The organism is Variovorax sp. Root411, from assembly GCF_001425205.1.
Classification (GTDB): domain Bacteria; phylum Pseudomonadota; class Gammaproteobacteria; order Burkholderiales; family Burkholderiaceae_C; genus Variovorax.
In genome coordinates this window covers 226001-453324 of sequence record NZ_LMDW01000012.1, presented here as the reverse complement: position 1 = coordinate 453324, position 227324 = coordinate 226001, and the positions used below count along the sequence as shown (strand labels likewise).

The window sequence follows — 227324 nt, the reverse complement described above, 5'->3', positions numbered from 1 at the left end:
CGGCGGCGGGGCGCTGGTCACGCCCGGCCTTGTCGATTGCCACACGCACCTCGTCTACGGCGGCCAGCGTGCCAACGAATTCGCGATGCGGCTCGCAGGCGCCACGTACGAAGAAGTGGCGAAGGCCGGCGGCGGCATCGTCTCGTCGGTGCGCGCCACGCGCGAGGCCGACGAGGACACGCTCTTCGCGCAGGCTGCAGCCCGGCTCGAACAGCTGCTGGCCGACGGCGTCTGCGCCATCGAGATCAAATCGGGCTACGGGCTTTCGCTCGAGCATGAGCGCAAGCAGTTGTGTGTGGCGCGGCGCCTGGGCGAAGCCTACGGCGTGACGGTGCGCACCACTTTCCTCGGCGCGCATGCGCTGCCGCCCGAATACGCGGGCCGCAGTGGTGACTACATCGACCTCGTCTGCCGCGAGATGCTGCCCGCGCTCGCGGCCGAGGGGCTGGTCGATGCGGTCGATGTGTTCTGCGAACGCATCGCCTTCTCGCTCGAAGAAACAGAACAGGTCTTCCAGGCGGCGAAGGCGCTCGGCCTGCCGGTGAAGTTGCATGCCGAGCAACTGTCGGACATGGGCGGTGCCGCGCTGGCCGCGCGCTACGGCGCGCTCTCGTGCGACCACATCGAGCACCTGTCGGCCGAAGGCATCGAGGCCATGCGCCGGTCGGGCACCGTGGCCGTGCTGCTGCCCGGCGCCTACTACACGCTGCGCGACACGCACCTGCCGCCCATCGAGGCGCTGCGCGCCGCCGGCGTGCCGATGGCGGTGTCCACCGACCACAACCCCGGCACCTCGCCGGCCTTGAGCCTGCTGCTGATGGTGAACATGGCATGCACGCTGTTCCGCCTCACCGTGCCCGAGGCGCTGGCCGGCGTCACCGTGCATGCGGCGCGCGCGCTGGGGCTGCAGCAGACGCACGGCGCCATCGCGCCCGGCAGGCCCGCCAACTTCGTGTTGTGGAACGTGCGCGAGGCGGCCGAGTTGGCGTACTGGTTCGGCCAGCAACCCGTGCGCACCGTGGTGCGACAAGGCCGCATCGCGGCAGGAGCCCAGGCATGACACACACGCTTTTCGCAACCGACGCGCTGCTGCCCGAAGGCTGGGCGAAGAATGTCCTGCTCGCATGGAACGACGCCGGCCAGTTCACGCAGGTGCAGGCCGGCGCGCAACGCCCCGCCGACGCACGAACTGTGAAAGGCCCACTGATCCCCGGCATGCCGAACCTGCATTCGCACGCCTTCCAGCGCGCCTTCGCGGGCCTGACCGAGCACCGCGCCGGCCAGCACGACAGCTTCTGGAGCTGGCGCACGCTGATGTACCGCTTTGCTGCGCGCCTCGGCCCGCAGCACATGGAGGCGATTGCGACCTGGCTCTACGCCGAGATGCTCGAAGCGGGCTATACCAGCGTCTGCGAGTTCCAGTACGTGCACCACGATGCCGACGGCCGCCCCTATGCCAACGATGCGACGCTGAGCCTGGCGCTGCTGCGCGCCGCGCAGAAGACCGGCATCGGCTTCACGCTGTTGCCCGTGCTCTACCAGACCAGCGGTTTCGGCGACATGCCGCCCACCGACGGGCAGCGCCGCTTCGTGCGCTCGACCGAGTCGATGCTGCGCCTGCTCGACACGCTCAAGCCCTTGTGCGATGCGCAGGGTGCGCGGCTGGGCCTCGCGCCGCACTCGCTGCGCGCCGTGCCGCCCGAGGCGCTGCGCGATGCGATCGCGGGGCTCGAAGCCATCGACCGCACCGCGCCCATCCACATCCACATCGCCGAGCAGACCAAGGAAGTCGACGACTGCGTCGAATGGAGCGGGCTGCGCCCGGTCGAATGGCTGCTCGACCATGCGCCGGTCGATGCTCGCTGGTGCCTCGTGCATGCCACGCACATGAACGACGCCGAGTACGAGTACGCGGCCAGGAGCGGCGCGGTGGCCGGCCTGTGTCCCACGACCGAAGCCAACCTCGGCGACGGCATCTTCGACTTCGCCGAGTGGCGCAGCCATGGCGGCGCATGGGGCGTGGGCTCGGACAGCCACGCCAGCGTCAACGCGGCCGAAGAACTGCTGATGCTCGAATACAGCCAGCGGCTGGCCACGCGCCAGCGCAACGTCGGCGCGAGCGCGGCGCAACCGCATGTGGCCACGGCGCTCACGCTCGAAGCGGTGCGGGGCGGGGCGCAGGCCGGGGGCCGCAACGTCGGCGGGCTCGCCGCGGGCCAGCAGGCCGACTTCATCGTGCTCGATGCGTCGCACCTCGCGCTGCAGGGCCTGTCGGCGCCCGACATGCTCTCGGCCCACGTCTTTGCGAGCCACCGCACCAGCGCCATCGACACCGTCTGGGTCGCGGGCCGCGAACGCGTGGCGGCCGGCCGCCACGCATTGCACGACGAAGCCGCGGCCGCCTTCGTGGCCGCGCGCACCCAACTTCTTCAGGACTGATCCCACCATGGCCTTCATCACCACCGAACCCGCCTTCCGCTTTCGCCAGGGCACTCGCCCGCTGCTGATCTCGATGCCGCACGTCGGCACCCACGTGCCGCCCGCGCTCGCCGCGCGCTTCACCGAAGAGGCGCGCCACGTGCCCGACACCGACTGGCACCTCGAACAGCTCTACGGCTTTGCCGACGAGCTCGGCGCGTCGGTGCTGGTGGCTACGCATTCGCGCTACGTGATCGACCTGAACCGTCCGCCCGACGGCGCGAGCCTGTACCCGGGCCAGAGCGTCACCGGCCTGTGCCCGGTGGACACCTTCGACGACACGCCGCTGTACGCGGCCGGCGACGTGCCCGGCGAGGCCGAGACCGCCGAGCGGCGCGAGGCGATCTGGCAGCCCTACCACCGGCAGCTCGCGGCCGAGCTCGAACGGCTCAGGTCGGTGCACGGCACCATCGCGCTGTGGGACGCGCACTCGATCCGCTCGGTGCTGCCGCGCTTCTTCGAGGGCAAGCTGCCCGACCTGAACCTCGGCACCGCCGACGGCAAGAGCTGCGATCCGGTGCTGGCCGCAACGCTGCGGGGCATCGCCACCTCGGCCGAGGGCTACACCGGCGTGCTCAATGGCCGCTTCAAGGGCGGCTACATCACGCGCCAGTACGGCAACCCCGCCGGCGGCGTGCATGCGGTGCAGCTCGAGATGACGCAGTCGAGCTACATGCAGGAAGCGCTGCCCTTCGCCTACCTGCCCGAGGTGGCTGCGGGCGTGAAGCCGCATGTGCGCCGCATGCTCGAGGCGGTGCTCGGGTTCGTCGAAGGCCGCCGCGGGTGAGCGCACTGGACTTTAGACTTGTGAACACAACCGCCATCCATGCGCTCGCGCGCCCCGAAGTGCCGCCGCTGCCGCCCTACAACGCGGGCCTGTCGTCGGAGGCCGTGCGCGCGCGCTACGGCGTGAGCGAGATCGCGCGCCTCGCGAGCAACGAGAACCCCTACGGCGCCAGCCCCGCGGTGGGGCGCGCCCTGGTCGATCTGGCCGCGCGTGCGGGCACCTACCCCGACGCCAACTGCACCGCGCTGCGCGCCGCGATCGCCGGGCGAACGGGTGCGCAGCCCGCGCAGGTGGTGATCGGCAACGGCTCCGAGGACATCCTCCAGATGCTGTGCCAGGCGCTGCTGTCGCCGGGCGACCGCGTGCTCACGCAGCGCCCGGCCTTCGGGCTGCACGAGATCTACCCGCGCATGATGGGCGCGCAGATCGAGCTGCTGGCGCTCACGCCGGCGCTCGGCTTCGACCTCGATGCCTGGTGCGCGGCGCTCGCGCGCGGACCCAAGGTGGTGATGCTGGCCAATCCCTCGAACCCGGTCGGCTGCATGTTCGATGCGGGCGACTTCGCGCGCCTGCTCGCGGCGGTGCCGGCGGGCACGCTGCTGGTGGTGGACGAGGCGTACCACGAGTACGCGCGGCTGGCGCCCGGCTATCCCGACGTGCTTTCGATGCTGCGCGCGTGGGAGGGCGCCGACGCAGCCGCAGGCCGTCCCTGGATCGTGCTGCGCACCTTCTCGAAGGCCTGGGCGCTCGCGGGCCTGCGGGTGGGCTACGGCATCGCTTCCGACGAGGCGCTGGTGCAGCTGCTCGACCGTGTGCGCACGCCCTTCAACGTGAACCTCGCGGCCCAGGCCGCGGCGCTGGCGGCCTGGGGCGACGAGCCCCATATGGCGCGCGCGGTGGAGCGCACCGTGCAGCAGCGCGAGGTGCTGGCGACGCAGCTTCGCGCGCTCGCGCAGTCGGTCCTTCCGGGCCTGCGCATCGCGCCCTCGGCGGCCAATTTCCTGTTCGTTGATCTCGCACGGCCGAACGGGCCGGTCAACGAGGCGCTGCTGGCGCGCGGGATCATCGTCAAGCCCTGGAAGGAGCCGGGCTTCGAGACCTTCATCCGGGTGTCGGTGGGCACCGACGAGGAGAACGCGCGCTTCGTGCAGGCGCTGACGGAGATTGCGGGCGGGCCGGACTAGCGCCAAGACCCGCCCGGAAGCCGGGCCAGGCCGGGGTTTTTACAATCGCGGGAATGACGAAGCCCCTCACCTACACCCGCGGCCAGGCACTGCCCGGCATCCTCGCGCAACGCATCGCGATCCTCGACGGCGCGATGGGCACGATGATCCAGCGCTTCAAGCTCACCGAGGCGCAGTACCGCGGGGAGCGCTTCAAGGACTTCGAGCGCGACGTGAAGGGCAACAATGAGCTGCTCTCGCTCACCCGGCCCGACGTCATCTCCGACATCCACGAGGGCTACCTCGCGGCCGGCGCCGACCTGATCGAGACCAACACCTTCGGTGCGACCACCATCGCGCAGGAGGACTACAAGATGGCCCACCTCGCGCGCGAGATGAACCTCGAATCCGCCAAGCTGGCGCGCGCGGCCTGCGACAAGTTCAGCACGCCGGACAAGCCGCGCTTCGTGGCCGGCGCCCTCGGCCCGACGCCCAAGACGGCGAGCATCAGCCCCGACGTGAACGACCCGGGCGCGCGCAACGTCGATTTCGAAGCACTGCGCGCTGCCTACTACGAGCAGACCGAAGCGCTGGTCGAGGGCGGCGCCGACGTGATCCTGGTCGAGACCATCTTCGACACGCTCAACGCCAAGGCCGCGCTGTTCGCGGTCGACGAATATTTCGACAACAGCGGCCAGCGCCTGCCGCTGATCATCAGCGGCACGGTGACCGATGCCTCCGGCCGCATCCTCAGCGGGCAGACCGTCACCGCCTTCTGGCACAGCGTGCGCCACGCGCAGCCGCTGGCCATCGGCCTGAACTGCGCGCTGGGCGCGGCGCTGATGCGGCCGTACATCCAGGAACTGTCGAAGGTGGCGGGCGACACCTTCATCAGCTGCTATCCGAACGCGGGCCTGCCCAATCCGATGAGCGAAACCGGCTTCGACGAAACGCCCGACGTCACCTCGCGCCTGTTGCACGAGTTCGCGGCCGAAGGGCTGGTGAACATCGTGGGCGGCTGCTGCGGCACCACGCCGGACCACATCGCGGCCATCGGCAAGGCGGTTGCGCCGGTCGCGGGCCGCGCACTTGGCAGCCACAACGCGGGCTTCTACCGCGAGGCTGCCTGATCGCGCCTCCGGCCGATTGACAGGCTCTCGTGCCCCGGCCTAGGCTGGCTGGCACAGGAACAGGAGCCCGCCATGGCCATGAACACACTCGCCCCCCGCTGGATCGGCATCGGCGCGCTTGCCCTGATCCTGCCGCTTGCGGCCGCGGCGCAGCAGGCCTTCACGCGCGGCACCGTCAACCTGCGCGCCGGCCCCTCGGGCGACTATCCGCTGGTGGCGCGGCTCGGGCCTGGCCAGCCGCTCGACGTGGTCGGCTGCACCAGCGGCTACGGCTGGTGCGACGTGGTGCTGCCCGACGGCGGGCGCGGCTGGGTCTGGTCGCGCAGCCTCGACTACGCCTACCAGGAGCGGCGCGTGCCGCTGGCGGCCTACGGCGCGGTGATCGGCGTGCCGATCATCAGCTTCGCGATCGGCAGCTACTGGGCCAGCTACTACCGCGACCGGCCGTGGTACGGCGAGCGGCGCTGGTGGGGCGGCCGCCCACCGCCGCCCGTGGCGGGCTGGCATCCGCCGCCGCCCGTCAGGCCGGCGTGGCAGCCGCGTCCCTGGCAGCCTGGCCCCGGGTTCCGGCCATCGGCCCCTGGATTCCGTCCGCCGCCGGACCCCGGCATCAGGCCGCCGCGGCCGCAGCCGAGCTTCCGTCCGGGGCTGGCGCCTGGCATGCCGCATCCGCATCCCGGTGGCGGCGGCGGACGACCGCACGGGGGCGGCGGTCATGGCGGGGGTGGCCATGGCGACGGGCACGGGGGTGGTCATGGCGGCGGCCGCGGCCACGACCGCTGAAGAGGCCGGCAGCTAGATTCCGCCGGTCTTGGGGCTGCACTCGCCGGGTGCTACCCGGTCTTTCGCTATCAGTGCCACGAAGCGCTGGGCTCCCAGACCAAGTGGGCGCTCACGTGACCACACGACGTCCACCCACAGGTCCAGCCCGTTGCTGAGGTTCTCGAATGGAATCTCGACCAGCGCCCCGGCCGCTACGTGCGGCCGCGCGAAATTGCGCGGCAGCCAGCCCCAGCCCAGCCCGGCGGTGATCAGGCTCAGCGCGGCCAGCGCGTTGTCGGTGCGCCAGACGTGGCGCGCAAACACGAAGCGCGGGTCGCTGGTGGCGAGGTCGCGGCCGGCCACGACGATCTGCCGGGTGTTGGTCAGGTGCTCCTCGCGCAGCCGGCCGCCCGGCGCCGCGAGCAGCACGGGGTGGTCGGGCGCCATCACGGCCACCATCAGGTCGCTGCCGACTTCCTGGAAGCCTTCGCGCCCGTCGAGGCTCGGGCGTTCGAACACCAGCGCCAGCTGCGCGCGGCCGCTGTGCAGCAGCGCCAATGCATCGGCTTGCGGCGCCGCCAGCACCTCCACCTGCAGCAGCGGGTGTTCCCGCGCCAGCTCGGCCAGCGGGCCGCTCCACGGCGCGGCCAGCAGTTCGGGCGCGATAGCCAGCGTGAGCCGGTCTTCCAACCCCTGGGTCAGCGCCAGCGCCTGCACCTGGAGCTGCCCGAGCTGTGCCGCCAGCAGCCGCGCCTGAGGCTCCAGCGAACGTGCCGCTGCCGTGGGCTGGGGCTCGCGGCCGCTGCGGTCGAACAGCGGCAGGTCGAGTTCGGCCTCGAGGTTGGCGACGGCCATGCTGACCGCCGACGGCACCTTGCGTAGCGCGCGTGCCGCGGCAGAAAAGGAACCGTGGTCGATCACGGCCAGGAAGACCTCGATGTTGTCGCTGGAGAAGGCCACGGCACCCGATCTATCAATAAAACTGAAACAAGTTAACTTTTTATATCAGCGAGTGACACATAAAGTCCAGGCATTGCAGCCACGAACCAGGAAAGAAGCGTCATGCAGGGCATTCAGCGTCGCATCGTCTACATCACCCTTTACGAAGGCATCGCCATCGTCGCCGCGAGCGCCGGGCTGGCCTTGATGACGGACGCCGGCCTGGGCCATTCGGGCATGCTGGCGGTGTCCGCCTCGGTCATCGCGGTGATCTGGAACCTCGTCTTCAACGCGCTCTTCGAGCGCTGGGAAGCGCGCCAGGCCGTGCGCGGGCGCAGCGTGCGCCGCCGCGTCGCCCATGCCATCGGCTTCGAGGGCGGGCTGATCGCTTTCCTGGTGCCGATGTTCGCCTGGGGCCTGGGCGTATCGCTGTGGCAGGCGCTGGTGATGGACCTGGGGCTGGTGGTGTTCTTCCTGGTCTACACCTTCGTCTTCAACTGGGGCTTCGACCGCGTGTTCGGCCTGCCGGCTTCGGCCATGGGTGAGGCGCAGCCCGCCTGAGCCGGCGGGCGGGAGCGGAAACGGGGGCTTTTACCTTGGCCGGTTGAATCGACCTAAAATGCTCCACTTCCCAAGGAGCGTTGCAGCGGTGGGCCTCGCAGGCCGGCCGTCAGGCTTGGGGCGACAACGACGCTCGCCTGTCCGACTCTTCCGCAGGTGAGGCCATGTCCCAGATTCCCGCTCCAGCTACTCCCGATTCCGCCCCCGTCGTTCCCCCGCCCATGAAGCTGTCCGGCCTCGAGCCGGTCGCCATCGGCGCGGGCACGCTGTTCGTCAACATCGGCGAGCGCACCAACGTCACCGGCTCCAAGGCCTTCGCGCGGATGATCCTCAACGGCCAGTTCGAAGAGGCCCTGGCCGTGGCGCGCCAGCAGGTCGAGAACGGCGCGCAGGTGATCGACATCAACATGGACGAGGCCATGCTCGACAGCAAGGCCGCGATGGTGCGCTTCCTCAACCTCATCGCCAGCGAGCCCGACATTGCGCGCGTGCCGGTGATGGTCGACAGCTCGAAGTGGGAAGTCATCGAGGCCGGTCTGCGCTGCATCCAGGGCAAGGGCATCGTCAACTCCATCTCCATGAAGGAGGGGGTCGACAAGTTCAAGCACGAGGCCAAGCTGGTGCGGCGCTACGGCGCCGCCGCGGTGGTCATGGCCTTCGACGAGAAGGGCCAGGCCGACACCTACGCACGCAAGATCGAGATCTGCGAGCGCGCCTACCGCATCCTGGTCGACGAGGTCGGGTTCCCGCCCGAGGACATCATCTTCGACCCGAACATCTTCGCCATTGCCACCGGCATCGAGGAGCACGACAACTACGCGGTCGACTTCATCAACGCCGTGCGCTGGATCAAGCAGAACCTGCCGGGCGCCAAGGTGTCGGGCGGCGTGAGCAACGTGAGCTTCAGCTTCCGCGGCAACGACCCGGTGCGCGAGGCGATCCACACCGTGTTCCTGTACCACGCGATCCAGGCGGGCATGGACATGGGCATCGTCAACGCCGGCATGGTGGGCGTGTACGACGACCTCGAACCCGAGCTGCGCGAGCGCGTCGAAGACGTGGTGCTGAACCGCCGTTCCGACGCCGGCGAGCGCCTGGTCGAAGTGGCCGAGACCGCCAAGAGCGGCGCCAAGGACGACAGCAAGAAGCTCGAATGGCGCGGCACGCCAGAGAACCCGGTGTCGGTCAACCAGCGCCTGTCGCACGCGATGGTGCACGGCATCACCGACTTCATCGTCGAAGACACCGAGGAGGCCTATCAGGCCATTCTGGCCAAGGGCGGCCGCCCGCTGCACGTGATCGAAGGGCCGCTGATGGACGGCATGAACATCGTGGGCGACCTGTTCGGCCAGGGCAAGATGTTCCTGCCGCAGGTGGTGAAGTCGGCGCGCGTGATGAAGTCGGCCGTGGCCCACCTCATTCCCTACATCGAGGAAGAAAAGCGCCAGGACGAGGCCGCGGGCCGCGACGTGCGCACCAAGGGCAAGATCATCATCGCCACCGTGAAGGGCGACGTGCACGACATCGGCAAGAACATCGTGACCGTCGTGCTCCAGTGCAACAACTTCGAGGTGGTGAACATGGGCGTGATGGTCCCGTGCCACGAAATCCTCGCCAAGGCGAAGGTCGAGGGCGCGGACATCGTGGGCCTGTCGGGCCTGATCACGCCGAGCCTCGAAGAAATGCAGTACGTGGCCGGCGAGATGCAGAAGGACGACCACTTCCGCATCAGGAAGATTCCGCTGCTCATCGGCGGCGCCACCACCAGCCGCGTGCACACGGCCGTGAAGATTGCGCCGCACTACGAAGGCCCGGTGGTCTACGTGCCCGACGCCTCGCGCAGCGTGAGCGTGGCGCAAAGTCTGCTGAGCGACCAGGCCACCGCGTACATCGACGAGATCAACGCCGACTACGACAAGGTGCGCCAGCAGCACGCCAACAAGAAGCAGGTGCCCATGTGGCCGCTCGCGAAGGCGCGCGCCAACAAGACGCCCATAGCCTTCGCGAACTACTTGCCGCCGGTGCCCAAGTTCATCGGCCGGCGCCTGTTCAAGAACTTCGACCTGACCGAGCTCGCCAAGTACATCGACTGGGGTCCGTTCTTCCAGACTTGGGACCTGGCCGGCCCATTCCCCGCCATCCTGAAGGACGAGATCGTCGGCACCGAGGCCGTGCGCGTGTACGCCGACGGCCAGCGCATGCTCAAGCGCCTGATCGAAGGCCGCTGGCTCAGCGCCAGCGGCGTGCTCGGCTTCTGGCCCGCCAACACGGTGAACGACGACGACATCGAGCTCTACACCGACGAAACGCGCAGCGAAGTCGCGCTCACCTGGTACGGCATGCGCCAGCAGACCGAGAAGCAGGTGATCGACGGTGTCATGCGCCCGAGCCGCTGCCTCGCCGACTTCGTGGCGCCGAAGGACAGCGGCGTGAAGGACTACGTCGGCATGTTCGCCGTCACCGCCGGCCTGGGCGTCGAGAAAAAGGAGAAGTACTTCGTCGACGACCTCGACGACTACTCCGCCATCATGCTCAAGGCTTTGGCCGACCGATTGGCCGAGGCCTTCGCCGAGGCGCTGCACCACCGCGTGCGCACCGACCTCTGGGGCTACGCGAGCGACGAGAGCCTGAGCAACGACGACATGATCGCGGAGAAATACCGCGGCATCCGTCCCGCGCCCGGCTACCCGGCCTGCCCGGACCACAGCGTGAAGGGCCCGATGTTCGACCTTCTGGGTTGCGCGGACATTGGCATGACCCTGACGGAAAGCCTCGCTATGATGCCCGCCGCCAGCGTGAGTGGTTTCTACCTGAGTCACCCCGATTCGACGTACTTCAACGTCGGCAAGATCGGCCACGACCAGCTGCAGGACCAGGCCGCGCGGCGCAAGGAGAGCGAGTCCGATCTCGAGCGTCTGCTGGCGCCCAATCTTTGAACCTGCCGGCCGGCGCGGCCGCCCGGCGCCGGGAGTTGTTATTCAGAAGCTGATGTTTGCAGCCGCGCACTACGCGGCCTTGTCGATCTTCGTGATCGGCTGCTGGGGCTTCGGCCGTGCGCTGCTGGGCCGCCTGGCTGCGCCGCCTCGTCGCGACGCGGGGCTCGAAGCGGCCATGGCCGTCGCGCTGGGCGTTGGCCTGTACATCTGCGCCTTCCAGGCCCTGGCCGTCTTCGGCGCTTTCAAGGCCGGTGCGACCGTGGCGCTCGTTGTGGCAGGCGTGTTGGCCGCTGCGCTCCAGCTTCCGTCGTGGCTGCGCGAGCGGCGTGACCTGCGCGCGAACGAACGCGCCGCGCCGTGGACCTACGTCGAGCGCATCGCGCTGATCGCGCTGGCTTTGGTCGCGCTGCCCGCGCTGGTGGCGCCGCTCGCGCCGCCGATTGCCTTCGACGAACTGATGTACCACCTGCCGTACGCGCGCCAGGTCGCGCAGCAGGGCTCGCTGGGCATCCACGACTGGCTGCGCTACCCCTGGTTCCCGTACAACTACAACCTGCTTTACGCCGCCGCGCTGCAGCTCGGCGACGACGTGCTGCCGCACTTCCTCAATGCGCTGGCGGGTGCGCTGTCGGTGGTGATGGTCTATCGCCTGGGCATCCTGCACGCCAACCGGCTCACCGCCTGCATCGGCGCGGCCATCTGGCTGGGGCTCGGCGATTATTCCAACGCGCTGATCGACATGGGCGTGGCGCTGTTCGTGCTGTCGGCCTGCGTGGCGCTGTGGTGGTGGCGCGAATCGGAGCCCGCCGACGCAGGTCATGGCGGCATGCGCTGGCTCGGCGTGGCCGCGTTCTCCTTCGGCGTGGCCGCGGGCTCGAAGTACCAGGCGTTGATCTTCCTGCCGCTGGTGGCGGTGTTCGTCATTCGGCACGAGCGCCGGCCCCGGGCCTGGGCGCTGGTGTTCGCCTGCTTCCTGGTCCCGTGCGTGTACTGGTACGCGCGCAACGCCATCATGACGGGCGATCCATTCAACCCCATCGGCGCGCGCGTGTTCGGCTTCACCGAGTGGACGCCGGCCGACTACGTGCAGCAGGTGGCCGACGTGCGCGTGCACGCCGAGTTGCCCAATGCGCTGATCTGGTCGGTGTTCTTCGCGCCGTTCAGCGTGCTGTGGAAGCGCTCGGCGGCGGTGCGCGCCGCTGGCTGGTTCTGCCTGTACTCGGTCGTGGTCTGGGTCGTGACCTCGCGCTATCCGCGCTACCTGACGGCGTCGTTCCCGCTGCTGGCCGCGGTTGCGGCGATCGGCTGGCAGGTACTGTTCGGCTGGATCTTCTCAGGCGTTCGCCGCATGTTCGGCAGCAGGAACACGGCGCAGGACGTGCCGCCCGCTGCCGTCACGCGGCGCACGCCGGCCCGCGTGGGCGACTGGGCGGCCGTGCTGCTGCTGGCCGTGTTGGCCGCTGTTTCGGTGCGCCAGACCGCCGCCAAGGTCGCGATGGTTTCGATCACGCCCGAGGCCCGCGAGGCCGTGCTGCGCCGGCACGTGCCGGGCTACGCCGTGATGGACTACCTGCGCCGCAATGCCACCGGCCGCGTCTACCAGATCGCGCTGAACGAGGCGATCTACTACGGCCCCAACCCCATCTGGGGCGACACGCTGGGGCCGTGGCGCTACACCGACTTCGGTCGGCTGTCGGGCGGCGATCTCGCGCGCAAGCTCGGCGGCATGGGCTTCACCGCGGTGGTCCTGCCGGACTCCGTGGTGCCCGTGTTCAGCGCGCGCATCGATTTCGACAAGTACTTCGCCGTGGAGTACGAGAAAGACGGCAGCCGGGTCTACCGTATCCTTCCCGCCGCACCATGACAGACACCGATTATTCCGCCGCTCCAGGCAACGCCGGCCTGCGCATTGCCGCGGTCATCCCCTGCTACAACGAGGCGCTGGCCATCGCCCAGGTGATCGCGGGTTTTCGCGCCGCGCTGCCCGAGGCCGAGATCCACGTCTTCGACAACAACTCCAGCGACGACACGGCCGCCGTGGCGCGCGCGGCCGGCGCCATCGTCACGCACGTGGCCCTGCGCGGCAAGGGCAACGTGGTGCGGCGCATGTTCGCCGACGTCGAGGCCGACGTGTACGTGATGGTCGATGGCGACGCCACCTACGACGCCGGCGCCGCGCGCCGGCTCATCGACCGGCTGGTGAACGACAACCTCGACATGGTGGTCGGCAGCCGCGTGGACGACGGCCAGGACGCGCACACCTACCGCACCGGCCACCGCCTCGGCAACCGCATGCTCACGGGCGCCGTGGCGCAGCTGTTCGGAGGTGGCCTCGGCGACATGCTCTCGGGCTACCGCGTGTTCTCGCGGCGCTATGCCAAGTCGTTCCCGGCGCTGTCGCGCGGCTTCGAGACCGAGACCGAGCTCACCGTGCACGCGCTCGAACTGCGCATGCCCTATGCAGAGGAAAGCACCGCATACAGCACGCGCCCCGAAGGCTCGGTCAGCAAGCTCTCGACCTACCGCGACGGCTGGCGCATCCTGAAGACCATCTGCAAGCTGTTCGTGAGCGAGCGGCCGCTGCAGTTCTTCTCGACCATCGGGGGGCTGCTCGTGCTGATGTCGATCGCGCTGGTCCTGCCGCTCGTCATGACCTACATGCACACCGGCCTGGTGCCCCGGCTCCCCACGGCGGTGCTGGCCACGGGCGCGATGCTGGCGGCCATGCTGTCCTTCGTGTGCGGCGTCGTCATGCAGGCCATCACGCTGGGGCGGCGGGAGGCCAAGCGGCTGCGCTATCTCGCGATTCCGGGCGTGCGCGAGCAGGCGACCCGCGCTTCACGCGCCTCGCGATGAAGATCGGACGCGAGTTCCTCTCGTTCGCCGCCGTCGGCGTGATCGGGCTGGTGGTCGACGTGGTCGTGCTGTACCTGCTGGCGCCGCTGCTGGGCTGGTATGCGGCGCGCGTGGTGTCGTTCCTCGCGGCGGCGACCACCACCTGGGCCTTCAACCGCCGCTACACCTTCGCGGCCAGCGCAGCGGCCGGCCGTTCCCTCTGGCGCGAATACCTGGGCTACCTGGCAACCATGGCCGCCGGCGCGGTGCTGAACTATGGCGCCTACGTGCTGACGCTGCACTGGGTCGAAGGGCGCTGGGCCGCGGCCCTGGGCGTGGCGCTGGGCAGCCTCGCCGGCATGAGTGCCAACTTCCTGTCGGCGCGCTACCTGGTCTTTCGCTCGCACCGCGGCGGCTGAAGCCGCCGGCACGGCGCGCTCAGTGCGCGCCGGAAACGACGACCGGAATCTCGGTCGCAGGCGGCGTGTTGCGGCTGCGGCCGCAGCGCACGATGCCGTCGATCATCACCATGCCCACGCCCGGGATGTCGCCGAGCTGCACGCTTTCGAGCAGGCCCGGCGCGGGCGAATGCTGCGCGCGGTCCATGAAGACGAAGTCGGCGTCGCGGCCCACCTCGACCAGCCCGCAGTTGAGCTTGCGGATCTTCGCCGTGTTGCCCGTGGCGAAGCAGAACACCAGCTCGGCCGGGATGTTCGCAATGGACGACAGCATCGCCACCATGCGCAGGATGCCCAGCGGCTGCACGCCCGAGCCCGCGGGCCCGTCGGTGCCGAGGATCACGCGGTGCGGGCACTTCAGCTCCAGCGCCGCCTTAGCCGCCGCGATGGCCACCTTCTCGTTGCCGTTGTGCACGATCTCGATGGCGCGCGAACTCTTCTCGCACAGCTCGCACACATGCGCCTCGGGCAGCGAGGTGTGGCCGCCGTTGATGTGGCCGATGATGTCCGCGTCGGCCTCGAGCACCACGTCCTTGTCGATCAGGCCCGAGCCCGGGATCGACGGGCCGCCCGTGTGGATCGTGCTCTGGATGCCGTACTTGCGCGCCCAGGCCACCATCTCTTTCGCCTCGTAGCCGGCCTTGACCGAGCCCAGGCCCACTTCGCCGAGCAGGCCCACGCCGGCCTCGGCAAGTTCCTTGAAGTCGCTCTCGACCATGCCCTTCTCGATGACCGGCGCACCCGCGAGCACCTTCACGCCGCCGGGGCGGAAGTTGTCGAAGGCGCGCTGCGCGGTGATGGCCAGCGCCTTCAGGCCCACGATGTCCTTGGGGCGGCCCGGCAGGTGCACTTCACCGGCGGAAATCATCGTCGTCACGCCGCCGTGCATGGTCGAGTCGATCCAGCCGATCTGGCCCTGGCGCGGCGTCCAGTCGCCGAACACCGGGTGCACGTGGCTGTCGATCAGGCCGGGTGCCACGCAGGTCTTGCGCGCGTCGATGACGGTCTGCGCGCCTTCAAGGTCGCAGTCTTTCTCCTTGCCGACCGCCACGATCAGGCCGTCGTTCACCACGATGGTGTCGGCGTCGAGGATGGGCTTGTCGATGTCGCCCGAGAGCAGCAGCCCTATGTTCTTGATGACGACCTTGCCCGACTTGCCGCCGGCTGCGATTTCTGCCATTTCGATGTGTCCTCGTGGGGTGGTGTGTTGTCTTGCGCCTCGTCCGCGCGCACCGTGCGCAGCAGCGTCTCGATCACGAAATCTTCCCAGTGCGTGATCGCCTCCGGCGACTCCATCGGCTCGCCGAGGAAGGCGGTGAGCGTGTGCCGGTTGGAGGTGTAGAAATAACCCGTGGACGCGATCAGCAGGTAGATGTCGCGCGCCACGAGATCCTTGCGGAACAGGCCCTGCGCAGCGCCGCTGGCCAGGATTTCCGCAATGATCGCCACCGCCCGCGACGAATACTCGCGCGCGCGCAGCGACTTCGAGATGTGCCGGCCCTTGTGCAGGTTTTCGGTGTTCAGCAGCGTGACGAACTCGGGGTTCTTGCGGTAGTAGCCCAGCACGAAGCGGATCACTTCGGTGAGCGCCTCCACCGGCCGCGAGGCGTCGAGCGCAATGGCGGCCTCGGCGTCGTCCATGCGCTGGTAGATGCCTTCGAGCACCGCGATGAACAGGCCTTCCTTGCTGCCGAAGTAGTAGTAGATCATCCGGTCGTACGACTTCGCGGCCTTGGAGATCTTCTCCACGCTGCCGCCGTCGTAGCCGTATTTGGCGAACACCTTGGTCGCCGACTTCAGGATGCTGTCGCGCGTGGCCTGCGCCGCGGCCTCGCGCACGCCGGTGCGGCGTTGCGGCTTGGACTTGGCGGAGGCGGAGCGGCTGTCGGCCATCTTGCGCGCGACGCCCGGCTTATTTCTCGGCGAACGCGCGCTCGACGACGAAGTCGCCCGGCGTGCTCGTGTTGCCTTCCTTGAAGCCGCGCTTTTCGAGGATGTGCTTCAGGTCGACCAGCAGGCCGGGGCTGCCGCACAGCATGACGCGGTCTTCCTCGACGTTGAGCGGGGGCAGGCCGAGGTCGTCGGTGAGCTTGTTGCTCTCGATCAGGTCGGTGATGCGGCCCTGGTTGCGGAACTCCTCGCGCGTGACGGTCGGGTAGTAGAGCAACTGCTTCTCGATCATCTCGCCCAGGATCTCGTGCTTGGGCAGGTGATCGGTCACGAGGTCGTGGTAGGCCAGTTCGTCGACCTGGCGCACGCCGTGCACCAGGATGACCTGCTCGAACTTCTCGTAGGTGTCCGGGTCGCGGATGATGCTCATGAACGGTGCGAGGCCGGTGCCGGTGCCGAACAGGTACAGGCGCTTGGCTGGCAGCGTGTAGTCGATCAGCAGCGTGCCGGTGGGCTTGCGGCCCACGATGACGGTGTCGCCGACCTGGATGTGCTGCAGCTTCGAGGTGAGCGGGCCTTCTTCCACCTTGATGCTCAGGAACTCGAGATGCTCCTCGTAGTTCGGGCTCACGATGCTGTAGGCGCGCAGCAGGGGCTTGTTGTTGACCTTCAGGCCGATCATCGTGAAATGACCGTTCGAGAAGCGCAGCGCCGGGTCGCGCGTGGTGGTGAAGGTGAACAGGCGGTCGGTCCAGTGGTGGACGCTCAGGACGCGTTCTTCGCTGAATGCACTCATACGGAACTCAAGAGTTGGTTGGAACAGTGGAAGGTGGCTGGGCCGGGATGCACGCCCTTGGGGCATGCGGCCGCCGGCCGGCTGCGAACCCTCCATTGTCGTTGGTCGGAAAAACCCCGGCGGACAGCGCGAGAAAACACCATTGCAAGCATCGGGCCCGTTTGCTACATTGACTGCGAATGTAGTGAACGCAACATGAAAGTGTAGGGAATGCTACACAAACGGAAGTCGGTGCACAAGCGGGCTGACGGCACGTTTGTTGCAAACCCCGGCAGCCAGGATTTGCCCCTCGCACACCACCGAAACGCCCACGAGATCGCCCCGATGACTGAACACACCAAGACAGATGGCCTCCCCGGCATGGACATGCCTGTGGTGGCCGAAGCCGGCAGCGGCGCCTTCGGCAAGGCGCCGCCGCGCAACGAGAAAATGAGCACTGCCAAGGTCGAGTGCAACGCCTGCCCGGTGCTGTGCCAGATCTCCGACGGCCGCACCGGCGCCTGCGACCGCTATGCCAATCGCGACGGCGTGCTGGTGCGTGTCGACCCGGTGGTGCTGCTGCGCCGAACGATCGAGAGCGAGGCGCCGGCGCTGGTGCCTTTCGATCGCCCGGGCGCCGAACCCGCCACGGCGCAGGCGCCCGACTGGAACGGCGACCTGCTGCACGCCGACGAAGTCTTCGTCACTGGCGTGGGATCGTCCACCACCTACCCCGACTACAAGCCGGCTCCCTTCATCGTGGCCTCGAAAGCCCAGGGCGTCGACATGGTCACCGTCGTCACCGAAGGCATCTTCAGCTACTGCAGCTTCAAGGTGAAGATCGACACCGACCGCTTCCTCGGCTCCGAGCAGGCCAACGTGCGCTACCGCGGCGAGGTCGTGGGCCACGTCACCACGGCCGAATACGGCTCGCAGATGCTGTCGCTGGGCGGCGTGCACCACCTCACCGGCGGCAGCAAGAAGGAAGGCCGCATGACGGCCGAGCTGATGCAGCTGCTGGGCAACAAGAAGGCTGTGGAGTGCACCATCGACGGCGGTTCCACGCTCGTCATCCAGGCCGGCAAGGCGCCCATCGTCAACGGCGTGGAAGAGCAGCGCATGCGCGTGGGCTGCGGCTCTGCGGCGGTCGGCATCTTCGCGCGCCAGTTTGCCGGCGTGGCCGACGAGGTGGTGGTGGTCGACGACCACATCACCGGCGTGCTCACCGAGCACCAAGCCGGGCGCTGCCTCGACATGGCGCCCTCGGGCATCCAGATGCTGGGGCGCAAGTCGACGCCGGGGCGCTACTTCCAGGTGGCGAACCCGGGCAACGGCTGGGGCGGCACTGACATTGCCGATCCGCTCGCGATCATCGAAGGCTGGGAAGAGGGCGTGGCGCGGCCCGGCCTGCGCCTGCTGATGACCTCGACCACCGGCGAGCATGCGCAGTGGTACGTGCTCGACGAAGCGCTGAAGCCCGTCGAGCAACCGATGCCGCCCGAGGTGAAACGCATCGTCGATCGCATCGGCGAGAACTGCGAGCCTTCGCTGTGCACCGTGCTGTTCCTCGGGGGTGCCGGTGGCAGCCTGCGCGCGGGCGTCACCGAAAACCCGGTGCTTCTCACGCGGGCCATCAAGCGCGCGCTGGTCAACGTCACCTGCGGCGGCGCGCCGGCCTATGTGTGGCCCGGCGGCGGCATCACCGTGATGGCCGACGTCATGCGCATGCCCGACAACAGCTTCGGCACCGTGCCCACGCCGGCCATCGTGGCGCCGATCGAGTTCAGCATGCGGCGCGAGGACTACGAGGCGCTCGGCGGCCACATGGAGCACATCTTTTCGCTCGAGCAGGCGCTCGCGCGCGGTGCGTGGCAGGAAGACGGCGCGCCACTCGCGCGCCAATGGCTCGCGGTGGACGAAGCCAACCCGTGGCCGCTCGGCCACGCACCCATGCTGGGCTGATCCATGCTCGCGTCGATGTGCGGCTTGCGTGTTGCTCCTTCCCCCTCTGGGGGAAGGTTGGGATGGGGGCGGGCAGAGCGCCCGATGGATACGCCGCGTGCCCCCACCCCGGCCCTTCCCCGGAAGGGGAGGGAGAAAGACGGGAGCGCGCAGTCATGAGCGCCCAACGCAGCGCGCTGGATACCGAGCGCTGGCACTTCAACCATGGGCCGATCGACATCGTGGCCGAGGCGCATGGCGACCCCTACGCCGTCGCGGCCGCGCACGACGCTGTGTGGGCGCGCTTCGTCCATGTGCTCGACGAGCTCGTGCGCGAGCTCCCGCTGCTGCGCCGGCCTGTGAGCGACGACATGCGTCCGCGAGGCGTGGTCGCCAGGCGCATGTGGGACGCCTGCGCCGCGTTTTCGCCGATGTTCATCACACCGATGGCGGCGGTCGCAGGCTCGGTCGCGCAGGAGCTGATCGCGTTCTACGAGCGCCCCGGCATCGAGCGCGCATGGATCAACAACGGCGGCGACATCGCATTGCACCTCGCGCCCGGCCAGTCGGCGCGCGTGGGCGTGTTCGCCGACATCGCGCGCTTCGACTGGCGCGACCACAGCGGCATCCTCACCACCGACGGCCAGTTCGAGCTGCGCGCCGACCAGCCCGTGCGCGGCGTCGCCACCAGCGGCTGGCGAGGCCGCAGCTTTTCGCTCGGCATCGCCGACAGCGTGACGGTCCTGGCCGCAACCGCAGCACAGGCCGACGCCGCCGCGACAGTGATCGCCAACGCCGTCGATGTCGACGACGACGCCATCGCGCGCCGCCCCGCGAACGAATGCAAGGACGACAGCGACCTCGGCGACATCCTCGTCACCGTCGATGTGCTCACGCTGGCTCCGGCACAGGTGCACAGCGCACTCGACAGGGGCGCGATATGCGCCAAGGGCCTGCAGGAAGGAGGGCTCGTCTGGGCCGCTCTACTCGTTTGCCAGGGGCAGTTTCGACTTGTCGAGCCCTTATGCTCGAAGTCGCTGCAGACAGTGCTGCCGAAAACAGTTGGTTCAGTATTTGCTTAACGAAAAGCAAGGTCCTTTTTCATGATCGATATACGCCGCGTCTTCACCCATGTCGAACACATCCACCACGAGTTCGGACCGCGTGCCGACACCCCGTTGGTGCGCGGTGCCATCGGCGCGGTGCTGACCAATCCGTTTGCGGGCCGCTACGAGCCCGACATCCTGCCGATGATGGCGCTGCTCGACCCCGTGGGCGTCGACATGGCGCACCGGCTGCACGCCGCCATGGACGTGCCGCTCGAGCAGATCGCCACCTACGGCAAGGGCGCCATCGTCGGCGCCGATGGCGAGCTGGAGCACGGCGCGCTGTGGCATGTGCCCGGCGGCTACGCGATGCGCGAACTGCTCGGCTGGAAGGGCAGCCGCGCGGCCTACACCGCGGGCAAGGCCGAAGAGAAAACCGGCCAGCCAGGCAATGCGCTGTCCATCGTGCCTTCGACCAAGAAGGTCGGGCCGCCCGGTGCCGCACTCGACGTGCCGCTGACCAACATCAACGCGAGCTACGTGCGCGGCCAGTTCGACGCCATCGAAGTGCGCGTGCCCGGCGCGCCTGCGGCCGACGAGATCGTCTTCATCCTCGCGATGAGCACCGGCTACCGCGTGCACGCCCGCGTCGGCGGCCTGCTTGCCAAAGACATCAGCAAATGGGACGGCCTGCGCTGACCTGAACAAGAGACACGAAGGAACACAAGACATGACCGCCAACATCCGCAAGCTCGTCGTTCAGGTCGACGAAACCCGCAAGGAGATGGGCAAAGACGTCACGCCGCCCACGCGCCGCGCCGTCGCCATCGCCGTGATCGAGAACCCCTACGCGGGGCGCTACAGCGAGAACCTCGACGAACTCATCGCCATCGGCGAAGAACTCGGCGCGCTGTTGGGCCAGAAGGCCGTGAAGGCGCTGGGCATCGAGCCTGGTCAGGCGCAGAGCTACGGCAAGGCCGCCATCGTCGGCGAGCGCGGCGAACTCGAACACGCCGCGGCCATCCTGCATCCCAAGCTCGGCGCGCCGCTGCGCGCGGCGGTCGAGAAGGGCGCGGCACTCGTGCCTTCGGCCAAGAAGCAGGGCACGCTGGGCACCGCCATCGACGTGCCGCTCGGCCACAAAGACGCGGCCTTCGTGCGCAGCCACTTCGACGCCATCGAGGCCCGCGTGAGCGATGCGCCGCGTGCCAACGAGATCGTGGTGGCGGTCGCAGTCACCGACAGCGGCCGTCCGCTGCCGCGCATTGGCGGCCTGCAGGTCAGCGAAATCAAGGGCGAAGACGGTCTGAGATGAGTACACCCCCAGTCTTCGCGCACTTCGTGTCGCTTCGCCAACCCCCTCGCCGGGGGCAACACCTGCGGCCCGGCAAAGCCGGTTCCGCCGTGTTCCCCGCAAAGACCTCGTTTCTCGTCCCTTCAAGGAGTTTCCTCATGAACCCATTGCGTCACGTCTTCAGCGCCGCGGCCCTCGCCGCGCTGACCACTGCTCTCGTTCCCGCGCATGCGCAGGGCGTGATCAAGATCGGCGAGGTCAATAGCTACAAGGCCCAGCCCGCCTTCCTCGAGCCCTACAAGAAGGGGATGGAGCTGGCCGTCGAAGAAATCAACGCCAAGGGCGGCGTCAACGGCCGCAAGGTCGAACTCATCACGCGCGACGACAACGCCAACCCGGGCGACGCCGTGCGCGTGGCCGAGGAGCTGGTGGCGCGCGAGAAGATCGACGTGCTCACCGGCACCTTCCTGTCGAACACCGGCCTGGCCGTGGCCGACTTCGCCAAGCAGAAGAAGATCTTCTTCCTGGCCGGCGAGCCGCTGACCGACAAGATGACCTGGCAGGGCGGCAACGAATACACCTACCGCCTGCGCCCCGGCACCTACATGCAGGCCGCGATGCTCGTGCCCGAGGCCGTCAAGCTCAAGAAGAAGCGCTGGGCCGTCGTGTACCCCAACTACGAATACGGCCAGTCGGCCGTGGCCGCGTTCAAGACGCTGCTGAAGGCCGCGCAGCCCGACGTCGAGTTCGTCGCCGAGCAGGCGCCGCCGCTCGGCAAGGTCGATGCGGGCGCGGTCGCGCAGGCACTGGCCGATGCCAAGCCCGACGCGATCTTCAACGTGCTGTTCGGCGCCGACCTGTCGAAGTTCGTGCGCGAAGGCAACACGCGCGGCCTGTTCAAGGACCGCGCGGTCGTCAGCGTGCTGACCGGCGAGCCCGAGTACCTCGACCCGCTCAAGGACGAAACGCCCAACGGCTGGATCGTGACCGGCTACCCCTGGTACGGCATCCAGACGCCCGAGCACAAGGCCTTCTTCCTCGCGTACCACGGCAAGTACAAGGACTACCCGCGCCTCGGCTCGGTGGTCGGCTACAGCATGATCAAGTCGGTCGCGGCCGGCATCGAGAAGGCCAAGAGCACCGAGACACCGAAGCTCGTCGCCGCATTCAAGGGCCTGCAGGTCGACACGCCGTTCGGCAAGATCAGCTACCGCGCCGAGGACCACCAGTCCACCATGGGCGCCTTCGTCGGCAAGACGAAGAACGAGAACGGCAAAGGCGTGATGGTCGACTACACGTATTTCGACGGCGCCAAGTTCCAGCCCACCGCCGCCGACGTGAAAAAGTCGCGCGCTGCCGACTGACCCTTTTCCGGAACGCTTGCACCCATGAGCCTCTCGTCCCTGCTGCTTCAGTTCCTCACCGGGCTGTCGTCGGCGTCGTCGCTGTTCCTCGTGGGGGCCGGCCTTTCGCTGATCTTCGGCGTCACGCGCATCGTCAACTTCGCGCATGGCTCCTTCTTCATGGTCGGCATCTACCTGGCCTACACGCTGGTCGAGAAGCTCGGCGGGGGCATGGCCTTCTGGCCGGCCGTGGTGCTGTCCGCCGTCGCGGTCGGCATCCTCGGCGCGCTGATCGAGATGGTGCTGCTGCGCCGCATCTACAAGTCGCCCGAGCTGTTCCAGCTGCTCGCGACCTTCGCGCTCGTGCTGGTCATCAAGGACGCGGTGCTCTATGTCTGGGGCCCCGACGAACTGCTCGGACCGCGCGCGCCGGGCCTGTCGGGTTCGGTCGAGATCCTGGGCCGGCAGTTCCCCACGTATGACCTGTTCCTGATCGTCGTCGGCCCGGTCGTGCTCGGGCTCATGTGGCTGCTGCTCACGCGCACCCGATGGGGCACGCTGGTGCGCGCCGCCACGCAAGACCGCGAGATGGTCAGCGCGCTGGGCGTGAACCAGGCCTGGCTGTTCACCGCGGTGTTCGGGCTCGGCGCGATGCTCGCAGGCCTGGGCGGCGCGCTGCAGCTGCCGCGCGAGCCGGCCACGCTCGCGCTGGACCTCAACACCATCGGCGCGGCCTTCGTGGTCGTGGTGGTAGGCGGCATGGGCTCCATCCCGGGCGCCTATGCGGCGGCGCTGCTGATCTCGGAGATCAAGGCGGTCTGCATCTGGATCGGCGTGGTGGAAATCTTCGGCTACAGCGTGTCGTTCTCCAAGCTCACGCTGGTGGTCGACTTCATCGTGATGGCCGTGGTGCTGGTGTGGCGTCCGTGGGGCCTGTTCGGCCGGCCGCAGGCGCCGAGCCGCTACGTGGGCATGGCCGAGGAGCCGCTGCGCCGCGCGAGCAAGGGCTATCTTTGGCTGGTCGCCGCGCTGGGCGTGGTGCTGATGGCGATGCCGCTGCTCACCGCCGATTCGCCCTACACCACGGTGCTGCTGATCGACCTGCTGATCGCCGCGCTGTTCGCCGCCAGCCTGCACTTCATCATGGGTCCGGCCGGCATGCACTCGTTCGGGCATGCCGCCTACTTCGGCCTCGGGGCCTACGGCGCCGCGCTGCTGGTGCGCGCGAGCGGCCTGCCGATGGAGGCGGCGCTGGTCGTGGCGCCGCTGGTCGCGGCCATCGGCGCCTTCGTCTACGGCTGGTTCGCGGTGCGGCTGTCGGGGGTGTACCTCGCGATGCTCACGCTGGCCTTCGCGCAGATCACCTGGGCCATCGTCTACCAGTGGGACTCGTTCACCGGCGGCAGCAACGGCCTCACGGGCGTGTGGCCCTCGGAATGGCTGTCGGACAAGCGCACCTACTACTGGCTCACGCTGGTGCTCGTGGCCGCCGGCATCCTGATGCTGCGCCGCGTGCTGTTCTCGCCCTTCGGCTACGCGCTGCGCGCGGGCCGCGACTCGCTGCTGCGCGCAGATGCCATCGGCATCGACGTCAAGCGCATGCAGTGGACGGCCTTCGTCATCGCCGGTGCAGCAGCTGGCTTGGCCGGGTCTTTGTATGCCTTCTCCAAGGGCAGCATCTCGCCCGAAAGCCTCAGCGTCGACAAGTCGGTCGACGGCCTGGTGATGGTGCTGCTGGGCGGCATCCAGACGCTGGCGGGGCCGGTGGTCGGTGCCGTCACCTTCAGCTGGCTGCACGACACCGTGGCGCGCAACACCGACTACTGGCGTGCGACGCTGGGCGCGATCATCCTGCTCCTCGTGCTGCTGTTCCCGCAAGGCATCGCGGGCTTTGCAAAACAGCTGACAGACCGCGTGCTGCGCCGGGCCAAGCCCGATTCACCGACAGTGACAGAGGTGAAGGAGGCCAAGGCATGAGTACCTCCAACGCACCCCTTCTCAAGGTCGAGAACCTCGGCAAGTCCTTCGGCGGCGTGAAGGCCGTCGATGGCATCAGCTTCGAGCTGCACGCCGGCGAACTGCTCGCGCTCATCGGCCCGAACGGCGCCGGCAAGTCCACCACCTTCAACATGGTGAACGGCCAGCTGAAGGCCGACCAGGGCTCGATCCTGTTCGACGGGCACGAACTCGTGGGCCGCAAGCCGCGCGACATCTGGCGCCGCGGCGTGGGCCGCACCTTCCAGATCGCCGAGACCTTCGCCTCGCTCACCGTGGCCGAGAACGTGCAGATGGCGCTGCTGTCGCACGACGGCAAGCTGTTCTCGATGTGGCGCCGCGCGGCCGACCACAAGCGCGACGAAGCGCTGGCGCTGCTCGACCAGGTCGGCATGAAGTCGCAGGCCGACCGGCCCTGCAGCGTGCTGGCCTACGGCGACGTGAAGCGCGTCGAACTCGCCATCGCCATGGCCAACGCGCCCAAGCTGCTGCTGATGGACGAGCCCACCGCCGGCATGGCGCCCAAGGAGCGCAACTCGCTGATGGCACTGACCAAGGACCTCGTCATCCAGCGCGGCATGGCCGTGCTCTTCACCGAGCACAGCATGGACGTGGTGTTCGCCTATGCCGACCGCATGATCGTGCTCGCACGCGGGCGCCTCATCGCGCAAGGCAAGCCGCTCGAGATCCGCGACCACCCCAAGGTGCAGGAGGTGTACTTCGGCAGCGGCAAGACATTCGAGAAGAAGGCCGCGGCCATTGGAGAAACCGCATGAGCACGCAAGAACCTCTTCTGCAGGCCAAGGCCCTGTGCGCCTGGTACGGCGCCGCGCAGATCCTCTACGACGTGGACCTCGACGTGCGGCGCGGCGAAGTCGTCGCGCTCATGGGCCGCAACGGCGCGGGCAAGTCGACCACGCTGAAGGCGCTGATCGGCATGCTCGCCAAGCGCCGTGGCGCGGTGCGCTTCCTGGGCCACGACATCTCGAAGAGCGAGCCGCACCATGCCGCGCGCCTTGGCCTGGGCTTCGTGCCCGAAGACCGGCGCGTGTTCACCGACCTCACGGTGATGGAGAACCTCGAGGTCGGCAAGCAGCCCGCGCGCCGCTGGGCCGACGGCACCGACGCGCCGCTGTGGACGCCCGAGCGGCTGTTCAAGCTGTTCCCCAATCTGGGCGAGATGCCCAACCGTCCGGGCGGGCGCATGAGCGGCGGCGAGCAGCAGATGCTCACGGTCGCGCGCACGCTCATGGGAAACCCCTATCTGGTGCTGCTCGACGAGCCGTCCGAAGGCGTGGCCCCGGTAATCGTCGAGCAGATGGCCAACATGATTCTCGAATTGAAGGCGCAGGGCGTGAGCATCCTGCTGTCGGAGCAGAACATGCACTTCGCCGAGCTGGTGTCCGACCGCGCCTATGTGCTCGAGAAGGGGCAGATCCGCTATCAGGCGACGATGGCCGAGCTTGCCGCCAACGACGAAGTGCGCCGCGCCTATCTGAGTGTCTGAACGTTCTTTTCTTCAACCCACCGGAGTCCACGCCATGCATCGCAGAACCCTCGTGAAATCCGCCGCCGCCCTCGGGCTGGCCAGCGGCCTCGGCAGTTTCGGCTTCAACGCCTTCGCGGCCGGCAAGATCAAGCCGGGCGCCAAGGCCGCGCTGATCGTGGTCGACGTGCAGAACTGCTTTCTCGACGGCGGCACGCTCGCGGTCAAGGGCGGCAACGAGGTGATTCCGGTCATCAACGCACTCGCACCGGCGTTCGAGAACATCGTCGTCACGCAGGACTGGCACACGGCGGGGCATGCGTCGTTCGCCAGCACCTACAGCGGCAAGAAGCCCTTCGAGACCACCAAGCTCAGCTACGGCACGCAGGTGCTGTGGCCCGACCATTGCGTGCAGGGCACGGACGACGCCGCGCTCGGCAAGGAACTCAAGGTGCCGACCGCGCAGCTCGTCATCCGCAAGGGCTTCCACAAGGACATGGACAGCTACTCGGCCTTCGAGGAAGCCGACCACAAGACGGCCACCGGCCTGGCCGGCTACCTGAAGGCGCGCGGCATCAAGACCGTGTTCGTCACGGGGCTGGCGACCGACTTCTGCGTGGCATGGACCGCGATGGACGCGCGCAAGGCCGGCTTCGAGGCCTATGTGATCGAGGACGCCACGCGTGGCATCGACCTCAACGGCTCGCTCGCCGCGGCCTGGAAGCAGATGGCGGCCAAGGGCGTCAAGCGCATCCAGTCCGCCGACGTACAGGCTACCTGAGCGAACGTTCCCTAACGACGACAACCTGAGAAAAAGACGCATGAAGCTTTCGATATCAAGGCGCGCCATGGTGGCGGGCGGCGCAGCGCTGGCGCTCGGCCCCGGACTTCTTCGATCGGCACGCGCTGAAAACGGCGTGTCCGACACCACCATCCGCATCGGCCAGTCGGCCGTGCTCAGCGGGCCGGCGAAAGACTTCGGCATCGACTACCGGGCGGGCATCAAGCTGTACTTCGACCGTGTCAACAAGTCGGGCGGCGTCAACGGCCGCAAGATCGAACTCGTCACTTACGACGATGCCTACGACCCGGCGAAGACAGCCGCCAACACCGCGAAGCTGATCGACGAGGACAAGGTCTTCGCGCTCACCGGCTACGTGGCCACCGGCAACCTCGCAGCCGCGATGCCGCTCGCGGAGAAGGCCGGCGTGCCGATGTTCGCGCCGCTGGTGGGCACCAGCTCGTTCCGCGCCAAGGTCAACCGCTACCTGTTCCACGTGCGCGCAGGCTACGACCTGGAGCTGCGCAAGATCATCAGCCACCTCTCGACCATCGGCATTTCGTCGATCGCCGTGGTGTACCAGGACAGCCCCTTCGGCAAGTCGAACCTCGCCACCTGCGAGGAACTGGCGGCCGACTACAAGGTGCAGGTCGTGAAAACGCTGCCGCTCGCGATCACTGCGGAAGACGCGAAGCAGGTCGCCACCAGCCTTGCCGAAGCCAAGCCCGGCGCGGTCGTGATGATCATGGCCGGCCGCATGGTCGAGGTGTTCATGCGCGACTACCGCGCGAACGGCGTGGGCTCGCCGCTGTACACGCTGTCTGTCGGCATCACCGACGCGGCCGGCTCGGCCAAGCGGCTCGACGGCAAGCTCGCGGGGCTGGTCACGGCCAGCATCGTGCCGCCGCCGACGGCGCAGCGCGTGCCCATCGTGGCCGACTACCAGCGCGACCGCGCGGAGTTCGGCGAGAAGATCGACAGCTACACCGCGCTGGAGGGCTACATCGTCGCGCGCGTGATGGCCGAGGGCTTGCGCCGCGCGGGCAAGACGCTCACGCGCGACAGCTTCATCGCCGGGCTGGAGAGCATCGGCAGCACGCGCTTCGGCGACTTCCCCATCGAGTACAGCGCGAAGAACCACAACGGCTCGACCTTCGTGGACCTGGAGATGTACACCCGTGACGGACAGTTGCGGCGCTGAGCCGCTGCACCTGCTGGTCAACGGCCGGGCGCAATCGATCGAGGGCGTGCCGCGCGAGGCGACGCTGCTGCACCTGCTGCGCAACGACCTGGGGCTGAACGGCCCCAAGTACGGCTGCGGGCTGGGGCAGTGCGGCGCGTGCACGGTGCATGTCGACGGCGTGGCGGCGCGCTCGTGCGTGATTCCTGCGCACGGCGTGGCGGGGCGTGCGGTCACCACGCTCGAGGGGTTGGGCGCGCGCGGCGACTGGCATCCGGTGCAGGCCGCGTTCGAAGACGCGCAGGCTGCGCAGTGCGGCTACTGTCTCAACGGCATGGTGATGCAGGCGGCCGCCTTGCTCGCGCGCGATCCGGACGCGAGCGAGGCGCGCATCCGCAGCGAGCTATCGGGCAATCTGTGCCGTTGCGGCACGCACATCGAAATACTCGATGCGGTGCAGCGCGCGGCCTTCCGCATGCGCGCAAAGGTGGCTCCATGAGCCGGTGGTCTTGTTCCCTCTCCCTCCGGGAGAGGGCCAGGGTGAGGGCAGGGGCCTTCGCACAGGCACAGTCTTCGGTACTGCCGCTGGCCCTCACCCCAACCCTCTCCCGGAGGGAGAGGGGGCAACAGCCATGACGCGCCGCGCCGATCTTCCGCGCACGCGCGCCGAATTCCTCGCTTCCGACGGCGTTCTGCTGGTGGTGCGCGAGACCCCACCCGCGCCGCCGACCGCCAATGGGCAGCCAGCCTTCGTCGCAGGCAACCCCATCGAGGGCGACGAAATCCTGCTCGCCGTGTGGGACGACGGCAGCGCCTGTGCACTCAACGGCCACGTCGACCTGGGCACCGGCATCCAGACCGCGCTCGGGCAGATCGTGGCCGAGGAGCTCGACCTCGGCACGCCCTGTGTGCGTGTGATGCTCGGCGACACAGCGTGCGCGCCCAACCAGGGCGCGACCATCGCGAGCGCGTCGATCCAGATCCATGCGCAGCCGCTGCGCCTTGCCGCCGCGCAGGCGCGCGCGTGGCTGCTCGCACGCGCGGCCGAGCGCATCGGCGTGGCCGCCGATGCGCTGCAAACGCGCAACGGCATGGTGCGCGTCACCGAGGCACCGGACCGCCGCGTCAGCTACGCCGAGCTCGTGGCCGGCCAGCGCACCGTGCTGCGGCTCGATCCGCAGGCGCAGCCCAAGGACCCCGCCGACTACCGCGTGGTCGGTACGCGGCAGGCGCGCGTCGACATTCCGGCCAAGCTGGCAGGCGAGCTCGTGTTCGTGCACGACATGCGCGTGCCCGGCATGCTGCATGGCCGCGTGGTGCGTCCGCCGTATGCGGGCGCGGACCATGGCGAGTTCATCGGCAACACGCTCGAGTCGGTGGACGAATCGTCGATTGCACACATCCCCGGCATACGCGCCGTGGTCGTCATCCGCGATTTCATCGGCATCGTGGCCGAACGCGAGGAGCACGCCGAGCAGGCGCTGCGCGAACTGCGCGTCGCGTGGAAGCCGTGGCCCGGCATGCCCGACCTCGGCGACCTTGCACAGGCGCTGCGCGACAACCCCTCGACGCAGCGCCTGCTGGTCGATGAAGGCGATGTGGATGGCGCGATCGCCGCGGCCGCGCAGCCGATGCACCGCACGTATGTGTGGCCGTACCAGATGCACGCGTCCATCGGCCCGTCGTGCGCGCTGGCCGAGTGGCAGCCTGATGACACCAGCGGCATGCAGCTGCGGTGCTGGGCCGGCTCGCAGAACCCGCACGTGCTGCGCGCCGATCTCGCGAAGCTCATGGACGTGGAGGACGTGCAGGTCGACGTCATCCGCATGGAAGCCGCAGGCTGCTACGGCCGCAACGGCGCCGACGACGTGGCCGCCGATGCCGCCTTGCTCGCGCGTGCCGTCGGCGCGCCGGTGCGTGTGCAGCTCACGCGCGAGCAGGAGCATGCCTGGGAGCCCAAGGGCGCCGCGCAGCTCATGGAGATCGACGGCGGCCTGATGGCCGATGGCCGCGTTGCCGCCTACGACTTCGAAACCTCCTACCCCTCGAACGGCGCACCGACGCTCGCGCTACTGCTCACGTGCACCATCGAGCCGGTGGCGCAGGCCTACGAGATGGGCGACCGCACGGCGCGCCCGCCCTACAGCTACGACAACCTGCGCGTGAAGGTCAACGACATGGCGCCGATCGTGCGCGCCTCGTGGCTGCGCGGCGTGTCGGCGCTGCCGAGTTCGTTCGCGCACGAGTCGTACATCGATGAGCTCGCCACGGCGGCGGGTGTCGATCCGGTGCAGTTCCGGCTGCGGCACCTGGACGATCCGCGCGCGATCGAGCTCGTGCAGGCGACCGCGCAGAAGGCCGGCTGGCGCATGCGCACCGGACCGCAGGAAAACGCCGATGGCGGGCTCGGGGAGGGCGGCGACGTTCTCTTCGGGCAAGGCTTCGCGTATGCGCGCTACGTCCACAGCAAGTGGCCGGGCTTCGGTGCGGCGTGGGCCGCATGGGTGGCCGATGTCGAGGTCAACCGCAAGACCGGCGAGGTGCACGTGCGCCGCGTGGTGGTGGGGCACGATGCGGGCTTGCTGGTCAACCCGGCGGGTGTCGAGCACCAGGTGCACGGCAACGTGATCCAGACCACGAGCCGGGCGCTGAAGGAGCAGGTGCAGTTCGCGCCGCAGAGTGGGTCTGGCGGTGCGCAATTGCCTGGTGTGTTGCCTTCCGGCGTGGTCGCGAGCCGCGAGTGGGGCAGCTATCCGATCATCAATTTCCGCGACGTGCCGGTGATCGAGGTGATGCACATGCCGCGGCCTGGCGAGCCTTCGCTGGGCGCGGGCGAATCGTCGTCGGTGCCGGGGACGGCGGCGATCGCGAATGCGATCTTCGATGCGACGGGGGTGAGGTTCAGATCGCCGCCGTTTACGCCGGAGACGGTGCTGGCCGCATTGAATGGGGAATTTCTCCCTCCCCCTCCGGGGGAGGGCGGGGGTGGGGGCGAGCGGCGTACGAATGGTGGCGCTGCCGTGCCCCCATCCCAGCCTTCCCCCGGGAGGGGAAGGAGCAATGCGGGAGCCATCTGGCCCAAGAAGAAGGGCGTATGGGCCACCGGCGCCGCACTCTTCATCGGCGGCCTCGGCATCATCGCCGGCCTGCTCGGCTGGCGCTCCGCCATCGCGCCCGTATCGCTCACCGCCCCCGTCTACAGCCAGTCCACCATCGACCGCGGCCGCGTGCTCGCCGCCGCCGGCGACTGCGCCGTGTGCCACACCGCGCCCGGCGGCGCACCGAATGCGGGCGGCCGCGCGATGGAGACGCCCTTCGGCACGCTCTACACCACCAACCTCACGCCCGATGCGGACACGGGCCTCGGCCGCTGGTCCTTCAGCGCCTTCCAGCGCGCGATGCGCGAAGGCGTCTCGCGCGACGGCCACTACCTGTATCCCGCGTTTCCCTACACCGCGTTCGCCAAGACCAGCGACGATGACCTGCAGGCGCTCTATGCGTACTTCATGTCGATGCCTGCTGTACGCGCGGAAACGCCGAAGTCCGAACTCAGGTTTCCGTTCAACTTGCGCCCGCTCATGGCCGGCTGGAACGCGCTGTTCCACGATCCCGCGCCGCTGCAACTCGTGCCCACGCAAAGCGCCGAGTGGAACCGGGGCGCGTACCTCGTCAACGGCCTGGGTCATTGCGGCGCATGCCACACGCCGCGCAACGCGCTGGGTGCAGAACAGGGCGGCAGCGCGTTCCTCTCGGGCGCGGTGGTCGACGGCTGGGAGGCGCCCGCACTCACGCAGTTGTCGAAGGCCGCCGCGCCGTGGGACACCGACGCGCTGTACCGCTACCTGCGAAACGGTCATTCGCCGCGCCACGGTATCGCGGGCGGACCGATGGCCGAGGTGGTGCGCGAACTCGCGCAGGTGCCCGACGACGATGTGCGCGCGATGGCCGTGTACCTCGGCTCGTTCAATCCCGCTCCGGTGGCCGAGCCGCAAGTGCTCGCGCAACAGGCCATCGACAACGCGGCGCGCACCCAAGGCCAGCTTCTCGGTCCCGCGCAGCGCATGTTCGACAGCGCTTGCGCCTCCTGCCACCACGACGGCAACGGCCCCACGCTGCTCGGCGTGAACACGCCACTGGCCCTCAACAGCAACCTCACGAGCGCGCGGCCCGACAACCTGCTGCGCACCATCCTCGACGGCGTGCGCGACCCCGCGAGCCGCGACATCGGCTTCATGCCCGCGTTCCGCGAGGCGCTCGACGACCGGCAGATCGCCGAACTCGCCGGCTACATGCGCGCGCGCTTCGCACCGCAGGAGCCCGCGTGGGCCAACCTGCCCGCCGAAGTGGCGCGCGTGCGTGCCGCGCGGCACTGACACAAAAGGAGCGGCCGGCCGCGTCGTCTTTCCGCTGCGCCGCTACGATGCAACGTAGCGCACACAAACTCACGGAGACACCACGCCATGCCGCTCGATCTTTCAGCTTCTTCCAGCCTGCCCCGCGACGCCGAACGCGCCACCCTCGTCGGCCGTCTCTGGCAACCCGGCGTGGGCCCCGTGCTGGTGGCCGTGCACGAAGGCGACCTGTACGACCTGTCGAGGCTCGCGCCGACCATGAGCGACCTGCTCGAAGGCAAGGAGGCGCCTGCCGAAGCCGTTCGCCGTGCATTGCGCAGCGCCCCGCGCATCGCCTCGCTCGACGAGGCCATCGCCAACAGCGACGAGAGCGCACGCGACACCGGCAAGCCCTGGCTGCTCGCGCCCTGCGACCTGCAGGCCATCAAGGCCAGCGGCGTCACCTTCGTCGCGAGCCTGCTCGAACGCGTGATCGAGGAGCAGGCGCGCGGTGACGCCTCGAAGGCCGAGGCCACGCGCGCGGCCATCGGCGGCGTGCTCGGCGACAACCTCGCCGACATCGTGCCGGGCTCGCCCGAGGCCATGAAGGTCAAGGACGTGCTGATCGCGCAGGGCGTGTGGTCGCAGTACCTCGAAGTCGGCATCGGCCCCGACGCCGAGATCTTCACCAAGGCCCCGGTGCTCGCTGCCGTGGGCACGGGCGCCGATGTCGGCATCCATTCGGGCTCGGTGTGGAACAACCCCGAGCCGGAGGTCGTGCTCGCCGTCAACAGCCGCGGCGAGACGCTCGGCGCCGCGCTCGGCAACGACGTCAACCTGCGCGACTTCGAAGGCCGCAGCGCACTGCTGCTCGGCAAGGCCAAGGACAACAACGCCTCGTGCGCGATCGGCCCCTTCATCCGCTTGTTCGATGCGCACTTCGGCATCGAGGACGTGCGCCGCATCACCGTCGCGCTGGAAGTGACCGGCCCCGAGGGCTTCAAGCTCGAGGGCTCGAGTTCGCTGTCGAAGATCAGCCGCGACCCGCTCGATCTCGTGGCGCAGACCGTGGGCAAGCATCACGCCTACCCTGATGGCTTCATGTTGTTTCTGGGCACGATGTTCGCGCCGACACAGGACCGTCACGGACCTGGGCAAGGATTCACCCATGTCGTGGGCGACCGCGTGCGCATTGCAGCGCCCGAACTCGGCGCTCTCGTCAATCGTGTGGTGTACGCCCATCAGGCGCCGATGTGGACATTTGGCATCAGTGCGTTGATGCGTAATCTGGGTGAACGCGGTCTGCTGAGTGTGAACATGTAGACGTTCTGTTTGAATATTAAAAGGAGTTGTACTCCTTTGTGATTCATACGGTTCGCGTTGCAGTCTGTTGCTGTTGACCGCGCCTCTGGTTCCCCTCAAGATCGCTGCTGTTTGAAAACGGCGAACAAGGGAGAAGAGGTTGTCGACGAGCGAGATCGATCTATTGCAGCTGCCTGTGGAAGGCCCCCTTTCATGTGGGGAAGACCTGGAATACGACCCCGATTTCATGGCGTTGCACCAGGCAACAACAGGTAAGCGCGAGCAGCAATTCGGCTCGACGATCATTCCCGCGGAGCCGCCCGACTGGGCACGCGTGGAGCGCATCGCGAAGCAGCTGTGCACGCGTACGCGCGACCTGCGCGTGCTGGTGCCCCTCACGCTGGCCTGGACCGAAAACCGTGGATTGCCGGGCTACGTCGACGGGCTGCAACTCGTCGATGCCGTGCTGCAGAAATTCTGGAACGACGTGCATCCACGCGTCGTCGATGGCGACTTCGAAGACCCGCTGCCGCGCATGAATGCACTGGCCGCGCTGGCCGAAGCCGAGGGGCTCGGGCGCAGCGTGCGCGATGCCCGGCTGCTCGAAGACGGCGGCGCATCGATGAGCCTGCGACAGGTCGAAGCCTTGCTCGATTCGAGCAAGACCGACCATCAGATCGATTACCCGGGCGGCATTGGTCGGCTGAGGGATGCGGCGAGGCGCGCGCACGAGAAAGCGGCGCCCCCGGTGGTGGCGTTGCGCGCGGCGCTCGACCTGCTGCAGCGCATTCGCGAGACCTGCGAGCGCGCGCTCGGCCAGAGCTGGGCGCCGGACTTCTCGCGGCTCGAACGTTCGCTGCGCACCGTGGTCCAGCTGCTGCCCGAACAGGCGCAGGGTGAGCGGGTGGAGGCCGGTGAAGCCCACTCTGGAGCCGATCCGCAGGGAGCGGGTGTTGCGGCACCGAAGGCAAGCGGCGCCGTCGCGGGCACAGCCAACGGCAGCGCGGGCCCGCGCGCGGCGCTCGTTAAAGATATTGAAATATCGACTCGCGATGATGTGCAGCTGGTGTTGGAGAAGGCCTGCCAGTACCTGGAGCGCATGGAGCCCAGTCATCCGGCGCCCATGCTGATACGAAGAGCACAGCGGCTGATGGACCTGAACTTCTTCCAGATCATCGAAGAGCTCGTGCCCGAGGGATTGCAAAAGATAGAGAGCCTTGCAGGACGTCCGCTGAACGTTGGGGGCAGCGCGGAATAACTAGGCGCAAGCCGTCGGGCGCTCCGCGGGCCGGCAGGCCACCGGGACCGCACCCACACGCATTACAGATTCAAGAGGAAGCTTATGGCAGACAACCGTGTCAGAAACAGTGGTCAGAAGTTCATCGCGCGCAACCGCGCGCCGCGTGTGCAGATCGAATACGACGTCGAGATCTACGGCAGCGAACGCAAGATCCAGCTGCCCTTCGTGATGGGCGTCATCGCCGATCTCGCGGGCAAGCAGATCGACCCGATGCCCGACCTCGGCGAGCGCGAGTTCATGGCGGTGGACATCGACAACTTCGACGAACGCATGAAGTCCATCAAGCCGCGCGTCGCCTTCCAGGTGCCCAACACGCTCACCGGCGACGGCCAGATGAACGTCGACATCACCTTCGACAGCATGGACGACTTCTCGCCCGCGCGCATCGCCCGCCAGGTCGGCGCGCTGCAACAACTGCTCGAGGCGCGCACCGAGCTGTCGAACCTGCTCTCGTACATGGACGGCAAGAACGGCGCGGAGCAGCTGATTGCGCAAGCGCTGCAGAACCCCGGGCTCCTCAAGTCGCTCGCATCGGCACCGAACCCGGCCGTGGCGAAGGCTGTGGAAGCCGCGAACGAAAAGTCCGGCGCCCCCGGCACATCTCCAGAGTAAGCGCGAGCAGCAAGGACCGCCATCATGAGCACCGCATCCAAACAGAGCGCCGCGCGCGCACCCGCCACCGTCGAAGCGCTCGAGCCGAACGAGTTCGCCGACCTGCTGCAGCGCGAGTTCAAGCCCAAGACCGACCAGGCCCGCGAGGCGGTGGAGAACGCCGTCAAGACGCTGGCCGTGCAGGCGCTGGAAAGCACCGTCACCGTCTCCAACGATGCCTATCGCACGGTGCAGGCCATCATCACCGAGATCGATCGCAAGCTCTCCGAGCAGATCAACCAGATCCTGCACCACGAGGACTTCCAGCAGCTCGAAGGCGCATGGCGCGGGCTGCACTACCTCGTGAACAACACCGAGACCGACGAGCAGCTCAAAATCCGCGTGATGTGCGCGTCCAAGCGCGAAGTGGCGCGCTCGCTCAAGCGCCACAAGGGCATCGGTTGGGACCAGAGCCCGCTGTTCAAGAAGATCTACGAGGCCGAGTACGGCCAGTTCGGCGGCGAGCCCTTCGGTGCGCTGATCGGCGACTTTCACTTCGACCACAGCCCGCCCGACGTCGAGATGCTCAGCGAAATGGCCAAGATCGCGGCCGCCGCGCACTGCCCCTTCATTGCGGGCGCCTCGCCCACGGTGATGCAGATGGACTCATGGCAGGAGCTGTCGAACCCGCGCGACCTGACCAAGATCTTCCAGAACACCGAGCACACCGCATGGCGCAGCCTGCGCGACTCGGAAGACGCGCGCTATATCGGCCTGGCGATGCCGCGCTTCCTGGCACGCCTGCCTTACGGCGCACGCACCAACCCGGTCGACGAATTCGAGTTCGAGGAAGAGACCGACTCGGCCTCGCACAACCGCTACACCTGGGCCAACTCGGCCTATGCGATGGGCGTGAACATCAACCGCTCGTTCAAGCAGTACGGCTGGTGCACGTCCATTCGCGGCGTGGAGTCGGGTGGCGCGGTGGAAAACCTGCCCACCCACACCTTCCCGACCGATGACGGCGGCGTGGACATGAAGTGCCCGACCGAGATCGCCATCAGCGACCGGCGCGAGGCCGAGCTCGCCAAGAACGGCTTCATGCCGCTGGTGCACCGCAAGAACTCCGACTTCGCGGCCTTCATCGGCGCGCAGTCGCTGCAGCTGCCGGCCGAGTACTACGACGCCGATGCCACGGCCAACGCGAACCTCGCGGCACGCCTGCCGTACCTGTTCGCCTGCTGCCGCTTCGCGCACTACCTGAAGTGCATCGTGCGGGACAAGATCGGTTCGTTCCGCGAGCGCGAGGACATGGAGCGCTGGCTCAACGACTGGATCATGAACTACGTCGACGGCAGCCCCGGCACCTCGTCGCAGGACACGAAGGCGATGAAGCCGCTGGCGGCGGCGGAAGTCCAGGTGGAAGCCATCGAGGACAACCCGGGCTACTACGCCGCCAAGTTTTTTCTCCGGCCGCACTATCAGCTCGAAGGGCTGACGGTGTCGTTGCGGCTGGTTTCGAAGCTGCCATCCAACAAGAAGGACAGCAGCTAATTCAACGGTGTCCCGGAATCGGGCATATATAACTTTGGGGGTTAATCATGGCAGTAGACATGTTCATGCGCGTCGAGGGCGCAAACGGCGAATCGAAGGATGCGAACCACAAGGAGTGGACGGATATCAAGTCGTTTGCCTGGGGAGCGACGCAGCCTGGAAACATGGTCAGCGGTGGTGGCGGGGGCGTGGGCAAGGCGAGCTTCAATGACCTGCAGGTGCTCGCTCGCATCGACAAGGCGGCACCGTCCGTCCTGAAGAACTGCGCCAGCGGCAAGCACCTGTCGAAGATCGAGGTGTCGGTCTGCAAGGCGGGGGGCTCGCAGATCGAATACACGCGCGTCACGCTCGAGGAAGTGCTGGTGACCTCGGTGCAGTACACGGCCGAACAGGGCTCCGACGCCGTGTTCGTGCAGTACGCCTTCCAGGCCGCCAAGGTGAAGCAGCAGTACTGGGAACAGACCGACAAGGGCGGCAAGGGCGCCGAGACGGTCCTGGGCTGGAACATCAAGGAAAACAGGGAATCCTGATCTCCCTTTTCCCGATGCGCGGCCGGCCCGGCGGGCCGGCCGCGACGTTTTCCCGACGGCCTTCGCGGCCGTCTTTTGCACACTGGCCTTTTTAACGTCAGCGCCGTGTGCCAGTCAGTCAGCAAGGAAGCTTCATGGGCGATGGGTTTGCAGTGCTGGGCGAACGCTCCGTGGCCGAGCACACCGAATGGGTACAGCGGCAGATCCGCGCCAGCCCCCAGAACGCCAGCCTGCGTCTTGCCCTGTGCCACTTTCTCGCGCTGCGCGGCGAATGGCAACGGGCCGAAGACCAGCTCAAGCTCGCCACCAAGCTCGATCCCACTTTCACGCTTGCCAGCGTCACATGTTCGATGGCGCTCGCGGGTGAACGCCATCGCAGCGACTTCTGGTCCGGCGGGCGCGCACCGGCCATCGTCTGCGGCAACGCGGAATGGGTCGAACAGCTGATCGCCGCCGCGGCATTGCCGGCCGATCGCGCCGAGGAAGCCGCCGCCCTGCGCGAGACCGCGCGCCAGGCCGCGCCCGCCTTGCACGGCGCGCTCACCAGCGTCGACCGTTCCGATTCGCGCGCCGCGCAGGCGCTCGACGGCGAACCGGTGGAGCGCAGCGACTTCGCCTGGCTGTGCGACGGCGACGTGCGCATCGGCCCCGTGCTGGAGCTGCTCACGCCTTCGGGCTATGCATGGCTGCCCCTGCCCGAGGTGCGCCGCATCAAGTTCTCGCGCCCGCAGCACCTGGTCGACCTGCTGTGGGCTCCCGCCGAGCTCGAACTGCACGACGGCCGCGCGCTCAACGGCCTGGTGCCGGTGCGCTACCCGGGCTCGCTCGAAGGGCTCGACGACGAGACCACGCTGGGCCGCCGCACCGACTGGCTGCCGCTGGCCGGCGAAGAACAGTACGCGGGCCTCGGCCAGCGCACGCTGATCAGCGAAGCCGGCGACCACTCGCTGCTCGACCTGCGGCTCATCGAGTTCGCGCGGGAGGCCACCGACGCATGAGCGCCATGATGGACACCGACGGCGACCAGCAGGAAAGCGTTGCACGCGACCGCCTGCAGCCGGTGCTGCTCGACCGCCTCACCGACAAGACACCGCAGACCCGGCAGGAGCGCGCGGGCGCCTTCCTCATGAGCGGCAGGCTGCTGCGCGACTCGGTGCTGCGCGACCTGCAGTGGCTGCTCAACACCACCAACTTCGGTGCGGACCACAACATCAACACCATGCCGCGCGCGCGCCGCTCGGTGCTGAACTTCGGCGTGCGCGGCTGGGCCGGCGGCCGCATGTCGGAGGTCGACTTCGCCGACGTCGAAGCGGCCATCCGCTCGGCCATCATCGACTTCGAGCCGCGCATCATGAAGGACAGCATCGACGTGCGCTGCGTGACCGATGCCACCGACCTCGAACACCACAACCTGCTCGCGCTGGAGATCCGCGGCACGTTGTGGTCGGTGCCGTACCCGATCGAATTCATCCTGCGCTCGGAGCTCGACCTCGAAAGCGGCCACATGGTGCTGCGGCCAACGGGGGGGCTTTGATGCTGGTGTTCTCTTTTCGTGAAACACCGAGGAACCGGCTTTGCCGGGCCTCAGGTGTTGCCCCCTGCAAGGGGGTTGGCGAAGCGACACGAAGTGCGCGAAGCCTGGGGGTGAGCCAATAATGGACGCCCGGCTTCTCGACTACTACAACCGCGAACTCACCTACATGCACGAGCTCGGTGCCGAGTTCGCGCAGCGCTACCCGAAGATCGCCGGGCGCCTCGGCATGCGCGGCATCGAGGTCAGCGACCCGTACGTGGAGCGCCTGCTCGAAGGCTTCAGCTTTCTCACGGCGCGCATCCAGCTCAAGATGGACGCGGAATTTCCGCGCTTCTCGCAGCGGCTGCTCGAGGTGGTGTACCCCAACTTCCTCGCGCCGCTGCCCGCGATGGCCGTGGTGCAGATCGACGGCAACCTCAACGAAGGTTCGCTGAAGGCCGGCTACGAGCTGCCGCGCCACACCATCCTGCGCGGGCGCATGATCAAGGGCGAACAGACGGCGTGCGAGTTCCGCACCGGCCATGCCGTCACGCTGTGGCCCATCCAGATCGCCGAGGCCGGCATCGGCCCCGTGCCGGCGGAGATCGCGCATGCCATGCCGATGGTTGCGCGGCAGGCGAAGAGCGCCATCACCATCAAGCTCGAAGCGGTGGGCGGCGCGCGCTTTGCCGACATGCCGCTCGATCGGCTCGAATTCTTTCTCTCGGGCGCGGAGCTGCATGCGCTGCGCGTGCTCGAACTCGTGGCGCACCACAGCGTCGGCGTGGTGTGTCGCAGCGGGCGGGGCAGCACCGCCCGCATCGTGCCGCTCGGCGACGAGGCCATCAGGCACGAGGGGTTCGATCCCGACCAGGCGCTGCTGCCCTACGACGCGCGCTCGTTCCAGGGCTACCGGCTGCTGCACGAGTACTTCGCGTTTCCCGACCGCTACCTGTTCTTCAGCGTGAACAAGCTGCGCGCGGCGGCCTCGGCCATGGGCGGCAGCACGCTGGAGATCGTGATCCTGCTCGACCGCGCCGACGCCGACCTCGAACGGCTGGTCGATGTCAAGCACTTCTCGCTGTTCTGCACGCCCATCATCAACCTCGTGCCGCGCCGCAGCGACCGCATTCCGGTGGGGCCGGGGCAGCACGAGCACCATGCGGTGATCGACCGCACGCGCCCGCGCGACTTCGAGATATTCACCGTCGAGCGCGTCACCGGCCACATGGCCAACGGCTCCGAAGAGCGCGAGTTCCGCCCCTTCCTCGGCTCGTTCGCGGCGGACGACGGCGACTTCGGTGCCTACTTCTCGCTGCGCCGCGAACCGCGCCTGGTGTCCGACCGCGCACGCGCGCAGGGCACGCGCACCAGCTACACCGGCAGCGAGGTCTATGTCTCGCTGGTGGACCAGCACGACGCGCCCTTTCCGCACAGCCTGCGCCACATCACGCTCGATGCGCTGTGCACCAACCGCGACCTGCCGCTGCTGCTGCCGACCGGGCTCGAATCGGACTTCACGCTGCGCGTGTCGGCGCCGGTGCGCTCCATCCGCATCCTGCGCGGGCCCTCGCGCCCGTACCCCGCATTGGCCGAGGGCGCGCTGACGTGGCGCCTCATCAGCCACCTGGGGCTCAACTACCTGAGCCTCACCGACGTCGATGCGACGCAGGGCGCGGCCGCGCTGCGCGAGATGCTCGACCTGTACGGCAACCTCGCCGACCCCTCTGTGCGCCGCCAGATCCAGGGCGTGCGCTCGATGGCGCTGGCGCCGGTGTTCCGCCGCCTGCCCGAGCCGGGCCCCATCGTGTTCGGGCGCGGCGTGGAGGTGGCACTCAAGATCGACGAGGTCGCGTTCTCCGGCGCGAGCCCTTATCTCTTCGGCGCCGTGCTGGAGCAGTTCTTCAGCCGGCACGTGTCGCTCAATGCGTTCACCGAGTTCGCGTTGTCCAGCCTGCAGCGCGGCGAGATCGCGCGCTGGACTCCGCGCGTGGGACGTCGGCCTGCCGTATGAGCGAAACCGGCCTCACTGACGGAATGCAGCAGGACGCGCCGGCCGCCAGCGAAGGCGAGGTGGTGCTCGATACGGACGAGATTCGACAACACGACGTCGCGCCGCCCTTGCCCGGCACGGCGCCACGGCGCGGCGTGCCCGAGGTCGACCCGGTGCTCTGGGCCAGGCTGTTGGAGCAGCCCTTCGAGCACGACCTGTTCATGCTGCTGCGCCGCCTCGATGCGCAGGGCGACCATCCGCTGCTGGGCCGCGCGCCGCGTCCGCTCGACGAGCCGCTGCGCCTTGGGCAGGAGCCCTCGATGGCTTTCGCGCCGTCGAACGTGTCGGGCGTCGATGTCGACAGCGACGGACCGCCGCGCATCTCGATCTACGGCTTCGGCCTGTTCGGCCCCAACGGCCCGCTGCCGCTGCACCTGACCGAGTACGCGCGCGAGCGCAAGCGGCATCACGCCGACGACACCCTCAGCGCGTTCGCCGACCTGTTCCATCACCGGCTGATCCTGCTGTTCTACCGGGCCTGGGCCGATGCGCAGTCGGTCAACAGCCTGGACCGCCCCGACGGCCACCGCTTCATCGACTACGTGTCCAGCCTCATGAACATGGGGCAGCCCGGCCTCAAGGAGCGCGACCGCATCGCCGACCATGCGCGCACCTTCATGGCGGGGCACCTCGTGCGCCAGACGCGCAATCCCGAGGGCCTGATCCAGATCCTCAAGCTCTACTTCGACGTGCCCGTGCGCGTCGAAGAATTCGTGAGCGACTGGGTGATGCTCGACGAGCACCAGGTCAGCCGGATCGGCCTTTCCGGCCGCAACCAGCGGCTCGGCAGCGGCGCCACCATCGGCCTGGCCGTGCGCGACGCGCAGAGCAAATTCCGCCTCGAACTCGGGCCGCTCTCGCAGGAAGAGTTCCGCGAGTTCCTGCCCGGCAGCAAGCGGCTGCAGCAGGTGGTCGACTGGGTGCGCCAGTACGTCGGCATCGAGTTCGCGTGGGATCTGCGGCTCGTCCTGAAGAAGCAGGACGCGCACGGCGTGCGGCTCAGCAGCAACCAGCGCCTTGGCTGGGGCAGCTGGCTCGGCACGCGCATGTCGGACACCGACGCGGGCGACATGGTGTTCCCGCCCGAAGCATTGTTCTCCCGTTCCGCTCCTTCTCCCATGGGTTTATGACCGACATCCGCCGCGTCTCTCTTTTCTCCAAGCTCAACCCGATGCTCTACAAGGCATTGGAAACCGCCACCGCCTTTGCCAAGCTGCGCGGCAACGCCTACGTCGAGCTGGTGCACTGGCTGCACCAGATCCTGCAGCTGCAGGACAGCGACATGCTGCGCATCGTCAAACGCGCGGGGCTGAACCTCGATGCGGTCGAACAAGACCTGGTGCGCGCGCTCGACCGGCTGCCGCATGGCGCTACGTCGATCAGCGACATCTCCGAGCACGTCGACAACGCCGTCGAGCGCGCGTGGGTTTATGCGAGCCTGCGCTTCGAGGCCACCTCCATCCGCGGTGCGTACCTGCTCGCGGGCATCATCAAGACGCCAGGGCTGCGGCAGGTGCTCTCGGGCATCTCGCGCGAATTCGACAAGATCGTGCCTGACGTGCTGGTGGCGCAGCTCGCCGCGTGGACCGAGGGATCGCCCGAGGACGACTTCGACGCTGCACCGAGTGCAGGCGCGGCAGGCGGCGCACCCGCGGTGGCGCACCACCAGGGCGATGGCCCCGCGGCAGGCGGATCCGCACTCGCCAAGTACGCGAGCGACCTCACCGCCAAGGCACGCGCGGGTGAACTCGATCCGGTCTACGGCCGCGACGACGAGATCCGCCAGATCATCGACATCCTGATGCGCCGCCGGCAGAACAATCCGCTGCTCACCGGCGAGGCCGGCGTTGGCAAGACGGCCGTGGTCGAAGGCCTGGCCTCGCGCCTCGCCGCGGGCGACGTGCCGCCATCGCTCAAGGACGTGTCGCTGTGGGTGCTCGACCCGACGCTGCTGCAGGCCGGCGCGGGCGTGAAGGGCGAATTCGAGCAGCGGCTGCGCCAGGTGATCGACGAGGTCGAGAAGAGTCCCAAGCCCATCGTGCTGTTCGTCGACGAGGTGCACACGCTGGTCGGCGCCGGTGGCACGGCCGGCACCGGCGACGCGGCCAACCTGCTCAAGCCGGCGCTCGCGCGCGGCCGGCTGCGCACCATTGGCGCGACCACCTGGTCGGAGTACAAGAAGTACATCGAGAAAGACCCGGCGCTCACGCGGCGCTTCCAGACCATCCAGGTGCACGAGCCCACCGAGCCCAAGGCGGTGATCATGCTGCGCGGCATCTCGGCCGAATTGGAGAAGCACCACGGCGTGCTTATTCTCGACGCGGCGCTCGAAGCGGCCGTGAGCCTGTCGCACCGCTACATCCCCGCGCGGCAGCTGCCCGACAAAGCCGTGAGCCTGCTCGACACGGCGTGCGCGCGCGTGGCGCTGAGCCAGCATGCGCTGCCCGCCGCCATCGAAGACCTGCAGCGGCGCATCGAGGTGCTGGGCATCGAGTCGGGCATCGCGGGGCGCGAGGCGGCCATCGGTGTCGGTGAGCACCAGCGCGTGGAAGACATCGCGGCCCAGGCGGCGGCTGCACAGGCCGAACTCGACCTGTTGGAGCAGCGGCGCGTGGAAGAAAGCGCGCTGGTCGAGCGCATCGTGGCGCTGCGCAAGCAGCTGTCGCCGGCGGCAGTGCCGCAAGTGCAGGCCGAAGCGGAAGAAGACGGCAAATCACCTGTCGATACGCCACCCGCCGAGCCCGAGCGGAGCCCGCAGGAAATCCGCGCCGAGCTCAACGAAGCACAGGACAAGCTCGTGCAGCTGCAGGGCGAATCGCCGCTGATCCTCGCGGCCGTCGATGCGCAGGCCATCGCCACCGTGGTGGCCGACTGGACCGGCATTCCCATCGGCCGCATGGTGCGCGACGACGCGCAGTCGGTGCTCAGGCTCGGCGAGATTCTCTCGGCCCGCGTGGTCGCGCAGCCCGATGCGCTGGAGACCATCTCGCGCCGTATCCGCACCGCGCGTGCACGGCTCGACAACCCCAACAAGCCCGTCGGCGTGTTCCTTCTGTGCGGCCCCTCGGGCGTGGGCAAGACCGAGACCGCGCTGGCGCTGTCGGAGGCGCTGTACGGCGGCGAGCAGAACCTCGTCACCATCAACATGAGCGAGTTCCAGGAGTCGCACACCGTCTCCACGCTCAAGGGCGCGCCGCCGGGCTACGTGGGCTATGGCGAAGGCGGCGTGCTCACCGAGGCCGTGCGCCGCCGACCCTACAGCGTGGTGCTGCTCGACGAGATCGAGAAGGCGCACACCGACGTGCACGAAATCTTCTTCCAGGTCTTCGACAAGGGCTGGATGGAAGACGGCGAAGGCCGCCACATCGACTTCCGCAACACCGTGATCATCATGACCTCGAACGTCGGCACCGACCTGGTCATGCAGCTGTGCGAAGACCCGACCCTGCGCCCCGACCCCGAGCCGCTGGCCACCGCGCTGCGCGAGCCGCTGCTCAAGGTGTTCGCGCCGGCGCTGCTCGGTCGGCTGGTTGTAGTGCCTTATTACCCGTTGCACGCCGAGGCATTGCATCGCATCATTCGCCTTCAGCTCGATCGCATTGCCGCCCGCCTCGAAGCGAACCACGGCATTGCCCTGCATTACGACGACAGCGCCGTCGAACTGGTGGCGCGCCGTTGCACGGCCATCGAGTCGGGCGGCCGGATGATCGATGCGATCCTGACCCACACCATTCTTCCGCGGCTGAGCGAAGAGGTCATTGGTGCGACGGTCAGCGCGCGCAAGCTCGCAGAGGTGCGGCTTGGCGCGGCGAACGACGACTTTCACTACGAATTTTCTGAACGCTGAGCGAAGAAAGGGAGCAAGCCATGGCCAATCGAATTGTCAAAGTCCACACGCCCCTGGCGGAAGACCAGCTGATGTTCCGTTCGATGCATGGCGCCGAGGGGCTGTCGCAGCTGTTCGAGTTCGAGGTGGACCTGTTGAGCCCGAGCATGTCGCTCGACATGAAGTCGGTGCTGGGCAAGCCGCTCTCGCTTGAAATACTCACGGCCGGAGAACCGCGTTTTCTCAACGGGCAGATCGTGCGGTTCACCATGATCGGCAGGGAGAGCAGCACGTCGCGCTACGTGGTGTACCGCGCCACCGTGCGGCCCTGGCTCTGGTACCTGACACGCACCAGCGACTGCAAGATCTTCCAGAACAAGTCGGTCGTCGACATCCTCGATGAAGTGTTTGCCGACTACAACTTCGCGGTCGAGAAGAAGCTCAGCGGAACCTACCGCCAGTGGGAGTACTGCGTGCAGTACCAGGAGACCGACTTCGCCTTTGTAAGCCGGCTGATGGAGCATGAGGGCATCTACTACTACTTCAGGCACGAGAAGAACCAGCACACGCTGGTGCTCGCGGACGACATCGGCGCGCACGACACCCTGCCGGGCTATCCCAAGATCAGCTATCTTGCGGCCGACCGCAACCCCGATCCCTTCCAGGAAGTGATCGACCAATGGCAGGTGACCGAGGAAATCCGCCCCGGCACCTACGTGGTGGACGACTACGACTTCAAGAAGTCGAAGGCCGACCTGATGGGCATGCGCAGCCAGCCGCGCGGCAATCCCCACGATACCTATGAGATCTACGAATGGCTCGGCGGCTTCAGCGAGGCCGAACAGGGTGAGCACTACTCGCGCGTCAGGCTCGAAGAGGCACAGTCGCAGGCCGAGCGGGACATCGGCCACAGCAGCGTGCGCGGAATGGCGCCGGGCTACCGCTTCACGATGCAGAACTGCCCGCGGCAGGACGACAACCGCGAATACCTGATCGTGTCCGTGTCGTATGCGCTGCGCGAAGGCGGCTACGAGAGCGGCGCCGCCGACAGCCAGTACAGCTTCAGCTTTGCGGTGCAGCCGACTTCGTACCCGTTCCGCCCGCCGCGCGTGACGCCGATGACCCGCACCAACGGACCGCAGACTGCCACCGTGGTGGGCAAGGCCGGCCAGGAGTATTGGGTCGACCAATACGGCCGCGTGAAGGTGCAGTTTCGCTGGGACCGCTACGGCAAGAGCGACGAGAACAGCTCCTGCTGGGTGCGCGTTTCCAGCGCCTGGGCCGGCTCGAACTACGGCGCGGTGAATCATCCGCGCAAGGGGCAGGAAGTGATCGTCGATTTCATCGGCGGGCACCCCGACCGGCCGATCATCATCGGCCGCGTCTACAACTCGGACCAGATGCCGCCGCTCGAGCTGCCTGCGAAGGTCACGGTGAGCGGCTTCGTGAGCCGCAGCCAGGACGGGACGCCCGCGAATGCCAACGAGTTCATCCTGGACGACGCGCCGGGCAGCGAGCTTGTCCGGATTCATGCCGAGAAGGATTTTGAAATCGATGTTGAAGCGGACGAGCGCGACACCATCGGCGGTGATCGCACGACCACGATCACCGGAAACGAGACGCTGACCGTCGGGAAGGCGCGCACCACGACCGTCAAAGCGGGCCTCGACCATGCGATGTACCAGACCGGCTCGAAGCTCGAAGTGTCGGGTGGGTTGACCGAGCATTTCTTCAACAACAGAATCGAGATCACGACCAAGTCCGGTTCAAAGGAAACTGTCGAAACCGGAACGTCGGAAGTCGTCGTGACGGCCGGGCAACGGCACGAGACTTTCAAGAGCGGATTCCTGGTCGAGGTCGAAGGCGGCATGGAGGAGAAGGTCAAGGGCGAGTCCAAGCTCACGGCGGAGGATTCGCTGCGCACGGAAAGATACAAGTCTGGCTGGGATCGGAAGGTCACCGGCACAGGGGTTGACCACATCACATCGACACTTACCGAAACCATCGATGGCACGCACACGTCGACCGTGACGGGTGGCGACTACGTGGGCAAGGCGAAGAGCGTGTACATCGAATCGACGTCGGGCAACGTGGAAATCACGGCCAAGGGCGACGTCATCATCGAGGGCGAGCACGTCAAGCGCATCAATCGGGCAAGTATCTGGGACTCGGCGCCGACGCGGTTCACAAGCTCGGGCCTGAACGTCGGGGCCAACATCGCGCTCACCAGCAGCTCGGCTATCGCCAATTTCAACAACGGGATCCAGATATCGACCAATGGCGTCAAGGGCGAACTGTTCGGTATCGGCTATGCCTTCGGCCTGTACACGACCACGCAAACGATCGCTCATACAGGCAACGCCGGCTATGACGTCAACATGGGCGGCGTGCTGTTGTACTTCAAGATGCTGACGGGTCTTGCCTGATGGCGTTTCGCGCGGCTTACCCTCTTGCCGGATGATGGCCATGGCCTCGAGCAATTTCTGGTACCTCCTCATTCCGTTGGCCGGGTTGGTCGTGGTGGTGTCGGGCGCGTTTGGCGTCATGAAGCTGCAAAAGGCTTCGAATGCCAAGGCAGCGGGCGCCGATCGAGCTGCGCACGTGTTGCGTGTCGGATTGCCAACGACCGCCAAGGTGCTGGCCAGCACCGATACCAGGACACGCATCGACCGCATCTACATACTCACCCGCCTGCGCTTGCATGTCGACGCTGCGGGAGGCGTACCGGATTTCGAGACAGAACTCACGGTGCCCCTGTCGCCCGTCAAGATGCCGCAATTCGCACCGGGCCGCACGGTGCAAATCAAGGTAGACCCGGCCACGCGAGAAATCGCCATCGACGAGCCGAGGCTATGAAGATCCCGGATATCCTGCCCGCCGCCGAGCCCTCGCCAACGAGCCGCAGCGCTTCATGAAAACGGTCAAGCCCTTTCGTCTCAGCACATTGACGCGCCCCTACCGCTGGCAGGGGCGCGACATGCTGGGCGTTTCGGTGCTCGGGTTGGTCAGCCTGGAAGCGCAACCGATGCTGCTGCCCGAGCAGGAGCTCTGGCAGTTGGCTGCTGAAGAGATCGGGCCCGGCAATGTACTGGATCTCGGGGTTCCGAAGCTGGTACCCGAAATGCTCGTGAGCGGCCGTGCCTACACCGCCCACCAGCAGGACAAGACAATCTGCGCCGTCAAGGTTCGGCTTGCCGAAAGAGAGAAGGCGCTGACCGTGTCCGGCGACCGTTTCTGGCTCGATGGCCGGGCCACCGCGCCGCAGCCGTTCGACAGCATGCGAATCGACTGGGCGCATGCGTACGGCGGCCCCGACCTTGCCGAGAACCCTCAGGGAATGGGGCGGGTGGACGAGATGGTCAACGGGGTGGCCGTGCGGCGTGTGCCCAACGTGGAAGCGCCGGATGCGCGCATGGCCTCTCGCGGGCAGCACGTCCGTCCCGCCAGTATGGGCGCGATTCCGCCGGACTGGCCGCAGCGCATGCGGCTGCTGGGCACCGCATACGGCCCGCAGTGGCTGCAGGAACAGTACCCTGGCTTCGCCGACGACATGGACTGGCGATTCTTCAATGCCGCGCCATCCGACCAGCGTTGGCCTGATGCAGGCGAACTGCCGGCGGGGGCCAGCTACGAGATTTGGAACATGCATCCGACCGAGCCCGTGCTGCGTGGCGTCTTGCCGCGCTGGCGGGCACGATGCTTCGCGAGTTGGCACAAGGATGGCGGCGAGCTTCAGGAAGCGATGTTGCGCCTGACCACTGCATGGTTGTTCCCCCACGTGCGACGCGCCATTCTGATCTGGCACGGAAGCTTCGCGATCACTGAAGACGACGCGGCGGACATGAAGCATCTCATGCCGGCTCTCGAACTGGAGACGGAGTCGCGGCCTCTCTCGCATTACGAATCGGTGCTGCGGCTGCGCCTGGACCCCGAAACTGCGATTCACGCGGTGCGCGACAGTGACCTCGTACCCAAGGCTGTCATGGGTGCATGGGCGGCAGACCAGATGCCCGATGTGTCGAGTCGCCCGATGGTTCGCAATCAGCGGGCCGGTCAGCTCCGTGACTACGAGATGCGGCGCGCGAGGCTGGAAAGCGAAGGGCTCGATCCTGCGAAGTTTCTGCCAACGCCCGTGCTGCTCGAGGGCACGCTGCAACTGGAGGATTTGCCGGAATACAGCGCGCGGGCGGAACAGAAGATTTCACAGGCCCGCGACGAGCTCAAGGCCCGCAGCGAAAAGGCGATGGCGGAATTGGGCGTCGAAGTCCCCGATCCCACCGAAGCGACAGGGCGTCGCCGCTTTGATCCCGACCAGATGATCGAGGAGTTGGCCCGGATCGAAGAGTTCGGGCGGCAGGGCCGGCTCGAGGGCGTCGAGGAGGCGGCGCAGGCACGCGAGCGCATGGTCTCGCAGATTCGCCAGGGGCATCTCTATACGGCCCATCTGCTCGATCCGGCCCCCGCGATGACCACTTTCCGCGCTGCCAAGCTGCGCCGGCGCCTGGGTGCCGCCGAGCCGGGGCAGCGCCGGTTCGCAGGTGCGAATCTCGTGGGTGCCGATTTATCGAACATGGATTTGAGCGGTGCCGATTTTTCGGGTGCGAATCTCGAGGACGCCAACCTCGCCGGTGCACGCCTGGATGGATGTGACTTCACACGGGCCGTGCTCGCGCGCGCCCGGCTGGAGCGTGCGACGCTCACCTCCGCGCGGCTCGATCACGCGAATCTCGGTGGCGCGCAATGCGACGGCGCGAACTTCGGCGGCGCCAGCTTGCGCCATGCGAACTGCCACAAGACGGTCTTTCGCGTCTGCGTGCTGACCGATGTGGAGTTCGAGGCAACGAACACCCATGAAAGCGTCTGGCAGCAATGCGACTTGCGGCGCTCTCGGTGGCAGCAGGTCGCAATGATGAAGATGACGCTGGAAGATGTCTCTTTCGACGGAGCGCAATTCCGGCAGATGGGGTGGATCGAATGCACGCTGAAAGGCGTGTCCTTCGCGCATGCTGCCATGACCAGTTGCGGCTTTGTTGCAATCAGCGGCTCGGAGGGGATCGATTTCACGGGCGCCACGTTCGCCGCTTGCAGTTTCTCGAGCGACAGCATGTTGGCCGGTGCGGTGTTTCGCGATGCGGCGTTCAAGCACTGCGGCCTGCGCGGCGTGGCACTGACGGGTGCGGACCTGAGTGGCGCGCGGCTCGAGGGGTGCGATTTTTCCGGTTGTGATCTGCGTCGTGCGCGGCTCGATCGGCTGAACGGCGGTGAAAGCCTCTTTGTGCGTGCCGACTTCTCGGGAGCCTCGCTGGTCGACGCGAACTTCATCGATGCCAACCTTTCCAAGGCGGATTTGCGGATGACGGATTTTCACAACGCAAATCTGTTCCGCGCAGACGTGTCGCAAGCCACCATCGACGGTTCGACGCGGCTGGACAGTGCCTATACCCACAACGCCAAGGTGTGGCCTGCCCGCCGCGCCCAGACGACTCGATGACGCGTGACGAACTGCTGGACAACATTCACCATGGTGTGGCTGTGACCGATCTGGATTGCAAAGGCTGGGACCTGCGTAGACTCGACCTTTCGGGGGCGATGTTCGAACGCGTGGATTTCAGCGGCGCACAGCTCGCAGGTTGCAGCCTGGAAGACAGTACCCTGTCCAATTGCGTGTTCGTGTGCAGCGATCTGAGCCATGCGCGGCTCAAGGACGCACGCTTCTTTCGAAGCCGTCTGGAGGCGGCGCATCTCGATCACGCGTTCGTGCAGGATGCCTCGTTCATGGAGTCGGTGCTTGACGATGCCGTGTTCGAAGGTGCTTGCCTGGAGCGGGTGGCTTTCTTCAAATGCCGGATGTTCCGAATGAATCTGCGCACCCGCCAGTGCGATCGCGTCACGGTGGGCGAATCTCAGGTGGATCGGCTGGACTGCACCGGGGCTTCGTTGACATTCGCGACCTTCTTCCGGATGGATCTTCGCCAGGTGGAGTTGAGTGGTGCGCGGTGCGAGAGCACGACGTTCATGGAGTGCGATCTCACTGGCCAGCGTCTCGCGGCGCAGGAGTTCGTGCTCTGCCAGTTCACCGACAGCCGCATGGATGGCGTTGACTTCAGTGGCGCGGTGCTGACCCAGAGCAATTTCAAGGGCGCACAACTCCGCAAGGCGAACTTCTCTGGTGCCGATGCGTGTCACACCCTTTTTCCTGAAGCCGACATGAGCGATTCGAACTGCAGCGGCGGGCGCTTCGATCAGTCTATCTGGGCCGACGCACGAATCGAACGCGTCGACTTCAGTGAAGCTCGGCTGCCGCTGAGTGTCTTTCATCGCGCACTCTGTACCGGCGCGAGTTTCCATGGCGCCGAGCTGCAGGACGCCGACTTTTCCCATGCGGAACTCGTGGACGTCGACATGCGCGGCGCACACTTTCTTCGCACTCGCTTCCACCGTGCGATACAGCAGGGGGCTCGATTCTCTGGACGCGGCGGCATCATCGAGAACGATCCGGATCTCTTCAAAGCCCAAGCATGGAGCAATACCCATTGAAGCGCCGCCTTGTGTTTGCGAACCCACACCGAGAAGGAAATAGATCATGAACGTCGTTTCACTGCGTGCAGCCTTGAATGAACCGACCCCGGTCCATTTCATGGGGCGGCTTTCCATGCTGATGCCGGACGGGTTGATTGCCGTCGAAGACGAACAGGGTTCGGTGCGGCTGTGCCGTCGCGCTGCGAGCTGTCTGCTGAGGCCTGCTGTGGGAGACCTTGTGCTGGTGTCGGGGCCGGACAGCACCAGAGCCTATTTGATTGCGGTGATCGAGCAGGCCGATGGAGCCGTAAGCCACATCGACTCAGCTGGGGAGTTGAAGCTGGGTGGGCAAGCTGGCGTGTCCATCGAGAGCGCGGGGGACGTCCGCATCCAGAGCGACGCCACGCTGGAAATGAAGAGTCGTCAATGGAGCATGCGAGCCGGCCAAGGGCTGTGCCACATCGATGAGATGCGTTATACGAGCCACGCGGTCGATGCGACGGTGGGGCGTTTTCGTCTCGTCGGGAAGGTGTTCGAAGTAGTGGTCGATCGCATCGTCCAGATGGCACGAAATGCGCTGCGGCTGGTGGACGAGATCGACCAGGTTCGCGTAGGTCATCTGGACTGCAAGGCAACCGAAACCGTACGGATTCATGGAAACCACACCGTGGTAACCGGCAAGGACCTTGTCAAGGTCGATGCCGCGCAGATCCACATGGGCTAACAGGGAGTTCAAGCGATGTTTGCCAATTGCCAGCTTATGGGAATGGACCTGGCCTTTCCGGATGTGTGCAGGACACCCGTTCCCATTCCGTTTCCGAACATGGCCCTGGGCCCCATGGCGATACCCAACGCCTGGAACATCCTGTTCATGGGAATGCCGGCCCACAACATGGCGACCACCACGCCCATCACCTTGGGCGATCAGCCTGGAGCGTTGGGAGGGGTGGTGTCACAGACCTTCATGCAGCAGTCGCGTCACATCACCGGTGCGTTCACCGTGCTCCTCAAGGGGACGCCCGCGACACGCGTGACAAGCATCACGGTGCAAAACCGCTGCAACATGGTCGGCATGCGGGTTGTGCCGAGCCAGTTCAAGGTACTGATTCTCGCGCCCTGATCATTCACCCTAGGCAGCAGCGCGAGGCGGCTGCGCCGTCCCCGTCAGCGTCACCTGCTGCGGAAACCCCACCCACACCGCCAGCGCCGAGTAGTTGTCGCGCGACTCGTCGGCCTTGGCCTCGGCCGCGCGGCGCAGCAGCGCGAGCCACTCTTCAGCGCTGTCGGCCAGCTGCAATGAACGCTCCATCACCTGCTGTGAAATGAGCTGCCACAAGCCGTCGGTGCACAGCAAAAACGCATCGCCGTCGGCCAGCCGCTGCGGCGTCGACACGGTGGTTTCCACTGCGGCCCTGGCGCCGAGCGCGCGGTACAGCAGGTTGGTCTTGACCAGCCGCTCACCGCCATTGGTACCGTTGCCCAGTGCCGCTTCGCCCGAGCGCTCCGACAGGCTGTGGTCTTCGGTGCGCTGCATCAGCGCGCCGCGGCGGAACCAGTAGAGACGGCTGTCGCCCACGTGGGCCCAGCAGGCCTGGCCGCTGGTGCGGTCTACGAACAGAGAGACGATGGTCGCGCTCATCCTGCTCTGGTCGGCGAGCTCCCGCTGCTTGGCAAGGATGGCGTCGTTGGCTGCCTTCACGGCGTGCTGGATGTCCTCTTGCTCCACCGATGGGTTGCGCACGAAGGTGTTGAGCGCGGTGTCGACCGCAATGCGTGCGGCCAGCTCGCCGCCCGCGTTGCCGCCCACGCCGTCGCTGACGACGAAGCAGGCGCTGTATTCGTCGAGGTGGTAGCCGATGGCGTCCTGGTTGCCGCTGCGCTCGCCGACGCAGGAGAACTGCGAGGTCGATATCGGCACCGCGAAAGCGCGGGTGAGTTCAAGCACGGCGCGCCTCCTTCAATCTTTCCATTTCCTTGTCGTAGGCCTGCTGGAAGGCCCGGCCGAAGACGGCCTGGAAGTCGTCCTCGACGGCCGCGGTGGTCTCGGTGTGCAGCTGCTGCAGTTCGCGCCACAGGCGCGCCTCGCGGCCACCGGGCAGCAGCTTCTCGCCCAGGCCTCCGTCGTGTGGCGTGGCGCTGTTCAGTGCCGCGGGATCGAAGCGCTTCAACAGCGTGAGCAGCGCGGCGCGCATGCCGGCCACCATGCCGAGTTGGTGCGACTGCAGGTCGCCGAGCGCATCGTGCACGGCCGCTTCAGGCGGCAGGAAGCCGGGCATGCGCGCGCCGAACATCTGCATCAGCACGGCACGGCCGTTGGGCAGGATCTTGAACGGGTTGTTCTCCTCGTCCACGATCATCGTGATCTCGGCGCGCACCTCGCGCTTGAGCATGGCGCGCGAGGACAGCAGGTCGATGGTGCCGTCGGTGAAGGCCCGCATGATGCGGCCCAGGCGCTGCATGGCCTCGATGTCGAGCGGCTGCTGGCCGGTGACCTCGGGCACGCCGGCGCCTTCGAGGAAAGCCTTGAAGAGGGCTTCCGACGAGGAAGACGGGGCTGCGGGTTGTTGCGCCGCAGGTTGCTGCGTTGCTGCCGCGACAGCGGGTTCCGCGACCACGGCAGCCATCGGTGTTGCCACGACAGGCGGTGGCGGTGCCTCCACCTTCACCGGCTCGGCAACAGGCGCTGGTGCGGATACCGGCACCGGCATCGCCATCGGATTCGGCGGACGAAACTGCGCCGCCACTTCGTGCGCATGGTTCGACTGGCTGTACCCCTGCACCGCCGGCCTGTTGTTCTGCAGCAGGTCGAGCGCGGGGTGCGCGTCGCCCGGCAGCAGCGGATCGGTGTGCGCCAGCGTGGTGGGGCGCGGGTCGGTCAGCGGCGAGTGCGCGCTTTCGTCGGCCGCGAAGAAAGAGAGCGGATCGACACCACGCTTGAGCGCCATGTCCGACATGTCGTTGGCCGCATCCGGGTTCAGTTCCGCAAGCGGATCGACCGGGTTGCGGCGCGCCTGCGACGGCAGCTCGAAGGGCTCGTGCGCCATCGGGTCGGGCATCGGCGCGGGCGTGCTGTCGGCGCGGCGCGGTGCGTTGGCAAGGATGGCGTCCCAGTCCGCAGCGGAAGGGATCTGCGGCGAGGCGAGGCCCGGACTTGTTTTTGGCGGGGGCGGTGGTGGCGGCGGTGCCGATGGCTGCAGGGGCGCTGCGAAAGATTCGCTGGGCGCCGGCGCCGCCACGGGTGCTGGAGCCGGAGGAGGCGCCTGCCGCGGCGGCGGTGGCATCGCCACCGTGGGCTGCGTATCGCCGATGGGCAGCGCGCCTTCGCCGAACAGATCGGCGAACACGTCGGATGCGCCGGAGGACGGCAGCAACGCATCGACGGGGCTCGCCGACACGGGCGCGGCCATCGGTGCTGCGATCGAAAGCGGCTGCAACGGCTGCACCGGTGCCGCAGCCGTCACGGGCGGCGCCACGGGCGGTGCACGCAGCGGGCTCGCAGCCTCCAGCACATAGCTGCCGATTGCCACGCGGTCGCCATCGGCCACGCGCGCCTCCTGCTCATGCGCGAGCGAGCGTCCGTTCACGCTGATCGGCAGCACGGCGCTCATGTTGCGCAGCACCGCGACGCCGTCGTCGTCGAAGCGCACGGTGGCCTGCAGGCGCGAGATCTGGCGCTGTTCGTCGGGCAGCACGAGATGGTTGTCGGGGCTGCGTCCGATCGTTCCGCCGGGCGCCGCGAGCAATGCCGAGGGCCCCGCGGCCACCGGCCTGCCCGCATGTTCGATCACTGTCCAGAGCATGGCTTCTCCGTGTTCGTCTTCCCGCGCTTCGGCAACAGCAGCGGCTGCAGGGCCGCGGTGTTTTTCATCAACGCTTCATTCGCTTGGCGGCCTCGAACGCAGGCCCCCACACCGGATGCTTGCGCTCCGCCACGTTGAGTTCGAAGTTCGGGAACGCATCGAGGATCTTGCGGAACTGCGTGCGGCATTCGGCCACCTGGTTGGCCACGCAGTAGCTGAAGGCTTCGAGCTTCATCGCATCGAGCCGCATGGCGGGCTCGGCGGCGTCGAACACCGACACGCCGCCGCTCTTGAGCGTGCTGACGGCCTTGGCATAGTCGCCTTCGTCATAGGCCTGCTGCGCGCGTTCGAGCGTGGTGCGCGCCACTTGCTGGCTCAGCCGTTCGGGCTGCGGTGCGGGATCGGGCGGTGGTGTGGTCGTGCAACCCGCGATCACCAAAAGAGCGAGTGCCAGAGCAGGCAGACATGACTTCAATCTTCTCTCCTACCTTGCAAAAGGCAATGCTTGAGTAGTGTGCCGCTCAGTTGCGGCATGCACGCGATGCGCCATCGTAAGGGCGCGCATGACTTCGATAATATAGGCCGCGAACCCTCGGGAAGATTTCAATGCATCGACGAAGCTTGCTACAAGGCGCACTTGCAACCACACCGTTGTTTACGGGCCTCATCAGCGGATGTGCATCGACGGCCAAGTCCATGCCCACGCCCTATGCCATCACCGTGAAGATCGACGATGGCGTCAACCCCGACGGACGCGGCCAGGCCGCGCCGATTCTCGTCAAGGTCTTCGAACTGAAATCTTCCGGTAACTTCGAGACGGCAGACTACTTTGCACTACAGGACCGTGACCGCGAGACGCTCATGACCGAGCTCGTGAACGCCGACCAGGCCATCATGCGCAGCGGCGAAGAGCGCGTGTTCAAGCGCGAGGCGGGACTCGACTCGCGCGCCATCGGCATCATCGCGGGCTACCGCAAGCTGGAGGCCGCGCGCTGGCGCATCGTGCTGCCATTGAAGGAGCCAAAGCAAACCAACCTGTACAAGGTGTGGCAGTTCTCGCCGAGCGAGCAGGCCGTGCGTGTCGCAATCCGCAAGACGGGCATCGAGCTGCTACCAAGTCGTTAATTTTTTCACGAAATTTTGATTTGCTAGTACGAAAGTGCGAAAAATTAGCTAGCGAATTGCGGTGCAAAACGTAAGACGCGCCGTGTAGCATCAAGAGCAAAACAAGTGGACCGGGAGGCCGCTCCTCAGCGCATCTTCCGCTTCGACGTGAGCACTCCCCAGGAGGTCTTTTGGTGACAGTTCGCAATCCGGGCGCCGCAAAGAACGGCGCCCATCCGCAGGCGTTGGCGAATCGCGTGGTGTGGTCCGAAGGGATGTACCTGCGGCCGCAGCATTTCCAGCAAATGGAACGCTATGTCGAGCAGTACGTGACCCGGCGTACCGCAGGCCTGCAAGGCGCCTATTGGGGTTGGCTGCATCTCGAGATCGATCGCGACGCGTATGCGCTGGGCCGCGTGTCGCTGCTCGGCGGCGCGGGCGTGATGCCCGATGGCACGCCGTTTTCGTTCGGCGCCGAAGACGCGCCGCTGCCTTACGAAGTACCGAACGACCTTACCGACGAACTCATCGTGCTCGCGCTGCCGCTGCGCAGGCCGGGCAGCGAAGAAGTCATCTTCTCGGAAGACGAAGGCTCGGCCGCGCGCTTTGGCGTGATCGAGCGCGAGGTGAACGACGGCAATGCCGTTGCGCTCGGCCCCGCCGTGCTGCAGCTCGCTTCGCCGCGCCTGCGCCTGGCGCGGGCTTCTTCGCTCACCGCGGAGTGGCAAGCCATCGGCGCGGTGCGCGTCATCGAGCGGCGCACCGACCACAAGCTGATGGTCGATGCCAACTACATTCCGCCGGTGCTCGATGCCTCGGCGCACGCGATGCTGCGCAGCATGGTCGCCGAGCTGCACGGCCTGCTCACGCAGCGCTCCGAGGCATTGGCCTCGCGGCTGTCGCAGCCAGGGCGCGGCGGCGTGAGCGAAGTCTCCGACTTCCTGCTGCTTGAACTGGTCAACCGCTATCTCGCGCTCACGTGGCACGCACAGCAGGCCGTGCAGGTGCACCCCGAGGAACTGTTCGTCGACTGGCTCAAGCTCGCTTGCCATCTGGCCACGCACACCTCGCCCACGCGCCGTCCTGTGCTGTGGCCGGTGTACGACCACGACAACCTCAACGATTGCATCCGCCCCTTGCTGGAAGAGCTGCGGCGTTCGCTGTCGGCGGTGCTCGAACAGAGCGCGATCGCCATCGAACTCGAAGAGCGCAGCCACGGCGTGCGCGTGGGCCGCATGCCCGACCCGGTGCTGGTGCGCAACGCGGGCTTCGTGCTCGCGGTGCATGCCGACCTGCCGGCCGATGCCATCCAGCAGCGCTTCCCCACGCAGGTGAAGATCGGTTCGGTCGAGCGCATCCGCGACCTCGTGCAGCTGCAGCTGCCGGGCGTGGTGGTGCGGCCGCTGCCGGTGGCGCCGCGGCAGATTCCGTACAACGCGGGCTACCACTACTTCGAACTCGACAAGAGCGGCGACATGTGGCGACAGCTCGAAAAGTCCGGCGGCGTGGCGATGCACCTGGCTGGTGACTTTCCCGGGCTGGCCATGGAGTTCTGGGCCATCCGTCCGTGAGGGAGTCTATGAACGGTGTCAACGACTTGGCCGTCGGCCCGGGCGGTTTCGTGCCGCCGAACCCCGGCGGCGGCAACGCGAGCAGTGACGCAGGCGGCATGCCTTCCGCCTCGCGCAGCGGCGGTATCGGTGGCCTCGGCGCGCAGCCCGAGTCCTTCACCGCGTGGCACGACGCGCGGCGCCCGCATGCGGGCGACACGGCGCTCGCGGGCAACAACCCGCTGGTGGCCGCGGCCAATCCGCTGCTCGACCTGATCCCGCAGATACGTGCCACCGGCCACCATGCCGCGCCCTCGCAACTGCGCGAGCACCTCGTCGACGAAGTGCGCCGCTTCGAGACGCGTGCACAGCAGGCGGGCATTTCGCCGGAAGTGATCATCGGCGCGCGCTATTGCCTGTGCACGGCGGTCGATGAGGCCGCCGCGCTCACGCCGTGGGGCGGCAGCATCTGGTCGTCGCAGAGCCTGCTGGTGATGTTCCACAACGAGACCTGGGGCGGCGAGAAGTTCTTCCAGCTGCTGTCGCGTCTGGTGCAGAACCCGCAGCAGCACCTGCACCTGATCGAGCTCATCTACTTCTGCCTGGCGATGGGCTTCGAGGGGCGCTTTCGCGTCATCGACAACGGCCGCACGCAGCTCGAGACGCTCAAGCAGCGGCTGCTGCAGATCATCCGGCAGACGCGCGGTGAAATCGCCGTGCCGCTGTCGCCGCACTGGCAGGACGCGAGCGCGCCCGTGCGCCGCACGCGCAACTGGCTGCCGGTGTGGGCGGTGGGTGCGGTGGCGGCGGTGCTGCTGGTGCTCGTGTTCGCGCTGCTCACGTTCAACCTGGCGGGCCATTCCGACGGCGCCTTCGCGGCCGTCAACGCGGTGCGCCTGCCGCAGACGGAGCGCGCCGTCGTCATGCCGGCGCCGACGCCGCGCCTGCAACGCTTTCTCGAGCCCGAGATCCGCGACGGACTGCTGACCGTGCGCGACGAGGCCGACCGCAGCGTGGTGGTGCTGCGCGGCGACGGCCTGTTCGCCTCGGGCTCCGACCGCGTGCTCGACCGCTATGTGCCGGTGCTCTCGCGCGTGGCCGATGCGCTCAATGCCGTGGAAGGCAACGTGCTGGTCAGCGGCTTCAGCGACGACCAGCCGATCCGCAGCGTGCGCTTTCCCTCCAACTGGCAGCTCTCGCAGGCCCGCGCCGACGCGGTGCAGAAGATGATCGCCACCCGCCTTGCGCGGCCCCAGCGCCTGCGCGCCGAAGGCCGCGGCGATGCCGACCCGATCGTGCCCAACGACTCCGCCGCCAACCGCGCGCGCAACCGGCGTGTCGAGGTGACGCTGCTGGTGGCGCCCGTGGCCGGCGTACCTGTGACTTCCGCATCCCCGTCCGTCGCTCCCGCGCCGCAGCCCGGAGGCACCCGCTGATGCTGCGCGCCATCTTCCGTTTTCTCATCAGCCGCGATCTGTGGGTCTTCCTGGGCCTGCTCGCGCTCGCCTTCCTGATCTGGATCATCGGCCCGGCCATCGCCGTGGGCCGCTACCGTCCGCTCGAGGACGAGATCGTGCGCATCGCGGTCATCGTGCTGATGTTCGCGATCTGGCTCGTGCGCGTCATCTACCGCAAGTGGCGCGAGCGCAGGCTCAATGCGCAGCTGCTCAACCAGCTGCGCACGCCTTCCAAGAAGGAGAAAGAGGCCAAGCCCGAGGACGCGCCCGAGATCAAGGAGTTGCAGAGCGGCTTCACCGACGCCACGGCCATCCTGAAGAACATGCGCTTCGGCTCGGACGCCGATGGCAAGCCCGCGAGCCGCTTCTCGCTGTTCGACCGGCAGTACCTGTACCAGCTGCCCTGGTACATCTTCATCGGCGCGCCGGGCTCGGGCAAGACCACGGCGCTGGTGAATTCCGACCTCGACTTTCCGCTTGCCGACCAGCTCGGCAAGGCCGCCGTGCGCGGCATCGGCGGCACGCGCAACTGCGACTGGTGGTTCACCAACGAGGCGGTGCTGATCGACACGGCGGGCCGCTACACCACGCACGAGAGCAACCGCGAGACCGACGAGGGCGAGTGGAAGGGTTTCATCGAGCTGCTGAAGAAGTTCCGCCCGCGCCAGCCGATCAACGGTGCGATCCTCACCATCAGCATCGCCGACCTGCCGCTGGCCGACGATGCGCAGCGCGCGCGCCATGCCATGGCGCTGCGCAAGCGGCTGCTGGAGTTGCGCAATGACCTGGGCATCGACTTCCCGGTGTACGTGCTGGTCACCAAGACCGACCTGCTGGCCGGGTTCAACGAGTACTTCGGCTCGCTGGGCCGCGCCGAGCGGCAGCAGGTGTGGGGCTTTACCTTCCCGATCCAGGGCAACCCGGCGAACGTGAAGGCCGGCAAGGGCAAGGGCGCGGCCCCGGTGAGCGGCGACCTGCGCGAGCGCTTCCACCAGGAATACAAGCTGCTGCACCAGCGCCTCGACGAGCGCCTGCCCGAACTGCTGGCGGCCGAGTCCGACCCGATGCGCCGCGCCCAGGCCTACCTGCTGCCGCAGCAGTTCGCGAGCTTCGAGGACATCCTCGGCACCTTCCTGGCCGACGTGTTCAACCCCTCGAAGTTCGAGGCCGCGTCGATGCTGCGCGGCGTGTACTTCACCAGCGGCACGCAGGAGGGCACGGCCTTCGACCGCGTGATGGGCGCCATCAAGCGCTACCTGCAGGTCAACGCGCCGCCGGCACCGCCGCCGGGTCCGGGCAAGAGCTACTTCCTGAAGGAGCTGCTGCAGCAGGTGATCTTCCGCGACGCGGGCGTGGCCGGCACCAACCTGAGCTGGTACCGGCGCAAGCGGGCCATCGACATCGCGGGCTACTGCGCCATCGGCGTGCTGCTGGTGCTGTTTCTCGGTGCCTGCGTGAACAGCTGGCGCAACAACAAGGACTACGTGGCCGAGGTCGACACCAACGCCAAGGCCTTCAACAAGGCGGCCGCGCGCGGCGAGCTGCCGACGGTGGTCGATTCGAGCGGCGACATCGCGAGCTCGCTGCTCATTCTCGACAAGCTGCGCGACCTGCCGAAGTCGAACCATTTCGACATCGGCGATCCGCCCACCTCCTACCGCTTCGGCCTCTACCAGGGCGAGAAGCTGCAGGCCGCGACCGATGGCGTGTACCAGCGCGCGCTCGAAACCGTGCTGCTGCCGCAGGCCGCGCAGCGCGTCGAGCAGTCGCTGCGCGAGGCCGCGAAGATTGATGCCGAGTACAGCTATGAAGCGCTCAAGGCGTACCTCATGCTGTACGACGCCGAGCGCTACGACGCCGACTTCCTGCAGGCCTGGCTGCTCACCGACGTGGACCGCAAGATCGGCGCCTCGCTCACGCGCGAGCAGCGCGCGAACCTCGAATCGCACCTGAAGGCGCTGTTCTCGGGACGCGTGGTGACATCGCCCTTCGCCAAGGACGACAGGCTCATCACGCAGACGCGCGAGCGCCTGGCCGGCGTGCCGCTGGCGCAGCGCTCTTATGCGCGGCTGCGCCGCATCCTGCTGCAGACCAGCCCGCCCAATGCCTTCACCATCGCCGAGGCGGGCGGGGCCGAGTCGGCGCTGGTCATCCGCCGTGCCAGCGGCAAGCCGCTGACCGACGGCATTCCCACGCTCTTCACCTACCGCGGCTACTGGGACATCTTCGACAAGCGCATCGCCGAAACCACGCTCTCGCTCGAGCAGGAAGACCGCTGGGTGCTGCAGATCCGCGCGCCGGGCATCGCCGACATCACCTCGCGCGAGCTGCTGCTGCGCGAGGTGCGCCGGCTCTACCTCACCGACTACATCAAGGTGTGGGACGACTACCTCATCGACATCCGCCTGGCCGACAGCCGCTCGCTGCTGCAGAGCATCCAGATGACGCGCGTGCTCTCGACCTCGGAGTCGCCGATGTCGCGGCTCATCCGCGGCGCGGCGCGCGAGACCGACCTGCTGCGCAACCACGACGAGGCCGCGCGCAGCCTGCTCGATCAGGCGCAGAACCGCGTGGCCAGCACGCGCGAGCGCATCGAGCAGCTCATCGGCCAGCCCGACGGCAGCCAGCGCCGCAACACGCGCGTGGACCGCCCCGAGTCGCTGGTGGACAACCACTTCGAGCCGCTGCGCCGCATGGTGACCGCGCCCAAGCAGGGCGGGCAGGCGCCCATCGACGCGACGGCCGCGCTCATCAACGAGCTCTACAACTTCCTCACCGCCACCGACACTGCGCTGCGCAGCGGCAACATCCCGCCCACCAGCGATTCGGTCACCAAGGTGCAGGCCGAGGCGGGGCGCCTGCCGGTGCCGTTCCAGGGCATGCTGAACGACCTGTCGGCCACCGCGTCGTCGAAGGCGGCGGCAGTGACGCGGCAGAACATCGGGCAGAGCGCGGCGGCCAGCATCGGCTCGTTCTGCAACCAGGCGATCGCGGGGCGCTACCCCTTCACGCGTGGCTCGAACCGCGACGTGGCCTCGGGCGACTTCGCGCAGCTGTTCGCGCCGGGCGGGATGATGGACGACTTCTTCCAGAAGAACCTCGTCACGCAGGTCGACACCTCGGTCAATCCGTGGGCCTTCAAGCGCGGCGTGGACGGCAGCGCGGCGGGGCGCTCGGCGTACCTCGATTCGTTCCAGAAGGCGCAGGCCATCCGCGACGTGTTCTTCTCGGGCATGGCGGGCAGCCGCACGCCCTCGTTCACCATCGACATCCGTCCCGAGGACATGGACGCGGCGCTCACGCAGTTCACGCTCGACATCGACGGACAGACGGTGCGCTACGCGCACGGCCCGCAGGCGCCGAGCACCGTCAAGTGGCCCGGCCCGCGCAACAGCAACCAGGTGCGCCTGCAGGTGACCACCGCCAACGGCACGCCGGCCGGCGGCATCGTGACCGAAGGGCCGTGGGCTCTGCACCGGCTGTTCGACAAGGCCTCGATCTCCGCGGGCAACTCGCCCGAATCGTTCAATGCGAGCTTCGACCTGCAGGGCAGGAAGGTGGTGCTCGCGGTGACGGCCAACAGCGTCTACAACCCGCTGCGCCTGCCGCAGATGAACAGCTTCTCGTGCCCCGGGAAATCCTAGGATGAAACCCCGCTCTTCTATTCGGTGCAGCGTGCGTTGTGCGGGGCGCGCTCACGCCGACGGGGTACCTTGCTCCGCGAATGTCCTCCGCCCTTCGGGCTCCTCCTTTATTTCGCTGCGCAAGGCACCCCATCGGCGTGAGCGATGGGCGCAGCGCTCGAACGGCCAACACAACGGCAGCGCCCATGTGCGAATGGCACTGGGTGCTCCCCGCAGCGAAATAAAGGAGGAGGCCGCAGGCCGGGGGACATTCGCGGAGGGGAGTACCCGGTGTCATTCGCACGCACCCCAAACGCTCCCGTTCTGGCGTCACGCGCCGACGCGGTAGAAAAACAGAAATGAACAGCAGCGTTCCCCCCCAAGCCTGGGTACCCGTCGACGAACAGATCGGCTGGTACGGCAAACTGCCGGCCGCCGGCGACTTTCTCTACCGCCGCATGCCGCGCGAGCTGCAGGCCTGGTGGGATCGCTGGATGCAGAACGGCCTGGGCAGCTTCAAACGCTGGCCCGATGCGATGACGCGGCACTACGCGGTGGCGCCGGTGTGGAACTTCGCCATTCCCGCCACGCATGGCGTCGACGCCGTGCAGTTCGGCTGCATCGCGCCGAGCTGCGACCGCGTGGGCCGCTACTACCCCGTGTGCATCACGCTGCAGGTGGCCGCGCAGGGCTACCGCCCCTCGGTGCTCGAAGGCTCGGCCGAGTGGTACTGGCAATGCGGCAGCGTGCTGCTGCAGGCCATTCGCCACGGGGTGGCACCCGACCAGTTCGACAGCCAGGTGCTGGCCGCGGGCCGCGCCGGCTTCCAGACCGCCAGCGGCGGCTCGGACGACATCCTCTCGATCCTCGGGCCCGCTGCCGGCGGCGCGAAGGCGCAGCAGCGCCTGGGCTGGCCCGAGCTTCCACTGTGTTTCGACCCCTTCGGCAGCACCAGCTACTGGTGGACCAACCAGGCCGATGGATCGCCGCTGCGCACCGCCGCCCATGGCGGCGGCCTCAACACACCGTTGTTTTCCAAGTTGTTTTCGCAGGGACACGTGCCATGGGCATGAAGCACCAGATGAGCCATGAGAGCGACCGCCCCGCAGGAGAAGAAGCATGACGACCACGACGCACGGCACCGCAAGCCCGCCGGCCGACACGCAGGAGGAACGGCCGCATCCGCTGGGCGTGAACCACCGGCTTGACGAATTCGAGCTGCTGGAGGTGATCGGCGAAGGCGGCTTCGGCATCGTCTACCGGGCCTACGACCACTCGCTGCAGCGCGAGGTCGCGATCAAGGAATACATGCCCTCGATGCTCGCGCGCCGCGTGGGCGACAACAGCGTGCACGTGCGTTCCGAGCGGGTCACGGCCACCTTCCAGGCAGGCCTGCGCAGCTTCATCAACGAGGCACGCACGCTCGCGCAGTTCAGCCACCCGGCGCTGGTGCGCGTGCATCGCTTCTGGGAGGCCAATTCCACCGCCTACATGGCGATCCAGCTCTACAAGGGCCGCACGCTGCGCCGCCTCGCCGAACAGGAGCCGGGCAAGATCGCCGAGCCCTGGCTGGTCGGCATGCTCGGGCCGCTGCTGGGCGCCCTCGAGACGCTGCACCGCAGCCAGTGCTTCCACCGCGACATCGCGCCCGACAACATCTTCATCCAGCAGGACGACCTGCCGGTGCTGCTCGACTTCGGCGCGGCGCGCAAATCGATCGCCGACCTCGTCGACGAGGTGGCGGTGATGGTGAAGTCGGGCTACTCGCCCATCGAGCAGTACGCCGACGACAACACGCTGCTGCAGGGCGCGTGGACCGACATGTATGCGCTGGGCGCGGTGCTGTACCGCGCGGTCACGGGCCATCCGCCGCCCTCGGCCGTGGTGCGCAGCGTGCAGGACGCCTACGTGCCGCTGTCGTCGATGGGCCGCGCCGACCTGAGCCCGGCCTTCTGCGCCGCGGTCGACCACACGCTGGCCGTGCACAGCAAGGACCGCACGCAGACCGTGGCCGCCTTCGCTGCCGAACTGGGGTTGGTGAAGCTCGGCGACATCTACGTGGGTGGCATGGGCGCGCCGACGGTGATCATTCCCACGGCGCCCGTGCCGGCAACGCCGCCGCCTCCGCCGCTGGTGCCGCAGCAGTTCTCGCCGGAGTCGGCGCCGGCGCCACTGGAACCGGTGCCGGTGGCGATGGCAGCGCCCGAGCTGCCGAAGGCGCCTGGCCGCAAGGTCGCGGCGCCCGCGCAGAAAAAGAAAACCACATTCCCGCGGTGGGGCCTGGTGAGCGGGCTCGTGATCGCGCTCGTGGCCGTGGGAAGCTGGATCGGCCTGCGCCTGACCTCGGGCATGCAGCAGCAGGACGCCAAGACCGCGATGGTGCCGGCGCCGCCACCGCCAGCCGCGCCGATGTCGAGCAGCACCGCGCCGCCGGTGGCGATGCCGCCCGCCACCGATGGCGTGCCGCCGCCCGTGGCCGGCGCACCCGCCGCACCGCAGCCCGCCGCGCCGGCCAGCGCGCCTGCTGCCGCCACCGGTCCGCTGGCGCCGCTGGAGGCCGTGCCGGTCGTCCCGCCGGCCACGCCGCCCGAATCTGCATTGGCCACCGCCGAGGCCGAAGACTGGAATCTCGCGCAGACCGAGAACACGCGCGAAGGCTACGAAGCCTACCTGCGCCGCTACCGCCGCGGCCTGCATGCGCGCGAGGCGCGCAACGCCCTCGCCGAGATCAACCGGCTCTCGCCGCCGTCCGTGCCCCTCGCACCGGGCACGCAGCCGCCGGGTACCACGGCCGTAGCGGGCGCGGCACCCGGCACGACGGGCGCCGCCCCCACCCCTGCGCCCGCGGCGGCGCCGGGCCTGGGCCGCGTGCAGTTCAACGTCCGCCCATGGGGCCAGGTGTTCGTCGACGGCGCGGACCGCGGCGTGAGCCCGCCGCTCAAGTCGCTGTCGCTGCGCCCGGGCATCTACAACATCGAAGTGCGCAACGGCGACCTTGAGGTCTACCGGCAGCGGGTGACGGTGCAGGACAGCAAGTCGGCGCCCGTGGTGGCGCACGAGTTCAAATAGCAGTGCGCCGGCGCGGGCGGCCGAGCCGCATTCACGTGCGGCTGTGCAGCGCCCTGCGGTACTGCACCGCCTCCGCCAGATGCTCGACCTGCACGGCCTCCGACGAGCCCAGGTCCGCAATCGTCCGCGCCACCTTCAGCGCGCGGTGCGTGCTGCGCGCCGACCATCCGAGCTTGGACGCCGCGTTGAACATGAACCGGCGGGCCGCGTCGTCGAGCCCGGCGTGCCGGTCGATCGCTGCGCCCTGCAGCGACTGGTTCGCGTACCCCTGCCGCAGCATCGCGCGCTCGCGCGCCCCGATCACCCGGCCGCGGATGCTTTCCGTCGATTCCCCCGCCGGGGCGTCGATTAGCAGCTGCGCCGACACCGCCGGCACCTCGATGTGCAGGTCGATGCGGTCCAGCAGCGGGCCGCTGAGCTTGCTCTGGTAGCGCGAGACCTGGTCGGGCGTGCAGCGGCAGGCCTTCGACGCGGAGCCCAGGTAGCCGCAAGGGCAGGGGTTCATCGCGGCGATCAATTGAAAGCGCGCCGGAAATTCGGCGCTGCGCGCGGCCCGCGAGATAGTGATCGTGCCGGTCTCCAGCGGTTCGCGCAGCGCCTCCAGCGCGGAGCGCGCGAATTCGGGAAATTCATCGAGGAAGAGAACGCCGTGGTGCGCTCTTGAAATCTCGCCGGGCCTCGGCGGAGAGCCGCCGCCCACCAGCGCCACCGCACTGGATGTGTGATGCGGCGAAGAAGTAGGCCGAGTCATCCAGCGCTGCGTCGCGAAGCGCCCGCCCAGGCTGGCCACGGCGGCGCTCTCCAAGGCCTCGTCGATGCTCATCGCGGGCAGCAGCCCGGCGAAGCGCTGGGCGAGCATGGACTTGCCCGAGCCGGGCTCGCCCATCATCAGCAGGCTGTGGCCACCGGCCGCCGCGATCTCCAGTGCACGCTTGGCGCTCGCGTGTCCCTTGACGTCGGCCAGGTCGGCATAGTGCGGCACGCCCGCCCCGGGCGCTGCACGGACCCGCGCCCAGCCGTCGGCCGGCGGGTCCGGCCACTGGGCGGCGGCCTCGCTGTCGGCGACGAACTGGCGCACCACGTCCAGCAGGTGCCGCGCGCCGTAGACCTCGCCGTCAGGCACCAGCGCGGCCTCCTGCGCACTGTCCAGGGGCAGCACCAGCCGCGTCGCCACGCCGCGCGTGTGCAGGGCCAGCGCCATCGCCAGGGCGCCGCGCACGGGCCGCAGTTCGCCCGACAGGGACAGCTCGCCCGCGAACTCGTGCCCGGCCAGCCGGGCGTTGTCGATCTGCCCGCTGGCCGCGAGGATGCCCAGGGCGATCGGCAGATCGAAGCGTCCCGAGTCCTTCGGCAGGTCCGCCGGCGCGAGGTTGACGACGATCTTCTTGTTGTTGGGGTACTCCAGCCCCGCGTTCTGAATGGCCGAGCGCACCCGCTCGCGCGCCTCCTTGACCTCTGTTTCCACCAGTCCGACCAGCGTGAAGCTCGGCAAACCGTTCGCCAGATGCACCTCGACAGTGACACTGGCCGCTTCCAGCCCCAGCAAAGCGCGGCTTTGCACCAAAGACAGTCCCATTCTTCTTCCTCTCCCCAATATGGTGCGCCCGTTCTTGAGATACCCGCGATGGTGCGGCGCACCGGATAACTGCAACCACCCCGCAACAGACGTTGTAACGATTTGGCTCTCAACCCAGGCGGCCCCCAGTGGGTGCGAGGACCGGTATTCGTGCACTTTGGCACGCTCCCTGCTTTGAGCCTCCAGGTCCACCACACACACTTGCGAGGAGTTTCCCGATGACGCACCGTACCGCCGTCCAGGCGCTGATCGTTCTGGCCACTGCATTGACCGCGTCGGGCGCAGCCCTCGCGCAGGCAACGACGGATGCCGCGGCACCTGCGGCAGCACCTGCCCCGAATCTCACGGGCAACGTGTCCATCACCACGAACTACAAGTTCCGCGGCCAGGACCAGGACATGATCGGCAAGAACAACTACGCCAAGACCAAGGGCTTCAAGCCCGCGATCCAGGGCGGCCTCGACTACGCCTTCGGCGACAGCGGCTTCTATGTCGGCAACTGGAACTCCAGCGTCAACTGGCTGCAGGGCAACAGCATCGAAATGGACGTGTACGGCGGCTACAAGTTCAAGGCCGGCCCGCTGGACATGGACGTGGGTGCGCTCTCCTACATCTACCCGGGCAACTCCGCCGGCAACACCACCGAGTTGTACGTCGGCGCCACCTACGCCGACGAAACGCTCGGCTCGTTCACCGCCAAGTACTCGCACACCGTCTCGAAGGACTACTTCGGCTACGCAGGCAACAAGGCCGGCTCGGGCCTGAAGGGCACCAACACCGGCTACCTGAACCTGTCGTACAGCAAGGAGATCGTGCCCAAGGTCACGCTGAAGGCGGCGGTGGGCTACACAAACATGTCCAGCGACATCCGCAGCCTGGGCTACAAGAGCTACGTCGACTACAACGTCGGCGCGAGCTACGACTTCGGCAACGGCCTGTCGCTGACCGGCTCGGTGCAGGGCGCCAACAAGAAGAGCTCGTATGTCGCCGTCGCGAACCCGGGCATTGACCTGGGCTTCGGCCCCTTCGGCCAGACGACCTACTCGCCGAACAAGGCGCGCTTCATCCTGACGCTGACGAAGACGCTGTAAATAAAACAACGAGGTGCGGCCCAAGCTGCCGCACCATTTCATTTCCATCCGAAGGAGAAAACTCATGAAGCTGGTCACAGCCATCATCAAACCGTTCAAGCTCGACGAGGTGCGCGAAGCACTGTCGGCCATCGGCGTGCAGGGGATCACCGTCACCGAGGTGAAGGGCTTCGGCCGCCAGAAGGGCCACACCGAGCTCTACCGCGGCGCGGAGTACGTGGTCGATTTCCTGCCCAAGGTCAAGATCGAGGCGGCCGTCTCGGACGACCTCGTCGACCGCGTGATCGAGGCCGTCGAAGGCGCGGCACGCACCGGCAAGATCGGCGACGGCAAGATCTTTGTCTACAACCTCGAACAGGTCGTGCGCATCCGCACCGGCGAAACGGGCCGCGAAGCCCTCTGATCGAGTCCAGGCCCGAAAGAACAACGATTATGAAAAAACTGCTTGTCTCTCTTGCGTTCGGTTTGAGTGTGCTGGCTGCCGGCACCACCGCCCTTGCACAAACGTCCGCGGCCCCGGCTGAAGCGCCTGCCGCTTCGGCACCCGCTGCTGCCGCTCCTGCGGCCCCGGCCGCACCTGCTGCGGCCGACGCGGCCCCCGCCGCTGCGGCAGCCGCGGCGCCCGCCGCCGCACCGGCTCCGAAGATCGACTCCGGCGACACCGCCTGGATGCTGACTTCGACGCTGCTCGTGATCCTGATGACCATCCCCGGCCTCGCGCTGTTCTACGGCGGCCTGGGCCGCTCGAAGAACATGCTGTCGGTGCTGATGCAGGTCTTCGTGATCTTCTCGCTGATCAGCATCCTGTGGGCCATCTACGGCTACAGCCTGGCCTTCTCGGGTGACGGCAACTTCTTCGGAGGATTCGACAAGATCTTCATGAAGGGCATCACGCAGGAGACCTTCGGCGCGCTGACCACGATTCCCGAATACGTGTTCGTCGCCTTCCAGGGCACCTTCGCGGCCATCACCGTGGCGCTGATCGTCGGCGCCTTCGCGGAGCGCGCCAAGTTCTCGGCCGTGCTGCTGTTCTCGGTGCTGTGGTTCACCTTCAGCTACGTGCCGATCGCCCACATCGTGTGGGGCGGCGGCCTGCTGGGCAAGGACGGCGCGCTGGACTTCGCCGGCGGCACCGTGGTGCACATCAACGCCGGTGTGGCCGGCCTGGTCGGTGCCTACATGGTCGGCAAGCGCGTCGGCTACGGCAAGGAAGCGTTCACGCCTCACTCGCTCACGCTCACCATGGTCGGCGCTTCGCTGCTGTGGGTCGGCTGGTTCGGCTTTAACGCCGGCTCGGCCGGTGCAGCCAACGCCGTCGCCGGCCTGGCCTTCATCAACACGGTGCTCGCCACCGCTGCCGCGGCGCTGTCGTGGATCCTGGGTGAAAGCCTGCACAAGGGCAAGGCCTCGATGCTGGGCGCTGCGTCCGGTGCCGTGGCCGGCCTCGTGGCCGTCACGCCGGCAGCTGGCTTCGTCGGCCCGATGGGTTCGATCGTGCTCGGCCTGCTGGCCGGCCTGGTCTGCCTGTGGGGCGTGGGCGGCCTGAAGCGCATGCTCGGCGCGGACGACGCGTTCGACGTGTTCGGCGTGCACGGCGTGGGCGGCATCCTGGGTGCCATCCTGACCGGCGTGTTCGCGGCCAAGGGCCTCGGCGGCACCGGCGGCGCAACGCCCGACACCTTCGCGATGGGTGCACAGGTCTGGATCCAGATCAAGAGCGTGGCGCTCACGGTCGTGTGGTCCGGCGTGGTGGCCTTCATCGCCTACAAGATCGCCGACCTGACCCTCGGCCTGCGTGTGTCGGAAGAAGAAGAGCGCGAAGGCCTCGACATCTCCTCGCACGGCGAGACGGCTTACAACCGCTGATCTGCTTTTGCGGGGCTGCTTCCGGGCAGCTTCGCAACTGAATGATCCCCAACATTTACAAGAACAAATCTTCGTAACGATTTTTCAAGCGAGTCTCCTTTGGATGTTCAGCCCGCGAGCGCTCCGGCGCCAGCGGGCTTTTTTTTGCTCGCCGCCGCGATGGCCGGGGGCACAATCGCGACACCATGTGGACCTCCATCGAAGACAGCCTCTGCGAGCTCGGCGAGTCGCCGTTCTGGCACCCCGAAGAACGTGCGCTCTACTGGCTCGACATTCCCGGCCGCGCCGCGCTGCGCACGCGCGGCGACATCGGCTCGCCGGAGGCAAAGGTCGAGCGATGGGCGCTGTCCACCGAGCCCGGCTGCATGGCCCCAGCGCGCAGCGGCGGCCTCGTGATCGCATTGCGCGACGGGATCTACCGTGCGCGCAAATGGGGCGGCGAACTGGTCGCGATGGCGCGCGTGGAGCACGACGTGAGCACCATGCGCTTCAACGACGGCAAGTGCGATGCGCTGGGCCGCTTCTGGGCCGGCTCGATCAACGAGGCCAAGGACCGCGCCAATGCCGCGCTCTATTGCCTCGACGCACGCAGCAACACCGGCATTTCGCCGACCATCACGCAGATGGCCAACCAGGCCACCACCGCCAACGGCCTCGCGTTCTCGCCCGACGCCCGCACGCTCTATTGGGCCGACACCCCCGCACACGTGGTGCGCGCGTGGGACTGGGACGCCGAGGGCAACTCGCTCTCGCACGCCCGCGTGTTCCAGCAGTTCGACGCCAAGCCCGAGGGCTGGTCGCCAGACTCGCTGCTGCGCTACGGCGGCCGCCCCGACGGCGCCACCGTCGACGCCGAAGGCCACTACTGGGTGGCGATGTTCGAAGGCGCGCAGCTGTTGCGTTTCTCGCCTTCGGGCCAGCAAGTGGCGGCCGTGCCGGTGCCCGTGCAGTGCCCGACCATGCCCTGCTTCGGCGGCGACGACCTGAAGACCCTGTTCGTCACCAGCGGCCGCAAGGGCCGGCCCGCCGCCGAGATCGAGCAGCGGCCCGCTTCGGGCACGGTGATCTCGATGCGCGTCGAGACGCCCGGGTTGCCTGTGAACTTCTTTGAGGACTAGGTGTGGAATGCGTGGTTCGGGGCGCGATCCCGCCGACGGGGTGCCTTGCTCCGCGAATGTCCCCCGCTTCGCTCCTCCTTTATTTCGCTGCGCAAGGCACCCCATCGGCGGGATCGTGGCCAGAGCACTGGTTGATCGGCCGCGAACCAGCAGCGTGCCCTGTGCACACGCCCTGAACGCGATCGCCCCGCAAAGAAGCTAAGACGCCATGGCCCCGCAGCACATCCCCCCGATCCAATGCCTGCTGACCTTCGAGGCCGTCGCAAGACTGCGGCACGCGGGCCGCGCGGCCGACGAGCTGTGCGTCACGCCCAGCGCGGTGAGCCACCGCATCCGCCAGCTCGAATCGCACGTCGGCTTCAAGCTCTTCGGCCGCAGCGACTTCAGCCTTACGGCCGACGGCGCCGTCTACCTCGCCAACGTGCGCATCGGGCTCGCTGCGCTGCAGGCCACGCCGCTCGGCGCCAATGCCGCGCAGCGCGCCACCCGGCTGCGCATTGCCGTCACGCCCACCTTCAGCCGGCAGTTCCTCATGCCCCGGCTGGAGCTGTTCCGCAACATCTATCCGGACATCGAGCTGGTGCTGCAGGTATCGATCCCGCTGCTCGACGTGACGGCCGAGCAGGCCGATCTCGAAGTGCGCTACGGCCCCGGCGGGTACGCCGACTGCGAGCACCGGCTGTTGCTCGAGGAGCAGGTGGTGCCCGCCTGCAGCCCCAGCTACCTCAACGAGTTCGGGCCGTTCACGGGTTTTCGCACCGCGGCCGAGATTGCCAGCGCGCGGCTGATCCGCAGCCCCCTCGAACCCTGGGGCACCTGGTTCGCGAGCTGCGGGCTCGACCAGCCCGAGCCGAACATCGGCGCGCAGTTCAACGACCTGGGGCTCGTGTACGACGCCGCCGCCAGCGGCTTCGGCATTGCGCTGGTGCGGCAGAAGATGGGCGCCGCGTGGTTCGAATCGGGCCGGCTGGTGGCGTTGTCCGAGCAGGCCGTGCCGTCGCCGCACCGGCACTACATCTGCTGGCAGCCGGGCACGCTGGAGCGCTGGGAGTGCGCAGCCTTCGCCGATTGGCTGGAACAGAGCCTGCGCTGAAGAACCAATCCCCACGTTCGCAAAGTTCTCTCAAGCGTCCGGCAAAAATCCGTCAACTCAGGGCCGCCGCAATTCCGTAGAGTGCGTGCAGTAAACCCCGAGACATCCCGCGAGCAGAAGAAAGCAGAAAGAGGTCGCCGCATGAATGCGCCGCTCACCCCCATGCAGCACGATTCGCTGCAGAAAACACAGCGCCAGTCCGAAGTGGTGCGCGCGCTGCAGGCGCATCTGCCCGCCCACGCGCTGATCTGGCATGCCGAAGACACCACGCCCTACGAGTGCGACGGCCTCACCGCCTACCGCGCCCGCCCGCTGGTGGTGGCCCTGCCCGAGACCGAGGCGCAGGTGGCCGCCGTGCTCAAGACCTGCCACCAACTCGGCGTGCCCGTGGTGGCGCGCGGTGCGGGCACCGGGCTCTCGGGCGGCGCCATGCCGCACACCATGGGCGTGACCCTGTCGCTCGCCAAGTTCAACCGCATCCTGAAGATCGATCCGGTGAGCCGGACGGCCGCGGTGCAGTGCGGTGTGCGCAACCTCGCCATCAGCGAGGCGGCCGCGCCTTTCAACCTCTATTACGCGCCCGATCCGTCGAGCCAGATCGCTTGCACCATCGGCGGCAACGTGGCCGAGAACTCGGGTGGCGTGCACTGCCTGAAGTACGGCCTGACCTTGCACAACGTGCTGCGCGTGCGCGGCTTCACGGCCGAAGGCGAGCCCATCGAGTTCGGCGGCGAGGCGCTGGACGCGCCGGGGCTCGACTTGCTCGCGCTGGTCATCGGCAGCGAAGGCATGCTGGCCGTGACCACCGAGGTCACCGTCAAGCTCGTACCAAAACCGCAGCTCGCGCGCTGCATCACGGCCAGCTTCGACGACGTGCGAAAGGCCGGCGACGCGGTGGCCGCGGTGATCGCGGCCGGCATCATCCCGGCGGGGCTGGAGATGATGGACAAGCCCATGACCGCCGCCGTCGAAGACTTCGTGCGCGCGGGCTACGACCTCGACGCGGCGGCCATTCTGCTGTGCGAATCCGATGGCACGCCCGAAGAGGTGGAAGAAGAAATCGGTCGCATGACCGCCGTGCTTCGCAGCTGCGGCGCCACCGCCATCGCATGCAGCAACAGCGAGGAAGAGCGCATGAAGTTCTGGAGCGGGCGCAAGAACGCGTTTCCTGCCTCGGGCCGCATCAGCCCCGACTACATGTGCCTGGACTCGACCATCCCGCGCAAGCGTCTCGCGGACATCCTGCTGGCCATCCAGGAGATGGAGAAAAAATACAACCTGCGCTGCTGCAACGTGTTCCACGCGGGCGACGGCAACCTGCACCCGCTGGTGCTGTTCGATGCGAACGACCCCGACGAGCTGCACCGCTGCGAACTGTTCGGCGCCGACATCCTCGAGACCAGCGTCGCGATGGGCGGCACGGTGTCGGGCGAGCACGGCGTGGGCGTGGAGAAGCTCAACAGTATGTGCGTGCAGTTCACGGCGACCGAGAACGAGCAGATGTTCGGCGTGAAGCGAGCTTTCGATCCCGAGGGCATGTTGAATCCCGGCAAGGTGATTCCCACACTGCAGCGCTGCGCCGAGTACGGCAAGCAGGTGGTGCGCGGGGGGAAGTTGCAGCATCCGGATCTGCCGAGGTTCTGACATGGCGACGACGGGGTACCTTGCTCCGCGAATGTCCCCCGGCCTGCGGCCTCCTCCTTTATTTCGCTGCGCAAGGCACCCCATCGGCGTGATCGTTCAGAGCACTGGTTGATCGGCTGCAAACCAACAGCGTGCCCTCGTGCACAGGGCACCGGGTGCTCCCCGCAGCGGAATAAAGGAGGAGCCGAAGGCGGGGGACATTCGCGGAGGGGAGTACCCGGTGGCCTGTGCACGCACCCCGAACAACAGCACTCACGATGGACCGCCAGATGAGTACCGACACCGCACTCCACCAGATCGTCGAGCGCATCCGTGCCGCAGCTGCTGCCAGCACGCCGCTGTGCATCCGCGGCGGTGGCACCAAGGATTTCTACGGCGAGACACTGCAAGGTGAGTTGCTCGACATGCGTGCGTTCATCGGCATCACGAGCTACGAGCCCAGCGAGCTGGTCGTCAGCGTGCGCGCCGGCACGCCGCTCGCCGAACTGGAAGCGGCGCTTGCAGAAAAAGGCCAGTGCCTGCCGTTCGAGCCGCCGTGTTTTGGTGACGGGACTGTGGGCGGCATGGTCGCTGCAGGCCTCAGCGGACCGGCGCGTGCCAGCGTCGGCGCGGTGCGCGACTATGTGCTCGGCGCCACGCTGGTCAACGGCCGTGGCGAGGTGCTGACCTTCGGCGGGCAGGTGATGAAGAACGTCGCGGGCTATGACGTGTCGCGCGTGCTGGCGGGTTCGCTCGGCACGCTGGGCGTGATCGCCGAGGTGAGCCTCAAGGTACTGCCTGTTGCGCCCGCCGAGGCCACGCTTGAATTCGCGTGCAGCCAAGTCGATGCGCTGCGCCTGCTCAACGAATGGGGCGGGCGGCCGCTGCCGCTGAATGCGAGCTGCTGGTTCGAACACGAAGGCGCGGGCGCGCTGTACCTGCGCCTGCGCGGCGCCGCTGCCGCCGTGGAAGCCGCATGCACGCACCTCGGCGGCGAGCGCAAGGACAACGCGCGCGCCGCCGCCGAATGGCAATCGCTGCGCGACCAGCAGTTGCCGTGGTTCGCCACCGGCGAAGGCACGGACGCGCTCTGGCGCCTGTCGGTGCCGCAGACCGCGCCGGTGCTCTCGCTCGACGGCGCCGCGCCCTTGATCGAATGGCATGGGGGCCAACGCTGGTACAAGGCGTCGCCTGATCAGGCCGCGCGCATCCGCGAGATCGCGCGCGCTGCGGGCGGCCATGCCACGCTGTTCCGTCTGCCCGGTTCAGGCACGCAAAGCACGGTCCCGCGCTTCGATGCACTGAGCGCGCCCATCGAACGCATCCATCGCGCCCTGATACGCGAGTTCGATCCGCACGGCCTCTTCAACCGCGGCCGCCTGCTCGCCCCCACGTAAAACAAGAACCGACATGCAAACCGAGCTCGCCCCCGAATTTCGTGGCACCGACGAAGGCCGCGAAGCCGAAGCCATCCTGCGCAAGTGCGTGCACTGCGGCTTCTGCACGGCCACCTGCCCCACGTATCAACTGCTCGGCGACGAGCTCGACGGCCCGCGCGGGCGCATCTACCTCATCAAGCAGGTGCTCGAAGGCAAGACACCGACGCGCAGCACGCAGCTGCATCTCGACCGCTGCCTGACCTGCCGCAACTGCGAGAGCACCTGCCCGAGCGGCGTGCAATACGGCAACCTCGTCGACATCGGCCGCAGGATCGTCGACGAGAAGGTGCCGCGCCCCGCGATGGAATCGGCGCAGCGCTGGCTGCTGAAAGAAGGCCTGCCGTCGCCGCTCTTCGGCCCCGCGATGAAGCTCGGCCAGTCGGTGCGCGGCCTCTTGCCCGAGGCGCTCAAGGCCAAGGTGCCCGCGAAGCAGGACACTGGGGAATGGCCCACCGCCACGCATGCACGCAAGGTGCTGATGCTCGCAGGCTGCGTGCAGCCGTCGATGATGCCGAACATCAACAGCGCCACCGCGCGCGTGCTCGATGCGGCCGGCATCCAGGCAGTGATCGCACCCGAATCCGGCTGCTGCGGCGCGGTGAAGTTCCACCTCAACGACCAGGACGGCGGCAAGGCGCAGATGCGCGCCAACATCGACGCGTGGTGGCCCTTCGTGGAACGTAACGATGTGGAGGCCATCGTGATGAACGCCTCGGGCTGCGGCGTCACCGTGCGCGAGTACGGCCACATCCTGCAGCACGACGCGGCCTATGCACTGAAGGCGGCACGCATCAGCGAGCTCACGCGCGACCTGAGCGAATTGCTGCCGGACCTCGTGCCTGCCCTGAAGGCCCGCGTGCGCGCGCCGCAGGGCGTGGTGGCCTACCACCCGCCGTGCACGCTGCAGCACGGCCAGAAGCTGCGCGGCGGCGTCGAGACGCACCTGCGCGCGCTGGGCTTCGACATCCGCGTGGCAATGAACGAGTCGCACCTGTGCTGCGGCTCGGCCGGCACCTACTCGGTGCTGCAGCCCGAGCTGGCCTACCCGCTGCGCGACCGCAAGCTGGGCCACTTGAAGCAGCTGCAGCCCGTCACCATCGCGTCGGCCAACATCGGCTGCATCACGCACCTGCAAAGCGGCAGCGGCGACACGCCGGTGCGGCACTGGGTCGAGTTGCTCGACGCGGCGCTGGACGCGGCCTGATCGCACAGCGGGGGAGGGCGCGGTCCGACTCGCGCGAACGTCGATCGGGGCATCATGGCTGCATCGAATCCGCTAGCAAGGAGACCGTGCCATGTCCCATGTTCCCGCACCCCTCGTTTCTTCCGCGCTGCGGCGCATGCTGCTGGCCTGCCTCTGCGCGGCCGGTGCGGTGGCCGCGCAGGCGCAAGGCGCCATGCCGTCCTGGCAGGGCGCAGGCACGGCACGCTACGTATGCGGCGGCATCGGTTCCGATGAATCGGCGGCCATGCGCGCCGCCATGAAGGACCATCCGCTGGCCTTGCTGTTCGCGCGCACCGACGGCGCCTACATGGCCAATGTCGACGTGACCATCAAGGGCGGCGATGCCAACAGCGCTGCCGCGCTGGCGTTCCGCGCCAACGGCCCGGTCTGCCTGGTCGACCTGCCGAACGGGCGCTACGTGATCGACGTTGCCGCTCCTGGCGGCGCCGCCAAGAGCCAGACCGTGACGGTGGGCGGTGGCTCGAAGACGGCCGACTTCAGGTTCTAGCCCAGGCTGCTGGCTGCCTCAGCCAGCAGCCGCCAGCGCGGCCTCCACATCGCGCGTCAGCGAAGCCGGCGTGTCCAGCGGCGCGTAGCGCTTGAGCACGGTGCCGTCGCGCCCGATGAGGAACTTGGTGAAGTTCCACTTGATGGCCGTGCTGCCCAGCAGCCCCGGCTTTTCCTTCGTGAGCCACTGGTACAGCGGCGCGGCGTTGCTGCCGTTCACGTCGATCTTCTCCATCATCGGGAAGCTCACGCCGTAGTTCGTGGTGCAGAAGGCGCCGATCTCTTCGTTGGTGCCCGGGTCTTGCGCGCCGAACTGGTTCGACGGAAAGCCCAGCACCGCAAGCCCCTGGCCGGCGTACTTTTCGTGCAGCGCCTCCAGCCCCGCGAACTGCGGCGTGAAGCCGCATTTGCTGGCGGTGTTGACGATCAGCAGCACCTTGCCCTTGAAGGCGGAGAGCTTTACCGGCTTGCCGTTGATCTGGTTGGCCTCGAAGTCGTAAACGCTGGTCATGCTGTTTCTCCTCAGGTGGGGGAAGAGGCGCGATCATCACTCCGCCCGGGCGTTCGTGCAAACGCCGACCAGATGGCGCCCAGCACGATCAGCGCGCCGCCGACGAGGATGCGCGGCTCCATCGTGGCTGCGCCGAGCGCCACCGACGACACGCTGGCGAAGAGCACCTCCGACAGCATGATCACCGAGGTCGCGGCGGCCGGGAGCCGGGCCGCGCCGTACTGCAGGCACACGTTGGCGAAGACGAAGCCCGTGCCCAGCAGCACGGCCCAGCCGAGCCAGCCCGGCGAGGCGCGCAGCGGCGAATCGAACGCGCCGAGCGCTGTGCCGCCCAGCGCCGCGGCGCCGGCCACGAAGGCACAGCCGCAGAACATCGACAGTGCGCGCGACTCGCCCGGCGCCTGCCGCAGATGGCGCAGCGCGATGTTGGTGACGGCAAAGCTGAAGCCCGCCGCCACGCCCAGCCAGTCGGGCAGGCTCGACGGCACCGGCCAGTCGGTGCCGGGCGCCTTCAGCACCACCACCACGCCGGTGAGCGCCAGCGCCACGCGCGCCAGCGCGCCGCCGGTCGGCCGCTCGCCCAGCAGCAGCCAGCCCAGCAGCACGCTCCACAGCGGCATCAGGTAGAACAGCAGCACCACGCGCACCACGTCGCCCTGCGTCACGGCCCAGTTGAAACCCACGTTGGTGAAGCCGGCCGCGAGGCCCAGCAGTGCCAGCAACGGAAAGGCAGCGAAGCCTTTCCACGCGTGCCGTCGCACGAGTCCCATCACGAGCGTGATGGCCAGGTAGATCAGGCAGGTGGTCCACAGCGGATGCAGGCCATGGCTCGCGATCTGGCGAAACGGGAACCACGAAACGCCCCAGACGAAGGCGTTGAAGATGAGGGCGAGCGCGGGCATGGTGGCGGGAATTTTCGTGGGACACCGAGGAACCGGCATCGCCGGGCCTCTGGTGTCGCCCCCGGCGAGGGGGAAGGCGCAGCGACACGAAGTGCGCGCAGCCTGGGGAAGGCTAGTGGTGTTTGTCGCTGCGGGCGATGGCCAGCAGGTGTGCGACCTCTTCGGGGTATTTCTTCTGGTTGTTTTCGTGCCAGCGCTTGATGAGCCACATGCAGCCCGCCACCACCAGCCCGAACGCACTGATCGCGCCGTACGCCGAGAGGCCGAGGCCCGTGCACACGCTGTAGAAGCCGCCGAGCAGGAGAATGCAGGCCTGCTCGTTGAAGTTCTGCACGGCAATCGAACGGCCCGCGCCCATCAGGTTGTGGCCGCGGTGCTGCAGCAGCGCATTCATCGGCACCACGAGAAAGCCGCCCAGGCCGCCCAGCAGGATCAGGAACGGCACCGCCAGCCACACGTTGCCGATGAAGTTCATGCAGATCACCATCAGCCCCATCGCGATGCCCATGGGAATCACGCGCGTGGCCATGTCCAGCCGCATGCGCATCGAGGCCACGATCGCGCCCACGGCCGTGCCGATGGTCACCACGCCCGTCAGCGCCGAGGCCTGCGTGGTGTTGTAGCCCAGCGCCAGCGAGGCCCAGGCCAGCACGATGTACTTGAGGTTGCCGCCCGCGCCCCAGAACAGCGTGGTGGTGGCCAGCGAGATCTGGCCGAGGCGGTCGCGCCACAGGCGGGCGTTGCAGTGCCAGAAGTCGGGCAGCAGCGCGGCGATGTTGCGCGCCAGGCCGTGCTCGGGGTTGGAGCGCAGCGGGCGCATCTCGACGCCGGTGTGCGGGATGCGCGTGTTGAACCATGCCGCCAGCACGTAGACGAAGATCAGCACCGATATCGCGGCCTCGGCCGGCGAGTCGATGCCGGTGTCGATGAGCGGGAGGTCGAAGGCCAGCAGCTTGCTGGAAATGGCATGCCCCACCAGCGTGCCGCCGAGCACGATGCCCAGCAGGATCGACGCGATGGTCAGCCCTTCGATCCAGCCGTTGGCCTTCACCAGCTGGGACGCCGGCAGCAGTTCGGTGAGGATGCCGTACTTCGCCGGCGAGTACGCCGCGGCGCCCAGCCCCACGATGGAGTACGACAGCAGCGGATGCGAGCCGAACAGCATCATCAGGCAGCCCACCACCTTGATGGCATTGCTGATGAACATCACCTTGCCCTTGGGCAAGGCATCGGCAAAAGCGCCCACCAGCGGCGCCAGCACCACATAGAAGACGGCGAAGATAGGCACCAGGGCTGCGCGCTGCCATTCAGGCGCACCCGAACTTCGCATGAGGTCGACCGCAACAACGAAAAGCGCTTGGTCGGCCAGTGACGAAAAGAACTGGGCCGACATGATCGTGTAGAAACCGCGCTTCATCGATGGGCTGGCTGGCCAGAGTGTCTGCTGGCGGTAGTGAAAAAGTGTTGCGCTACGGGCGAATGGGCGGTTATAGCATGGGGGTGCGACACGGAATTAGGGATCCCTACGGTGTTCAACCCCATTCCCGAAGATGCTAAAACGTGGTCTGCATTGTCCCTGAGTCTTCCCCGGAATTTCCATGCCGCGTCCCATTCTCGCCACCGTCCACACCGGCGCCCTGCGTCACAACCTCGAGCGGGCGCGCCGCTCGGCCCTCGAGGCCCGCGTCTGGGCCGTCGTCAAGGCCAATGCCTATGGGCATGGCATCGAGCGGGTCTATGAAGGCTTGCGCGGCGCCGATGGCTTCGCGCTGCTCGACCTGGCCGAGGCCGAGCGAGTGCGCGCACTCGGGTGGCGCGGCCCGGTGCTGCTGCTCGAAGGCGTGTTCGACGCCCGCGACCTGGAGCTGTGCTCGCGGCTGGACCTCTGGCACACCGTGCACTGCGACGAGCAGATCGACATGCTCGCCGCCCACAAGACCCTGAAGCCGCAGCGCGTGTTCCTGAAGATGAACTCCGGCATGAACCGCCTGGGCTTCACGCCCGAGCGCTTCGGCTCCGCCTGGACCCGCCTGAACGCGCTGACGCAGGTCGACGAGATCTCGCTGATGACCCACTTCAGCGACGCCGACGGCGCGCGCGGCATCGCTCACCAGCTGGCGACCTTCGAGCGCGTTACCCGCGACCTGCCGGGCGAGCGCTCCGTCGCCAACAGCGCCGCCACGCTGCGCCACGCCGAGCAGACGCGCGGCGACTGGGTGCGCCCCGGCATCCTGCTGTACGGCAGCGCGCCCGATTTTCCCGAGCACGATGCGGCGCACTGGCAGCTGCAGCCCACCATGACGCTGTCGACCCAGATCATCTCGGTGCAGACGCTGAAGGCCGGCGACACAATCGGCTACGGCTCCAGGTTCACGGCGCAGGGGCCGCTCACCATCGGCATCGCGGCGGTCGGCTATGCCGACGGCTATCCGCGCCACTGCGACAGCGGCACGCCGGTGCTGGTGAACGGCGTGCGCACCCACATGGTCGGCCGCGTGAGCATGGACATGATCACCGTCGACCTCACGAACGTGCCCGACGCGAAGTTCGGCAGCGAGGTCACGCTGTGGGGCAAATCCGCGAAGACCGGCGCGGTGCTGCCCATCGACGAGGTTGCGAAGGCCGCGGGCACGATCGGCTACGAACTCATGTGCGCCGTGGCGCAGCGCGTGCCGTTCGCCGAACCGGCCTCCAGCGAAGGCCAATGAAGTTCCTTTCCGACTGGCGCTTTGTGCGCCTGTGGGAAACGCAGGTCAGCTCCCTGCCCGAGGCGGTGCGCGTCCTGCTGAAGAAGAAGCACTGAGCGCACCGAGCAGGTGATCGACCAGCACCTTGCACTTGGGTGCGGTGAAGCGGCTGGGCGGGTACAGGATGTACGCGTGCCCGTGGTAGTTGCCCTGGAACTCCCATTCGGCCAGCACGCGAACCACGCCGCCCGCGTCCAGCGCCTCGCGCGCCATGAACACCGGCACGCAGGCGATGCCCAGGTCCGCCAGCGCGCCTTCGAGCCGCACCTCGCTGTGGTTGGAAATGTAGCGGCCGCGCACGACGACCTCTGCGTCTTCTTCGCCGCTCTTCCTGAAACGCCAGTGGTTGTCCCGCTCGTGCTCGCCGAGCGACAGGCAGCTGTGCGCGAGCAGGTCGTTCGGGTGTGCGATGGCCGTTGCGTGCCGCGCCAGGTAGGCGGGCGTTGCGCACAGGATGTGTTCCACCGCCATCAGCTTCCGCGCCACCAGCCCTTCGGGTGGCGCCGTCGTCAGCCGCACCACCAGGTCGACGCCCTCGCGGATCGCATCGACGTCGCGGTCGGCCACGATGAGCTGCACGTCCACGTCCGGATAGCGCCGCAGGAAGCCGAGGATGTGCGGATGCAGCACGCGCCGCGCAAAGGCCTTGGGCGCGCTGATGCGCACCAGTCCGCTCGGCCTGGTGGAGAACTGCTGCCCGATCTCCATCGCGCCCTGCGCCGCCAGCACCAGCTCGCGGCAGCGCGCGAAGGCCTCGGCGCCGGGTTCGGTCAGTCGCAGCTGGCGCGTCGTGCGCTGCAGCAACTGCACGCCGATTTCCTTTTCGAGCCGTTTCACCTGCCGGCTCGCGGCCGACGGTGTCATGCCCAGCAGATCGGCCGCTGCCGAGAAGCTGCCCAGCTCGGCGACACGCACGAAGGTCACCATCTCCGGCAGCACTTTGAGAAATGAATTCGTTCCCACGACGCAATAGTCCTGTTCCGGCCGACGGCTGTGTGGCCCGGGTGATGCCCAGAACAATGCCCTCTCGATGGGTTGTTCATGAACGGCGGGCCGACAGTATGGATTCAAAGCAGTTGCGCAGTGTCGCCCCCGGCGCATGGGGCGGCAAGAAGTGGGCGGGCATCGGCCTCGCCGAAGTCATGCTGCTGCTGGTGGCGGCAGTGTGGGGCGGCAGCTACGCGGTGGCCAAGCAGGCGACGCAGCAGCTGCCCGCGCTGGAGTTCATCGCGCTGCGCTTCGGGCTGACCTTCGTCGTGCTGCTGCCCGCGCTGAGGCCGTTGTTCAATGCCCGGTGGCGCCAGGGCCTCGCGGTGGGCGGGCTGCTCGGCGCAAACCTGCTGGCGATCTTCGTGTGCGAGACCTTCGGCGTGTCGCTGACCACGGCGAGCAATGCCGCGTTCCTCATCAGCCTGTGTGTCGCGTTCACGCCGTTCGTCGAATGGTGGCTGCTGGGCCAGCGGCCGGCGCGGCGCATGCTCTGGGCGGCGGGCCTGTCGGCGCTGGGGGCCGCGATGCTGTCGGCCACCTCGCCCGCGGACCTGTCGGTGGGCTGGGGCGATGGATTGATGGTGATCGCCGCCTTCCTGCGCGCCGTGATGGTGTGCATGACGCGGCGGCTGACCGGACGGCATGCGATGCCTGCGCTGACACTGACGGCGGTGCAGTCGGGCGTGATGGCCATCGGTGCGGCGACGATCTCGCTCGTCGCCTCGCCGGCCAGCGGGGCGTGGCACATGCCGCCCGCCACGGCCTCGTTCTGGTGGGGCATGGCGTACCTCGTGCTGCTGTGCACCGTCTTCGCATTCTTCGCGCAGAACCACGCGGCCTCGTGTTCGAGTCCGAGCCGGGTGTCGCTGCTGATGGGGAGCGAGCCGGTGTTCGGGGCGCTGATCGCGGTGTATGGGTTCGGGGAGCGCATCGGGTCTTGGGGATGGGCGGGGGGCTTGCTGATCGTCGGGGCGGCATGGTGGGTGACGCTGCCGCAACTGGATCGTCGCTGAAGGCACGCGAGAGAAGCGCCTGCGTTGCGGGACAATCCGCGCCGGAGGAATTTGTGACATGAGCCTGAAAAAACAGAACACCGCATGGCGCACATGCGGCATCGCGCTGGCCGTCGTCGGCCTTTCCGCGCACGCCGAGCCGGACGTGCCGGCACCCGCACCCGCAGTGACCGCCGCACCCGTTGCGGCCGCCGCCGAAACCCCGCCCACCGCGACCGCGCCGCGAACCCGGGTCCGCTTCAACCGCGGCTCCTACAAACCCGGCTACGAGCGCCTGCGCGTGATCCGGCGCGAAGGCACCATCGGCAACGTCGCGGGGCAGGTTGCGCTGAGCGTCGCCGTCTCGATGTTCACGGGCCGCGTCAGTGTCGGCGCGCAGGGCTTCTCGAAGGACGAGCTTGCCGGCGACACGCTGGAGGAATTCAAGGACGATCCCGCGAGCGTCAACCCGGCGATGAGCGAGCTCAACGATGCGCTGAGCCAGGTGGCCACCGACATCTATCGCAAGCGCGCCGAAGCCGCCTACGCGACCGTGCTGACGGACGGCTCTACGCCCGAGGAGATCGAAGAGGCGCGCCGGGTCCCCAAGGAAGCCGACACGCCGCTGCATCCCGGCCCGTGGCACCTGGTCTATGAAAACCTCGCGGGTTCGGACGAACTGTTCCGCCTGAAGTTCGGCGCCGAACTCGGCCGCCCCGGCTTCATGCGCCCGCCGGCGACGTGCTTCTACCAGTCGGAGCCCGTCACGTGGACGCGGTGGAAGGCCGACAACTGGCAACTGGTGCGCGACGAGCGCGCGAAGGCCGTGGCCAGCTGCATCGAAGCGCTGGCGGCCGTTCCCGAAAAGCGCTGGTAATTTTTCGCGCGGCCCCGGCTCACGCAGCCTCAGGCCGCCACGCGATGACGCCTTGCGTGCGCGCTCGCACCTGCGGCGTGGCAAGGCAGGTCGCCACGGCCTCGTAGCCCGCAGACCCCGGGTACGGCGCGACGAGCGTCGGTGGGCTGTGATTGGCGGGGCAGAGGATGATCGATTCTTCATCGTCCACGGCAGCCAAGTCCAGGATCACGCAGGAGCGCGTGAGCAGGAAGAGCGGCCGGCCCTCGGGTCCGCGACGGCGCAGGTGCGCAATCAGCGCCTGCTGGGTGGCCTCGTCCAGCCCCTGTTCCACCAGGTCGACCACCAGCGCCGATGGTCCTTCTGCCATCAGTCCGGCCAGCAACGCGACCAGCGCATCGGAGGCCGTGGCGCCGTCTTCCACCAGCCACGCCAATGCTTCGGCGACAGCCGGTGCGAGCGCCGCGCCGGGGCTTGCGAAGCGGTCCAACCCGAGGAACGCAGCGCCCGGAATGGCCTCGGCCAGGCGTATCGCCAGCTGTGTCTTCCCGCTGCCCAGCGGACCGACGATGTAGTTCAGCGGCCGGATGCCGCGCAGCTCGAAGCGTTCGCCGCCCCAGGGCCACGGCAGTTCGAAGGCGATGCAGAACCCCTCGGCCGGCTGCAGCAGGCGCGCCAGTTCGCCAGCGGCCGGCGCCTGGCCACGGGCGAGGTCGGCACGCAGGCCGCGCACCTTCTCGATGGTGCCTCCGAGTTGGCGAACGCGCCCCTCGAGCAGCGCCTGATGCGCCGCCAGGGCCGGCGCCAGTCCTGCGGCATCGCCTTGCAGCACGCGCGCCACCTGCGCGAGGCTCAGGCCGAGCGCGCGCAGCGCGACGATCTCGGTGCCCCGGGCCATCTCGCCGGGCCCGTAGGACCGCCATCCCGCATCGGTACGGGTCGGCGTCACCAGGCCGCGCTGCTCGTAGAGGCGCAGTGCCTTGGCGGAAACGCCGAGCCGCCGGGCGGCTTCGGACGCACTCAGGAATCGGGCGGAAGAAGAACTCACAAAATCACCTCGTGGCTTGGAACGGACAGCGCCTTTATTTATCAAGGCGGCCGCAGGGGCCGGGTCAAGCGATTCTGCGATGGATGCGCGTCAGTACAGGCCGAGCTGCCGCGTCCTCAAGCGCGCCAGCCCCAGCAACGCATCGGTGAACGGCGTCGTCACGCCGGTCAGCTCGCCCAGTTCGCGCACCACGGTCACAAGCGCGTCGAGTTCCACCGAGCGGCCGGCTTCCACGTCCTGCAGCATCGAGGTCTTGAACGCGCCGAGCTTCTTCGTCACCGCGTGCCGGTCTTCCGGGCTCTGCGTGATCTCGATGCCGATGCGCCGGCCGATTTCCTTGGCCTCCAGCATCACCGCCGAGATGAAGCCGCGCACGTAGTCGTCGTCCATGATCAGGTCGGTGGTTACGCCGGTCAGCGCGCTGATCGGGTTTACCGTCATGTTGCCCCACAGCTTGAACCACACGTCCTTCTGGATCTGCGGCGACAGCGTGGTGTCGATGCCGGTGCTCTTGAGCAGTTCGACCAGCTTCTGCACGCGCGGCGTGGCCTCGCCCGAAGGCTCGCCCACGATCAGCCCGTTGCCGAAGTTGTGCCGCACCACGCCCGGCGCGTCGAGCGAGCAGCTCGCGTGCACCACGCAGCCGATCACGTTGCGCGACGGAATGGCGCGGGCAATGGCGCCGTCGGGGTCCACGGCCGCGAGCCGGCGGCCGGTGATGGCGCCGCCGAAGCCGCCTTCGAGGAACCACCACGGCACGCCGTTCATCGCGACCAGCACGATGGTGTCGGCGCCGATCAGCGGCCCGATGCGCTCGGCCACGCCGGCCAGTGCGGGCGCCTTCACGGCGATGATCACCAGGTCCTGCACGCCGAGTTCGGCCGGGTCGGCCACCGCATTGACGGGCACGCGCGTGCGCACGTCGCCGCGCATCAGCGAGAGGCCGCCCTGCTGCAATGCTTCCAGCGTGGCGCCGCGCGCCACCACGTTGAGGCGCTGGCCTGCTTGCGCGAGCCCGGCGCCGATCCATCCGCCGATCGCGCCGGCACCGTAAATACAGATCTTCATGGAAAAGCTCGCCTCAGTATCTGTAGCTCGGGTCGATGCGGTCCACCTGGCGCACCAGCGCATCGAACACGTCCTGCCCCGCGCCGTGCTCGGGGCTGAACTGCAGCGCATCGCGCGTGCAGCGCTGCGCGATTTCCTCGCTCACCGGAATGGCCGCGCCCATCGAGAAGGTCGCCATCTGAATTTCGCAGGCGCGCTGCAGCGTCCACAGAATGGCAAAGGTCTGCGGCAGCGTCTGCCCCCAGGCCAGAAGCCCGTGGTTGCGCAGGATCACCGCATTGCGGTCGCCGATGCTCCTGAGCAGGCGCGGGCCTTCGTCGGCATGGATGGTGATGCCCTCGAAGTCGTGGTACGCCACCATGCCGTGCAGCTGTGCGGTGTAGAAGTTGGTCTGCTGCAGCCCGCCCTGAAGGCAGGCCACGGCCACGCCGGCCGTGGTGTGCGTGTGCATCACGCAGTGCGCGCCGGGCAGGCCGTCGTGGATGGCGGCATGCACCGTGAAGCCCGCCGGGTTCACCGGATGGGTCGAGCCGTCGAGCACCTTGCCGTGCAGGTCGATCTTCACGAGGTTGCCGGCCGTGACCTCGCTGTAGTGCAGGCCGAAAGGGTTGATGAGGAACTGTTTCTCGCCACCGGTCACGCTGTCGGGCAAGCGCACCGTGATGTGGTTGTAGATCATCTCGACCCAGCCGAGCATGGCGAACACGCGGTAGCAGGCCGCGAGTTCTTCGCGCGCGGCGCGCTCGTCCGGATGGATCGAGGGATGGACCCGCGCCGAGGGCGCGGTGGTGGCGAGTGTGTTCATTGCAGTTCCTTCATGTGTTTCAACCCTCCGCGGTGAAGCCGACCTCTTTCACGATCGGCGCCCACTTGGCGGTGTCTTTCTTCAGCAACTCGGTCAGCTCGGCCGGCGTGGAAGACATCGCCTCCAGGCCGAAGGTGCCGAGGCCGTCGATCACGTCTTTCTGCACCAGCGCGTTCTTCATGGCCGTGTTCAGCTTCGCCACCAGCTCGGGCGAGGCCTTGGCCGGCAGGAAGAAGGCGAACCATTCGCTGTGCGCCATGTCCTTGATGCCCTGTTCGCCGAAGGTGGGCACTTCGGGCGCGAAGCGGCTGCGCTTGGCGCCCGAGACGCCCAGGATGCGCACCTTGCCCGAGGGCAGGTGCTGCGTGATGTCGCCGATGGGGCCCGACACGGCGGAGATGTTGCTGCCCAGCAGGTCGAGCATGGCGGGCTGCGTGCCGCGGTAGGCCGCATGCTTGAGCTCGACGCCGCCCTTCTTGCCCAGCAGCGCGCCGATGAAGTGCGGCGTGGAACCGGCAGCGGGTGAGCCGAAGTTGGCGCCGGCCGGATTGGCCTTGGCCCAGGCCAGGAACTCGGGCACCGTCTTCACGCTGGCCGGCACGGCCGGGCCAACGGCGAAGCCGAAGTCGAAGATGCAGGCGAGGCTCACGGGCGTGATGTCGACCATCGGGTCGTACGGCAGCTTCTTGTAGATGTGCGGGTAGATCGTGAGGATCGAGGTCGGCGTCTGCAGGATGGTGCTGCCGTCGGCCGGGCGGCCCTTCACGTAGCTCACAGCGATCTGGCCGCCCGCGCCGGTGCGGTTCTCGACCACGGCCACCTTCGCGTACTCGGGGCTGAGCTTCTGCGCGAGGCGCCGGCAGGTGGTGTCCGAGGTGCCGCCGGCCGCGAAGCCGGTGACGATGGTGGCGGTCTCGATGTTCATCGCTTGCGCGAAGACGTTCTGGCCGAGGCTGGCCATCAAGGCCGAGGCGCTGGTGGTCTGCAGGATCTGGCGGCGCGTGAAGCTCATGGTGTCTCTCTCCGGACGGTGGTAGTTGTGAAGGATCAGGACTCGTCGCGCAGCCAGGTGACCGCGCCCGAGTGGGTCACGGCGCCCTGGTGGGCAGGGCGCACGGTGAGCGCGTATTTTTCCAGCAAGCCACCGCGGGCGGCCCCCGCGTTTACCTCACGTCGCGCGAGCCGCGTGGCGATTTCCTCGGCCGTGAGCTCGACCGAAATCGAGCGTGCTTCGGCCCGCGCGTCGATGGCGATCACGTCGCCGTCGCGCAGCGCCGCAATCGGTCCGCCGTCGGCCGCCTCGGGCCCCGCGTAGCCGATGCAAAGGCCGCGCGTCGCACCCGAGAAGCGTCCGTCGGTCAGCAGCGCCACCTTGTCGCCCATGCCCTGGCCGTAGAGCAGGGCGGTGATGCCGAGCATCTCGCGCATGCCGGGGCTGCCCCGGGGGCCTTCGTTGCGGATCACGATCACGTCGCCGGGTTCGTACAGGCGGTTCTGCACGGCGGTCTGCGCTTCTTCCTCCGAGTTGAAGACACGCGCCGGACCGCGAAACACCAGCCCCTGGAGCCCCGCCGTCTTGAGCAGCGCGCCGTCCGGGCAGAGGTTGCCCTTGAGCACGGCGAGGCCGCCGTCGCGCGTGATCGGGTTGCCGGCCTCGCGCACCACGCGGCCATCGGGCGCAAGGGCGCCGGCCAGCTCCTCGGCCATCGTGCGGCCGGTGAAGGTGAGTGCATCGCCGTGCAGGAAGCCCTGCTCCAGCAGCGTGCGCAGGATCACGCCGGCGCCGCCGATGTAGAACACGTCGCGCGCAAGGTACTGGCCGCCGGGGCGCAGGTCGGCGATGAGCGGCGTGCGCGCGAAGACCTCGGCCACGTCGTCGAGGTGGAACTTGATGCCGGCCTCATGCGCGATCGCCGGCAGGTGCAGCGCGGCGTTGGTCGAACCGCCCGTGGCCGACACCACGGCACAGGCGTTTTCCAGCGCCTTGCGCGTGACGATGTCGCGCGGCAGCGGGCTGTCGCCCATCACTGCCTTCATCAGCGTCTTCGCGGCGCGGCGCATCAGCGGTGCGCGTTCGCTGAACACGGCGGGCACCATGCTCGAGCCGATGGGCGCGAGGCCCAGTGCCTCGGACACCATGCCCATCGTGTTGGCCGTGAACTGCCCCGCGCAGGCGCCGGCCGTGGGCAGGCAGGCGCGGCTCATGGCGTCGAGCTCGTCGTGCGTGGCGGTGCGGGCCAGCACCTTGCCGATGGTCTCGTAGGTGTCGACCACGTTGAGGTCGCGGCCATCGGGGCCGGGCATCTGGCCCGGCAGCGCCGAGCCGCCATGCACGAACACGCTCGGCACGTTGCAGCGGACCATGCCCATCATCAGGCCGGGCAGGTTCTTGTCGCACGCACCGATGGCGAAGATGCCGTCCCACTGGTGGCCGCGCGTGGAGGCTTCCACGCTGTCGGCGATCAGCTCGCGCGAGATCAGCGAGAAGCGCATGCCCGAATGCGCCATCGTCAGCCCGTCGCTGATCGACACCACCGGGCATTCGTGCGGCGTGCCGCCACCCGCGTAGATACCGGTCTTGGCGTGCTGCGCCTGCTCGCGCAGGTTGAGGTTGCAGGGGCTCATCTCGCCGCCCGTGTGGAACACGCCGATGTGCGGACGCGCGATGTCCTCGTCGTCCTGTCCCAGCGCGTGCAGGAAGCTGCGCGTGGTCGCACGGATCGTGCCCTCGCGGATGGTGGCGGAGCGAAAGCGCTTGGGCGGGTCGACGGGCGCGGTCATGGGGTCAGAACATCCCGTTGTTGTTCGCGGCCGTCTCGGGCACGGGCTGCACCACGTCCCAGTGCTCGACGATCTTGCCGTTCTCCAGCTTGAAGATGTCGACGATGGCGCTGCCGCGTGTGCCCGGCTCGCGCACCGCGTTGACGTGCAGGATCACGTAGTCGCCGTCGACGAAGCTGCGCTTGATGTCGCTGCGCGACTTCGGAAACTTCTCGCGCAGGAAGGCGATGAACTTGCGAAAGCCCTCGGGGCCGTCGGCCGCCGTGGGGTTGTGCTGCACGTAGCGGCTGCCCACGTACTGCAGCGCTGCGTCGGCGTCCTTCTGGTTCAGGCCTTTTTCGTAGAAGGCGAGCACCGCCTGGCGATTGGCTTCCTGCTGGGCGGTCGCGCCTTGCTTGCCGGCGCCCATGGGCGCGCAGGCGGCGAGGAAGAGGGTGGCTGCTGTGGCGATGGTCGCCAAAGTCATGCGTTGCATCGAGCGTGCTCCGGTGTGAAGAAAATCAGTAGCCGTTGGGCGAGGCGGTGCCGGGCGCGGCCTTGTACCTGGCCAGCAGCTGCTTCGCCGCCGCCGCCAGCACGACGGTGTCCACGCCCACCGCCACGAACAGCGCGCCGGCCGCGAGCCACTTGCGCGCCTGTTCCTCGGTGGTCGACAGGATGCCCGGCGCCTTGCCTGCCTTGCGGATGCGCGCTATCGCGTCGGCAATCACGGCCTGCACCTCGGGGTGGTTCGGCTGGCCCACGAAGCCCATCGAGGCCGACAGGTCGGCCGGGCCGATGAACACGCCGTCCACGCCCGGCGTGGCCGCGATGGCGTCGAGGTTCTTCATCGCCTCCACCGTCTCGGCCTGCACCAGCAGGCAGGTCTGCGCGTTGGCTTCGTGCAGGTAGTCGGGGTAGGCCTGCCAGCGCGAGGCGCGCGCCAGCGCACTGCCCATGCCGCGGATGCCTTCGGGCGGGTAGCGCATGCCCCGCACCAGCCGCGCGGCCTGCTCGGCGGTGTCGACCATCGGCACCAGCAGCGTCTGCGCGCCGATGTCGAGGTACTGCTTGATCAGCGTGGTGTCGCCGACCGGAATGCGCACGACGGGGTGCGAGCGCTCCGACTCGGCCTGCGCCGACCATGCGCTCGAAATGCCCTGCAGCTGCGCGAGCACCGAGCGCACGTCGTTGGGCGCGTGCTCGCCGTCGACCAGCAGCCAGTCGTAGCCGGTGCCGGCCAGGATCTCGGCGGCGTAGCCGTCGGCCAGCCCGACCCACAGGCCGATCTGGGGCTTGCCCGATTGAAGGGCTTGCTTGAAGGTGTTGATGGGGGTTTGCATGGTTTAAGCGAATCGAAAGGAGATGGAACCGAGCGGGCCGTAGTCCGCGTGAAAGGTGTCACCGGGAACTGCGGTGGTGGGCCGCGTGAACGAACCGCCGAGCACCACTTCGCCGGCTTCGAGGCATTCGTCCCACGGCGCCAGCTTGTTCGCAAGCCACGCCACACCGGTCGCCGGGTGGTTGAGCACGGCCGCGGCCACGCCCGATTCCTCGATCACGCCGTTCTTGTAGAGCAGCGCGCTCACCCAGCGCAGGTCGACCGCATCGGGCTTCACCGGCCGGCCGCCCATCACGATGCCGGCATTGGCCGCGTTGTCGGAGATGGTGTCGAACACCTTGCGCGGCGCCTTGGTGTGGCGGTCGAACTGCTCGATGCGCGCATCGATGATCTCGATGGCGGGCACCACGTAGTCGGTGGCGGCCAGCACGTCGAACATGGTCACATTCGGACCCTGCAGCTTCTTGCCTAGGACGAAGGCCAGTTCGACCTCGATGCGCGGCGCGATGAAGCGCTTGAACGGGATGTCGCCGCCCTGCTCGAAGAACATGTCGTCCAGCAGCGTGCCGTAGTCAGGCTCGTCGATCTGGCTGGACTGCTGCATGGCGCGCGAGGTCAGTCCGATCTTGTGGCCCTTCACGATGCGGCCTTCGGCAATCTTGGTCTTCACCCATTCGCGCGAGATGGCGTAGCCGTCCTCGATGGTCATCTCTGGAAAGCGCTTGGAGAAGTGCTCGACCTGCACGCGCGACTTCTCGCTTTCGTGCAGCTCGGCGGCCAGTTGGGCGATGGTGGCTTTGGAGAGCATGTGACTTCGTTCAGTTCTTGTTGAACAGGGGATGCAGGTTGCTGTGCTTGCCGTCGTACACCTGGCCCGGGCTTTCGTCGATCTGCAGCGTGATGCCGATGTGGCGCTGCTCGAAGACCGGCGCGAAATGCGCACGCACGCCGGCCAGCAGATCGTCGCCGGCCTTCTTCTTCACCGCCTCGGAGCGGCCCGCCGCCATGCGGAGGTTGAGGTAGACGAAGGCGTAGTCGGCCTTGCCGTCGGCCACCGCGCAGTGCGCAGCAGGGTAGGCCAGCACGCGGGTGCCGCCGATGGGGAACACCGGCTTGCTGGCTTCGTCGCGCTGCTCCAGCATGGTGTCGGCCAGCGTGCGGCACAGGGCCGACATGTCGGTCTCGGCTTCGATGTTGGGCGTGTAGAGGATCACCAGGTGGGGCATCGTCGTTCTCCGTTCATTCCACCGACATCGTCGCCGCGGTGCATGTCACCGCGAAGATCGGAATAGCTTTCATGTGGAAGATCTCGCCCTTGCCACGCGCGGCCGCGGCCACGCTGATGAAGGTGCGGATCTCGAAGCCGCCCTGGCCCGCTTCGCGGTAGGTGGCCTCGTCGCCATAGTCGTCCAGCGAGAGCATGCCTTCACGGTCGTTGGCGCACCAGCGTTTCATGAATTCGGCGTCCCACGCGGCATTGACCTTGCCCGAGTCGGGCGTGGCCGGCCAGTGCGAGATGCCGCCGGTGCCCACCAGCGCGATGCGCTCGGGCGCCTTGTCGCAGGCGCGGCGCAATGCTTCGCCGAAGGCCCACGCGCGGTGCAGCGGCGTGAGCGGCGGGCCCTGGCAGTTGATGTTCACGGGGATCACTTTGGTGTCGAAGTTCGGCGTGAGGAAGTTCAGCGGCACCATGATGCCGTGGTCGAACTTCCATTCTTCCGCATAGGCCACGTCCGCCGTCTGCATCACCTCGCGAATCAGTCGCTGCGAGAGCGCTGCGTCGCCAGGGATGGTGTGCTTCTCGATGCCCAGCCACTTCGGGTCCTCGATCGGGCCTTCGTAGCTGTCGGCCATGCCGATGGCGTAGGCCGGCATGTTGTTCATGAAGAAGTTCGCGAAGTGCTCGGCCGCGATCACGATCACCGCGTCGGGTCTGGTGGCGCGCATGGCCTCGCCGAGGCGGTGGAACTGCGCATGGAACTCGTCCTTCACGGCCGGATCCGCCAGATGCGCGCGGCCGGTGATGCCGGGGGCGTGGCTGCACACGCCTGCAAAAACCAGACTCATACGCCTGCCACCTTTTCGTCCGTGCCCGTCGTCATCGCGTAGATGCCCGCGCGCACCGGACCGTACTTGCGCACGCCCTCGCGCATGGCTTCGAGGTAATCGGCCCACGGAATGCCGAGCAGGGGCGCGAAGTGCATCAGCAGCTGGCCGTTGCAACCGAGCACGTAGAGCTTGCCGATGTCACCTGAATCGATTGCCTCGCGCTCTTCGCCGTCGAGGTCGTAGTCGGCGAGCAGCACTGCGCGTGTGTCGCCGCCTTCGGTATAGCGGCGCTGCACTTCGGCTTCGCGGTTGAGCGCGAACAGGAATTTTTGCGTTGCGTACAGGCTCATTTCAGTGATCCACGTTGCGTTGTATCGCGGGTTGCCTGAGCGCTGATGTTCGGGATGCGTGCACAGGCCACCGGGTACTCCCCTGCGCGAATGTCCCCCGCTTCGCTCCTCCTTTATTTCGCTGCGGGGAGCACCCGGCGCCCTGTGCACGATGGACGCTGCTGTTGTGCTCACCGATCAACGACTGCTCTGATCGATCACGCTGGCGGGGTGCCTTGCGCAGCGAAATAAAGGAGGAGGCCGCAGGCCGGGGGACATTCGCGGAGCAAGGTACCCCGTCGGCGTGATCGCGCCCCAACAAGCGCACTTCACGCCCAACACGAAGAACCGAAGCGCAAGCTTCCATCCTAGACCCCCCAGTGCGGAATGTGGTGCGAACCCAGCGATACCGCCACGTTCTTCGGCTCGCAGAACACCTCGTAGCTCCAGGTGCCGCCTTCGCGCCCCGTGCCCGAGGCCTTGGTGCCGCCGAAGGGCTGGCGCAGGTCACGCACGTTCTGGCTGTTGACGAAGCACATGCCGGCCTCCACTGCTGCGGCCACCCGGTGGGCGCGGCCGATGTTCTCGGTCCAGACGTAGCTGGAGAGGCCGTACTGGATGTCGTTGGCCAGTTCGATGGCATGCGCCTCGTCCTTGAACGGAATCAGGCAGGCAACCGGGCCGAAGATTTCTTCCTGCGCGATCCTCATGCGGTTGTCGACATCGGCGAACACGGTGGGCATCACGTAGTTGCCGCGCTGAACGCGGTCCGGCAGGTTCGACGGCGTCTCGAGGCCGCCGCACAGCATCGTCGCGCCTTCCTTCGATCCCAGCTCGATGTAGCTGCGCACCTTGGCCAGGTGAGCCTGCGAGATCATCGGGCCGACGATGGTCTTCTCGTCCAGCGGGTCGCCGACCGTGATGCGCTTGGCGCGTTCCGCGAACTTCGCGGAGAAGTCCGCATAGATCGACTGCTGCACCAGGATGCGCGAGCCGGCCGTGCAGCGTTCGCCGTTGTTGCTGAAGATCATGAACACGGCCGCGTCGAGCGCGCGGTCGAGGTCGGCGTCTTCGAAGATCACGAACGGGCTCTTGCCGCCGAGCTCCATGCTGAACTTCTTCAGTCCCGCGCTCTTCACGATGCGGTTGCCGGTGGCGGTGGAGCCGGTGAACGAAATGGCGCGCACGTCGGGATGCGCCACCAGCGGCTCGCCGGCCTCCTTGCCGTAGCCGTGCACGAGGTTCAGCACGCCGGGCGGAATGCCGGCTTCGAGCGCCAGTTCACCGAGGCGCGCAGCCGTCAGCGGCGACAGCTCGCTCATCTTCAGCACCGCCGTGTTGCCGAAGGCCAGGCAGGGCGCGACCTTCCAGGTGGCGGTCATGAAGGGCACGTTCCACGGGCTGATGAGCGCGCAAACGCCCACCGGGTGGAACAGCGTGTAGTTCAGGTGCGTGGGCGTGGGGTAGGTGTGGCCGTCGACGCGCGTGCACATCTCGGCGAAGTAGTAGAAGTTGTCGGCCGCGCGCGGAATCAGCTGCTTGCCGGTCTGGGCGATCACCTGGCCGCAGTCGTCGGTCTCGGTCTGCGCGATCTCGGGCACGTGCTTCGCGATCAGGTCGCCGAGCTTGCGGATCAGCTTGGCGCGCTCGGGCGCGGGCAGGCCGGCCCACTTGGGAAAGGCTTCCTTCGCGGCGGCCACGGCGGCGTTCACTTCGGCCTCGCCGCCCGAGGCGACCTCGGCCAGCACTTCCTGCGTGGCCGGGTTGACCGTTTCGAAGTAGTCCTTGCCCGTGACGGACTTGCCGCCGATGAGATGGTCGATCTGTTGCATGAAGAAGTGTCCGGTCCGGTTCAATCGAGTTTGATGTCGCGCGCCTTGATCAAGGCATGCCATTTCCTGCGCTCGGCGTCGGTGTAGCGCGCCATTTCGGCGGCGTCTGCGGGGCGGGCTTCCCAGCCCGCGTCGTAGAGCTTCTGGCGCACGCCGCCATCGGCCATGGCTTTCTGCAGCTCCGCGCCCAGCTTCGCCTGCACTTCCTTCGGCGTGGCCGCGGGCGCGACGAAGCCCTGCCAGGTGTAGGCCTCGACGTTGGCGAAGCCGAGTTCCTTGGCGGTGGGGATGTTGGGCAGCTGCGGCACGCGCTCGGCCGACATGGCGAGCAGCGGCACCACTTTGCCGGCCTTGACGGCGCTCACGCCGCTGGGCAGGTCGAGCATCATCAGCGCGACCTGGCCGCCCATCAGGTCCTGCAGCGCGGGCGCACCACCCTTGTAGGGCACGTGCAGCATCGACACGCCGGCTTCGCGCTGGAACAACTCGAGCGCCAGGTGGTGCGGGCTGCCGGTGCCCGGCGTGGCGATGCTGTATTTGCCAGGCGAGGCCTTGAGCGCGGCGAGCAGCGCCTTGGCATCGGCGATGCCCGCGTTGGGCGCGGCCGTGAGGATGAGCGGGGAGCGGCCCATCATGCCGATCAACGCGAAGTCTTTCTCGGCGTCGTAGGGCAGCTTCTTGTAGAGCGCGGGGTTGTAGACCAGCACGCCGTTATCGGCCGAGAACACGGTGTAGCCGTCGCCCGGCGCGCGCGCCACGTTCTCCGACGCGATGATCGCGCCCGCGCCGGGCTTGTTGTCGACCAGCACCGGCTGCCCTACCTGCTGCGATACCTGCGCGCCGACCGTGCGCGCGAGAAAGTCGGTGCCGCCGCCCGCCGGGTAGCCCACCACCCAGCGCACGGGCTTGGTGGGGAAGGCCGCAGTCTGCGCGGGCGCGTCGAGCGCGAACATCGAGGCGCTCACGGCCACCAGGGCGGCAGCGAGAGCGAGCGTTTTCTTTCCAGCGTTCATTGCGTTTGTCTCCGCTTGTTGATGTGTGACAGAAAAAGGGGTTCAGCCCGCGTCGATGGTGTTGACCAGCGCGCCGATGCGCTCGATCTCGGTCACGACCACATCGCCCGGCTTGCAATCGACCACGCCGTCGGGCGTGCCCGTGAGGATCAGGTCGCCCGGCGACAGCGTCATGAAGCGGCTGAAGTACGCGATGAGGAAAGGCGCGTCGAAGATCATGTCGCGCGTGTTGCCTTGTTGCGTGACCGTGCCGTTGACGGTGGTGCGCAGCGCGAGCGCCATGGGATCGGGCACATCGGCCGCATCGACGAACCACGGCCCCAGCGGCGTGCAGGTGTCGCGGTTCTTCACGCGCAGGTTGGGGCGATACCAGTTCTCGAGGTAGTCGCGGATCGCGTAATCGTTGGCCACCGTGTAGCCGCCGATGAAGTCATATGCGTCATCGCGCTTCACGTTCTTCGCGGTCTTGCCGACCACTATGGCGAGTTCGCATTCGTAGTGCATGAACTGCACGCCGGCCGGACGGTGCGTGAGCTGGCGGTGGCCGATCAGCGTGCTCTGGCCCTTGACGAACACCAGCGGTTCCTCGGGCGCCTTGAACTCGAGCTCCTTGGCGTGGTCGGCGTAGTTGAGGCCGAGCGCGAGGATGGTGCGCGGCCGTGCCGTGGGCGCGAGCGGCGGCAGCCAGACGAGCTGCTCCTGCGGCACGATGCGGCCGTCGTCCAGGCGCACGGCGGCGTCTTGCTGCCCATTGAACTCATGGCTCGTGCCGGAATGCTCGCGGCCTTCGAAGATGACGCGTGCGTGCTTCATGCGGCCTCCTTCGCCAGCGTGTTGCTCAGGGTCTCGAACCCCGGCGCGGAGATGTCGATGCGCTGGCCCGCGCGGGCCACTGGCCGGCCGGCATCGCAACCGAGCATCAGCACGTCGCCGTGCGCAAGCGTCATGAACTCGCCGACATCGGCAAGCAGCTGCTGCGCGGGGCGCACGAGCTGCGAGAAGTCGATGGATTGCTTCAGCTCGCCGTCGATGCGCACCTCGACGAGGAAGTTCGCGGGGTCGGCCACGTCCTGGGTGTCGCGCAGCACCGGCCCGATGCCGAGAAAGCCATCGACGCACTTGAACTTCACCGGCGGGCGGAAGAAGCTCGCATGCGGGATCGACAGGTCGTTCATCAGCACGAAGCCTTCGACGTCGCCCTCGGCGCCGATCACCATGCCGATGCTCGCGCCGATTTCCACCTCGGGCACGGCCGCCGGCACCGCGATGGCGCTGCCGTGCGGGCTCCAGGTGTTGGCCGTCTTCACGTAGAGCACGGGCGCCTTTGGCGGTGCCTTGTAGGGCGGCTGCGTCATCTGCGTGGCGAGCGCCGCCACTTCGGCGCGGAAGTTCAGCAGGGTGCCGTACACCGTGCCGGTGGGCAGGAAATGGGGGGCGCTGCTCATGAAGGTTGCTCCAGTGCGATGAGTTCGTCGAGCAGTCCGTAGAGCTGCGCGAGCTTGGCCTTGCCGAGCGACTTTTCCATCCAGTCGTAGTGCGCCTCGATGCTGCTGCCCAGCCGCTTCACCAGCTTCATGCCGTGCGGCGTGGCCTCGACCACGGTGCGGCGCTGGTCGGCCGGGTCGCGCGCGCGGGTGATGAGGTTGTCGCGCTCCATGCGCGCAAGCACGCCGGTGAGGCTGGGGCCGAGGATGAAGGCCTCGCGCGCCACGCGGCCGGTGTCGACCGCGCCGTGCTCGCCCAGCACGCGCAGCACGCGCCATTGCTGGTCGGACAGCGCATGCTCGCGCAGGCTGGGCCGCGTGTGGGCCATCACCGCTTCGCGGGCCTGCAGCAGCAGGCGCGGCAAATTGCGGTGCGTGAATGTGGTGCTCAAGAGGCGTCTCTTTCTGAAATTACTTAACATGTTAAATGATTTGCCAGAACTTTCCTAGATGGCATTCATCAGGGTTTGTGCGGACACCTAAACTTGCCGCATGGCCAAGGAAAAAACACTTTTCGTCTGCAGTGAATGCGGCGGCACCAGCCCCAAATGGCTCGGCAAATGCCCGAGCTGCGGCGCCTGGAACACACTGATCGAGCAGGTCGCGGGCGCGGGCAGCGGCCCGGCCAACAACCGGTTCGGCACGCAGTTCGCGTCGCTCGCGGGCGCGTCGGAACTCGCCACGCTGTCGGAAATAGAAGCGACCGACGTCGCGCGCACGCCCACAGGCCTCGACGAACTCGACCGCGTGCTGGGCGGCGGCATCGTCTCGGGCGGCGTCACGCTGATCGGCGGCGACCCCGGCATCGGCAAGTCGACGCTGCTGCTGCAGGCGGTCGATGCGCTGCAGCGCGCGGGGCAGAACGCACTGTATGTCACCGGTGAGGAAAGCGGGGCTCAGGTGGCGCTGCGCTCCAAGCGGCTCGGGCTCGATCACTCGCAGGTGCAGGTGCTGGCCGAGATCCAGCTCGAGAAGATCATCGCCACGCTCGACGCCACGCGTCCGGCCATCGCGGTGATCGATTCGATCCAGACCGTTTATTCGGACCAGCTCACGTCAGCCCCCGGTTCCGTCGCGCAGGTGCGCGAATGCGCGGCACATCTCACGCGTTTCGCCAAGACCAGCGGCACTGCCGTGGTGCTGGTGGGCCACGTCACCAAGGAAGGCGCGCTGGCCGGACCGCGCGTGCTCGAGCACATGGTCGACACGGTGCTGTATTTCGAGGGCGACACGCACTCGAGCTTTCGCCTTGTGCGCGCCATCAAGAACCGCTTCGGCGCGGTCAACGAGATCGGCGTGTTCGCCATGACCGAGCGCGGCCTCAAGGGCGTGACGAATCCGAGCGCCATCTTCCTGAGCCAGCATGCCGAGCCGGTGCCCGGCAGCGTGGTGCTGGTGACGCTCGAAGGCACGCGGCCGATGCTGGTGGAAATCCAGGCGCTGGTCGACAACGGCGGGCCGAGCCCGCGGCGCCTGTCGGTGGGCCTGGACCGCGACCGCCTCGCGATGCTGTTGGCCGTGCTGCACCGCCATGCGGGCGTGGCCTGCATGGACCAGGACGTGTTCGTCAACGCGGTGGGCGGCGTGCGCATCAGCGAGCCGGCGGCCGACCTGGCCGTGATGCTGGCCATCACCTCCAGCCTGCGCGGCAAGCCGCTGCCCAAGGGCTTCATCGCGTTCGGTGAGGTGGGCCTGGCCGGCGAGGTGAGGCCGGCGCCGCGTGGGCAGGAGCGCCTGCGCGAGGCTGCCAAGCTGGGTTTCAGCGTGGCCGTGGTGCCCAAGGCCAACGCACCGCGCAAGGGTTCGAAAGAGATCGAAGGCCTGACCATCCACGCCGTCGACCGCATCGAAGAGGCGATGGACGTGGTCCGCCGCCTGGATTGATTCCTTGAAAAAATGCCCGGCGCACCACTGGCGCGCCGGGCTCACCCTCCCTGTCCCCCGATGTGTGCCGTGTCGTGGCAACTCAGGTTGCCGCGCGGCTGCTCCGCGAGCCTTCAACTGGGCTGCCTCTCCCTGAAGCCGCGGTGGAATGTGCCGTGTGGCGCTCGCATGCGATGCGCTTTTGGGGGTGAGTACCGCCCGGCGCGCCCGGCGGTAGCCGCGGTCGCTACTGCGGGGCGGCGACAATGCAAGCCATGAATTTCAAGAAACTGCTGGTGCCCCTGGGCATCGTCGTCCTTCTGGGACTGGCCTGGCGCAGCGGCGGATGGGGCGGTGTCGCCCTGGCCGGCGGCGCGATCGTGATGTTCCTGCTGTTGCACTTCAACCGCGCGATGCAGGTGCTCAAGCGAGCCGCCGAGCGGCCGGTGGGCTATGTGGCAAGTGCCGTGATGCTCAATGCCAAGCTCAAGCCCGGGGTCACGCTGATGCACGTGATCGCGATGACGCGCGCCCTCGGCGAGCTGCGCTCGCCCAAGGACGAGCAGCCCGAGCACTACCGCTGGACCGACGGCGGCGGCTCGTACGTCGACGCCGTGTTCAATGGCGGCAAGCTGCAGAGCTGGACGATGACGCGGCCCGAAACCCCGGAAGAAGAAGACCCGCCGGCGGCCTGAGCCACGCCTGTTGAAGACGCGTCAGAACGGCGCGTCTTCTTCCTCGGGCGCGTCGGCCGGGGTCGTCATTGTGGGAGCGGCTGCTGCTGCGGCGGGCTTCGCCGCTTCGTCCGGCACAGCCGCCGAGAACGCCGCTTCGCCGCCGAGCGCATCGAGCAGCGCCGGCACCAACTGGCCCAGCTCGCCCGTGGCAATGGCCACGTCGGCGTCGAAGTTGTCTTCCTTCTTGCCGCCCGCGGCGCCGTCGCCCGTGCCTTCGAGGAAGGTGATCTTGCGGATCAGCAGGCCATGCGTCAGCTCGAAGGACACGCGGTCGTCCCAGGTGAGCGCCAGGCGCGTCGGGCGCTTGCCGTCGGTGATGTGCTTCTGCACTTCCTCGATGTCGAGCGGATGCTTGGCGTAGCGCACCACGGCCTTGGAGTCGTCCGAGGCCTTGAGCTCGCACTCGCGGTCGATGGTGAACCCGGCCGGTGGCTCCTGCGTCAGCAGCCAGTTGGCCATCGCGGCGGCGGGCTCGATCTGCGTGTTGATGAGGGCCACCGCGAAACCATCGAGCGACTTCACGAGGCTGGTGACCACTTCGTCGGCGCGCGATGCGTTGCCGCTGTTGATCACGAGGCGGTTCTCGGCCTTGTCGATCCACACCGTCACGCGGGCGCTGCGGGTGAAGGCCATCGGCAGCAGCTCCAGGGTGATGTCTTCCTTGAGCTCCTTCTTTTCCTTCTTGCCGGGCTTGCGGCCGGTGGTGGCTTCGATCTGCGCGCAGCGTTCGTCGAGCTTGCGGCGCACCACCGAGCCGGGGACCTGCTTGCTCTCGATCATGTATTCGACGAGCCACTGGCCGTCGATGGATTCGACCAGCGGGCCATTGGCTTCGCCGCGGGGCTCGACCCAGCCGGCGGACTTTTCCTGCGAGGGACCGCAAGGCACGAAGCGCTGCTTGCCGAGCCCTTCTTCTGCCTCGGCCAGCGTTTGGGACCAGGCAGGTTCGATGCGATAGACGATGACGTTCTTGAATACGGACACGGAAACCCTTTTTCCACTGGTTTGCACAACCGGGCATTGTCGGGCACCCCGCCAATCCCACCGCCGTAAAATCGAAAGCTTTTGCGACTTCCCACCTCGCTCCCAACACCGCTTCCAAAGGAATCAGGAAATGAGCTCGATCCCCCCCTCGCTGGACGACCGTGACGGCAAGATCTGGATGGACGGCGAACTCGTGGACTGGCGCGACGCCAAGATCCACGTGCTGAGCCACACGCTGCACTACGGCTGCGGCGCCTTCGAGGGCGTGCGCGCCTACAAGACGCCCGAGGGCACGGCCATCTTCCGCCTGGCCGAGCACACCGAGCGGCTGTTCAACAGCGCCAAGATCCTGCGCATGAAGATCCCGTTCACGCAGGAACAACTCAACGAAGCCCAGAAACAGGTAGTGCGCGAGAACAAGCTCGAAAGCTGCTACCTGCGCCCGCTGATCTGGATCGGCTCCGAGAAGCTCGGCGTGAGCCCCAAGGGCAATCGCATCCACGCCATGGTCGCGGCCTGGTCGTGGGGCGCCTACCTCGGTGAAGAAGGCATGAAGCGCGGCATCCGCGTGAAGACTTCGAGCTACACCCGCCACCACGTCAACATCACGATGACGCAGGCCAAGACGGTGAGCAACTACACCAACTCGATCCTCGCCAACATGGAAGCGCTGGACGACGGCTACGACGAGGCGCTGCTGCTCGACGCGAGCGGCTTCGTCTCCGAAGGCGCGGGCGAGAACATCTTCGTGGTCAAGGGCGGCGTGGTCTACACGCCCGACCTGTCGGCCGGCGCGCTCAACGGCATCACGCGCAACACCATCCTGCACGTGTGCAAGGACCTGGGGCTGGAGCTGGTGCAAAAGCGCATCACGCGCGACGAGGTCTACATTGCCGACGAGGCCTTCTTCACCGGCACCGCCGCTGAAGTGACGCCCATCCGCGAACTCGACCGCGTCGAGATCGGCAACCGCGGCGACGGCGGCGCCCGTGGCCCGATCACCGAGAAAATCCAGTCTGCCTTCTTCGACATCGTGAACGGCAAGAATCCCAAGTACGCACACTGGCTCACGAAAGTCTGAGAAAACCCATGTCCACCAATGCAGTCGTCGAACTCCTGGCCAAGGAGCTCAATCATCAAGGCGGCGTGTTCTGCCCCAGCCCCAAGGCCGACATGAAGCTCTGGAACAGCCATCCGAAGGTCTACCTCGACGTGGCGCGCACCGGCGAGGCCAAGTGCCCGTATTGCGGCACGGTGTACCGGTTGAAGGCCGGCGAGACGGTGTCGTCGCGGCACTAAACCGCGGCGGCGTCCTTCATGCGGCGCGACGGCAGCAGGTCGCGCCACGGATCCGGGTCTTGCTTCTCCTGCGCCAGCCGCAGGTAGATCATCGAAACCCACAGCAGCGCCAGGCCGATCTGCGCGTCGCGCAGTGCCGAGTTCACGCTCGACGCAATCAACGCGATCAGCGTGGCGGCCAGCGCATAGCGGCCCGCCATGTCGGGCCGTTTCCACGCCTGCCAGACGGCAGCGACCATGATGGCCAGCAGGCTCAGCAAGGCCGGCAGACCGCCTTGCGCGCCGACCCACAGGAAGTCGTTGTGCGGCATGTTCGAATCGGCGAACAGCACCGGGCCGTGCTTGTGCCATTGGTCGGTCCAGCCTCCGATGCCCCAGCCGGTGAACGGCCGCTCGGCGATCATGCGGCTGGTGTCGCGGTACATGTAGTAGCGGATGACCCAGCTGCCCTTGAAGACCGCGCCGGCCTGCGCCTCTTCGAGTTCCTGCACGCCGGTCTCGACCTTGTGCTGCAGCTGCGGCACCTGATAGAGCGCGGCCCCGAGCACCGCGGCCCCCAGCACCAGCGCGCCCACCAGCATCTTCAGGTGATTGCGCCACTGGTGGATGCACACGACCGGAATCACCAGCAGCAGCGCGAGCACCGAGGTGCGCGAGGTCAGCGGCAGCGCCACCACCAGGCCCAGCCCGAGCATCAGCACGAAGGCCGGGATGGCACGCAGCGGCCTGTGCGCGGCGATCTGCGCAATGCCCCACACGGCCGCCGTGGACGCCACCACGCTGAACAGCAGCGCGTTGCTGATCGACTTGTTGCCGACCTCCATGACCACCGCGCGCAGCGGCGACCAGATAGGGAAGCCGCCGACGGAATAGAACACGATGACGAGCAGCACGTTCAGCGCCGCGACCAGCAGGAAGCCGCGCAGCGCCCATATCGCTTCCTCGCGCGTGAGCGCCATCGCCATCAATATCGTGACGGCGATGCGCAGCCCGTGGAAAAGATTGGACGGGGTCTCGGGATAGTGCGGCCGGAAGGCCAGCACAATGAAGGTCCAGGCCAGGTACGCCACCACTGGCCACCACAGCGGGTTGGCACGCAGCCGAGCGAAGCGCTCGCGCGCGCCGCCGGCCACCAGCAGGGTGAGCAGCAGCAGGATGGCCGAAAGATAGGTGACGCCGACCGGCATGAACACCACCAGCCCCCAGAACATGGCCGCGGGCCGAACGATGTGCGATCTCTGCATAGGGGCAAGATTTTAGGTTGACAGGCTTGGTACCCCCAGGCTTCGCGCACTTCGTGTCGCTTCTCCTTCCCCTCGCCGGGGGCGACGCCAGCGGCCCGGCGAAGCCGGTTCCGCGGCGTCCCGCGAAGAAGACCGGGGGTTTTCAGTGCCCGCGCGCGGCCACCGGCAGGCGGATCACGAAGCTCGCGCCGCCGCCCGGTCGATCTTCGCAGCGCACCGAGCCGCTGTGGCGCTCGGCAATCGACTTGACCAGCGCCAGCCCGAGGCCGACGCCGCCGTTGCGCTCGCTCGCGCCCGGCAGGCGGTAGAAGGGTTCGAAGATGCGTTCGCGCAGGGCCGTGGGTACGCCCGGGCCGCGGTCGTTGACGCGCACGGTGGCGTAGCCGTTGGCGCTGCCCAGCTCCACCGCGATTTCGCCGGCGCCATAGCGGCGGGCGTTTTCCAGCAGGTTGCGGATCGCGCGGCGCAAGAGGCGCGACACGCCCGGCACGGTCAGCGCGGCGTTGTCGGTGCCTGCGGCCAGGTCGAGCTCGGCATTCACCTGCGAGCATTCCTCGGCAGCGAGGCCGGTCAGGTCCACGGCCTCGATGGTGCCCATGTCGGCCTCGCTGGCGTCGAGCCGGCTGGCCAGCAGGATTTCGTCGATCAGCTGGTCGAGCTCGCCGATGTTGCGCGAAATTTCCTCGCGTGCGGCCGGGCTCGGGCGTTCGCCCATCAGCTCCAGGCCCATGCGGATGCGTGTGAGCGGCGAACGCAGCTCGTGCGAGGCGTTGGCCAGCAGCGACTTGTGCGAACGCACCAGCTGCTCGATGCGTTCGGCCGACGCGTTGAATCGTTTGGAGAGATCGGTCACTTCGTCCTGCCCTTCTTCGGTCACGCGCACCGAGAGATCGCCTTCGCCCCATCGCTGCACGCCGCGCTGCAGCGATTCCAGCCGCTGCGTGATGCGCCGCACGATCGGATACACGCCCAGCGCCACCGCCACGCCCACCAGCGCGATCATCCAGCCCAGCCCGAACGGCGTGCGCCATGGCGCGAAGCCGGCCGAGCCCGTGGGCCGTTCGCGCGGCGCCACGCGCAGCGTGATCGCCTTGCCGTCGCTCAGCGTCACGTCGAACTCCAGGCCCTGGCCCGGCACGCGCAGCGCGGTGCCTGCGCCGATGGGCTTGTCCTGCGCGTCGAGCACCACCACGTGGCGCGGCACCGGCGCGAGGCGCTCGCGCTCGGCCTCCGCGGCTTCGCGCACGATCCAGTTGGCCATCAGCGTGAGGATGACGACGCCGCCCACCACCGCGAGCCAGATGCGGACGTAGAGGTGGCGGGAATAGAGGTTCCTCATGGTGCGCTGCGGCGCCAACATTTCTAGTCTTGTTGTTTCGCGAAAACGTAGCCCACGCCGCGCACGGTGAGGATGCGCTTCGGGTTCTTCGCGTCGACCTCGATGGCCGCGCGGATGCGGCCCATGTGCACGTCGATGGAGCGGTCGAAGGCCTCGAGTTCGCGGCCGCGCACGGCTTCCATGATCTGGTCGCGCGTGAGCACGCGGCCCGCGCGTTCGGCCATCGCCACCAGCAGGTCGAACTGGTAGGAGGTGAGGTCGGCCAGCGCGCCGGCCACCGACACGGTGCGCGCGTTGCGGTCGATCTCCAGCGTGCCGAAGCGCATCACGGTGGAGGCTTCGGCCTCGGTGGCGTTCTCGCTGCGGCGGCGCAGCACGGCGCGGATGCGCGCGAGCAGTTCGCGCGGCTCGAAGGGCTTGGGCAGGTAGTCGTCGGCGCCGATCTCCAGGCCGATGATGCGATCCATCGGGTCGCCCTTGGCCGTCAGCATCAGCACCGACACCTTCGACAGCGGAGCGGGCAGCGCGCGGATGCGGCGGCACACTTCGAGCCCGTCGGTGTCGGGCAGCATCAGGTCGAGGATCACGAGGTCGGGCGCGTGCTGCTGCAGCTGCTCGAGTCCCCTCGCGCCGTCGCCGGCATGGGTGAACGCGAAGCCCGACTGCGTCAGGTACTCGCCCACCATTTGCGCCAGGCGGGCGTCGTCTTCGATCATCAGGAGTTGGGGGGTGCTCATGCGCTTCATGGTCGTCCAAAGGGAGCAAGCGGGCTTGAACGCTCCGTAAAGTTGGGTAAACCTCGAACACCCCTGTCAACGGGCGATGCTGCGAAAAGCATAGCGCCGACTCCAGCGGGCGTGGGCTCAGCCGCGCTCGAGCGGCCGTAACTGAAGCCGCAGCGACAGGGATGAGGACAGCGGCAGGTCCACCGGCGTGCCCGTGCCGTTTCCCGAATGCGCCAGGTGCGCCAGCGATTCGAACAGCGCCAGCGCCTGGGCCATGGGGTTGATCTCGGCCAGCGACTTCGCCGCCTCCGAGCTTGGTGGCGTGGCCACGGGCGCCGTGCCGCCCTCGCCGGCCAGCGACCAGTCGAGCGCCGCCACGGTGCGTTCCGTTGGCTCGTGGGCGATCACCAGCGCCACCGCGAGCAGGCCGCGGCTGTCGGTGACCGAAGCCAGGGCGCCCACCGTGGGCGTGTCGCAGCCCACCAGCAGCACCGGCTCCTGGTCGCAGGCGCACTGCACCGCCGCTTCGAGCAGGCCCGAGGCAAAGCTGTGCTCGTAGGCCGAAATCGCGTTGCTGGCCGCCATGCAGCCGGTGCCGATGGTCCAGTAGCCCACGGCTGCGTTGTGCACCGAGTTGTGGAACTTGGTGGGCGACAGCATCTTCGGATCGCTCGCGAGCGTGCCGCACATGTAGTCGTTGATCGACAGGTCGCCGTGCGCCGACGTGAACACGCAGGGCACGTCGGCCGCGTTGCGGCCCGAAGCGGCCATGGCGGCGGCCGCCACTTCGAGCGCCAGCGCCACCGTGTCGGGCGCGCGGCGGCGCTCGGCCGGGGCCAGCACCTGCGGCGACGGGCGCTTGGCGGGCGGGTCGGCCAGCGTGCCTTCGCCGCGGAAGGCGGCGCGCGCGGCGTCCCAGCCGGGGAGGGTGGGCGTCCAGAAGGCGGGGCCTTCGATGTAGAGGGTCGGGGGCTTGGGCGCGTGGTAGGTGCTCATGCCGCCTCCGCCTTGCCGAAAACGAGGGAGCAGTTGTTGCCGCCGAAGCCGAACGAATTGGTCAGCGCATAGCGCACTTCGCCGTGCGCCGGTTCGAGCTTGATCTGCGGGCCGAAGCCTTCGTCCAGCGTGCGGGTGTTGACCGTGCCCGGCATCAGGCCGCGCTCGATGGCCAGCAAACTGATGACGGCCTCGACGATGCCCGCCGCGCCCAGCGTGTGGCCCATGAAGCCCTTGGTCGAGCTGGCGTGCGTGCGCGCCGGGAAGCGGCGCGCCACCAGCGCACCCTCGACCTCGTCGTTCTTCTGGCTCGCGGTGCCGTGCATGTTGATGTAGTCGATCGCCTCGGGCGGCAGGCCGGCGCGAGCCAGTGCTTCGTCGAGCGCGCGCTCGGCGCCCAGGCCCTCGGGGTGCGGCGTCGACATGTGGTGCGCGTCGCTGGCCTCGCCATAGCCCAGCAGGTGCAGCGGCGCGGCATCGGCGCCGGCCTGCACGCGCTCGACCAGCGCGAAGCCCGCGGCCTCGCCCAGGCTGATGCCTTTGCGGGTGGCGTCGAAAGGCCGGCACGGCTCGCTCGACACCAGTTCGAGCGAGTTGAAGCCGAACAGCACGCTGCCGCACAGCGTGTCGGCCCCGCCGACCACGGCTGCGTCGGCCAGGCCCAGTCGGATCAGCCGCTCGGCCGAGGCGAACACCTTGGCGCTCGACGAGCAGGCGGTGGAAATGGTTTCGCTCGGGCCACTGATGCCCAGCAGCTGCTGCGTGAACATGGCCAGCGAATGCGGCGTGTGCACCGCGGCGCGGCGCTGGTTGGGCGGGAACATGCCCTGTTCGTCGAGCTGCGTGTAGGCCAACTCGGTTTCGCCGATGCTGGCGGTCGAGGTGCCCAGGATCAGCGCGATGCGCGATGCGCCGTACTTCTCGCGCGCGGCAGCCACTGCCTCGATGAAGCCGTCGGCCTGCAGGCCCAGCCACGCGAGCCGGTTGTTGCGGCAGTCCCAGTGGGCAAGCGATTCGGGCAGGCGCACTTCTTCGAGTCCATCGACGCGGCCGATCCAGGTGGGCAGCGGCGCATCGCCGAAGTCGTTGGCGCGCAGCCCGCTGCGCGACTGCGCGAGCGCGTCGGCCAGCACTTCCTTGCCGACACCGACGGCGGAAGTCGCCGTGTAGGCGCTGATTTGGAGAGGAGAAATTCGGGACGGCACGATCTTGTAGGGGCTTGCTGGCAGACGGGTGCGCGGAAAGGGGCGCAGGAAGGGAAAAGAAAACGAATGTATAGCGCCCGCAGCCTACCAGTTGCGCGGTGCGCGCAATGTCGGCTGTTTCCTATAAGGCCCAGGCCCTATTGACGGTCCGCGGGCCTTGTGGTCGTCGTCAGCCGCGAGGCCAATGCCACCAGCACCAGCACCGGCAGGCCGAGCATCGCGGTGGCGACGAAGAAGGTGCTGTAGCCATAGCTGTCGACGAAGGCGCCCGAATAGCCGGCGATGAACTTCGGCAGCAGCAGCATCAGCGAGCTGAACAGGGCGTACTGCGTGGCCGAGTAGCTGATGTTGGTAAGGCTCGACAGGTAGGCGATGAAGGCCGCCGAGGCGATCCCACCGGCCAGGTTGTCGGCCGAGACCACCGCGATCAGCGCCCTCAGGTCGTGCCCGCGCGAGGCCAGCCAGGCGAACAGCAGGTTGCTGGCTGCGCTCAGCACCGCGCCCAGCATCAGCACCCGCATCACGCCCAGGCGCATCGACAGCACGCCGCCGACGAAGGCGCCCACCAGCGTCATGATCACGCCGTAGATCTTGCTGACCGTGGCCACCTGGTCCTTGGTGAAGCCCATGTCCACGTAAAAGGGGTTGGCCATGATGCCCATCACCACGTCGCTGATGCGGTAGATGGCGATCAGCGAGAGGATCAGCGCGGCCTGCCACCTGTAGCGGCGGATGAAGTCGGCAAAGGGCTCGACGAGCACGCTGCGCAGCCACTCGGCGGCATTCCTTGCCTTGGGCAGCACGCGCGGCACCGGTTCGGGCGACAGCAGCACCGTCAGCACCCCGACCGCCATCGAAGCGGCCATCACCAGGTACGCCGTCTTCCACGCCCCGTTCTGGTACGCCGCCGCACCCGTGACCGCGGCCGCCGGCGTCACCTCGGCCCAGGCCGCGACCCACAGCACGCCCGCACCGGCCCAGATCATCGCGAGCCGGTAGCCCGTCTGGTAGGCGGCGGCCAGCGCGGCCTGCTTGCGCGTCTCGGCCGATTCGATGCGGAAGGCGTCGAGCGCGATGTCCTGCGTGGCCGAGCCGAAGGCCACCAGCAGCGCGCACCAGATCAGCGGCGTGAGCCCCAGGCGCGGGTCGTTCAGCGCCATGCCGATCAGGCCGGCGATTACCACGCACTGCGCCAGCAGCAGCCAGCCACGCCGGCGTCCGAGCAGCGTGGTCAGCGGCGGCAGCGGCAGCCGGTCGACCAGCGGCGCCCAGACCCACTTGAAGCCGTAGGCCAGCCCGACCCAACTCAGGTAGCCGATGGTGGTGCGGTCGATGCCCGCTTCGCGCAGGCGAAAACTCAGGGTGCCCAGCACCAGCAGCAGCGGCAGCCCCGCCGAGAAGCCCAGCGCCAGCATGCGCAGGGTGGCGGGCTCCAGGTAGACCTTCAGCGCATCGCGCCAGGGCGGGGAAGAGGCGGTGGGGGTTTCTGCGGAAGGTACGGACATGAGCCTCGGATTGTCCATGAGTGCCGGGGGACGTCGGGCCCGGTCTTTGTCTTCATTTGTTCCTATGATCCGGCTCCTATGTGCACACGATGCGATCTCCCTGTTTCCGCCATCTCCTCAGCCTCCGCATGGAATCCCCGGCGGGCCTTCCTGCTGACCGCGGCCGGCGTCGCCCTCAGCGGCACGGCGCTGGCGCAGGTCAATGTCGGCAATGCCTCGGTGGCGCGCAACCTCGTGCCGGCCGACAGGATCGAGGCGGCCGGTGTGCAGCAGTACGGCCAGCTGCTCGAACAGGCGCGCGCCAAGAACGCGCTCGCGGGCGATGGCGACCCGCAGCTGCAGCGCCTGCGCGCCATCGCGAAGCGCCTCATTCCTTTTGCCACGCCCTGGAACTCGCGCGCCCGAGACTGGAAGTGGGAGGTCAACCTGATCGGCAGCAAGCAGATCAACGCCTTCTGCATGCCCGGCGGCAAGATCGCCTTCTTTACCGGCATCCTCGAACAGCTCAAGCTCACCGACGACGAGGTTGCGATGGTCATGGGTCATGAGATGGCCCATGCGCTGCGCGAGCATGCGCGCGCCCGGATGGCCAAGAGCGCGGGCACGGGCGCGGCGCTCTCCATCGGGGCGCAGCTGCTCGGACTGGGGCAGATGGGCGACCTGGCGGCGCGAGCCGGCACCCAACTCCTTACGCTCAAGTTCAGCCGCAGCGATGAGTCGGAGGCCGACCTCGTGGGGCTCGAGCTCGCGGCACGTGCGGGCTATGACCCGAAGGCATCGGTGTCGTTGTGGCAGAAGATGGCCACGGCGTCGAAGAACCAGCGCGGGCTGAGCTTTCTCTCGACCCACCCGAGCGGGCCGAACCGCATCGCGAAGCTGGAGGCGAACCTGCCGAAGGTGGAGGCGCTCTACCGCGAGGCAAAAAAGAGCTGACCGGTATGACTCCCTCTCCCCTTGGGGAGAGGGCGGGGGTGAGGGGGCGGCCTTCATAAGGGCCGCGCTTCACCGCCCGCACCTGCCCTCACCCCAACCCTCTCCCCGAGGGGAGAGGGGGCAAGCCCTCAGTCCCTTGAATTGATCCGCGCGACCCCGCGTCGCCGCTGGCACGCCGCTTGCATCTCAACTTGTACACATGTTTGGATGCCTGAAGATGGTGCATGAAAAAAACGGATCGCCGGCCGCCGCCTGGATCGCCAGGTTCGCGCAGCCCATGGCGCACGCCCGGACTGGCGAAGCCCCTGGTTTCGCCCTGCCGCTCGCCGGTCTGCGCTTTGCGGTCAAGGACAACATCGACGTGGCCGGCGTGCCCACCACCGCCGCCTGCCCGGCCTTCGACCGCCTGCCCCCGGTCCACGCCGCCGTGGTGCAGCGCCTGCTCGAAGCCGGTGCAACGCTGGCAGGCAAGACCAACCTCGACCAGTTCGCCTGCGGCCTGAACGGCACGCGCTCGCCCTACGGCGAAGTGCCCAATGCCTTCGACGCGCGCTATGTCTCGGGCGGCTCCAGCTCGGGCTCGGCCTACGTGGTGGCGGCCGGCGAGGTCGACTTCGCGCTGGGCACCGACACCGCGGGCTCGGGCCGCGTGCCGGCCGGGCTCAACAACATCGTCGGCCTGAAGCCCTCGCGCGGCCTGCTGAGCACCTTCGGCGTGGTGCCCGCGGCGCAGAGCGCGGACTGCGTCTCCATCTTTGCGCGCACCGTGGCCACCGCGGTCGACGTGCTGCTCGCTTGCGCTGGCCACGACGCGCGCGACCCGTATTCGCGCGACCTGGCTTTGCGCCGCGAGCCGCTGCCCGCGCACTTCCGCTTCGGCGTGCCCGACAGGCTGAGCTTCTTCGGCGACACCGCCGCCGAGCTGGCCTTCAACGACGCGACCGCGCGGCTGCGGGCCATGGGCGGCTCGCCCGTCACCATTGCCTACGCGCCGCTTGCCGAGGCTGCCGCGCTGCTCTATGAAAGTGCGCTCGTCGCCGAACGCTACGCCGCGGTGCGCGAGTTCTTCGACGCGCACGGCGACGTGGTGATCGAGCCCGTGCGCGGCATCCTCGAGAGCGGCCGCAGCTACACCGCCGCCGACGTGTTCAAAGCCCAGGCGCGGCTGCGCGCCATTGCGCAGAAGGTCGAACCGATGTGGCGCGACATCGACGTGCTGCTCGTGCCCACCGCGCCCACGCACTACACCCGCGAGCAGATGCGCGCCGATCCGGTGGTGCTCAACCGCAATCTCGGCGCGTACACCAACTTCGTCAACCTGCTCGACTACGCCGCGCTCTCCGTGCCCAGCAGCCTGCGCGCGGACGGCCTGCCGTTCGGCATCACGCTGATCGGCCCCTGCGGCAGCGACCTCGCACTGGCCGACCTGGGCCAGCGCTACCACCACGCCACGGGGCTCGCGCAAGGCGCCCTCGGCGTGCCGCTGCCTGCGCCGCGCGCCATTCCCGGCCTCGCCGCGCCGGGCGCAGGCACCCTGGCCATCGCCGTGGTCGGTGCGCATCTTTCGGGCATGCCGCTCAACGGCCAGCTCGCAGAGCGCGGCGCCACGCTGCTGCGCACTACAGCCACCTCGCCGGCCTACAGGCTGCATGCGCTGCCGGGGACCGTGCCACCCAAGCCCGGGCTGCGACGCGTGGCCGAGGGCGAGGGAGGCGCCGCGATCGCGCTCGAAGTGTGGGCCGTGCCCCTGGCGCAGGTCGGCAGCTTTCTTGCCCTCGTCCCGCCGCCCCTCGGCCTTGGCAGCGTCGAGCTGGCCGATGGCAGCTGGGTGAAGGGTTTCATCTGCGAGGGCCACGCGTTGGCCGGCGCGCAGGACGTGAGCAGCCACGGCGGCTGGCGCGCCTACATCGCGAGTCTCTGAAGGGAATCCGGCCATGTCCCTGGAAATCAACATCCCCGACGTGCTCGCCGAAGTGCAGGCTGTGTTCGCTCGCTACGAAGAAGCGCTCGTGGGCAACCAGCCCGCCGTGCTCGACGAACTGTTCTGGAGCAGCCCGCACACGCTGCGCTACGGCTTCTCCGAGAACCACTACGGCCATGCCGACATCGCCGCCTTCCGTGCGTCGCTGCCCCTGCAGAGCCCGCCGCGCGCGCTGCTGCGCACCGTCATCACCACCTACGGCCGTGATTTCGCGACCGCGAACGTCGAGTTCCGCCGCGAGGGTGGCCGCCAGACCGGCCGCCAGAGCCAGACCTGGATGCGCACGGCCGATGGCTGGCGCGTGGTCGCCGCCCACGTGAGCCTGCTCGGCTGAGCCCCGGGGCACATTTTTTGCACCTCAACCTGAAACGGAGAAGAACGCCATGACCAGCCAATTCAATCGCCGCGATTCCCTCAAGACCCTGGCCGCGCTGGGCGCGGCCGGCAGCCTCGGAAGCTGGAGCGCCCTTGCCGGCGCTCAGGCCAAGGCCAAGCCGCTCACTGTCGGCGTGATCTACGTCGGCGCGCGCGACGACTACGGCTACAACCAGGCGCACGCCATGGCCGCGGCTGAGATCAGGAAGCTGCCTGGCATCAAGGTGGTCGAGGAAGAGAACGTGCCCGAGACCGCCGCCGTGCAGAAGACCATGGCCGGCATGATCTCGCAGGACGGCGCCAAGCTGCTGTTTCCCACCTCGTTCGGCTACTTCGATCCGCACATCCTCGCGGTGGCGCCCAAGAACCCCGATGTGCGCTTCTCGCACTGCGGCGGCCTCTGGACCGAAGGCAAGCATCCGAAGAACGTCGGCAGCTTCTTCGGCTACATCGACGAGTGCCAGTTCCTGAACGGCGTGATCGCCGCGCACATGACCAAGAGCAACAAGATCGCCTTCGTTGCCGCCAAGCCCATTCCGCAGGTGCTGCGCAACATCAATGCCTTCACGCTCGGCGCGCGCTCGGTCAAGCCGAACATTACCTGCAGCGTGATCTTCACGGGCGACTGGTCGATGGCGGTGAAGGAGGCCGAGGCCACCAACAGCTTGGCCGACCAGGGCTGCGACGTGTTCACGATGCACGTCGACGGCCCCAAGGTCGTGGTCGAGACCGCGGCCAAGCGGGGCAAGATGGTCTGCGGCTACCACGCGAGCCAGGCCAAGCTGGCGCCCAATGCGTACCTCACGGGTGCGGAGTGGAACTGGCTCACTGCCTACAAGACCGCCATCGATGCCGCGCAAGCCGGCAAGCCGCATCCCAACTTCCTGCGCGGCGGCCTGAAGGAGGGCTACGTGAAGATGTCCGCCTACGGCCCCATGGTGCCGGACGCCGCGAAGAAGCAAGCCGACGAGATCAAGGCGAAGATGATCGCGGGCAGCTTCGACATCTTCAAGGACGGCATCAAGGACAACAAGGGCGCGGTCGTGGTGCCGGCCGGCAAGGTGCTGAAGCAGACCGACCTGGAGCTCGAGAAGATGAACTACCTGGTCGAAGGCGTGCTCGGCTCGGCCTGATTCCGCACCCGCATCGCTATGCCCACCATGCATAGAGCGCTCAAGGAATTCGCCCTGCCGGTGTTCGCCATTGCGGCGGCGCTGCTGCTGTTCGGCCTGCTGGTGGCGTTCGCGGGCGTCGAGCCGGTGGAGGTCTGGGTCACGCTGTTCAAGGGCGCATTCGGCGACTGGTTCTCCTGGCAGAACACGCTGCAGCGCGCCGCGCCATTGATGCTCACGGCGCTGTGCGTGGCGCTGCCCGCGCGCGCGGGGCTCATCGTCATCGGGGGCGAGGGCGCGCTGGTGCTGGGCGGGCTGGCTTGCGCCGCGCTCGCGCAGGCGGTGCCGCTGCCCGCCAACGTCATCGGCACGGTGTTCGTCTGCATCGCGGGCGCCGTGGCTGGCGCGCTCTGGATCATGCTCGCGGGCTGGCTGCGCCAGTACCGCGGCATCAACGAAACCATCAGCAGCCTGCTGCTGGCCTACATCGCCATCGGCATTTTCAAGCACCTGGTCGAAGGGCCGCTGCGCGATCCGGCGAGCCTGAACAAGCCCTCGACCTATGCATTGAACGACGGACTGCTGATCGGCGGCATCGGTGGGTCGGACGTGCACTGGGGCCTGGTGATCGGCGTCGTGGCCTGCCTGGGGCTCGGGTGGTGGCTGCGCGCCACGGCCTCGGGCTTCTCGGTGCGCGTGGTGGGCGGCAACCCGCGCACCGCGCAGCTCGTCGGGCTGCCGGCCACGCGGCTCATTCTCTCGGCCTGTGGACTCGGCGGTGCCTGCGCGGGGCTCGCGGGTGCGGTCGAGGTGGCGGCGGTGCACACCAGCGCCAATGCCTCGCTGATCGCGGGCTACGGCTATGCGGGCATCCTGGTTTCTTTCATCGCGCGGCACAACCCGGTGGCCATCGTGCCGGTGGCCATTCTGTTCGGTGGCTTCGGCGCGGCAGGCAGCCTGCTGCAGCGCCGGCTCGGCCTGCCCGATGCGTCGGTGCTGGTGCTGCAGGGCATCGCCTTCGTGCTGATCCTCGCGAGCGAAGGGCTGCGCATGGTCGACTGGAAGAAGTTCGGCGACCGCATGCTGCCCGAGGCCAGGAGCTACGCATGACGGCCGACCAATGGATCGCACTGGTCGCCGGCCTCGTCGGCGGCGCCTTGCGCGTGGGCGCGCCATTCCTGTTCGTGAGCCTGGGCGAGTGCCTCACCGAGAAGTCGGGGCGCATCAATCTCGGGCTCGAAGGTGTTCTGGTGCTGTCGGCGATGGCGGCCTTCGGCGGCGCGTACCTTACCGATTCAGCATGGCTGGGCGTGCTGATCGGCGCAACGGCCGGTGCGGCGCTCGCGCTGCTGCATGGCCTGCTGTGCTCGCTCGACCGCGTGAACGACGTGGCGACCGGTATCGCGCTGATGCTGCTGGGCACCGGGCTTGCCTTCTACCTGGGCAAGCCGCTGATCCAGCCGCAGGCGCCGCAGCTCCCCGCCATTGCGCTGGGCTTCTGGAGCGACAACGCCGTAGTGCGCTCTGCACTGCAACTCAATGCGCTGGTGCCCATCGGCGTGGCGCTGGCGGTGCTGCTGTGGTGGGGCTTCGCACGCACGCGCGCCGGCCTGCTGGTGCGCATGGCGGGCGATTCGGCGCAGGCCACGCGTGCCCTCGGCTACTCGGTCTCGGGCCTGCGCATCGCCGCGACCACGGCGGGCGGCTTCATTGCCGGCCTGGGCGGCGCATCGCTCACGCTGTTCTATCCGGGCAGCTGGAACGAAGGCATCTCCAGCGGCCAGGGCCTGATCGCCGTCGCGCTCGTGATCTTCGCGCGCTGGAGCCCCCTGCGCTGCGTGGGCGCGGCGTTGCTCTTCGGCGGCGCGGGTGCTGTCGGGCCGGCATTGCAATCCATCGGCATCGGCTGGGGCTACCACCTTTTCAACACCGTGCCCTATGTGCTCACGCTGGTGATCCTGGTGTTCACCTGCAAGCCGGGCACCGCGGCCGCCGGCAGCCCCGGCGAGCTTTCATCGACAAGGAGCTGAATGCCATGACGACAAAGACCATCGACGCCGAGCCCTACGCGTGGCCCTACAACGCAAACCTGCGCCCGGGCAACACCGCGCTCATCGTCATCGACATGCAGACCGACTTCTGCGGCAAGGGCGGGTATGTCGACGTGATGGGCTACGACCTGTCGCTGGTGCAGGCGCCCATCAAGCCGATCGCGCGCACGCTGGCGGCGCTGCGGCCATTGGGCTTTCACATCATCCACACACGCGAAGGCCACCGGCCCGACCTTGCCGACCTGCCGGCCAACAAGCGCTGGCGCTCGCGGCAGATCGGCGCGAACGGCGTGGGCATCGGCGACGACGGGCCCTGCGGGCGCATCCTGGTGCGCGGCGAGCCGGGCTGGGAAATCATTCCCGAACTGGCACCGCTACCGGGCGAGGTGGTGATCGACAAGCCCGGCAAAGGGTCGTTCTACGCAACCGATCTCGAGCTGATACTGCGCACGCGCGGCATCGAGAACCTCATCCTCGCCGGCATCACCACCGACGTATGCGTGCACACGACGATGCGCGATGCCAACGATCGGGGCTTCGAGTGCCTGCTGCTGTCGGACTGCACGGCTGCGACCGACCGTGGCAACCACCTGGCCGCGTTGAAGATGATCACGATGCAGGGCGGCGTGTTCGGTGCGCATGCCACTTCGCAGGCATTGCTGGCGGCGGTATGAGGTCTGTTGTGATTCTTTCGGGGCGCGCTCACGCCGACGGGGGACATTCGCGGAGGCCCGGTGGCCTGTGCACGCGTCCCGAACGGAACCCGACATGACCGCAAACCCGTCCCACGCGATAGGCGGACTCCCAGCAGGCAGCGGCGCGCTTGCGCTCGACACCTACAGGCTCACCAAGCGCTTCGGCACTTTCACCGCGATGGACAGCGTGACGATGCGCGTCGAGCCCGGCACGGTGCATGCGTTGCTCGGCGAGAACGGCGCGGGCAAAAGCACGCTGGTGAAATGCGTGGCCGGCTTCCAGCGCGCGGAGGAGGGCAGCATCCTGGTCGACGGGCGCGAGCAGGACATTGCCAACCCCATCGTGGCGCGTGCGCTGGGCATCGGCATGGTGTACCAGCACTTCACGCTCGCGCCGGGCATGACGGTGGCGGAGAACCTGTTGCTCGCGGGCGGCAAGACACCGGCACTGATCGACTGGAAGACCAAGCGCGCGGAGCTGAAGGCGTTTCTTGCGACCACGCCTTTCAGCCTCGACCTCGGCGTGCGTCCGGCCGAACTTGCGGCTGGCGAGAAACAGAAGCTCGAACTGCTCAAGCAGCTGTATCTGAAGCCGCGCCTGCTGATCCTCGACGAACCGACTTCGGTGCTCACGCCGCAGGAGGCCGACGAGGTGCTGGGCCACGTGCGCGAATTCGCGCGCAGCGGGCTGTGCACCGTGCTCATCATCACGCACAAGTTCCGCGAGGTGATGGCGTATGCCGACAGCGTGACGGTGCTGCGGCGGGGCAAGGCGGTGCATCACTGCCGCGTGGCGGACACCAGCCCGGCGCAACTCGCGCAGGCCATGATGGGTGGGGAGCAGGCGTCATCGTCGCAGACGCCAATCAGCAGAAGGCCTTTGCCTGCCAATGCAACGATCGCGCTGAAGGTCGATGGCCTCAAGGCACAGGGCGACCGCGGCACGCTGGCGCTGCATGACCTGAGCCTGTCGGTGCGCGCGGGAGAAATCCTTGGCGTGGCCGGCGTCTCCGGCAACGGGCAGCGCGAGCTTGTCGAGGCGCTGGTCGGCCAGCGTCCTCGGCTTGCGGGCAAGGTCACGGTGATGGGGCAGCCTTATGGTGCACATCGCGCGGAGAACCGCAAGCTCAAGGTCCGGAGCCTTCCCGAAGAGCCGCTGCGCAATGCGTGCGTCGGCGACCTCAGCGTTGCGGAGAACATGGCGCTGCGAGATTTCGATCAGCCGCCGTTGTCGCGCGGTGGCGTACTGAGCTTTCCCTATTGGCGCAGCCGGGCACGCGAGTGGATTGCCGAATACGGCGTGAAGACGCAGGGCGAAGGCGCCCCGATACGCAGCCTGTCCGGTGGCAACGTGCAGCGCGCGGTGCTGGCGCGCGAGCTGGCCGGCGACATCAACGTGCTGATCGCGGCCAATCCTGTGTTCGGCCTGGACTTCGCGGCCGTCGCGGAGATCCATTCGCGCATCGTGCAGGTGCGGGAGAAGGGCGGAGCAGTGTTGTTGATCAGCGAAGACCTCGATGAGCTGCTGGAGCTTGCCGATCGCATCGTCGTGATGAGCGAGGGGCAGATCGTGTTCGAAACCTCGGCTGCCGGTGCGGAAAGACACGTAATCGGAGCCCACATGGGTGGCGGGCATCACCAGCCCTTGAAGCGAGAACCGACATGCGAATAGAAGAAGCCAACCCCTTTCCCTACGAATTCGACGTGGAAAGCACAGCGCTCGTCCTCATCGATATGCAGCGCGACTTCATCGAGCCCGGAGGTTTCGGCGAAACGCTGGGCAACGACGTGTCGCTGCTCGAAGCGATCGTCCCCGCGACGAAGGCCGCCCTGGCGGCGTGGCGCAAAGCTGGCGGCCTGGTGGTCCACACCCGCGAGGCGCACAAGGCAGACCTCTCGGACTGCCCGCCCGCCAAGCGCAACCGCGGCAACCCCACATTGCGCATCGGCGACGAAGGTCCCATGGGCCGCATCCTCGTGGCCGGCGAGCCCGGCAACCAGATCATCGATGCGCTCGCGCCGATCGACGGCGAACTCGTCATCGACAAGCCCGGCAAGGGCGCGTTCCATGCCACCGGCCTGCACGAACTGCTGCAGCAGCGCGGCATCACGCACCTGCTGTTCGGCGGTGTGACCACCGAGGTCTGCGTGCAGACCAGCATGCGCGAAGCCAACGACCGCGGCTACGACAGCCTGCTGCTCGAGGATTGCACCGAAAGCTATTTCCCGGCGTTCAAGGCGGCCACGCTCGACATGGTGCGCGCCCAGGGCGCGATCGTCGGCTGGACCGCGCCCAGCGCCGCGCTGCTCGCGGCGCTGAACAGCAGCCCTTCGTGACGCGGCGCCAGCGACTACCATCCCACACGTGTCTACCGTCCGAACCCGCTCCGCACCGCCCGTCCCCGCCGCCGATGCGGCCGTTTTCCGCACGCGGGCCGACGAGGTCTACGCGCAGCTCAAGCGCGACGTGGCCGACTTCATCCTCGTGCCGGGCGACCGCTTCACCGAGAACGAAATCAGCGAGCGGCTGGGCGTCTCGCGCACGCCGATCCGGCAGGCGCTGTTCCGGCTGCAGCAGGAGGGTTTCGTCGAGGTGCTGTTCCGCAGCGGCTGGCGCGTGCTGCCCTTCGACTTCGACCAGTTCGAGCAGCTCTACGACCTGCGCATGGTGCTGGAGACCGCCGCCGTGCACCGGCTGTGCGAGACCGACCGCCACATCGACCGCAGCCTGCTCGACTCCCTGGCCAGCATCTGGCTGGTGCCCGCGGCGCAGCGCAGCGCCGACATGGCGCAGGTGGCGCAGTGGGACGAAGCCTTTCACTGCGCGCTCGTGACGGCCGCCGGCAATGCCGAGATGGCGCGCGTGCACCGCGACGTGACCGACCGCATCCGCATCATCCGCCGGCTCGACTTCACCAAGCAGCCTCGCATCGACGCTACCTACGACGAGCACGCGAAGATCCTGAAGGCCGTGCGCGCCAACCGGGGCGACCAGGCCGCGATGCTGCTGCGCGCGCACATCGAGACCAGCCAGGCCGAGGTGCGCAAGATCACGCTGCACCAGGTGCATCTGGCGCGGCATGCGGGGAAGGCCGCGGGGCCGCGCTGATCAGAGCGTGAAGTCGTACTCCACCGTGATAGGCGCGTGGTCGCTGAACTTGACGGTCTTGTAGATCGCCTCGGTGCGCGCCAGCGCGCCCATGGCCGGCGTGGCCAGGTGGTAGTCGAGCCGCCAACCCACGTTGTTCGCGTAGGCCTGGCCGCGGTTGCTCCACCAGGTGTAGGCCTCGGCGGTGGTGTCGGGCTTGAGCATGCGGTACACGTCCACCAGGCCCGCACCTTCGGCGCCGGCGTCGAGCAGCTTCGTCATCCAGGCGCGCTCCTCGGGCAGGAAGCCGCTGTTCTTCTGGTTGCCGCGCCAGTTCTTCAGGTCGATCTCCTTGTGGGCGATGTTGATGTCGCCGCACAGCACGAACTCTCGCTCCTTCTTCAGCGCCACCAGGTGCGGGAAGAAGCCCTTGAGGAAGCGGAACTTGGCCTCCTGCCGCTGCTCGCCCGAACTGCCGCTCGGGAAGTAGCAGCTGATGACGGAGAACTTGGCGCTAGGTGTATCGAAGCGAAGTTCGAGGTAACGGCCCTCGGCGTCGAACTCGGCGTCGCCCCAGCCCACCACGACCTGGCTCGGAGCGTGCTTGGTGTACACGGCGGTGCCGGCGTAGCCCTTCTTCTCGGCGAAGTGGAAATGGCCCTTGAGGCCGGCCATTTCCTCGAACCGGCCCTCGATGTCGCTGGCCTGGACGCGGATCTCCTGCATGCAAATACAATCCGGCGCAAGTTCGGCCACCCAGTCGGCCACGCCTTTGGTAGCGGCCGAACGCAGGCCATTGAGATTGAGACTGGTCAGTTTGAACACAAGGAATTCCCGATGGCTGTAGATGGTGAGAAAAGCAGCGCGGTTGCACAGGACTTCGTCCAGTTCGCCCTGGATGCCGGCGTGCTGCGCTTTGGCGAATTCAAGACCAAGGCCGGCCGGATGAGCCCGTACTTCTTCAATTCGGGGCTCTTCGACGACGGCGCCAAGATCGCCCGGCTCGCCGGATTCTATGCAGACCGGCTTATCGAGAGCGGGCTCGAATTCGACATGATCTTCGGCCCCGCCTACAAGGGCATTCCGCTGGGCGCCACGGTGGCCGCGGAACTCGCGCGGCGTGGGCGCAACTACCCCTTTGCCTACAACCGCAAGGAAGCCAAGGCGCACGGCGAGGGCGGCAACCTCGTGGGCGCGCCGCTCAAGGGCCGCGTGCTGATCGTCGACGACGTGATGTCGGCCGGCACCGCGGTGCGCGAGTCGATTGCGGCGATCCAGGCGGCCGGCGCCACGCCGCATGCCGTGGCCATCGCGCTCGACCGGCAGGAGAAGGCGACCGAGAACGGCGTCGACGTGGACCACAGCGCCGTGCAGTACGTGCGCAACCAGCTCGGCCTGTCGGTGATCGCCATCGCCACGCTGGACGACCTGCTGAGCTACCTCTCGGGCAATGCCGCGGCCGACCTGGGCGCGCACCGCGAGCGCGTGCTGGCCTACCGCACGCGCTACGGCGCCAGCTGAGGCAAGGCCGCCCGATGCACGGCGCACGCGACCATGGCCTGCCGATCCGCCGGTTGGCGTCGGCCTCGTTCCTCCTGTTGGTTTCTTCGTTCTGCGGCGCATTGCAGGCGCAGCCGCAGAAAGTGGAGGGTGCGTCCCCCGGCATCTATACCTGCACCGACGCCCGCGGCCGCACGCTGACCGCCGACCGGCCGATTGCGGAGTGCAGCGACCGCGAGCAGCGCGAGCTGAACCCGAGCGGCTCCACCCGCCGCAAGGTCGAGCCGACCTATACCGCGCGCGAACTGCAGGAGCGCGAAGACCGCGCCCGCGAGGCCGCCATCCAGACCGCGCGCCTGACCGACGAGCGCCGCCGCGAGCGAGCCCTGCTGGTGCGCTATCCGAACCTTGCCACGCACGACCGCGAGCGCAGCGAGGCGCTCGCGCAGATCGATGCGGTGACCCAGGCGGCGCGCAAGCGCATCGCCGAGCTGACCGAAGACCGCAGGAAGATCGACGAGGAGATGGAGTTCTACAAGCAGGACACCAGCAAGGCGCCGGGCGCGGTGCGGCGCAAGCTCGAGGACAACACGCAGAGCGTGGCCGTGCAGAACCGCTTCATCGCGGAGCAGGAAGAGGAGAAGAAGCGGGTGAATGCGCGCTTCGACGAAGAGCGCGTGCGGCTCAAGCAGCTCTGGTCGCCGCAAAACGGCGGGAATCCCAGGTAACCCCCCAGGCTTCGCGCACTTCGTGTCGCTTCGCCAAAACCCCCAGCCGGGGGCAACACCTGCGGCCCGGCGAAGCCGGTTCCGCGGTGTTTGTTTCCCGAAAAGACTTAGCTGAGCTTGGCCTTGAGCAATTCGGTGACTTGCGCCGGGTTGGCCTTGCCGCCGCTGGCCTTCATGACCTGGCCCACGAGCGCGTTGAGCGCCTTTTCCTTGCCGCCGCGGTATTCCTCGACGTTCTTCGCGTTCTTCGCGATCACTTCGTCGAGGATCTTGTCGAGCGCACCGGTGTCGGCCATCGGCTTCAGGTCCTTGGCCTCGATGATCGCGTCGACATCGCTGCCTTCGCCGGTCCACAGCGCGTCGAACACCAGGCGCGCGGCGTTGTTCGGCAGCGTGCCGTCGGCGATGCGCTTCATCAGTTGGGCCAGCTGCTGCGCCTTCACCGGCGCGGCCTCGATGCCGATCTCGGCGGCGTTCAGGCGGCGCGCCATCTCGCCGGTGATCCAGTTGCTCGCGAGCTTGGGCGTGGCGCCCGCGTTCACGGCTTCGTCGAAGTAGCCGGCCAGCGCAGCGCTCTGCGTGAGTTGAGCGGCGTCGTATGCCGACAGGCCGTGCTCGCGCACATAGCGCTCGGCCATTGCGCGCGGCAACTCGGGCATGGTGGCCTTCACGCGCTCGATCCAGTCGGCGGCGATGACCAGCGGCGGCAGGTCCGGGTCGGGAAAGTAGCGGTAGTCGGCCGAGTCTTCCTTGGCGCGCATCGCACGCGTCTCGCCGGTGTCGGGGTCGAACAGCACGGTGGCCTGCTCGATCTTGCGGCCGTCCTCGATCTCGTCGATCTGCCAGCGGATCTCGTAGTCGATCGCCTGCTGCATGAACTTGAAGCTGTTCAGGTTCTTGATCTCGCGCCGCGTGCCGAGCTTGTCGCCGGGCTTGCGCACCGACACGTTGGCGTCGCAGCGGAAGCTGCCTTCCTGCATGTTGCCGTCGCAGATGCCGATCCAGGTGACGATCTTGTGCAGCTCCTTCGCGTAGGCCACGGCCTCGGCGGTGGAGCGCATGTCGGGCTCGGTCACGATCTCCAGCAGCGGCGTGCCGGCGCGGTTCAGGTCGATGCCGCTCTGGCCGATGAAGTCCTCGTGCAGCGACTTGCCCGCGTCTTCCTCGAGGTGGGCGCGCACGAGGCGCACGGTCTTCTGTTCTTCGCCGAGGAAGAACGACACCGTGCCGCCCTGCACCACGGGAATCTCGAACTGGCTGATCTGGTAGCCCTTGGGCAGGTCGGGATAGAAGTAGTTCTTGCGCGCGAACACGCTGCGCGGCGCGATGTGCGAGCCCAGCGCGAGGCCGAGCTTGATGGCGCGTTCGACCGCACCCTTGTTCATCACGGGCAGCGTGCCGGGCAGCGCCAGGTCCACCGCGCAGGCCTGCGTGTTGGGCTCGGCGCCGAAGGCGGTGGAGGCGCGGCTGAAGATCTTGCTCGCGGTCGACAACTGGGCGTGCGTCTCGAAGCCGATGATGACTTCATAGCCGCGCACCAGCGGGCCGGTCGGGCGGCCCTGTTGTTGTGCTTCGAAGGTGTTCACGGGGTCGTTCATCTCAAAAGCCCTCCGGCGTGCGTGTGTGCCAGTCCGTGGCCTGCTGGAAGCGGTGGCCCGCGTTCAGCAGCTTCGCTTCGCCGAAGTAGTTGCCGATCAGCTGCAGGCCCACGGGCATGCCGCCGTCGAAGCCCGCGGGCACGCTCATGCCGGGCAGGCCGGCGAGCGATGCGGGCAGCGTGAAGATGTCGGCGAGGTAGTCGGCCACCGGGTCGCCGCCGTGCTCGCCGATCTTCCAGGCGGTGGTCGGTGCGGCGGGGCCGGCGATCACGTCGCACTGCTTGAAGGCCTGCTGGAAGTCGTCGGCGATCATGCGGCGCACCTTCTGCGCCTGCAGGTAGTAGGCGTCGTAGTAGCCATGCGAGAGCACGTAGGTGCCGATCATGATGCGGCGCTTCACCTCGTCGCCGAAGCCTTCGGCGCGCGTCTTCTCGTACATGTCGGTGAGATCCTTGTACTGCTTCGCGCGGTGGCCGAACTTGACGCCGTCGAAGCGGCTCAGGTTGCTCGACGCCTCGGCCGCGGCAAGGATGTAGTACACGGGAATCGACAGCTCGGTGCGCGGCAGCGTCACCTCGACGCGCTTCGCGCCAAGCTTCTCGTACTGCGAGAGCGCCGCGTCGATGGCGGCGCGCACGCCGGGCGCCACGCCTTCGCCGAAGAACTCCTTCGGTACGCCGATGCGCAGACCCTCGAGCGAGTCGTTCAGCGAGCGGCCGAAGTTCTCGGCGGGCATGTCGAGCGAGGTCGAGTCGCGATCGAGGTCGGGGCCGCAGAAGGCCGACAGCAGCAGCGCGCAGTCTTCGGCCGAGCGGGCCATCGGGCCGGCCTGGTCGAGGCTCGATGCAAAAGCCACCATGCCGTAGCGCGAGGCGCGGCCGTAAGTCGGCTTGATGCCGGTCACGCCGCAGAACGAGGCGGGCTGGCGGATCGAGCCGCCAGTGTCGGTGCCGGTGGCCGCGGGGGCCAGACGTGCCGCCACGGCCGCCGCGCTCGCGCCGGAGGAGCCGCCCGGGATGCGCTCGTGGTTCCAGGGGTTGCGCACCGGCACTGCCTTGTCGTGGCCCAGGGCGGGCACGGCGACGTTCTCGTTGGCCGAGCCCATGGCGAACTCGTCGCAGCTCAGCTTGCCGAGCGTGACCGCGCCGGCATCGGCCAGGCGGCGAACCACAGTGGCGTCGAAGGGCGAGCGGTAGCCCGCGAGCATCTTCGAGCCGGCGGTGGTGGCGAAATCGGTGGTGGCGAAGATGTCCTTGTGTGCGATGGGCACGCCGGCCAGCGCGGAGGCGTTGCCCGCAGCGAGGAGGGCGTCGGCCTTGCGAGCCTGGGCCAGCGTGACTTCTTCGTTGACGTCGACAAAAGTGCCGAGCGATTCGTGGGCCTTCATGCGGCCGAGGAACGCCTGCGAGGCTTCGACGGCCGAGACCTTGCGTTCGGCCAGGGCGCGGGCCAGGGCGACCACGCCCATCTGGTGCAATTGTTCGCCGCTCATTATTCGATCACCTTCGGCACGAGGAACAGGCCGGCTTCGACGGCCGGGGCGCTCTTCTGGTTGGCTTCGCGGTTGTCGGGTTCGCTCACCACGTCGTCGCGCAGGCGCAGCGTGATGTCTTCGAGCGCGGCCACGGGATGTGCCAGTGGCTCGACGCCCGCGGTGTCCACGGAACGCATACGTTCGACTAAATCGAAAAAGCCATTGATCTGGCTGAGCATGCGCTCGCTTTCGTCAGGAGCAAGTTGCAGCCTCGCCAGCGAGGCGATGCGCGCAATATCGGAAGCGGAGAGTGACATAGGTCGGAACGGCCCAAAAAAAGCGGGGGTAATCGCACTCGGAAGCGGGTGCTAATACAGGAATCAGAGGGGATTCGGGTATTATCCCGCCTTTGCCGCAACCCCCGCGAACGCGCCGGCTTTTGCGCCAAAAACGATCAATTCACCCCGTCAAACGACCCAAAAAATAGAGCGACGACCTGCCGATGCGCAGGCCGTGCTCAGAGGATTCCGCACATGTTTGGAGCTTTCCGTCGGTACTTTTCCACCGACCTTGCGATCGACCTCGGCACCGCCAACACCCTGATATTTGCCCGCAACAAGGGCATCGTGCTGGACGAACCGTCGGTGGTCGCGATCCGCCACGAAGGCGGCCCCCACGGCAAGAAGGTGATCCAGGCCGTCGGCCGCGAAGCCAAAGCCATGCTGGGCAAGGTGCCCGGCAACATCGAGGCGATCCGCCCGATGAAGGACGGCGTGATCGCCGACTTCGTGATCACCGAGCAGATGATCAAGCAGTTCATCAAGATGGTGCACCCGCGCACGCTGCTCACGCCGAGCCCGCGCATCATCATCTGCGTGCCCTGCGGCTCGACCCAGGTCGAGCGCCGCGCCATCAAGGACGCGGCCGAGGCAGCAGGCGCCACGTCGGTCTATCTCATCGAAGAGCCGATGGCCGCGGCCATCGGCGCCGGTCTCCCCGTCAGCGAAGCCTCGGGCTCGATGGTGGTGGACATCGGCGGCGGCACCACCGAGGTGGGCGTCATCAGCCTGGGCGGCATGGTCTACAAGGGCTCCGTGCGCGTGGGCGGCGACCGCTTCGACGAAGCCATCATCAACTACATCCGCCGCAACTACGGCATGCTGATCGGCGAGCCGACGGCCGAAGTCATCAAGAAGAACATCGGCTCGGCCTTCCCGGGCTCCGAGGTCAAGGAGATGGAAGTCAAGGGCCGCAACCTGTCCGAAGGCGTGCCGCGCAGCTTCACCATCAGCAGCAACGAAGTGCTGGAAGCCCTGACCGATCCGCTCAACAACATCGTCTCGGCCGTGAAGAACGCGCTGGAACAGACGCCGCCCGAACTGGGCGCCGACATCGCCGAGCGCGGCATGATGCTGACCGGCGGCGGCGCGCTGCTGCGCGACCTCGACCGCCTGCTGGCCGAGGAAACCGGCCTGCCGGTGCTGGTGGCCGAAGACCCGCTGACCTGCGTGGTGCGCGGCTGCGGCATCGCCCTCGAGCGCATGGACCGCCTGGGCAGCATCTTCACGAGCGAGTAAAACGCGAAAGCCGTCATCGGCCGGCCTCTGCTTGCGCAGGCCGGCTTTTTGTTATTTGATTCCGCACCACCGCCGGGTCTGAATTCATGCCTCTGGGCACGCTCGATCGCACAGCGCCACCCCTGTTCAACCAGGGGCAGTCGGCACTCAGCAAGCTGATCTTCTTCGGCGCGCTTGCCCTGTTCCTCATGGTGGCCGACGCACGCTTCCACATCGTGCAGCCGATCCGTGCAGGCATCGGCGCGGTGCTCTACCCGGTGCAATGGGTGGCGATGAAGCCGGTGCAGGCCGTGCTCGGCGGCGGGCGCTACCTCGAAGACCTGCAGACCGCCCAGCGCAACGAGGAAGACGCGCGCAAGGCGCTGATGATGCAGGCCGAACGCGCCGCCCAGGCCGACACGCTGACGCAGGACAACGCCCGTCTGCGCGAGTTGCTCGAACTGCGCCAGACCACCACGACGCCGGGCCGCGCGGCCGAGGTGCTCTACGACGCGGCCGACCCCTACACCCGCAAGATCGTCATCGACCAGGGCATGACCCAGGGCGTGGCGCCCGGTTCGCCGGTGATCGACGCGCGCGGCGTGCTCGGCCAGGTCACGCAGGTGCTGCCCTTCACGAGCGAGGTCACGCTGGTGATCGACCGCGACCTTTCCATTCCCGTGCAGAACACCCGCACCGGCGTGCGCAGCGTGGCCTTCGGCGACGCCTCGGCCCACGGCGGCGGACTGGAGCTGCGCTTCATGGCCGCCAATGCCGACCTGCAGGAGGGCGACCTGCTCTCCACCAGCGGCGTCGACGGCATCTATCCCGCCGGCCTGCCGGTGGCGAAGATCGAGCGCATCGAACGGCGCGCCGATTCGGCCTTTGCCCGTATCTACTGCGTGCCGCTGGCGCACGTGACGGCCGCGCGCTACGTGCTGGTGCTCGAACCCACCGGTGCCCCGATGGCGCCGCCGCCCGCGCCTGCGGCCACGCAGCGCAAGCGGCCTGAAGGCAAGCCCGGCGCGGGCAAGAACGAGAAGAAGCCGGGAGCGCGCCCATGATCAAGCGTCCCGGCCAGCAGCAGCTCCTGCTGCCCGTCAGCCCCGTCTTCATGTGGTCGAGCCTCATCGTGGCGCTGCTCGTCAACATGATTCCCATCGGCCGCGCCGTCTGGATGCCCGACCTGCTGGCGCTGGTGATCGTGTTCTGGGGCGTGCACCAGCCCGCACGCGTGGGCGTCGGCGCGGCCTTCGTGTTCGGGCTGTGCATGGATGTGCACCAGGCCTCGATGCTGGGCCAGCACGCGCTGGCCTATACGACGCTGGGCTTCTTTGCGATCACCATCCACCGGCGCCTGCTCTGGTACCCGGTGGCGTCGCAGGCGCTGCAGGTGCTGCCGCTGTTCGCGCTGTCGCAGTTGATCGAGGTCATCACACGGATGGTCGGCGGCGGCGTGTTCCCGGGCTGGGCGGTGCTGATCTCGCCGGCCATCGAGGCTGCGCTGTGGCCACTGGTCACCGCCTTGCTGCTCGCTCCCCAGCGCCGCACGCCCGAACCCGACGAGAACCGTCCGCTCTAAGTCCCGCCCCCGCATTTGCCATCGCACCTGCGCGCGCCTAAGCTCCCCCGCCATGACCGAAATCCGCAACGTAGCCGCCGACCTTGCGCGCTTCAAGCGCCGCGTGATCGTCATCGGCCTGGCGGTGCTGTTTGCCTTCGGCCTGCTGTGCGCGCGGCTGGTGTACCTGCAGGTCGTTCGCCACGAAGACCTGGCCGAGCAGGCCGAGAGCAACCGCACGGCCATCGTTCCGGTGGTGCCCAACCGGGGCCTGATCCTCGATCGCAACGGCATCGTGCTGGCCTCCAACTACTCGGCCTACACGCTGGAGATCACGCCCTCGAAGGTGAGCGACGTCGAGGAGACCATCGACAGCCTGACTCAGGTGCTCGAAGTCTCGCCGCGCGACCGCCGCCGCTTCAAGCGCCTGCGCGAGGATTCGCGCAGCTTCGACTCCATTCCGATCCGCACCCGCCTGAGCGACGAGGAAGTCGCGCGCTTCGCGGCGCAGCGCTATCGCTTTCCGGGCGTGGAGATCAAGGCGCGCCTGTTCCGCAACTACCCGCAGGGCGAGCTGGCCTCGCACGTGCTCGGCTACATCGGCCGCATCAACCAGCGCGAGAAGACCGCGATGGAAGACTGGGACGAGGAAGACCAGGCCAACTACAAGGGCACCGACTACATCGGCAAGCTCGGCATCGAGCAGAGCTACGAGAAGACGCTGCATGGCCTGACCGGCGTCGAGCAGATGGAAACCTCGGCCGGAGGCCGCGCCGTGCGCCGGCTCGCGAGCCACCCCGCCACGCCGGGCAACACGGTGATGCTGTCGCTCGACATCAAGCTGCAGAAGCTGGTGGAAGACATGTTCGGCGATCGCCGCGGCGCACTGGTGGCCATCGACCCCAAGACCGGCGAGGTGCTGGCCTTCGTGAGCAAGCCCACCTTCGACCCGAACCTGTTCGTCGAAGGCATCGACAACGAAAGCTGGGCGGCGCTGACCGAATCCATCGACAAGCCGCTGCTGAACCGCGCGCTGCGCGGCACCTACCCGCCCGGCTCGACCTACAAGCCCTTCATGGCGCTCGCCGCGCTGCAGACCGGCAAGCGCGGGCCCAGCGTGGTGGTGAACGACCCGGGCTATTTCAACTTCGGCGGTCACCGCTTCGGTAGCCCCGAAGGCAACATCGGAGGCGTCGACATGCGCCGTTCGATCCAGCTGTCGAGCAACATCTACTATTACTCGCTGGCCAACGAGATGGGCGTGGACCTGATCCACGACTTCATGAAGCCGCTGGGCTTCGGCCAGATCACCGGCATCGACCTGGGCGGCGAAGTGCGAGGCGTGCTGCCGAGCACCGAGTGGAAGCGCAACGCCTACAAGCGCCCCGAGCAGAAAAAATGGTACGCGGGCGAGACCATCTCGCTGGGCATCGGCCAGGGCTACAACGCCTTCACGATGCTGCAGCTCGCGCAGGCCACGTCCATCGTGGCCGACGGGGGCATGAAGCACAAGCCGCACCTCGTGCTGGCCACGCGCAACACGGTGAGCGGGCAAGTGGTGCCGCTACCGCAGCCGCCGGCCGAGAGCCTGGGGTACACCGCGGCCAACGTCGCGGTGGTCCGCGAGGGCCTGACCAGCGTGGTCACCAGCGGCACCGCGCGCGGCGTGTTCGCGGGCGCGGGCTACCAGGCGGCCGGCAAGACAGGCACGGCGCAGGCGGTGACGCAGGCGCAGAACACCAAGTACAACGCGCGCGCACTCGAAGAGCATCAGCGCGACCATGCGCTGTTCATGGCCTTCGCGCCGGTCAACGACCCGAAGATCGCAGTCGCGGTGATCGTGGAAAACGCAGGCTGGGGTGCTGGTGCCGCGGCGCCCATTGCACGCCGCGTGTTCGACTACTGGTTGATGGACCAATACCCGAGCGAAGCCGACATGGCCGCGATCAAGATCGGCAAGGCCACCGCACCGATGGGCAAGCCGCGCGTGGCGAGCGAAGTGGCGTGGCCTGCCGCTGCGACGGCTCCGGCACCCGCGCCCTGATATCTTGCTCCCTCTCCCCTTGGGGAGAGGGTTGGGGTAAGGGTGAGCGGCAATGGAGTCCGCGCGATGTTGCGAGGCCGGCTGCCCTCACCCTAGCCCTCTCCCAGAGGGAGAGGGGACAACACGGGAGCCTCAGGCTATCGTGCCAGTGACTTCACCGAGACCGATGCGGACCGCACCGTCGCGCTCGCACCAGCCACGCATCACCAGCGTATCCCCGTCCTCCAGGAACGTGCGCTTCTCGCCGTTCGGCAGCGTGATCGGCTGCTTGCCGCCCAGCGTCAGCTCGATCAGCGAGCCGGCTTCGTCGGCCTTGGGGCCCGACAGCGTGCCCGATCCCAGCAGGTCGCCCGGTTGCAGGTTGCAGCCGTTCACCGTGTGGTGCGCGACGAGCTGCGCGGCCGTCCAGTAGGCGGCCTCGGTGGTGTTGCCGCGCGTGAGGCGCACGGGCGCCACGCCCTCGGCGCGCATCTTCGCGGTCTGCAGCAGCACTTCGAGCGTGATGTCGAGCGCGCCGCTCTCGCGGTTCGATGCCGCGTCGAGGTAGGGCAGCGGTTGCGGGTCCCCGGCAGGCCGCTCGAACTTCGCGCGGAAGGGCGCCAGCGCTTCCATCGTCACGATCCACGGCGACAGCGTGCTCGCGAAATTCTTCGAGAGGAAGGGGCCGAGCGGCTGGTATTCCCAGGCTTGCAGGTCGCGCGCCGACCAGTCGTTGAGCAGCGTCACGCCGAACAGGTGGTCTTCCGCCTCGTCGATGGCGATCGGTTCGCCCAGCGCATTGCCGCGGCCGACGAAGAAGCCCAACTCCAGTTCGTAGTCGAGCCGCTTCGAGGGGCCGAAGCTGGGCTCAGTGGCATCCGGCGCCTTGGTCTGGCCCTGCGGGCGCTTGAAGGATTGGCCGCTCACGCCGATGGAGGACGCACGGCCGTGATAGCCGATCGGCACCCACTTGTAGTTGGGCATCAGCGGTTGGTCGGGGCGGAACAGCTTGCCGATGGTGGTCGCGTGATGGATGCCGGTGTAGAAGTCGGTGTAGTCGCCGATGCGGCAGGGCACGGTCATCTCTGCCTTGGCTTGCGCGAGCAGCGCCTTCGACCACGCGGCCTGCCTGTCGCTGCCTTCTGCGAGGCCGGCGGAGATCGCGCGGCGCAGCGCCTGGCGGTCCTTCACGCTGGCGTTCATCAGCACGTTCATGTCGTCGGTGTCGACGAGGCCTGTGACGCGCAGGTCCAGCACCTGGTCGCCGATGGCGACGCCGATGCGGAAACCCTCGCTGCTCCCTGCGGTGCGGAAGCGTCCGAACGGCAGGTTCTGAATCGGGAAGTCGGCGCCAGCTTGATTGGCGGAGGCGACCCAGCTGCGCAGCTTCGGGTCGTGGGTGGCGTTCAGTGCGGTCATGGATGGTCTTTCATCGAAGCGGGTGTCTTGTCTTGTTGTGTCACGGCTTGAACTGGTCGCCCAGCCCGGCCCAGCAATCCGCGTAGTCGGCGTCCAGCGCGGGGCTCTTCAGCGCGAAGTTCGTCGGAATGAAGCGGTAGCGGCTCTCGAACATGAAGGCCAGCGTGTTGTCGAGCTTGTGCGGCTTCAGGTCGGCGTGCGTGGCCTTGTCGAAGGCTTCCTCGTCGGGGCCGTGCGGCACCATGCAGTTGTGCAGGCTCGCGCCGCCGGGCTTGAAGCCGCCCGGCTTGGCGTCGTACTCGCCCAGCACCAGGCCCATGAACTCGCTCATGAGGTTGCGGTGGAACCACGGCGGACGGAAGGTGTTCTCCATCACCATCCAGCGCGGCGGGAAGATCACGAAGTCGCAGTTGGCCGTGCCGGGCGTGTCGCTGGGCGAGGTCAGCACGGTGAAGATCGACGGATCTGGATGGTCGAAGCTGATCGAGCCGATCACCATGAAGTGCGCCGTGTCGTACTTCACCGGCGCGAGGTTGCCGTGCCATGCGACCACGTTGAATGGCGTCTGCTTCATGGGCGCCTGCCAGAAGCGGCCGCCGAATTTCTTGACGATTTCGTAAGCGCCTTCTTCCGATTCGAAGGCGGCCACCGGCGCCTGGAAGTCGCGTGCGTTGGCCAGCCCGTTCGAGCCGATAGGCCCAAGCTCCGGCAGGCGGAAATGTGCACCGTAGTTCTCGCAGACATAGCCGCGCGAGAGGCCGTCGGGCAACGCCACCTTGAATGCCATGCCGCGCGGCAGCAGCGCGATCTCGCCGGGCTTCACGTCGAGCACGCCGAGCTCGGTGGTGATGACGAGGCGGCCCTGCTGCGGCACGAGCAGCATCTCGCCGTCGGCGTTCACGAAGGCGCGGCGCACCATCGAGCGGCCCGCAAGGTACATCAGCGAGCCGATGCCGACCTGCGCCTGCGCATCGCCATTCGCTGCGATGGTGTGCATGCCGTCGATGAAGTCGACTTCGGCCGCGTCGTCCAGCGGCTGCGGGTGCCAGCGCAGCGGCTCGGGCGGCAGAGAAATCTCTCGGTCGGCGCCGGTGGTCCAGTGCGCCTGCGCGTACGGTTGGTAGCGGCCCGACACCACCGAGGGCTGGCGGCGGTACAGCCAGCTGCGGCGGTTCTCGTGGCGCGGCGCAGTGAAGGCGGTGCCGGAAATCAACTCGGTGTACAGGTCGAAGGGGCCGCGCTGCGGATTGTTGCGGCCTTGCGGCAGTGCGCCGGGCACGGCCTCGGAGGCGTATTCGTTGCCGAAGCCGCTCTGGTAGATGGTCATGATGTAGTCCTAGGGTTCAATGAGAAGGAGTTCGGACCGGCTGTCCGCATTCCTGTGCTCCTATTTCGCCGCCGCGAAGGCCTCGCGAAGCACGGCCAGCGAGCCGATGTGGTTGGCCAGCACGAGCACGAGGCGCGCGTTGAAGGCGTGGCTCTCTTCGGTCGACAGCCCCTGGTGCGCCTCGATGAGCGCTTCGTAGAAGTCGTCGGGGGCTTCGAGGTTGGGCGTGGTGATCAGTGTCATGGCGTTCCTCATGCCTTTGCCAGTGCGCGGTCGATGGCCGCACGGATGTTCGCCGTCGTGGGCTGACGCCAGCGCGCGCACACGTGCTGGTCCGGCCGCAGCAGGTAGACGGTGCCGGGTTGCGCGTCGTAGCGCTGCGTGGCGAGTTCGGTGTCGGTGCCGCCGCCTTCGACGCGCACGATGTGCAGCGGCAGGTCGCTGGCCTTCAGCTCGCCCAGGCTGCGTTCGGCCGCCTCGCCCTCGCCGAAAACCAGCGCGGTGAATTGCGCGACATGGCATTCGCGCAGCAGCCAGCCGGTGCGGCCGCCCGGATGCACCACGGGCGCATCGGCCGCTGCGGCGCCCGGCACCATCGCGCCCGAGAAGGCGTCGGCATCGGCCGTGTTCAAGGGCGAATCGCGCAGCACCGTGGCCACCGACAGCCGCCCGCTGTTGACCAGCGTGCGTGCAAAAGCGTGGCGCTTCGTCAGCTCCAGCACCGCGTCGCGGAAGAGGCGGCTCACCTCGCTCTTGGGCGTGATGAAGTCGGTGGCGCGGGTGGAGTTGCGGATATTTTCGTCCGCGGCGAACTCGCGCTCGCCGGCGTAGCTGTCGAGCAGCGCATCGGGCGCCTGGCCCTGCACCACGGCCGCGAGCTTCCAGCCAAGGTTGTCCGCATCCTGCACGCCCGAGTTGGCGCCGCGCGCGCCGAAGGGCGACACGCCGTGCGCCGAGTCGCCCGCGAACAGCACGCGGCCATGGCGAAAGCGCTCCATGCGCTGGCAGGCGAAGGTGTAGACGCTGGCCCAGCCGATGCGGAACTGCACGCCCGAAAAGCCGATGCTGTCGAGCAGCGCGCGCACGCGCGGGGTGATGTTCTCGGGCTTGCGTTCTTCCACCGGGTCGGCGTCCCAGCCGAGCTGGAAGTCGATGCGCCACATGCCGTCGGCCTGCTTGTGCAGCAGCACGCTCTGGCCGGGATGGAACGAGGGGTCGAACCAGAAGCGGCGCTCGGTGGGCAGGTGCGCATCCATCGTGATGTCGGCGATCAGGAAGCGGTCGCGGAAGGTGCGGCCCTTGGTCTCCTGCCCCAGCAACTGGCGCAGGTTGGAGCGCGAGCCGTCGCAGGCGGCGACGTAGCCGGCCTGCAGTTGGTAGTCGCCCTCGGGCGTTTCAACAGTCAGCACTGCACCGTCGCCGCGCTGCTCGATGCCGGTGACCTTGTTGTTCCAGCGCAGGTCGATCAGCGGCAGCGTGGCCGCGCGCTCGACGAGGTAGCCCTCGACGTAGTACTGCTGCAGGTTGATGAAGGCCGGGCGCTCGTGGCCGAGCTCGGGCAGCAGGTCGAAGCGGTAGACCTGCTCGTCGTGGAAGAACACCTTGCCGACGTTCCACGACACGCCCTTGTCGACCATGCGGTCGCCGCAGCCGAGGCGGTCGAAGACTTCCAGCGTGCGCTTGGCGAAGCAGATGGCGCGCGAGCCGCTGGACAGGGTGTTGTCGTTGTCCAGCAGCACCACGGGCACCTGCCGCAGCGCGAGGTCGATGGCGAGCGTCAGCCCGACCGGGCCGGCGCCGACGATCACCACCGGGTGGCGTGCGGGCGCGACCGCGTCCTGGTCGGCGTGGCGCTTGTAGTCGAAGTGCAGGCTCTGATAGTCGATCACGTGTTGTCTCCGTGTCTTGTCTTCTGTCTTGCTCCTTCCCCTTCCGGGGGAAGGCGGGGATGGGGGCAAGCGGCCTTCAATGCAGCGCGGGGTTCAACGCCGTCAGCCCCCACCCCAGCCCTCCCCCGGAAGGGGAGGGAGCAAGACCGATCAGCCTTCCAGGGCCTTCCACATGTCGATGTCGCGCTGCGCCGTCCACACGCGCGGGTCCGCATGGCCCGAGGCCTCGTCGTACGCCCGGCTCACGTCGAACGGCATGCAGTGGTCGAAGATCACCCACTGGCTGTACTTGGGCTTGAGCTTGGCGTACGTGTCCTTGTAGACCGTGTTCAGGTCGCGCCCGGCCTTCACGCCTTCCTGCACGCTGGCGTACACGTCGGAGATGAAGTTGCGCGTGCCCGTCAGGCCTTCGGCCACTTCGGCCGGCGTGGTGAGCGCGGCGCCGCGGCCCGGCACCAGCGCGGCGGGTTTCAGCGCGGCGATGTTGTCCAGCGTCTGCGGCCAGTCCTTGAAATAGGCATCGCCCGCGTACGGGGTGGCACCGAACTCGACCAGGTCGCCCGACAGCAGCGTGCGTTCCTGCGGCAGCCAGACGACGGTATCGCCCTTGGTATGGCCGCGGCCCAGCTGGATCAGCTGCACCTCGAGCTTGCCGAGCCACAGCGTCATCTTGCCGGTGAAGGTCATGGTGGGCCAGGTCAGGCCCGGCGGCACCGTCTCGACGTTCTGGAACAGGCGCGGGAAGCGGCCGATTTCGCTGGCCTTGTCTTCCTCGCCGCGCTCCACGATCAGGTCGCGCGTGTCCTGGCTGGCCAGGATGTGCTCGGCACCGTAGCCGGCCGCGCCCAGCACGCGCACCGCGTGATAGTGCGTGAGCACCACGTATTTGATGGGCTTGTCGGTCACCTCGCGGATGCGGCGTACCACGTCGGCGGCCATGGCGGGCGTGGCCTGCGTGTCGGCCACCAGCACGCAGTCGTCGCCGATCACGATGCCGGTGTTCGGGTCGCCCTCGGCGGTGTAGGCCCAGGCATGTTCCGAGATCTGGCTGAAGGTGATCTTCTTCTCTTCCAGGTCGGCCTGGCTGGCGAATTTCTTGGCTTGGCTCATCGGGTGTCTCCGTCGGTGGGTGGGTCTTTGATTTGTTTAAGGCAAATGAGTTCGCGGTTAACGAATTTCCGCAGTGTAAACCCCGGATCAGTTAATGTCTAATCCCTTCTTCATGAACGAACGACCAGAAGGCGAGGCCGGCCATGGCAGCCAGTGACACCGACCGCGCCCAGCGCGGCATCCAGAGCATCGAAGTCGGCGGCCAGCTGCTGCGCGCGCTGGTGCACCACGGCCGCCCCATGGCGCTGAAGGACCTGGCGCGCGAGGCCGACATGACGGCCGCCAAGGCGCATCCGTACATGGTCAGCTTCGGGCGCCTGGGGCTGATCGAGCAGGACCGCGCCAGCGGCCACTATCTGCTTGGCCCGCTCGCCTTGCAACTGGGGCTCATCAGCCTGCAGCAGGCCGACCCGGTGCACATCGCCACCCCGCTGATCGGCCAGCTGGCCCAGCAGACCGGCCATACCGTGGCGCTGGCCGTGTGGGGCGCGCGCGGCGCGACCATCGTGCGCACGGCCGAGTCGCCGTCGCCGGTGCACGTGAACATGCGGCACGGCACGGTGTTCTCGCTGACCAACACGGCTTCGGGCCGCGTGTTCGCCGCCTACCTCGATGCCGACGCGGTGCGCCAGCTGCTCGAGGAAGAGCGCCAGCGCCGGGGTCAGCGCAAGGGAGCAGAGCCGAACCCGCCCGCCGGCATGCCGCCGGTGCAGCCGCTGCCCTCGTGGAGCGATTTCGAGCGCCAGCTGCAGGAAGTGCGCACGCACGGCATCAGCCGCTCCGACGGTGAGGTCATCCAGGGCGTGAGCGCCATGGCCGCGCCCGTCTTCGACCACACCGGCGCCATCGTGCTGGCCCTGACCGCCATCGGCCCGGCGGGCATCTTCGATACCGCATGGGACGGAGAGATTTCCCGGGCGCTCAAGGCTTGCGCCGGCACGGTGTCGCAGCGGCTGGGCGCCACCCCCGCGCCGGCCGCCCAGGGCTGAAGGCTCAGCCCTTCCTGCCGCCCAGCAGCACCATCGCGCCGCCCACCACGACGGCGGCCACGCCGGCCCAGGCCGGGAAGTTGACGGTCTGCTTCTCCTTCATCGAGAACTCCAGCGGGCCCAGCTTGGCCTGGTGGGTTTCCTTGGTGAAGCTGAAGCTGCCGAGGCCCAGCGCGGCAATGCCGGCCACGATCAACAGAATGCCGACGATGCGTGTTGCGTTCATGGGATCGATCCTCCGTCCATCAGGTTGTGACTACCGGGGCGCCTGCGGCGATTGCTGCTGCAGCTGCCCTACCCACTGCACCACCTCGGCCACCGCGGCATCGCTGGCCGAGATCAGCGCCTTCACGCCGCCGGTCGCGTTGGCGCTCGGGGCTGGGCGGCGCACGGTGAACGTGCGCTGGCCCAGCACGCGGTCGCCGCCGGCCGTGCTGCGGACCAGCGTGGCGCGCAGGCGCACCAGGCCCACGCTGGCGCTCGCCGAGTCGAAGTACTGGCTGAATTCGTCGAGCGAGATGCGCAGTGTGTCGGGCACCTCGCCCTTGCCGCGCGAGATGGTGGCGCTTTCTTCCGGGCCGAGCACGGTGCGGCGTTCGGCCAGCGTGTCGCTCAGCCGCTGGCGCAGCAGTTGCGCGGGCGGCAGGCTCCAGCGCGACTGGCCATAGGGACGCAGCTCGTTGGCGTCGGCGTAGCCCAGCCGATAGAGGATCTGCGTGCCCTCCAGGCGCGTGTTGCTGTCGAACTCGGCCAGCGCCAGCGTGGGAAGAGGGGCTGGGGAAGGCGCGGCCGCGGCGGGCGCCGCCAGACCGGGGCCGAAGTCGTAGAGCGTGGCGCGCGCGGGCTTGTCGGGCAGCGCGCCGCAGCCGGCGGCCAGCAGCAGGCAGCCGAGGGCGGCGGTGGACGTATTCATCAAGGAGCGAATGGCGTTCATGGTCGATGGTCCTCCCTCAATCAGGGCCGCGTCGCGGCCGGCGCGCTGAAACCCGGTTCGCCCGGACCCGCGGCCGTGCCGCCGCTGCCGAACAGCAGCGATTGCGGGTTGTCGTTGATGCTGTCCGCCGCGCGGCCCAGCCGGCGCACGGCGTGCGAGGTGTCGTCGGCCACGCGGTTCACGCGCGGCAGCGTGGCCGCGTTGAACGAATCGACCGCCTGCGCCAGCGCCTTGGTGCCTTCGCTCAGCCGTTCGACGGGGCCTTCGGGTGCGTTCAGCCGGCCCACGGTGGTGTTGAAATTGTTGGCCACGCGCGAGACGTCGCCGGCCGCTTTCTTCACCGAAGCCATCGTGTCCGGCAGCTTGGTCAGCGCAGGGTTCAGGCCGGTCTTCACGGTGTTGTCCAGCGTCTTGAGCAGCGTGTTGGCGCTGGCCGAGGCGGCCGCGATGTTCTCCAGCGCGTCGGCCGCGCGCTTCTGGTTGGGGTCGCTCAGCAGCGTGTTGGCGCGCTTCGTCACTTCCTCGACCTGGTTGATGATGGCTTCGCCCCGGTCCTGCAGCTGCGCCAGTATCGAAGGCTTGAGCGGAATGCGCGGCGGGTTGTCGTCGTCCGGCTTCAGCGCCACGTTCGATTCGCCCTTGTCGTCCAGCGCGATGAAGGCCAGGCCGGTCACGCCCTGGTAGCTCAGCGTGGCAAAGCTGGAGGTGGTGAGCGGCACGCGCTCGTCGACGGTGATGCGCACGCGCACATTGCCCTTGACCTTCGGATCGAAGTCGATCGACGCCACCTTGCCCACGGCGATGCCGCGGTAGCGCACCGTCGCCTGCGGCTGCAGGCCGCTGACGGCGTCGCGCGTGGAGAGCTCGTAGATGTTGCGCACGGTGTTGTCGCGCGTGAACCAGATCACCAGCGCGACGAGCGCGGCGATCAGGCCGAGCACGAAGGCGCCGGCGGCGAGGGCGTGGGCCTTGTTTTCCATGGTGTGTCTGCCTTTCAGCGTTCGCCCGCGCTGGCGGGCTGCGATGGTGCGTCGGCGGGCTTGTCGTGCAGCGCCTCCAGGGCGCGCTGGCCGCGCCCGCCGAGAAAGTATTCGTGGATGAAGGGATGCGGATACGCAATGACCTCGCGCGCCGCGCCGGTGACGATCACCTTCTGGTCGGCCAGCACCGCGATGCGGGTGCTCAGGTCGAACAACGTGTCCAGGTCGTGCGTGACCATCACCACCGTGAGGCCCAGCTCGCGGTGCAGGCCGCGCAGCAGGTCGCAGAAGCTGTCCGAGGCCTCGGGGTCGAGGCCGGCCGTGGGCTCGTCGAGCAGCAGCAGCGGCGGGTCCATGATGAGCGCGCGCGCCAGCGCCACGCGCTTGATCATGCCGCCCGACAGGTCCGCCGGGCTCTTGTTCGCATGCTGCGGGCCGAGGCCCACCATCTGCAGCTTCACCAGCGCCGCGTGGCGGATCAGCTCGTCGGGCAGCAGCTTCAGCTCGCGCAGCGGAAAGGCGATGTTCTCCAGCACGCTGAAGGCCGAGAACAGCGCGCCGTGCTGGAACAGCATGCCCACGTTGGCCGCGCCCGAGGCGCTGAGCTCGCCGGGCTCCTGGCCCAGCACCTCGACGTGGCCGCGCGTGGGTTTCTCGAGCCCGAGGATCTGCCTCAGCAGCACCGTCTTGCCCGTGCCCGAGCCGCCGACCAGCGAGAGCACCTCGCCGCGGTCGATGTGCAGCTGCAGGTCGCGGTGCACCACCTGCTCGCCGTCGGCGGTCTGGAATACCGTCCACAGGCCGCGGATGTCCACCACGGTGGTGTCGGTGTTGGGGCGCACGGGCATGCTCATGGCGTCATGCCCTGAAGCCGATGCCCTTGAAGAGCACGGCGAACAATGCATCGACCAGGATCACCGCGGTGATCGAGGTCACGACCGACGAAGTGGTGCCGCGCCCGAGGCTTTCGGTGTTGGGCTTCACCTTCATGCCGAAGTAGCAGCCGATCAGCGCGATCAAAATGCCGAACACCGCCGACTTGGCAGTGGCCAGCCAGAGGTTCGAGATCGGCACCGCGCGCGGCAGCGCCGAGAGAAAGTAGGCCGGCGAAATGTCCAGTGCTGCCTCGGCGGCCAGCATGCCGCCTGCCAGCGCGGCCATCGAGGTCCACAGGCTGATCAGCGGCATCGCGATGGCCAGCGCCAGCACGCGCGGCATCACGAGGCGAAAGCCGTGCGGGATGCCCATCACGCGCATCGCGTCGAGCTCTTCCGTCACGCGCATCACGCCGATCTGCGCCGTGATGGCCGATCCCGAGCGCCCGGCGATCAGCACGGCCGCCAGCACCGGCCCGAGCTCGCGCACCAGCGACAGCCCGAGGATGTTCACCACGAAAGTCTCCGCGCCGTATTGGCGCAGCTGCTGCGAGATCAGGTAGGCCAGCACCACGCCGATCAGCAGCCCGACCAGCGCCGTGATGTGCAGCGCCGAGGCGCCGAACTGGTAGAGGTGCCCCGAAAAATCGCGCCATGGCGCGCGGTGCGGCGCGCGGATCAGCTTGCCGATGTCGAGCGCGAGCTGGCCGATGAGCCCGACCAGGTCGCGCATGACGAACATCGCGCGGGGCCCGAGGTGCGTGAACGCGCGGATGCGGTCGTTCAGCGAGGGCCCGGGTTCGGCCGGGGTTGCCACGGTGTATTGCGCCACCTGGTCGAGCACCGCCTTGTGCTGCGGCGACATCTCGAGCGTGGCGGGCCATTGGTGGCGCCAGTGCTCCCACAGCAGCTGCGCGCCGATGTGGTCGAGCTTCTCGATGGGTCGCAGGTCCCAGGCGCGGTCGTCCGCGGGCGGGGCGGCTGCCAGGTTTTTCGCCAGCGCCTGCCAGGCCGGCTTGGACGACATCGCCAGCGTGGTCCAGCAGCCGCTGGCCACCGTCCATTGGCGGCCCTCCTGCTCCCGCTGCCCGACCCGGGGCCACGCGCTGTCGGCGGCGGGAGCGTCGGCAGTCGAAGTGGCAGGAGACATAGGCGGCGAGTCAGAAAGTTAACAAAAGAGTGGGGCCGGAAGCGGGCATCGTAACCGGGTGCATCCGCGCGTCATGTATCGCTGAACCCTCGTTTGCGTAGGGCGCGACGCCGTTTTTCCGGATTCTTTTGGAGCTGCACCGGATTCACGCAGCGAAGCCTGCCGCCAGCGTCGAGCGCAGCCAGCCGACAAAGGCCGTCACTGCCTGCGGCACGTGCGTGGCGTAGGGCCGGATGGCATACAGCCGCTCGCCGAACGCGCCGACCGAGCGCCACTGCGGCAGCACCTGCTGCAGCTTGCCCGACTGCAGCGCCGCCTGGGCGCTGAAATCGGGCACCAGCGCAATGCCCAGCCCGCTCAACGCCGCGTCGCGCAGCGCCTCGCTGTTGTTCGCGACCAGCGGCCCCGACACCGGCACCGTGATGCGCGGCGCCGAGGCCTTCGCCTCGAAGTGCCAGGTCGGCGTGTCCTGCGCGCGTGGGTAGTGCAGGCAGTCGTGGCCGGCCAGCGCCTGCGGCTCGCGCGGCGTGCCGCGGCGGCGCAGGTAGGCGCGGCTGGCCACCAACACCGAGCGGGTTTCGCACAGCGTCCAGGCCACGTGCGTGTCCGGCGGCGCAGCCGTGTGGCGGATGGCCAGGTCGAAGCCTTCCATCGCGAGCGAGCTGAGCCGGTCCGACAGGTCGAGCTCCAGGCGCACCTCCGGCTGCGCGCGCAGGAAGTCGGCCAGCCGCGGCACCAGCTGCTGGCGCGCGAAAGCCACCGGCGCCGTCACCCGCACCAGCCCGCGCGGCACGCCCGCGAGGTCGCGCACGCCCGCGAAGCTGTGGGCGATCTGCTCGAAGGGGCCGCGCATGTCTTCCACCAGCCGCTGGCCGGCCTCGGTGAGTCGTACGCTGCGCGTGGTGCGCTGCACCAATGGCGCACCGGCCGCGCGCTCCAACTCTGCGATGCGCTGGCTCATGGCCGCCTTGCTCACGCCCAGGCGCAGGGCGGCAGCCGTGAAGCTGCCCTGCTGCGCCAGCACCGTGAGCCAGTGCAGGTGCGTCCAGAGTGCTTCGATATTTTGGGGTTTCATGCATCCATTGTTCAGCAGGATGAACAATAAGTTCAAGCTTCATGGCTAGGCGCGCAGCGGGGGGCTGCCTAAACTGGCCGCATCCTTCCGTCAGCGAGAGCCCTCTCCATGCCCACCTCCATCGATCATTTCATCGCCGGCAAGCCCGCCGCCAACACCTCCGGCCGTACGCAGGACGTGACCAACCCCGCCACCGGCGCCGTCACCGGCAAGGTCGGCCTGGCCGACACGGCGCAGGTCTCGGCCGCCGTGGCCGCCGCGCAGGCTGCCTTCCCGGCCTGGGCCGACACGCCGCCGATCCGCCGCGCGCGCGTCATGTTCAAGTTCCTGCAGCTGCTCAACGAGCACAAGGACGAGCTGGCCCACCTGATCACCGCCGAGCACGGCAAGGTCTTCACCGATGCGCAGGGCGAGGTCTCGCGCGGCATCGACATCGTCGAGTTCGCCTGCGGCATTCCGCAACTGCTCAAGGGCGACTTCACCGATCAGGTCTCCACCGGCATCGACAACTGGACGCTGCGCCAGCCGCTGGGCGTGGTCGCAGGTATCACGCCGTTCAACTTCCCGGTGATGGTGCCGATGTGGATGTTCCCGGTGGCGATTGCCGCGGGCAACACCTTCGTGCTCAAGCCCAGCCCGACCGACCCGAGCGCCTCGCTGCGCATGGCCGAGCTGCTGAAGGAAGCGGGCCTGCCCGACGGCGTGTTCAACGTCGTGCAGGGCGACAAGGCGGCGGTCGACGCGCTGCTCGAGCACCCCGACGTCAAGGCCATCAGCTTCGTCGGCTCCACGCCCATCGCCAACTACATCTACGAAACCGGCGCGCGCCACGGCAAGCGCGTGCAGGCCCTGGGCGGCGCGAAGAACCACATGGTGGTCATGCCCGATGCGGACATCGACCAGGCCGTCGACGCGCTGATCGGCGCTGGCTACGGATCGGCCGGCGAGCGCTGCATGGCCATCTCGGTGGCGGTGCTGGTAGGCGACGTGGCCGACAAGCTGCTGCCCAAGCTCATTGAGCGCACGAAGACGCTGAAGGTGCTCGACGGCGAGAACCTCGCGGCCGAGATGGGCCCGATCGTCACGCGCGCCGCCCACGAGCGCATCACCGGCTACATCGATCTGGGCCAGAAGGAAGGCGCGAAGCTGCTGGTCGACGGCCGAGACTTCGACGGCAGCAAGGCGGGCGCGGGCTGCGGCGATGGTTTCTGGATGGGCGGCACCCTGTTCGACCACGTCACCCCCGAGATGCGCATCTACAAGGAAGAGATCTTCGGCCCGGTGCTGGGCTGCATGCGCGTGCACGACCTCAAGGAAGCAGTCGACCTGATCAACGCCCACGAGTTCGGCAACGGCGTGGCCTGCTTCACCCGCGACGGCAACGTGGCGCGCGAATTCAGCCGCCGCATCCAGGTGGGCATGGTCGGCATCAACGTGCCGATTCCCGTGCCCATGGCCTGGCACGGCTTCGGCGGCTGGAAGCGCTCGCTGTTCGGCGACATGCACGCCTACGGCGAAGAAGGCGTGCGCTTCTACACCAAGCAGAAGTCGATCATGCAGCGCTGGCCCGAGAGCATCGGCAAGGGGGCCGAGTTCGTGATGCCGACGGCGAAGTAGCATGCGATGCGGCGCGAGGGGCGCCGCAATTTCGTCGAACAAAAATAGAGAGACAGGCAAAGCGCCATGAGCGACACCCAATTCGACTACATCATCATCGGCGCGGGCACCGCAGGCTCGCTCATGGCGAACCGGCTCAGTGCCGACAAGAGCAAGCGCGTGCTGCTCATCGAGGCGGGCCGCAAGGACGACTACCACTGGATCCACATTCCGGTCGGCTACCTGTACTGCATCGGCAACCCGCGCACCGACTGGCTCTACAGCACCGAGCCCGACGCCGGCCTCAACGGCCGCGTGCTGCGCTATCCGCGCGGCAAGTCGCTGGGCGGCTGCTCCAGCATCAACGGCATGATCTACATGCGCGGCCAGTCGCGCGACTACGAGCATTGGGCCGACCTCACCGGCGACGACGGCTGGCGCTGGCAGAACGTGCTGCCGGCCTTCAAGAAGCACGAGGACTTCTACCTCGGCGCCGACGAGATGCATGGCGCCGGCGGCGAATGGCGCATCGAGAAGCAGCGCCTGCGCTGGGACATCCTCGACGCCTTTGCCGAAGCCGCCGCCCAGGCGGGCGTGCCGCACACCACCGACTTCAACCGCGGCAACAACGAGGGTGTGGGCTACTTCCAGGTCAACCAGAAGAACGGCTGGCGCTGGAACACCGCCAAGGCCTTCCTGCGCCCGACCTGCTACGGCCGGCCCAACTTCGAACTGTGGACCGGTGCGCAGGTGTCGCGCCTGCTGTTCGAGACGCTGCCCGACGGCACGCACCGCTGCACGGGTGCGGAAGTGTGGAATGGCAGCGAGATGACCACCGCGACCGCGTCGCGCGAGGTCGTGTTGAGCGCAGGTTCCATCGGCTCGCCGCAGATCCTGCAGCTCTCGGGCGTCGGCCCGGCCGAGCTGCTGCGCCAGCATGGCATCGACGTGGTGCTCGACGCCCCCGGCGTCGGGGCCAACCTGCAGGACCACCTGCAGATCCGCGCGGTCTACAAGATCGATGGCGCGCCCACGCTCAACGTGATGGCCTCGTCGATGGTCGGCAAGGCGAAGATCGGTCTTGAGTATCTGCTCAAGCGCAGCGGCCCGATGAGCATGGCGCCGTCGCAGCTGGGCGCCTTCACGCGCAGCTCGCCCGAGCACGAATGGCCCAACCTGCAGTACCACGTGCAGCCGCTGTCGCTCGACGCCTTCGGCGATCCGCTGCACAGCTTTCCGGCCTTCACCGCGAGCGTGTGCAATCTCAACCCCACGAGCCGGGGCTCGGTGCGCATCAAGAGCAACCGCTTCGAAGATGCGCCGGCCATCGCGCCCAACTACCTGAGCACCGACGAAGACCGCAAGGTGGCGGCCGACTCGCTGCGCGTGACGCGCCGCATCGCCGAGCAGCCCGCACTGGCCAGGTACAACCCGCAGGAATGGAAGCCCGGCGTGCAGTACCAGAGCGACGAAGATCTCGCGCGGCTGGCTGGCGACATCGCCACCACCATCTTCCATCCGGTCGGCACCACGAAGATGGGCGCCAAGGGCGATCCGATGGCCGTGCTCGATTCGCGGCTGCGCGTGCGCGGCGTGCAGGGCCTGCGCGTGGTCGATGCCGGCGCGATGCCGACCATCACCAGCGGCAACACCAACAGCCCGACATTGATGATGGCCGAGAAGGCGGCGGGCTGGATCCTCGAAGACAACCGCTGAGGTCGCGCGCAGGGTGACAACGTGAAAGGCGCAGGCATTTTGTTCAAGATTTGCCGCGCCATTTAGCCGACAGTGCGTTGTCCGGCGAAGCAATTCCGCTTTCGCTGCCAACAACCCAGCCCTGGAAAGAAGCATGTCCGACATCAAGACGACCCCCGCGACAGGTGCCTCGCGGCGGCGTATTCTGGCCGGCGCGGCCGGCATCGCGACCGTGTCCGCCCTCGGTACTTCGAGCGCGGCTGCCGCGCAAAAGCACGCTGACCACACGAAAGGATCCCCCATGAGCTTTGTCACCACGAAGGACGGCACGAACATCTTCTACAAGGACTGGGGACCGCGCAACGCGCAGCCCATCGTCTTTCATCACGGCTGGCCCCTGAGCGCCGATGACTGGGACACGCAGATGCTGTTCTTCATCGGCAAGGGCTACCGCGTGATCGCGCACGACCGCCGCGGCCACGGCCGCTCCTCGCAGACCGCGGGCGGGCACGAGATGGACACCTACGCATCGGACGTGGCGGCACTGACCGACGCGCTGGACCTGAAGGACGCCGTGCACATCGGCCATTCGACGGGCGGCGGCGAGGTGGCGCGCTACGTGGCGCGCGCCAAACCGGGCCGCGTGGCCAAGGCCGTGCTGGTGAGTGCCGTGCCGCCCATCATGCTCAAGACAGCGGCCAACCCCGGCGGCCTGCCGATGGAGGTGTTCGATGGCATCAGGGCCGCGCTCGTGGCCAACCGCACGCAGTTTTTCATCGACCTGCCCACCGGCCCGTTCTACGGTTTCAACCGGCCGGGCGCGAAGGTTTCGCAGGGCCTCATCGACCGCTGGTGGCTGCAGGGCATGATGGGCGCGGCCAATGCGCACTACGAGTGCATCAAGGCCTTCTCCGAGACCGACTTCACCGAAGACCTGAAGAAGATCGACGTGCCGGTGCTCGTGATGCACGGCACCGACGACCAGGTCGTGCCCTATGCGAATTCGGGCCCGCTGGCGGCCAAGCTGCTCAAGCGCGGCACGCTGAAGAGCTACGAGGGCTACCCCCACGGCATGCTGTCCACGCATGCGGACGTGATCAACCCCGACCTGCTGGCGTTCGTGAAGAGCTGAGGCCGTGCGCGCCGCGGTGTGCGAACACCGCGGCGTGTCGCATCAACGCTCGATCGTCTTGTTCCAGCGCGCGTTCCACGCCGGCCGGTTCGCGTTGATGCTTTCCCAGTCGATGGTGACGGCGGTCTTCATCCACTTGTTGATGTCCGCCACCTGCGCCGCGCCTTCGCCCACGGCCGGGGCCTTGGGGTTGGTCGGGATCTGCGCGCCGTACTGCAGCACGTTGGCCTGAGCCACGGGGCTCAGCAGGAACTCGGCGAGCTTCTGCGACAGCTCGGGCTCGCTGTTGTTGGCGATCACGCACTGGCCCACCATGAGCACCACCGCGCCTTCCTTGGGCGGTGCGTACTCGACCGGAATGCCCTTGGTCTTCAATGCGGCCACGGCCGTGGGGGTCAGCGGGAAGATTGCCGCCTCACCGGTCTGCACCATCTCCGAGAGCTTGGCCGAACTCGGGATGTACTCCAGCACGTTCGGCCCGATCGTGGTGGGCCAGGCCTTGAAGCCCGGCTCCACGTTCTTGTCGTTGCCGCCCTGGATGCGGTTGAACATCAGGAAGCCGTGCAGCCCGAACGACGAGGACGACATCGACTGGAACACCACCTTGCCCTTGTACTTGGGGTCGGCCAGGTCCATCCACGAGGTGGGCGGCGCCCAGCCCTTTTCCTTGAACATCTTGGCGTTGTAGGCGAGACCCGTCATGCCCAGGCTCACACCGCTGGCCATGTCGTCCTTGAAGCGCGCGGCAGGATAGATCTCGTTGAGCGACGGGTTGGGCTTCTGCTTCTGGCACAAACCCATGCCGATGGCTCGCACCATGATGCCGTCGTCGAGGAACATCACGTGCATCTGCGGCTTGTCCTTGTTGGCCTGGGCCTTCGCGAGGATGTCGGAGGAGGTGCCGGGCACCACCACCACCTTCGCGCCGTAGGCCTTCTCGAAGGCGGGGAACACGTACTGCGTGTACGCCTTCTCCATGGTGCCGCCGTTCATGCCGATGTAGATGGTCTTGGTCTGCGCGCTGGCGATGCCTGCGGCTGCGAGCAGCGCGGCAAGGAGGAGGGTGGACTTGGCGGTGCGGGACATGATGATGCTCTCCAATCAGTTCAGGTGGGGGAAGCGGCAAGGGATGGGGAAACGGGTGCTTCGTCGAAGCGCTCGATGGCGAAGGCGTCGATGGGCGTGTCGCTGCGGCCGTCGCGCGCCAGCTCGGCCAACACTTCGCCGGCGGCCGGGCCGATCTGGAACCCCGCACCCGCGAAGCCGAAGCCGTGGAACAGGCCGGGCGTGGTGCGGCTTGGGCCGAGCACCGGTTCGCGGTCGGGCAGGTAGCCCTCGGTGCCGCCCCAGGTGCGGATGATGTGCGCGTGGCGCAGCGCGGGCAGAAGCTCGACGGCCTGCCGCGCGAGCACGGCGATGGCGTCGCGATCGGCGCGCGCGCGTTCGGCGTCGAGCGTGATGCCCGTGCCGCCGCCGAGCACGAGGTTGCCGCGCGCCACCTGCCGGCAGTAGATGCCGCCGCCTTCCACGCCAAGACTCCATTGCATGAAATGCGGCACCGGCTCTGTCACCGCCATCACGGGGCTGCGCGCAAACATGGGCGGCGTTTCGCCGAACTGGCTAGCGATGGCGCCGGCCCAGGCGCCCGCGCAGTTGAGCAGCAGGGGCGCCCGCACTTCGAGCGCGTTGCCGCTGCGCACCATGAACGTGGCGCCGTCGTGCGCGACCTCGTCGACCTTGTGGCGTTCGAAGACTTGCGCGCCCGCTCGCCGTGCCGCCAGCGCGAAAGCCGGCGAGACGAGGCGCGGGTTGGCCTGCCCGTCTTCCAGGCACAGCGAGCCGCCCACGGCGCGCGTGCCGAGCCAGGGGCACTGCGTGCGCAGTCGCGTGGCAGAGATCAGTTCCAGGCCCAAGTCGAAGTCGCTGCTCATCGCGCGGTAGCGCTCCAGCGAGGCCATGTCGGCTTCGCTGCGCGCGATCTTGAAATGGCCCGAGCGCACGTACTCGCCGTCGGTGCCAAGCAGCTCGGGCAGCCGGCCCCAGATGCGGTGTGCGCGCTGTGTCAGCGGCAACTGGCTCAGGGAGCGGCCCTGCCGGCGCACGCCGCCGAAGTTCACGCCGCTGGAGCGCGAGCCGCAGAGGTCGCGCTCGAGAAGCACCACGCTGGCGCCCATGCGGCGCAAGGCCAGCGCGGCGGAGGAACCGACGATGCCGCCACCGATGATGGCGACGTCGGCCTTCAACTTCTTGATCGAGCTCATGCGTCGGCCCCCTCGGCGGGCACGAGCCGGATCGGGATCGGCTTGATCGGCGCTTGCCCGCGCAGGCGGCCGACCTGCTGCAGCGGCTGCTGCGTGGCATGCGCGAGGATCTCGGCCGCGGCCACGCCGCACATGCGGCCCTGGCAGCGGCCCATGCCGACGCGCGACAAGGCCTTGAGCCGGTTCAACTCGTCGGCACCGGCCGTGGCGACGGTCTGGCGCAAGGTGCCGGCCGTGATGTTCTCGCAGCGGCAGACCACGAGGTCGTCGGGCGCATGCGCGGCCCAGTCCTGCGGCACCGGGAAGGCGCGTTCGAGGCCCTGGCGAAATCCAGCGAGCTTGTGCAGCCTGCGTTCGAGTTCGGCTGCGCGTGCCGTATCGACCGCCACGCCGTTGTCCGCCAGCAGCGCCAGCGCCGCCCGTTCGCCCGCCCACTCGGCCGCGTCCGCGCCCATGATGCCGGCGCCGTCGCCCGCGAGGTACACGCCCTCGACGCTGGATCGCCCCGCCGCATCGCGCACCGGCAGGTGCGCGCGGTGCAGCGGCGCGTAGTCGAAGCGGCAGCCGAGCAGGTCGGCCAGCTGCGTTTCGGAGCGCAGCGCGTAGCCGAAGCCGATGGCGTCGCAGGCGAGCGTGCGTTCTTCAGCACCGTCCTGCCAGGCCACGCCGGTCACGCGGCTTCGCTGTTCGTCGCCGAGTACGCGCAACGGACGCACGCCGCTGTGCAATGCCACGCCGTGCGCGCGCAGCCAGCCGACGTAGTACACGCCCTTCGCGAACACCGCGGGCTGCGTCAGCATCGCGGGTGTGGCCGCGAGCTGGTCGGCGAGGCGCGCGGTGTCGAGCACCGCGGCCACCTTCACGCCGGCCTTCGCATATTGATAAGCCACCAGGTACAGCAATGGCCCCGTGCCCATGAACACCACGCGCTGCCCGATGGCGCAGCCCTGGAACTTGAGCGCCACTTGCGCGCCGCCCAGCGTGTAGACGCCGGGCAGCGTCCAGCCCGGCACCGGCAGCACGCGGTCGGTCGCACCCGTCGCCACGATCAGGTGGCTGTAGGGCACGCAGCGGTTGCTGCGCGTGGGGTTGTGCATCACGTCGAGCCGATGGTCTTGGGCGTTCCACACCAGGCTGTCGCCCAGATGCTCGATGCGGCCCTGCAGCGCATCGAAGGCCGCGTGCACGGCATCGGCGCGCTTCGACTCGAAGCCATAGAGCGTCCGCGCGGTGCGCTGCGCCAGGCCGGCGGGCGGGCGGCGGTAGATCTGCCCACCGGCGCGCGAGGCCTCGTCGATCACCACGGGCCGCAGGCCATGCGCCACCAGCGTCTGCGCGGCGCGCACACCGGCCGGGCCGGCGCCGACGATCACGGGGCGGATTGCGGCTGCCTTCGTCATGCGCCGTTCTTCCCGGTGACCAGCGCCATGCCCGGCGCGATGAAGGTAGAGCAGGCGCGCAGCCGCTCGCCCTCGTCCGTGGCAATCCAGCAGTCCTGGCAGGCGCCCATCATGCAGAAGCCCGCACGCGGCAGCCCGCTGAATTCGTTGCGCCGCAGCTGGTCGCATTGCGTGAGCACGGCGGTCAGCACGGTGTCGCCGGCCAGCGCGCTGGCGGGTGCGCCGTCGAGGGTGAAGGGCACGGCTTCGCGCCCGCTTTTCTCGGCCACGCGGTGAAGCAGGGCGTGTCTAGTCATGGTCATCTATCTGCGCCCCACCAGCACGCGGTCGAGTCCGTAGACACGGTCGAGCAGCACCATCGCGAAGGCCGTGATGGCCACCATCAGCGCCGACACCGCCGCCATCAGCGGATCGATCGATTCGGTCGCGTACATGTACATGCGCACCGGCAGCGTCACCGTGCTCGGTGCGGTCACGAAGATCGACATCGTCACCTCGTCAAAACTGTTGATGAACGACAGCATCCAGCTGCCCGTGACGCCCGGCAGGATCATCGGCAGCGTGATGCGCCGGAACACCGTGGCCTGGCTCGCGCCCAGCGACAGTGCGGCCTGCTCGGCGCTGCGGTCGAAGCCCACCAGCGCCGCCACCACCAGCCGCAGCGTGTAGGGCGTGACGATGAGCGCATGCGCCATCACCAGCCAGCCGAAGCTGCCCGTGCCGCCGACCAGCGCGAACAAGCGCAGCAGCGCCACGCCCAGCACCAGGTGCGGCACGATCAGCGGCGACAGGAAAAGCCCGTTGAGAAAGTCGCGTCCCGGAAACGCGTAGCGCGTGATCGCCATGCCGGCCGGCACCGCGAGCAGCGTGGCGATGGTGGCCGAGCTCAGTGCGAGCCACAGGCTGTTCCAGAACGACTGCATGAAGTCGGGGTGCGCGAACACCGCCTTGAACCAGCGCAGCGAGAAGCTGGTAGTCGGAATGGTCAGCGTGTTCTCGGGCGTGAACGCCACGATGCACACGACCACCAGCGGCGCCAGCATGAAGGTGATGACCAGCGCGTTGAACGCGAGGGCGATGGGGCCGTTTCTTTTCATCCCAATGCCTTCTTGTAGCGGCCTTCGACCAGGCGGTTGTAGCTGAGCATGACCACGAGGTTGGCCACCAGCAGCACCAGCGCCACGGCCGCGCCCAGCGGCCAGTTGAGTTCGCTCAGGTATTCGTCGTAGACGATGGTCGCGACCATCTTCAGCCGCCGTCCGCCGAGCAGGCCGGGAATCGCGAACGAGCTCGCGGCCAGGCCGAACACGATCAGGCTGCCCGAGAGAATGCCCGGCATCACCTGCGGCAGCACGATGCGCCGCAGCGTGGTGAAGGGCGTGGCGTTGAGCGAGAGGGCAGCGTTCTCCACGCCAGGGTCGAGCTTCTGCAGCGAGGTCCACACCGGGATCACCATGAAGGGCAGCATCACGTGCACCAGCGCGATGACCACCGCCGCGTTGGTGTAGAGGATCTTCACCGGGCCGATGCCCACGAACTGCAGCAGCGCGTTCACCGCGCCCTCGGGGCCCAGCAGCATGCTCCAGCCGAAGGCGCGCACCACCACCGACACCAGGAGCGGCGCGAGCACCACCAGCAGCAGCACCGAGCGCCACGGGTTGCGCATGCGGCTCAGCACATAGGCCTCGGGCGCGCCGACGAGCACGCAGATCAGCGTGACCAGCGCCGAGACCCAGAAGGTGCGCCAGAAGATGCCGAGGTAGTACGAGTCGGAGAACACCAGCGCGTAGTGCGCCAGCGTGAACTCGCCGGCCTTGGGGCCGGTGGCCGGGTCGTACACGTTGAACGACAGCACGGCCGTGAGCGCGAGCGGCACCAGCAGCAGCGCGCTGAACAGCAGCAGCGCGGGGCCGGAGAGCCACCAGGGCGTGGCCTTGTTCTGCAAGGTGCTCATGCCATCACAGCCTGCGCGGCCTTCGCGGTGGCGTCCGCGGGCAGCAGCCGCATGCAGTGCGCCGGCCAGTCGATGCCGGTGCGGGCGCCTTCTTCGAGCGCATCGCGCCCATCGTTGGGGCTCAGCACCGTGAGGTCGCCGATGGGCGTGGCCACGCGGTAGAGCCACTGGCTGCCGAGGAAGAAGCGTTCCTGCACCTCGCCGTCGAGCCGGCCCCGGCCCGGCGGCACGAGTTGCAGCTTTTCGGGCCGCACACTCAGCAGCGCCGACGCATCGACGCAGAAACCCGTGTCGTCCACGTCGAGCGAGAGCGCGCCGACCTCGATGCAGGTGCGCGTGGCGCCGCTGCCGGACACGCGGCAGTCGAGCAGGTTGGCCTTGCCGACAAAGGTGGAGATGAAGCGCGTGCTCGGGTGTTCGTACACGCGCTGCGGATGGTCGATCTGCGTGGCGCAGCCGCCTTCCATCACCACCACGCGGTCGCTGATCGACATGGCCTCGCTCTGGTCGTGCGTGACCATCACCGTGGTGGTGCCGACCTTGCGCTGGATCTGCCGCAGCTCGAACTGCATCTCCTCGCGCAGCTTGGCATCGAGGTTGGACAGCGGTTCGTCGAGCAGCAGCACCGGCGGCTCGATCACCAGCGCGCGCGACAGCGCCACGCGCTGCCGCTGGCCACCCGAGAGTTCGCGCGGATAGCGCGTGGCATGCGCTTCGAGGTGCACCAGCGCCAGCGCCTGCTTCACGCGTTCGGCGCGCTCGGCCTTGGGCATCTTGCGCATCTCGAGGCCGAAGCTCACGTTGTCGGCCACCGTCATGTGCGGGAACAGGGCGTAGGTCTGGAACACGATGCCCAGGCCGCGCGTGTTGGCCTTGGCATGCGTGATGTCCTTGCCTGCGAGTTCGATGCGGCCGCTGCTCACGGCCTCGAAGCCCGCAATCATCTGCAGCGTGGTGGTCTTGCCGCAGCCCGAAGGGCCGAGCAGCGAGACGAACTCGCCCTTTTCCACCGTGAGGTTCATGGCCGACACCGCGCGGGTGGCGCCATAGAACTTGGTCACGTCGGTGAGCCTGAGGAATGACATGGAAAGGCCTTTCTGTCGGGGCAAGAGAGGGCGTGCGACACCTTGGTGCACGCCATGGACGACCTGCCGATTTCAGTTCACTCTATTGCAACGATTGCGCCAGGCTGCCTCGGGTATTCCATTAATCAGAATCTTTCTTCAATTTATTCCAATCAATGGAATATGATCGCCTCAATTGATAGAGCGAATTCCACAGGAGCAAGGTATGGAAACCCCCTCGGCGGCCAGCGGCGGCGTGCCGCGCGTCTTCTCGGTGATCCGCGCGCTCGGCGCGGTGCAGGCCGAAGGCGGCCGCGTGACCCAGATCGCACGATCCGTGGGCCTCACCCAGGCCACCACGCACCGTTTGCTGCAGTCGCTGATGGCCGAAGGCATGGTCGAGCAGGACGAACGCAGCAAGCTCTACCGCCTCGGCATCGATTTCTTCGCGCTCGCGGCGAGCGCGGGCAACCCGGGCGACCTGCGCTCCATCTGCCGGCCGGTGCTGCTGCGCCTGTGCGCGAGCCTGGGCGACAGCATCTTTTTACTGGCGCGCAGCGGCTTCGACGCCATCTGCCTGGACCGCAGCGAAGGACCGTTCCCGATCCGCTCGTTCACCGGCGACATCGGCGGGCGCATCGCGCTGGGTGTGGGGCAGGGGGCGCTGGCGATCCTTGCCTTCCTGCCCGAGGCCGAGCGCGAGGAAGTGATCCGCTTCAACCTGTCGCGCGTGCGCGAGTACGGCGTGTACGACGAGGTCTACCTGCGCACCGAGATCGAGCGCGTGCGGCAGGCGGGCTATGCGGGGCGCAACACCGGGCTGCTCGAAGGCATGGCGGGCGTTGCGGTGCCGATCCTCGACCGCGAAGGGCGCGCGGTGGCGGCATTGAGTGTGGGCACGATCGCCGACCGGCTCAATGCGGACCGCATGCCGACCGTGGTCGAGCTGCTCAAGCGAGAGGCGGCGGCCATCGGGCCGAAGATCAATCCCTTCGACGCGACGTTGAGAAGGCCGGCGCAGAGCCTGGCGGGGTCGCCTGCGGGGCAGCGCATTGGCGTGCCCGAGGCGCCCAGGCCGGAATGAACCCGCTGTACCGGAAGGCGAGCGGAGGGTGAAGTTCTTTCCCAAAACGCATCAAGTCCTTCCATATTTTCGCTAGCCAATCGTCCCGGATTCGCAGATATTGGCCGCATTCCGCCGACTCCCATCGCCTTTCTCTTTCATCTCCTTCCCTGGAGCGCGACCATGTCCGAAGCCCACACTTCCCTTCCCGTCCCCACCGAAGTCGAACAGCTGCTGCAGCGCCTCGGCGTGCCCGTCGAGGCCCATACCGGCGGCACGCTGACGGTGCGCTCGCCCGTCAGCGGCGAGGTGATCGCACAGGTGCCGCAGACCTCGCCGGCCGAGGCCACCGCCGCCATCGGCCGCGCGCACGAAGCCTTCAAGGCCTGGCGCAGCGTGCCGGCCCCGCGCCGCGGCGAGCTGGTGCGCCTGCTCGGCGAAGAGCTGCGCGCCGCCAAGGGCGACCTCGGGCGCCTCGTCACGCTGGAGGCCGGCAAGATCCCGTCCGAAGGCGCGGGCGAAGTGCAGGAAATGATCGACATCTGCGACTTCGCGGTCGGCCTCTCGCGCCAGCTCTACGGCCTCACGCTGGCCACCGAGCGCGCCGAGCACCGCATGATGGAAACCTGGCATCCGCTGGGCGTGTGCGGCGTGATCTCGGCCTTCAACTTCCCGGTGGCCGTGTGGTCGTGGAACGCCGCGCTGGCGCTGGTGTGCGGCGACTCGGTGGTGTGGAAGCCTTCCGAGAAGACGCCGCTGACCGCGCTGGCCGTGCACGCCATCGCGCAGCGCGCCGTCGCGCGCTTCGGCGATGCGCCCGAAGGCCTGCTCGGCCTGCTGCTGGGCCAGCGTGACATCGGCGAGGTGCTGGTCGACGACCATCGCGTGTCGATCCTCTCGGCCACCGGCTCGACCGCGATGGGCCGCCAGGTGGGCCCGAAGCTGGCGGCGCGCTTTGCCCGCGCGATTCTCGAACTGGGCGGCAACAACGCTGCCATCGTCACGCCCTCGGCCGACCTCGACCTCACGCTGCGCGGCATCGCGTTCGCTGCCATGGGCACGGCCGGCCAGCGCTGCACCACGCTGCGCCGCCTGTTCGTGCACGACAGCGTGTACGACGCGCTGGTGCCCAAGCTGACCAAGGTCTACGGCAACGTGCAGGTCGGCGATCCGCGCGAGGCCGGCACGTTGGTCGGCCCGCTGATCGACCGCGCAGCCTTCGACGGCATGCAGAAGGCACTTGGCGAAAGCCGCGAGGCCGGCGCCACGGTGCACGGCGGCCAGCGCGTCGAAGGCCTCGGCACGAAGGACGCGTACTACGTGCGTCCCGCGCTGGTCGAGCTGAAGACGCACGACGGCCCGGTGCTGCGCGAGACCTTCGCACCCATCCTCTACGTGGTGCGCTACAGCTCGCTCGATGAGGCCATCGAATGGCACAACGCGGTGGGCGCGGGCCTGTCGTCGTCGATCTTCACGCTGAACGTGCGCGAGGCCGAGCGCTTCATGTCTAGCGCGGGCTCGGACTGTGGCATTGCCAACGTCAACATCGGCCCGAGCGGCGCGGAGATCGGCGGCGCCTTCGGTGGCGAGAAGGAAACCGGCGGCGGCCGCGAAGCCGGCTCCGACAGCTGGAAGGCGTACATGCGCCGCGCGACGAACACCATCAACTACTCGACGGCATTGCCCCTGGCTCAAGGCGTGACCTTCGACATCGGCGACTGACCGACCCCGGCTCGTCTGTTCCTGCCGCGCAATTCCTTGCGTCGGCAGGCGGACGGCCGTGCGCACCCCAGAAAAACAACCACCAGGAGACAGAAGAAATGAGCATTCCCTTCAAGACAGTTGCAGCGGCCACGCTGCTCGCGCTCGCATTCGGCGGCGCCAGCGCGCAGACCACCGCCAGCGGCACGCTCGACAAGATCAAGACCAGCGGCAAGGTGGTGCTCGGCGTGCGCGAAGCCTCGCCGCCGATGGCCTACATGCTGGGCGCGGGCGAGAAGTACGTGGGCTACCACGTCGAGCTGTGCGAGCGCGTGCTGAAGGACATCGTGCCGCAGGCGAAGCTCGAATACATGGCCGTGACCGCGCAGAACACCATCCCCCTGGTGCAGAACGGCACGCTCGACATCGGCTGCGGCCCCACCACCAACAACACCGCGCGCCAGCAGCAGGTGGCGTTCGCGCTCACCACGTACGTGAGCGAGGTGCGCATGGCCACCAGGGTCGACTCGGGCATCGCCAACCTCGACCAGCTCGCGGGCCGCAATGTGTCGGCTTCCACCGGCACCACCGCCGTGCAGCTGCTGCGCAAGCGCGAGCGCGCGCAGAACGTGTCGTACAACACCATGCTCGGCAAGGACCACCTCGAGAGCTTCCTGCTGCTGGAGTCGGGCCGCGCCGATGCCTTCGTGCTCGACGACAACCTGCTGGCCGGCATCATCGCGAACTCCAAGAACCCCTCGGCCTACCGCATCGTGGGCGAGCCGCTGGGCTCGGAGCCGATCGCGCTGCTGTTCCGCAAGGACGACCCGGCCTTCAAGGCCGCGGTGGACGATTCGCTGCGCCGCATGATGAAGAGCGGCGACCTCGAAAAGATCTACGCCAAGTGGTTCGTGGCGGCCATCCCTCCGAAGAACACCAGCCTGAATCTGCCGATGAGCACGGCACTGAAGCAGCTGATGCTCGAACCCAACGACAAGCCACTGGAGACCTACGCCAAGTGACCACGGACACTGTTGTCTTCTCGCCGGCGCAGCGCGTGCGCGCCATCGGCGTCTCGGAGATCCTGCGCATCACCGACCATGCCAATGCGCTCAAGCGCGCGGGCCGTCCGGTGATTGTGCTGGGCGCGGGCGAGCCCGATTTCGACACGCCGCAGAACGTGTGCGACGCCGCCGTGCGCGCCATCGGGCGCAGCGACACGCGCTACACGGTGCTCGACGGCAGCCCGGCGATGAAGGCGGCAGTGCAGCTGAAGTTCAAGCGCGACAACGCGCTGGACTTCGCACTCGACGAGATCAGCGTGAGCGCAGGCGCCAAGCAGGTGATCTTCAACGCGCTGATGGCCAGCCTGGACCCGGGCGATGAAGTCATCCTGCCCGCGCCGTACTGGACCTCGTACGCCGACATCGTGCAGATCTGCGGTGGCGTGCCGGTGCCGGTGGCCTGCACCGAGGCGAACGGCTTCAGGCTCGATGCCGCGCAGCTGGAAGCGGCGATCACGCCGCGCACGCGCTGGCTGTTCCTGAACTCGCCCTCGAACCCGAGCGGCGCGGCCTACAGCGCGGCGCAGCTGAAGCCGCTGTGCGAGGTGCTGCTACGGCATCCGCAGGTGTGGGTGCTGGCGGACGACATCTACGAACACATCCTCTACGACGGGCTGGCATTCGCGACGCCCGTGGCGGTGGAACCGCGCTTGCGCGAACGCACGCTGACCGTCAACGGCGTGTCGAAGGCCTATGCGATGACCGGCTGGCGCGTGGGCTACGGTGCGGGTCCGCGCGCTCTGGTTGCGGCGATGGCCGTGGTGCAGAGCCAGACGACCTCATGCCCTTCGTCGATCAGCCAGGCCGCGGCCATCGAGGCGCTGACCGGGCCGCAGGAGATCGTGGCCGAGCGCTGCGCCGACTTCCAGGCGCGGCGCGACTTTGTGGTGGCCGCGCTGAACCGCGCGCCGGGGCTGCATTGCCGCATGCCCGAAGGCGCGTTCTATACCTTCGCGAGCTGCGCCGGCGTGCTCGGCAAGCGCACGCGAGGCGGCATGCTGCTGCAGACGGACAGCGACTTCTGCCGCTACCTGCTGCAGGACTTCGAGGTGGCGGTGGTGCCGGGCAGCGTGTTCGGGCTGGCGCCGTATTTCCGCATCTCGTATGCGACTTCGATGGCGCAGCTGGAAGAGGCGTGCAAGCGCATCATTGCCGCGTGCCAAGCCCTCGAATGACCCCGCATTTCTCCCTCCCCTTCCGGGGGAGGGCAGGGGTGGGGGCTCGCGGCGTATCCATTGCCGTCGGCGCATCCAACGCCGCTTGCCCCCATCCCAGCCTTCCCCCGGGAGGGGAAGGAGCAACACCAATACCCAACACCTTCATTCCATCGGACACAGCATGACTTCTTCCCGCACCGGCGGCCAGATCCTGGTCGACCAGCTCATCACCCACGGCGTCAGGCAGCTGTTCTGCGTGCCCGGCGAAAGTTTTCTGGCCGTGCTCGACGCGCTGCATGATGCATCGATCGACGTGACCGTGTGCCGCCAGGAAGGCGGCGCGGCGATGATGGCCGAGGCGCAGGGCAAGCTCACGGGCAAGCCGGGTATCTGCTTCGTCACGCGCGGCCCGGGCGCCACCAACGCGGCGGCCGGCGTGCACATCGCGCACCAGGATTCGACCCCGCTGCTGCTGTTCGTGGGCCAGGTCGCACGCGACGCCATGGGCCGCGAGGCTTTCCAGGAGCTGGACTACGGCGCGGTGTTCGGCACCATGGCCAAGTGGGTGGTGCAGATCGACGATCCGGCGCGCGTGCCCGAGCTGGTGTCGCGTGCCTTCCATGTCGCCACCTCCGGCCGGCCCGGCCCGGTGGTGATCGCGCTGCCTGAAGACATGCTGACCGAGGCCGCAGCGGTGGCCGACGCGCAGCCGTATGCGGTGACCGAAACCCATCCCGGCGCGGCGCAGCTCACCGAGTTGCAGCAGCGGCTGTCGCAGGCGCAGCGCCCGGTGGTCATCCTCGGCGGCAGCCGCTGGTCGGAGAAGGCGGCGCTGCAGTTCGCGGATTTCGCGGCCGCGTTCTCGCTGCCCGTGTACTGCTCGTTCCGCCGCCAGATGTTGATGTCGGCCGAGCACCCCTGCTATGCGGGCGACCTGGGCCTGGGCGCCAACCCGCGCATGCTCGAACGCATCCGCAACGCGGACCTCGTGCTGCTGGTCGGCGGGCGCCTGTCCGAAGTGCCGTCGCAAGGCTACGAACTGCTGGCGATCCCGCAACCGAAGCAGGCCCTGGTGCATGTGCACGCCGATGCCGACGAGCTCGGCAAGCTCTACCGTCCGGCACAGGGCATCCACGCTACGCCGCAGGCGTTCGCCGAAGCGGTGTCCGCGCTGCGCCCCGCGCAGACGCCGGCTTGGCAAGCCGAAACGAAGGCCGCACGCGAAGACTTCCTGCGCTGGAGCGACCCGGCGCCGATCCGCATTCCCGGCCCGCTGCAAATGGGCGAGGTGATGCGGCACCTGCGCGAGGTGCTGCCGGCCGACACCATCTTCTGCAACGGCGCGGGCAACTTCGCCACCTGGGTGCACCGCTTCTGGCCATTCCGCGCATTCGCGAGCCAGCTGGCGCCCACCAGCGGTTCGATGGGCTACGGCCTGCCGGCCGGCGTCGGCGCCAAGCGGCTGTGGCCGCAGCGCGAGGTGGTCGTGTTCGCGGGCGACGGCGACTTCATGATGCACGGCCAGGAGTTCGCCACCGCCGTTCAGTACGGCCTGCCGATCCTCGTCGTGCTGCTCGACAACGCCATGTACGGCACGATCCGCATGCACCAGGAAAAGCACTATCCCGGCCGCATCAGCGCCACGCAACTGAAGAACCCGGACTTCCGCGGCTATGCCGAAGTGTTCGGCGGCCACGGCGAGCGCGTGACCAGTACCGAGGAGTTCGGCCCCGCGCTGGCCCGTGCGCGTGCAAGCGGCAAGCCCGCGATCCTGCACTGCCTGCTCGATCCGGAAGCGATCACGCCGGGCAGCACGCTGCAGTCGATCCGCAAGGCCGCGCTGGCCGCGTCCTGAACAGCGCCGCAGCAGGAAGGCGTCAGCCCAGTCCGTCCGCGTGGCGAGCCGGCGTGGGCAGAGCGCCGCCGGGCTGCCGCGCCGCCAGCCGCTTGGCCCGAGCCAAAGGTTCCATCGCCTGCTCGAGCCGCATCGCGAGCTGGTAGAGCTCCTCGTCCCGGGTGTCTGCGGCATGCGCGCGCGTCATGCGAACGATCTCGGCCGCGTACTCGGCGTTGGTAGCCATCCATTCGGTGTCGGTCACGCGCCCATGCTTTCGCCGAAGCGCCACATGAAGGCGCGCGGCGAGGGCGATGCGTTCGCTTTCGGACATGGATGGCATGCTTCCTCCGTCGGGTGGGCGACTCCCGGGTTCTTCCTGATCCTGTGCAAGATCGGGGCCTGACCGCGCGTGCATGATTTGTGCCGTCGTTAACCATCGGAAACACTTTGGTTTGCGAATCGGACTTTCCGGGCCGGCAAAGCGGGTAATTCCCAATGCACTGAGGCGGTGCGCCCCCTAAAGTCTGCGCACTCGCGAACGGGCCTTGCTCGTGCTGCCGAGGGTCCGAGGAGACAAACTCGAGCAACTATAAAAATGCTTCCAAGGCTCCGTACGAGATGCCGTGTTTGACTTTGAAAGGCGCCGCTGGTCGGCGCCTTTTTTATGCCCCCGCACGCCGTGCCCGATGGGTTTTTCTTCAATGCCAAATTGACCTCCCGCGAAGGCCACGCAAGCACATGAAGCTATATTTTCGATAGCACCCCGAGTGAGACAATCGCCGCCATGGAAATGCTGGTGGTGACGGGCGCCTCGCTGCTCGCGGGATTTGTCGATTCGATCGTGGGCGGAGGCGGGTTGATCCTGGTGCCGGCGCTGTTTGCCGTGTTCCCGGGCGCGACGCCGGCAACGCTGCTGGGCACCAACAAGAGTGCGTCCATTTGGGGCACGGCCGCCGCCGCGGCCCAGTTCAGCCAGCGGGTGCAGATGCGCTGGGGCGCCCTCTGGCCCGCCGCGGTGCTCGGTTTCGCCGGCTCCATGCTGGGCGCCTGGGGCGTCACGGTAATCCCGGGCGACTTCCTGCGCCGGGCGCTGCCGGTCATCCTGCTGGGCGTGCTGCTCTACACGCTGGCGCGCAAGGACATGGGCCGGATGCACGCGCCGCGCTTCTCGGGGCGGGCAGAGACGCTGGCGGCCTGCACCATCGGCCTGTCGATCGGGCTGTACGACGGCTTCTTCGGGCCGGGCGCGGGGAGCTTCCTGGTGTTCCTGTTCGTGCGCTGGATGGGCTACGACTTCCTCAACGCCTCGGCCTCGGCCAAGATCATCAACACGCTGACCAACGCCGCGGCGCTGGTCCTGCTGGCGGCCAAGGGCCACGTCTGGTGGCACTACGGGCTGGTGATGGCGGTGGCCAACGTGGCAGGCAGCCTGCTCGGCACGCGGGTTGCACTGAAGCACGGGGCGGGCTTCGTGCGGGTGGTGTTCATCGTGGTGGTGAGCGCGCTGATCCTGAAGACCGCGTACGACGCATTCCTGAAATAGCGAAACACGAAAGTCAGCCGATGTCCTCCCCCGAAGCGCCTGCCGAGCCGCCCGTCCCCGTCAGTTTCTGGCAGGCCTTCGGCTACTGGCTCAAGCTGGGCTTCATCAGCTTCGGCGGGCCTGCCGGGCAGATCGCGCTGATGCACCAGGAACTGGTGGAGCGCCGCCGCTGGATCTCGGAGAAGCGATTCCTCCATGCGCTGAATTACTGCATGGTGTTGCCCGGCCCCGAGGCCCAGCAGCTCGCGACCTACATCGGCTGGCTCATGCACCGCACCTGGGGCGGCATCGTGGCGGGAGGGCTGTTCGTGGCGCCGTCGCTGTTCATCCTGATCGCGTTGTCGTGGGTCTACATGGCCTACGGGCAGGTGCCCGCGGTGGCTGGGCTGCTCTATGGCGTGAAGCCCGCGGTGACGGCCATCGTGCTGTTCGCGGCCTGGCGCATCGGCTCGAGGGTGCTGAAGAACGCCTGGCTCTGGGCGATTGCGGCGGCCGCCTTCGTGGCGATCTTTGCGTTGCGCGTGCCGTTTCCGCTGATCGTGCTCGTGGCGGGCGCCATCGGCTACCTTGGCAGCCGGTTGGCGCCAGAGCGCTTCGCGCCGGGCGGCGCTCACGCAGCGGCGGCCGCTTCGATCGGCCCCGCGCTGATCGACGACGACACGCCGACGCCCGCGCATGCGCGCTTCGGCTGGGGCCGCTTCTTGCGCGTGCTGGGCGTGTTCCTCGCACTGTGGCTCGTCGCCATCGGCGCCCTCGCGGCGCTGTTCGGCTGGCACGGCGCGCTCACGCAGATGGGCTGGTTCTTCACCAAGGCCGCGCTGCTGACCTTCGGCGGCGCCTACGCGGTGCTGCCCTACGTGTTCCAGGGTGCGGTCGACCACTACGGCTGGCTCAGCGCCACGCAGATGATCGACGGGCTCGCGCTGGGCGAGACCACGCCGGGGCCGCTGATCATGGTGGTGTCGTTCGTGGGCTTCGTGGGCGGCTGGAACCAGGCGCTGTTCGGCGGGCAGTCGCTGTTCCTGGCGGGGGCGGTGGCCGCGACGGTGGTGAGCTTCTTCACCTTCCTGCCGTCGTTCCTGTTCATTTTGCTGGGCGGCCCGTTCATCGAATCGACGCACGGCAACCTGAAGCTCACCGCACCGCTGACGGCCATCACGGCAGCCGTGGTGGGCGTGATCGTCAACCTCGCGGTGTTCTTCGCCTGGCACGTGCTGTGGCCGAAGGGCGCGGGCGGCGGCTTCGACGCGGCATCGGCGGCGATCGGGCTGATCGCCGCCGTGGCGCTGTTCCGCTTCAAGGCCGGGGTGATCCCGGTAGTGCTGGGCGCGGCCCTGCTCGGGCTGGCCTGGCAGCAGGCGCTGCTGCCGTTGCTCCACCGCTGACCCGGGCGAGCTTATTCCTCTACAAACGCTTCTTCGCGTTTTGCCTTGATCGCAGGCAGTAGCACGATGCCCAGCAGCAGCGCAGCGGCCACCAGCAACCCCGCCGACAGCGGCCGCGTGACGAACACGCTCCACGCGCCGCGCGACAGCAGCAGTGCGCGCCGCAGGTTCTCTTCCATCATCGGGCCCAGGATGAAGCCCAGCAGCAGCGGCGCGGGCTCGGTGCGCAGCTTCAGGAACAGGTAGCCGATGAAGCCGAAGGCCGCCACCATCCAGATGTCGAAGGTGTTGTTGTTGGTCGAGTACACGCCGATCGCGCAGAACAGCACGATCGCCGGGAACAGGAACTTGTAGGGCACCGTCAGCAGCTTGATCCACATGCCGATCAGCGGCAGGTTCAGCACGGGCTGGATGTTGTGGATCGTCATCGCACCCACCATCAGCGCCATCACCGCGTTGGGCGGAATGCCCAGCGTCAGCAGCGGGATGAAGGAGGTTTGCGCACCGGCGTTGTTGGCCGATTCGGGCGAAGCCACGCCGCGGATGTTGCCCTTGCCGAAGGGCACTTCGCCGGGGCGCATCTTGATCTTCTTCTCCAGCGCATAGGCCGCGAAGGCCGCCAGCAGCGCGCCGCCGCCGGGCAGGATGCCCAGCGCCGAACCCAGCGCCGTGCCGCGCAGCACCGCGGGCGTCATGCGCTTGAAGTCTTCCTTGGTGGGCCACAGGCCTTTCACCTTGTGCGTGAACACCTCGCGCTCGTCGTCGGGCTGAGAGAGGTTGCCGATGATTTCGCCGTAGCCGAACACGCCCATGGCGATCACCACGAAGCCGATGCCGTCGGTGAGCTCCGGAATGTCGAAGCTGTAGCGCGCAACGCCCGAATTCACGTCGGTGCCGACGATGCCCAGCAGCAGGCCGAGCACGATCATCGCCACCGCTTTCACCAGCGAGCCCGAGGCCAGCACGACGGCGCCGATCAGGCCCAGCACCATCAGCGAGAAGTATTCGGCTGGGCCGAACTTGAAGGCCAGTTCGGTCAGCGGCGGCGCGAAGGCGGCCAGGATCAGCGTACCCACGCAGCCCGCGAAGAAGGAGCCGAGGCCCGCCGCGGCGAGCGCCGGGCCTGCGCGGCCCTGCCTTGCCATCTGGTAGCCGTCGATACAGGTGACCACCGAGGACGACTCCCCGGGCAGGTTCACCAGGATGGCCGTGGTCGAGCCGCCGTACTGCGCGCCGTAGTAGATGCCGGCCAGCATGATCAGCGCCGACACGGGCGGCAGCGCGTACGTGGCGGGCAGCAGCATCGCGATGGTCGCGACCGGGCCGATGCCGGGGAGCACGCCGATCAGCGTGCCAAGGATGCAGCCGACCAGGCAGTACAGCAGGTTGGTGAAGGTGAACGCGACGCCGAAGCCGGTCGCGAGGTTGTGGAACAGTTCCATGGCGATGCGCTCCTCAACCCGAAATGAAAGTAGGCCAGACCTGGATCTGGAGCTTCAGCGCCCAGATGAAGGCCACGTAGCTGCCGGCCGCCAGGATGGTCGAGAGAACCAGCACGTCGCGCAGCTTGAAGTGCTCGCCCGCCATGCTCGAGATGATCGTGAGCGCGTAGATCGCGATGATCATTCCCATGGCCGGCAGCCCGATGCTGGGCAGGCCGCCCAGCAGCACGCCGAAGGCGAGGTTGGCGCCGAGCACGAAGGCCAGCGGCTTCCAGGCCCATTTGCCGATCGGGTCGCCGGTGGCGGTTTCGACCACCAGCGCCTGGAACATGATGATGGCGCCGAGGATGGCCAGCAGGATGCCGAGCATCAACGGGAAGTAACCCGGCCCCATTCGGGCACCATCGCCGATGGTGTAGGTGGTGGCGCCTATCGCAAAGGCTCCCCCCACGCTGGTGAACATGACTCCTGAGAAGAAGTCCGCCTGACTCTTGATACGCATCTCTCGACCCTCTTGTGTGGAGGAGTGAGGGTCGTTCTGCGCGGCTGACCGTTGGCTGACTGCGGCGGTACGGACTATTGCTTACCGGGTTTTCATTAGGGTGAGCTGACCAAGGCCTCCGCGCCGGGCGCAGAAACGAAAAAAGCTCCCGAAGGAGCTTTTCGTTCAGAAGCCCGAAGGCTCTGGAGGGAAGGGCTTAGTAGCCGCCGCGACCACCGCCGCCGCCGCCGTAGCCACCGCCACCACCGCTGCGGCCACCGCCACCGCCGCCGTAGCCGCCGCCACCACCGCCGTAGCCACCACCGCCGCCGCCACCACCGTAGCCGCCGCCGCCACCACCGCTGCGGGGGGGACGGGCTTCCATCGGACGGGCTTCATTCACCGTCAGGGCGCGGCCCTGCAGCGAGTGGCCGTTCATGGCTTCGATGGCTGCCAGTGCTTCGGCATCCGAACCCATTTCGACAAAGCCGAAGCCCTTCGAACGGCCGGTGTCACGTTCCATCATGACCTTGGCGCTGACGATGGCGCCGAACTCGCCGAAGGCTTGTTCCAGATCGTTGTCACGCACGGAGTAGGCGAGGTTGCCTACGTAGAGTTTCTTGCCCATTGAGGGACTCCTAATTCAAACCAACAAGACAAAGCGATGGAGTCCCAGAATCACAACAAACAAAATGCGCTGTGGCGCGAAACTGACCGATCACCGAATTACGTGCACGGGAGACAAGCTCACAGACACGTAGGCGGGATTATCCCGCCCCATTTACAAAAAACGTGGGGAAATCGTGTGTTATTGAGAAACATCCCGGCCCGACGGGCGGTTTCGCAACGGTTTCAGCAGGCCGGAGAGCCCGTTGTGGTCTATTTCATGCATCAGCGCGAGCAGTCGGCCGATTTCTCCTGAGGGAAAACCCTCGCGTGCAAACCAGGTCAGGTAATTTCCGGGCAGATCGGCAATCAGCGTGCCCTTGTGCTTGCCGAAAGGCATTTGGAGCGTCACCAGGCGCTGCAGGTCTTCGGGTTGCATCGGTGCTCAGCCTCCCGCCCGCTTGACCGTGTGGCCTTGCTTCGCCAGCGCCGCGACCACCAGTTCGCGGTGGTCGCCCTGGATCTCGATCACGCCGTCCTTCACCGTGCCGCCCGAGCCGCAGGCCGTTTTCAGCTGTTTGCCGAGCGCCGCCAGTGCCGCCGCATCGAGCGCCACGCCCTTGACGAGGGTCACGCCCTTGCCCTTGCGTCCCTTGGTCTCGTGCGTTACGCGGACAATGCCGTCCGTGGCCGGCGGGCGCGCCTGGAACTCCTTGCAGCGGCACCGGGCCATGGGCTCGCCACAGCCGGGGCACATGCGGCCGCCCGCCTCGGTGGAGTACACCAGGGCGCTGCCGGCCTGATTGCGCTGCTGTTTCATCGTCGACATCCGATCCGTCTTTCTTCTCTTCTGTGTCTGCTTACATGCCATTCGACTCACTGGGCCTGGCCCCCGCGCTCGTGCAGGCTGCCGCCGAAAGCGGCTATGCCGCGCCGACCGCTATTCAGGCCGCAGCCATCCCCGCGATTCTGCAAGGCCGCGACGTGCGGGGCTCGGCGCAGACCGGCTCCGGCAAGACCGCCGCATTTTCCCTGCCTCTGCTGCAGCGCCTGGGCGCCGAGCGCGCACAGGGCTCGCGCCGCGTGCGGGCGCTGGTGCTCGTGCCCACGCGCGAGCTCGCGGCCCAGGTCGGCGAAACCATGCGCAGCCTGGCGCAGCACCTGCCCGAACGCCTGAAGATCGTCGTCGCCTTCGGTGGCGTGTCGATCAACCCGCAGATGATGGGCCTGCGCGGCGGTGCCGACATCGTCGTCGCCACGCCGGGCCGGCTGCTCGACCTCTGCGACCACAACGCGCTGAAGCTCGATGCCGTGTCGACGCTGGTGCTTGACGAGGCCGATCGCCTGTTCGACCTCGGTTTTGCCGAAGAGCTCGGCCGCATCCTCGCGCTGCTGCCGAAGCAGCGCCAGAACCTGCTGTTCTCAGCCACCTTCCCGAGCGCCATCCAGGCGCTGGCCGACGGCATGCTGCGCGACCCGGCCGTCGTCGACGTGCAGGGCGAGCCCGGCACCGAACCGAACATCGTGCAGCGCGTGATCGAGGTCGACGCCATCCGCCGCACGCAGCTGCTGCGCCATCTGCTGAAGCAGCACGAAGGCGAATGGGACCGCGTGCTGGTCTTCGTCGCCACGCAGCATGCGGCGCAGACCGTGGCCGAGAAGCTCTACAAGAACGGCATCTATGCCGTGCCCTTCCACGGCGACATCGCCCAGGGCACGCGCACCGACATCCTTTCGCAGTTCAAGCAGAGCCGCTGGGACGTGGTGATCGCCACCGACCTCGCGGCGCGCGGCATCGACATCGCGCAGCTGCCCGTGGTCATCAACTACGACCTGCCGCGCTCGCCGACCGACTACATCCACCGCATCGGCCGTACCGGCCGCGCGGGCGAGAGCGGACTGGCGATCAGCTTCGTGAGCGCGTCGACCGAGGCGCACTTCCGGCTGATCGAGAAGCGCCAGGGACTGAGCCTGCCGCGCGAGCGTGTCGAAGGCTTCGAGCCGACGGAGGTGGCGGTGCCCGTGGTCGATGCGTCGGGCACCGGCGGCGTCAAGGGCAAGCGGCCGAGCAAGAAGGACAAGCTGCGCGCGGCGGCTGCGCTTGCGGCTGCACGGGGCGAAACGCCCGAGAAGAACGGCTGACCCTGTGCCGCGCATGCTACGAGCGCTTGCCCAGGAAGCTCGTCAGCAAATCCACCGGCAGCGGGAACACGATGGTCGTGTTCTTGTCCGCGCCGATCACCGTCAGCGTCTCCAGGTAGCGCAACTGGATGGCCTGCGGCTCCTGCGCCAGCACGCGCGCGGCCTGGAACAGCTTTTCCGAAGCCTGCAGTTCGCCCTCGGCATGGATCACCTTGGCGCGCCGTTCGCGTTCGGCCTCCGCCTGCCGCGCGATGGCGCGCACCATCGATTCGGTGAGGTCGATCTGCTTGATCTCCACGTTCGACACCTTGATGCCCCATGACGCCGTCTGCACGTCCAGGGACTCGCGCACGTCGAGGTTGAGCTTCTCGCGCTCGGCCAGCATGTCGTCGAGCTGGTGCTTGCCGAGCACCGAGCGCAGCGTGGTCTGCGCCAGCTGGCTGGTGGCGTTGAAGAAATCCTTGACCTGGATGATCGCCTTCTCGGCATCGACGATGCGGAAATACACGACCGCACTGACCTTGACCGACACGTTGTCGCGCGAGATCACGTCCTGCGTCGGCACTTCGAGCACCACGGTGCGCAGGTCGACGCGCACCACCTGCTGGATGGCCGGTATCACGATCACCAGACCGGGCCCAGAAACCTTGGAGAACCGTCCGAGCGTGAAAACGATGCCGCGCTCGTATTCCCGGAAGATCCATATCGCGGAAAAGAGCAGCACCACCAACAGGACAAGAATGACGGTGCCGATGCCGGAGGTGAGGGAGAGCATGTCGGGCTCCTGCGACCCAGCGAAAGCGCTGGCTCGTTGGACATCCGGCGCGCGACGGCGTTCCCCGGCGCCTACCAGCCCATCTGCCTGGCCGCCAGCTCCTTCATGATCTCCTCGGCCCCGCCACCGATCATCATCACCTTCACCTCGCGGTAGATGCGCTCGCTCACCGTGCCGCGCATGAAGCCCATGCCGCCGAGGATCTGCACCGCCTGGTCGGCGCAGAACTGCATGGTCTGCGTCGCATGGTTCTTCAGCATGCAGACCTGAGCGACCCATTCGGGTGCATTGATGCGCCCGGCCGCTTCGTGTGCATCGCCCTCGGCCGACACCGCCTCGATCCACGCCTCGGTGGAAGCGATGCGCATCTGCATGTCGACCAGCTTGTGGCGCACCGCCTGGTGCTCGATGAGCGCGGCGCCGAATGTCTTGCGATCGCGTGCCCAGGCCAGCGCCTCGTCGAGGCAGGCCCGCGAGAAGCCGAGTGCGCCCGCCGCGAGCCCGATGCGCTCGCCGTTGAAGTTGCCCATGACCATGCGGAAGCCCGCGCCTTCGCCGCCGAGCAGGTAGCGCGCCGGCACGCGCACACTGTCGAAGTGCAGCGTCGCGGTGTCGGAACACAGCCAGCCCATCTTCGCGAGGCGCGTGCGCGAAAGGCCGGGCGCATCGCCGGGCACGAGGAGCATCGAGATGCCGCCTGCGCCGCGCCCTTCGCCGGTGCGCACGGCCACGGTGATCCAGTCGGCGCGCATGCCCGAGGTGATGAAGGTCTTCTCACCATTGATCACGTAGTGGTCGCCCTCGCGCCGTGCGGTGGTGCGCAGCGCGGCCACGTCGGAGCCGCCGCTGGGCTCGGTGATGGCGAGCGCCGCGATCTTCTCGCCGCGCAGCACCGGCGGCACGACCTCGCGGCGCACCGCGTCGCTCGCATGCAGCACCACGGGCGGCAATCCGATGTTGTGCGAGAACAGGCTTGCGAGCACGCCGCCGCTCTTGCCGTGGCGCGCCAGCGCGATCCATGCGGGCAGCTTGAGCGAATACGAAGCGGGCGTACCGCCCAGGTCTTCGGGGTAGCCCAGTCCGAGCAATCCCAGTTCGGCGGCGCGTGCGTAGAGCGCGCGCGGAAACTCGCCCGCGTCGTCCCAGGCCTGCACGTTCGGCGCGATCTCGCTTTCGGCGAAGCGCCGCACCGTGTCGGCGAGCGCCGCGCGGTCGGCTTGCAGTTCGGCGTCCACGGATGCTTCAGCCGCGCGGCGGCCGCTTGGCGATGCCCATGGTCTTTGCGAGGATGCCGAGCATCACTTCGTCCGCGCCGCCGCCGATGGAGCCGAGCCGGCCGTCGCGGTACAGGCGCGAGACGCGGTTCTCGAGCGTGAAGCCCATCCCGCCCCAGAACTGCAGGCAGGTATCCGCCACCTGCCGCGTGAGGCGGCCGGTCTTGAGCTTGGCCATCGACGCGAGTTCGAGCACGTCCTCGCCCTGCACGTGCAGGTCGCAGGCGCGGTAGGTCAGGGCGCGCAGCGCTTCCACCTCCGTCTTCAGCTCGGCCAGCTTGAACTGCACCCACTGCTGGTCGGCCAGCGTGGCGCCGAACATGTGGCGCTGCTGCGCCCACTCGATGGTCTGCGCGATGCAGTCGTCCATCGGTTCGAGCGAGCTTGCGGCGGCCCACAGGCGCTCTTCCTGGAACTGCTGCATCTGGTAGACGAAGCCCTGGCCTTCCTCGCCGATGCGAAAGCGCTGCGGCACGCGCACGTTGTCGAAGTAGATGAGCCCGGTGTCGCTCGAGTTCATGCCGATCTTGCGGATCTTCTTCGCCTTCTCGATGCCGGGGCTGTTCATCGGCACCATCACGAGCGACTTGTTGCGGTGCACCGGTCCGTCGCTGGTGTTGACCAGCATGCACATCCAGTCGGCCTGCAGGCTGTTGGTGATCCACATCTTCTGGCCGCTGATGAGGTAGTCGCCGCCGTCCTTGCGCGCGTTGCTCTTGAGGCCCGCGACGTCGCTGCCCGCGCCGGGCTCGCTCACGCCGATGCAGCCGACCGTGTCGCCGGCAATGGCGGGCGCGAGGAACTCGCGGCGCAGTTCGTCGCTGCCGAAGCGTGCGAGCGCGGGCGTGCACATATCGGTCTGCACGCCGATGGCCATCGGCACGCCGCCGCAGCTCACGTGGCCGAGCGCCTCGGCCATCGCCATCGCATACGAGTAATCGAGCCCCGCGCCGCCGAAGGCCTCGGGCTTGTTCAGCCCCAGCATGCCGAGGTTGCCGAGCTTCTTGAAGACCTCGTGCGCAGGGAAGATCTCGGCGGCTTCCCATTCGTCCACGTGCGGGTTGATCTCTTCGTCGATGAAGCGCCGCAGGGTCTTCTGGATCTCGAGGTGTTCGTGGGTGTACTGCATGTCGCTTGTCTCCAATCAGTCGTTGGGCTCGTCGTTCTGGAACACGCGCGGCGTCTGCGCGAGGTGAAAGCCGTCGAAAGGCCGCACCGCCGCGCGCTGCTGTGTCTGCGCATCGGGAATCTCCATCGGCCAGCCCATGCGCACCTGCGGCCGCGCGCCGTCCACGCGCAGCACGCTGCCACTGATGAAGCTGGCCGCGGGGCTCAGCAGGAAGGCGATGGCGGCGGAGGTCTCGGCCTCGTTGCCGAAGCGGCCTGCGGGCACGGTGTTGCGCATGGCGCGCAGCATGCCGCCGGCCTCCGGCGGGTAGTGGTCCATGCCGCTCGAGGCGATGTAGCCCGGCGCCACCGCGTTCACGCGCACGCCGCTCGCGGCCCATTCGAGCGCGGCGGTCTCGGTGAAGCTCACCATGCCGGCGCGGGCGGCGCCGCTGTGGCCCATGTTGGGCATCGAGCCCCAGATGTCGGCCACGATGTTGACGATGGCGCCGCCGTTGGCCTGCATGCTTTGCACGTAGCACTCGCGCGCGACCAGGAAGCCGCCCGTGAGGTTGGTGTGGATCACCGCCTCCCAGCCCTTGGCCGAGATCGCGGCGAGCGGCGTGATGTACTGGCCGCCGGCATTGTTCACGAGGCCGTCGATCCGGCCGTGCGCGGAAACGATTGCCGCGATGGCCGCGCGCACCGCTTCTTCCTGCCGGATGTCGAAGGCCTGCGTGCTGGCCTTGCCGCCGCTGGCTTCGATCTCGGCCTTGACCTGCTCGAGCTTCTCGGGCTTGCGGCCGACCAGCACCACCTGCGCGCCGAGCGCGGCCAACTCGTGCGCGGTGCAGCGGCCGATGCCGGAGCCGCCGCCGGTGACGACGATGACCTGTCCGCCGAACAGGCCGGGCGCGAAGACGGAGCGGTAGCGGGAAGTGCGAGCGTTCATGCGGATGACCTTCGGGAATGGATTGGAGGCGTCATGCATCCGCGACCTGCGCGACCACATGGCGCGCGGCCACCTGCGCGCCCACCGCGACATGCAGGGCGACGCGGCCGGCGCGCGGCGCGCAATGGACGTGCTCCATCTTCATCGCTTCGAGCGTGACCAGCGGCTGGCCCGCGGCGACCGCATCGCCTTCGGCCACGAGCAGCGCGATCACCCGGCCGTTCATGGAGGCGCGCAGCAGGCCGTCGCTGCCGGTGCCGTCGGTGCGCGCCACCGCGACGTGCGTGAGGTTCTCCAACCGGAACGACTGGCCGCGAAAGTGGAAATCCACGCGTTCGGCTTGCCGCGCGACGAACGCCTGCTCGGCCAGACCGCGGCACGAGAAGCGCAGGCTGCCGTCGTCGGGCAGTGCGAGCAATGCGAGCTGCACGGGGGCTGCGCCGTCCAGTGCAATGTCGAATCGGCCGGCACCACGCGGTGTCACGCGGGCCGCACGCACCACGCCATCGAGCGAGAAGCGCAGGGAATTGGGAAGCGTGTGCGCCAGCGGCGAGGGCCAGCCGCGCTCGCCCAGTTGCAGCAACAGCGCCGCCAGCAATGCAGCGCGGGTTTCGTTGACGGCATCCGCGGCAAGCAGCGATTCGAGGTGATCGCCGATGAAGGCGGTCGTCGCCGCGCCACTCGCGAACACATCGTGCGACAGTGCACGCTGCAGCAGTTGCTGGTTGGTCGAGAGGCCGAGCGCCACCGTGTCCTGCAGGCCCGCGACCAGCCGCTGCCGGGCTTCCTCGCGCGTGCGGCCGTGCGCCACGAGCTTGGCGATCATCGAGTCGTAGAAGGGCGGCACGGCGGCACCGTCGCGCAAGGCGTGCTCGGTGCGCAGCGCGGGCGAAGGCCGCCATGCCGCGAGCGCACCGCTTTGCGGCAAGAAGCCCTGCAGCGGGTCTTCGGCGCACAGGCGCACTTCGATCGCGTGGCCGGCGATGCGCACGTCCTGCTGCGTCAGAGGCAAAGGCTCGCCGGCCGCGACGCGAAATTGCAGCTCTACCAGGTCGAGGCCCGTCACTGCTTCGGTCACGGGGTGCTCCACCTGCAGGCGCGTGTTCATTTCCATGAACCAGTACTGGCCTTCGGCATCGAGCAGAAATTCCAATGTGCCCGCACCTTCGTAGGCGATGGCTTTCGCCGCCGCGACGGCGGTCGCGCCCATGCGTTCGCGCAGCGCGTCGGACACGGCCGGCGAGGGCGCTTCCTCGATCACCTTCTGGTGCCGCCGCTGCACCGAGCAGTCGCGTTCGCCGAGGTGGATGGCGTTGCCATGCCGGTCGGCGAACACCTGGATCTCGATGTGGCGCGGCGCGACGATGGCGCGCTCCAGGATCACGGTGGCATCGCCGAAGGCGTTGAGCGCTTCGGATTGCGCGCTGTGCAACTGCTCGGCGAAGTTCGCCGCCGAGGTGACGAGCCGCATGCCGCGCCCGCCGCCGCCCGCGGTCGCCTTGATCATCACGGGCCAGCCGATGCGTGCCGCCTCGGCCGCGAGCTTTTCCGTGCGCTGGTCTTCGCCCTGGTAGCCCGGAATGTACGGCACGCCCGCCGCCTGCATCAGCCGCTTGGCGCCGGCCTTGTCGCCCATCGCGCGGATGGCTTCGGGCGATGGCCCGATGAAGACCAGCCCCGCATCGCGGCAGGCCCGCGCGAACGCCGCGTTCTCCGCGAGGAAGCCGTAGCCCGGGTGCACTGCATCGGCGCCGCTCGCATGCGCAGCCTCGATGATCGCGGCGATGTTCAGGTAGCTCTGCGCGGGCAGCGACTCGCCGATCCACACGGCCTGGTCGGCCTGCCGAACATGCTCGGCATCCGCGTCAGCGCTCGAATACACGGCCACCGTGCGATAGCCCATGGCGCGTGCGGTGCGCATCACGCGCACCGCGATCTCGCCGCGGTTCGCGATCAGGATCTGGTGGAACGCGCTGCTCATGGCCGTGCCACCGAAAACTGCATGGCCTGCGGCACGCGCGCATCGGCATCGCGGCACACGGAAAGAACCTCGGCCAGCACCGCGCGCGTGTCGCGCGGATCGATCACGCCGTCGTCGAGCAGCAGCGCGCTCGTGGTGAACACGCTCATCTGCCGCTCGAAGCGTTCGACGACCTGCTGCTGCATTGCCTCGATCTTCGTGTGGTCGACCGCGCCCTTGCGTGCCATGCCGGCCTCCATCACGGTGGCCATGGTCTTCGCCGCCTGCTCGCCGCCCATCACCGCGGTGCGCGCGTTGGGCCATGAGAAGCAGAAGCGCGGCGCGAAGCCCCGCCCGCACATGCCGTAGTTGCCCGCGCCGTAGGAAACGCCGCAGTGCAGCGTGATCTGCGGCACCGTCGCGCTGGTCACGGCCTGAATCATCTTCGCGCCGTGCTTGATGATGCCGGCCTCCTCGTGCGCGCGGCCCACCATGTAGCCCGTGATGTTCTGGAGGTAGACGATGGGCGTGCGCGACTGGCAGCAGGCCTGGATGAAATGCGTGGCCTTGGTGGCGCCGTCGGAATCGATGGGGCCGTTGTTGGTGATGATGCCCACCGCATGTCCTTCGAGACGGATGTGGCCGCAGACGGTGGCGCTGCCGTAGTGCTCGCTGAACTCCAGGAATTCGGAACCGTCGGCGATGCGCGCGATGACCTCGCGCATGTCCACCGGCCGCCGCCCGTCGCTCGGCATGATGCCGAGCAGGTCTTCGGTTTCGTAGCGCGGTGGCGTGAACTTGCGCGGCGCTTCGTCGTGCGTCCAGTCGATGCCGCCGAGGATCGAGCGTGCGATGCGGATGGCGTCGCGGTCATCTTCCGCCAGGTAGTCGCCCAGGCCCGAGACGTGGGTGTGCATCACGGCGCCGCCCAGCTCCTCTTCGGTCGCGATCTCGCCGGTGGCCGCTTTCAGCAGCGGCGGCCCCGCGAGAAAGGCCCGCGTGCGGTCGCGCACCATCACGATGTAGTCGGACAGCCCGGTCTGGTAGGCGCCGCCTGCGGTCGAGGAGCCGTGCGTCACCGTCACCACCGGCAGCCCCGCGGCCGACAGGCGCGCGAGGTTGCGGAAGATGTTGCCGCCGCGCACGAAGTCCTGCACGCGGTACTGCATGAGGTTGGCGCCGGCGCTTTCCACCAACTGCACGTAGGGCAGCTTGTTCTCGAGCGCGATCTCCTGCACGCGCAGCTGCTTGTCGAGGCCCATGGGCTGCAGCGCACCGGCGTCGATGCCCGAGTCGGAGGCGCTGACCATGCAGCGCACACCCGACACCTGGCCGATGCCGGAGATCAGCCCGCCGCCGGGCACGCTTTTCGACAGGTCGGGGTTGTCCTGCCCCAGCCCCGCGAGCGAGGCCAGCGGCAGGAAGGGCGCGCCGGTGTCCAGCAGCAGCGCGAGGCGCTCGCGCGGCAGCAGCTGCCCGCGCTTGGCGAAGCGCTCGGCCGAGGCGCCGGAGGCCGCCACGGCGCGGGCCTCGTGCTCGCGCACCTGGCCGAGCAGCGCGAGCATGCCGGCGCGGTTGGCCTGGAAGGTGTCGCTGGCCGCTTGCAGCCGGGATTCGATGATGGGCATGTGGAGTCTGTGCAGGTCGCGTGTTTTCGCTCTGCACAGACTCTAGGGGGCGGGTGCCGCGCCCGCTTGCGCCTACTGGCTGGTCAACTGGTGCGGGCGCGCCGCGCGGCCACCGGGGCGTCGAGGCTGCTGCCGGTGACCACCCAGTAGATGAAGATCAGCACCGTGCCGGCCGTGCCGAACACCGTGAGCCCCATGTAGCTGCCGCCGATGGCCAGCGCGTCAGTCGGTGCGGCCGCGATGCACACCATGTTGGCCGCGCTCATGCCCACGTAGTGCATGGTGCAGACCGCCACGCCCATCACGGCGGCGGCCGCGACCTTGTGCGCGAACTTGCGCAGGTTGAACGCCAGCCACAGGGCCGCCCCGGCGGCGCTGACGGCGATCAGCACCGACAGCCCGACTCTCGTCAGGTCGAAGTCCATCGAGGCGCGCATGTTCATCGCGAACATGCCCATGTAGTGCATCACGCAGACGCCGATGCCGGCCAGCAGGCTGCCGCCGAGCCAGCCCGATTTGCTGAACTTGCGCCGGCCGCCGGCCATGTAGAGGGCGATGCCGGAAATCAGGATGGCCGCCACCAGCGACACCACCGTGAGCGGCATGTTGTACGAGATGGCCACCGGCAGGCGGTACGCCAGCATGCCGATGAAGTGCATCGACCAGATGCCGATGCCGCCCAGCGCCACCGCTGCACAGGCCACGACCGCGAGGTTGGGTTTGCCGTCCGCGCCGACCATGCGGCCGGCGCAGATGAGGGCCACCAGCGAGCCCGCGAACGAAATGACGAAAGAAAGCGCCACCATGCCCAGTGCGTACTCGGGCGACAGCAGTTGGCCTACGACGAGCGGAGTCATGAGATGTGCCTTTCAAAGAAAAGAGCGCCTCGCGAACCCCCGACCACCGGATGCGATCGGGACGCCGCAAGACGTCCCGCGCAGTCTGTAATATTTGTTTTTCAAAGTAAACTGAAATCTAAACTTTTCGTTACGCTACCTTACGGGACGGATTCGATATATCGCATTGTTGCGATCGGAGCTCATGTAGATCGTGCCGTCGCGTCCCACCGCGACGCCCGTCACCACATAGGGCGGAGGTAGCCCCGGCCCGGGTGCGAGGCCGATCGGCAGGTTCTCGGCGACCGTCCGGCGCGTGCCGTTGGCGGGGTCGATTTCCACCAGCCGGCGCGCCGCGCTCTCGGCCACGATGAAGCTGCCCCACGGCGTCTGCGCCACGCCCTCGGGCAGTGCCAGCCCGTCGGCCACGGTGCGCAGCGGCGCGCTGGCGTCCAGCGGAATGCGCAGCAGCTTGCCAGCGGCCTCGGTCACATAGAGCGCCCCGTCCTGGCCGACGACCATTTGCACCGGGCCGTTCAGGCCACTAGCAAGCACTGACTTTTCGGAAAACTTCGGCCCACTGGCGCGGGTGATGCTGCCGGTGGCGATCTCGGCGTAGATCACGCTGCCGTCGGGCATGGGGATGGCGTCGAACGGCGCCTTCAGTCCGTGGATGGTTTCGACGGTCTTCAGCGTCTGGCGGTCGACCAGCTGCACCGTGCCCGTGAACCACGAGGTCAGCGCGAAAAGCCTGGGCGAAAGCCCGACCGCAAACGGGTAGTCGAGGTCGGGGTCGCGCTGCATGCGGAACACGTCGCGCACCTCGCCGGTGCGCACGTCGACCTGGCGAAAGCCGAAGACGTCGGCCACCCAGAGGTCGTTGCCGTCGATCTTCATGCCGGCCGGCACGGCCAACTTGCCGCTGGTGAGCGTGCGCAGGTCGCCGGTGGCGGGGTTGAAGGCCTGCACCTCGTTGTTCGCCATGTTGGAGACGTAGATCGTTCCGTCCGGCGTGTCCTTGGCTATGGCGAGGTTGTCGAGCGAAGGCCGCAGCTGCTTTGCGACGGTCTTGCGGCCGGTGGCGAGGTCCACCTGCACCAACTCGCCGCTGCGCGCATCGACCACCCAGAGGTTGCCCTTGCCGTCGAGGTTGGCGGCGGCCGGGATCTTGAAGCCATCGGCGATCACGGTCATGGCGCCGTTCGCCGGGTCGATCTTCACCACCTGGCCCTTGAACCACAGCGGCCCGTAGAGCATGCCGTCGGGGCCCACCTCGAAGCCGTTGAAGCCGCCCATGTCCTTCTTGATGAGCCGCGGCGGCTTCTGGCCTTCGCGGTCGATCTCCCACAGCGCGTCGCCCAGGAACACCTGCGAGGCGTAGAGCTTGCCGTTGCGGCGGTCGAAGTCGAGCGAGTTGAGGCCGGGCAGGTCCTTGGCGAGCACGCGCATCGGCGCGGCGTCGCTCTCGCGGTAGCGCAGCATGCCCATGAGGTAGTTGGTCCAGGCCAGCTCGCCCTTCGGGCCCACGGCGATGTCGTCGGCCTGGCCTTCGGGCGCGTCGATCAGCACCTTGGCCGCGCCGGTGCTGCGGTCGACCTCCCACAGCGTGTTGCCGAGCACCGAGCCCGCGAGCAGCCGGCCCTTGGCGTCGATGGCCAGCCCATGCACCCCCGCGAAGGACGATGGGGCGACCAGCGCCTCGGGCGGACCCCAGGAAGCGGGCCGCGTGGCCGATGGCGGCGCGACGCTGCTGCAGGCGCCCAGCAGGGCGAGGGTGGCGGTCAGCGCGATCGCGCCGAGGCTGCTTCGACGGGGCATGGTGCGTGTCTCCTCTGGTTGATTGATGCGCGAAGCAGTCTAGGAGGCGACAGGGGCCGCGGGGTCTCTCCGGAGACAGGATGCGGACTTTCGTTCGCTGTGGATTACCCGGGCCCGCTCAGCCGCGCAGCAGCTGCGTGACCGTGTGGATCAGCAGCCCCACGAGCCCGCCCACCAGGGTGCCGTTGATGCGGATGAACTGCAGGTCGCGCCCGATGTGGCGCTCCAGCTCGAGCGTCATTTCCTGCGCGTTCCACTCGCCCACGCGCTCCTCGATGTAGCGGCGGATGTCTTCCCGGTAGCGCTCGATGGCCAGCGGCGCGGCCGCCTCGATCTGCTCGTTGATCCAGCGGCGGATGGCCTCGTCGCCCTGCAGCCGCGTGCCCAGCGCGCCGGCCATCGAGGCAATGCGCCGGCGGATGGTCGAGTCGCCGCGGCCCAGGTCGTCATGCAGCCACGCCAGCAGCTCGCCCCACAGGCCGTGCAGGTAGTCGCCCAGGGCCGGGTGCGCGACGAGCTCGGCGCGGATCTGCTCGCCGCGCAGCTGGAACTCGGGGTCGAGCTTCAGGCGCACCACGAAGTCGTCGACGAAGTGGTCGAAGCGCCTGCGCATCGGATGGTCGGGCTCGGCAGCCAGCTCGCCGATGGTGCGCGCCACGGCCGCGACGATCTTGCGCGTGGCCAGCTTGGCGGCCACCTGGTCGAGGCCCACATAGCGCAGCGTCTTGATTTCGCGCGCGATGGCCTCGGTGATGTGCGCCTGCACCTCGTCGCCTTCGAGCAGGCCGGCCACCTGCTGCAGCACGTCGTCGAGCAGGGCCTGGTGGCGCCCGCCGGCGGTGAGCGCGTCGAGCGCCTGGCCGGTGAGGCGCGAGAGATCGATCTTCTCGAGGCCCGCCGCGGCGGCGCGCCCCAGGAAGTCGCGCACCCGCTCGTCGTCGAAGGCCGAGAGCCCGTAGCGCGTGGCAGCCACGCCCCATTCGCCGAGCTTGTCGCCGCTCGCGGGCCGGGCCAGCCAGTCGGCGATGCGGCCGGCCGCATCGAATTCCCGCAGCTTGCCGAGCACCTGTCCGGTGCTCAGGAAGTTGTCGCAGATGAAGCCCGCGAGCTTGGCGCCGATGCGGTCCTTGTTGCTCGGGATGATGGCGGTGTGCGGAATCGGCAGGCCCAACGGATGGCGAAACAGCGCCACCACCGCGAACCAGTCGGCAATGGCGCCGACCATCGCGGCTTCGGAGAAGGCCGCTATGTAGCCCCACGCCGGATGCTGCGCATGCAGTGCGCTCGCTACCGCATAAAGCACGGCGGCACCGCACAGCAGGCCGAGGGCGACGCGCTTCATGCGCTGCAGTGGGTTGCTGCTTTCGGTCAATTGAGCCCCGGTGCTTTTCTTTCGGGGCGCGTGCACAGGCCACCGGGTACTCCCCTCCGCGAATGTCCCCCGCTTCGCTCCTCCTTTATTTCGCTGCGGGGAGCACCCGGTGCYCTGAACGATCACGACGGCGGGGTGCCTTGCGCAGCGAAATAAAGGAGGAGCGAAGCGGGGGACATTCGCGGAGCAAGGTACCCCGTCGGCGTGATCGCCCCCCGGAAAGCAACGCACCATCTCAGCCGATGCTAGGAGAAGAAGCCAGCCGCTCCATGAACAGCTCGCAGCGCGCCAACTGCTCGAGGCTCACGTACTCGTCGGGCTGGTGCGCCTGCTCGATGCTGCCCGGACCGCACACCACCGTGGGGATGCCGGCGTTCTTGAACAGGCCCGCTTCGGTGCCGAAGGCCACCAGCGTGGTGCGATCCTCGCTTGCCAGGCGCTGCGCCAGCAGCGTGACGGGGTCGTTGGCAGAGCCCAGGAAGCTCGGGATCTCGCAGATGGTCTCGAAGCTGAAGCCCGCATCGGGCGCCACCTTCTTCATCGCCGGCTCGATGCTGCCGGCGTAGGCCACCACGTCGGCCTGCATGCGCTTCGCATCGGCGGTCGGAAGGTCGCGGAACTCGTAGCGGAACTCGGCGTCGCGCGGCACCACGTTGTCGGCGATGCCGCCGTGGAACTGGCCCACGCTCGCCGTGCTGAAGGGCACGTCGAAGCCCTCGTAGCGCGTCTCGCTGCGCTCGAAGTCTTCCGCCATGTCGCGCACCTTGCCGATCACGCGCGCCGCCATCTCGATGGCATTGACCGACTTCGGCGTGAGCGACGAATGCGCCTCCTTGCCGCGCACGCAGCACTTGTAGCGGTACACGCCCTTGTGCGCGATGGCGGGCACCATGCTGGTGGGTTCGCCCACGATGCAGGCCAGCGGCTTGATGTTGGCTTCGCGCATGTCGGCGATGAGTTCCTTCACGCCGAAGCAGCCGATCTCTTCCTCGTAGCTGAAGGCGAAATGCACCGCGAAGGGCGAGTCGCTTTCCAAAAAGCGCTTCGCGTTCGACAGCGCGATGGCAATGAAGCTCTTCATGTCGGCCGAGCCGCGTCCGTACAGCCGCTCGTCGCGCACCACGGCGGACAGCGGGTCGACGCTCCAGTCCTGCCCGTCCCACGGCACCGTGTCGGTGTGGCCCGAGACGATCACGCCGGCTGGCTTGCCTTCGCCCAGCGTGGCGAACAGGTTCGCCTTGGTGCGTTCGGCGTTGTAAGTGATGCGGCTCTTGACGCCCAGGGCGGCGAGGTGGCTTTGCGCGAAGTCGATCAGTTGGAGGTTGCTGTTGGCACTGATGGTGTTCATGCGCACCAGGGTCTGGGCCAGCAGCAGGCTTTGGGGGGAAAGCGTGTGGAGCATGCAACACATTCTCCCGGAAGTCGGCACGGTCCGTGCGTGGATGCAGTAGCTGTCACCCCAAGCGGGTACGCTGCCTCTCTTTTGGACGGAGAACCCAGGACCATGCGCACCCTTCAGCTCGCCTTGACCGCCACCGCCGCCCTTTGCGTGGCGGCCTGCAGCACCACCGGGCCTTCCAGCAAACTGCTGACGCTCGACGGCAACCCGCCGCTGGTCATCGCACACCGCGGCGCCTCGGGCTACCTGCCGGAGGAAACGCTCGAAGCCTATTCGCGCGCCATCGAACTCGGCGCCGACGTGATCGAGATGGACCTGGTCTCCACCAAGGACGGCGTGCTCATCGCCCGCCACGACCCCAACCTCGCCATCAGCACCGACGTGGCGAAGCACCCCCGCTTCGCCTCGCGCAAGAAGACCATCAAGGTCGACGGCGAGACCCAGACCGGCTGGTTCAGCAACGACTTCACGCTGGCCGAGATCAAGACCCTGGGCGGCATCTCCACCGACGCCGAGCGCCCGCAGGAATTCAACGGCAAGTACAAGATCCCGACCTTCCAGGAGATCATCGATTTCGCCAAGGCCAAGTCGAAGGAAACCGGCCGCACCATCGCGATCTACCCCGAGTCGAAGAACCCGACCTACTTCCGCGACCTGGGCCTGCCGCTGGAAGACAAGATGATCGCCGCCATCAACGCCGCCGGCTGGAACAGCAAGACCGCCCCGATCTACGTGCAGTCCTTCGAGCCCAGCAGCCTGAAGTACATGAAGAGCAAGGGCCTGAACACCCGGCTCATCCAGCTCATCGACGGCGACAGCGTCGACCTGAAGACCGGCGCGGTGACGTTCGCCGTGCCCAGCGACCGCCCCTACGACTGGACCAAGGCCGGCGACAAGCGCAACTTCGACGCCATGGTCACGCCCGCGGGCCTGGCCGAGATCAAGACGTACGCCGACGGCATCGGCCCCTGGAAGCGCTACATCGTGAGCATCAAGGGCACCATCGGCGCCGACGGCAAGCCGGTGGACGTCAACAAGGACGGCAAGATCAACGACGCCGATGCCACCTCCACCGCGCCCACCTCGCTGATCGCCGACGCGCACAAGGCCGGCCTGTTCGTGCATCCCTTCACCTTCCGCAACGAGTCGCGCCGCCTGGCCTCCGACTACAACAAGGACGGCAAGAGCGAATACGGCGTGTACTACAAGCTCGGCGTGGACGGCGTGTTCACCGACTTCACCGACACCGCGCTGGCCGCGCGCGCCGACTACCTGAAGAGCATCGGCCGCTGAACGCGGGGCGCGTCCAGACATGAGCGCCGACCTGTCCCCGCGCGACCTCGAATTGCTTCGCATGGCCATCCGGCTGTCGGACGAATCGAAGGCGCGCGGGCGCCATCCCTTTGCCGCGGTGGTGGCGAACGAGCACGGCGAAGTCGTGGTCACCGCGGGCAACAACTCGATGCCGCCCGAGGGCGACCCCACGCAGCACGCCGAGCTCGCAGCAGCGGCGCAGGCCGCGCGGCTGCTCTCGCCCGAGCAGCTTGCGCGCTGCACGCTGTACACCAGCGCCGAGCCCTGCTGCATGTGCGCGGGCGCCATCTACTGGACCAACATCGGCCGCGTGGTCTACGCGCTGTCCGAGCACGCGCTGCTCGGACTGACCGGCGACCATCCCGAGAACCCGACCTTCTCGCTGCCCTGCCGCGAGATCTTCGCGCGCGGGCAGCGGCGCGTCGAGGTGGTGGGACCGCTGCTCGAGGAAGAAGCTTCCGCGCCGCACATCGGCTTCTGGACCGCCGGACACTGAACAACACCGGACAGCGAGGCTTTGCGGGTGCCTCGAAACGCCGGAGTGGATAGACTGGCGTTTTGAGACGACCACGCCATGAAACTCATCGACTCGCTCGTCACGCAGGCAGCCGGCATTGCCGCCGTCCGACGTGACCTCCACGCCCATCCCGAACTCTGCTTCGAAGAAGTCCGCACCGCCGACGTGGTGGCAGGCAAGCTCACCGAATGGGGCATTCCCATCCACCGCGGCCTGGGCACCACCGGCGTGGTGGGCATCGTGAAGAACGGCACCAGCAGCCGCGCCGTGGGCCTGCGCGCCGACATGGACGCACTGCCCGTCACCGAGCTCAACACCTTCGCCCACGCCAGCAAGCACCACGGCAAGATGCACGCCTGCGGGCACGATGGCCACACGGCCATGCTGCTCGCGGCTGCGCAGCACCTGGCGAAGCACCGCAATTTCGACGGCACCGTCTACCTGATCTTCCAGCCGGCCGAAGAGGGCGGCGGCGGTGCCCGCGAAATGATCAAGGAAGGGCTGTTCGAGCAGTTCCCCATGGACGCCGTCTTCGGCATGCACAACTGGCCCGGCATGAAGGCCGGCCAGTTCGCCGTGAGCCCCGGGCCGGTGATGGCCTCGGGCAACAAGTTCTTCATCAACGTGATGGGCAAGGGCGGCCATGCCGCGCTGCCGCAGACCGGCATCGACCCGGTGCCGATCGCCTGCGAGATCGTGCAGGCCTTCCAGACCATCCTCACGCGCAAGATGAAGCCGACCGATTCGGCCGTGATCTCCGTCACCACCATCCACGCCGGCGAAGCCAACAACGTGATTCCCGACAACTGCGAGCTGTCGGGCACGGTGCGCACCTTCTCGATCGAGGTGCTCGACATGATCGAGGCGCGCATGAAGCAGATCTGCGACCACATCTGCGCGGCGCACGACGCCACCTGCGATTTCCGCTTCGAGCGCTACTACCCGCCCACCGTCAACACCGAGGCCGAGGCAGACTTCGCGCGCCGCGTGATGGGCGGCATCGTCGGCCCCGAGAACGTGCTGAAGCAGGAGGCCGCCATGACCTCGGAAGACTTCGCCTTCATGCTGCAGGCCAAGCCCGGCGCGTACGCCTTCATCGGCAATGGCGACGGCACGCACCGCGACGTGCACCACGGCGAAGGCCCGTGCACGCTGCACAACGCCAGCTACGACTTCAACGACGACCTCATTCCGCTCGGCGCCACCTGCTGGGTGCAGATCGCCGAGCAGTTCCTCAAGCCCGGCGGCGCAAGCGCCTGATCGCCACATGATCGGAATCGCCGAAGCCTTTTCGCCGCGCTACGCCCAGGCGCGCCAGAAGTTCCTGCAGGGCTGCGTGAGCGCCGGCCTCGCGGTCGAGCCGCACGCGCATCCGCTCAAGGGGCGCGACGGCGAAGAGCTGTCGATGGACGTGGCGCTCGACGGCGATGCGAACGCGCAGAACCTGCTGATCGTCACCAGCGCCTGCCATGGCGTCGAGGGCCATTGCGGCAGCGGCGTGCAGGTGTTCGCGCTGCACGACGCCGAATGGCGCGAGAAGGCGAAGGCGCAGGGCGTGGCGGTGCTGTATGTGCACGCGCTCAACCCGCACGGTTTTTCCTACGGCCGTCGCGTGACGCACGAGAACGTCGACCTGAACCGCAACTTCATCGATTTCTCGAAGCCGGTGCCGGTCAACGAGCCCTACGCCAAGCTGCACGAACTGCTGCTGCCCGCCACCTGGCCGCCCACGCCCGAGAACCAGGCGGCGGTCGCGAAGTGGATCGACAAGCACGGCGCCACCGCCTTCCAGGCGGCAGTGACCAGCGGGCAGTACCAGTTCGACGACGGCTTGTTCTTCGGCGGCAAGGCGCCGACCTGGAGCAACAAGACCATCCGCAGCGTGCTGAAGCGCCATGCGGGCAATGCCCGACGTGTGGCCTGGATCGACCTGCACACGGGGCTCGGCCCCAACGGCCTGGGCGAGCGCATCTTCGCCTGCCGCGACGACAAGACCGCCTATGCCCGAGCCAACGCATGGTGGGGCACGCCGGCCGCGCCCGTCACCTCGATCTACGACGGCTCTTCGACATCGGCGCTGCTGCGCGGGATGATGTGGGACGCCATGTACGAAGAGTGCCCGCAGGCCGAGTACACCGGCATCGCGCTCGAGTACGGCACGCTGCCGATGCTCGAAGTGACCGGGGCCCTGCGCGCCGACCATTGGCTGCACAAGCATCCCGAGGCACCGGCCGACCTGGCCGACGGCATCCGCGCGCGGATGCTCGAGGCGTTCTATACGGACACCGATGCCTGGCGTGGGCAGATCGTCAGCCAGGCGCGGCAGGCCATGTTCCAGGCGGTGGACGGTCTCAGTAGTTGATGTTCGGGGCGCGATCACGCCGACGCGGTGACCTTTTTCGCGAATGTCCCCCGCTTCGCTCCTCCTTTATTTCGCGAAAAAGGCCCCCGCATCGACGTGATCGTTCAGAGCACTTGTTGATCAAGCGAATCAACGGCAGCGCTCGTTGTGCACAGGGCGTCGGGTGCTCCCCGCAGCGAAATAAAGGAGGAGCGAAGCGGGGGACATTCGCGCAGGGGAGTACCCGGTGGCCTGTGCACGCACCCCGAATGCGCGAACGCAGCCCCGAAGCAAAGACCTAAGTCCGGACCCGCCCGTCCCCCGTCAGCATCGACAGTTCGACGAACTTCGACGCCACGTGGTTCTTGGCCGAGAACGACACATCGAACCCGCCGAACTGCTGGCGGTCGATGCTTTCCAGCCCCGCGATCAGGCTCTCGCGCGTGGGCTTGGCCGGCGCCTTGCGCAGGCCCTCGGTCAGCACCTTCGCGGCCAGGTAGCCCTCCATGCTCGAAAAATTGGCGCTCGCACCGTTGCCGGCCTTGTGCACCGCGTCAGCGAACTCGCGCGCCAGCGCATTCGCCGGGTTGTAGGGCGAGGGAACCACCTGCGTCACCACCACGCCTGCCGCCTGCTTGCCCAGTTCGTCCGCCAGCGCCTGCGTGCCGACGAAAGACATGTTGAAGAAGGTGCCGCCGTAGCCCGCCTTGCGCGCCTCGCGGATGAAGGCCGCGCAGGCCTTGTACGTGCCAACCTGCACCACCGCGTCGGGCCGGGCCGCCACGATCGCCTTCACCGCCGGCGCCACTTCGACCGAGTTGCGCTCCACCGTCGCCAGCACCACCGGCTTCAGCTCCTGCTGCAACAGCGCCAGCGTCACGCCGTCGAGCCCGGCCTTGCCGTAGGCATCGTTCTGGTAGAAGACCGCGATCTTCTTCAGGCCCAGGTGCGTGAGCTGCTTCACCATCAGCGCCGTCTCGTCGTTGTACGAGGCGCGCACGTGGAACACGTTCTTCTGGAAAGGCTCGCGCAGCGACATCGCGCCGGTGAACGGGGCGATGAACGGCATCTTGTCCTTCGCCGCCAGCGGCAGCGCAGCCAGGCTGGTCGGCGTGCCGACGTAGCCGAAGAGGGCGAACACGTCCTCATCGATCAGCTTCTGCGTATTGGCGGCGCAGCGCTCGGGTTCGTAGCCGTCGTCGAGGTTCTTGATCACCACGTTGCGGTGGCCCGGCTGGGCGTTGTAGGCGTCCAGGAACAGCTTCGCGCCCTGATGGAACTGGATGCCCAGCTGCGCCGCCGGTCCGGTGAATGGAGCCGACTGGCCCAGCACCAGCGGCGTGTCGCCCTGCGCACGCGCAATGCCGAAGCCACCCAGGGTGGCAGCCGCGCCCGCGGCCAAAGAAAAACGACGTCGATTCAACATGATCAAAACCTCCTCCTGCGCTCTGATTCGCGCACAAATTAGACTTGCCCGATGGCCCACGCACCGGATACCTTGCTCGAAAAAGCACCTTCCCAGCCCGCATCGACCACCGTGCTGGGCGCATGCCCTCACGATTGCCCGGACACATGCGCACTCGTCACCACCGTCAGGGACGGCGTGGCCGTGAAGCTGCAGGGCAACTCTGCCCATTCGCACACGGGCGGGGTGCTGTGCACCAAGGTGTCGCGCTACATCGAGCGCAACGACCACGCGGAACGGCTGGTACAGCCCCTGAAACGCATCGGCCCCAAGGGAAGCGGCCAGTTCGAGCCGGTGAGCTGGGATGCCGCACTGGACGACATCGCCGCGCATCTTCGAGTATTACAGGGAAAACCCGAAGTCATTGTCCCCTATAGCTATGCGGGCACCATGGGCCTGGTGCAGGGCGAGTCGATGGACCGTCGTTTTTTCCACAAACTGGGCGCCTCGCTGCTGGACCGCACCATCTGCTCGATGGCCGGCGGCGAGGCCATGGTCCACACCCTGGGCGCCAAGGTCGGCATGCGCATCGAGTTCTTCGCCGAGGCAAAGCTGATCCTGATCTGGGGCAGCAATTCCATCGCCAGCAACCTGCATTTCTGGCGCCACGCCCAGACCGCCAGGCGCGCCGGCGCGCGGCTGGTGTGCATCGACCCGCGCAAGACGGAAACCGCCGACAAGTGCGACGAGCACGTCGCGCTGTTGCCCGGCACCGACGCCGCGCTGGCATTGGCCTTGATGCACGAGCTGATCGTGCACGACTGGCTCGACCACGACTACATCGCCAACCACACGCTGGGTTGGAAGCAGCTGCGCGAGCGCGCTCTGCAATGGCCGCCGTCGCGCGCGGCCGAAGTCTGCGGCATTCCCGAGGAACAGATCGTGTCGCTGGCCAGGGCCTACGGCACCACCAAGCCGGCCGCCATCCGTCTGAACTACGGCATGCAGCGCGTGCGCGGCGGCGGCAACGCGGCGCGCGCCATTGCCTGCCTGCCGGCGCTCGTCGGCGCCTGGCGCGACCGCGCGGGCGGCCTGCTGCTGAGCAGCTCGGGCCACTACCCGGTCGACCGCGCCGCGCTGCAGCGCCCCGACCTGCTGGCCGGCCGCAAGCCGCGCACCATCAACATGAGCACCATCGGCGACGCGCTGCTCGACACCGCCAACCCGGTGAAGGCCATCGTGGTCTACAACAGCAACCCCGTGGCGGTGGCGCCCGAGTCGGCCAAGGTGGCGGCGGGCTTCGCGCGCGAAGACCTGTTCACCGTGGTGCTGGAGCAGTTCCGCACCGACACCGCCGACTATGCCGACTACCTGCTGCCCGCCACCACGCAGCTGGAGCACTGGGACATCCACTGCAGCTACGGCCACACCGACGTGCTGCTGAACCGCCCGGCCGTGGCGCCGCGCGGCGAGGCCCGCAGTAACGCCTGGGTGTTCCGCGAGCTGGCGCGCCGCATGGGTTTCGACGAGCCCTGCTTCTGCGACGACGACGAGACCCTGTGCCGAACCGCCTTCGCCGGGAACACCATCGACTTTCCCGAGCTGCTGGCGCAGGGCTTCACCAGCCTGAAGCTGCCCGAGGCGCCGTTTGCCGATGGCAAATTCCCCACGCCCTCGGGCCGCTGCGAATTCTTCAGCGCGCGACTCGAGGCCATGGGCATCGATGGCCTGCCCGATCACGTGCCCAACTGGGAGCCGGCCGGCAGCTCGACCGAATTCCCGCTGGCCATGATCTCGCCGCCGGCGCGCAACTTTCTCAATTCGACCTTCGTCAACGTGACGAGCCTGCGCGCCATCGAGGTCGAGCCGCTGCTCGAGATCCACGAGGCCGATGCCGCCGCGCGCGGCATCGAGGACGGCGCGATGGTGCGCGTGTTCAACAAGCGCGGCGAGCACCGCTGCCGCGCCGAGGTCTCGCGCCGCGCGCGGCAGGGCGTGGTGCACGGCATGGGCATCTGGTGGCGCAAGCTCGGCGTGGACGGCACCAACGTCAACGAACTGACGAGCCAGCGCCTGACCGACATCGGCCGGGGGCCCACCTTCTACGACTGCCTTGTCGAGGTCGAGAAGGCGTGAGGCCCCTGCGCGCGCTCGCGCTGGCCGGCTCGCTGTTCCTGGCCGGCTGCGCCGACCTCGGCTACTACTGGCAGTCCGCCAGCGGCCACATCGACATCATGCGGGCCGCCAGGCCCGTGCCCGAGTGGCTGGCCGACCCGGCCGTGTCCGCGCCGCTGAAAGCCAAGCTCGAACTCGCCCAGCGCATCCGCCGCTTCGCCTCCAGCGAACTCGGCCTGCCCGACAACGCCAGCTACAAGTCGTACGCCGACCTGCACCGCCGCGCCGCCGTGTGGAACGTGGTGGCCGCGCCGCCGTACTCGCTCACGCTCAAGAACTGGTGTTTTCCGGTCGCGGGCTGCGTGGGTTACCGCGGCTACTACAGCGAGGACGCGGCCAATGCCGAAGCCGAGGCGCAGAAAAAGCAGGACCTGGAAACGGCCGTGTACCCGGTGCCCGCGTACTCCACGCTGGGCTGGATGAACTGGGCCGGCGGCGATCCGCTGCTGTCCACCTTCATCGGCTACCCCGAGGGCGAGCTTGCGCGCATCGTGTTCCACGAGCTGGCGCACCAGGTGCTCTACGTGCCCGGCGACACGGTGTTCAACGAGTCGTACGCCACCGCGGTCGAGCGCATCGGCGGGGCGCTGTGGCTGCAGCGCGAAGCCGGCGAGCCGGCGCGCCGCGAGTACGCGCAGTTCAACGGGCAGCGCCAGGAATTCCGCGCGCTGGCGCTCGACACGCGCCGCGCGCTGAACCGCATCTACGAATCGCCCGAAGCCAAGGCCAAGGACCGGTCCAGGGTCGACGCCATGAAGCAGGCCGCCATGGCCGATTTCCACGAACGCTATGCGAAGCTGAAGGCGGGCTGGACCGGTCCGCGCCAGAACGCCTACGACGCCTGGGTGGCGCGCGCCAACAACGCGGCTTTCGGTGCGCAGGCCGCCTACGACGACCTCGTGCCCGGCTTCGAGAAACTCTTCGAGCGCGAGGGCAGCGACTGGCCGCGCTTCTACACTGCGGTCCGGCGCATTGCCGCGCTGCCGACCGACGCGGAACGCCGCGCCGCGCTTCAATCGGCGACCGGTATCCTGCAGACCCATTCCAGCCCGGAACACAAAAACGGAGACCACGGTGCCTGACATCCATATCGAACGCAACCACACGCTGGGCATTGCCGGGGCGCGCGCCGTCGCGCACAAATGGATCGCACAGGTCGAGCAGGAGTTCGGCCTCGAATGCGTCTACACCCAGGGCGACGGCCGCGACGTGGCGACCTTCACCCGCGCGGGCATCGACGGCACGGTCGAAGTCACGGAAAGCACCTTCACGCTCGACGCGACGCTGGGCTTCCTGTTCAGCAGCTTCAGCGAAATGATCGAGCAGAAAATCACGCGCAGCCTCGACGCGATGCTCCAGTCCCCCCGGGGCCGCAGCCGCCTCGCCTGACCGTCTCCGGGATCCGGACGGCGGTGGCACGGCACACTCTGGTGCCATGACGACGACCACAACCTCTTCCCCTCCGGCCGCGGGCCCGCTGGCCGGCCTCAAGGTCATCGAGCTCGGGCAGCTGATCGCCGGGCCTTTCGCGGCGCGCACGCTGGGCGACTTCGGTGCCGAGGTGATCAAGATCGAGCCGCCCGGCGCGGGCGATCCGCTGCGCACCTGGCGGCTGCTGAAGGACGGCACCTCCGTCTGGTGGCAGGTGCAGTCGCGCAACAAGCGCTCGCTGGCGCTCGACCTGCGCGAGCCCGAGGCGCAGGCCATCGTGCGGCAGCTCGCGGCCGAGGCCGATGTGCTGATCGAGAACTTCCGCCCGGGCGCGATGGAAGGCTGGGGCCTCGGCCCCGACGAACTGCTGGCCGCCAACCCCGCGCTCGTCATGTTGCGCATCAGCGGCTACGGCCAGACCGGGCCCTACCGCGACCGCCCCGGCTTCGGCGTGGTGGCCGAGGCCATGGGCGGGCTGCGCCACCTCACGGGCGAGCCGGGCCGCGTGCCGGTGCGCGTGGGCGTGTCGATCGGCGACACGCTGGCCTCGCTGCACGGCGTGATCGGCGTGCTGCTGGCCATGCAGCACCGGCATGCCACGGTGAGCGCCGAATATCCGAAGGGCCGCGGGCAGGTGATCGACGTGGCGCTCTACGAGGCGGTCTTCAACTGCATGGAAAGCCTGCTGCCCGAGTACGGCGCGTTCGGCGCGGTGCGTGAGGCGGCCGGCAGCGCCTTGCCCGGCATCGCGCCGACCAACGCCTACCGCTGCGCGGATGGCGGCTATGCCATCGTCGCGGGCAACGGCGACAGCATCTTCCGCCGCTTGATGGAGTGCACCGGCCGGCCCGACCTGGCGGCCGACCCGTCGCTGGCCGGCAACACGGGCCGCGTGGCGCAGGTCGAGATGCTGGACGCCGCCATCGGCGCCTGGACCGCGCAGCGCAGCGTGGACGAGGTGCTGGCCGCGCTGGCTGCGGCGCATGTGCCGGGCGGCCGCATCTACACCATCGCCGACATCGCGGCCGACCCGCACTATGCGGCACGCGGCATGCTGCAGCAGGTGCGCATGCCCGATGGCAGCGCGCTCGCGGTGCCCGGCTTCGTGCCCAAGCTCTCGCTCACGCCGGCGAGCCACCGGCACAACGCACCGGCGCTGGGTGCGGACACCGATGCGGTGCTCAAGGAGATCGGCCTGAGCGCCGAGCAGATCGCCGCGCTGCATGCGCGCGGGATCGTGGGCTGAAGGAGATCAGCCGCGCAGCGACTCGATCAGGTCGATGTACTTCTGCTTGGCCTCGTCCGCGCTCGCACCCTTCTGGGCCGTCCACGCATCCCACTTGGCGCGCGCAACGACGTCGCTGAAGCTGGGCTTCTTGGCAGTGTTGTCGCCCTCGGTCGCTTGTTTGAACAGGCCGTAGATCTTCAGCAGCGTCGGGTTGTCGGGGCGCTCGGCGAGCAGCTTGGAGTTGGCCTGGGCGGCTTCGAATTGGGCGTTGAGGTCGGACATGGGGCTCGAATTGAAAAGCGGAAACCGCGCATCTTAAATTGAGCGGTACCGCTGGGTACCAAGTTCAGTCTTTCAGTCCCGCCCGGGCGAGCTCCACGTCCAGCCGCTCGCGCGCATCGGCCGGCTTCAGCGCCGCCGCCTTTTCATAGAGCCGCGTTGCCTCGCCCATGCGCGACTCGCCGTGCAGCATCAGTTGCGCGCGGGCGTATTCCATCATTCCGGCGGCCGAATGCGGGTGCAGTTCCAGGCCCCGCTCGAACAGCGCGACCGAGGTTTCCGAGCGCACGCCGTAGGTCATGCGCCCGACCAGCGCGCCGACCTTGTCGATCACCTCGGCATGGAACGAGGCCAGCGCCAAGTGCGCGTCTGCGTGCCGCGGCTGAAGTTCGATCACGCGTTCCAGCGCGCCCTTGAGCTTGCTGCCCAGGCCTTGGGCCAGCGCGCGCGCCACGCTGATGCCTTGGCTGTAGCGGCCCAGCGCGTAGGACTGCCAGTAGAGCGCCTGGCAGTTCTCGGGCTCGGCGGCGGCCTGCGCGCTGGCGCGTTCGATGACCTGGCGCAGCATCGCGAGCCGCATGCCCTCGCGCGGTTCGAGGTAGTTGGCGTAGATCGCCGTCGCCTGGTTGGCCAGCGCCATTCCCTCGCCGCCCAGCTGCAGGCCGATGGCGGCGGCGCGTTCGAACTCGCCGCTGTGGTACAGCGCCCAGCCCTCGGCGAGCGGCGAGCCTTCGGCCGGCAGCGGCAGCTCATGGCCGGCATGCAGGCGCGGCCAGTGGGACAGCACGCTGCGCATGTCGAAGCGGGGCAGATCGACCCAGGGCAGAGGCGTCCAGGGACCTGGGCTGGCGGCGGCAACCGGGCTGGCGGACATCAGCGAGAGCGGTTTGAAATCGGGGTGGGGCATGGTTGTCTAGGCCGCCATATCGACAGGGGATGCCGCGGCGCCGGCGCCGGCGCCGAGACTGCCGCTGCTGGCGGCATCTTCACCGTTGTAGGCGTTGCTGAGTGTCAGCAAATGCCGCCGCTGCTCGTGCTCGAGATAAGGCGCGAGCAGGTGCAGGGTGTGATGACCGCCGCGCATCAGCGCGCCCTGGGCATGCGCGGGTTCCAGCGCCTCGCGCGGATTGCGCACGTACTCGTAGCTGAGCCAGTAGGTCAGCACCACGACCATGCTCTGCGCCAGCGTGTCGACCTCGTGCACGTCGATTTCGAGATGGCCGGCGCGGCTCAGGCCGGCGATCAGCTGGCGGATGGCGCGGGCCTTGTTCTTCAGCACCAGCTGGAACCGGGTTTCCAGCAGCCGGTTCTTGCTGAGCAGGTCGTTCAGGTCGCGGTAGAGAAAGCGGTAGCGCCAGATCAGCTCGAACAGGCTGTGCATGAAGAACCATGCGTCCTCCACGTCGTGCACGCCCTCGCTCGCGTGCAGCAGCTCGTTGAGCTCGGTTTCGTAGGCTTCGTAGAGCTTGTTGATCAGCTCTTCCTTGGCCGGGTAGTGGTAGTACAGGTTGCCCGGACTGATGTTGAGTTCGCCCGCCACCAGCGTCGTCGAGACGTTCGGCTCCCCGAAGCGGTTGAACAGATCCAGTGCGGCTTCGAGGATGCGTTGCGCCGTGCGGCGTGGCGCCTTCTTTGCCATGTCGGTGCCCCCGTTTGCTCGTGTTCTTGGGGACACTCTAGCCTATGTGCACCGCACCATGAACGGTGCGGGACATGTTTTGCGGCGCCGGGTTCTTGTGCAGTGCCGCAATACGCGGCCGGCCGATATGGCGGCCTGCGCGGTTCAGCCGGCCTTGCTGCGGCGCAAGGTCTTCTTGGCGGCGGGTGCGGCCGCCTTGCGGGCCGTGGTCTTGCGCGGGGCTGCTGCGCCCGGCTGCTTCTTCAGCTGGGCTTCGAGCGCCTCGACGCGCGCCTGCAGCGCGGCCATGTCGGCCGCGGTGGGTGCGCCCAGTTTTTCGAGCGCGCGCGCCACGCGGTCTTCGAAGATGTTCTCCAGCTTGCCCCATTGGCCCGCGGCCTTGGTGCCGAACTCGCTGGCGAAGCCGGACATGCGCTGCTGGGCCTGGGCCAGGGTTTCCTCGGCGGCCTGCTGGGTCTTCTTCTGCATGCCGGCGCCGTCCTTCACCAGCGCCTCGAAGGCCTTGCTGCCTTCCTGCTGCATTTTGGCGAAGGCGCCGAGGCCTGCGAGCCAGATCTGCTGGGCGGAATCCTTGATGCGGTCGGCGGCCTTGCCGTTGCTGTCGTCGTCCTGGGTAGCCATGCGAATGTTCCTTTTTGCAAACGATCGCCTGACTCTAGCCGCTCGACGTGCTCCCCATTAGAGCTTCACGTCTACATGCGAAGCCGGGAGCGTCTATGGCGTCGCGCCGGCGGCGCGGCTCGCATCGAGGTGCGTCTTTGCGCGCTCGGCCAGCGCCATTTCTCCGGGCGTGCCGGGCACGAAGGCCGAAACGGGCAGCGGCCGGCCGTGCGAGTCGACGGAGACAAACACGATCAGGCATTCGGTGGTCTTTTCCATCACACCGCCCTTCATGTCGCCGCTGCGCACCTCGACCGAGATGTTCATGCTGGTGTTGCCGGTGTAGGCCAGGCGGGCTTCGACCTCGACGAGGTCGCCGATCATGATCGGCCGGTGAAAGCGGATGCTGCCGATGAAGGCGGTGACGCAATACCGCTTGGCCCAGCTGGTCGCGCAGGCGTAGCCGGCCTCGTCGATCCACTTCATGACCGTGCCGCCGTGGACCTTGCCGCCGAAGTTGACGGTGCTGGGTTCGGCGAGAAAGCGCAGGGTGATCGAGGACATGGGGCCGCCTTTTGTGGATATGGCTGTGGGAGGAGCCGCGATTATGCGAGCGGGGCCGCGCCTGCGGACGCCGCCCGTCGCCCGGGCATGCACGCCCGGTCAGCTGCCGCTGAACAGCTGCGCCAGCGTGCGCCGCAGCCAGGCATTGCCCGGGTCGGCATGGAAACGCTCGTGCCAGTGCTGCTTCACCGCGTAGTCGGGCAGCGCGAAGGGCGGCTCCAGCAGCTTCACCGGCTCCTGCGTGGCCAGCACGTTGCCGAGGATGCGCGGAACTATCACGATCAGTTCGGTGTGCGCCACGATGCGCGCCACGCTCAGGAAACTCGACAGCCGCACCACCACGTTGCGCTTCAGGCCCAGCCGCGCGAGGGTCGTGTCGACGATGGCATGTCCGGTGCCCGAGGTGGACACCACCGCATGCGCCTCCGCCTCGAAGCGCTTGCGCGTGAGCTTCGCGCCGATGCGCGGATGGTTCTGCGCCGCCAGGCAGACGAAGTTCTGCATGAACAGCGTCTGCTGGTAGAAGCCCGCGTCCAGCTGCGGCATGAAGCCCACGGCGAGGTCGACCTCACCGTCCTGCAGGCGCCGCCCGCTGAGGGTGGAGATGATCTCGGTCTCGATGTGCACGCCCGGCGCCGCGTGCCGCAGGTGGTCGAGCAGGCCGGGCAGCAGCACCACCTCGCTGATGTCGGTCATGCAGATGCGAAAGCGCCGCTGCGCCTGCGCGGGCTCGAAGCTGCTGCGGTTGCCCTGGGCCTGCGCCAGCTGGGCCAGCGCCTCGCGCAGGTTCGGGTAGATGCGCTCGGCGTGCGGCGTGGGCTGCATGCCCTGCGCGGTGCGGGTGAACAGGCGGTCGTCGAAGTGCGCGCGCAGCTTGTTCAGCGCGGTGCTGGCCGCCGCCTGCGCCATGCCCAGCCGCTCGGCGGCCTTCGAGACGTTGCCGGTCTTGTAGACCTCGTCGAACACGGCGAGCCATTCGAGATCGAGCTTGGACATGGGCGATTTGCGCTACGGCGAAAGGCACCATTATCGAAATTTCGAATTCTGTGTATTGGCTGGTGGTCTTGAGGAAATAGTGGTGCGGGCCAACAATGCCGCCACGGAGACACCCACGCCCATGAAACCCGCGCCTTCCAATGCGGCCGAACGCCGCGACTACTACGCCCGCATCGGCCCCCTGCACCTCACGCCGCTGTGGGAATCGCTGCACGCGCTGGTGCCGCGCGAACCGCAGACGCCCTGCGTGCCCGCGCTGTGGCGCTACGACGAGATCCGCCCGCTGTTGATGGAGTCGGCCGCGCTCATCACCGCCGAGGAGGCCGTGCGCCGCGTGCTGGTGCTGGAGAACCCGGCGCTGCCCGGCAATTCGTCGATCACGCAGTCGCTCTACGCCGGCCTGCAGCTCATCATGCCGGGCGAGGTGGCGCCTTCGCACCGCCACGTGCAGTCGGCGCTGCGCTTCATCGTCGACGGCAAGGGCGCCTACACCACTGTCGGCGGCGAGCGCACCACCATGCATCCGGGCGACTTCATCATCACGCCCTCGTGGGCCTGGCACGACCATGGCAACGAGGGCATCGGCGGCAGCGTGGAGCCGGTGGTTTGGCTCGACGGCCTCGACATCCCGATGCTGCGCTTCTTCGACGCCGGCTTCGCCGAGAACGACGACGCCAAGGTGCAGCACGTGGCACGCCCCGAAGGCAACAGCCTCGCTCGCTTCGGTCACAACATGGTGCCGGTGCGGCACGACCACGCCTCGGCCACTTCGCCGATCTTCAACTACCCCTATATGCGCAGCCGCGAGGCGCTGGCCCAGCTGCAGAAGCAGGAAGCGCCCGACGCGTGGCTGGGCCACAAGCTGCGCTACATCAACCCGCTGACGGGCGGCTCGCCGATGCCGACCATCTCGACCAACCTGCAGCTGCTGCCCCAGGGCTTCGCGGGCAAGGCGCACCGTGCGACCGATGGCGCGGTGTACAGCGTGGTCGAAGGGCACGGCACGGCCGAGATCGGCGGCCAGCGCTTCGCGTTCGGCCCGCGCGACACCTTCGTGGTGCCCTCGTGGGCGCCGCTGCGCCTGTCGTCACCCGACGAAGACACGGTGCTGTTCAGCTTTTCCGACCGCCCCGTGCAGCAGGCCATGGGCATCCTGCGCGAAGCCTTCCTCGAAGACGCCTGAAACCCGGGCGCCCGGCTTTTCTTTTTTTGTTTGTTCGACCCGGTGCCGTCCACGCGGCAGGAGCTTTCATGTCCTTCGTCTTCACGCCTCCTTCCATCGTCGGCCTGCCCATCGTGGGCTCCGACCAGCAGTTCCCCGTGCGCCGCGTCTATTGCGTGGGCCGCAACTACGCGGCCCATGCGCGCGAGATGGGCTTCGACCCCGACCGCGAACCGCCGTTCTTCTTCTGCAAGCCGAACGACGACGCCTCCGTCGTGCCCGTGGCTGACGGCAAGGGCGCGTCGATTCCCTATCCGCCGCTCACCAGCAACTACCACTACGAAGCCGAGCTGGTGGTCGCCATCGGCAAGGGCGGAAAGGACATCCCGGCCGAGCAGGCCGCGAGCCACATCCACGGCTACGCCGTCGGCCTGGACATGACCCGCCGCGACCTGCAGATGAAGATGCGCGAGCAGGGCCGCCCGTGGGAAATCGGCAAGGCCTTCGACTTCTCCGCGCCCATCGCGCCGCTGCGCACGCTGGCCGACGTGGGCGAGATCAACGCCGGTGCCATCACGCTCGAAGTCGACGGCCAGGTGCGGCAGAACAGCGACATCACGCACCTGATCTGGTCGGTGAACGAAGTCATCGCCAACCTGTCGACGCTCTTCACACTGCAGCCCGGCGACCTGATCTTCACGGGCACGCCCGAAGGTGTGGGCGCGGTGAAGCCGGGCCAGACGATCAAGGTGAGCATCGAGCGCCTGCCCTCGCTCACAGTGCACATCGACTGATTCCCTCCACCGCGCAGGCCCGCCATGACCCCATCGAAGAATCCTCCCACCGTGCTGCTGGTCGGCGGTGGCATCGGCGGCATGGCTGCCGCACTGGCACTGGCGCGCCTGGGTGTTGCCATCGACCTGCTCGAGCAGAGCGCGACCATCGGCGAGATCGGCGCCGGCCTGCAGCTCGGGCCCAATGCCTTCGCCGCGCTCGATGCGCTGGGCGTGGGCGAGGCGGTGCGCCGCGGTTCGGTCTTCACCGACCGGCTCGTGATGATGGACGCGGTCGATTGCGGCGAAGTGGCCTCGGTGCCGGTCGGCGAAGCCTTTCGCGCGCGCTTCGGCAACCCGTACGCGGTGAGCCACCGCGCCGACCTGCACGGCGCGATCCATGAAGCCGTGAAGCAGCATCCGCTGATCCGCTTCCATACCTCGGCGCAGGTCGAGTCCATCGACATTGGTGCGCACGGTGTGACCGCTGTCACGCGCGACGGCCGCCGCTTCCAGGCCGATGCCATCGTCGGCTGCGATGGCGTGAAGTCGGTGGTGCGCAGCAAGCTCATCGGCGATGCGCCGCGCGTGTCGGGCCACGTGGTCTACCGTGCCGTCGTGCCCGCGGCCGACATGCCCGCCGACCTGCGCTGGAACGCGCCCGTGGTCTGGGCCGGCCCAGACTGCCACCTGGTGCACTACCCGCTGCGCCACGGCGAGCAATACAACCTCGTCGTCACCTTCCATAGCCGCGCGCAGGAAGAGTGGGGCGTGACCGACGGCAGCAAGGAAGAAGTGCTCTCGTACTTCGAGGGCGTGCATGCGCGCCCGCGCCAGCTGCTCGACCGCCCGACTTCGTGGCGCCGCTGGAGTACCGCCGACCGCGACCCGGTCGAGCGCTGGAGCGAGGGCCCGGCCACGCTGCTGGGCGATGCGGCGCATCCGATGATGCAGTACCTCGCGCAGGGTGCATGCATGGCGCTCGAGGATGCGGTGACGCTCGGCGCCGCCGTGCAGGCCTGCGGCTTCGACATGCCTGCTGCGTTCAAGCTGTACGAAGCGGCGCGCATCGCCCGCACGGCGCGCGTGGTGCTGTCGGTGCGCGAGATGGGGCGCCTTTATCACGCCAGGGGCGTGGAGCGCCTGGTGCGCAACAGCCTGTGGGCAGGACGCTCGCCCGAGCGCTTCTACGATGCGGTCGAGTGGCTCTATGCCTGGCGGCCCGAGCATTGCCTGGACGACGCGCCCGAGGCGCTGCGGCCCGGGGCGGTCGCCATGCTTCCGCCGTATTGAAGCCTGCTTCTTCCATCATCCATAACCATCGAGGCCACAGGCCCAGGAGACAAGACACCATGAACTTTTCGCGCGCACTGCTGACCGCCGGGCTTGCCCTGACAGTCGCTTCAGGGGCCCTGGCGCAAGCCGGCGACTTCCCCAGCAAGCCTGTGACCCTGGTCACGCCCTTTGCGGCCGGCAGCGGCCCCGACGCGGTGCTGCGCCTCGTCTCCGACAAGCTCTCGCGCCTGTGGGGCCAGCGCGTGCTGATCGACAACAAGCCCGGCGGCGGCGGCTTCATCGCCATCGACCAGGCCCGGCGCGCCGCGCCCGACGGCTACACGCTGCTGCAGCTCGACAGCGAGCACATCGCCGCGTTGCCGCACCTGTACAAGTCGCGCAACTTCGTGACGCTGCAGCACTTCGATCCGGTGGCCTCGCTGTTTCGCACGCCCTTCTTCGTGGCCGTGGCCACCGATTCGAAGTGGAAGAACATGAGCGACCTGATCGGCGCGGCCAAGGCCAACCCCGATGGCATCGTCTACGGCTCGTGGGGCGTCGGCAGCCCCGGCCACCTGGGCGCGCAGCAGCTCGAGGCGCTCACCGGCATCCACATGCGCCACGCGCCCTACCGCGAGGTGTCGCAGCTGTTTTCCAACGTGGGCGCCGGCGAGGTGCCATGGAGCTTCGCAAGCATTCCGTCGAGCCAGGGCATCTACAAGGCCGGCAAGCTGCGCTACCTGGCCATCGCGGCGCCCAGGCGCATTCCGCAGATGCCCGACGTGCCCACCATGGCCGAGGCCGGCGGGCCGGCCTCGCTGGAGGTCAACTCGTTCGTGTCGCTGCTCGCGCCCAAGGGCGTGCCGGCAGCCGTCAAGGCGAAAATCAATGCCGACGTGGCCAAGGTCATCGCCGACCCCGAGATCCGCGCCCGCTTCGACACCTTCGCCTTCGAGCCGCTGGCCTGGTCGCCCGAGGAAATCGAGCGCAATGCCGAGGCCAAGTCGAAGGTGTATGGCGAGCTGGTGCGCAGGGGCAACATCAGCCTCGAATAGCGAGGGCGCGCCTTGCCCGGCGCGTCGCTCGGCAGTTAAGCTGGCCTGCTCTGGTTTTTTGACAACTTTTTCACACTTTTTCTCCATGCAAGCCACCAAGAGAGCCCTCCTGATTGCCTGCGGCCTGGCCGCCGCCGCCGCACTGCCGCTGACCGCCAGCGCACAGAACGCCGCCTGGCCGACCAAGCCGATCCGCCTGCTCGTGGGCTTCCCGGGCGGCTCCACGCCCGACATCGCGGCGCGCACCATCGCCGAGCCGCTGGGCAAGGCGCTGGGCCAGCCGATCGTGGTCGACAACAAGGCCGGCGCCTCGGGCAACATCGCGGCCGACCAGGTGGCCAAGGCCACCGACGACCACACGCTGGGCCTCGTCATCAACGGCAACCTCACGTCGTCGAAGATGCTGTACCCCAAGCTGCCTTATGACCCGGCCAAGGACTTCACGTACCTCTCGCTGATTGCCACGGCGCCGCTGGTGCTGGTGGCGCAGAACAACCTGCCCTCGGGCGCCGCATTCTTCGACGCGGGTCGCCAGGCCGGCGACAAATGGAACTACGGCTCGGTGGGCATCGGCTCGGTCGGCCACCTGGGCATGGAACTGCTCAAGACCCGCGTGCCCGGCTTCAACCCCGAGCACGTGCCCTACCAGGGCAATCCGCAGGTCATTACCGCGATGCTGGGCGACCAGGTGCAGATGGGCCTGATTCCGCCGGGCGTGGCCATGCCGCAGATCCGCGCCGGCAAGCTCAAGGCCATCGGCCTCACGGGCGGCCGCAGCACCCTGGTGCCCGAGATCCCGCCGCTGGCCGACGCCGGCGTGAAGGACTTCAAGCTCGAGGTGTGGGTGGCGCTGCTCGGTCCGGCCAACCTGTCGAAGGCCGCACAGGTCCGCATCAGCCGCGAACTCGAAGTGGTCATGAAGAACCCCGACGTGCGCCGCAAGCTCTTCGAGCAGGGCTGGCAGGCCGTGGGCACCTCGCCGGACGGCATGCGCACCCGCGTCAACGAAGAGGCGGCCATCATGACCAGGATCATCTCGGCCCGCGGCATCAAGTTGCAGTGATGACGACGTCTCGCACATTGCATGAACCGGCGCGCGAGCTGCCGGTCTTCGGCGAATACGACGTGGTGGTGGTAGGCGGCGGCCCCGCCGGCATCGCCGCCGCCGTGAGCGCCGCGCGCCACGGCGCGAGCACGCTGCTGGTGGAGCGCTACGGCTTCCTCGGCGGCATGGGCACGGCCGGCGGCGTTACCAACTTCGCTGGTCTGTACGGCAAGCGCAACGGCGAGATGACGCAGCTGGTGCGCGGCGTGGTCGACGAGCTGATCGACCGCATCGCCGGGTTCAACGGCATGAACGCGCCGCAGAACGGCATGGGCGGGCGCATCTGCGTGCGTTCGTACGACACCTCGGCCTACAAGCTGGCCGCCGACCAGCTGCTCGGCGCTGCCGGCGTGAAACTGCTGTTCCACGCGCTGGCCGCATCCGTCGTTCGCGACGGCAGCCGCATCGCCGCGCTGGTGGTCGAGACCAAGTCGGGCCGCCAGGCGATTCGCGCCAACGCCTTCATCGACGCCAGCGGCGACGCCGACGTGGCGGCCTTTGCCGGCGTGCCCTTCGAGGTGGGCGACGGCCACGGCAGTGGGCTGTTCCCGACCACCATGTTCCGCATCGGCCAGGTCGACGCGCCGGCAGCGCTGGAAGCGGTGGGCGAGTTCAAGGCCATCAACGACTACATGGCGCGCGCCGAGCAGCAGCACCCGGGCAAGTACAGGTTTCCGCGCGAAGGCGCCATTCTGCGGCCCAACAAGGACCCGCGCGAATGGCGCGCCAACGTCACGCAGATCCGCAATGCCCAGGGCCGCGCGATGAACGGCGTCGACGCGCGCGAGCTCACCGAGGGCGAGCTCGAAGGCCGCCGCCAGATCGCCGAGTACTTCAAGTTCTTGAAGGCCGAGGTGCCGGGCTTCGCAGAGTCGGCCATCGTGGAGATCGCGCCGCAGGTCGGCATCCGCGAGACGCGGCGCATCCAGGGGCTGTATGCGCTCGGGCGCGAGGACATCCTGGGTTCGGCGAAGTTCGACGACAACATCGGCCTGAACGCCTGGCCGATGGAAATGCACGCCGACGGCCGCATCGAGTGGGCCTTCCCGCGCGACGAAGCCAACGCCTACAACCACCTGCCCTGGCGCATGCTGGTGCCGCAGGCGGTCGACAACCTGCTGGTGGCCGGCCGCTGCGCATCGATGACGCACGAAGGCCAGTCGGCCGCGCGTGCGAGCGGCGGCTGCTTCGTCATGGGGCAGGCCGCGGGCACGGCGGCGGCATCGCTGGGCAGCACCGCGTTCGCCGGCGTGGACGTGGCCGCGCTGCAGAAGAAGCTGGCCGCGGATGGCGCCGATCTCGATCGCTAAAGTCCGGGGCTTGATGAACTCGAACCCCGGACAAAAAGTGCATTCCCTTTCGTTGCCGACCTCCGCACGTCGCATCTTTCTGGCGCTGTCCTGCGCCGCCCTCGGCCTGCTGCAGATCGGCTGCGCCAGCACGCCCGAAGGCGACCCGGTCCACGGCAAGGACCGGGTCGTGAGCTTTATGGCGGCCAAGGACGGCCGCAAGGTCGCCATTGCCGGCGAGAACTACCACTACGTGTTCGACGGCGATCCGTCCGTGGCGGCGCTGCTGCGCTGGGACGGCCGCACCAAGGTCACGCCCGCGCTGATCGGCGAACTCAAGGTGGCGCGCAACCAGAGCTTCGAAGGCCAGTACGTGCTGATGGCCTTCGACGCCGACCTGACGCCGGAAGACCGCACCTTCCTCGTCCAGACCGGCTTCGCGAAAGCCGACGTGAAGTACGGCGACCGCACCGGGCCGGCACTGCGCTACTTCGGCACGGTGTACGGCAAGCGCTACGAGGCAGCGCCGTTGAAGTCGGCCGACAAGGTCGATTTTTCGCGGCGTCAGTACCTCAAGTACGTCGAGCAGGAAACGCTCAGCGGCGCCTTCGCCAAGGCCGCGCCTTCGCCGCTGGTGTATGCCGACGACGGCTCGATGCTGCTGGGCGGCGTGCCGGTGCGCGTGGTCCAGGGCGGCACGGATTCCGGTTGCAGCGCCCGCTTCATGGGTGTCTGCTTCTACAAATAGGCCCATCGGGAGCGCCGGCTGACCGGCCCGCGACAGCTTTCGGGCGCGGCCTTTGCTATGGTCGAGGGCTGCGTTTCCGCTTGCCCTGAATGCCTCCGATGACCACCGATCCCGCCACCGCCTCCCGCCTCGTCAACGAACTCGTCGCGCTCATGCAGCTCGAGCCACTGGGCGGCGACCGCTTCCTGGCGCAGAGCGAGGACATCGGCACGCCCGCGGTGTTCGGCGGCCAGGTGCTGGGCCAATCGCTGATGGCCGCCAGCCTCACCGTGGGCGCCGAACGCCCCGTGCATTCGATGCACGCCTACTTCCTGCTGCCCGGCGAGCACGCGCCCATCGAGTACAGCGTCGACCGCGTGCGCGACGGCCGCAGCTTCACCACCCGCCACGTGGTGGCGCGCCAGCAGGAGCGCATCATTTTTGAAATGTCGGCCTCGTTCCAGACGGTGGACGACGGCGTCGAGCACCAGTTCGACATGCCCGAGGTCGATGGCCCCGATGGCCTCGTCAGCGAGCTCGACCTGCGCATCGCCCTCGGCGACCGCCTGCCCGAGCCATGGCGTTCCAAGGCGGTGCAGCCGCACGGCATCGAGTACCGCCGCGTCGACCCCGAGGACCTGATCGAACCGCAGGTGCGCCCGACCTCGGCGCAGAGCGCCATCTGGATGCGCGCCATCGCGCCGCTGCCCGACGACCCGATGGTGCACCGCGCGCTGCTGGCCTACGCCTCCGACCACGGCTTGCTGCGCGCCGCGATGCTGCCGCACGGCCTGAGTTTCATGAGCGGCCAGGTGCGCCCGGCCAGCCTAGACCACGCGATGTGGTTCCATCGCGATTTCCGCATGGACGACTGGCTGCTGTACGTGCTCGACTCACCCAGCGCGGGCGGTGCGCGCGGCCTGTGCCGCGGCAGCCTCTACGCGCGCGACGGCCGGCTGGTGGCATCGGCCGCGCAAGAAGGCATGCTGCGTATCCGGCGCAAGTAAACAAACGGGGCCCCGGACTCAACGGCCAGTCCGCGAAGTGCGCACTGGGGCGCGACTGACTGACTCGCAACAGCAGTGCTTCTTTCGGGGCGCGATCCCGCCGACGCGGTGACCTTTTTCGCGAATGTCCCCCGCTTCGCTCCTCCTTTATTTCGCCTCGTGCACAGGGCATCGGGTGCTCCCCGCAGCGAAATAAAGGAGGAGCGAAGCGGGGGACATTCGCGGAGGGGAGTACCCGGTGGCCTGTGCACGCACCCCCCAGCCGCGTCGATCGGCAGCATCACCCGTTCGGTGTAAGGTCGGCGCGCGGCCGGACACGCCGCAACCCCATCACAGGCGCCGCGAGCCGTCGCCTTTCCGTTCCTGTTGTCCCGCATCTGTAATGTCTTCCCCTCACAGTCGCCTGCGCACCGAGTGGTGCCCCAGCATTCCCCGCGAGCTGATGGCCGGCGCCGTCGCCACCTTCGCGCTCATTCCCGAAGTCATCGCCTTCTCGTTCGTGGCTGGCGTCGATCCGGCGGTCGGGCTGTTCGCCTCCTTCATCATCGGTATCGTCATCGCCTTCACGGGCGGACGGCCGGCCATGGTGTCGGCCGCGGCCGGCTCGGTGGCGCTGGTGGCCGCACCGCTGGTGCATGCGCACGGGCTGCCGTACCTGCTGGCGGCCGGCGTGCTCGCAGGCGCGATGCAGATCGTGTTCGGCCTGCTGCGCCTGGGCGTGCTGATGCGCTTCGTGTCGTCGTCGGTGCGCACCGGCTTCGTCAACGCGCTCGCCATCCTCATCTTCGCGGCGCAGATGCCGCACTTCATCGGCGCCAACACCGCGACCTGGGCCATGGTGGGGCTGGGGCTCGCCATCATCTACCTGCTGCCGCGCATCACCACCGCGGTGCCGTCGCCGCTGGTGTGCATCGTGGTGGTGACACTGGCGGGCCACTGGCTCGGCCTGCCGCTGAAGACGGTGGCCGACCTCGGGCAACTGCCGAGCGCGCTGCCAGCCTTCGCGCTGCCCGACGTGCCGCTGACGCTCGAAACGCTGCGCATCATCGCGCTGCCCGCCTTCGCCATCGCGATGGTCGGCCTGCTCGAATCGATGATGACCGCCAGCGTGGTCGACGAGCTGACCGACACACCGAGCTCGAAGAACCGCGAGTGCAGTGGCCTCGGCGTGGCCAACGTGGCAGCCAGCTTCTTCGGCGGCATCGCGGGCTGCGGAATGATCGGCCAGACGGTGAGCAACGTGCGCTACGGCGGACGAGGGCGGCTGTCGACGCTGTTCGCGGGCGCGTTCCTGCTGATCCTCATGGTGCTGCTCAAGCCCTGGGTGTCGCAGGTGCCGGTGGCGGCGCTGGTCGCGATCATGGTGATGGTGTCGGCTTCCACCTTCGACTGGGGGTCGCTGCGCACGCTGGTGCGGCATCCGCGCATGTCGAGCGCGGTGATGCTCGCCACGGTGGCCGTCACCGTCGCCACCGACAACCTCGCCGCGGGCGTGGCCACGGGCGTGATGCTGAGCGGCGTGTTCTTCACCTTCAAGGTGGCGCGGCTGCTGCACGTGCAGGCCGAGTCTGGGGAAGACGGTGCGCGCATCTACCGCGTCACCGGCCAGGTGTTCTTCGCCTCGGCCGACATGCTGGTCGATGCCTTCGACGTGCGCGAGATCGACGGCGCCCCGGTGCGCATCGACGTGTCGCAGGCGCATTTCTGGGACGTGACCGCCGTGGCCGCGCTGAAGAAGGTGGTCGAACGGCTGCGCAAGCACGGCAGCGTGGTCGACGTCACCGGCATGAACCAGGCAAGCCGGGACCTGATCCTGCAGCTCGACGTGGCACCGGACTGAGCGCTGCGGCGAGCGCCCCTTCAGCCGAAGGGATTGGCGGTCGCGAACCAGAGGGCGATGCCCGTCGCGATGATGAACGCGCCGTCCGTCACGCCCGCGATCAGGAAGAACTTGGTCTGCAGCGTGTCGACCAGCTCGGGCTGGCGCGCGGTGCTTTCCAGGAACTTCTGGCCGACCAGTCCGATGCCGAGGCACGAGCCGAGCGCGGCGATGCCGATCAGCAGTGCGACTGCGAGGGGAAGGATGTTGAAGCCGGTCATGGTGTTTTCTCCTGGTGGTTGATTGATGGATCGATGGAGGTACTTTCCCAGAGCGGGTGCGCACGGTCCATGACGTGGGAGGTCATGGGCGGCATGAAAAAAGGCCGGCCGCAAGAAGCGGCCGGCCTTTCGTGGAACGCTGCTGACGCTATGGAAGCTGTGTCCAGTTCTGGTTGTTCCCGCCGTTGCAAGTCCAGGTAATGAGCGCCGTGTCCTGCGCCGTCGAGCTGTTCGGCACGTCCAGGCACGAACCCGAGGCGCGGTTGCGGATGCTCCCGCCGACCATGCTCCACTGCGCCGTGTTGCCCGCCGTGCACGCCAGCTGCACCACCGGCGCGTTCGTCGCCGCCGTGCCGTTCTGCGCCAGGCACAGCCCGCTGTGCTCGGCCACGAACTGCACGTAGCCGCCGGTGAGGCTCGTCACCGTGAACTTCTCGTTGCCCGCCGTACCGCACGGCCATTGCACCGCCGTCGCGCCGCTGGTGGTCGCCGCGCCCTTGATGTTCACGCACAGGGTGGGGTTGAGGTCCGAGCGGATGCGCGAGACGACGGCCGGGGCCGTGTCCTGCGAGCGCACGTACTCGCGGATCGCCACCACGTCGGCGGCCGGCAGGCTGTTGGCATTGCCGTGGCCGCTGTCGAGCACGCTCTGCAGCGTGGCCGCCTGGCCGTTGTGGAAGAAGGCGGTGGTGTTCCAGCTGCCCGACAGCGTCGGCGTGTCGAAGCCGACGCCCGCGAGCGGCTGGTTCATGCCCTTGCCCGACGAGGCCTGGATGGTGCCCACGTCGTGCCGGATGCCGTCGCGGAAGGTGCCGCCCGCGTGGCAGGTCACGCACTGCGCCGAGGTGAACAACGCCTGGCCCCGCGCCGCATCGACGCTCAGGCTGCCGTCGGCGTTGCGCGCCGGGCTGCGCATGTACTTGTTCAGCGAGCTCAGGTAGGCCGCGAGGTCGTCGAGCTGCGCGTTCTTGCCGGCCTTGGGCGCACCGAGCGGGTCGGAGGTGGCCGCGAAGTCCGCATTCGTCAGGAAGCCGGTGCCGCCGAACTCGTTGCGGATGTCGTTCTCGAAGTCCTGCACCTCGTCGAAGTTGGCCGTCCAGTGCAGCTTGCCGTGGCCCAGGCCGCGCCGCCCCTGCAGGCTGATGGTGCGGCGCAGGCCTTCGCCGCGCTGGGTGAAGTCCCACACCATGCCGTCGTCGCCGGCATCCGCGTGGCAGCTCGCGCAGGAGATGTAGTTGTCCTTGCTCATGCGCCGGTCGGAGGCGTTGTAGAACACCTGCTTGCCGCGCAGCGCCGCGGCCGCCATCGGCTCCTGCGCCACCGTCGCCACGTTCTGCAGGAAGATCGCGGACGCCGTCTCGGACGACAGCACCGAAGCCACGTCATGCACCGACACCGAGCGGGCCAGGAAGTTGTTGACGAACAGGCGCTTGCGCGTTGCGTCCAGGTACAGGCCGTGCGGTGCGCTGCTGGCGTTGATCTCGCCGCGCACCGAGCGGCTGTACGAATCGACGATGGCCACGCGGTTGCCTTCCATCTGCGCCACGAAGAGGTAGTCGCCCGACGGCGAGAACAGCGCGGCGCGCGCCGGTGCGCGGTCGTCGAAGTCGATCTGCTCGGCGAACACTTCCGCGGCCGTCTGCAGGTTGACCTGCGAGAGGATGGAACGCACCGTCTTGTCGTGCTCCAGCGCAAGGCCGTCCCTGAACTTGCCGCGCACGATGTTGTCCTTCTTCGAGGGCAGCACCGCCCGCGTGCCGTCCGGCGAGATCACCACCTGGCTCAGGTAGTTGGCCACGCCGCGCGCACGGCTCTCGGTGTCCACCGTGGCGGTGTCCACCGGCAGCGCGATGGTGGCCATGGCGCTCATGCCCTGCAGGTTGACCTTGTGCAATTGGCCGCCGGTCGTCTTCGACTTGAAGCGCGTGACATAAGCCACCTGCGAGTCGGCGTTGACCGCGATGCCGCGCAGATTGCCTTCGAGTGCGACCGCGCCGGTGGTGCTGCCGTTGCTCGGGTCGAAGCTCATCAGCACCGACTTGCTTTCCAGCGTGAGCAGGCCCTTTGCGCCGTCGGGCGTGAAGGCCACGCCGTAGGGGCCGCTGCCGTAGGCCAGTGGCACGGTGGTCGAGAGGCTGCCGTCGGCCGCACTCAACGCGACCAGCTTGTCCTCGCCCTGCACCGTGACCCAGATGCGTCCGTCGGGGCCGACGGCCAGCGTCTTCGGCTCGTCGCCGACGCGCGTTTCCCAGCGCTTGGCCAGGGTCTGCGCGTCGATGGCGGTGACCGTGCCGCTGTCGGGGTTCACCGAGTAGACCGAGTTCGCATCGCCCGCGATGTTGGTGGTGTGCGTCGGTGCCCGCGCCGTGACCGGGGCGATCACGGTGAGGTTGTAGGTGTAGAAGGTCTCGCGGCCGTTCACGTCCTTCACCGTCAGCGTCACCGTGAAGTGGCCGGGGCGGTTGTAGGTGTAGGTGTAGTTCGGCTGGTTCGAGTACGCCGTCTGCGTGCCGTCGCCGAAGTTCCAGCGGAACTGCGCGCCGCCGCTGCCGAGCGTGCCCGGGTTGAACACCAGCTGGCCGTTGACCAGCTTCGGCCCGCCACCGATGCCGGGGTCGCCGATGATGGCCTGGCCGCGCAGCGTGTTGACCTCGGTGTCGCTCAGCACGCGGCCGTAGACGCGCACCTCGGCCAGCGTGCCCTTGAAGAGCGCGGCATTGCCCTGGATCTGCCCCAGCACGCTGAACTTGTTCGCGAGGCCCTTGTTGCCCGTGGGGCCGGTGGAGCTGGTCTTCACGCCGTCCACGTACACGGCCTGGGCGCCGGAAGCGGCGTCGCGCGTCAGCACCACGTGGTGCCAAGCGCCGTCGTTCACCACCTCGGTGGAGGTGGTTCCGGCGTCGTTGCCAGCCGACAGCTTGATGCGCCCGCCGCTGTCGAGCCAGCCCCAGAACACGTCGTCCGTGCCGCTCGCCTGGTCGCGCCCGAAGATGCCGGGCGCGGTCCATGAACTTGCACCGCCCGCCTGCGTGGTCTTCATGTAGAAGCTCAGCGACGCGGTGCCGCCGAGCACGGTGGCCACGGAATCGTTCTTCAGCGGCACGCCGGACGTGCGGTTCGCGAAGTTCAGGCCGATGCTCTCGAACGCGTCGCCCGACACCGGCGTGCCGTTGTTGCTGCCGATCTGGTCGGACAGGTTGCCCGCCAGCGTCCAGTAGTGCATCAGGTTGATGTCGGTCGCGTTGCCGGTGTTGAAGGTCGACTTGTAGTCCGCGCCGATGGCATTGCCCGCATAGTCTTTCACGCCGTTGGCCGGCAAGAACACTTCATAGCTGGTGCCAGGCTGCAACGGTTGGTCGGGATGGAAGTTGACGATGCCCAGTTGCACGCTGTAGGTTCCGGCCAGCGTGTTGCCGCCCACCGGCCGCACGATGAAGGTGTTGGAATTCACGCTCTCGGGTCGGATGTTGTCGGTCATGCCAAGGCCGATGCGCGAGGTCAGCGCCTGCTGCTTCGCGCCGTTGGCCGGCGAGACCTGTTTGACCTCGGGCTTGGTGGTGTCGGGGTCCACCGAATGCACGATGAAGCCGCTGCCCGAGCCGTGGTCGTTGCCCACGAAGACCAGGTTGCCGAACATCGCGACCTGGCCGTTGTCCGAATGCGAGAAGTTCGGGTCGTCCTCGCGCAGGATGCTGCCGCGGCCCACCTCCACGTGATTGAGCGGATTGCTCACGTCCACCTTGTGGATGCGCGTTTGCGCGCCCTGGATCACGTAGTTGTCCTGCGTGGCGCAGTACAGCTGTTCGTCGATGACGAGCCGGTTGTCCTCGGCCACGAAGCGCGAGCGATCACTCAGGTCGTAGCTGTACATCTTCGCACCGCTGTTGCGCGCGGAGGCGTGCAGGTTCTTGCCGTCGAAGCAGGTCGCGTAGTAGAACGGCGTGGTGCCCACGATCGAATCGAGCACCTTGGGGTTGAGCGGGTCGGAAATGTCCAGGCTCGCGAAACCGCCGTTGCTTTCCATTGCGGTCAGCACCATGTGGTTGCCCATCGTGAAGATCGGGCCGATGCGGAAACCGCCGAGTTCGCCCGTGGGCACCGGATTGGGCTTGCCGGCGCCGCGGTTGGCGACCACGGCGTTCGCGGGGTCCGTGGCATCGACGATGAAGATGCCACGGCCCGCCGACGCCACGTACAGGTAGGGTGCCTGCCACCAGAGCTGCCAGGCCACGTCCTCGTAGTCGCCGCCGTTGACGCCGGGCAGCGCCAGCTTCTTCACCTGCTTGATGTCGTTGATGTCGGTGAAGTCCCAGAACTCGACGCCGTTGATGCTCGGCAACACCACGTACGTCTTGCCGCCGATCTTCGCGGTGCCGAAGGAATGGGTCTCGCGGAACTCCTTGGTGCGGGCCTCGGGTTCGTAGATCTTCTTGACGAGCTGGATCTGGCGCGGGTTCGACACGTCGTACAGCAGGAAGCCGCCCGGGCCCAGGCCGCTGTCCGGCGCGAAGGAGGTGAGGAAGTAGCCGTTGATCATGATGCCCGCGTTCATGCCGTAGTCCTTGCGGCCCGGGTAGGTGGCGGGCACCTCGCGCGACTCGTAGGCGCTGCTGTGCGCCGGATCGAGCGGGTGCGCCGCGCTCGTGATCATCGACACCGGCTTGAACAGTTCCGCCGAGGTGTAGGTGAGGTTGCCCAGGCCGGGACCCTGCAGCGGGAGCGGGTCGGCGACGGCCTCTGAAACCGCCGCCGCCATGTTGCCCAGGGTCGTCATCGGACTGACCCCGGTGATTGCCGCGTGCGTCAGCAGTGTGACGAACGGCACCATCAAAGCCATGAGGTAATACCGGATCTTCATCGTCGCCTCCAGGTTGTTGTACAGGTCCATTTGCAAAAGCGCGCGCGCAGGGCGCACCCCGGCCGGCGACGAACCCGCCGCCTGCCGTACAGCCTCTCCCTCTCTTTTTTTCGACGGCGCTGCGTTACTTCTTCGCGCCGCCCGATTCGTAGATGCCCCACGCCTCCTTGGCGCTGGCGCCGCGGTGGATCATGGCCATCAGCGCATCCACCACCGCCGACGGGTTGGCGTGCTGGTACACGTTGCGCCCGTACACCATGCCGACGGCGCCCTGGTCCAGCAGCACGCGCGAACGCGCGAACACCTGCTGCAGGTCTTCGCGCCCGCCGCCGCGCACGAGCACGGGGCAGCGCGCGGCCTGCACCACGCGGTGGAACTCGGCGGGATCGGTGGTGGGGTCGGCCTTGACGATGTCGGCGCCCATCTCGCGCGCAAGGCGCACCAGCGTGACGATTTTTTCGGCGTCGCCATCGACCATGTAGCCGCCCTGCTCGCTGTGCGGGCGCATCACCAGCGGCTCGATCATCAGCGGCATGCCGTAGCGGTCGCAGTCGGCGCGCACCCGAGCGATGTTCTGCACGCACTGGCGGAACAGGTCGGGCTCGTCCGGCAGCATGAACAGGTTGACGACCACGCAGGCCGCGTCGCGCTGCACGGCCGGCAGTACCGGGTCGTGCTCGTTCTGCAGCACGGCCCACATCACGCGGTGGGCGGTGGCGTTGTAGGGGTTGCCCATGTCGATGCGCTGCACCAATGCGGGCTTGTCTCGGCCCGGGCGGTCCTGCAAGAGATCGGCCTGGCCGTGGTTGAGCTGGATGGCGTCGGGCCCGGCGGCCACGAGCTTGTCGATCACCTGCGGCATGTCTTCCAGCCCGTTGAGGAACGAGGGCTCGTTGCACACGCCGTGGTCGAGCGCGATGTCCAGGCAGCGCCCGTTGTTCAGCAGCCGGTTCAGGCGTGCGGTCTTGTCCTTCGACATACGAAAGAGGTCCTTGTGTTGAAAGTGGAGAGGGTCAGGCCAATGCGCGCAAATGCTTGTCCGCCGCGGCGTCGATGAGTTGCAGTGCGTCGTCGCGCAGGTGCACCGAACCGGCCGCTGCGTTCTCGACCGCCTGCTTGCTCACGCGCGCGCCGCACAGCGCCACCGAGACGCTGCCGCGCGCCAGCGTCCACGCGATCATCAATTGGCCGAACGAGCATTCGAGCTGCTTGCGCAGCGGCTCCAGCTCGTCGAAGAAGGCCTTGAGCTTTGCGCGGTTCTGCGCACTGAAGCGCGGGTTGCTCGCACGCTGGTCGTCGCCGGTGAAGTTGCGCCCGGGGTCGATCGGGCCGGCCAGCAGGCCCAGCGCCAGCGACGAATATCCCAGCACCGCTACGTCGTGCTCGCTGCACAGCGGCACCAGCGTCTGCTCGATCTCGCGGTCGATCAGGCTGTAGCGTTCCTGCGCCGCATCGACCGGGCCATGGCGCAGGTATTCGGCGAGCGTCTCGGGGCTCACGTTGCTCACGCCGATGGCGCGGATCTTTCCCTGCTTCTTGAGTTCGAGCAGCGTGCCCATCGTTTCCTCGACCCGCGTGGTGCTGTCCTGCCAGTGCGTGATGTAGAGGTCGATGTAGTCGGTCTGCAGGCGCTTGAGGCTCTCCTCGCACTCATGGACGATCGATTCGCGCCCGAGGTAGCGATGCACCGGGTGGCCGTCTTCTTCGAAGAAGTGCGTGCCCTGTTGCGTGTGCCACACCAGTCCGCATTTGGTGGCGATGACAGCCTCGTGGCGGCGGCCCTTCAGCGCGGTGCCGACAATGCTCTCGGAGCGCCCGAGCCCGTACGCCGGCGCGGTGTCGATCAGGTTCACACCCGCGTCGAGCGAGGCCTGGATGGCCAGCACGGCGGCCGCGTTGTCCCCGCCGCCCCACATCCAGCCGCCCATCGCCCAGGTGCCCAGGCCGATGGCCGAGCATTCGATGCCCGAGGGGCCGAGGGTGGTTTTTTTCATCGGTGCGTTGTTGCGGTTGTTCATCGCTTGGTCTTTCTCGTGTTCATGAGGTGGTCGATGGTCACGGCCGCGAGCAGGATCAGGCCCTTGATCACGTCCTGCCAGTAAGGCGACACGTCGAGCAGGATCAGCGAGCTGGTCACCACCGACAGCAGTGCAAGCCCGAGCACCGCGCCCAGCACCGTGCCGGAGCCGCCCTTGAGGCTGGCGCCGCCGATCACTGCGGCGGCGATCACGTTGAGTTCCATGCCCATGCCGAAGGTCGGCGTGGCGGCGCCGAAGCGCGCCGTATAGATCACGCCCGCCAGGCCTGCCGAGGCCGAGCACAGCACCGTGACCCAGAACTTCACGTTGCCCACGCGAATGCCCGAGTACAGCGCAGCCTTCTCGTTGCTGCCGGTGTAGAACACGCGGCGCAGCAGGGTGGAGCGGCGCAGCACGAAGTCGCTCACCACCACGATCACCAGGAAGATGAGGATCACGGCCGGAATGCCGAACAGCGTGCCCTGGCCGATGAACTTGAACTCCGCCGGCAGCGAGAACAGCGACTGCGGCGTGCCCTGCGTGAGCGCGAGGCACAGGCCGCGCACGATGACCATGAAGGCCAGCGAGGCGATGAAGTGATTCAGGCCGATGCGCGTGACGCAGCCGCCGATCATGGCGCCGATGAGTGCGCTCGCGCCGATGGCCACGAGGCCGGCGGTCCACGGGTCGAAGCCCATGAGGAAGAGTTTGCCCGTGACCACCATGGCGAAGCACACGACCGAGCCCACCGACAGGTCGATGCCGCCGACGATCAGCAGGATCGTCATGCCGACGACGACGATGCCTTCGATGGAGAAGGACAGCAGCATGGCGCGCACGTTGTCCCAGGTGAGGAAGTAGGGCGACGCGAAGCTCATGCCCACGCACAGCGCCGCGATGATGAGCAGCAAGCCCATCTCGCGCATGCTGGTGAGTTTGTTGGCGGGTTTTGCGGGGGGGCCTCCTTGCTGTCTTGGTGGAAGGCCTGCGTCGAGTTGGGCTGGGTAGTTCATGTTTGCTCCGCTGCGTGTTGTCTTGCGGTTGTGTTTGGGATGTGTTTGTTCAGGGCTCTTGTTCAGGGTGCGTGCACAGGCCACCGGGTACTCCACTCCGCGAATGTCCCCCGCCTTCGGCTCCTCCTTTATTTCGCTGCGGGGAGCACCCGGTGCCCTGTGCACGGGGCACGCGGCTGGTGTGCGGCCGATCAACCAGTGCTCTGAACACGATCACGCCGATGGGGTGCCTTGCGCAGCGAAATAAAGGAGGAGCGAAGCGGGGGACATTCGCGGAGCAAGGTACCCCGTCGGCGTGATCGCGCCCTGAACCGACCGAAGCGCCGCACGAACCCTGTAGGCCTTTCATGCCGCTTCCTGTTCGCAGAGTCCAGAAGCGAGCCGCAAGAGTGCTTCCTCGGTCATTTCGTTCGATGCCAATTCGCCCGCGAGCCGGCCGTCGCGGATCACCAGCGCGCGGTCGCACAGCCCGATGATCTCGGGCAGCTCCGACGAGATCACGACCACGCCCACGCCCTGGTTGGCCAGTTCGCGCAGGATGTGATGGATCTCCGACTTGGCGCCGACGTCCACACCACGCGTGGGCTCGTCCATCAGCAGCACCGACGGGTTGGTGGCCAGCAGCTTGGCGATGGCCACCTTCTGCTGGTTGCCGCCCGACAGGCTCGCCACGTCGATGGCCACGCCGTCGGACTTGAGCTTGAGCTTGGCGCCCAGCTCCGTCGCCAGCTTGTGCTCGGCCGCGCGCTGCAGCAGCCCGAAGCGCGAGCTCACGCGCTTCAGCGCCATCGAGGCGATGTTCTGCGCAATAGGCAGGTCGAGGTACACGCCGGCCGCCTTGCGGTCTTCGCTGAGGTAGGCGATGCCTTCGCGCAGCGCGTCGCTGTACTTGCGGATCGCCAGCGCCTTGCCGCGCAGCCGCACGCTGCCGCGCCGCGCGGGGCGCAGGCCGCACACGGTCTCGGCGAGTTCGCTGCGGCCGGCGCCCATCAGGCCCGCAATGCCAAGGATCTCGCCGCGCTGCAGCGTGAAGGACACGCCGTGCACGCGCTCGCCGTCGGCGATGTCGCTCACTTCGAGCACCGGCTCGACGTGCGTCGCATCGTCCTGCTTGGGTGGGTAGTAGTTGCCCAGGTCGCGCCCGACCATCCGGCGCACCAGGCCGTCAGCGTCCAGCTCGGCGAGCGGGCCGCAGTGCACGTCGCGTCCGTCGCGCAGCACCGTCACGCGCGAGCAGTGCGCAAAGATTTCGGCCATGCGGTGGCTGATGTAGATGATGCCGATGCCCTGCGCCTTCAGATCGTGCAGCACCTTGAAGAGCGCGGCCGATTCGTTGTCGGTGAGCGCGGCGGTGGGCTCGTCGAGGATCAGCACCTTGCAGTCGAGCGTGAGCGCCTTGGCGATCTCGATCAGCTGCTGCGTGGAAATGCTCAAGTCCTTCACCAGCGCGGAAGGATCGACGTCCTGCCCCAGCCGCTGCAGCACCCTGGCGGCGCGCTCGTTCAGGCTCGCGTAGTTCATCCACGCGTGCTTGCCGGCGTTGATCTCAGGCATGAAGATGTTCTCGGCCACGGTGGCGTCGCCGCACAGGGCGATCTCCTGGTGCACCAGGCCGATGCCCAGGCGCATCGCGTGCGCCGGGCCGTCGATGACCACCTTGTGGCCGTCGAGCGAGATATCGCCCTCGTCCGGCTGGTGGATGCCATCGATGATGTTCATCAGCGTGGACTTGCCCGCGCCGTTCTCGCCGCACAGGGCGTGGATCTCGCCGCGATGCAGCGAGAAGTCCACGCCCGAGAGCGCGCGCGAAGCGCCGAAGCGCTTGCTGATGCCGCGCAACTCGAGCAGGGCGCCCACTGCGTTCTGCTCGCTCATTCGCCGATTCCCTTGGTGCCGCGGCGCGCGAGGTACTTGTCCCAGTAGAAGTCGTCGGCGTTGGCCTTGCTGACCACGGCCAGGCCGTTGTCCAGGAAGGGCACGGCCATCGGATTGGTGCCGTTGCGCTTGGCATCGTTCATCGGATCGATGAGCGTCGGGTTCTTGGCGAGGAACAGCATCATCATGCCCATGTAGCCCTGCATGCCCTGGTTCGGGTTGATGGCGCCGAACACGTCGCCCGACTTGATCATGTCGAGGATCTTGGCGTTCACGTCGCAGCACATCACCTTGATGTTCTTCTTGGTCTCGACCTTGGCCTGCGCCGCGCCGAGGGCCGAGTTGGCCTCGGGCATGAACAGCGCGCCCAGGTTCGGGTTGGCCTGCGCGAGACTCAGCACCGCCTGGTAGGCCTTGTTCGGGTCTTGGTTGCTGGCGGCGCGGCCGACCAGCTTCATGCCCGGGTGCTTGGCCTTCATGCGGTTCACGAAGGCGGCGATGCGGCGGTCGTGGTTGTCCTGGCCGGGGTTCTCCAGCACGGCGTATTCGCCCTTGCCGTTGAGCGATGCCGCGATGGCGTCGGCGGCCTGCGTGCCTTCGCGGTCGTTGTCGGACGTGACGAACGAAGTGCGCTTGGAGTTCGGCGAGTCGGCCGCGAAGGTGACGACCGGGATGCCCATCGCCGCCGCGCGGTTGATCGGCTCGATGAACGGGTCGGGGTTCATCGGGTGCAGCAGGATGCCCGCGGGCTTGCGCGCCAGCTCCTGCTCGAACGACGCGAGCTGCTTGTTCACGTCGTACTCCGGCGTGCCGGTGTAGCGGGTGCGAACGCCCAGCGTGCGGCCGAGCTGCTTCATCATTTCGTAGACCGGAAACCAGTACTCCACGCCCGACACCATCACGTTCATCACGTAGACGTCGCTGGCGTTGCCGCGCAGGCCGGCACCGGCTGCGGGGGCTGCACCTTGCTGTTGCGCAAGTGCGCTCGCACCGGCCAGGCCGATACCGGCTGCCGCGGCGGACTTCAGGAAATTACGCCTCATTCTTTGTCTCCTCACGTTGGGGGCACAGCTTGCGATGCTGCTTTTCAGGGCAGCGCCTTGACCTTCGGTGTCACATCACTTGTTATGACAGGATAGAATGTACGCGCTGGACGTTTGACGGGATAACTAGGGGAAACGCTACTGGCAAGGCGCTTTTATTCCACCGAAGCTGTTATGACATGAAGCCAAACATACTGATCGGCATCGACATGGGGTCGAGCAGCCTGAAAGCCCTGGCCCTCGAAGCCGGGAGCGGCCGCTCCATCGCACTGTCCCGAATGCCACTGCCGCACGACCGGCTGCCTGGAGGGGGATGCGAAGTGAGCGCGACGGCGATTCGCGCGGCCCTGACCCGCGTGCTGCGCGACGTCGCCCACCAACTCGGCGAGCGCGTGGCCGAGGTTCGCGCCATCGGCTGCACGGGCCATGGCGCGGGGCTCTATGCGCTCGATGTGCGCAACGAGCTCGTGGGCGGAAGGGCGGTTGCCTCGACCGACCAGCGCGCCGACGCACGGGCGCGCTCGCTGTCGCTCGGCCATGGCGAGGCGCTGTTCGCGGACGTCGGCTGCAGGCCGTGGCCGGGGCAGCCCACCGTGATCGCCGCGGAGTTGCTCGGCATCGATGCCGTGCAGCGCGGCGCGGTGCACCGGCTGCTGTTCGCGAAGGACTACCTTGGCTTCCTGCTGACCGGCGAGATCGCGACCGACGCGAGCGATGCGAGCACTGCGGGGCTGGTGTCGATCGCCACGGGCACATGGTCGCAGGCGGCCTTCGATGCCTCGGGCATCGCGGACCTCGGGCCACACGCCTTCGGGCCGCTGGTACCGAGCGGCGAGGTGATCGGCAGGCTGCGGCCTTCGGAAGCCGCACTGTGCAGCCTGCCTGCCGGCATTCCCGTGGCGATGGGCGCCATCGACCTGCTGGCCTCGATGACCGCGATCTGCGCGGAACGCCGCGAAGGCGGTGTTCGGGCGGTGTCGGTCTTCGGCACGTGGTGCGTGAACGCGGTGATCGGACCGGTGATCGAGCCCAAGCCCGACGTGGCGGCCGTCGTCAATTTCGGCCGTGAGGACAAGCGGCTCTACATGGAGAACAGCCCTTCTTCGATGGCCAACATCGCATGGCTGGCCGGCGTGCTGGGGCTGCCCGATTCGCGCGCGGTCGTCGACCTGGCGATGTCGGTGCCGCTGGGCGCGGGCGGTCTGCGCTTCCTGCCTTTCGTCAATGGCGGTGGCGGCGTGACGGCGGGTTTTGTCGGCCTCAAGAGCCACCACACGCGCGGCGACATGGCACGCGCGGTGGTCGATGCGGTCGCGGCATTGCATGCGCGGCACACCGCGCGGCTCGCGGCCTGCGGCCTGCATGTCTCCGCATCGACCGTGCTTGGCGGCGGTGCGAGCGATACGCGCCTCGTGCGCCTGCTTGCATCCTTCCTCGGCCATCCGGTGGAACGCTGCGCCGACGACGAGACCGGCGCGCGCGGCGCCGCGATCTACGCCGCCATGTCGCAAGGCATCGATCACGCCGAACGAGGCAGCGCCTTGCTCGCGCCCTGCGACACGGTCGAACCCGACGGCGCGCAGGCGCGCGCCCATGCCGATTTCAACGCCGGCTTCAACGAACTGATCGACACCATGTCACCTGTGTTTTCCCATCTGGCGGGAGGTGCGAAATGAGCGCCTGGCAACTGCCTTTCGTGCGTCCCACTTCGTTGGCCGACCGCCATTTCTCGACCGTGATCGTCGGCGCCGGCATCAACGGCGTCGGTGTGTTCCGCGACCTGTGCCTGCAGCGCGTCGACTGCCTCATCGTCGACAAGGGCGACTTCAGCGCGGGCGCCAGCAGCGCGCCGTCGCGCATGATCCACGGCGGCCTGCGCTACCTCGAGAACGGCAGCTTCTCGCTGGTGGCCGAAGCCACGCGCGAACGCAACCTGCTGCTGCGCAATGCGCCGCACCTCGTGCAGCCACTGAAGACGGTGGTGCCGCTGTCGAGCTTCTTCGGCGGCCTGATGAGCAGCGCGCTCAAATTCTTCGGCCGCACGCCGCCGCAGCGCACGCGCGGACTGCTTGCCGTGGCCGCGGGCCTGCGCCTGTACGACCTGCTGGGCCGCCGCCAGCGCGTGATGCCCAACCACCGCATCAGCCGCGTGCCGCAGAACGACCGCAGCCTGTTCCGCGCCGCGGTGCGCTGGACCGCCACCTTCTTCGACGCATGGATCAGCCACCCCGAATGGCTGATCCTCGAACTGATCGGAGATGCCTGCCGCGACCAGCCGCGCTCGGCCGCCGCCAACTACTGCCGCGTGACGGGCTGCGCGGGCAACATCCTCACGCTGCGCGACGAGATCACCGGTGCGCTGGTGCGCGTGACCGCCGACACCGTGGTGAACGCGAGCGGCGCGTGGCTCGACCGCAGCACGGCCGTGCTCGGCGGCGCGGGCTCGCGCGTGATGGGCACCAAGGGCTCGCACCTCGTGCTCGACCATCCAACGCTGCGCGATGCGCTCGAAGGCCGCATGGCGTACTTCGAGGCGGTGGACGGGCGCGTGTGCATCGTCTATCCCTTTCTCGACCGCGTGCTGGTGGGCTCCACCGACATCCCGGTGGACGATCCCGACCAGATCGGCACCGAGCCGGCCGAGGTCGACTACCTGCTCGACGTGCTGGCCGAGGTGTTCCCCAACCTGCGCTTCGGCCGCGGCGACGTGGTCTACACCTACGTCGGCGTGCGGCCGCTCGCGCGTTCCGATGCCGACAAGCCGGGTCAGATCTCGCGCGACCACTCTGTGGTGCTCGACCCACCCAGCGCCACGCGCGACATTCCCATCGTCGGCCTCGTCGGCGGCAAGTGGACGACCTTCCGCGCGCTCGCGGAAGAAGCGGCCAACGAGGTGCTGAAGCAACTGGGCCGTCCGCGCACCGCATCGACCGAGCCGCTGGCCATTGGCGGCGGTGCCGAGTTGCCGGCCGATGCGTTGGCGACCGAGCGCTTTCTCGATCGCATGGTCACGGCCTCCGGCTTGAGCCGTCCGCGTGCCCATGCATTGCTGCGCCGCTATGGCTCGAAGGCGCTGCCGCTGGCGCAGCGACTGGGCGCATCGGGCGACGTGCCGTTGTTGCATGCGCCTGACTATTCGGCCGCCGAGCTCTCGTACCTGTGCCTCGAAACCGGCGTGGTCCATCTCGACGATCTGGTGATCCGCCGCACGCTGCTCGCGATTCGGGGCCTCGTCACCGATGCCGCGCTGGCCGAGATGGCGGGCATAGCGGCCGAGGCGCTGGGCTGGGACGCGGCTCACGCATACGGGGAACTGCAAGCCTGCGCCACGGCCTTGCGCGAGCGGCATGGTGTGCGCCTGTCTCCGGTGGCGTCCGAAGCGGCATCCCCTTTCGATGCATCATTGATGACCAGCTCGGCTCTTGGCCAGTCTTGAAATGAAAACTTGCTTTGCTGTTTCCTTGCTCCGCGAATGTCCCCCGCTTCGCTCCTCCTTTATTTCGCTGCGCAAGGCACCCCGCCGTCGTGATCGTTCAGAGCACTTGTCGATCGGCCGCACACCAGCAGCGTGCCCTCGTGCACAGGGCACCGGGTACTCCCCGCAGCGAAATAAAGGAGGAGCGAAGCGGGGGACATTCGCGGAGGGGAGTACCCGGTGTCCTGTGCACGCACCCCGAACAGCAGCGCCAAGAACAAAAGCACCCCAAACGGTGCGGCAAGAAAAATCCACGGACCGCGTGGTGAAACACTGACATGAACTCTCCGACCGACACTTCGACCGTGCTCGACCGCGGCTCCGAATCTCCTCTTTGGGCCCAGTTCCGCGACGCCATCCGCCTGCAGATCCTGCAGGGCGTGCTGCCCATCGGCGCCAAGCTGCCGTCCGAGGCCGAACTCGGCGAGCAGTTCGGCATCTCGCGCATCGTGGTGCGCGAGGCGCTGGCCGACCTCGTGCGCAACAACCTCATCTATAAGATCAAGGGCCGCGGCGCCTTCGTGTCGGCGCGCGAGCGCGACGAGGATTTCGTCTCGACCGTGCTCGGCTTCTCCGACGAGATGGAGCGCAAGGGCCGTTCGGTGCGCACGCAGATCCTTGCACAGGAGTTGCGCGCGCCCACCGAGCAGGAGGCCGCGTCTCTGGGGCTCACCGACGACACCCAGGTGGTCGCGCTCAAGCGCCTGCGCAGCGTCGACGGCGAGCTGCGCCTGCTGGTGGAAACCGTGGTGCCCGCGGACCTTGCGCCGGGCCTGCATCGAACCCGCCTGGACGACCGCTCGCTCTACGACGTGCTGCGCCGCCAGTACGGCCTGCGCCTCGTGCGCGCCGAACGCTGGATCGACGCCGTGCTGCCTGACGCCGAGACCTGCAAGCTGCTCGACCTGCCGCAGCCCGAGCCGCTGCTGCGCATCGAATCGATCGCCTACGGCGCCAACGGCAGGCCGCTGGAGCACTATCGGGCGCTGCATCGCTGCAAGACCAGTCGGCTGCACGTGCAGACGACGACCTGAAAAAGAAGAAGGCGCGCTCAGGCCTTCGCTGCGTTGCGCGAGGGCCAGAGCACCGAGGCGATGGCGACCATCATCAGCGCCACCGCCACCCAGTCTTGCCAGTGCACGACCTCACCGAGCCACACCGCGCCGCTGAAGACGCCGAGCACCGGAATGAACATCACGCTCAGCGTCGAGGCGATGGGCGGCAGGCCGCGCGCCAGGTAGAACCACGCGGCGTGCGCAAAGCCGAAGATCAGCACCGCGTTGTAGCCGATCGATCCCCAGGTCACGCGGTTCGGCCAGTACATCTGGCCGCGCTCGAACAGCAGCGAGAGCACCGTCATCACCACCGCTGCCATCGCCGTCATCCAGAACGACAGCGTGAGCGTTGGCAGCCCGATGCGCGTGTGGCGCAGCAACTGCGTGCCCAGCGCCCATGTGGCGGCCGCCACCAGCGCCAGCGCCACGTAGCCGGGCCGCCCCGCGAAGTCGGTGAGTTCATGCCACAGCAGCAGCCCCACGCCGACCGCGCAGGCGCCCACGCCCAACCACGCGCGCCGCGTGAGCACGGCCGAGAACAGCACGGCCCCGATAACGGCGGAAAACACCGGCATCGTGTAGCCCAGGATCGCCGCGCGTCCGCCCGACAGCGCCTTCACCGCGAGGATGATGCAGGCGTGCCAGACGAACATGTTGGTCGCGCCCAGCCACAGCAGCTCGGGCCACGCGCTGCGCGGCACGCGGAACGGCACCTTCATCCACACCAGCGCAAGGCCCAGCACCGGCACGCCGAGCCAGATCGAGATCGCGCGAAAGGCCAGCGGTGGATAGTCGGCGACGCCGAGTTTCATCACGGGCCAGTTGAACCCCCATGCAAGGGTCAGGAGAACGAGCAGTACGAGCTGGCGTGGGGTGAAGGAAGGCATGGGCCGCGATTGTGGCGCGGCCCGCCGAATCGTGCCGCCAGCGGCCTGGATGTAAGCCGGCGCCTCTACAAGGAAACGGCTCCGGACCCTAGAATGACCCAATGGAAGCACAAGAGTTGCTGATAGCTTTGCATGACGAGTCGGCCGGATATGAGATATCGCCCGACCGAGTGCCGCTGGCCGTGCTTCGCAGCTTTGCCAAGGACGTGGATGAGTTCTTGCGCGGAGACGGCAACGACGTTGATACCGGCGCGCTCGATGTCTCTGTCGAGAAGGGTTCACTGGCCATTCGCACGGCGCCGACGGCCAACCCTGTCTTGTTGAACGATCTGAGAAAGCTTGCCAGCAGCCAGGAGATGGACGGTGTTGGTTTGAAGCGCCGTGCGGTGATTGAGCGTTGGCAGAAAAGCGCGCGCGGCGGCCGTCGTTGGCGCGTGGTCATCGGTGCGGATTTCCTGTCCACTGCAATTGTGATCAGTGCCGAATCCGACTACAGGGCTGACGACGCGGATCAATGGGTGCGTGTCGAACGCTATGTGCGCGGCGAGATTGAAGACATGGGCGGACACTCGAAGCCGAATGCCCACATTCGTCTGCCTGACGGCAAGACCTTGCTGGTCGATGCGGCGCGCGAAATGCTGCGGGATGAAAAGGTCAATCGCCTCTACAAGCCGGCGATGATTCGGATCGTCGCCGAGTACAACGTCGTGACGCGCGAATATCGAGGTGCCAGGCTGCTGGAGTTCGTCGAGCACGAAAGCCAGTTCAATGAAAAAGATCTCGACCGCTTGACCCGGCGGGGAGCCAAGGCCTGGCGTGATGTACCCGATGCGGGTGAATGGATCGATGAACTTCGGGGAAGCAAGGAGTGAGCGCGATTCTGCTCGACACGAGCTACCTGATCTCGCTGGCCGACCCTGCGCGCGCGCATCATCAGGTTGCGGTCAGCTACCTTCGAGAAGCCTTGAAGCGCGGTGTCCCCTTGTACCTTTCAGCAATTGCTGCTTCGGAGTTTCAGGTCAAGCAGGCGGTGACTGATTTGCCCTTGCGCAATTTTGAAGTGCTCCCTTTCAACATCGATCACGCCATGACCGCCGGATTGCTTATGCGCGATCTCAAGCGAGATGGGACTGATGACCGGAGTGCAGTCAAGGACGACATCAAACTGATAGCGCAGGCAATCTGCGAATCGTTGACGCACATCCTTACCGAAGACGCTCAAACGTTGGTGAAGTACCTCCGTAGATTGAACGAAGCTGGCACCAGCGCCGTGAAGCCGATCCTGTTGGCTGAGGGCTTTGACTCGGCTTGGTTCGAAAATGGTCAAAGAGGCCTCCTGAGCGATTGAGCGAGCAAGCACGGCCCTGGCGGGGCCTCTCGATCAGTTCGCCAGCAGCCGCTTCAGATACCGCCCCGTGTGGCTCGCCTCGTTCGCCGCGATCTCTTCCGGCGTGCCCTCACCCACCACCGTGCCACCGCCCGCGCCGCCTTCGGGCCCCATGTCGATCAGCCAGTCGGCCGTCTTGATGACGTCCAGGTTGTGCTCGATCACGACGATGGTGTTGCCCGCGTCGCGCAACTGGTGCAGCACCTTCAGCAGCAGCTCGATGTCGGCGAAGTGCAGGCCGGTGGTCGGCTCGTCGAGGATGTACAGCGTGCGGCCGGTATCGCGCTTGCTGAGTTCGAGCGCGAGCTTCACGCGCTGCGCCTCGCCGCCCGAGAGCGTGGTGGCCGACTGGCCCAGCTTGATGTAGCTCAGGCCGACGTCGAGCAGCGTGCGCAGCTTGCGCTCGATGGTCGGTACGGCCTTCAGGAATTCGTGCGCGGTTTCGACCGTCATCTCGAGGATCTGCGCGATGTTCCTGCCCTTGTAGAGCACCTCGAGCGTTTCGCGGTTGTAGCGCTGGCCGTGGCAGACCTCGCAGGGCACGTACACGTCGGGCAGGAAGTGCATCTCGACCTTCACCACGCCGTCGCCCTGGCAGGCCTCGCAGCGACCGCCGGCCACGTTGAAGCTGAAGCGGCCGGGGCCGTAGCCGCGCTCGCGCGCGGTGTTGGTCTCGGCCATCAGCTCGCGGATCGGCGTGAACAGGCCCGTGTAGGTGGCCGGGTTGCTGCGCGGTGTGCGGCCGATGGGGCTCTGGTCGACGTTGATGACCTTGTCGAAATACTCGATGCCTTCCACCGATTCATGCGCGGCCGGTTCTTCGTGCGCGCGGTACAGCGTGCGCGCCACGGCGGTGTAGAGCGTGTCGTTCACCAGCGTCGACTTGCCCGAGCCCGAGACGCCAGTCACGCAGGTCAGCAGGCCGACCGGGAAGGCCACGCTCACGTCCTTCAGGTTGTTGCCGGTGGCTCCGACCACGCGAATTTCCTGCAGGTCGGTCTGCGTGGCGAGGTGGGCCGCCTCGCGCGCGGCGCGGCGTTCGGCCGCGGGGCTCGGCGGAAAGCGCGAAGGCTTCTTGCCCTCGTTGAAGGGCGGCTTCTTCACGACCGGCAGCCAGGCGGTGCGGTGCCTGGGCACTTCGATCTTCTTCGTGCCCGAAAGGTACTGGCCGGTGAGCGAATCCGGGTTGGCCGCCACCTGGGCATAGCTGCCCTGCGCCATCACGCGCCCGCCGTGCACGCCCGCACCGGGGCCCATGTCGATCACGTGGTCGGCCGCGTGGATCATGTCCTCGTCATGCTCCACCACGATCACGCTGTTGCCGATGTCGCGCAGATGCTTCAGCGTGCCGATCAGGCGGTCGTTGTCGCGCTGGTGCAGGCCGATGCTGGGCTCGTCGAGCACGTACATCACGCCGGTGAGGCCCGAGCCGATCTGCGAAGCCAGGCGGATGCGCTGCGCCTCGCCGCCCGAGAGCGTTTCGGCGCTGCGGTCCAGGCTCAGGTAGTTGAGGCCCACGTCGTTCAGGAACTTCAGGCGCAGGCCGATCTCGCGCACCACCTTGTCGGCGATGTCGGCCTTGGCGCCGCGCAGCTTGAGCGTCTGGAACCAGGCGAGCGAGTCGCGCAGCGTGAGGTGGCTCAGTTCGAAGATCGCCATGCGCGGTGGCTCGCTGCCGTCCGCCGGTCGCGCCGACTCATCGACTAGGAACACATTGCGCGCTTCAGGCCGCAGCCGCGATCCGCCGCAATCGGGACACGGCTGCAGGTTGCGAAAGCGCGCGAGGTCTTCGCGCACCAGCACCGAATCGGTCTCGCGGTAGCGCCGCGTCATGTTCGGGATGATCCCCTCGAAGGGGTGCTTCTTCGTGAGCTTCTTGCCCGCGAAGTTGCCCGACTCCATGGTGTAGTTGAACTTGATCTCTTCGGCGGCCGAGCCTTGCAGCAGCACCTGCTGCACCGAGGCGGGCAGAGATTCGAAGGGCGCGTCGACGTCGAACTTGTAGTGCTTCGCGACGCTCTCGATCATGCTGAAGTAGTAGCCGTTGCGGCGGTCCCAGCCCTTGATGGCACCGCTGGCGAGCGACAGCGAGGGGAAGGCCACCACACGCGCCGGGTCGAACACCTCGCGGTGCCCGAGGCCGTCGCAGCTGGGGCAGGCGCCCACGGGCGAGTTGAACGAGAACAGGCGCGGCTCCAGCTCCGACAGCGAGTAGTGGCAGATCGGGCAGGCGAACTTGGCGTTGAACAGGTGTTCCTTGTCGGGCGCACCCTCGGCGCCGAGTTCGAGCGCTATCGCGCGGCCCTCGGCCAGCCGCAGCGCCGCCTCGAAACTCTCGGCCAGGCGCTGCTGCATGTCGGGGCGCGCGCGCAGGCGGTCGATCACCACGTCGATGTCGTGCTTCTCGGTCTTCTTGAGCTTGGGCAGGTCGTTGTATTCGTAGGTCTGGCCGTCGACGCGAAAGCGCACGTAGCCGGCCGCCTGCATTTCGGCGAAGAGCTCGAGGAACTCGCCTTTCTTCTCGCGCGCCACGGGCGCCAGGATCATCAGGCGCGGTTCGTCGGGAATGGCGAGCGTCGCGTCCACCATCTGCGACACCGTCTGCGCCTGCAGCGGCAGGTGGTGGTCGGGGCAGTAGGGCGTACCGGCGCGGGCGTACAGCAGGCGCAGGTAGTCGTGGATCTCGGTCACCGTGCCCACGGTGGAGCGCGGGTTGTGGCTGGTGGCCTTCTGCTCGATGCTGATCGCGGGCGAGAGCCCTTCGATCACGTCGACGTCGGGCTTGTCCATGAGCTGCAGGAACTGCCGCGCATAGGCCGACAGGCTCTCGACGTAGCGCCGCTGCCCTTCGGCATACAGCGTGTCGAAGGCCAGGCTCGACTTGCCCGAGCCCGACAGGCCGGTGATGACCACCAGCTTGTTGCGCGGGATGTCGAGATCGACGTTCTTCAGGTTGTGGGTGCGCGCACCGCGGATGCTGATGCGCTGCTGCGCCAGCACGGCGCCGAGGTAGGTGTTTCGTTCGAGTTCCGCGTCGCGTGCGCTTTCCTCGTCGGCGGCGGCGTATTCAGTGGCTTTTGAATTCAAAGGGGGCGATCGTCCGAGGGCAACCGGACATGATAGACCGCCGCGGATTTCATGGCGAGGCGCCGGGTTGCGGCGCAGGTGGATGCACCGGCTCCGAGCTGCCGATGGCCCGTCCCACCATGTGCTCGGCCAGCGTGTCGTACAGCGGGCGGCTGATCATTCGCGAGACCAGGCTGGCCAGCATGGCCGCGGCCATCAGGCTCAGCACCATCGAGTGGCCGTCGACCATCTCCATCACGATGATGAAGGCGGTGAGCGGTGCCTGCGTCACCGCGGCCAGGAAGCCGGCCATGCCCATGGCAATGAGCGCGGGGCCGAGGTCGCTGCCGGCCAGCCGCGCCACCGCGTTGCCGATGCCCGCGCCGATGGACAGCGACGGCGCGAAAATGCCGCCCGGTACGCCGCACCAGGCCGTCAGCCAGGTGGCGATGAACTTGAGCACGGTGAAGATCGGCGTCAGTTCGTCATGCCCCTGCAGCATCTGCTTGACCGCCTCGGAGCCCGCGCCGAAG

At 67.8% G+C, this 227324-nt stretch carries 201 protein-coding genes and 1 riboswitch (2 of these 202 running past the window's edge); of the genes, 111 read left to right on the top strand and 90 right to left on the bottom strand.

Annotated elements, in window-relative coordinates:
* From hutI to ASC92_RS12990, 6 genes are all read left to right on the top strand, one after another.
* Positions 1 to 1060, top strand: the 3' portion of a protein-coding gene (hutI, locus tag ASC92_RS13015; protein ID WP_056515771.1) for an imidazolonepropionase. Its footprint begins 191 nt before the window's first position; the window shows 1060 of its 1251 coding nt (coding positions 192–1251); its start codon lies beyond the left edge, outside the window; the stop codon is at positions 1058 to 1060.
* Positions 1057 to 2439: a formimidoylglutamate deiminase gene (locus ASC92_RS13010; protein ID WP_056515770.1), complete on the top strand. Its 1383-nt coding sequence runs from the start codon at positions 1057 to 1059 to the stop codon at positions 2437 to 2439. Before hutI ends, ASC92_RS13010 begins: the two co-directional genes overlap by 4 nt.
* 7 nt (positions 2440 to 2446) lie before the next feature.
* Positions 2447 to 3265, top strand: coding sequence for an N-formylglutamate deformylase (gene hutG / locus ASC92_RS13005; protein WP_056515769.1), 819 nt, complete (start codon positions 2447 to 2449; stop codon positions 3263 to 3265).
* Between the two features lie 20 nt (positions 3266 to 3285).
* Complete coding sequence (locus tag ASC92_RS13000) at positions 3286 to 4449, top strand: histidinol-phosphate transaminase (protein WP_056515768.1); 1164 nt, start codon at positions 3286 to 3288, stop codon at positions 4447 to 4449.
* A gap of 53 nt (positions 4450 to 4502) precedes the next feature.
* Positions 4503 to 5558: a homocysteine S-methyltransferase family protein gene (locus ASC92_RS12995; RefSeq protein WP_056515761.1), complete on the top strand. Its 1056-nt coding sequence runs from the start codon at positions 4503 to 4505 to the stop codon at positions 5556 to 5558.
* 78 nt (positions 5559 to 5636) lie between these two features.
* Entirely contained in the window at positions 5637 to 6341 is a 705-nt protein-coding gene (locus ASC92_RS12990; protein WP_056516390.1) for an SH3 domain-containing protein, read from the top strand.
* Between the two features lie 12 nt (positions 6342 to 6353).
* Here ASC92_RS12990 and ASC92_RS12985 read toward each other — a convergent pair whose 3' ends face one another.
* Entirely contained in the window at positions 6354 to 7280 is a 927-nt protein-coding gene (locus tag ASC92_RS12985) for a LysR family transcriptional regulator (RefSeq protein WP_056515759.1), read from the bottom strand.
* Positions 7281 to 7382: 102 nt separating this feature from the next.
* Between ASC92_RS12985 and ASC92_RS12980 the strand changes: the two genes are divergently transcribed.
* From ASC92_RS12980 to ASC92_RS12960, 5 genes are all read left to right on the top strand, one after another.
* Positions 7383 to 7820, top strand: coding sequence for a PACE efflux transporter (locus tag ASC92_RS12980; RefSeq protein ID WP_056515756.1), 438 nt, complete (start codon positions 7383 to 7385; stop codon positions 7818 to 7820).
* A gap of 66 nt (positions 7821 to 7886) precedes the next feature.
* A riboswitch (S-adenosyl-L-homocysteine riboswitch) is annotated at positions 7887 to 7962 on the top strand.
* Between the two features lie 22 nt (positions 7963 to 7984).
* The gene (metH, locus tag ASC92_RS12975; protein ID WP_082519584.1) at positions 7985 to 10756 is read left to right on the top strand and encodes a methionine synthase; all 2772 of its coding nucleotides are present in this window, start codon (positions 7985 to 7987) and stop codon (positions 10754 to 10756) included.
* Positions 10757 to 10808: 52 nt separating this feature from the next.
* A complete protein-coding gene (locus ASC92_RS12970; protein WP_056515753.1) occupies positions 10809 to 12620 on the top strand; it encodes an ArnT family glycosyltransferase in 1812 nt (603 codons plus the stop codon).
* A complete protein-coding gene (locus tag ASC92_RS12965) occupies positions 12617 to 13612 on the top strand; it encodes a glycosyltransferase family 2 protein (RefSeq protein ID WP_056515751.1) in 996 nt (331 codons plus the stop codon). Before ASC92_RS12970 ends, ASC92_RS12965 begins: the two co-directional genes overlap by 4 nt.
* Positions 13609 to 14010 carry a GtrA family protein gene (locus tag ASC92_RS12960; protein WP_056515750.1) on the top strand — a complete coding sequence of 134 codons (402 nt, stop codon included), beginning with the start codon at positions 13609 to 13611 and terminating at the stop codon, positions 14008 to 14010. The genes ASC92_RS12965 and ASC92_RS12960 overlap by 4 nt, the downstream gene beginning before the upstream one ends.
* 19 nt (positions 14011 to 14029) lie before the next feature.
* Here ASC92_RS12960 and ASC92_RS12955 read toward each other — a convergent pair whose 3' ends face one another.
* The 3 genes from ASC92_RS12955 to ASC92_RS12945 are packed head-to-tail and all read right to left on the bottom strand — an operon-like array spanning position 14030 to position 16735.
* Positions 14030 to 15229: an amidohydrolase family protein gene (locus ASC92_RS12955; RefSeq protein WP_056515748.1), complete on the bottom strand. Its 1200-nt coding sequence runs from the start codon at positions 15227 to 15229 to the stop codon at positions 14030 to 14032.
* Positions 15175 to 15942: a TetR family transcriptional regulator gene (locus tag ASC92_RS12950; protein ID WP_056515746.1), complete on the bottom strand. Its 768-nt coding sequence runs from the start codon at positions 15940 to 15942 to the stop codon at positions 15175 to 15177. Before ASC92_RS12950 ends, ASC92_RS12955 begins: the two co-directional genes overlap by 55 nt.
* Before the next feature lie 19 nt (positions 15943 to 15961).
* A complete protein-coding gene (locus tag ASC92_RS12945; protein ID WP_056515744.1) occupies positions 15962 to 16735 on the bottom strand; it encodes a ferredoxin--NADP reductase in 774 nt (257 codons plus the stop codon).
* 324 nt (positions 16736 to 17059) lie between these two features.
* Here ASC92_RS12945 and ASC92_RS12940 point away from each other — a divergent pair, with 324 nt between their 5' ends.
* From ASC92_RS12940 to ASC92_RS12805, 28 genes are all read left to right on the top strand, one after another.
* A complete protein-coding gene (locus ASC92_RS12940) occupies positions 17060 to 18676 on the top strand; it encodes a hypothetical protein (RefSeq protein ID WP_056515742.1) in 1617 nt (538 codons plus the stop codon).
* Positions 18677 to 18831: 155 nt separating this feature from the next.
* Positions 18832 to 19737, top strand: a complete 906-nt coding sequence (locus ASC92_RS12935) for a UPF0280 family protein (protein ID WP_056515738.1) — start codon at positions 18832 to 18834, stop codon at positions 19735 to 19737.
* A gap of 21 nt (positions 19738 to 19758) precedes the next feature.
* Entirely contained in the window at positions 19759 to 20400 is a 642-nt protein-coding gene (locus tag ASC92_RS12930) for an amino acid synthesis family protein (protein ID WP_007831883.1), read from the top strand.
* A 31-nt stretch (positions 20401 to 20431) separates the two neighbouring features.
* Positions 20432 to 21016 (top strand): amino acid synthesis family protein, encoded by a 585-nt coding sequence (locus ASC92_RS12925; protein ID WP_056515735.1) that lies wholly within the window; start codon positions 20432 to 20434, stop codon positions 21014 to 21016.
* A gap of 137 nt (positions 21017 to 21153) precedes the next feature.
* Positions 21154 to 22359 carry an ABC transporter substrate-binding protein gene (locus ASC92_RS12920; RefSeq protein WP_056515732.1) on the top strand — a complete coding sequence of 402 codons (1206 nt, stop codon included), beginning with the start codon at positions 21154 to 21156 and terminating at the stop codon, positions 22357 to 22359.
* A 24-nt stretch (positions 22360 to 22383) separates the two neighbouring features.
* Positions 22384 to 24315, top strand: a complete 1932-nt coding sequence (locus tag ASC92_RS12915; RefSeq protein WP_056515729.1) for an ABC transporter permease — start codon at positions 22384 to 22386, stop codon at positions 24313 to 24315.
* Positions 24312 to 25109: an ABC transporter ATP-binding protein gene (locus ASC92_RS12910; RefSeq protein ID WP_056515726.1), complete on the top strand. Its 798-nt coding sequence runs from the start codon at positions 24312 to 24314 to the stop codon at positions 25107 to 25109. The genes ASC92_RS12915 and ASC92_RS12910 overlap by 4 nt, the downstream gene beginning before the upstream one ends.
* Positions 25106 to 25840 (top strand): ABC transporter ATP-binding protein, encoded by a 735-nt coding sequence (locus ASC92_RS12905; RefSeq protein WP_056515724.1) that lies wholly within the window; start codon positions 25106 to 25108, stop codon positions 25838 to 25840. The genes ASC92_RS12910 and ASC92_RS12905 overlap by 4 nt, the downstream gene beginning before the upstream one ends.
* Positions 25841 to 25874: 34 nt before the next feature.
* Positions 25875 to 26600, top strand: coding sequence for a bifunctional nicotinamidase/pyrazinamidase (pncA, locus tag ASC92_RS12900; protein ID WP_056515722.1), 726 nt, complete (start codon positions 25875 to 25877; stop codon positions 26598 to 26600).
* A 40-nt stretch (positions 26601 to 26640) separates the two neighbouring features.
* On the top strand, positions 26641 to 27801 hold the full coding sequence (locus ASC92_RS12895) for an ABC transporter substrate-binding protein (protein ID WP_414820408.1): 1161 nt from the start codon (positions 26641 to 26643) through the stop codon (positions 27799 to 27801).
* A complete protein-coding gene (locus tag ASC92_RS12890) occupies positions 27779 to 28279 on the top strand; it encodes a (2Fe-2S)-binding protein (protein ID WP_056515716.1) in 501 nt (166 codons plus the stop codon). The genes ASC92_RS12895 and ASC92_RS12890 overlap by 23 nt, the downstream gene beginning before the upstream one ends.
* 133 nt (positions 28280 to 28412) lie before the next feature.
* A complete protein-coding gene (locus tag ASC92_RS12885) occupies positions 28413 to 32153 on the top strand; it encodes a molybdopterin cofactor-binding domain-containing protein (RefSeq protein WP_056515714.1) in 3741 nt (1246 codons plus the stop codon).
* Between the two features lie 87 nt (positions 32154 to 32240).
* On the top strand, positions 32241 to 33434 hold the full coding sequence (locus tag ASC92_RS12880) for a fumarylacetoacetate hydrolase family protein (protein ID WP_056515709.1): 1194 nt from the start codon (positions 32241 to 32243) through the stop codon (positions 33432 to 33434).
* A 139-nt stretch (positions 33435 to 33573) separates the two neighbouring features.
* A complete protein-coding gene (gene tssA, locus ASC92_RS12875) occupies positions 33574 to 34671 on the top strand; it encodes a type VI secretion system protein TssA (protein WP_056515706.1) in 1098 nt (365 codons plus the stop codon).
* A gap of 84 nt (positions 34672 to 34755) precedes the next feature.
* Entirely contained in the window at positions 34756 to 35325 is a 570-nt protein-coding gene (gene tssB, locus ASC92_RS12870) for a type VI secretion system contractile sheath small subunit (RefSeq protein ID WP_056515704.1), read from the top strand.
* A 24-nt stretch (positions 35326 to 35349) separates the two neighbouring features.
* The gene (tssC, locus tag ASC92_RS12865; protein ID WP_056515702.1) at positions 35350 to 36858 is read left to right on the top strand and encodes a type VI secretion system contractile sheath large subunit; all 1509 of its coding nucleotides are present in this window, start codon (positions 35350 to 35352) and stop codon (positions 36856 to 36858) included.
* Between the two features lie 47 nt (positions 36859 to 36905).
* Positions 36906 to 37388 (top strand): Hcp family type VI secretion system effector, encoded by a 483-nt coding sequence (locus ASC92_RS12860; protein ID WP_056515699.1) that lies wholly within the window; start codon positions 36906 to 36908, stop codon positions 37386 to 37388.
* 134 nt (positions 37389 to 37522) lie between these two features.
* Positions 37523 to 38386: a type VI secretion system accessory protein TagJ gene (locus ASC92_RS12855; protein WP_056515696.1), complete on the top strand. Its 864-nt coding sequence runs from the start codon at positions 37523 to 37525 to the stop codon at positions 38384 to 38386.
* 8 nt (positions 38387 to 38394) lie between these two features.
* The gene (gene tssE, locus ASC92_RS12850; protein ID WP_042673168.1) at positions 38395 to 38922 is read left to right on the top strand and encodes a type VI secretion system baseplate subunit TssE; all 528 of its coding nucleotides are present in this window, start codon (positions 38395 to 38397) and stop codon (positions 38920 to 38922) included.
* Between the two features lie 121 nt (positions 38923 to 39043).
* Entirely contained in the window at positions 39044 to 40915 is a 1872-nt protein-coding gene (gene tssF / locus ASC92_RS12845; protein WP_056515693.1) for a type VI secretion system baseplate subunit TssF, read from the top strand.
* A complete protein-coding gene (gene tssG, locus ASC92_RS12840) occupies positions 40912 to 42084 on the top strand; it encodes a type VI secretion system baseplate subunit TssG (RefSeq protein ID WP_082519583.1) in 1173 nt (390 codons plus the stop codon). The genes tssF and tssG overlap by 4 nt, the downstream gene beginning before the upstream one ends.
* Positions 42081 to 44801: a type VI secretion system ATPase TssH gene (gene tssH, locus ASC92_RS12835; protein ID WP_056515689.1), complete on the top strand. Its 2721-nt coding sequence runs from the start codon at positions 42081 to 42083 to the stop codon at positions 44799 to 44801. The genes tssG and tssH overlap by 4 nt, the downstream gene beginning before the upstream one ends.
* A 20-nt stretch (positions 44802 to 44821) precedes the next feature.
* Positions 44822 to 47206, top strand: a complete 2385-nt coding sequence (locus tag ASC92_RS12830; RefSeq protein WP_082519582.1) for a type VI secretion system Vgr family protein — start codon at positions 44822 to 44824, stop codon at positions 47204 to 47206.
* Positions 47207 to 47246: 40 nt separating this feature from the next.
* A complete protein-coding gene (locus tag ASC92_RS12825) occupies positions 47247 to 47636 on the top strand; it encodes a hypothetical protein (RefSeq protein ID WP_157609052.1) in 390 nt (129 codons plus the stop codon).
* Positions 47637 to 47691: 55 nt separating this feature from the next.
* Positions 47692 to 50271, top strand: a complete 2580-nt coding sequence (locus ASC92_RS12820) for a DUF2169 domain-containing protein (protein WP_056515683.1) — start codon at positions 47692 to 47694, stop codon at positions 50269 to 50271.
* A complete protein-coding gene (locus ASC92_RS12815) occupies positions 50268 to 51317 on the top strand; it encodes a pentapeptide repeat-containing protein (protein ID WP_056515679.1) in 1050 nt (349 codons plus the stop codon). Before ASC92_RS12820 ends, ASC92_RS12815 begins: the two co-directional genes overlap by 4 nt.
* Positions 51318 to 51363: 46 nt before the next feature.
* Positions 51364 to 52023: a DUF3540 domain-containing protein gene (locus tag ASC92_RS12810; protein WP_056515676.1), complete on the top strand. Its 660-nt coding sequence runs from the start codon at positions 51364 to 51366 to the stop codon at positions 52021 to 52023.
* A 15-nt stretch (positions 52024 to 52038) separates the two neighbouring features.
* Complete coding sequence (locus tag ASC92_RS12805; RefSeq protein WP_056515673.1) at positions 52039 to 52419, top strand: DUF4150 domain-containing protein; 381 nt, start codon at positions 52039 to 52041, stop codon at positions 52417 to 52419.
* Positions 52420 to 52428: 9 nt separating this feature from the next.
* Here the strand turns inward: ASC92_RS12805 and ASC92_RS12800 are convergent, their stop codons facing one another.
* From ASC92_RS12800 to ASC92_RS12790, 3 genes are all read right to left on the bottom strand, one after another.
* The gene (locus ASC92_RS12800; RefSeq protein WP_056515671.1) at positions 52429 to 53244 is read right to left on the bottom strand and encodes a PP2C family protein-serine/threonine phosphatase; all 816 of its coding nucleotides are present in this window, start codon (positions 53242 to 53244) and stop codon (positions 52429 to 52431) included.
* Entirely contained in the window at positions 53237 to 55099 is a 1863-nt protein-coding gene (gene tagH / locus ASC92_RS12795; protein ID WP_056515666.1) for a type VI secretion system-associated FHA domain protein TagH, read from the bottom strand. Before tagH ends, ASC92_RS12800 begins: the two co-directional genes overlap by 8 nt.
* 67 nt (positions 55100 to 55166) lie before the next feature.
* Positions 55167 to 55574, bottom strand: coding sequence for a TssQ family T6SS-associated lipoprotein (locus ASC92_RS12790; RefSeq protein ID WP_056515663.1), 408 nt, complete (start codon positions 55572 to 55574; stop codon positions 55167 to 55169).
* Positions 55575 to 55705: 131 nt separating this feature from the next.
* Here ASC92_RS12790 and tssJ point away from each other — a divergent pair, with 131 nt between their 5' ends.
* From tssJ to ASC92_RS12760, 6 genes are all read left to right on the top strand, one after another.
* Entirely contained in the window at positions 55706 to 56224 is a 519-nt protein-coding gene (gene tssJ, locus ASC92_RS12785; protein WP_056515661.1) for a type VI secretion system lipoprotein TssJ, read from the top strand.
* Between the two features lie 254 nt (positions 56225 to 56478).
* Entirely contained in the window at positions 56479 to 57774 is a 1296-nt protein-coding gene (gene tssK, locus ASC92_RS12780; RefSeq protein WP_235505825.1) for a type VI secretion system baseplate subunit TssK, read from the top strand.
* Positions 57775 to 57782: 8 nt separating this feature from the next.
* Entirely contained in the window at positions 57783 to 59189 is a 1407-nt protein-coding gene (locus ASC92_RS12775; protein WP_056515654.1) for a DotU family type VI secretion system protein, read from the top strand.
* Positions 59189 to 62854, top strand: a complete 3666-nt coding sequence (gene tssM, locus ASC92_RS12770) for a type VI secretion system membrane subunit TssM (RefSeq protein ID WP_056515651.1) — start codon at positions 59189 to 59191, stop codon at positions 62852 to 62854. The genes ASC92_RS12775 and tssM overlap by 1 nt, the downstream gene beginning before the upstream one ends.
* A 338-nt stretch (positions 62855 to 63192) precedes the next feature.
* Positions 63193 to 63906 carry a type VI secretion system-associated protein TagF gene (gene tagF / locus ASC92_RS12765; RefSeq protein WP_056515647.1) on the top strand — a complete coding sequence of 238 codons (714 nt, stop codon included), beginning with the start codon at positions 63193 to 63195 and terminating at the stop codon, positions 63904 to 63906.
* A gap of 46 nt (positions 63907 to 63952) precedes the next feature.
* A complete protein-coding gene (locus ASC92_RS12760; RefSeq protein WP_056515643.1) occupies positions 63953 to 65902 on the top strand; it encodes a serine/threonine protein kinase in 1950 nt (649 codons plus the stop codon).
* Positions 65903 to 65933: 31 nt separating this feature from the next.
* Here the strand turns inward: ASC92_RS12760 and ASC92_RS12755 are convergent, their stop codons facing one another.
* Entirely contained in the window at positions 65934 to 67478 is a 1545-nt protein-coding gene (locus ASC92_RS12755; protein ID WP_056515641.1) for a YifB family Mg chelatase-like AAA ATPase, read from the bottom strand.
* Positions 67479 to 67696: 218 nt separating this feature from the next.
* Here ASC92_RS12755 and ASC92_RS12750 point away from each other — a divergent pair, with 218 nt between their 5' ends.
* The 9 genes from ASC92_RS12750 to ASC92_RS12710 all read left to right on the top strand — a co-directional run bounded on the left by ASC92_RS12750 (position 67697) and on the right by ASC92_RS12710 (position 77441).
* Positions 67697 to 68569 (top strand): TorF family putative porin, encoded by an 873-nt coding sequence (locus ASC92_RS12750; RefSeq protein WP_056515638.1) that lies wholly within the window; start codon positions 67697 to 67699, stop codon positions 68567 to 68569.
* 64 nt (positions 68570 to 68633) lie between these two features.
* Positions 68634 to 68972, top strand: coding sequence for a P-II family nitrogen regulator (gene glnK / locus ASC92_RS12745; RefSeq protein WP_007833403.1), 339 nt, complete (start codon positions 68634 to 68636; stop codon positions 68970 to 68972).
* Between the two features lie 29 nt (positions 68973 to 69001).
* Positions 69002 to 70435 (top strand): ammonium transporter, encoded by a 1434-nt coding sequence (locus tag ASC92_RS12740; protein WP_056515635.1) that lies wholly within the window; start codon positions 69002 to 69004, stop codon positions 70433 to 70435.
* 185 nt (positions 70436 to 70620) lie between these two features.
* Positions 70621 to 71553, top strand: coding sequence for an SMP-30/gluconolactonase/LRE family protein (locus ASC92_RS12735; RefSeq protein ID WP_056515632.1), 933 nt, complete (start codon positions 70621 to 70623; stop codon positions 71551 to 71553).
* Positions 71554 to 71761: 208 nt separating this feature from the next.
* A complete protein-coding gene (locus ASC92_RS12730) occupies positions 71762 to 72646 on the top strand; it encodes a LysR substrate-binding domain-containing protein (protein ID WP_056515629.1) in 885 nt (294 codons plus the stop codon).
* Positions 72647 to 72787: 141 nt separating this feature from the next.
* Entirely contained in the window at positions 72788 to 74290 is a 1503-nt protein-coding gene (locus ASC92_RS12725; RefSeq protein WP_056515626.1) for an FAD-linked oxidase C-terminal domain-containing protein, read from the top strand.
* A gap of 269 nt (positions 74291 to 74559) precedes the next feature.
* A complete protein-coding gene (glcE, locus tag ASC92_RS12720; RefSeq protein WP_157609051.1) occupies positions 74560 to 75666 on the top strand; it encodes a glycolate oxidase subunit GlcE in 1107 nt (368 codons plus the stop codon).
* Between the two features lie 13 nt (positions 75667 to 75679).
* Positions 75680 to 76912, top strand: a complete 1233-nt coding sequence (glcF, locus tag ASC92_RS12715) for a glycolate oxidase subunit GlcF (RefSeq protein ID WP_056515622.1) — start codon at positions 75680 to 75682, stop codon at positions 76910 to 76912.
* 91 nt (positions 76913 to 77003) lie between these two features.
* A complete protein-coding gene (locus tag ASC92_RS12710; protein WP_056515618.1) occupies positions 77004 to 77441 on the top strand; it encodes a carboxypeptidase-like regulatory domain-containing protein in 438 nt (145 codons plus the stop codon).
* A gap of 18 nt (positions 77442 to 77459) precedes the next feature.
* Here the strand turns inward: ASC92_RS12710 and ASC92_RS12705 are convergent, their stop codons facing one another.
* The 3 genes from ASC92_RS12705 to lplT form a co-directional block, all read right to left on the bottom strand.
* Positions 77460 to 77951, bottom strand: coding sequence for a glutathione peroxidase (locus tag ASC92_RS12705; protein WP_056515615.1), 492 nt, complete (start codon positions 77949 to 77951; stop codon positions 77460 to 77462).
* Positions 77952 to 77962: 11 nt separating this feature from the next.
* Complete coding sequence (locus tag ASC92_RS12700; RefSeq protein ID WP_056515612.1) at positions 77963 to 78853, bottom strand: DMT family transporter; 891 nt, start codon at positions 78851 to 78853, stop codon at positions 77963 to 77965.
* 112 nt (positions 78854 to 78965) lie between these two features.
* Positions 78966 to 80270: a lysophospholipid transporter LplT gene (gene lplT, locus ASC92_RS12695; protein ID WP_056515609.1), complete on the bottom strand. Its 1305-nt coding sequence runs from the start codon at positions 80268 to 80270 to the stop codon at positions 78966 to 78968.
* 181 nt (positions 80271 to 80451) lie between these two features.
* Between lplT and alr the strand changes: the two genes are divergently transcribed.
* Entirely contained in the window at positions 80452 to 81561 is a 1110-nt protein-coding gene (gene alr, locus ASC92_RS12690) for an alanine racemase (RefSeq protein WP_056515607.1), read from the top strand.
* 45 nt (positions 81562 to 81606) lie between these two features.
* On the opposite strand, the gene ASC92_RS12685 is transcribed toward alr, so the two are convergent.
* Positions 81607 to 82563, bottom strand: a complete 957-nt coding sequence (locus tag ASC92_RS12685) for a LysR family transcriptional regulator (RefSeq protein ID WP_056515603.1) — start codon at positions 82561 to 82563, stop codon at positions 81607 to 81609.
* Positions 82564 to 82661: 98 nt separating this feature from the next.
* Between ASC92_RS12685 and ASC92_RS12680 the strand changes: the two genes are divergently transcribed.
* Complete coding sequence (locus tag ASC92_RS12680; RefSeq protein ID WP_056515600.1) at positions 82662 to 83603, top strand: DMT family transporter; 942 nt, start codon at positions 82662 to 82664, stop codon at positions 83601 to 83603.
* Positions 83604 to 83661: 58 nt separating this feature from the next.
* The gene (locus ASC92_RS12675; RefSeq protein ID WP_056515596.1) at positions 83662 to 84459 is read left to right on the top strand and encodes a hypothetical protein; all 798 of its coding nucleotides are present in this window, start codon (positions 83662 to 83664) and stop codon (positions 84457 to 84459) included.
* Positions 84460 to 84478: 19 nt separating this feature from the next.
* Here the strand turns inward: ASC92_RS12675 and ASC92_RS12670 are convergent, their stop codons facing one another.
* The 16 genes from ASC92_RS12670 to hpaR all read right to left on the bottom strand — a co-directional run bounded on the left by ASC92_RS12670 (position 84479) and on the right by hpaR (position 98560).
* Positions 84479 to 85486, bottom strand: a complete 1008-nt coding sequence (locus ASC92_RS12670; protein WP_056515593.1) for a MerR family transcriptional regulator — start codon at positions 85484 to 85486, stop codon at positions 84479 to 84481.
* Between the two features lie 90 nt (positions 85487 to 85576).
* Complete coding sequence (locus ASC92_RS12665) at positions 85577 to 86554, bottom strand: 2-dehydropantoate 2-reductase (RefSeq protein WP_056515591.1); 978 nt, start codon at positions 86552 to 86554, stop codon at positions 85577 to 85579.
* A gap of 13 nt (positions 86555 to 86567) precedes the next feature.
* Positions 86568 to 87359: a class II aldolase/adducin family protein gene (locus tag ASC92_RS12660; RefSeq protein ID WP_056515588.1), complete on the bottom strand. Its 792-nt coding sequence runs from the start codon at positions 87357 to 87359 to the stop codon at positions 86568 to 86570.
* 19 nt (positions 87360 to 87378) lie between these two features.
* A complete protein-coding gene (locus ASC92_RS12655; RefSeq protein ID WP_056515585.1) occupies positions 87379 to 88371 on the bottom strand; it encodes a Bug family tripartite tricarboxylate transporter substrate binding protein in 993 nt (330 codons plus the stop codon).
* 35 nt (positions 88372 to 88406) lie between these two features.
* A complete protein-coding gene (gene ilvD, locus ASC92_RS12650) occupies positions 88407 to 90140 on the bottom strand; it encodes a dihydroxy-acid dehydratase (RefSeq protein ID WP_056515582.1) in 1734 nt (577 codons plus the stop codon).
* A gap of 4 nt (positions 90141 to 90144) precedes the next feature.
* Positions 90145 to 90615 (bottom strand): nuclear transport factor 2 family protein, encoded by a 471-nt coding sequence (locus ASC92_RS12645; protein ID WP_056515580.1) that lies wholly within the window; start codon positions 90613 to 90615, stop codon positions 90145 to 90147.
* Positions 90616 to 90640: 25 nt separating this feature from the next.
* A complete protein-coding gene (hpaI, locus tag ASC92_RS12640) occupies positions 90641 to 91462 on the bottom strand; it encodes a 4-hydroxy-2-oxoheptanedioate aldolase (RefSeq protein ID WP_056515577.1) in 822 nt (273 codons plus the stop codon).
* 3 nt (positions 91463 to 91465) lie between these two features.
* Positions 91466 to 92269 carry a 2-oxo-hept-4-ene-1,7-dioate hydratase gene (hpaH, locus tag ASC92_RS12635; protein ID WP_056515574.1) on the bottom strand — a complete coding sequence of 268 codons (804 nt, stop codon included), beginning with the start codon at positions 92267 to 92269 and terminating at the stop codon, positions 91466 to 91468.
* Positions 92270 to 92279: 10 nt separating this feature from the next.
* Entirely contained in the window at positions 92280 to 92687 is a 408-nt protein-coding gene (locus tag ASC92_RS12630; RefSeq protein WP_056515570.1) for a 5-carboxymethyl-2-hydroxymuconate Delta-isomerase, read from the bottom strand.
* Between the two features lie 13 nt (positions 92688 to 92700).
* Complete coding sequence (locus tag ASC92_RS12625) at positions 92701 to 93528, bottom strand: extradiol ring-cleavage dioxygenase (protein ID WP_056515567.1); 828 nt, start codon at positions 93526 to 93528, stop codon at positions 92701 to 92703.
* Positions 93525 to 93860, bottom strand: a complete 336-nt coding sequence (locus ASC92_RS12620) for an aromatic ring-opening dioxygenase LigA (protein WP_056515564.1) — start codon at positions 93858 to 93860, stop codon at positions 93525 to 93527. Before ASC92_RS12620 ends, ASC92_RS12625 begins: the two co-directional genes overlap by 4 nt.
* Before the next feature lie 347 nt (positions 93861 to 94207).
* Entirely contained in the window at positions 94208 to 95671 is a 1464-nt protein-coding gene (gene hpaE, locus ASC92_RS12615) for a 5-carboxymethyl-2-hydroxymuconate semialdehyde dehydrogenase (protein WP_056515562.1), read from the bottom strand.
* A gap of 20 nt (positions 95672 to 95691) precedes the next feature.
* On the bottom strand, positions 95692 to 96684 hold the full coding sequence (locus ASC92_RS12610) for a Bug family tripartite tricarboxylate transporter substrate binding protein (RefSeq protein ID WP_056515559.1): 993 nt from the start codon (positions 96682 to 96684) through the stop codon (positions 95692 to 95694).
* A gap of 42 nt (positions 96685 to 96726) precedes the next feature.
* Complete coding sequence (locus ASC92_RS12605; protein WP_056515556.1) at positions 96727 to 97497, bottom strand: fumarylacetoacetate hydrolase family protein; 771 nt, start codon at positions 97495 to 97497, stop codon at positions 96727 to 96729.
* Positions 97494 to 98129 carry a fumarylacetoacetate hydrolase family protein gene (locus ASC92_RS12600; RefSeq protein ID WP_056515555.1) on the bottom strand — a complete coding sequence of 212 codons (636 nt, stop codon included), beginning with the start codon at positions 98127 to 98129 and terminating at the stop codon, positions 97494 to 97496. The genes ASC92_RS12605 and ASC92_RS12600 overlap by 4 nt, the downstream gene beginning before the upstream one ends.
* Complete coding sequence (hpaR, locus tag ASC92_RS12595) at positions 98126 to 98560, bottom strand: homoprotocatechuate degradation operon regulator HpaR (protein WP_056515552.1); 435 nt, start codon at positions 98558 to 98560, stop codon at positions 98126 to 98128. Before hpaR ends, ASC92_RS12600 begins: the two co-directional genes overlap by 4 nt.
* 100 nt (positions 98561 to 98660) lie before the next feature.
* Here hpaR and radA point away from each other — a divergent pair, with 100 nt between their 5' ends.
* Both radA and ASC92_RS12585 read left to right on the top strand, forming a co-directional pair.
* On the top strand, positions 98661 to 100052 hold the full coding sequence (gene radA / locus ASC92_RS12590) for a DNA repair protein RadA (protein ID WP_056515549.1): 1392 nt from the start codon (positions 98661 to 98663) through the stop codon (positions 100050 to 100052).
* Between the two features lie 245 nt (positions 100053 to 100297).
* On the top strand, positions 100298 to 100726 hold the full coding sequence (locus ASC92_RS12585; protein ID WP_056515545.1) for a hypothetical protein: 429 nt from the start codon (positions 100298 to 100300) through the stop codon (positions 100724 to 100726).
* 21 nt (positions 100727 to 100747) lie between these two features.
* On the opposite strand, the gene ASC92_RS12580 is transcribed toward ASC92_RS12585, so the two are convergent.
* Positions 100748 to 101752 (bottom strand): recombination-associated protein RdgC, encoded by a 1005-nt coding sequence (locus ASC92_RS12580; protein ID WP_056515542.1) that lies wholly within the window; start codon positions 101750 to 101752, stop codon positions 100748 to 100750.
* Positions 101753 to 101882: 130 nt separating this feature from the next.
* On the opposite strand from ASC92_RS12580, the gene ASC92_RS12575 reads away from it, so the two are divergent.
* Both ASC92_RS12575 and ASC92_RS12570 read left to right on the top strand, forming a co-directional pair.
* Positions 101883 to 102833 carry a branched-chain amino acid transaminase gene (locus ASC92_RS12575; protein WP_056515541.1) on the top strand — a complete coding sequence of 317 codons (951 nt, stop codon included), beginning with the start codon at positions 101883 to 101885 and terminating at the stop codon, positions 102831 to 102833.
* A gap of 8 nt (positions 102834 to 102841) precedes the next feature.
* Complete coding sequence (locus ASC92_RS12570) at positions 102842 to 103051, top strand: zinc-finger domain-containing protein (protein WP_007836801.1); 210 nt, start codon at positions 102842 to 102844, stop codon at positions 103049 to 103051.
* Here ASC92_RS12570 and ASC92_RS12565 read toward each other — a convergent pair.
* The 6 genes from ASC92_RS12565 to ASC92_RS12540 form a co-directional block, all read right to left on the bottom strand.
* Positions 103048 to 104295 carry an O-antigen ligase family protein gene (locus ASC92_RS12565; protein ID WP_056515539.1) on the bottom strand — a complete coding sequence of 416 codons (1248 nt, stop codon included), beginning with the start codon at positions 104293 to 104295 and terminating at the stop codon, positions 103048 to 103050. The two genes, ASC92_RS12570 and ASC92_RS12565, sit on opposite strands and share 4 nt — an antisense overlap.
* 142 nt (positions 104296 to 104437) lie before the next feature.
* Positions 104438 to 105634, bottom strand: coding sequence for an ATP-binding protein (locus tag ASC92_RS12560; RefSeq protein ID WP_056516385.1), 1197 nt, complete (start codon positions 105632 to 105634; stop codon positions 104438 to 104440).
* 23 nt (positions 105635 to 105657) lie between these two features.
* Positions 105658 to 106380: a response regulator transcription factor gene (locus ASC92_RS12555; RefSeq protein WP_056515536.1), complete on the bottom strand. Its 723-nt coding sequence runs from the start codon at positions 106378 to 106380 to the stop codon at positions 105658 to 105660.
* Between the two features lie 117 nt (positions 106381 to 106497).
* On the bottom strand, positions 106498 to 107355 hold the full coding sequence (locus ASC92_RS12550; RefSeq protein ID WP_056515532.1) for a beta-ketoacyl synthase chain length factor: 858 nt from the start codon (positions 107353 to 107355) through the stop codon (positions 106498 to 106500).
* Complete coding sequence (locus tag ASC92_RS12545) at positions 107352 to 108560, bottom strand: beta-ketoacyl-[acyl-carrier-protein] synthase family protein (protein WP_056515530.1); 1209 nt, start codon at positions 108558 to 108560, stop codon at positions 107352 to 107354. Before ASC92_RS12545 ends, ASC92_RS12550 begins: the two co-directional genes overlap by 4 nt.
* Positions 108561 to 108697: 137 nt before the next feature.
* Positions 108698 to 110065, bottom strand: coding sequence for an AmpG family muropeptide MFS transporter (locus ASC92_RS12540; RefSeq protein WP_235505803.1), 1368 nt, complete (start codon positions 110063 to 110065; stop codon positions 108698 to 108700).
* Positions 110066 to 110143: 78 nt separating this feature from the next.
* Between ASC92_RS12540 and ASC92_RS12535 the strand changes: the two genes are divergently transcribed.
* The 10 genes from ASC92_RS12535 (at position 110144) to ASC92_RS12490 (ending at position 120321) form a co-directional block, all read left to right on the top strand.
* The gene (locus ASC92_RS12535; protein WP_056515524.1) at positions 110144 to 110998 is read left to right on the top strand and encodes a M48 family metallopeptidase; all 855 of its coding nucleotides are present in this window, start codon (positions 110144 to 110146) and stop codon (positions 110996 to 110998) included.
* A 217-nt stretch (positions 110999 to 111215) separates the two neighbouring features.
* Complete coding sequence (atzF, locus tag ASC92_RS12530; protein ID WP_056516382.1) at positions 111216 to 112919, top strand: allophanate hydrolase; 1704 nt, start codon at positions 111216 to 111218, stop codon at positions 112917 to 112919.
* A gap of 13 nt (positions 112920 to 112932) precedes the next feature.
* Complete coding sequence (gene hpxZ, locus ASC92_RS12525; RefSeq protein ID WP_056515521.1) at positions 112933 to 113313, top strand: oxalurate catabolism protein HpxZ; 381 nt, start codon at positions 112933 to 112935, stop codon at positions 113311 to 113313.
* 49 nt (positions 113314 to 113362) lie between these two features.
* Positions 113363 to 114487 (top strand): BMP family ABC transporter substrate-binding protein, encoded by a 1125-nt coding sequence (locus tag ASC92_RS12520; RefSeq protein ID WP_056515520.1) that lies wholly within the window; start codon positions 113363 to 113365, stop codon positions 114485 to 114487.
* Between the two features lie 27 nt (positions 114488 to 114514).
* Positions 114515 to 115576, top strand: a complete 1062-nt coding sequence (locus ASC92_RS12515) for an ABC transporter permease (protein ID WP_056516379.1) — start codon at positions 114515 to 114517, stop codon at positions 115574 to 115576.
* Positions 115573 to 116496, top strand: a complete 924-nt coding sequence (locus ASC92_RS12510; protein WP_056515517.1) for an ABC transporter permease — start codon at positions 115573 to 115575, stop codon at positions 116494 to 116496. The genes ASC92_RS12515 and ASC92_RS12510 overlap by 4 nt, the downstream gene beginning before the upstream one ends.
* A 5-nt stretch (positions 116497 to 116501) precedes the next feature.
* On the top strand, positions 116502 to 117191 hold the full coding sequence (locus ASC92_RS12505) for a cysteine hydrolase family protein (protein WP_056515514.1): 690 nt from the start codon (positions 116502 to 116504) through the stop codon (positions 117189 to 117191).
* Between the two features lie 94 nt (positions 117192 to 117285).
* On the top strand, positions 117286 to 118884 hold the full coding sequence (locus tag ASC92_RS12500; protein ID WP_056515511.1) for an ABC transporter ATP-binding protein: 1599 nt from the start codon (positions 117286 to 117288) through the stop codon (positions 118882 to 118884).
* Positions 118875 to 119549, top strand: coding sequence for a cysteine hydrolase family protein (locus ASC92_RS12495; RefSeq protein ID WP_056515509.1), 675 nt, complete (start codon positions 118875 to 118877; stop codon positions 119547 to 119549). Before ASC92_RS12500 ends, ASC92_RS12495 begins: the two co-directional genes overlap by 10 nt.
* A gap of 28 nt (positions 119550 to 119577) precedes the next feature.
* Positions 119578 to 120321, top strand: a complete 744-nt coding sequence (locus tag ASC92_RS12490; RefSeq protein WP_056515507.1) for a GntR family transcriptional regulator — start codon at positions 119578 to 119580, stop codon at positions 120319 to 120321.
* On the opposite strand, the gene ASC92_RS12485 is transcribed toward ASC92_RS12490, so the two are convergent.
* Positions 120322 to 121125: an exodeoxyribonuclease III gene (locus ASC92_RS12485; RefSeq protein ID WP_056515503.1), complete on the bottom strand. Its 804-nt coding sequence runs from the start codon at positions 121123 to 121125 to the stop codon at positions 120322 to 120324.
* Positions 121126 to 121137: 12 nt separating this feature from the next.
* Here ASC92_RS12485 and pyrE point away from each other — a divergent pair, with 12 nt between their 5' ends.
* Together pyrE and ASC92_RS12475 are read left to right on the top strand one after the other, a co-directional pair.
* Positions 121138 to 121821: an orotate phosphoribosyltransferase gene (pyrE, locus tag ASC92_RS12480; RefSeq protein ID WP_056515499.1), complete on the top strand. Its 684-nt coding sequence runs from the start codon at positions 121138 to 121140 to the stop codon at positions 121819 to 121821.
* A 14-nt stretch (positions 121822 to 121835) separates the two neighbouring features.
* Positions 121836 to 122528 (top strand): DUF4124 domain-containing protein, encoded by a 693-nt coding sequence (locus ASC92_RS12475; protein WP_056515496.1) that lies wholly within the window; start codon positions 121836 to 121838, stop codon positions 122526 to 122528.
* Between the two features lie 107 nt (positions 122529 to 122635).
* On the opposite strand, the gene gatB is transcribed toward ASC92_RS12475, so the two are convergent.
* The 3 genes from gatB to gatC are packed head-to-tail and all read right to left on the bottom strand — an operon-like array spanning position 122636 to position 125917.
* Entirely contained in the window at positions 122636 to 124126 is a 1491-nt protein-coding gene (gene gatB / locus ASC92_RS12470; protein ID WP_056515492.1) for an Asp-tRNA(Asn)/Glu-tRNA(Gln) amidotransferase subunit GatB, read from the bottom strand.
* A gap of 1 nt (position 124127) precedes the next feature.
* Positions 124128 to 125618, bottom strand: coding sequence for an Asp-tRNA(Asn)/Glu-tRNA(Gln) amidotransferase subunit GatA (gene gatA / locus ASC92_RS12465; RefSeq protein ID WP_056515490.1), 1491 nt, complete (start codon positions 125616 to 125618; stop codon positions 124128 to 124130).
* Positions 125618 to 125917: an Asp-tRNA(Asn)/Glu-tRNA(Gln) amidotransferase subunit GatC gene (gene gatC, locus ASC92_RS12460; RefSeq protein ID WP_056515488.1), complete on the bottom strand. Its 300-nt coding sequence runs from the start codon at positions 125915 to 125917 to the stop codon at positions 125618 to 125620. Before gatC ends, gatA begins: the two co-directional genes overlap by 1 nt.
* Positions 125918 to 126133: 216 nt before the next feature.
* Here gatC and ASC92_RS12455 point away from each other — a divergent pair, with 216 nt between their 5' ends.
* From ASC92_RS12455 to mrdA, 4 genes are all read left to right on the top strand, one after another.
* The gene (locus tag ASC92_RS12455) at positions 126134 to 127177 is read left to right on the top strand and encodes a rod shape-determining protein (protein WP_007833435.1); all 1044 of its coding nucleotides are present in this window, start codon (positions 126134 to 126136) and stop codon (positions 127175 to 127177) included.
* 86 nt (positions 127178 to 127263) lie between these two features.
* Positions 127264 to 128220, top strand: coding sequence for a rod shape-determining protein MreC (mreC, locus tag ASC92_RS12450; RefSeq protein ID WP_056515485.1), 957 nt, complete (start codon positions 127264 to 127266; stop codon positions 128218 to 128220).
* Entirely contained in the window at positions 128217 to 128738 is a 522-nt protein-coding gene (gene mreD / locus ASC92_RS12445; protein ID WP_056515482.1) for a rod shape-determining protein MreD, read from the top strand. The genes mreC and mreD overlap by 4 nt, the downstream gene beginning before the upstream one ends.
* Before the next feature lie 52 nt (positions 128739 to 128790).
* Positions 128791 to 130761 (top strand): penicillin-binding protein 2, encoded by a 1971-nt coding sequence (gene mrdA / locus ASC92_RS12440; protein WP_056515479.1) that lies wholly within the window; start codon positions 128791 to 128793, stop codon positions 130759 to 130761.
* Positions 130762 to 130893: 132 nt separating this feature from the next.
* Here mrdA and fahA read toward each other — a convergent pair whose 3' ends face one another.
* The 5 genes from fahA to ASC92_RS12415 all read right to left on the bottom strand — a co-directional run bounded on the left by fahA (position 130894) and on the right by ASC92_RS12415 (position 136485).
* Positions 130894 to 132159 (bottom strand): fumarylacetoacetase, encoded by a 1266-nt coding sequence (gene fahA, locus ASC92_RS12435; RefSeq protein ID WP_056515476.1) that lies wholly within the window; start codon positions 132157 to 132159, stop codon positions 130894 to 130896.
* Between the two features lie 40 nt (positions 132160 to 132199).
* Positions 132200 to 133486 (bottom strand): homogentisate 1,2-dioxygenase, encoded by a 1287-nt coding sequence (gene hmgA, locus ASC92_RS12430; RefSeq protein WP_056515473.1) that lies wholly within the window; start codon positions 133484 to 133486, stop codon positions 132200 to 132202.
* 60 nt (positions 133487 to 133546) lie between these two features.
* Complete coding sequence (locus ASC92_RS12425) at positions 133547 to 133729, bottom strand: DUF2783 domain-containing protein (protein ID WP_056515470.1); 183 nt, start codon at positions 133727 to 133729, stop codon at positions 133547 to 133549.
* 8 nt (positions 133730 to 133737) lie between these two features.
* The gene (locus tag ASC92_RS12420) at positions 133738 to 135375 is read right to left on the bottom strand and encodes an FAD-dependent oxidoreductase (protein ID WP_056515468.1); all 1638 of its coding nucleotides are present in this window, start codon (positions 135373 to 135375) and stop codon (positions 133738 to 133740) included.
* Between the two features lie 150 nt (positions 135376 to 135525).
* Positions 135526 to 136485 (bottom strand): MBL fold metallo-hydrolase, encoded by a 960-nt coding sequence (locus tag ASC92_RS12415; RefSeq protein WP_056515464.1) that lies wholly within the window; start codon positions 136483 to 136485, stop codon positions 135526 to 135528.
* A 143-nt stretch (positions 136486 to 136628) separates the two neighbouring features.
* Here ASC92_RS12415 and ASC92_RS12410 point away from each other — a divergent pair, with 143 nt between their 5' ends.
* Positions 136629 to 137474 carry an IclR family transcriptional regulator gene (locus ASC92_RS12410; RefSeq protein ID WP_056515463.1) on the top strand — a complete coding sequence of 282 codons (846 nt, stop codon included), beginning with the start codon at positions 136629 to 136631 and terminating at the stop codon, positions 137472 to 137474.
* A gap of 4 nt (positions 137475 to 137478) precedes the next feature.
* Here ASC92_RS12410 and ASC92_RS12405 read toward each other — a convergent pair whose 3' ends face one another.
* From ASC92_RS12405 to ASC92_RS12380, 6 genes are all read right to left on the bottom strand, one after another.
* A complete protein-coding gene (locus ASC92_RS12405; protein ID WP_056515458.1) occupies positions 137479 to 137700 on the bottom strand; it encodes a hypothetical protein in 222 nt (73 codons plus the stop codon).
* Positions 137701 to 137730: 30 nt separating this feature from the next.
* Positions 137731 to 138408: an ABC-type transport auxiliary lipoprotein family protein gene (locus tag ASC92_RS12400; protein WP_056515457.1), complete on the bottom strand. Its 678-nt coding sequence runs from the start codon at positions 138406 to 138408 to the stop codon at positions 137731 to 137733.
* 20 nt (positions 138409 to 138428) lie between these two features.
* Positions 138429 to 139388, bottom strand: coding sequence for an MlaD family protein (locus ASC92_RS12395; protein ID WP_056515454.1), 960 nt, complete (start codon positions 139386 to 139388; stop codon positions 138429 to 138431).
* Between the two features lie 14 nt (positions 139389 to 139402).
* Positions 139403 to 140242: an ABC transporter ATP-binding protein gene (locus ASC92_RS12390; RefSeq protein ID WP_056515451.1), complete on the bottom strand. Its 840-nt coding sequence runs from the start codon at positions 140240 to 140242 to the stop codon at positions 139403 to 139405.
* 4 nt (positions 140243 to 140246) lie between these two features.
* Positions 140247 to 141413, bottom strand: coding sequence for an MlaE family ABC transporter permease (locus tag ASC92_RS12385; RefSeq protein ID WP_056515448.1), 1167 nt, complete (start codon positions 141411 to 141413; stop codon positions 140247 to 140249).
* A gap of 145 nt (positions 141414 to 141558) precedes the next feature.
* The gene (locus ASC92_RS12380; RefSeq protein WP_056516376.1) at positions 141559 to 142488 is read right to left on the bottom strand and encodes a LysR family transcriptional regulator; all 930 of its coding nucleotides are present in this window, start codon (positions 142486 to 142488) and stop codon (positions 141559 to 141561) included.
* 108 nt (positions 142489 to 142596) lie between these two features.
* Between ASC92_RS12380 and ASC92_RS12375 the strand changes: the two genes are divergently transcribed.
* The 3 genes from ASC92_RS12375 to ASC92_RS12365 all read left to right on the top strand — a co-directional run bounded on the left by ASC92_RS12375 (position 142597) and on the right by ASC92_RS12365 (position 146911).
* The gene (locus ASC92_RS12375) at positions 142597 to 144105 is read left to right on the top strand and encodes a CoA-acylating methylmalonate-semialdehyde dehydrogenase (protein WP_056515445.1); all 1509 of its coding nucleotides are present in this window, start codon (positions 142597 to 142599) and stop codon (positions 144103 to 144105) included.
* Positions 144106 to 144171: 66 nt separating this feature from the next.
* Positions 144172 to 145800, top strand: coding sequence for a GMC family oxidoreductase (locus ASC92_RS12370; protein ID WP_056515441.1), 1629 nt, complete (start codon positions 144172 to 144174; stop codon positions 145798 to 145800).
* Between the two features lie 280 nt (positions 145801 to 146080).
* Positions 146081 to 146911, top strand: a complete 831-nt coding sequence (locus ASC92_RS12365; RefSeq protein WP_056515438.1) for an alpha/beta fold hydrolase — start codon at positions 146081 to 146083, stop codon at positions 146909 to 146911.
* Positions 146912 to 146953: 42 nt separating this feature from the next.
* On the opposite strand, the gene ASC92_RS12360 is transcribed toward ASC92_RS12365, so the two are convergent.
* The 7 genes from ASC92_RS12360 to ASC92_RS12330 are packed head-to-tail and all read right to left on the bottom strand — an operon-like array spanning position 146954 to position 153611.
* Complete coding sequence (locus tag ASC92_RS12360) at positions 146954 to 147997, bottom strand: ABC transporter substrate-binding protein (protein ID WP_056516373.1); 1044 nt, start codon at positions 147995 to 147997, stop codon at positions 146954 to 146956.
* A gap of 20 nt (positions 147998 to 148017) precedes the next feature.
* Positions 148018 to 149172, bottom strand: a complete 1155-nt coding sequence (locus tag ASC92_RS12355) for an NAD(P)/FAD-dependent oxidoreductase (RefSeq protein WP_056515435.1) — start codon at positions 149170 to 149172, stop codon at positions 148018 to 148020.
* Entirely contained in the window at positions 149169 to 150572 is a 1404-nt protein-coding gene (locus ASC92_RS12350) for an NAD(P)/FAD-dependent oxidoreductase (RefSeq protein ID WP_056515432.1), read from the bottom strand. The genes ASC92_RS12355 and ASC92_RS12350 overlap by 4 nt, the downstream gene beginning before the upstream one ends.
* The gene (locus ASC92_RS12345; protein ID WP_056515429.1) at positions 150569 to 150874 is read right to left on the bottom strand and encodes a (2Fe-2S)-binding protein; all 306 of its coding nucleotides are present in this window, start codon (positions 150872 to 150874) and stop codon (positions 150569 to 150571) included. The genes ASC92_RS12350 and ASC92_RS12345 overlap by 4 nt, the downstream gene beginning before the upstream one ends.
* Positions 150875 to 151669 carry an ABC transporter permease gene (locus ASC92_RS12340; protein WP_056515426.1) on the bottom strand — a complete coding sequence of 265 codons (795 nt, stop codon included), beginning with the start codon at positions 151667 to 151669 and terminating at the stop codon, positions 150875 to 150877.
* Positions 151666 to 152526 carry an ABC transporter permease gene (locus tag ASC92_RS12335; RefSeq protein WP_056515422.1) on the bottom strand — a complete coding sequence of 287 codons (861 nt, stop codon included), beginning with the start codon at positions 152524 to 152526 and terminating at the stop codon, positions 151666 to 151668. Before ASC92_RS12335 ends, ASC92_RS12340 begins: the two co-directional genes overlap by 4 nt.
* Positions 152523 to 153611 carry an ABC transporter ATP-binding protein gene (locus tag ASC92_RS12330; RefSeq protein ID WP_056515419.1) on the bottom strand — a complete coding sequence of 363 codons (1089 nt, stop codon included), beginning with the start codon at positions 153609 to 153611 and terminating at the stop codon, positions 152523 to 152525. The genes ASC92_RS12335 and ASC92_RS12330 overlap by 4 nt, the downstream gene beginning before the upstream one ends.
* A gap of 205 nt (positions 153612 to 153816) precedes the next feature.
* Here ASC92_RS12330 and ASC92_RS12325 point away from each other — a divergent pair, with 205 nt between their 5' ends.
* The 5 genes from ASC92_RS12325 (at position 153817) to ASC92_RS12305 (ending at position 160430) form a co-directional block, all read left to right on the top strand.
* Complete coding sequence (locus ASC92_RS12325; RefSeq protein ID WP_056515417.1) at positions 153817 to 154674, top strand: IclR family transcriptional regulator; 858 nt, start codon at positions 153817 to 153819, stop codon at positions 154672 to 154674.
* A 162-nt stretch (positions 154675 to 154836) separates the two neighbouring features.
* A complete protein-coding gene (locus tag ASC92_RS12320) occupies positions 154837 to 156375 on the top strand; it encodes an aldehyde dehydrogenase family protein (RefSeq protein WP_056515415.1) in 1539 nt (512 codons plus the stop codon).
* A 98-nt stretch (positions 156376 to 156473) separates the two neighbouring features.
* Complete coding sequence (locus tag ASC92_RS12315; protein WP_056515412.1) at positions 156474 to 157376, top strand: amino acid ABC transporter substrate-binding protein; 903 nt, start codon at positions 156474 to 156476, stop codon at positions 157374 to 157376.
* A complete protein-coding gene (locus tag ASC92_RS12310; RefSeq protein WP_056515406.1) occupies positions 157373 to 158593 on the top strand; it encodes a pyridoxal phosphate-dependent aminotransferase in 1221 nt (406 codons plus the stop codon). The genes ASC92_RS12315 and ASC92_RS12310 overlap by 4 nt, the downstream gene beginning before the upstream one ends.
* Before the next feature lie 163 nt (positions 158594 to 158756).
* Positions 158757 to 160430: a thiamine pyrophosphate-binding protein gene (locus ASC92_RS12305; protein WP_056515403.1), complete on the top strand. Its 1674-nt coding sequence runs from the start codon at positions 158757 to 158759 to the stop codon at positions 160428 to 160430.
* 22 nt (positions 160431 to 160452) lie between these two features.
* Here the strand turns inward: ASC92_RS12305 and ASC92_RS12300 are convergent, their stop codons facing one another.
* Complete coding sequence (locus ASC92_RS12300; RefSeq protein WP_056515400.1) at positions 160453 to 160752, bottom strand: hypothetical protein; 300 nt, start codon at positions 160750 to 160752, stop codon at positions 160453 to 160455.
* Positions 160753 to 161196: 444 nt separating this feature from the next.
* Between ASC92_RS12300 and ASC92_RS12295 the strand changes: the two genes are divergently transcribed.
* Positions 161197 to 161955, top strand: coding sequence for a TSUP family transporter (locus ASC92_RS12295; protein ID WP_056515397.1), 759 nt, complete (start codon positions 161197 to 161199; stop codon positions 161953 to 161955).
* Positions 161956 to 161975: 20 nt separating this feature from the next.
* Positions 161976 to 163340, top strand: a complete 1365-nt coding sequence (gene chrA / locus ASC92_RS12290; protein ID WP_056515394.1) for a chromate efflux transporter — start codon at positions 161976 to 161978, stop codon at positions 163338 to 163340.
* A gap of 11 nt (positions 163341 to 163351) precedes the next feature.
* Here chrA and ASC92_RS12285 read toward each other — a convergent pair whose 3' ends face one another.
* The 5 genes from ASC92_RS12285 to ASC92_RS12265 all read right to left on the bottom strand — a co-directional run bounded on the left by ASC92_RS12285 (position 163352) and on the right by ASC92_RS12265 (position 166689).
* Positions 163352 to 164782, bottom strand: coding sequence for a tripartite tricarboxylate transporter permease (locus ASC92_RS12285; protein ID WP_056515391.1), 1431 nt, complete (start codon positions 164780 to 164782; stop codon positions 163352 to 163354).
* A 13-nt stretch (positions 164783 to 164795) separates the two neighbouring features.
* Positions 164796 to 165284 carry a tripartite tricarboxylate transporter TctB family protein gene (locus ASC92_RS12280; protein WP_056515388.1) on the bottom strand — a complete coding sequence of 163 codons (489 nt, stop codon included), beginning with the start codon at positions 165282 to 165284 and terminating at the stop codon, positions 164796 to 164798.
* Between the two features lie 196 nt (positions 165285 to 165480).
* On the bottom strand, positions 165481 to 165891 hold the full coding sequence (locus tag ASC92_RS12275) for an RNA recognition motif domain-containing protein (protein ID WP_056515385.1): 411 nt from the start codon (positions 165889 to 165891) through the stop codon (positions 165481 to 165483).
* Between the two features lie 180 nt (positions 165892 to 166071).
* Entirely contained in the window at positions 166072 to 166308 is a 237-nt protein-coding gene (locus ASC92_RS12270; RefSeq protein WP_007835452.1) for a DUF3820 family protein, read from the bottom strand.
* Positions 166309 to 166314: 6 nt separating this feature from the next.
* On the bottom strand, positions 166315 to 166689 hold the full coding sequence (locus ASC92_RS12265) for a translation initiation factor Sui1 (protein WP_414820410.1): 375 nt from the start codon (positions 166687 to 166689) through the stop codon (positions 166315 to 166317).
* Between the two features lie 44 nt (positions 166690 to 166733).
* Between ASC92_RS12265 and ASC92_RS12260 the strand changes: the two genes are divergently transcribed.
* Positions 166734 to 168011: a DEAD/DEAH box helicase gene (locus ASC92_RS12260; RefSeq protein WP_056515379.1), complete on the top strand. Its 1278-nt coding sequence runs from the start codon at positions 166734 to 166736 to the stop codon at positions 168009 to 168011.
* Between the two features lie 16 nt (positions 168012 to 168027).
* On the opposite strand, the gene ASC92_RS12255 is transcribed toward ASC92_RS12260, so the two are convergent.
* The 10 genes from ASC92_RS12255 to argE form a co-directional block, all read right to left on the bottom strand.
* Positions 168028 to 168786 (bottom strand): slipin family protein, encoded by a 759-nt coding sequence (locus ASC92_RS12255; protein WP_056515374.1) that lies wholly within the window; start codon positions 168784 to 168786, stop codon positions 168028 to 168030.
* A 71-nt stretch (positions 168787 to 168857) separates the two neighbouring features.
* Positions 168858 to 170021, bottom strand: a complete 1164-nt coding sequence (locus ASC92_RS12250) for an acyl-CoA dehydrogenase family protein (RefSeq protein WP_056515371.1) — start codon at positions 170019 to 170021, stop codon at positions 168858 to 168860.
* Between the two features lie 7 nt (positions 170022 to 170028).
* The gene (locus ASC92_RS12245) at positions 170029 to 171189 is read right to left on the bottom strand and encodes an acyl-CoA dehydrogenase family protein (protein ID WP_056515368.1); all 1161 of its coding nucleotides are present in this window, start codon (positions 171187 to 171189) and stop codon (positions 170029 to 170031) included.
* Positions 171190 to 171204: 15 nt separating this feature from the next.
* Complete coding sequence (locus tag ASC92_RS12240; RefSeq protein ID WP_056516369.1) at positions 171205 to 172119, bottom strand: SDR family oxidoreductase; 915 nt, start codon at positions 172117 to 172119, stop codon at positions 171205 to 171207.
* Between the two features lie 31 nt (positions 172120 to 172150).
* Positions 172151 to 174100, bottom strand: coding sequence for an acetyl/propionyl/methylcrotonyl-CoA carboxylase subunit alpha (locus ASC92_RS12235; RefSeq protein WP_056515365.1), 1950 nt, complete (start codon positions 174098 to 174100; stop codon positions 172151 to 172153).
* A complete protein-coding gene (locus ASC92_RS12230) occupies positions 174097 to 175707 on the bottom strand; it encodes an acyl-CoA carboxylase subunit beta (protein ID WP_056515361.1) in 1611 nt (536 codons plus the stop codon). Before ASC92_RS12230 ends, ASC92_RS12235 begins: the two co-directional genes overlap by 4 nt.
* 83 nt (positions 175708 to 175790) lie before the next feature.
* The gene (locus tag ASC92_RS12225; RefSeq protein WP_056515358.1) at positions 175791 to 176564 is read right to left on the bottom strand and encodes an MHYT domain-containing protein; all 774 of its coding nucleotides are present in this window, start codon (positions 176562 to 176564) and stop codon (positions 175791 to 175793) included.
* Positions 176565 to 176699: 135 nt separating this feature from the next.
* Positions 176700 to 178361 carry a hypothetical protein gene (locus tag ASC92_RS12220; protein WP_056515355.1) on the bottom strand — a complete coding sequence of 554 codons (1662 nt, stop codon included), beginning with the start codon at positions 178359 to 178361 and terminating at the stop codon, positions 176700 to 176702.
* A 118-nt stretch (positions 178362 to 178479) separates the two neighbouring features.
* A complete protein-coding gene (locus ASC92_RS12215; RefSeq protein WP_056516367.1) occupies positions 178480 to 179703 on the bottom strand; it encodes a DUF445 domain-containing protein in 1224 nt (407 codons plus the stop codon).
* Between the two features lie 265 nt (positions 179704 to 179968).
* Positions 179969 to 181135, bottom strand: coding sequence for an acetylornithine deacetylase (gene argE, locus ASC92_RS12210; protein ID WP_056515352.1), 1167 nt, complete (start codon positions 181133 to 181135; stop codon positions 179969 to 179971).
* Between the two features lie 102 nt (positions 181136 to 181237).
* Here argE and ASC92_RS12205 point away from each other — a divergent pair, with 102 nt between their 5' ends.
* From ASC92_RS12205 to ASC92_RS12190, 4 genes are all read left to right on the top strand, one after another.
* Positions 181238 to 182425 carry a glycerophosphodiester phosphodiesterase gene (locus ASC92_RS12205; RefSeq protein WP_056515348.1) on the top strand — a complete coding sequence of 396 codons (1188 nt, stop codon included), beginning with the start codon at positions 181238 to 181240 and terminating at the stop codon, positions 182423 to 182425.
* A 19-nt stretch (positions 182426 to 182444) separates the two neighbouring features.
* A complete protein-coding gene (locus tag ASC92_RS12200; protein ID WP_056515346.1) occupies positions 182445 to 182942 on the top strand; it encodes a nucleoside deaminase in 498 nt (165 codons plus the stop codon).
* Positions 182943 to 183020: 78 nt separating this feature from the next.
* Positions 183021 to 184223 (top strand): M20 aminoacylase family protein, encoded by a 1203-nt coding sequence (locus tag ASC92_RS12195; RefSeq protein ID WP_056515343.1) that lies wholly within the window; start codon positions 183021 to 183023, stop codon positions 184221 to 184223.
* Positions 184224 to 184230: 7 nt separating this feature from the next.
* Positions 184231 to 185325 carry a M14 family metallopeptidase gene (locus ASC92_RS12190; protein ID WP_056515340.1) on the top strand — a complete coding sequence of 365 codons (1095 nt, stop codon included), beginning with the start codon at positions 184231 to 184233 and terminating at the stop codon, positions 185323 to 185325.
* A gap of 277 nt (positions 185326 to 185602) precedes the next feature.
* Here the strand turns inward: ASC92_RS12190 and ASC92_RS12185 are convergent, their stop codons facing one another.
* A complete protein-coding gene (locus ASC92_RS12185; protein ID WP_056516364.1) occupies positions 185603 to 186730 on the bottom strand; it encodes an ABC transporter substrate-binding protein in 1128 nt (375 codons plus the stop codon).
* A 51-nt stretch (positions 186731 to 186781) separates the two neighbouring features.
* On the opposite strand from ASC92_RS12185, the gene ASC92_RS12180 reads away from it, so the two are divergent.
* Genes ASC92_RS12180 through ASC92_RS12165 form a run of 4 tightly spaced genes read left to right on the top strand, consistent with a single transcriptional unit; the run spans position 186782 to position 191561 of the window.
* Positions 186782 to 188845 carry a molybdopterin-dependent oxidoreductase gene (locus ASC92_RS12180; protein ID WP_056515337.1) on the top strand — a complete coding sequence of 688 codons (2064 nt, stop codon included), beginning with the start codon at positions 186782 to 186784 and terminating at the stop codon, positions 188843 to 188845.
* Positions 188842 to 189966, top strand: coding sequence for an aminopeptidase (locus ASC92_RS12175; RefSeq protein WP_056515334.1), 1125 nt, complete (start codon positions 188842 to 188844; stop codon positions 189964 to 189966). The genes ASC92_RS12180 and ASC92_RS12175 overlap by 4 nt, the downstream gene beginning before the upstream one ends.
* A complete protein-coding gene (locus tag ASC92_RS12170) occupies positions 189959 to 190273 on the top strand; it encodes a polyhydroxyalkanoic acid system family protein (protein ID WP_056515331.1) in 315 nt (104 codons plus the stop codon). The genes ASC92_RS12175 and ASC92_RS12170 overlap by 8 nt, the downstream gene beginning before the upstream one ends.
* A gap of 46 nt (positions 190274 to 190319) precedes the next feature.
* On the top strand, positions 190320 to 191561 hold the full coding sequence (locus ASC92_RS12165) for a CaiB/BaiF CoA transferase family protein (RefSeq protein WP_056515327.1): 1242 nt from the start codon (positions 190320 to 190322) through the stop codon (positions 191559 to 191561).
* A gap of 6 nt (positions 191562 to 191567) precedes the next feature.
* On the opposite strand, the gene ASC92_RS12160 is transcribed toward ASC92_RS12165, so the two are convergent.
* From ASC92_RS12160 to ASC92_RS12135, 6 genes are all read right to left on the bottom strand, one after another.
* Positions 191568 to 191825, bottom strand: coding sequence for an acyl-CoA-binding protein (locus ASC92_RS12160; protein ID WP_056515325.1), 258 nt, complete (start codon positions 191823 to 191825; stop codon positions 191568 to 191570).
* Positions 191826 to 191889: 64 nt separating this feature from the next.
* Entirely contained in the window at positions 191890 to 192729 is an 840-nt protein-coding gene (locus tag ASC92_RS12155) for a hypothetical protein (RefSeq protein ID WP_082519581.1), read from the bottom strand.
* A 6-nt stretch (positions 192730 to 192735) separates the two neighbouring features.
* A complete protein-coding gene (locus tag ASC92_RS12150) occupies positions 192736 to 193461 on the bottom strand; it encodes a TetR/AcrR family transcriptional regulator (protein WP_056515322.1) in 726 nt (241 codons plus the stop codon).
* A 144-nt stretch (positions 193462 to 193605) separates the two neighbouring features.
* Complete coding sequence (locus ASC92_RS12145) at positions 193606 to 194082, bottom strand: phasin family protein (RefSeq protein WP_056515320.1); 477 nt, start codon at positions 194080 to 194082, stop codon at positions 193606 to 193608.
* A 93-nt stretch (positions 194083 to 194175) separates the two neighbouring features.
* Positions 194176 to 194625 carry an acyl-CoA thioesterase gene (locus tag ASC92_RS12140; RefSeq protein ID WP_056515316.1) on the bottom strand — a complete coding sequence of 150 codons (450 nt, stop codon included), beginning with the start codon at positions 194623 to 194625 and terminating at the stop codon, positions 194176 to 194178.
* Positions 194626 to 194724: 99 nt separating this feature from the next.
* Complete coding sequence (locus tag ASC92_RS12135; RefSeq protein ID WP_056515313.1) at positions 194725 to 195621, bottom strand: LysR family transcriptional regulator; 897 nt, start codon at positions 195619 to 195621, stop codon at positions 194725 to 194727.
* 121 nt (positions 195622 to 195742) lie between these two features.
* Between ASC92_RS12135 and gtdA the strand changes: the two genes are divergently transcribed.
* The 9 genes from gtdA (at position 195743) to ASC92_RS12090 (ending at position 205854) form a co-directional block, all read left to right on the top strand.
* Positions 195743 to 196804: a gentisate 1,2-dioxygenase gene (gene gtdA, locus ASC92_RS12130; protein WP_056516358.1), complete on the top strand. Its 1062-nt coding sequence runs from the start codon at positions 195743 to 195745 to the stop codon at positions 196802 to 196804.
* Between the two features lie 68 nt (positions 196805 to 196872).
* Positions 196873 to 197577 carry a fumarylacetoacetate hydrolase family protein gene (locus tag ASC92_RS12125; RefSeq protein WP_056515308.1) on the top strand — a complete coding sequence of 235 codons (705 nt, stop codon included), beginning with the start codon at positions 196873 to 196875 and terminating at the stop codon, positions 197575 to 197577.
* Positions 197578 to 197601: 24 nt separating this feature from the next.
* Entirely contained in the window at positions 197602 to 198849 is a 1248-nt protein-coding gene (locus ASC92_RS12120; protein ID WP_056515304.1) for a 3-hydroxybenzoate 6-monooxygenase, read from the top strand.
* Positions 198850 to 198908: 59 nt separating this feature from the next.
* Positions 198909 to 199886: a Bug family tripartite tricarboxylate transporter substrate binding protein gene (locus tag ASC92_RS12115; RefSeq protein ID WP_056515301.1), complete on the top strand. Its 978-nt coding sequence runs from the start codon at positions 198909 to 198911 to the stop codon at positions 199884 to 199886.
* A gap of 85 nt (positions 199887 to 199971) precedes the next feature.
* A complete protein-coding gene (locus ASC92_RS12110) occupies positions 199972 to 200949 on the top strand; it encodes a Bug family tripartite tricarboxylate transporter substrate binding protein (RefSeq protein WP_056515298.1) in 978 nt (325 codons plus the stop codon).
* Complete coding sequence (locus ASC92_RS12105) at positions 200949 to 202301, top strand: FAD-dependent oxidoreductase (RefSeq protein WP_056515295.1); 1353 nt, start codon at positions 200949 to 200951, stop codon at positions 202299 to 202301. The genes ASC92_RS12110 and ASC92_RS12105 overlap by 1 nt, the downstream gene beginning before the upstream one ends.
* 52 nt (positions 202302 to 202353) lie before the next feature.
* Positions 202354 to 203028, top strand: coding sequence for a hypothetical protein (locus tag ASC92_RS12100; RefSeq protein ID WP_235505800.1), 675 nt, complete (start codon positions 202354 to 202356; stop codon positions 203026 to 203028).
* Between the two features lie 98 nt (positions 203029 to 203126).
* Complete coding sequence (locus ASC92_RS12095) at positions 203127 to 204014, top strand: acyl-CoA thioesterase (protein WP_056515291.1); 888 nt, start codon at positions 203127 to 203129, stop codon at positions 204012 to 204014.
* A 382-nt stretch (positions 204015 to 204396) separates the two neighbouring features.
* Complete coding sequence (locus ASC92_RS12090; RefSeq protein ID WP_056515288.1) at positions 204397 to 205854, top strand: SulP family inorganic anion transporter; 1458 nt, start codon at positions 204397 to 204399, stop codon at positions 205852 to 205854.
* 20 nt (positions 205855 to 205874) lie between these two features.
* Here the strand turns inward: ASC92_RS12090 and atpE are convergent, their stop codons facing one another.
* From atpE to ASC92_RS12055, 7 genes are all read right to left on the bottom strand, one after another.
* Complete coding sequence (atpE, locus tag ASC92_RS12085; protein WP_007835387.1) at positions 205875 to 206114, bottom strand: F0F1 ATP synthase subunit C; 240 nt, start codon at positions 206112 to 206114, stop codon at positions 205875 to 205877.
* 148 nt (positions 206115 to 206262) lie between these two features.
* On the bottom strand, positions 206263 to 210972 hold the full coding sequence (locus ASC92_RS12080; protein WP_056516355.1) for an Ig-like domain-containing protein: 4710 nt from the start codon (positions 210970 to 210972) through the stop codon (positions 206263 to 206265).
* 124 nt (positions 210973 to 211096) lie between these two features.
* Positions 211097 to 211951 carry a class I fructose-bisphosphate aldolase gene (locus tag ASC92_RS12075; protein ID WP_056515286.1) on the bottom strand — a complete coding sequence of 285 codons (855 nt, stop codon included), beginning with the start codon at positions 211949 to 211951 and terminating at the stop codon, positions 211097 to 211099.
* A 34-nt stretch (positions 211952 to 211985) separates the two neighbouring features.
* The gene (locus tag ASC92_RS12070) at positions 211986 to 212966 is read right to left on the bottom strand and encodes an aldo/keto reductase (protein WP_056516352.1); all 981 of its coding nucleotides are present in this window, start codon (positions 212964 to 212966) and stop codon (positions 211986 to 211988) included.
* 20 nt (positions 212967 to 212986) lie between these two features.
* Entirely contained in the window at positions 212987 to 214003 is a 1017-nt protein-coding gene (locus ASC92_RS12065; protein WP_056515283.1) for an ABC transporter permease, read from the bottom strand.
* A gap of 345 nt (positions 214004 to 214348) precedes the next feature.
* A complete protein-coding gene (locus tag ASC92_RS12060) occupies positions 214349 to 215878 on the bottom strand; it encodes a sugar ABC transporter ATP-binding protein (protein WP_056515280.1) in 1530 nt (509 codons plus the stop codon).
* Positions 215875 to 216921, bottom strand: coding sequence for a substrate-binding domain-containing protein (locus ASC92_RS12055; RefSeq protein ID WP_056515277.1), 1047 nt, complete (start codon positions 216919 to 216921; stop codon positions 215875 to 215877). The genes ASC92_RS12060 and ASC92_RS12055 overlap by 4 nt, the downstream gene beginning before the upstream one ends.
* 179 nt (positions 216922 to 217100) lie before the next feature.
* Between ASC92_RS12055 and ASC92_RS12050 the strand changes: the two genes are divergently transcribed.
* From ASC92_RS12050 to ASC92_RS12040, 3 genes are all read left to right on the top strand, one after another.
* The gene (locus tag ASC92_RS12050) at positions 217101 to 218597 is read left to right on the top strand and encodes an FGGY family carbohydrate kinase (RefSeq protein WP_056515273.1); all 1497 of its coding nucleotides are present in this window, start codon (positions 217101 to 217103) and stop codon (positions 218595 to 218597) included.
* Positions 218594 to 220357 (top strand): glycerol-3-phosphate dehydrogenase/oxidase, encoded by a 1764-nt coding sequence (locus tag ASC92_RS12045; protein WP_056515270.1) that lies wholly within the window; start codon positions 218594 to 218596, stop codon positions 220355 to 220357. The genes ASC92_RS12050 and ASC92_RS12045 overlap by 4 nt, the downstream gene beginning before the upstream one ends.
* Before the next feature lie 317 nt (positions 220358 to 220674).
* The gene (locus tag ASC92_RS12040; RefSeq protein ID WP_056515268.1) at positions 220675 to 221430 is read left to right on the top strand and encodes a GntR family transcriptional regulator; all 756 of its coding nucleotides are present in this window, start codon (positions 220675 to 220677) and stop codon (positions 221428 to 221430) included.
* 17 nt (positions 221431 to 221447) lie between these two features.
* Here the strand turns inward: ASC92_RS12040 and ASC92_RS12035 are convergent, their stop codons facing one another.
* Complete coding sequence (locus ASC92_RS12035; protein ID WP_056515265.1) at positions 221448 to 222338, bottom strand: DMT family transporter; 891 nt, start codon at positions 222336 to 222338, stop codon at positions 221448 to 221450.
* Positions 222339 to 222439: 101 nt separating this feature from the next.
* On the opposite strand from ASC92_RS12035, the gene ASC92_RS12030 reads away from it, so the two are divergent.
* Positions 222440 to 223210, top strand: coding sequence for a hypothetical protein (locus ASC92_RS12030; protein WP_056515262.1), 771 nt, complete (start codon positions 222440 to 222442; stop codon positions 223208 to 223210).
* Entirely contained in the window at positions 223207 to 223686 is a 480-nt protein-coding gene (locus tag ASC92_RS12025) for a type II toxin-antitoxin system VapC family toxin (RefSeq protein WP_056515261.1), read from the top strand. The genes ASC92_RS12030 and ASC92_RS12025 overlap by 4 nt, the downstream gene beginning before the upstream one ends.
* Before the next feature lie 33 nt (positions 223687 to 223719).
* Here the strand turns inward: ASC92_RS12025 and uvrA are convergent, their stop codons facing one another.
* Together uvrA and ASC92_RS12015 are read right to left on the bottom strand one after the other, a co-directional pair.
* Positions 223720 to 226812 (bottom strand): excinuclease ABC subunit UvrA, encoded by a 3093-nt coding sequence (uvrA, locus tag ASC92_RS12020; RefSeq protein WP_056515258.1) that lies wholly within the window; start codon positions 226810 to 226812, stop codon positions 223720 to 223722.
* Positions 226813 to 226861: 49 nt separating this feature from the next.
* Positions 226862 to 227324, bottom strand: partial view of a chloride channel protein gene (locus ASC92_RS12015; protein WP_056515255.1) — the end only. It continues 896 nt past the right edge of the window; only the last 463 of its 1359 coding nucleotides appear in the window; the start codon falls outside the window, past its right edge; the stop codon is at positions 226862 to 226864.

Excerpts from the sequence above, each read along its gene's own strand:
- ASC92_RS12675 (WP_056515596.1), top strand. The coding sequence starts at position 83,662 with ATGAGCCTGAAAAAACAGAACACCGCATGGCGCACATGCGGCATCGCG.
- ASC92_RS12860 (WP_056515699.1), top strand. The coding sequence starts at position 36,906 with ATGGCAGTAGACATGTTCATGCGCGTCGAGGGCGCAAACGGCGAATCG.
- alr (WP_056515607.1), top strand. The coding sequence starts at position 80,452 with ATGCCGCGTCCCATTCTCGCCACCGTCCACACCGGCGCCCTGCGTCAC.
- ASC92_RS12030 (WP_056515262.1), top strand. The coding sequence starts at position 222,440 with ATGGAAGCACAAGAGTTGCTGATAGCTTTGCATGACGAGTCGGCCGGA.
- ASC92_RS12050 (WP_056515273.1), top strand. The coding sequence starts at position 217,101 with ATGAAGCCAAACATACTGATCGGCATCGACATGGGGTCGAGCAGCCTG.
- ASC92_RS12215 (WP_056516367.1), bottom strand. The coding sequence starts at position 179,703 with ATGAAGCGCGTCGCCCTCGGCCTGCTGTGCGGTGCCGCCGTGCTTTAT.
- ASC92_RS12620 (WP_056515564.1), bottom strand. The coding sequence starts at position 93,860 with ATGAGCCTGTACGCAACGCAAAAATTCCTGTTCGCGCTCAACCGCGAA.
- tssK (WP_235505825.1), top strand. The coding sequence starts at position 56,479 with ATGTACCTGCGGCCGCAGCATTTCCAGCAAATGGAACGCTATGTCGAG.
- ASC92_RS12095 (WP_056515291.1), top strand. The coding sequence starts at position 203,127 with ATGACCACCGATCCCGCCACCGCCTCCCGCCTCGTCAACGAACTCGTC.
- tssC (WP_056515702.1), top strand. The coding sequence starts at position 35,350 with ATGAGCACCGCATCCAAACAGAGCGCCGCGCGCGCACCCGCCACCGTC.
- ASC92_RS12165 (WP_056515327.1), top strand. The coding sequence starts at position 190,320 with ATGACGACGACCACAACCTCTTCCCCTCCGGCCGCGGGCCCGCTGGCC.
- ASC92_RS12560 (WP_056516385.1), bottom strand. The coding sequence starts at position 105,634 with ATGAGGAACCTCTATTCCCGCCACCTCTACGTCCGCATCTGGCTCGCG.
- ASC92_RS12055 (WP_056515277.1), bottom strand. The coding sequence starts at position 216,921 with ATGAGGCGTAATTTCCTGAAGTCCGCCGCGGCAGCCGGTATCGGCCTG.
- glcF (WP_056515622.1), top strand. The coding sequence starts at position 75,680 with ATGCAAACCGAGCTCGCCCCCGAATTTCGTGGCACCGACGAAGGCCGC.
- hpxZ (WP_056515521.1), top strand. The coding sequence starts at position 112,933 with ATGTCCCTGGAAATCAACATCCCCGACGTGCTCGCCGAAGTGCAGGCT.
- tssB (WP_056515704.1), top strand. The coding sequence starts at position 34,756 with ATGGCAGACAACCGTGTCAGAAACAGTGGTCAGAAGTTCATCGCGCGC.
- ASC92_RS12065 (WP_056515283.1), bottom strand. The coding sequence starts at position 214,003 with ATGAACTACCCAGCCCAACTCGACGCAGGCCTTCCACCAAGACAGCAA.
- ASC92_RS12355 (WP_056515435.1), bottom strand. The coding sequence starts at position 149,172 with ATGAGCTCGATCAAGAAGTTGAAGGCCGACGTCGCCATCATCGGTGGC.
- tssG (WP_082519583.1), top strand. The coding sequence starts at position 40,912 with ATGAGCGAAACCGGCCTCACTGACGGAATGCAGCAGGACGCGCCGGCC.
- ASC92_RS12330 (WP_056515419.1), bottom strand. The coding sequence starts at position 153,611 with ATGTCATTCCTCAGGCTCACCGACGTGACCAAGTTCTATGGCGCCACC.
- ASC92_RS12285 (WP_056515391.1), bottom strand. The coding sequence starts at position 164,782 with ATGGAACTGTTCCACAACCTCGCGACCGGCTTCGGCGTCGCGTTCACC.
- ASC92_RS12805 (WP_056515673.1), top strand. The coding sequence starts at position 52,039 with ATGTTTGCCAATTGCCAGCTTATGGGAATGGACCTGGCCTTTCCGGAT.
- ASC92_RS12680 (WP_056515600.1), top strand. The coding sequence starts at position 82,662 with ATGGATTCAAAGCAGTTGCGCAGTGTCGCCCCCGGCGCATGGGGCGGC.
- ASC92_RS12455 (WP_007833435.1), top strand. The coding sequence starts at position 126,134 with ATGTTTGGAGCTTTCCGTCGGTACTTTTCCACCGACCTTGCGATCGAC.
- ASC92_RS12035 (WP_056515265.1), bottom strand. The coding sequence starts at position 222,338 with ATGCCTTCCTTCACCCCACGCCAGCTCGTACTGCTCGTTCTCCTGACC.
- tssE (WP_042673168.1), top strand. The coding sequence starts at position 38,395 with ATGGACACCGACGGCGACCAGCAGGAAAGCGTTGCACGCGACCGCCTG.
- ASC92_RS12080 (WP_056516355.1), bottom strand. The coding sequence starts at position 210,972 with ATGAAGATCCGGTATTACCTCATGGCTTTGATGGTGCCGTTCGTCACA.
- ASC92_RS12180 (WP_056515337.1), top strand. The coding sequence starts at position 186,782 with ATGGCCCACGCACCGGATACCTTGCTCGAAAAAGCACCTTCCCAGCCC.
- fahA (WP_056515476.1), bottom strand. The coding sequence starts at position 132,159 with ATGACCGCACTGAACGCCACCCACGACCCGAAGCTGCGCAGCTGGGTC.
- lplT (WP_056515609.1), bottom strand. The coding sequence starts at position 80,270 with ATGAAGCGCGGTTTCTACACGATCATGTCGGCCCAGTTCTTTTCGTCA.
- ASC92_RS12965 (WP_056515751.1), top strand. The coding sequence starts at position 12,617 with ATGACAGACACCGATTATTCCGCCGCTCCAGGCAACGCCGGCCTGCGC.
- ASC92_RS12425 (WP_056515470.1), bottom strand. The coding sequence starts at position 133,729 with ATGACACTGATCACCACGCCCAACCTCGAAGCCCCCGACGACTTCTAC.
- ASC92_RS12990 (WP_056516390.1), top strand. The coding sequence starts at position 5,637 with ATGAACACACTCGCCCCCCGCTGGATCGGCATCGGCGCGCTTGCCCTG.
- ASC92_RS12385 (WP_056515448.1), bottom strand. The coding sequence starts at position 141,413 with ATGTCTCCTGCCACTTCGACTGCCGACGCTCCCGCCGCCGACAGCGCG.
- ASC92_RS12705 (WP_056515615.1), bottom strand. The coding sequence starts at position 77,951 with ATGACCAGCGTTTACGACTTCGAGGCCAACCAGATCAACGGCAAGCCG.
- ASC92_RS12075 (WP_056515286.1), bottom strand. The coding sequence starts at position 211,951 with ATGTCGAAGGACAAGACCGCACGCCTGAACCGGCTGCTGAACAACGGG.
- ASC92_RS12655 (WP_056515585.1), bottom strand. The coding sequence starts at position 88,371 with ATGAGCTTCACGCGCCGCCAGATCCTGCAGACCACCAGCGCCTCGGCC.
- ASC92_RS12370 (WP_056515441.1), top strand. The coding sequence starts at position 144,172 with ATGAGCGACACCCAATTCGACTACATCATCATCGGCGCGGGCACCGCA.
- ASC92_RS12605 (WP_056515556.1), bottom strand. The coding sequence starts at position 97,497 with ATGAAGCACGCACGCGTCATCTTCGAAGGCCGCGAGCATTCCGGCACG.
- ASC92_RS12295 (WP_056515397.1), top strand. The coding sequence starts at position 161,197 with ATGGAAATGCTGGTGGTGACGGGCGCCTCGCTGCTCGCGGGATTTGTC.
- ASC92_RS12230 (WP_056515361.1), bottom strand. The coding sequence starts at position 175,707 with ATGCCCATCATCGAATCCCGGCTGCAAGCGGCCAGCGACACCTTCCAG.
- ASC92_RS12945 (WP_056515744.1), bottom strand. The coding sequence starts at position 16,735 with ATGAGTGCATTCAGCGAAGAACGCGTCCTGAGCGTCCACCACTGGACC.
- gtdA (WP_056516358.1), top strand. The coding sequence starts at position 195,743 with ATGAAACCCGCGCCTTCCAATGCGGCCGAACGCCGCGACTACTACGCC.
- ASC92_RS12060 (WP_056515280.1), bottom strand. The coding sequence starts at position 215,878 with ATGAGCGAGCAGAACGCAGTGGGCGCCCTGCTCGAGTTGCGCGGCATC.
- ASC92_RS12110 (WP_056515298.1), top strand. The coding sequence starts at position 199,972 with ATGCAAGCCACCAAGAGAGCCCTCCTGATTGCCTGCGGCCTGGCCGCC.
- ASC92_RS12810 (WP_056515676.1), top strand. The coding sequence starts at position 51,364 with ATGAACGTCGTTTCACTGCGTGCAGCCTTGAATGAACCGACCCCGGTC.
- ASC92_RS12365 (WP_056515438.1), top strand. The coding sequence starts at position 146,081 with ATGAGCTTTGTCACCACGAAGGACGGCACGAACATCTTCTACAAGGAC.
- ASC92_RS12995 (WP_056515761.1), top strand. The coding sequence starts at position 4,503 with ATGACGAAGCCCCTCACCTACACCCGCGGCCAGGCACTGCCCGGCATC.
- ASC92_RS12495 (WP_056515509.1), top strand. The coding sequence starts at position 118,875 with ATGCGAATAGAAGAAGCCAACCCCTTTCCCTACGAATTCGACGTGGAA.
- ASC92_RS12755 (WP_056515641.1), bottom strand. The coding sequence starts at position 67,478 with ATGGGACTGTCTTTGGTGCAAAGCCGCGCTTTGCTGGGGCTGGAAGCG.
- ASC92_RS12380 (WP_056516376.1), bottom strand. The coding sequence starts at position 142,488 with ATGAAACCCCAAAATATCGAAGCACTCTGGACGCACCTGCACTGGCTC.
- ASC92_RS12915 (WP_056515729.1), top strand. The coding sequence starts at position 22,384 with ATGAGCCTCTCGTCCCTGCTGCTTCAGTTCCTCACCGGGCTGTCGTCG.
- ASC92_RS12625 (WP_056515567.1), bottom strand. The coding sequence starts at position 93,528 with ATGAGTCTGGTTTTTGCAGGCGTGTGCAGCCACGCCCCCGGCATCACC.
- ASC92_RS12225 (WP_056515358.1), bottom strand. The coding sequence starts at position 176,564 with ATGACTCCGCTCGTCGTAGGCCAACTGCTGTCGCCCGAGTACGCACTG.
- atpE (WP_007835387.1), bottom strand. The coding sequence starts at position 206,114 with ATGACCGGCTTCAACATCCTTCCCCTCGCAGTCGCACTGCTGATCGGC.
- ASC92_RS12930 (WP_007831883.1), top strand. The coding sequence starts at position 19,759 with ATGATCGATATACGCCGCGTCTTCACCCATGTCGAACACATCCACCAC.
- ASC92_RS12235 (WP_056515365.1), bottom strand. The coding sequence starts at position 174,100 with ATGAGCAGCGCGTTCCACCAGATCCTGATCGCGAACCGCGGCGAGATC.
- ASC92_RS12105 (WP_056515295.1), top strand. The coding sequence starts at position 200,949 with ATGACGACGTCTCGCACATTGCATGAACCGGCGCGCGAGCTGCCGGTC.
- ASC92_RS12555 (WP_056515536.1), bottom strand. The coding sequence starts at position 106,380 with ATGAAGCGCATGAGCACCCCCCAACTCCTGATGATCGAAGACGACGCC.
- ASC92_RS12070 (WP_056516352.1), bottom strand. The coding sequence starts at position 212,966 with ATGAAAAAAACCACCCTCGGCCCCTCGGGCATCGAATGCTCGGCCATC.
- ASC92_RS12045 (WP_056515270.1), top strand. The coding sequence starts at position 218,594 with ATGAGCGCCTGGCAACTGCCTTTCGTGCGTCCCACTTCGTTGGCCGAC.
- ASC92_RS12270 (WP_007835452.1), bottom strand. The coding sequence starts at position 166,308 with ATGCAACCCGAAGACCTGCAGCGCCTGGTGACGCTCCAAATGCCTTTC.
- ASC92_RS12880 (WP_056515709.1), top strand. The coding sequence starts at position 32,241 with ATGCCGCTCGATCTTTCAGCTTCTTCCAGCCTGCCCCGCGACGCCGAA.
- gatA (WP_056515490.1), bottom strand. The coding sequence starts at position 125,618 with ATGAGCGGCGAACAATTGCACCAGATGGGCGTGGTCGCCCTGGCCCGC.
- ASC92_RS12335 (WP_056515422.1), bottom strand. The coding sequence starts at position 152,526 with ATGAGCACCTTGCAGAACAAGGCCACGCCCTGGTGGCTCTCCGGCCCC.
- ASC92_RS12920 (WP_056515732.1), top strand. The coding sequence starts at position 21,154 with ATGAACCCATTGCGTCACGTCTTCAGCGCCGCGGCCCTCGCCGCGCTG.
- ASC92_RS12120 (WP_056515304.1), top strand. The coding sequence starts at position 197,602 with ATGACCCCATCGAAGAATCCTCCCACCGTGCTGCTGGTCGGCGGTGGC.
- ASC92_RS12410 (WP_056515463.1), top strand. The coding sequence starts at position 136,629 with ATGGCAGCCAGTGACACCGACCGCGCCCAGCGCGGCATCCAGAGCATC.
- tssH (WP_056515689.1), top strand. The coding sequence starts at position 42,081 with ATGACCGACATCCGCCGCGTCTCTCTTTTCTCCAAGCTCAACCCGATG.
- ASC92_RS12160 (WP_056515325.1), bottom strand. The coding sequence starts at position 191,825 with ATGTCCGACCTCAACGCCCAATTCGAAGCCGCCCAGGCCAACTCCAAG.
- argE (WP_056515352.1), bottom strand. The coding sequence starts at position 181,135 with ATGCTCCACACGCTTTCCCCCCAAAGCCTGCTGCTGGCCCAGACCCTG.
- ASC92_RS12825 (WP_157609052.1), top strand. The coding sequence starts at position 47,247 with ATGGCCTCGAGCAATTTCTGGTACCTCCTCATTCCGTTGGCCGGGTTG.
- ASC92_RS12515 (WP_056516379.1), top strand. The coding sequence starts at position 114,515 with ATGCATAGAGCGCTCAAGGAATTCGCCCTGCCGGTGTTCGCCATTGCG.
- ASC92_RS12510 (WP_056515517.1), top strand. The coding sequence starts at position 115,573 with ATGACGGCCGACCAATGGATCGCACTGGTCGCCGGCCTCGTCGGCGGC.
- mreC (WP_056515485.1), top strand. The coding sequence starts at position 127,264 with ATGCCTCTGGGCACGCTCGATCGCACAGCGCCACCCCTGTTCAACCAG.
- ASC92_RS12540 (WP_235505803.1), bottom strand. The coding sequence starts at position 110,065 with ATGTCCGTACCTTCCGCAGAAACCCCCACCGCCTCTTCCCCGCCCTGG.
- ilvD (WP_056515582.1), bottom strand. The coding sequence starts at position 90,140 with ATGACCGCGCCCGTCGACCCGCCCAAGCGCTTTCGCTCCGCCACCATC.
- ASC92_RS12375 (WP_056515445.1), top strand. The coding sequence starts at position 142,597 with ATGCCCACCTCCATCGATCATTTCATCGCCGGCAAGCCCGCCGCCAAC.
- ASC92_RS12315 (WP_056515412.1), top strand. The coding sequence starts at position 156,474 with ATGAGCATTCCCTTCAAGACAGTTGCAGCGGCCACGCTGCTCGCGCTC.
- ASC92_RS12195 (WP_056515343.1), top strand. The coding sequence starts at position 183,021 with ATGAAACTCATCGACTCGCTCGTCACGCAGGCAGCCGGCATTGCCGCC.
- ASC92_RS13010 (WP_056515770.1), top strand. The coding sequence starts at position 1,057 with ATGACACACACGCTTTTCGCAACCGACGCGCTGCTGCCCGAAGGCTGG.
- gatB (WP_056515492.1), bottom strand. The coding sequence starts at position 124,126 with ATGAACGACCCCGTGAACACCTTCGAAGCACAACAACAGGGCCGCCCG.
- ASC92_RS12415 (WP_056515464.1), bottom strand. The coding sequence starts at position 136,485 with ATGAGCCAAGCCAAGAAATTCGCCAGCCAGGCCGACCTGGAAGAGAAG.
- ASC92_RS12600 (WP_056515555.1), bottom strand. The coding sequence starts at position 98,129 with ATGAGCAGCGCCCCCCATTTCCTGCCCACCGGCACGGTGTACGGCACC.
- ASC92_RS12905 (WP_056515724.1), top strand. The coding sequence starts at position 25,106 with ATGAGCACGCAAGAACCTCTTCTGCAGGCCAAGGCCCTGTGCGCCTGG.
- tagF (WP_056515647.1), top strand. The coding sequence starts at position 63,193 with ATGAACAGCAGCGTTCCCCCCCAAGCCTGGGTACCCGTCGACGAACAG.
- ASC92_RS12345 (WP_056515429.1), bottom strand. The coding sequence starts at position 150,874 with ATGACCATGACTAGACACGCCCTGCTTCACCGCGTGGCCGAGAAAAGC.
- ASC92_RS12710 (WP_056515618.1), top strand. The coding sequence starts at position 77,004 with ATGTCCCATGTTCCCGCACCCCTCGTTTCTTCCGCGCTGCGGCGCATG.
- ASC92_RS12350 (WP_056515432.1), bottom strand. The coding sequence starts at position 150,572 with ATGACGAAGGCAGCCGCAATCCGCCCCGTGATCGTCGGCGCCGGCCCG.
- ASC92_RS12245 (WP_056515368.1), bottom strand. The coding sequence starts at position 171,189 with ATGCAGTACACCCACGAACACCTCGAGATCCAGAAGACCCTGCGGCGC.
- ASC92_RS12265 (WP_414820410.1), bottom strand. The coding sequence starts at position 166,689 with ATGAAACAGCAGCGCAATCAGGCCGGCAGCGCCCTGGTGTACTCCACC.
- ASC92_RS12040 (WP_056515268.1), top strand. The coding sequence starts at position 220,675 with ATGAACTCTCCGACCGACACTTCGACCGTGCTCGACCGCGGCTCCGAA.
- ASC92_RS12135 (WP_056515313.1), bottom strand. The coding sequence starts at position 195,621 with ATGTCCAAGCTCGATCTCGAATGGCTCGCCGTGTTCGACGAGGTCTAC.
- ASC92_RS12630 (WP_056515570.1), bottom strand. The coding sequence starts at position 92,687 with ATGCCCCACCTGGTGATCCTCTACACGCCCAACATCGAAGCCGAGACC.
- ASC92_RS12960 (WP_056515750.1), top strand. The coding sequence starts at position 13,609 with ATGAAGATCGGACGCGAGTTCCTCTCGTTCGCCGCCGTCGGCGTGATC.
- ASC92_RS12305 (WP_056515403.1), top strand. The coding sequence starts at position 158,757 with ATGACTTCTTCCCGCACCGGCGGCCAGATCCTGGTCGACCAGCTCATC.
- hpaI (WP_056515577.1), bottom strand. The coding sequence starts at position 91,462 with ATGCAAACCCCCATCAACACCTTCAAGCAAGCCCTTCAATCGGGCAAG.
- ASC92_RS12970 (WP_056515753.1), top strand. The coding sequence starts at position 10,809 with ATGTTTGCAGCCGCGCACTACGCGGCCTTGTCGATCTTCGTGATCGGC.
- tagH (WP_056515666.1), bottom strand. The coding sequence starts at position 55,099 with ATGCTCTGGACAGTGATCGAACATGCGGGCAGGCCGGTGGCCGCGGGG.
- ASC92_RS12955 (WP_056515748.1), bottom strand. The coding sequence starts at position 15,229 with ATGGCAGAAATCGCAGCCGGCGGCAAGTCGGGCAAGGTCGTCATCAAG.
- ASC92_RS12610 (WP_056515559.1), bottom strand. The coding sequence starts at position 96,684 with ATGAACGCTGGAAAGAAAACGCTCGCTCTCGCTGCCGCCCTGGTGGCC.
- ASC92_RS12405 (WP_056515458.1), bottom strand. The coding sequence starts at position 137,700 with ATGAACGCAACACGCATCGTCGGCATTCTGTTGATCGTGGCCGGCATT.
- tssJ (WP_056515661.1), top strand. The coding sequence starts at position 55,706 with ATGCATCGACGAAGCTTGCTACAAGGCGCACTTGCAACCACACCGTTG.
- ASC92_RS12855 (WP_056515696.1), top strand. The coding sequence starts at position 37,523 with ATGGGCGATGGGTTTGCAGTGCTGGGCGAACGCTCCGTGGCCGAGCAC.
- pyrE (WP_056515499.1), top strand. The coding sequence starts at position 121,138 with ATGGCTGTAGATGGTGAGAAAAGCAGCGCGGTTGCACAGGACTTCGTC.
- ASC92_RS12325 (WP_056515417.1), top strand. The coding sequence starts at position 153,817 with ATGGAAACCCCCTCGGCGGCCAGCGGCGGCGTGCCGCGCGTCTTCTCG.
- ASC92_RS12255 (WP_056515374.1), bottom strand. The coding sequence starts at position 168,786 with ATGCTCTCCCTCACCTCCGGCATCGGCACCGTCATTCTTGTCCTGTTG.
- ASC92_RS12500 (WP_056515511.1), top strand. The coding sequence starts at position 117,286 with ATGACCGCAAACCCGTCCCACGCGATAGGCGGACTCCCAGCAGGCAGC.
- ASC92_RS12520 (WP_056515520.1), top strand. The coding sequence starts at position 113,363 with ATGACCAGCCAATTCAATCGCCGCGATTCCCTCAAGACCCTGGCCGCG.
- ASC92_RS12340 (WP_056515426.1), bottom strand. The coding sequence starts at position 151,669 with ATGAAAAGAAACGGCCCCATCGCCCTCGCGTTCAACGCGCTGGTCATC.
- ASC92_RS12645 (WP_056515580.1), bottom strand. The coding sequence starts at position 90,615 with ATGCAACGCATGACTTTGGCGACCATCGCCACAGCAGCCACCCTCTTC.
- ASC92_RS12280 (WP_056515388.1), bottom strand. The coding sequence starts at position 165,284 with ATGCGTATCAAGAGTCAGGCGGACTTCTTCTCAGGAGTCATGTTCACC.
- ASC92_RS12925 (WP_056515735.1), top strand. The coding sequence starts at position 20,432 with ATGACCGCCAACATCCGCAAGCTCGTCGTTCAGGTCGACGAAACCCGC.
- ASC92_RS12700 (WP_056515612.1), bottom strand. The coding sequence starts at position 78,853 with ATGCCCGCGCTCGCCCTCATCTTCAACGCCTTCGTCTGGGGCGTTTCG.
- ASC92_RS12935 (WP_056515738.1), top strand. The coding sequence starts at position 18,832 with ATGAGCGCCCAACGCAGCGCGCTGGATACCGAGCGCTGGCACTTCAAC.
- ASC92_RS12980 (WP_056515756.1), top strand. The coding sequence starts at position 7,383 with ATGCAGGGCATTCAGCGTCGCATCGTCTACATCACCCTTTACGAAGGC.
- ASC92_RS12895 (WP_414820408.1), top strand. The coding sequence starts at position 26,641 with ATGAAGCTTTCGATATCAAGGCGCGCCATGGTGGCGGGCGGCGCAGCG.
- ASC92_RS12725 (WP_056515626.1), top strand. The coding sequence starts at position 72,788 with ATGAATGCGCCGCTCACCCCCATGCAGCACGATTCGCTGCAGAAAACA.
- ASC92_RS12665 (WP_056515591.1), bottom strand. The coding sequence starts at position 86,554 with ATGAAGATCTGTATTTACGGTGCCGGCGCGATCGGCGGATGGATCGGC.
- ASC92_RS12205 (WP_056515348.1), top strand. The coding sequence starts at position 181,238 with ATGCGCACCCTTCAGCTCGCCTTGACCGCCACCGCCGCCCTTTGCGTG.
- ASC92_RS12730 (WP_056515629.1), top strand. The coding sequence starts at position 71,762 with ATGGCCCCGCAGCACATCCCCCCGATCCAATGCCTGCTGACCTTCGAG.
- ASC92_RS12585 (WP_056515545.1), top strand. The coding sequence starts at position 100,298 with ATGCAAGCCATGAATTTCAAGAAACTGCTGGTGCCCCTGGGCATCGTC.
- ASC92_RS12300 (WP_056515400.1), bottom strand. The coding sequence starts at position 160,752 with ATGCCATCCATGTCCGAAAGCGAACGCATCGCCCTCGCCGCGCGCCTT.
- ASC92_RS12565 (WP_056515539.1), bottom strand. The coding sequence starts at position 104,295 with ATGCAGAGATCGCACATCGTTCGGCCCGCGGCCATGTTCTGGGGGCTG.
- mreD (WP_056515482.1), top strand. The coding sequence starts at position 128,217 with ATGATCAAGCGTCCCGGCCAGCAGCAGCTCCTGCTGCCCGTCAGCCCC.
- ASC92_RS12830 (WP_082519582.1), top strand. The coding sequence starts at position 44,822 with ATGGCCAATCGAATTGTCAAAGTCCACACGCCCCTGGCGGAAGACCAG.
- tssF (WP_056515693.1), top strand. The coding sequence starts at position 39,044 with ATGGACGCCCGGCTTCTCGACTACTACAACCGCGAACTCACCTACATG.
- ASC92_RS12115 (WP_056515301.1), top strand. The coding sequence starts at position 198,909 with ATGAACTTTTCGCGCGCACTGCTGACCGCCGGGCTTGCCCTGACAGTC.
- ASC92_RS12360 (WP_056516373.1), bottom strand. The coding sequence starts at position 147,997 with ATGTCCCGCACCGCCAAGTCCACCCTCCTCCTTGCCGCGCTGCTCGCA.
- ASC92_RS12815 (WP_056515679.1), top strand. The coding sequence starts at position 50,268 with ATGACGCGTGACGAACTGCTGGACAACATTCACCATGGTGTGGCTGTG.
- ASC92_RS12950 (WP_056515746.1), bottom strand. The coding sequence starts at position 15,942 with ATGGCCGACAGCCGCTCCGCCTCCGCCAAGTCCAAGCCGCAACGCCGC.
- ASC92_RS12140 (WP_056515316.1), bottom strand. The coding sequence starts at position 194,625 with ATGTCCTCGATCACCCTGCGCTTTCTCGCCGAACCCAGCACCGTCAAC.
- ASC92_RS12505 (WP_056515514.1), top strand. The coding sequence starts at position 116,502 with ATGACGACAAAGACCATCGACGCCGAGCCCTACGCGTGGCCCTACAAC.
- pncA (WP_056515722.1), top strand. The coding sequence starts at position 25,875 with ATGCATCGCAGAACCCTCGTGAAATCCGCCGCCGCCCTCGGGCTGGCC.
- radA (WP_056515549.1), top strand. The coding sequence starts at position 98,661 with ATGGCCAAGGAAAAAACACTTTTCGTCTGCAGTGAATGCGGCGGCACC.
- ASC92_RS12155 (WP_082519581.1), bottom strand. The coding sequence starts at position 192,729 with ATGCCCCACCCCGATTTCAAACCGCTCTCGCTGATGTCCGCCAGCCCG.
- ASC92_RS12940 (WP_056515742.1), top strand. The coding sequence starts at position 17,060 with ATGACTGAACACACCAAGACAGATGGCCTCCCCGGCATGGACATGCCT.
- ASC92_RS12575 (WP_056515541.1), top strand. The coding sequence starts at position 101,883 with ATGAGCTCGATCCCCCCCTCGCTGGACGACCGTGACGGCAAGATCTGG.
- ASC92_RS12740 (WP_056515635.1), top strand. The coding sequence starts at position 69,002 with ATGAAAAAACTGCTTGTCTCTCTTGCGTTCGGTTTGAGTGTGCTGGCT.
- ASC92_RS12190 (WP_056515340.1), top strand. The coding sequence starts at position 184,231 with ATGATCGGAATCGCCGAAGCCTTTTCGCCGCGCTACGCCCAGGCGCGC.
- metH (WP_082519584.1), top strand. The coding sequence starts at position 7,985 with ATGTCCCAGATTCCCGCTCCAGCTACTCCCGATTCCGCCCCCGTCGTT.
- glcE (WP_157609051.1), top strand. The coding sequence starts at position 74,560 with ATGAGTACCGACACCGCACTCCACCAGATCGTCGAGCGCATCCGTGCC.
- ASC92_RS12660 (WP_056515588.1), bottom strand. The coding sequence starts at position 87,359 with ATGAACACACTCGCCACCACCGCGCCCTCGGCGCGGGTCCATCCCTCG.
- ASC92_RS12475 (WP_056515496.1), top strand. The coding sequence starts at position 121,836 with ATGCACGGCGCACGCGACCATGGCCTGCCGATCCGCCGGTTGGCGTCG.
- ASC92_RS12760 (WP_056515643.1), top strand. The coding sequence starts at position 63,953 with ATGACGACCACGACGCACGGCACCGCAAGCCCGCCGGCCGACACGCAG.
- ASC92_RS12750 (WP_056515638.1), top strand. The coding sequence starts at position 67,697 with ATGACGCACCGTACCGCCGTCCAGGCGCTGATCGTTCTGGCCACTGCA.
- gatC (WP_056515488.1), bottom strand. The coding sequence starts at position 125,917 with ATGTCACTCTCCGCTTCCGATATTGCGCGCATCGCCTCGCTGGCGAGG.
- hpaE (WP_056515562.1), bottom strand. The coding sequence starts at position 95,671 with ATGCAACAGATCGACCATCTCATCGGCGGCAAGTCCGTCACGGGCAAG.
- ASC92_RS12885 (WP_056515714.1), top strand. The coding sequence starts at position 28,413 with ATGACGCGCCGCGCCGATCTTCCGCGCACGCGCGCCGAATTCCTCGCT.
- ASC92_RS12775 (WP_056515654.1), top strand. The coding sequence starts at position 57,783 with ATGAACGGTGTCAACGACTTGGCCGTCGGCCCGGGCGGTTTCGTGCCG.
- hutG (WP_056515769.1), top strand. The coding sequence starts at position 2,447 with ATGGCCTTCATCACCACCGAACCCGCCTTCCGCTTTCGCCAGGGCACT.
- ASC92_RS12910 (WP_056515726.1), top strand. The coding sequence starts at position 24,312 with ATGAGTACCTCCAACGCACCCCTTCTCAAGGTCGAGAACCTCGGCAAG.
- ASC92_RS12145 (WP_056515320.1), bottom strand. The coding sequence starts at position 194,082 with ATGGCTACCCAGGACGACGACAGCAACGGCAAGGCCGCCGACCGCATC.
- atzF (WP_056516382.1), top strand. The coding sequence starts at position 111,216 with ATGGTGCATGAAAAAAACGGATCGCCGGCCGCCGCCTGGATCGCCAGG.
- ASC92_RS12240 (WP_056516369.1), bottom strand. The coding sequence starts at position 172,119 with ATGAACGCTCGCACTTCCCGCTACCGCTCCGTCTTCGCGCCCGGCCTG.
- hmgA (WP_056515473.1), bottom strand. The coding sequence starts at position 133,486 with ATGACCATCTACCAGAGCGGCTTCGGCAACGAATACGCCTCCGAGGCC.
- ASC92_RS12820 (WP_056515683.1), top strand. The coding sequence starts at position 47,692 with ATGAAAACGGTCAAGCCCTTTCGTCTCAGCACATTGACGCGCCCCTAC.
- ASC92_RS12550 (WP_056515532.1), bottom strand. The coding sequence starts at position 107,355 with ATGAGCACCTACCACGCGCCCAAGCCCCCGACCCTCTACATCGAAGGC.
- tssM (WP_056515651.1), top strand. The coding sequence starts at position 59,189 with ATGCTGCGCGCCATCTTCCGTTTTCTCATCAGCCGCGATCTGTGGGTC.
- hpaH (WP_056515574.1), bottom strand. The coding sequence starts at position 92,269 with ATGCTCTCCAAAGCCACCATCGCCCAACTGGCCGCCGAGCTGCACGAA.
- ASC92_RS12395 (WP_056515454.1), bottom strand. The coding sequence starts at position 139,388 with ATGGAAAACAAGGCCCACGCCCTCGCCGCCGGCGCCTTCGTGCTCGGC.
- ASC92_RS12150 (WP_056515322.1), bottom strand. The coding sequence starts at position 193,461 with ATGGCAAAGAAGGCGCCACGCCGCACGGCGCAACGCATCCTCGAAGCC.
- ASC92_RS12275 (WP_056515385.1), bottom strand. The coding sequence starts at position 165,891 with ATGGGCAAGAAACTCTACGTAGGCAACCTCGCCTACTCCGTGCGTGAC.
- chrA (WP_056515394.1), top strand. The coding sequence starts at position 161,976 with ATGTCCTCCCCCGAAGCGCCTGCCGAGCCGCCCGTCCCCGTCAGTTTC.
- ASC92_RS12570 (WP_007836801.1), top strand. The coding sequence starts at position 102,842 with ATGTCCACCAATGCAGTCGTCGAACTCCTGGCCAAGGAGCTCAATCAT.
- ASC92_RS12090 (WP_056515288.1), top strand. The coding sequence starts at position 204,397 with ATGTCTTCCCCTCACAGTCGCCTGCGCACCGAGTGGTGCCCCAGCATT.
- ASC92_RS12535 (WP_056515524.1), top strand. The coding sequence starts at position 110,144 with ATGTGCACACGATGCGATCTCCCTGTTTCCGCCATCTCCTCAGCCTCC.
- ASC92_RS12220 (WP_056515355.1), bottom strand. The coding sequence starts at position 178,361 with ATGCCCCGTCGAAGCAGCCTCGGCGCGATCGCGCTGACCGCCACCCTC.
- ASC92_RS12260 (WP_056515379.1), top strand. The coding sequence starts at position 166,734 with ATGCCATTCGACTCACTGGGCCTGGCCCCCGCGCTCGTGCAGGCTGCC.
- ASC92_RS12185 (WP_056516364.1), bottom strand. The coding sequence starts at position 186,730 with ATGTTGAATCGACGTCGTTTTTCTTTGGCCGCGGGCGCGGCTGCCACC.
- ASC92_RS12400 (WP_056515457.1), bottom strand. The coding sequence starts at position 138,408 with ATGAACGCCATTCGCTCCTTGATGAATACGTCCACCGCCGCCCTCGGC.
- ASC92_RS12320 (WP_056515415.1), top strand. The coding sequence starts at position 154,837 with ATGTCCGAAGCCCACACTTCCCTTCCCGTCCCCACCGAAGTCGAACAG.
- ASC92_RS12735 (WP_056515632.1), top strand. The coding sequence starts at position 70,621 with ATGTGGACCTCCATCGAAGACAGCCTCTGCGAGCTCGGCGAGTCGCCG.
- glnK (WP_007833403.1), top strand. The coding sequence starts at position 68,634 with ATGAAGCTGGTCACAGCCATCATCAAACCGTTCAAGCTCGACGAGGTG.
- ASC92_RS12200 (WP_056515346.1), top strand. The coding sequence starts at position 182,445 with ATGAGCGCCGACCTGTCCCCGCGCGACCTCGAATTGCTTCGCATGGCC.
- ASC92_RS12125 (WP_056515308.1), top strand. The coding sequence starts at position 196,873 with ATGTCCTTCGTCTTCACGCCTCCTTCCATCGTCGGCCTGCCCATCGTG.
- ASC92_RS12390 (WP_056515451.1), bottom strand. The coding sequence starts at position 140,242 with ATGAGCATGCCCGTGCGCCCCAACACCGACACCACCGTGGTGGACATC.
- mrdA (WP_056515479.1), top strand. The coding sequence starts at position 128,791 with ATGACCGAAATCCGCAACGTAGCCGCCGACCTTGCGCGCTTCAAGCGC.